This window comes from Methylorubrum populi (genome assembly GCF_002355515.1).
GTDB classification, from domain to species: domain Bacteria; phylum Pseudomonadota; class Alphaproteobacteria; order Rhizobiales; family Beijerinckiaceae; genus Methylobacterium; species Methylobacterium populi_A.
Genome location: NZ_AP014809.1, coordinates 346,030 through 571,318, shown reverse-complemented (window position 1 = coordinate 571,318; position 225,289 = coordinate 346,030). Strand labels below are relative to the sequence as shown.

Here is a 225,289-nt window from a genome sequence, read left to right as displayed (position 1 = left end):
GGCGCCCTTCAGGTCTTCCATGGCTTGGCGCATGCAGCGCACCGCGCCCTCGCCGGAGGGAGCGACCATGTCGTGGCCGTCGGAGGTGGCGCCGTAACCCGCGACCTCGCCGTAGATCCGCGCGCCGCGGGCCTTGGCGTGCTCGTACTCTTCCAGCACCAGCACCCCGGCGCCGCCGGCGATGACGAAGCCGTCGCGGTTCGCATCGTACGCACGCGAGGCGCGGGCCGGCGTATCGTTGTAGCGCGAGGACATCGCGCCCATGGCGTCGAACAGGACCGAGAGCGTCCAATCCAGCTCCTCGCAGCCGCCGGCGAAGATCACGTCCTGTCGGCCGCCGCGGATGATCTCGGCGGCATTGCCGATGCAGTGGTTCGAGGTCGCGCAGGCGGAGGAGATCGAGTAGTTCACGCCGCGGATCTTGAACCACGTGGCCAGCGTCGCCGAGGCCGTCGAGGACATCGCCTTCGGGACGGCGAAGGGGCCGACGCGCTTCGGTCCCTTCTCGCGGGCGATGGCGGCGGATTCGACGATGGTGCGGGTCGAGGGACCGCCCGAGCCCATGATGATGCCGGTGCGGTCGTTGGAGATCTCGCGCTCTTCGAGCCCGGCGTCGCGGATCGCCTGATCCATGGCGATGTGGTTCCAGGCGGTGCCGCCGCCGTGGAAGCGCATGGCGCGGCGATCGACGACACCCTCCGGATCAATCGTCGGCGCGCCCGCGACCTGGCTGCGGAAGCCGTGCGCGGCCTGCGCATCGGCGCGCGCGATCCCCGAGCGGGCCTCGCGCAGGGAGGCCAGGACCTCCTGGGTATTGTTGCCGATGGACGAGACGATGCCCATCCCGGTGATGACGACACGCCGCATGATGGCTCGTGCTGCTTGGCGCCGCGGCTTGTGCGGCGTTTCCTCGGGGAGGTCAGTTAGGATGATGTGCGGTCAATCTCAACCGCGCTTCAACGGCTCATCGCCGAACCGGTGGCCGCTTCGTCACGAAAACGGCTTTCAAAACGGCCTTTGCCGGTGTCAGGCGCGAAACAGGGCCACGCGCAGGTCGTTCGCCTCGTAGATGCGCCGGCCGTCAGCCTCGAGCCAGCCGTCGGCGATGCCGAGCACGAGCTTGCCCTGACGCACGCGCTTGATGTCGATGCCGTAGACGACCTGCTTGACCGTCGGCAGCACCTGATCGGTGAACTTCACCTCGCCGACACCCAGCGCCCGGCCGCGGCCCGGCGCGCCGAGCCAACCGAGATGGAAGCCGACGAGTTGCCAGAGGGCGTCGAGCCCGAGGCAGCCGGGCATCACCGGATCGTCCTTGAAGTGGCAGGGGAAGAACCAGAGGTCCGGCCGAATGTCGAACTCGGCGAGCACGTGCCCCTTGCCGTGGGCGCCGCCCTCGGTCCCGATCGAGGTAATCCGATCGAACATCAGCATCGGCGGGAGCGGAAGCTGGGCATTGCCCGATCCGAACAGCTCACCGCGCCCGCAGGCCAGGAGCTCCTCGTAGGAGAAGCTCGAAGCGCGCTGCGGAGAAGCGCCGTCGGATTGCTGGTCGAGAGAGGCCATGGATGACGTACGGGTCCTCAGTGACGGACGGGTCCGATTCCGGTGAGCGGACGGGGCATGATGGAATGGGCGCCTCGTTAGCACAGCCTTTCCGCGCTCACCAAGCGGCACCGGCAGGGCGCCGACACCCGTTCAACGCGCGTCGACCCTCGAAGTCCCATGTGCCGGCCCGCGAAGTCCCGTGCGAAGAACCATGCGGAGAGCCATGCGTCCTCCACGTATCTAATCGAACTGGGCACCTGCACGGGTTGCCGCAGGGCTTCATGATCCGTATAATTTCCTTGCTATACTCATTCTAAATAAGCGGGAATCGTTCCCAGCAATGTCCGATCTGATGCCTCTCCAGGCCGTGCTGAACGCCCGGTCCCTCTCGCCGGCCGATGGCGCCGGTCGCCGGGGCTGCCCGCTCTCCGACCTGCGCGACCGCCTGCGCCGGGCCGGTCTGCGCCCGACCCGCCAGCGCCTGTCGCTGGGCTGGCTCCTGTTCGGCCGCGGCGATCGTCACCTGACGGCGGAAATGCTCTACGACGAGGCGATGCGCGCCAAGGTGCCGGTCTCGCTGGCGACCGTCTACAATACGCTGCATCAGTTCACCGAGGCGGGCCTGCTGCGCCAGCTCGCGCTGGACGGGTCGAAGGCCTATTTCGACACCAATCCGAGCGAGCACCACCACTTCTTCCTCGAGGAAGAAGGCGAGGTCCTCGACATGCCGGAATGCGGCATCTCGGTCGATTCGCTCCCCGAGGCGCCCGAGGGGATGGAGATCGCGGGCGTCGAGGTGATCGTCCGCCTGCGCCGTCGCAAGGTCTCGGGCCGCGCCTGATTCGGTCTCGACCGTTCTCGAAATGAAAAAGGGCCCGGATTTCCGGGCCCTTTTTCGTTGCCGATCTGGTGGCCTATTCCACCCGCTCGTCGGGATAGACGCCCCACAGCCGGCTCTGGCGGATGTAGCCGTCGACGTCGCCGCGCTTTTCCGGAAGTGGCACGACGAGGCGGCACCACGTTCCGGTGCAGCTCTTCACGCTGCCGATCACTCCGGGCTGCAACCGCGCCTGCTCGCCCGATTGCTCGTCGGCGCGGGCATTCAGCGGTACGGTGGCCTTGGCCGCGTCAGCCCGCTCGCCGGAGGGCGGGATCACCACGGCGGTGCGGCGGCCCGACAGCAGCGAGTGCAGCACCCAGCCCTCCGTCCCTTCCGAATCGCGGATGCGGCGCCACGTCTCGAACTCGGCGACGATCTCGACCGGCAGGCCCTCTCGCTGGAACACCCAGAGAGTGCGGTGGTCCTTCGAGGGTCCCTCGCGCAGGTTGACGCGGTTGGTCTTCAGGCTGGCGTAGCGCGGCAGGGGCAATTTCGTCACCGGCCCCTTGCCGACCTCCGGCGCCGAGGCAGGGGGCGGAGCGGCCTCGGCAGTCAGCGGCACCAGCAGGGCGAACAGGGCTGCGAGCAGCGCGAGGCGGGTGGGGTTCATCGGGGGCAGCTCAGGCGGGCGCATCGTGCCTCGTCTCCGATCCGTGGCTCCAAAGTCGTGCGTCTGATGACGTTTCGGCGTCGCGCCGGAAACATCGGCGGCCCGGCGCCCGGTCGGCTCTCCGGCACTGATCCATCGGGGTTAGGGCCGCATTGTGTTCGCCGACCTCTCTGCTAGAGAGGCCAGACGTCCTGCGGCGGTCCGGGTGCCCGGTCCGCCTTCGCTCCATCTGGCCGCGTCATGGTTAAGGGAGCGTAAGCCGGCCCTTCGCGGCACAGCCGGGAAAGGCTCAGGCGCAGGCACGGGAAAGCGGGCCGGCCTCGTCGGGAGGGAACATGTCGTCGTTGAAGCGCAAGCCGCTGGTGGTCGTCACCCGGCGCCTGCCGGACGCGGTCGAGACGCGCATGCGCGAGTTGTTCGACACACGCCTCAATCACGATGACGCGCCGCTCTCGCAGGAGGCGCTCGCTGCCGCGATCCGCGAGGCGGACGTACTGGTGCCGACGGTAACCGACGAAATCAATTCCGGCCTCCTCGCCCAGGCCGGGCCGAACCTGCGGCTCATCGCCAATTTCGGCAACGGCGTCGATCACATCGACGTCGCCGCGGCTCTTGAGCGGGGCATCACGGTCACCAACACGCCGGGCGTTCTGACCGAGGACACCGCCGACATGACCATGGCGCTGATCCTGGCGGTGGCCCGCCGGATCGCGGAGGGCGCGCGCATCATCCCCGACGATGATTGGACGACGGGCTGGTCGCCGACCTGGATGCTCGGCCGGCGCATCACGGGCAAGCGCCTCGGCATCGTCGGCATGGGCCGGATCGGCCAGGCGCTCGCCCGCCGGGCCAAGGCGTTCGGCCTGTCGATCCACTATCACAACCGCCGCCGGGTCCCGACGCATATCGAGGAATCGCTCGATGCGACCTACTGGGAATCCCTCGACCAGATGCTGGCGCGGGTGGACATCGTTTCGGTCAACTGTCCGCACACGCCGGCAACCTACCACCTGCTCTCGGCCCGCCGCCTCAAGCTGCTCAAGCCCGAGGCGATCGTCGTCAACACCGCCCGCGGCGAGGTGATCGACGAGAACGCGCTCGCGCGCCTGATCGAGGGCGGCGAGATCTCGGCGGCCGGCCTCGACGTGTTCGAGCAGGAGCCGGCGGTGAGCCCGCGCCTCGTGCGGCTCGCCCGTACCGGCAAGGTTGTGCTCCTGCCGCATATGGGCTCGGCGACCCACGAGAGCCGCACCGACATGGGCGAGAAGGTCATCATCAACATCAAGACCTTCATGGATGGCCACCGCCCGCCGGACCGGATCCTCCCGAGCATGCTCTGAGAGCATCGGGCGAGCCCGGCGCCGTATCGGGGGCGTCACCCAGGTCGCGCCTCCCTTCGAGCAGGGAGGCCGCAACCGTGGTCAGCCCAGCATCGACGGCACGCGATCCGTTTGGATCGCGGCCCGGGCTCGGGCCGAATCGACATCCATCTGTGCGATCAGCGCCTCTGCGCTCGAAAACCTCTCTTCGCCGCGCAGATAGGCCAGCAGCTCGACGGCGACTTCCTGTCCGTAGAGGTCGCCCTTGAAGTCGAACAGGTGCACTTCGAGGAGCGGCGCTCCGTCGTCGAAGGTCGGGCGGCGGCCGTAGCTCGCCACGCCGTCATGGAGGCTGCCGTCGGCGAGGCGCACCCGCACCGCGTAGATGCCGTGGGCCAGTCCGCAGGCATCGAGGGCGAGGTTGGCGGTGGGGTAGCCGAGGGTGCGTCCGCGCTTGTCGCCGTGACGCACCGGCGCCAGCACGAACCAGCGATAGCCGAGAAGATCGTTGGCGCGCGCGACGTCGCCGGCGGCGAGGGCGGCGCGGATCGCGCTCGAGGAGATCGGCGCGTCGCCGGGTTCGGCCGACACCGCCGGAACGATGCGGCAGGACAGGCCGGCCTCGGCGCAGAGTTCGGCGAGGATCCCGGGCGAGCCCTCCCGCCCACGGCCGAAATGGAAGTCGTGGCCGATCACGACGCCGGACAGGCCGAGCTCGTCGCGCAGCCAGCCCTCCACGAAGTCGCGCGCGCCGGTGCCGGCGAGACGCGCGTCGAAGCGCCGGACGATTAGGCCGTCGAGCCCGAGCCGCGCGAAGACGATTTCCTTGGCCCGCGGGCCGGTGAGCCGGAACATCGGCTGGTCGGGCGCGAAGAAGGCGCGTGGATGCGGCTCGAAGGTCAGCACGGCGGCGGGACGCGATCCGGCCTCCTCACGCACCGTCGCGATCAGCGTCCGGTGGCCGCGATGCACGCCGTCGAAATTGCCGAGCGCGGCGACGGCACCGGCGAGGGCCGGCGGCACAGGGTCGTCCTCACGGCAGACCGTGAAGCGCTTCGGGGGAAGGCCGGTCCCGGCGGACGGCACGGCGTTCTCGTCGCCTGAGGGCATCGGCTCCTGCGATCGGATGTGTTTTGTCGGGTCTGACGGGTCAATCGAGACGGACATCTCGACGGAGGGCACCGGTGCGGCCGTTGCGGTTCGCCCCCACCGCGCGGGGCCGGAGACTTGGCGAAATCAGTCTGCCCGGTCAAGCGAATCGGACGGGAGCCCGGATTAACCGCTTCGCAATGCGGGCCGTCTATTGTTCGTCGGACGGAAGGCAGCTCCGCTCGCACGCGTCGATGCGACGTTGATCGCTCGAGAGGGCCGCGCGCCGCCAGTAACGATCAGGGACACACGGAGCACACGTCATATGGCCCTCGACCTCAGCATGCCTATCCTGGTGGTCGACGACTACCAGACCATGGTGCGCATCATCCGCAACCTCCTCAAGCAGCTCGGCTTCGAGGATGTGGATGATGCCTCCGACGGTACCGCCGCTCTCGCGCGCCTGAAGGGCCGCAAGTACGGCCTCGTCATCTCGGATTGGAACATGGAGCCGATGACCGGCTACGAGCTTCTGCGCCATGTCCGCGCCGACGAGGGCCTGCGCACCACGCCGTTTATCATGGTCACCGCCGAGTCGAAGACCGAGAACGTCATCGCCGCCAAGAAGGCCGGCGTGAACAACTACATCGTCAAGCCCTTCAACGCCGCGACCCTGAAGTCGAAGATCGAGGCGGTCTGCGGAGCCTGATCGCTCGAGCCGCCGACGAGGTCTCCTCTGACACACAGGAAACGGGTCGGCGGACGGGAGTGGCACGAGGACGTGGCGTGCGCCGGCCCCGAATATGGTGTCGCCGGGCCGCACGCCGGATGAACGGTCGCCCCCGCGGCGGCCGGCCTCGAGCGGGTCGAAAACAGAACGTCGCGAGTCATCGCCCAAGAGATCGACCATGAGAATGACGCTCACGGCACGCGACGGCCGGTCGCAGAATTCAAATCCCTCGGCCATGGTGAAGGAACTCCTCGACATCGCCGACTACATCGCCAGCTTGCGGGACGCGATCGCGCTCCTCCGGGCCAACGAGTTGACGCGCGACCGTCTGCCGATGGTCCACGAGGAGCTGAGCGAGGTGGTGGCGGCGACCGCGGGCGCGACCAACTCGATCATGAACACGGCCGAAGCCATCCTGGCGCTGCCCGACGGAAAGGGCTACCGCGACGCGGTCGAGGCGAAGATCTACGACATCTTCGAGGCGTGCACGTTCCAGGACATCACCGGACAGCGCATCGCCAAGGTGGCGGAGGCGATGAGCCAGCTCGAGGGCCGGCTCGCCCGCTTCAGCGCCGCGGTGAAGGCCCGCGACGCTGCCGGCATCGACGAGACGGAAGCCGACCGTCGCAAGCGGAACGAGTCGCTGCTGCTCAACGGCCCGCAGATGGGCGGACCGGCAACGGCGCAGGACGCGATCGACGCGCTGTTCGCCTGATCCGGCCTTCGCCGGAGCGGCGCGGAGCCGGGTGGGCTCAGCCATTGGACGTCTGAACCCGAGCTTGGGGCGAAGGCGGAAACCGTCTTGCGCTTACGGCCAAGCTGCCTTGATCCGAACATCGCGCCTGCGAAAAACTGTCAAGGTCCTCCCCGATGAAGGAGGCGGAACCCGTATCGGGACCGCCGCAGGGGCTGGACCATGGCGAATTTCGATCTGCCGCCGGATCGCGCATCCGGTGATGCCCTCGACCGCGTCCGCGCACAGGGGCAGCTGCACCATTCCATCGCGACGACACTGCTGGTGATCGCCGCCGCCCGCGCCGAGCGCGAGGCGCCTCCGATCTCCGCGGCGCGCCAGCGCCTCGCGCAGGTCTACGGTGCCACGCGCCTGCGCAAGCGGCTTGAGCGCGAGGCCGCCGGGGCCTGACCGCTGCCTCACCGACGTCGTCCGCCTGAGACGACCATCCATTGAACTCATCCAGCTCGGCGCAGGAAGTCCCGGAAGGGGCGGCGCTGCGGCGGCGGGCTGGGGGGCGGATCGGGCGAGGGCGGCGGCGGAGGCGGCGCCGCATCGGGTGAGGCCGAGAGCACTTCTGCCCGCACCGCGCGGGGCGCGGCGAACACGCCGCCCTGCGCCAGCGGCACGTCGAGATCGATGAGGTCGGGCACCTCGGTCTCGGATTCGACGCCCGTCGCGACCAGCCGGATGCCGACGCGGCCGAGGGAGGCCACCAGATCCTCCAGCGCGATGTCGGGCATCGCCGCGCGGTCGAGCGGGCGCAGCAGCAGCGCGGCGGCGACCTTGACCTGGGCGATGCCGCGCTCGGCCAGGGCGTTCGGGTCGAAGCGCAGGTCGATCGGGCGATCCATCACGAAGCCGATCCGTCCGCGCAGCCCCGCCAGAAGGGCCGCCTGCTCGGCATCGAGGCTGCGCCAGCTCGCCTGCGGCAGGGCGATCACCACGCGACCGGCGAGTTCCGGCCCCTCGCTGACGAGGCGGCCGAGGGAGCGCAGGAATCCGGGCTCGAACAGCGAGTGCGGCGTGAGGCTGTAGCTGACCGAGGCGGGGCTGCCGCGCCCCTGGAGATGGCGCGCGATGGTGGCGACGCGCTGGAGCATGCGCCGGTCGAGAGCCGTAGTGCGGCCGTGGCGCTCCAGTACCGGCAGGAAGGTTTCCGGCGTGTAGACCGCGTCGCCGACCGTGAGCCGCGCCAGGGCCTCGTAGGCCACGACCTTGCGCTGCGGCAGGGTGACGACCGGCTGCAGGTACACTTCCAGTCCCTCGCCGTCGAACGCGTCGATCAGCGCTGTCTCGTCGCCGGCCGTCACGAACGGATCGGAGGGGCGGGCAACCGGAGGGGTCGTGCGCGGAACGAGCCGCATCGGCGTCGATACCGGTTCCGGGGCCGGCAGGACGGTCGCGGCGGGCGCCGGACTCGGCTGGATCGTTTGGATCGTCTCCACCGCGCGCGAACGTGGGGGCGCCTCGGGCGGCTGTGCCTTCAGGCGGGCGATATCGCTGTCCTGCGCGGACACCACGGCCGCGAGTTCGCGCACGATCCCGCTGAGGATGCCGATCTCGGCGGTCACCTCCTCGATGCCTGAGACGAGCCGCGCATCGAGAGCCTTGATCGCCCCGTCGCTCGACGGAGCCGACGGTTCCGCGGGGCTCGCGCCCTGCATCCGTGTCTGGACGAGAGCGGCGGCGACGGCCTCCAGCTTCACCAGACGTTGTGACAATACGCCGATCTCCTTGGACACGACCTCCTGTGCGGTGGAGAGGGCGGTCAGCCGCCGCCACAGCAGGGCGCCGCCGACGATGGCCAGTCCCGATACGGCGGCGACCGCGGCGAGCGGCACGAGAAGCGCCAGCGGAACGAGGATCAAGACGCCGACGAGGCCGAGGATCCAGGGGGTGCCGCGCGGGCGGATCGTACGGGATTTCGGTGTCTTCACCGTCGATCGACGCGCTTCTGTCTGGCGGCCGCGGCCGGGCTTCTCGTTCACGGCGCGGGACGGGCTCCCGCAGAGCGTGTGGCTGAAACGCACCGGCTGGCGTGGAGTGGCGCGTCCGGCTCGTCGTAACCCTAATGTCGCCGAGGCTGTCCTCCGCCGCAAGGCGGCGCACCCGTTTCTCCCGTGCATTCGGCCCGTTGGCGCGGCGCGCTTGCCGAGCGCGATCCCGAGGCCACATCTGCGAAGGCCGACAGACGGCCGAACGGCAGGCAGGGATTGGTGTGCGATGGATCAGAGCCCGATCGAACTGACGATGCGCGTGGAGGGCATGACCTGCGAGGGCTGCGCCGAGGCCGTGCGCCGCACGATCCGCCGCCTCGATCCGAAGGCGGAAGTCGCGGTCGATGTCGATCATGGCCGGGTCACGGCCCTGACCGTCGCCCAGAGCCTCGACGTTGCGCAGGCGCTGACACAGGCAGGCTATACCGCCACGGCGATGACCGGCTGAGGATCGGGCGGATATTCGCTTTTCCCCCTGAAGAAACTTAACGGCCGGTATCAAAAAAATCCGAGACGCTTTTCACCGCTGTTTCGCTCACACTGCGACAATCGGTTTATCGTGGCTGTTTCGTCCGCTACCACGGAGACGCGTGGGCTGACTGCGCGCCGGGCGGCGGTTCGGCGCGCCGCGAGCCCGGGCCACAAGAAACGACGGTGAGAGAAATGCCCTCAGACATCGAGATCGCCCGCGCGGCGACGCTGAAGCCCATTGCCCAGGTCGCCGAGCGGATCGGCATTCCCGATGAGGCGCTGCACAATTACGGCAAGCACATCGCCAAGATCGACCACGGCTTCATCAAGTCGCTGGAGGGCAAGCCCGAGGGCAAGCTCGTGCTCGTCACCGCGATCTCGCCGACGCCCGCGGGCGAGGGCAAGACCACGACGACGGTCGGCCTCGGCGACGCGCTGAACCGCATCGGCAAGCGGGCGGTGATGTGCCTGCGCGAGCCCTCGCTCGGCCCCTGCTTCGGCATGAAGGGCGGCGCAGCCGGCGGCGGCAAGGCGCAGGTCGTGCCGATGGAGCAGATCAACCTGCACTTCACCGGCGACTTCCACGCCATCACCTCGGCCCACTCGCTCGCCGCGGCGCTGATCGACAACCATGTCTACTGGGCCAACGAACTCAACATCGACGTGCGCCGCATCCACTGGCGCCGCGTGGTCGACATGAACGACCGGGCGCTCCGCGCGATCAACCAGTCGCTCGGCGGCGTCGCCAACGGCTTCCCGCGCGAGGACGGGTTCGACATCACCGTCGCCTCCGAGGTGATGGCGGTGTTCTGCCTCGCGCGTGATCTCGCCGATCTCGAGGAGCGCCTCGGCCGCATCGTCATCGCCGAGACCCGTGACCGCAAGCCGGTGACGCTGGCCGACGTGAAGGCCACCGGCGCCATGACGGTGCTGCTCAAGGACGCGCTGCAGCCGAACCTCGTGCAGACGCTGGAGGGCAATCCGGCCCTGATCCACGGCGGCCCGTTCGCCAACATCGCGCACGGCTGCAACTCGGTGATCGCCACCCAGACCGGCCTGCGGCTGGCCGATTACGTCGTGACGGAAGCCGGCTTCGGCGCCGATCTCGGGGCGGAGAAGTTCATCGACATCAAGTGCCGTCAGACCGGCCTCAAGCCCTCGGCGGTGGTGATCGTCGCCACGGTGCGCGCGCTGAAGATGCATGGCGGCGTCAACAAGAAGGATCTCCAGGCTGAGAACCTCGACGCCCTGGAGAAGGGCTTCGCCAATCTCGAGCGCCACGTGAAGAACGTGCGGAGCTTCGGCCTGCCGGTGGTGGTCGGCGTGAACCACTTCTTCCAGGATACCGACGCCGAGCACGCCAAGTTGAAGGAGCTGTGCCGCGACCGGCTCCAGGTCGAGGCCATCACCTGCAAGCACTGGGCCGAGGGTGGCGCCGGCGCCGAGGAACTGGCCCAGGCCGTGGTGAAGCTCGCCGAGGGCGAGCAGAAGCCGCTGAGCTTCGCCTACGAGACCGAGACGAAGCTGACCGACAAGATCAAGGCGATCGCGACCAAGCTCTACGGCGCGGCCGACATCCAGATCGAGTCGAAGGCCGCCACGAAGCTCGCCGGCTTCGAGAAGGACGGCTACGGCCACCTGCCGATCTGCATGGCCAAGACGCAGTACTCGTTCTCGACCGATCCGACCCTGATGGGCGCACCGTCGGGCCACCTTGTCTCGGTGCGCGACGTGCGCCTCTCGGCGGGAGCCGGCTTCGTCGTGGCGATCTGCGGTGAGATCATGACCATGCCGGGCCTTCCCAAGGTGCCGGCGGCGGACAACATCCGGCTCGACGCCAACGGGCAGATCGACGGGCTGTTCTAGACCACCGCTCGAACCCTCCCCCTCCGCGGGGGAGGGTTCATTTTTGCGTTCTACGCCGCCAGCCCCCGCTTCTTGAGCAGTGGTTCGATGCTCGGCAGCCGTCCGCGGAAGGCCGTGTAGGCCTCGCGCGCGTCGCGCAGGTTGCCCGCGCCGTAGATCGTCCGGCGCAGGCGCTGCGCCGTCTCCGGGTGGAAGATGTCCCCGGCCTCGCGGAAGGCGTCGAAGGCGTCGGCGTCGAGCACCTCCGACCAGAGATAGCTGTAGTAGCCGGCGGCATAGCCGTCGCCGGAGAAGATATGCGCGAAATGCGGCGCCCGGTGCCGTGCGGCGATCTCCGTCGGCATGGCGATGCGGCGCAGGGCATCCGCCTCGAAGGCGACGACGTCGAGCCCGTCCTCCCCGGCCGCGGAGAGGTGCAGCGTCATGTCGACGATGGCCGAGGCCGCGTACTCGACGGTGGCGAAGCCCTGGTTGAAGGTCGCCGCCGCGAGCAGGCGTTCGAGCAGCGCGTCCGGCATCGGCTCGCCGGTGGTCACGTGGCGGGCGTGCGCCCGCAGAACCTCCGGCTGCTGCAGCCAGTGCTCGTAGAGCTGCGAGGGCAATTCCACGAAGTCGCGCGAGACCGCGGTGCCGGAGAGCATCGGATAGGTCACGTCGGACAACAGCCCGTGCAGGCCGTGGCCGAATTCGTGGAACAGGGTGCGGGCGTCGTCGAAGGAGAGCAGCGTCGGCTCAGCCCTCGGGGCGCGGGCGAAGTTCATCACGTTGACGATGATCGGCTTGATGTCGCCGTTCAGCCGCTCCTGCGAGCGGAAGGCGCTCATCCAGGCGCCCGAGCGCTTCGAGGGCCGGGCGAAGTAGTCGCCGAGGAACAGCCCGACTTCCGAGCCGTCGGCGTCGCGCACGAGCCAGGTGCGCACGTCCTGGTGATAGCGCGGCACGTCGCGCAATTCCTCGAAGCTGAGTCCGAACAGCCTTGACGCGGTGTCGAAGGCCGCCTGGATCATCCCTTCCAGCGGCAGGTACGGCTTGATCTCGGACTCGTCGAGGTCGTGCTCGGCCCGCCGCTGCTTCTCGGAATAGTGGCGCCAGTCATGGGCTTCGAGGGCGAAGTCGTGCCCCTCCGCCCGCACCAGGGCCTGGAGCGCCTCGCGTTCCTCCGCCGCGCGCTGGAGCGCGGGCTTCCAGACGTTGCGCAGCAGCTCCATCGCCGCGTCGGGCGAGCCGGCCATGGTGTCGTCGAGCTTGAGATGGGCGAAGCTGTCGAAGCCGAGGAGCCGCGCCCGCTCGGCGCGCAGGCGCACGATCTCGGCGATGATGGTGCGGTTGTCGGTCGAGCCGCCATTCTCGCCGCGCCGGGTCCAGGCCGCGTAGGCCAGAGCGCGCAGGTCGCGGCGGGTGGAGAAGACGAGGAACGGCTCGATCAGCGAGCGCGACAGGGTGATGACGTGGCTGTGCGCGCCGCCCCGCTCCTGCGCCGCCTCCGCGGCGGCGTCGCGCAGGAAGGGCGGCAGGCCGGCAAGGTCATCTTCGCCGTCGAGCGGCAGGATGAAGTCGCGCTCGTCGGCCAGCACGTTCTGGGCGAACTGCGTGCCGAGTTCGGCCAGCCGGATCGCGATCTCGGCGATGCGGGCCTTGGCCTCCGCGCCGAGCCCGGCGCCGGCCCGGCGGAAGCGGCTGCGGTAGCGGTCGAGCACGCGGCGCTCCTCGGCGCGGAGATCCTCCGCATCGGGATCGATCGCCGAGAGCCGGTCCCAGAGCTGTGGGTTGAGCGTGATCGCGCTCGAATGCCGCGCGAGCTGCGGCGCGACCGCCCGCTCGATCGCCTGCAGTTCCGGGCTGGTGTTGCTGCCGGTCAGGTTGAAGAACACGTTGGCCACCCGGTCGAGGGCCGCGCCCGCCCGCTCCATCGCCGCGACCGTGTTGTCGAAGCTCGGAGCCGCCTCGTTTCCGGCGATGGCCGCGATCTCGGCCTCGTGCGCCTTCAGGGCGTGCGCGAAGGCCGGCACGTAATGCTCCGGACGGATCGCTTCGAAATCCGGCAGGCCGAAGGGCGTCGCCCAGTCCGATGCGTCGAACGGGTTCGCGGCCGCGTTGGCGCTGCCGGGCTCGCTGCCCTCGGTCAGGTCGCGTGCGGTGTCGGCGTTCATGGACAAGAACCTTCGGGAAAACGTCGTGCCGGGAGGGGCTGAACATAGGTTTGTGGAGCGGGCGGCGCAAAGCGACAGCTTCCGATCCGTGGTGGCAGCCGGATTTCGTCCAGCGTGGCGGTGGCGTCCTTGCCGGCCGTGGCCGGGCGACGGATGACAGGGCAACCACGCGACCGGATGAGCGGGACAAACGCGGCATGAAGCCTTCCATCGTCGTCTGCCTGCTCGCCGCCGGTCTCTTCCTGCCGCCTGGCCCGGTCCGGTCCGATCCGGCCCCTCCCTCCGCGACGGTCCCGTTGCCGCCGCCCCAGCCGCCCGCACGCCCGGAGGGCCTCGTGCCACCCGCGCCCCAGGTCACCCCGCTGCCGCCCGAGCGTCCGGCCGAGCTCGCCGGCGGCGCGGGCAAGGACGCGGGAAGCAAGGACGCCGGCAAGAAGACCGATGAGCCGCAGCCCAGTGCCGCGCCCGACGCGGCCAAGGGGGCGCCGAAGGACGAACCCGCTTCCCTGCCCGACGCCCCGCTTCCGCCGGAGCGTCCGCCGGAATTGTCCGGCGAGCAGGCTCTCGCCCTGAAGGTCTCGGCGCTCGATGACGCCGCTTGCCTGCGCCGCCTGGAGCGGCTCGGCGCCCGCTTCGAAGCGCTACCGGCGCTCGGCAACGGCCAGTGCAGCGCGCCGCGCCCGCTAAGCGTCACTGCGCTCGCCGACGGCGTCGCGCTGGAGCCCGCTGCGACGCTGACCTGCCGGACTGCGGAAGCGCTGGCGCGCTGGACGACCGAGGTGCAGGTCGCCGCGCAGAAGGAGCTGGGCGACAGTCTCAAGAGTCTCGCGCTCGGCGGCACTTATGTCTGCCGCGGGCAGAACCACGACAGCGACGCTAAGCTCAGCGAGCACAGCTTCGCCAACGCCATCGACGTGATGGCCTACGGATTTTCCAAGCGCGCGAGCCTGAAGGTGACGGCGGCGGCGCAGGGGACCCCGGAGGCGGCTTTCCTGGCCTCGGTGCGCACGGGCGCCTGCGGCTTCTTCCGCACGGTGCTGGGACCGGGCAGCGATGCCGCGCACGCCAACCACCTGCATCTCGACCTGCGCGAGCGCAATGCCGGGCACCGCCTCTGCCAGTAGGCGACGGCAAGCAACGAAGTTCCCGGCGGCCGCACGCGACGCGCCATTCGCCGCGGGAACGCTGACGCTTGGCCATCGCTTCTTGTCCGTCATGAGATGAGGAGCGCGGACAGACAATGGGACGGGCGTGGATGCGGGGAGCGCTTGCAGCGCTCGGCATGTGGTCGGCCGCTGCGCAGGCCGCCGAGTCCGGGACGCCGGATCTGACCCGCGAGGCCATCGAGAACGCGACGTTCCGAGAGCCGCAGGATGAGGCGAAGGCCGACAAGGCCAGCAAACCGGCAAAGAAATCGAGGAAGGAGGCGGATAAGAAGCCCGATCCGCTCCTTGTGAAGGTGCAGGTGCTGCTCGATCGGGCCCGATTCTCGCCGGGCGCCATCGACGGACGCGATGGCGAGAACCTGCGCGGCGCAATCAAGGCGTTCGCGCAGGCGCAGGGGCTGTCCGCCAGCGACCGGCTCACACGCGAGGTGTTCGACCGCCTCCAGGCGACCAGCAAGGATCCGGTCGTGACACAGTACACGATCACGGAGGAGGACGTGAAAGGTCCCTTCGTCGAGCGGATGCCGCCCAAGATGCAGGAGCAGGCCGAGGTCGGGCCAATGCGCTACACCAACACCCGTGAGATGCTGGCCGAGCGCTTCCACATGCAGCGCGATCTGCTCTCCGCCCTCAACCCGAACATACCCCTCGACAAGGCGGGCGGGACGCTCGTCGTGGCGGCGGTGCCGCCGCTCGGAGAGGGCAAGGTGGAGGGGGCGCCGGTCGCGCCCAAGGTCACGCGCATCGAGGTCGACAAGCGGACGAAGCGGGTGCGCGCCTTCGGGGAGGACGGAAAGCTCACGGCGGACTTCCCCGCCTCGATCGGCAGTTCGGAGAAGCCGGCGCCGGACGGGTCGGCGAAGGTGACGGCCGTGGCCTTCGACCCCTGGTACACCTACAACCCGAAGTACCGCTTCGAGGGCGTGACGGCCAAGAAGAAGTTCTCGATCCATCCCGGCCCGAACAATCCCGTCGGTCTTGTCTGGATCGACCTCTCGATCCCCTCCTACGGCATCCACGGCACGCCGGACCCTGAGAAGGTCGGCAAGACCGAATCGCACGGCTGCATTCGCCTGACGAACTGGGACGCGCGCGATCTCGCGAGCCACACGCAGAAGGGGGCGAAGGTCGAATTCCTCGACAAGTAGTCTTGCTCAGCCGGCCTTCCGCCGTCGGTCCGGCTGAAGCCATCCTCCGATCGCAAGCAGCGACCCGTCGCCGAGATAGGCCAGAGCCGCGGTCGCCAGCGCACCCTGAAGCATCGCCGCGATGTTCTGGTTCTGGAGTCCGGCGACGATGGGGGTGCCCAGGGTCGAGGCCCCGGCGAGCGCCCCGACCGCAGTGACCGAGACCGCGAGGACGAGGGCCGTGCGGAGCGTCTCGACGAGGCCCGGAGCGGCGAGCGGCAATTCGATGTAGACGAGGACCTGAGCCGGTGTGAGGCCGATCGCCTGCGCCGATTGCCGTGCCTCCGCAGACACCGAATCGAGGGCGCCGACCGTGCCGCGCAAGGTCGGCATGATCCCGTAGGCTGTGAGCGCCAGCAGGGTCGGCGGTCCGCCGAAGCCGAGGACCGGCAGGGCCAGGGCCACGACCACCACCGGCGGCACCGCCTGCGCGAAAGCGACGAGCGTGTCGATGCTCCCGCGAAACGATCCGAACCGCGCCCGCGTGGCGATCAGGCCGAGCCCGACACCGAGCACGGTGACGACGGCCAGTCCAATGGCGGCGAGCATGACGTGATTCAGCGCCAGTTCGGCCAGGCGTCCGACCGCGAGGGGACGGTTCGCGCCGCCGCGCCCGACGAGGCCGGCGATGGTCGGGTGGCTCGCGGCGGCGAGCGCGACGCCGAGAACGAGCGGCCCGAAACCCGGCGATAGACGCCTCACCGCGGCCACCGACGGCGCAGCGCCGCCTCCAGGCGACCGAGGGCGGCTTCCGTGGCGAGCGAGAGCCCGATGATCGGCAGTGCCCCGAGCAGGATCAGGTCCGGCGCGAACTGGGCCATGCCGTCGAAGACGAGCGTGCCGAGGCCGCCCGCCCCGACCAGCGCGCCCAGGGTCGCGAGGCCGAGCGCCTGGACCGCGGCGACCCGCACTCCGCCGAGGAGGAGGGGGGCGCCGAGCGGCAGGCGGATCGTCGCCAGAATCTGGCGGTGCGTCAGCCCGAGGGCATGCGCCGCGTCGATCTGAGCCGGGCTCGCCGCACGGCGCGCGGCCTGTTGTCCGCGCCAGAGCGGCAGGAGCAGGTAGGCAGCGATGCCGGTCAGAGCGGGGAGGCTGCCGAGCGCCGAGAGGCCGTAGCCGCGTAAGGTCGGCGCCGCCGCGAGCAGGGCCGAGAAGACGGCGACCAAGCCGCCGAACAGAGCGACCGCCGGCACGACCTGAACGCCGCTCACGGCGAGATCGACCATGCCGCGCCCGCGCCGCCACAGGGCAAGCCCACCGGTGAGACAGGCGGCCAGCGCCAGTGCGCCGAGGGCGAGGACAAGATGGTCACCGATGGCCTCGCCCAGCGTATCGGACCGCGTGCGCAGTTCCACGGCGATGGAGAGCGCATCCAAGCTGCCCGCGGCCCACAGGCACGCCAACCCTCCCGCCAGGACGGCGGCCGCGGTGATGCCGCCGCCGGTCAGGCGAGCGCGCCGCGTCGCGAGGGCCAACGTGCCGATCAGCACGACCGTGCCGGCCCACGCGCCGGAGGCGAGCCGCACCCGTGTCGCCGGCGGCTTGCCGTCGATCAGGTCGGCAGCGCCGGCTCCAAGTCCGGCCAGCAGCAGCGCCAGGGCGCCGAGGCAGGCGAGCCCGGCCAAGCTGGCCACCGCCCTTCCGCGGCCCGCGGCGAGGAGGCCGGGTCCGAGGGCGGCCAATGTCACCGTCGGCCACAGCCAAGCACCGAGCGCGTCGGCGGCCGCGACGGGAGCGCCCGTCACGAGACGGTTCGGGGCCGCGTGCAGCAGCGGGAGCAGCAGCAGAAACGCCGGAATCAGCGCCGCAGCGGAGAGGCCGGCAAGCAGACGCGGGATCACGGATGGCTTGCCTGCGCGGCGAACCATTCGCCGGCCACCGCGGCGGCCGTCCGTCCTTCGACTGTAATCGCGGCGTTGAGCCGCCTCAGGGTGTCGGCATCGAGGCGAGCGAAGACGCGGTCGAGGGCGCCGCGGATCTGCAAATGGCGTTCGAGCGTGGCGGCACGGATCACCGGCGCCGGCTCGTAGACGATCTGCGCGCCGCGTGGATCGCTCATCACCGCAAGGTCGAGGGCGGCCAGCGCGCCGTCCGTTCCGTAGACCATGCCCGCATTGACCCCGCTGATGCCCTCCGCCGCGGCCCGCGCCGTTACAGCCGTGTCACCGCCGGGCAGGCTGATGATGCGCGAGAGCGGCAGTTTAAAGCCGTAGGCGGCCTCGAAGGACGGGAGGGCGGCGGGACTTTCGACGAATTCCGTCGAGGCGGCGAGCCGGATGAGATCGTTCCGTACGGCGCCGGCGAAATCCGGCATAGTCGCGAGCCCATGCGCCCTGGCGAAGGCACCCCGCACCGCGATCAGCCACGTGTTGTTGGCAGGCGCCCGCCCGAGCCACACGAGCCCGCGCGCGGCATCGAGCCGCGCGGCGAGATCGTAGGCGCTCTGCGCGGTCTTCCAGCCGGGATCGGTCTCGGTGCCGGAGAAGAAGGCCACGTTGCCGGTGTATTCGGGATACAGGTCGATTTCGCCGGCGAGCAGCGCGGAGCGGACGATCAGCGTCGGACCGAGCCCGAAGCGGCGTTCGACGGCCAAACCGAGGCCCTCCAGGGCGGCGGAAATGAGGTTTCCGAGCAGCGCACCTTCCGTGTCGTTCTTCGATCCGACCACGATGGGGCGGGCAGTCGCGGCCCTGCTGCGACCGACGAGCGACAGGGACGCCATCGCGATCAGGAGAGAGCGCCGACTCCCGGCTGAAGGAGGGGCGGTCCGTCGCTCCGATGTCGCCCGGTTGCGACAATGCGAGAGAAATGTTTCATGGAGTAACATGGGTCGGAAGAGCATAGCACGGCCGAGGCTTTCCGACGCTTGACATGCCCAGCTTTACGGGCGACGCCTCGGGGTGCCGGACAGCGTTTTCCGGGTGGGGCATTCGCTTTCGACGTGTAACGAGAGCCTCCTCCGGGACGGTCAGAGCGCAACCGGCCCGCCACAGACGGCGTTCCGGATCGGGAACGGATCGATAGGGAAGACGACCCGGCGTGAGTGTGGATTCGAACGAGGATCGTCTGTCCGGCGCTCGGGTGCTGGTCGTCGAGGACGAGGCGGCGATCTCGATGCTTCTCGAGGATATGCTGCTCGATTTCGGCTGCGAGATCGTCGGGCCGGCCGCCCGGCTCGCGACCGCCCTGGAGATGGCCCGCAGCGAGAGCTTCACGGTGGCCATCCTCGACGTGAACGTGGCCGGCGAGCCGATCTATCCTGTGGCGGAGGCCATCGCCGAGCGCAACGTGCCCATCGTGTTCTCGACCGGCTACGGCGGCGCGGGCATCCGCGAGCCGTTCCGCGACCGGCCGGTGGTGCAGAAGCCGTTCAGCCAGGCCGACCTGAAGCGCACCCTCGCCGCGGCCATCGCCGGCGCCGAGGGCTGACGCGACCGGCCGAACGCGGCCGGCGCCTCGCGAATTACAGACCTTCGATCTCGAACGCGTTCGGCAGGTGGCGCGGCCAGCGGCGCGGCGCCACGAACACCGCATCCGCCCGCAGGGTTGCCTCCGCCGGCAGCGGATGACGTGCGAGCCACGCTCGCGCCGCCCGAGACAGGCGTGCCCGCTTGCGGGCGTCGATGGCGATCGTGGCGGAATCCAGCGTCCTCCGCGCCTTGACCTCGACGAAGGCCACCGTCCGCCCGCGCCGTACGATCAGGTCGATTTCCCCGCCCGAGGCAGCAAAGCGACGGGCGAGCGGGCGGTAGCCCTTCAGCATCAGGGCCAGCAGCGCCCACGTCTCGGCCGAGAGGCCCCGTCCGTATGTGGCGCGGCGGCGCGCCTCCGGATCAGGCGGAGGTCTCATCGTCGGCCCGGCGGGCGAGCGCCAGGGCGCGGGCGTAGACGACGCGCTTGGGCTGACCGGTCGCATCGGCGACGAGCGCCGCCGCATCCTTGATCGAGTGGCGGGCCAGGGCCGCCTCGATCCGCGCGTCGAGTCCGGTATCGGCTTCCCGCGCCACCGCGTCCTCGGGCGCGGCGCCGATCACCACCACGACCTCGCCCTTGGGCGGGCCCTCCTCGGCGAAAGCTTCCGCGAGACCGCCGAGGCTGTCGCGGCGGATCGTTTCGTAGAGCTTGGTCAACTCGCGGGCCACCGCCGCCGGCCGCTCGGGCCCGAGGGTGGCGGCGGCATCCGCCAGCATCTCGGGGAGCCGGTGGGGCGACTCGAACACCACCAGCGTGCCGGGGATGGCGGCGAGCGCCTCCAGCCGGTTGCGCCGGGCTCCCGATTTCTGCGGCAGGAACCCCTCGAAGAAGAAGCGGTCGGTCGGCAGGCCCGCGGCGACGATCGCGGTCATGACCGCCGACGGGCCCGGAATCGGTGTCACCGGGATGCCGGCCGCGATCGCTGCCTGGACGAGCTTGAAGCCGGGGTCCGAAACGAGCGGCGTGCCGGCATCCGAGACCAGGGCCAGGGTCTCGCCGGCCTTCAGCCGCATCACCATCCGCTCGCGCACCGCCTCGTTGGAATGCTCGTGATAGGACACGAGCGGCGTCGTGATCCCGTAATGCATCAGCAGGGTGCGGGTGACGCGGGTGTCCTCGGCCAGGACTGCGTCGGCGGCGGCAAGCGTCGCCAGGGCGCGGAACGAGACGTCGCGCAGGTTGCCGATCGGTGTGGCCACCACGTAGAGCCCCGGCGCCAGGGACTCGGCCTCGGCGGCGAGGCCGAAGGCGGTGAAGGTGGCGGGGCCGCGGGGCTGCCCCTCGGGGCGCTTGTCGAGTCGCTGTGTCATCGCCGCGACAATGCCACGCCCGCGCGCCTTTGGAGACCGGGGAAAGGCTTGGCCTCACATTTACTTTTCACCGTCCCCTCCGCATCGTGATCGTGGATTGCGCTGGGACAGGGGGCCGAGATGGCGCGACGCGGCGGACGGCGGACGGTTCGCGCGGCTGTCGCGCTTCTCGGCATCGGCTGCGCGCTGGGGCTGAGCCTAGGAGGGTGCATCGGCGTTCCGGACGCGCCGCGTCCCGAGGCCAGTGCCGTGCCCGCGGCCGAGCCCGGCTTGGCCGAGAAGGGCGGCACTGTCATCGGCACCGGCTCGGTGAAGGTCGCGCTGATCGTTCCGCTGAGCGGGCAGGGCGCGGCGGTCGGCTCGGCGCTGCGCAACGCGGCCGAGCTCGCCTACGACGATTTCCAGAAGCCGAACCTCCAGATCCTAGTGAAGGACGACCGCGGCACGCCGGAAGGGGCACGGGAGGCTGCGCAGGCGGCGTTCGCGGAGGGCGCCGAGATGGTGCTGGGCCCGCTCTTCGCCGGTAGCGTCCAGGCCGCCGGGAGCGCGGCGCGCGCGGCGGGCAAGCCGGTCGTCGGCTTCTCGACCGATGCGGCGGTAGCTGCCCGCGGCGTCTACCTCATCAGCTTCCTGCCGCAATCGGAGGTGGACCGCATCGTCGACGAGGCGACGGCGGGCGGGCGCCGCTCCTTTGCCGCGCTGATCCCCGAGACGACCTACGGCAACGCCGTGGAGGCGCAGTTCCGCGAGGCGGTGGCCCGCCGCGGCGCCCGGCTCGCCGGGATCGAGCGCTACGCCGCCGGCAATCCCGGCCCGGCGGTCGAGCGGCTGCGCGGCGTGATCGCCGGCGGCGGCGCCCAGGCCGACGCGTTGTTCGTACCCAACACGCCGGAGGGGCTGGTCGCCGTCGCCTCAGCCCTGACGAAGGTCGGCTTCTCGCCCGCGCGTGTGCGTCCCCTCGGCCTCGCCTTGTGGAACGACCCGCGGGTGATGGCGCAGCCGGCTTTTCAGGGCGCCCGCTTCGCCGCGCCCGACGCCGCCGGCTTCGCGAATTTTGCGCAGCGCTATCAGGCGCGGTTCGGAGCGCCGCCGCCCCGCACCGCTTCCCTCGGCTACGACGCGGTCTCGCTCACGGCGGCGCTGGTGCGCCAGTACGGCACGCAACGCTTCGCCGACACGACGCTGACCAACCCGGCGGGCTTTTCGGGCCTCGACGGCACCTTCCGCTTCCTGCCGGAAGGCGTCAGCGAGCGGACACTGGCGGTCTACGAGATCCGCAACGGCGCGGCGAGCGTGGTGAGCCCTGCGCCGAAGGTGCTGGGACCCTCGGGGATCTGAGCACGGAGGTCGGTTCCGCTTTAGCCCGGTCGATCGGTCGGCGGCCCTATGGCAGATTGTTGTGACGCCGGCCGCTGCGCCGTAGCATCATCGACACGGTCGTCGATCACGTCGTGCAGGCGGGAAGGTCAGCCCGCCAGCTCCGCGACGACAGCGTTGAGCACCGGTGCACCGCGGGCGGTCGCGGCGATGCGGCCGTCGGGACGCCGGGCGACGAGACCGTCCGTCACCAGCGTGTCGAGGCGTCCGGTATCGAGCGGACGCCCCTTCAGCGCGGCGTAGCGGGCTGGATCGATGCCCTCCGACAGCCGCAGTCCCATCATCAGGAATTCGTCGCCCTGGTCCTCGGGCGACAGGCTTTCCGTCTCGACAATGCCGTGACCCTCGCGCTCGACGCGGGAGAGCCAGCCTTCCGGGGCCTTCTCGGTCAGCGTGCCGGTGCGGCCCTGCGGCAGGACGAGGCGGCCGTGGGCGCCAGGGCCGATGCCGGCATATTCACCGTAGCGCCAGTAGAGCAGGTTGTGGCGCGACTGCGCGCCGGGCCGCGCGTGGTTCGAGATCTCGTAGGCCGGCAGCCCCGCGCCCTCGCAGATCTCCTGCGTCACGTCGTAGAGGGCGCGGGAGGCGTCGTCGTCCGGCGGCACGAGGCGGCCGGCCTCGGCGAGGCCGAAGAACGGCGTGCCGGGCTCGATGGTGAGCTGGTAGAGCGAGAGATGTTCGGCCGCGTAGGCGATGGCCCGGCGCAACTCGGCGGCCCAGGCCTCGGGCGTCTGATCCGGCCGGGCGTAGATCAGGTCGAAGGAGAACCGCGCGAAATGGGCTGCCGCAGTGCGGACGGCGGATAGCGCCTCCTCCACGCTGTGCAGCCGCCCGAGCCGCTTGAGGTCGCCGTCATCGAGCGCCTGGACGCCGAGCGAGACGCGGTTCACCCCGGCCGCGCGGTAACCGCGAAAGCGCGTCGCCTCGACGCTGGTGGGATTGGCCTCCAGCGTCACCTCGGCGTCCGGCGCGACGGCCCAGGCGCCGGCCACCGCGTCGAGCAGGCCCGCCACCGTCTCCGGCGCCATCAGCGAGGGCGTGCCACCGCCCAGAAAGATGCTGGTGACCGTGCGCCCCGGCGCCAGCGCGGCGGCGTGGGCGATCTCCCGACGGAAGGCCTTCAGAAACCGCGGCTGGTCCACGCCCGCGTGGCGGACGTGGCTGTTGAAGTCGCAATAGGGGCACTTCGCGGCGCAGAACGGCCAGTGCAGGTAGACGCCGAACCCGGCGTCGCGGGTCGGATGGTCGGGCGGTGTCGCGGGGGGCATCGGCTTGTCTTGTCTCGGCGCGTCCTGGCCGTGCGTTCGTCCGATCCTCTGGCCTCATCCTGAGGTGCGGAGCGGAAGCGAAGCCTCGAAGGATCTTCCAGGAAGCGTGCGGGATCAGGAAGATCCTTCGAGGCCCGCTGGCGCGGGCGCGTCAGGATGAGGGCGGCGCGTGGGATGTAGAAGTGCCGGCCTCCGAACGAAAGCTCAGCCCGGCCGGCGCAGGCAGGCCCGCGCGAGGTCCACGAAGGCCCGCGCCCGGTGCGACAGGGCGTTGCCGCTCTTCCAGTCGACGCCGTGCTTCTCCTCGGACGAGATCTCGCCGAAGGTGCGGTCCATGCCCTCGGGGCGGAACATCGGATCGTAGCCGAAGCCGAGGCTTCCGCGCGGCTCGACCAGATCGCCGAAGACGCGGCCCTCGAACAGTTCGTTATGGCCGTCGGGCCAGGCGAGGACGAGGGCCGAGACGAAATGCGCGCGCCGGTTCGTGGCGCCGCGCCGGTCGAGTTCCTCGGCGATCCGAGCCATGGCGCCGGAAAAGTCCTTGGTCGGGCCGGCCCAGCGGGCGGAGAACAGGCCCGGCGCGCCGTCCAGCGCGTCGACGCACAGGCCGGAATCGTCGGCAAAGGCCGGCAGGCCTGAGGCCTTGGCCGCAGCATGCGCCTTGATGGCCGCGTTCTCGGAGAACATCGTGCCGGTCTCCTCGGGCTCGGGCAGGCTGAGTTCGCCGGCCGAGACCGCCTCGACGCCGAAGGGGGCCAGAAGCTCGCGCATCTCCACGAGCTTGCCGGAATTGTGGGTCGCGATCACGACCTTGCCGGAGAGGATGCGGTGCGCGCTCACGCGATGGCCTTCCGCTGCAGCTCGACCAAGCTGGCGATGCCGCCCTTGGCCAGCCCGAGCAGTTCGATGAACTGCGCCTCCGAAAAGGGCTCCATCTCGGCGGTGCCCTGCACCTCGACGATGCCGCCCTTGCCGGTGAGGACGAAGTTGGCGTCGGTCTCGGCGGCCGAATCCTCGGCGTAGTCGAGGTCGAGCACAGGCTGACCCTTGTAGATGCCGCAGGAGACCGCCGCGACATGGTCCTTCAGCGGATCGACCGAGATGATCGAGCGGGCGCGCATCCAGGCAAAGCAATCGTGCAGGGCCACCCAGGCGCCGGTGATCGAAGCGGTGCGGGTGCCGCCATCGGCCTGGATCACGTCGCAATCGACGGTGATCTGGCGCTCGCCCAGCGCCGGCAGGTTGGTGACGGCGCGCAAGCTCCGGCCGATCAGGCGCTGGATCTCCTGTGTGCGGCCCGACGGCTTGCCGGAATTGACCTCGCGGCGGGTGCGCTCGTGGGTGGCGCGGGGCAGCATGGCGTACTCCGCCGTCACCCAGCCCTTGCCGGAGCCGCGCAGCCACGGCGGGCCGCGCTCTTCGAGCGAAGCGGTGCAGAGCACGCGGGTATTGCCGAAGGTGACGAGGCAGGAGCCTTCCGCGTAGCGGGCGACCGCCCGCTCCAGCGTGACGTCGCGCATCGCGTCCGCCGCGCGCTTCGAGGGACGCATCCATTCAGCTCCGTATCGAAATTCGAAGCCCGGCCTCTTAGGCGCTGCCGCCGCCCGCGGCAACCGCTTCCCCCCGAAACGAGAGAGGCCGCCGTCTGGCGACGGCGGCCTCCTGCAATGCCCTATCGGCCGCTCACCAGCGACGGTGACGACCGTGATGGCGGTGATGGTGATGGCGCGGGCCGTGGAAGTGGCGATGGCGGTGGAAGTGGCGGCGATGGTGATAGTGCCGGCGGTAGTGCCGATGGTGCGGCCGGTACTGCGCCTGTTCGACCGTGTCGCCCGCCTGCGCGGCGGCCTCAGTCTGAATCGGAAGCGGAGCGGCCTGTGCGGCGCGGGGCGCCGAGGCGAGCCCGAGGCCGGTCATCGCAATCGCCAGAGCGGCGGCCTTGACCATGGTCTTTCGTGCGCCTGTAAGCACTGTCGGGAGCTCCCTTATCGCTTGTTGTGACGGATACGCGGGATCCCGCTCGAGAGCGCGTTCCCGTCCGTGAAACGACCCGAGGGGTCCGAATGATCCCTGCCGCGGTCACGTTTGCCGATCGACGGCAGCGGAGGCCGTCCCGGCGGCCATGTCGCGCGGCGCTAGGATCATGTCGCGCGGCGCGAGGATTGATCGGCGGCCCTTGAGCGCCCACAATCATTCGTCAGCTTTCTCGTGTCCCTAGATCGAAACCGTTCAGCCGATCGTGCAACCGCAGCCCCAAGCGCTCTCCGCCCTCAACGAGCGCTCCCGAGAAATCTTCCGGCAGATCGTCGAGAGCTACGTCACCACCGGAGAGCCGGTGGGATCGCGTAACCTCGCGCGCATCCTGCCGATGAGCCTGTCCCCGGCCTCGATCCGCAACGTGATGGCGGATCTGGAGCATTCCGGGCTCATCTTCGCACCCCACACCTCGGCCGGGCGCCTGCCGACCGAACTCGGCCTGCGCTTCTTCGTCGACGCGATGATGGAGATCGGCGATGTCGATCTCGCCGAGAAGGCGCGCATCGAGGCGCAGATGCAGGCGGCCGCCTCGCGCCACACCTTCGATTCGGCGCTGGCGGAGGCCTCCTCGCTGCTGTCGGGCATCTCCCGCGGCGCGGGCGTGGTGCTGACCACGAAGGTCGATGCCGGCCTCAAGCATGTCGAGTTCGTCCGCCTCGACGCCGACCGAGCCCTCGTGGTTCTGGTTTCGATCGATGGCACGGTCGAGAACCGCTTGGTCGATCTGCCGCCGGGCCTGCCGGCGGGGGCGCTCCAGGAGGCCTCGAACTTCCTCAATGCCCGCCTGCGCGGCCGGACGCTGGACGCCCTGCGCGCCGACATCGAGGCCGGCCGCACGGCGATGAAGCGCGAACTCGACGATTTGACCGAACGGCTGGTCGATGCCGGACTTGCGACCACCGTCGGCCCGTCCGAGGCGCGCCAGCTCATCGTGCGCGGGCAGGCCAATCTCCTCGACGATCTCCGCGCCGCCGAAGACCTCGAGCGCATCCGCCTGCTGTTCAACGACCTCGAGACTCAGAAGGACGTCATCGAGCTGCTAGCGCGGGCCGAGCAGGGCGACGGCGTGCGCATCTTCATCGGCTCGGAGAACAAGCTGTTCTCGCTTTCCGGCTCCTCGATGATCGCCGCGCCCTTCCGCGACGGCGCCCAGAAGATCGTCGGCGTCGTCGGCGTGATCGGTCCGACGCGGCTCAACTATTCCCGCATCGTGCCGATGGTCGACTATACCGCCCGCGTGGTCTCCGGCCTGCTCGACCGGTCGCGATAGCGGACCGAGGCGATCCAGCGGGTGCGGTCCCGGCGCGCCGGCCCACAATGGCGATTCGAGAGCAAGGAGCGGGAAGCACGCTCTCCGGCAGGCCCTTAGGCAGGGATCGACACACCTGCCGGAGCCCTGCCATGTCGACTGCCGTGAACCGTCCGATGTCCGCCGCGGAATGGGTAATGCTTCTCAGCCTGTCCGTGCTGTGGGGCGGATCGTTCTTCTTCACGGGCGTGGCACTCTCCGCCCTGCCGCCGCTGACCCTCGTCGTCCTGCGCGTGGGGATCGCCGCGCTGATTCTCAATCTCATCCTTCCCTTCGCCGATCCTCACCGCTCCCGCTGCCGCGAGGCCTGGGCGGCCTTTCTCGGCATGGGAATCCTCAACAACGTCGTGCCTTTCGGCCTCATCGTCTGGGGCCAGACCCACATCGCTTCCGGACTTGCGGCGATCCTCAATGCGACGACACCGCTCTTCACGGTCGTTGTCGCCCACCTGCTCACTTCCGAGGAGCGGATGACCGGCAACAGGCTCGCGGGCGCGCTCGTCGGTCTCGGCGGCGTGTCCGTCATGATCGGAGCGGGCGCCTTCGCCGAGGCCGGGAGCAACCTGCCGGCGCAGCTCGCAGTGCTCGGGGCGGCCCTGTCCTACGCTCTGGCCGGCATCTTCGGACGGCGCTTCCGGCGCATGGGCATCTCTCCGCTCGCCACGGCCACGGGGCAGGTCACGGGGTCGACGCTCGTGCTCCTGCCGGTCGCGCTCCTCGTCGATCGGCCCTGGACCCTGGCGGTACCCGGTCCGTCGGTCTGGGGGGCCGTGCTCGGAATCGCGGCGCTGTCCACAGCGCTCGCCTACCTCCTCTACTTCCGGCTGCTGGCGAGTGCGGGCGCGACGAACCTCCTGCTCGTCACCTTCCTGATCCCGGTCTCGGCAATCCTCCTCGGCGCGTCGGTGCTGGGCGAGCACCTCGACCCGCGCCACTACCTCGGCATGGTTCTCATCGGATGCGGCCTCGCCGCCATCGACGGTCGCGTGTTCGAGCGCGTCGGAATGCGGCGCAGCGAGGATCCCGCGGTCTATCAGGGGCGGGACATCTGAGCGTCGGCTCAGAGCCGAACGGCCCGAGCGGGGGAGTAGACCGCTGAAAACAACCGGCCGGCCCATGCGAGGGGGCGGTGCACGGGCCGGCCGGCGTACCGCGCGCTTCCGAGGGAGGCAGCGCGATGGCAGGGCATCGGCGGATCGATGAGCCGATGCGAGGGGAACCCTATCCGTGATGCGCCGCCGGGGCAGGCGTATCACCCGGCTCGTCGCGCGGTCCAACGAAGCGGCCGAGCAGGCGCCCGAGCCCGTTGCCGAGGCTGTCCATCAGCAGGAACACCGCCGGCACGAAGACCAGGGAGAGCAGCGTCGAGACGATCAGCCCGGCGATTACCGCCACTGCCATCGGCGCGCGGAACTCGCCGCCGATGCCGAGCGCCAGCGCCGAGGGCACCATGCCGGCGGCCATGGCGATGGTGGTCATCACGATCGGCCGGGCCCGCTTACGCCCGGCATCGACGATCGCCGTGACGCGGTCGACGCCCGCGCGCATCTCCTCGACGGCGAAGTCCACGAGCATGATCGCGTTCTTCGTCACCAGACCCATCAGCATCAGGATGCCGATGACGACCGGCATCGAGATCGGCATGTGGCAGATCAGCAGGCCGAGGATCGCCCCGCCGATGGAGAGCGGCAGCGAGAACAGGATGGTGAGCGGCTGCAGGAACGAGCCGAACAGCAGCACCAGCACGGCGTAGACCATCATGATGCCGGCGCCCATGGCCATGAGGAAGCCGGAAAAGACCTCCTGCATGATCTCGGCATCGCCGGTCTGGCGGATGGTGACCCCCGGCGGCAGGTTCTTGGCCGTCGGCGTGGCGAGCGCCTGCTCGATCAGCGAGCCGAGCGCGTCGGAGCCTTCCATGTTGGCCTCGACCGCGACGCGCACGGCGCGGTCGTAGCGCTCGATGGCGCCGGGGCCCTGGTCGAGCTCGATGTCGGCCACCGCCGCGAGCGGCACCGCCGTCCCGTTCTTGGCCGGCACCTTGAGGTTCTCAAGCCGTGAGACCGCGCCGCGGCTGCTCTCGGGAAGCTGCACCCGGATCGGCACCTGCCGGTCCTTGGCGTTGAACTTGGCGAGGTTGATGCCGATGTCGCCGATGGTGCCGACCCGCACCGTCTCGGCGATGACATCGGTCGAGACGCCGAGATCGGCGGCCGCGCCTTCCTTCGGGCGGATGCGCACCTCGGTGCGGTTCAGCGGCGCCGTGGACATCACGGAGACGAGGTGCGGGATCGCGGCCATGTCGCGCTGGAGCCGCGCGGCGACCTCCGTCACCACATCGACGTCGGGGCCGCTGACGACGAGGGCGAGGTCGCGCTGGCCGCTCTCCCGCAGGGTCCAGGAGCGGATGTCGGGCTCCTCCGCCAGCAGGCCGGCGATCTCGGACTCGATGGTCCATTGCCGCTTCGCCCGCTCGCTCTTCGGGCTCAGGTTCACGATCAGCGTGGCGAGCCGCGTCTCCTTCTTGCCGCCGGCCTGCCGCCCGCCGTCGACGAAGACCGAGGTGACCTCGGGCAGGGCGCGGATGCGCTCGACCACGCGGTCGGCGACCGCGATGGTGTCGGGGAGCCGGGCGCCCGGCGCCAGCTCGATCATGAACAGGGTGCGGGCGTTGTCCTGCTTCGGAATGAAGCCCGAGGGCAGCAGCTTGGTCGAGACGATCGAGCCGGCAAACAGCGCCAGCCCGGCCATCAGGGTGATCCACTTGTGGCGCACCGACCAGCCGACGAGGCGGGTATAGGCGCGCATGATCGGGCCCTCGCGCTCCTCGGCGTGGCCGTGGTCGCGCAGGAAGTAGGCGGCGAGCAACGGCGTGATCAGCCGCGCCACCAGCAGCGACATGAACACCGACACGGCGATGGTGAGGCCGAACTGGATGAAGTAGCGCCCGGCGATGCCGCCCATGAAGGAGACGGGGGCGAAGACCGCGATCAAGGTCGCGGTGATGGCGATGACCGCGAGCCCGATCTCGTCGGCGCCCTCGATCGAGGCGCGGTAGGGTGATTTGCCGAGCCGCATGTGGCGCACGACGTTCTCGATCTCGACGATGGCGTCGTCGACGAGGATGCCGGTCACGAGCGTGATCGCGAGCAGGCTGATGCCGTTGAGGGTGAAGCCGAGCGCGTCCATCGCCCAGAAGGTCGGAAGGACCGAGAGCGGCAGGGCCACGGCGGCGATCAGCGTGGCACGCCAGTCGCGCAGGAACAGGAACACCACGATCACGGCGAGCGCGGCGCCCTCCATCAGCGTGTGCATCGCCGAGGCGTAGCTGCCCCGCGTCGCCGCGACCGAGGAATCGATCTCCTTGAACTCGATGTCGGGGTAGCTCTCGGCGAACTCGCCGATCTTCTTCTCGACGGCGGCCGCAACCTCGGCATCGCTCGCGCCCGAGCCGCGGGAGACCGAGAAGGCGACGACGGGCTCGCCGTTGAAGCGGGCGAAGGTGCGCGGCTCCTCGATCGAATCCTCGACCGTGGCGAGATCGTCGAGGCGCACCTTGCGCCCGCCGGGCAGGACGATGGAGGTGGCCTTCAGGTCGCGGATGGTGCGCGAGGCGGCGAGCGTCCGGATCGATTGCTCGCGTCCACCGACCTCGCCGCGCCCGCCCGCCAGATCGGCGGAGGTGACACGGACCTGCCGGTTGACGTCGGCCGCGGTGATGCCGAGCGCCAGCAGCCGGTCGGGCAGCGGCGTGATGCGGATCTCGCGGGCGACGCCGCCGACGCGCTCGACGCCGCCGACGCCCTTCACGCCCTGGAGCGTGCGGGCGACCTTATCCTCGACGAACCACGACAGGTCGGCCGGCGTCATCGCCGGCGATTTCACGCCGTAGATGAGGATCGGCAGGCCGGTGATCTCGACCCGCTGGATGATCGGCTCGTCGATGGTGCGGGGCAGATTGATGCGGATCTTCGAGATCGCATCCTTCACGTCGTTGACGGCCCGGTCGGTGTTCACCTCAAGCCGAAACTCCACCGTGGTGACGGAGGAGCCTTCGGTGATCGCAGAGGTGATGTGCTTGACGCCGCGCACGCCGGCGATCGAGTCCTCGACCCATTTCGTGACCTGGGTCTGGAGCTCGGACGGGGCGGCGCCGCCCTGGGTGATCGTCACCGAGACGATCGGCACGTCCACGTTGGGCATGCGGGTGACGGCGAGCCCCCGGAAGCTGACGAGGCCGAGCACCACCAGCACGAGGAACAGGACGAGGGGTGCGATCGGATTGCGGATCGCCCAGGCGGAGATGTTCAGGCGCATCGCGGCAACCCGTCAGGATCGATGTCTCAGGAGCCGAGGCGGAGGGCCGCCTCAGCGCAGTCCGGCGTCGGCGGTGGCTTGCGGCGAGGGCGCAGCGGAGATCGCGGCCGGCGTCTGACCCTGCCGGGCGAGCGGGACCGGACGGACGCGATCGCCGTCGCGCAGGAAGCTGCCGGCTCGGGCCACGACGCGCTCGCCCTCGGACAGGCCGGAGCGGATCTCGATGTCGTCCTCGTCGGACAGGCCGGTGCGGACCTCGCGGGCCTCGACCTTGTCGTCGGCTACGACCAGCACGGAGCTGCGCTTGCCGCCCCCGTAGAGGACGGAGGCCTGAGGCACGGTGACGCCGCGGGTGCGGGCGAGTTCGACCGCGCCGCGGGCGAAGGTGCCGATGCGCAGGCGCGGATCGGGATCGAGGCGCACGCGGACCTTGCCGAGCCGGCTCGCCTTGTCGACCTCCGGATAGACGGCGCGGACGCTGCCCATGACCCGCTCGCCGTCGCCGATCTCGATGAAGGCGGGAGCACCCTCGCGCAGCAGCGGCAGCTTGGTCTCGATGACGTCCGCCTCCAGCTCGATCTCGCCGCGGGCGATCAGCCGGAACAGCGGCTCGGCAGATGACGAAGTCGCCATGCCGACCCGCGCCGTGCGGCGGCTGACGATGCCGGCTTCGGGCGCGCGGATCTCGGTGCGGGCGAGCCGCAACTCGAGTTCGTCGCGCGCCGCCCTGGCCTGAGCCAATTCGGCCTTGGCCATCGCCAATCCGTTGCGGGCGAAGGCGAGCTTGCCCTCCGCCTGCCGCAGGGCGGCGGTGCGGTTCTCCATGATCACCGCGGTGGTGTTGCCGGTCTGGATCAGCTGCTTGGCGCGGTCATGGGCGAGCCGCGCTTCGAGTTCGGCGGCTTCCGCCTGCTCGATGTTGCTCTGCGCCTGCGGCACGGCGGCGGAGGCCTTGTCGATCAGCGCGTTCTGCTGAGCGAGCTGCCGATCGATCAGGTCGCGGTTGAGGCGGGCGAGAACCTGCCCCTTCTCGACGCGCATGCCCTCCTCGGTCAGCAGCTCGACGAGGCGGTAGCCGTCGATTTCGGGGGTGACGAGAATCTCATCGCGCGGCACCAGCGTACCGGTGACGACGACGCTTTCGACGACCTCGCGCCGCTCGACCGCGACCACGCTGACGACCGGCGCCGGTGCGGACTTCACGGAAGGCGGCGCGGTCTCGGCCCGCGCCGGGACCAGCGCCGAGGCCGCGAGCAGGAGAGTGGACAGTGCGAGGTGCCCGACGGATCTCATCGGCCGGTCTCCGGATCGAGGCGCGAAGGGGGAAGAGCTCCGGACAGGCCCGCATCGATCGCGGCCTGAAGCTGCGCCACGGCCGGTCCGGCATCGTACTCTGCGCTCAGCGCCCGGCTGACGATGATCCCCTTCATCAGCGGCGCCACCGCGTCGAACAGGGCGGCCGGGTCGCAATCGGCCGAGGCCTTGATCGCGTCGAACATCGCGATGAGCCAGGTGCGGCCCTCTTCGTCGCCGCGCTCGACCATCGTTCCGATGGCGGGATTGCGAGTCGCCTCCGCCCACACGTCGAGGCGCAGGATCGCGGCCTCGCGGGAGATGTCGAGGAAGAAGCGGGCGAGGACGCCCATCAGCACGGCCCGCTTGTCGCCGGCCCGCTCCATCGCCTCGACGAGGACCGCGCCGCGCTCGCGGTCGCGCTCAGCCAGCCCGAGGACGACCGCCTCCTTCGAGTCGAAGTAGCGGTAGATGTTGCCCGGGCTCATCGAAGCCTCGCGGGCGAGATCCTGCATCGTGGTGCGGTGGAACCCGTTGCGGACGAAGCAAGCTTCGGCCGCATCGAGGATATGCTCGCGCCGGGCCGACTGCCCGCTGCGGGCGTCAACGACGGCGCCGACGGCTGCACTCATGACGCGGTTCCTACAACGCTGGCGGAGGCGGTGTGGCCCGCCTCGCCGGTGAGCTGCACGGCGGCGCAGGCCCGCGGCTGAAGGTCGAGATCGGCGCAGAGCCGCGCCTGCCAGCCGTCCGGTCCGGCACCGGTCCAGCCGATCAGCGCGAACCAGCCGAACGCCACGACGGCGCAAACGAGCAGGTTGGCGGGTGTGCAGGCCGCGCGCAGCAGCCGAAGCGGGCTGAAGCCTTCCTGCGAAGCCGCGAGATCGCGATCGCCGCCGAGGGCGAATGCGTGAGGGAAAGACGCCCGACCGCCGACCGACATGCTCATGGCCAACTCCAACGCTGTCCAAGCTTGATAGTGAACGTTCATTCTCGTGTCAATGAACGTTCATTCTCATCAGTGCCGGAGGCGTGCGGGGCTTCACAGGTGAGGCAGCTTTGCCACGCTGCCGCACGGGTCTCGCCCAATTAACGATCCGGTTACCACGTAGGAATAGCGCATTGGCCAAGACGGGCGCTGTCATGCGCCTGATCCAGACTGCTTTCGCCAAACTCTATCAGTGACGCGAAGCAAGAGCCAAGAACAAGCCCTAACGGAACGGCCGTCGAAGCAAGCAGAGCACGCGTCGTTCGAGATTTCGGATCATGTCCCCCGCAGACTTCGTCCCGCTCGCGTGGAATGCCGCGCGTGAACACCTCGATCTGTTCGGAAGCTTAGGGCTTTGCCTCGGCTTCGCTGGCGGAATGATGCCGCGGCGAAGTTTGATCCTGCTCACGTCGGCAGCCTGCTCGGCCTGCTTCGCGCTGCATTTCCTGCGGCTCGGCGCACAGACCGGCACGGCGATGTGCCTGGTCTCCGTCATGCAGAGCGTGGTGGCGGCCCGCTGGATCGGGACCGATTCCCGTGCGCCTTGGGTTGCGCCGCTGTTCCTGGCGAGCAGCTTTGTCGCGCTCTGCCTGACGCTCGCGACCTGGAACGGTTGGCCCTCGGCCTGCGCCGGGCTCGGATCGCTGCTCGCGACGACGGCACGCCTTCAGGCCAATTCCCAGACGATGCGCCGTGTCTTTCTCGGCGCGTCCTCGTGCTGGGCGCTCCACAACACGCTGGTCGGCTCGGTCTTCGGCTTGACCTGCGATCTGCTGACGATCACGGCGCTGGTGATCGCGCTGGTTCGCGGTGCGGCGCGTCGGGCGACGATCGCAGGCCCGTCGGCCCCGCTTCCGGGCGCGGCGTGAGGGGCGGGGAGCCGGAGGGCTCCGCCGCCCATCGGGTCACTGCTGGAAGAACTTCAGATCGAGCGCCGCGAGAGCAAGCAACGGCGGCGGCATGACGACGCCGGCCACGCGCATGGCGCGGGCCGCGTCCCGGCAGGCAGCAAGATCATTGGCGCCGGCTGCTGCCTCGATCTTCTCTACTATTGCCGGATCGGGCTTGGGCGCCGGAGCGGGCGCCGCCGGGGGCGGCGGGTTCTTCGCCTCGGCATTCGCCTTGGCGTGCGGGTTCACCGCCGGATTGCCGGACTGATTGCTGGAGGGGTTGCCCGTCTGTTTGCCCGACGCGGGCCCGTTGCCGGTCTCTGCGACGGCGCCGCTGAGACCCGACGTCTTCTGGGGCTCGCCGCCATCGGACGGCTTGCCGCCCTCGGTCTTGCCGGAGGGGTTCGAGACGGCGGTGGCCTGCTGTGCCGGCGTCGTGGCCGCCTTGTTGGACGGCTCGGGCTGCTTCACGAAGGCGACCAGTTCCTGGCAGAGATTGGCCGGCTTGCCGGAGGCCGCCTGGGGGGCGGGCGGAGCGACCGGCGCCGCATCCTGCGCCGCGGCGGCGCCGACGAGGAGCGCGTACGCCGCGAGGCCGCCGGCCAGATGCCGGGTGAGGGGCGAGGGCTTCATCGGGTCACTCCGTCGATTGTCCGATCTTCGGGTTGGTTCGCGCTCAGGAGCGCTTCGGATGCGAGGCCGTCCCTTCGGCCTTGCCGTGCGGCTCGGCCTCGGAGCCGTACTCGTCCGGAGCCGGGTCGCCGTTCCAGCGCGGGCCGACGAGGTTGGTGCCCGGCTCCGAGACGCGCGCGCCGGAGGTGGCGAAGGCCTGATAGGCAAACTTCTGATTGCTGGTGAGCGCGAACATCGCCAACACCCCGAGGGCGACGGCGGCGATGATGGCGGCGATGAAGGCTTTCATGGTCGTGTCGTCCTTGGAGGCTCGAGGCCCCGGTGAGCGCGGGCCAACGCCCGATGTCGGTGGCCGGTCCGCGCCGCCGGCCCCCGGCCTGTTACTCGGCGGGGGCCGGATGGCCCTTGAGCTGCGGGCCGCTGCCGGTGCGCGCCTGCTCCTGCTCGACCCAGAGGTCGTGGTGCGCGCGCGCCCAGGCGAGATCGACCTTGCCGCTGCCCATGGCATCGTAGGCGCCCTCCATGCCGAGCGTGCCGATATAGATGTGGGCGAGGATGCCGGCGATGAAGACGATGCCGATCACCGAATGGATCACCTGCATCACCTGCATCCCGTTGATGTCGGTGAGGGCGAAGGGGAACAGCATCATCAGGCCGGTGGCGCCCATCGCCGCGCCAAAGCCGGCAACCATCCAGAACACGCCCTTCTGACCGGCATTGAAGCGGCCGGCATGGGGATGGCCCTTGCCGATGAAGCCGCCGCCGGCCTTGATCCAGGCCCAGTCGACCTTGCTCGGGATGTTGTCCCGGATCCAGAGCACGAACATGAAGGCGACGCCGAGCATGAACGGCCAGGCGAGATAGACGTGGCTGTACTTCGCCCATTGCGCGAGGGCGCCGAACGCCTCCGGGCCGATCAGCGGCATCAGCAGCCGCTTGCCGAAGATGTAGTTCAGGCCCGACAGCGACAGGATGATGAAGCACACCGCCGTCATCCAGTGGGTGAAGCGCTCGAAGGCGTTGAAGCGGAGGATCTTTTTCCCCGATTCCTGGCTGTGCTCCATCATGATCCGGCCGCGGAACAGGAAGAACACGCCGAGCGCGGCCAGCATGCCGAGGATGACCAGCGCGCCGATCCAGGGCAGCCAGCGCTCGCGGAAGTTCTGGTACTCGCGGCCCTGTGGCTGGATCAGGTTGGCGGCCTTGCCGTCGGGGATCGAGATGCGGCCGCGGATCTTGGATTCCTGCTTGAACAGGAACTCCTCGTTGACCGAATCCGCGGTCGGCCGGGCGCCCATCGGATTCTGGCCGTCGGCCTGGATCGGGTTCTGCGCCTGCGCCGGGCCAAACGCACCGTGCACTGCGAGGAGCATCACCGCCAGGAGGAGGGTGCTGAGGAAGGTCGTCGCCCGCCGCATCGGCGTTCCTTTCGAAGTCTCGTCACAGCTCGTGGGCGCGGGCCTTCCGGTCCGCGCCCGACACCGGATCAGATCGCGACGGTCTCGCGGTAGGCCGTCTTCCAACCCCAGGCGCCGGAGCCGTAGCCGCGCTTGATCACCCGCTGCTTGTAGATCTCGGCGATCATCTCGCCATCGCCGGCGAGGAGCGCCTTGGTCGAGCACATCTCGGCGCAGAGCGGCAGCTTGCCCTCGGCCAGACGGTTCGAGCCATACTTCTCGTACTCGGCGGTCGAGAAGTCGGGCTCGGGACCGCCCGAGCAGTAGGTGCACTTGTCCATCTTGCCGCGCGAACCGAAGTTGCCGACCCGCGGATATTGCGGCGCGCCGAAGGGGCAGGCGTAGAAGCAGTAGCCGCAGCCGATGCAGATGTCCTTGGAGTGCAGCACCACGGCATCCGCCGTGGTGTAGAAGCAGTTCACCGGGCACACCGCCGCACAGGGCGCGTCGGTGCAGTGCATGCAGGCCATGGAGACCGAGCGCTCGCCGGGCTTGCCGTCGTTGAGGGTGACGACGCGCCGCCGGTTGATGCCCCAGGGCACCTCGTGCTCGTTCTTGCAGGCCGTGACGCAGGCGTTGCACTCGATGCAGCGGTCCGCGTCGCAGAGGAACTTCATCCGGGCCATGGTTCGGGTCGCTCCTCTCAGGCCGCTGCGATCTGGCACAGGGTGCACTTCGTTTCCTGCATGCCCGTCACAGGATCGAAGCCGTAGGTGGTCACGGTGTTCACGCTCTCACCGAGCACCACCGGGTCGGTGCCCTTCGGGTAGAAGTCGCGCATGTCCTTGCCCTGGTACCAACCGGAGAAGTGGAAGGGCATGAAGGCCACGCCCTTGCCGACGCGGTCGGTCACCAGCGCCTTGACCTTGGTCTTGGCGTTGTTCTCGGCACCCGAGACCCAGACCCACTGACCATCCTTGATGCCGCGCTCGGCCGCGTCACCGGTGTTGATCTCGACGAACATGTCCTGCTGCAGCTCGGCGAGCCAAGGGTTCGAACGGGTCTCCTCGCCACCGCCCTCGTATTCGACGAGGCGGCCCGAGGTGAGGATGATCGGGAAGTCCTTGGCGACGCCGCGATCGACCACCGACTTCTGCACCGAGAAGCCGATATTCGGCATGCGCAGCTGCCGCTCGTCGGGACGGGTCGGGTACTTCGCCACCAGTTCGGGGCGCGGCGAGTAGACCGGCTCGCGGTGGACCGGCACCGGGTCGGGCAGGTTCCAGGCATTGGCCCGGGCCTTGCCGTTGCCGAAGGGCGAGACGCCGTGGTCGAGGCAGACGCGCTGGATGCCGCCCGACAGGTCGGTGGCCCAGCTCACGGTGTCGGGCTTGTCGCCGCCGATCTTGAGGATCGTGGCGAGCTCCTCCGGGGTCAGGTCCTTGTCCCAGCCAAGCTTCTTGAACACGCCGAAGGTGAACTCGGGATAGCCGTCAGTCAGGTCCGAGCCCTTCGAGAACGAATTCTCGGCCAGCAGGGTCTGGCCGTTGCGCTCGGTGCCGAAGCGAGCACGGAAGCCGCCGCCGCCCTCCTTCACGTGGAGATTGGTGTTGTAGAGGATCGCCGAGCCCGGATGGCGCAGCTCGGGCTTGCCCCAGCACGGCCAGGGCAGGCCGTAATAGTCGCCGCCGACCTCCGGATCGTCCTTGGGCGCGCGCAGGGTCACGAGATCGAACTTGTGCTGGTTGCGCATATGCGCCTTCAGGCGCTCGGGCGATTGGCCGCAATAGCCGGTCGACCAACCGCCGCGGTTGATCTCCCGCAGGATATCCTCCGCGACCGGAACGCCGTTCTCGACCTTGATGTTCTTGCAGAGCTTGTCGGCGAAGCCGAGCTTCTCCGCGAGACGATAGAGGACTTCGTAGTCGTTCTTCGACTCGAAGGCCGGCTTCACGATCTGCTCGCCCCACTGGATCGAGCGGTTCGAGGCCGTACGCGAGCCGTCCATCTCCAGCGAGGTGCAGATCGGCAGGAGGTAGGTGTTGTCCTGCCGGGCATCGAGCGCGGCGAAGGTGGTCGGGTGCGGATCGGCGACGACCAGCAATTCGAGCTTGTTCATGCCCTCGATCGCCTCGGGCATACGGGTCACGGTGTTGCCGCCGTGGCCGAACACCATGAAGGCCTTGACCGGACTGCGCTGATCGATCTGCTCCGGCGGCAGGTTCACGGCATCGAACCAGCGGGTCGAGGTGATGCCGGGCGACTCCATGTTCTCCTTGCGGGTGCGCGCCTTGCGGCCGCCCTTCGCCGGAACCTCATCGAAGCGCGATTGCAGCCACTCGTACTCGACCTCCCAGACGCGGGCCCAATGGCGCCATCCGCCCTCGACGAGGCCGTAATAGAGCGGCAGCGAGGTGACATCGAGGCCGAGATCGGTCGCGCCCTGAACGTTGGTGTGGCCGCGGAAGATGTTGGCGCCGGTGCCCGGCTTGCCGACATTGCCGGTGGCCAGACACAGGATGCACAGCGCGCGCACGTTGGCCGTGCCGACCGTGTGCTGGGTCGCGCCCATGCACCAGATCAGGGTCGCTGGCTTCTCCTTGGCGAACTTTTCCGCCACGCGCTTGAGCTGCTCGCCCGGCACGCCGGAGACGCGCTCGACCTCGTCGGGCGTCCACTTGGCGACTTCCTTGCGCACGTCGTCCATGGCGTAGACGCGCTGGGCGATGAACTCCTTGTCCTCCCAGCCATTCTGGAAGATGTGCCAGAGGATGCCCCAGACCACCGGGATGTCGGTGCCGGAGCGGATGCGCACGTACTCGGTGGCGTGCGCGGCGGTACGGGTGAAGCGCGGATCGATGACGATCATGTTCGCGCGATTGATCTCCTTGCCCGACAGCACGTGCTGCATGGAGATCGGGTGCGCCTCGGCCGGATTGCCGCCGAGGATGATCATCGTCTTGGCGTTGCGGATGTCGTTGTAGGAGTTGGTCTGGGCGCCGTAGCCCCAGGTGTTGGCCACGCCCGCCACGGTGGTCGAGTGGCAGATGCGCGCCTGATGGTCGATGGAGTTCGTGCCCCACAGGGCCGCGAACTTGCGCATCAGGTAGGAAGCCTCGTTGGTGAACTTGGCGGACCCCAGCCAGTAGACCGAATCCGCGCCGTTCTTCTCACGGATCGCGGTGAGCTTGTCGCCGATCTCCTGATAGGCCTGATCCCAGGAGATCCGCTTCCACTGCCCGCCTTCGAGCTTCATCGGGTACTTGAGGCGGCGGTCGGACGAGACGAGTTCGCGGATGGCCGCGCCCTTGGCGCAGTGGGTGCCGCGGTTGATCGGGCTCGCCCAGGACGGCTCCTGGCCGACCCAAACGCCGTTGACGACTTCCGCCGTCACCGTGCAGCCCACCGAGCAGTGGGTGCAGACGTTCTTCTTGATGACCGTGTCCGGCCCGACGGCGGACGAGCCGGCGGCCTTGGCCTTGCGCACCGAGCCGAGCTGGATCGTACCGGCGGCGGCGAGCGCGCCGGCGGTCAGGCCGGACTTCCTCAGGAAGGCGCGGCGGTCGAGGACGCCCGCGGCGAGGCCCGCGGCGACGGCCTGGTGCTTGGTGCGAGCAGCCTCGCCGCTCTTGCGCTTGATCAGCATGGCAGCCTCACTTCGGACCGGTCGACGCCGGATCGGTGTTCTTCTTGAGCGTCTCGTAGCCGTTGGTGCGGTAGAACGCCTTCACGTGGTCGCTCTCGCGGTAGCGGCTGCGGGTCTCGTCGTTGCCGGGGTCGTAGGCCTGCGCCTCGGTCGCGCCCATCGGCGAGGCGACGGCCGCCGCGGCGGCCACCGTGCTGCCGCCGAGTGCCCGAAAGAACTGGCGACGACCGAGCGTCTTCGGATCCTGTCGCATCACCCTCGTCTCCTCCGGCGGCTGCCTGCTCTCCGGCAACGCGCCTCGCTCTCGTTTGTCACGACGCGGTCGCCCCTCAGCCTTCCATGGCGAAGGCTTCCGCCTCGATCTCGATGAAGGCGCGGCCGAGCCCCCCGACCGCGCGGTAGAAGTGCCCCGCCTTCGCGTTCTCCAAGTCGGCGAAGAAGCGCTCGGCCCAGGGCTCGATGTGACGGGCGAAGAAGCGGGCCTGCATGCCCGGCTCCGCCTCGAAGCGGCCGGCCGCCAGCCCTGCCATCACCTCCAGAAGGATCGCGAGGTGATCCTCCGGCTCGCACATCGACTCGTCCCGCTCGATGCCGAGCGCGGCGAAGTCCTCGCGCACCCGGGCGAGCGGACGCTCGTTGAGAAAGCCGGTGAGATAGTAGGAGGCGTAAGGCAGGAATTCGCCGCGACCGACGCCGATGAACAGCGCGAAGTACTCGCGTTCGACCGCATTCGAGTCCGTCCCGGCCGCCGCACGGCGCAGCGCCGCGACCTGTTGGCCGAGAACGCCGTCCCCATCCTTGAGTGCGGCGAGGGCCGACAGCAGCGACGCGTCCGGCGCGCGACCAAGCAGGGCGGCCAGGAGATCGTATTGCTGCGCGCGCAGGAGATCGATGTCGTCGGGCATACCGGCGACAGCGGACACCTCATCTCCCGGAAGTGCCATCACCGACGCAACCGAACCCATCACATCCCTCGGGTCCGCGTGCGGGACCGTCTTGTTTGGACCGATAATAAAAAGCGTTTGCCTTTGCCGCAATCGAAATGCGCACGAATCATGAGGGCATCGCCCCTCCATGGCGTCGCATGGGGGGGCGGGGCGGGGAGCGCTGCTCCGTTCCGAGTTGACGATCCGGCCCGTCAGCGATTGGAAGCCCCGATGCCGCCGCCGGCAGGCTCATTTCCTCGGGTCGAGCGAGTGTCTCGACCGCTGGCTCCGGCTCTTCCGTGACGTCCGAATCGGCAGGAGCCTCGGAAGGCTGATGCGACTCGGCCTCGGCCTCCGGCGTCTCGGCACCGGGCACCCGATCCTTGGCGGGGACCCCGTCGATGACGCGCTTGAGCATCGCCTTCATGTCGTCGGTGGGCAGGAGCGGTCCCATGCCCGGTACGCCGCCCGGCGTGTTCCAGTCGTAGGCGTATTCCCGCGCCTCGCTGACGAAGTCCCGGATCGCCGGGTCGAGCGACCACATCCGCCGCAGGGCCGCGTTGCGCAAGGCGGTCGGAACGCCGGCCTGGAGGAAGGCGGTGAGGTCGGTCTCCGGCGTCAGCGCGTCGAGCGACGGGAGACTTGCCAGCAGATCGTCCGGAACAGCCTCCGGCTCGCTCCCGGCGCCGACCGCCGTCTCCCGCGCGAGCCCGGCTTCGTCCGGCGGCGCGCTGCCGGCAACCTCGCCGGTCCCCGCCATGGTCCCCGCCATGTCCGGGGCGGCGGGCGGTTGGGAGAGCGCGGCCGCGCGCACCGACTGTTTGCGGCGTGCCCAGCGGGAGAGGAAGCTGTCGCTCATTCCGGCTTTCCGTGGCCCGCGCGGGCGCGATGGGCCAGCGCCTCGGGGTCCGCGCGGTCGCGCTTGCGCTTCTCGAACTTGCGCTCGATGTGGAAGGCTTCGAAGAAGGCGAGCAGCTTGGCCTGCACCTCGGGAGGCATCGGCACGGCCTCGACGATCTCGCCGATCCCCTCGGCCATCGACTCACCCTCGTAGGGGTCGGCGGTGACGCTCGCGACCTCGTAGGTGTCCTCCGCCGTGGCGTGCAGCGTGACCCAGAGGGAGGGCCGCCCGGAGACGAGGTTGTCGCGGTAATGCGCCGTCTCGGCGATATGCAGGCTCACCTCGTGGGCGCCGGCGTAGAAGGTCGCTTCCTCCTCCGTCTCGGAGAGCTTGGTCCAGGGCGCGGCCTGGGGTGCCGCCGGCAGGGCCGCCACCGGCAGCCAGGCATGGCTCGCCCACGGACCCTTCAGACGGCGGCGTGCCACGATGATGCCGACCTCGAAGCGGTCGTTCGGCAATCCCTCGGTCGGGGTCCGCGGCAGGTTGTCGAGCGTCATGGTCAGCCTCACGCGGCGGCCCGGTCGGATGCCAGCGGCAATCCGACGACGAGATTCTGGGGCTTGAGCTGCACGGTCTTGTCGGCGGTCATCGCGAGCAGGAGGTAGACCGGCCGGTCACCGACCCGCGGGTCGACACTGGCCGGATCGGCGAAGGTGAGGCTGAACACGGCGATCACCCGCTCGCGGGCAGCGTCATCGAGCGTTTCGCCCCGCCAGAGCGCATTGCCGATCCGCGTGCCCTCGGCATCGAGTCCGACGAACCAGCGCCAGTCGGGATCCTCCAGTTGGGCAAGCGGCGCGACCGTGACCTCGGCGTTGAGCAAGTGGCGCACGAAGGCCTCGATCGCCCGTGCCAAGCCGTCCCGGCTTCGGGCACTGGAACTGAGATTGAGCGCCATGCTGAAGGCGTCCGACCGGCTCCAGTAGGTCCAGGCGTTCTCCTCGTTGAGCACATCGAGCTCGCTTGCCGCCTCCTTGCCGAGCATCGAGACCAGGGGCGAGAGCGGCGCGCCGCCCTCCCGCGCCTCGATCACCTCGGCATCGGCGAGCAGCACCGCGCCTTCGTGGAGGCTCACCCGCTGCGGGCGGAAGAACAGCTCGGCGGCGCGCAGCACGAACGGGTCGTCGCAGCCGTCCAGGGCGTTGCGCAGGATCAGGTGGACGAGCTGGGTCAGGAAAAGCCCCGGCACGCCCTGCAGCCCGCCGCGCACCAGCGCGAGATAGGCCGCCTCGACCGACCGGGCCGCCAGGAGTCGGTCGCGGAAGGCGAGCATCACCGACCAATTCTCCCGTGCATCCGCGTCCGCAATCGTTTCGACTTCGTCGCGTTCGACCCGCCGGCGCGGGTTGGCGAGCAGGCTGGCATGCAGCGCCCGCTCGGCCGCGCAGGCCTCCTCCGGCGGCACGAGCTCGGGGCGCGCAAGATAGGCGAGGATCAGCTCGTCGGTGACGGCGAGGCCGCCGCCCTCGGTGCGCTGCGTGAGATGGTGGCCGCTCGATACCCAGAACTCGGTCATGCTCGCTTCGCCCCCGCGGGGGCGCCGTTCAGAAGGCTCAGAAGGTCGGCCTGCTCCTCAGGTCCGTCCTCGTCGGTCTCGACAAAGTGGAAGGCGCGCCCGTGCAGCGGGTCCGCGCCCGGCGCGCGCTGGTGCAGGGTGCGGAACTCCTCCGCGATCTCACCGTCGCGCTCGCTTCGATGCATCGCCACCACGCTTCCGACCGGCAGGTTGCACAGCGAGGCCGCGACCTTGATCTCCTCGCGCGCGGCGGCGCGTGCGGTCTCGCGATCCGGTGCGCCGAGACGCTCGTGGATTTGGCGGGCGAGATCCTCGATCGCGGCCTCGCGCTCCGCCTCGCTCGCCTCGCTCACGACGACGAGGGTGGAGAAGCCGAGCGAACGCACGCCGACGAAGCCGGAACGGAACGCCGCTCGATCCTTGCCGGTCAGGGCCGAGAGGTCGGCATCGAAGAACAGGAACGATCCCGTCACCGCCCACTCGCCGGGCTCGGCGGCCTGAGCGAAGACGAAGGTGTCGGAGGGGTCGAGCCGCAGGGTGCGCGGCAGCTTGCCCGAAGTCTGGGTTTTCGTCACAGCCGCACCATTCCGGTGGCCGGGTCGCGCCAGGTGGGGGTGACCAGCGCCGGCAGCAGCGGCAGGGATTCGCCGCGCCCGTCGGCGTGGACGAGCCGGGCATCGCCCTCCGGATCGATCGTTGCCCGCGCCCCCGGCGGCAGAGCGAGGCGGGCGAGGTAGCGTCCGGTCGAGCGCGCGGCACCGTCCTCGCTCCAGATCTCGAACGCCTTGGTCAGGTGGCGGGCGAAGCTCTCCACCAGCGCTTCGCGCAGGTCCGCGGGGAAGCCTTCCTCCTCCAGCGAGGTGGAATCGGGCGTGAGGCCGGGATCGCCCGCATCCCGCTTCGAGGCGATCAGCATCGCCGAGAACACGAGCCAATCCGGCGTTTCGGTTTCGGCGCAGCCCTGCGGCCAGTGCAGGATCCCTCCGCCGAGGCGTGCTCCGTTGAAGGTCAGGGTGTCGGGCCACAGGAAGGTCACCGGAATCTCCGGCGGACCGAAGGTGCCAACCGTATCCGCCAGCGCCTGCATTCCGACGAAGAAGGCCCGCCGCGCCGTCGCGAGCGCCTCCGTCGGCGCCAGCACCACGGCGAGCGCGATGACGTCGTCGCGCTCTTCCATCAGGAGGGTTCCGGCATCCGCCTCGCCGGCCTCGGCCAGCCGGCAAGCATGTCCGGCCGCACCGAGGGCGCCTGCCGCGACGAGCCCCGTGAAGGCCGGGGGCAGAACGAGGGGAGCGGGCCGCAGGGCCGGCGATCCGATATCGAGGGGGAGGGTCATGAGCCGTGCCGAGCGCCTGCGCCCGCATGTCCGTTCGTCGTTTTAGAATGATACGAGTATATGAAAGGCAGGGCCCCGCGCGAAGGGCTCTTCCGCTCCCCCAATCGTCTCAGGTTCAATCGTGTCCGATCGTCTCGTGTTCGCCTGTTCCTGCGAGAAGACGATGCCGCTCGATGTCGCGGCCCTGAAAAAGGGCTGCGGTGGTCGCGTGCGCACCGCCGACCAGCTCTGCGGTCGCGAACTCGACCGCTACCGCGAAGCCCTGGCCTCGGGTGCGCCGATCACCGTCTCCTGCACGCTGCAGGCGCCGCTGTTCGAGGAGATCGCCGCCGAGCATGAGGCGGAGGAGCGCGTCGCTTTCGCCAAGATCCGCGAGACCGCCGGCTGGTCGTCGCAGGCCGACAGATCCGGTCCGAAGATGGCGGCGCTCTTGGCCGCTGCGGCGGAGGCGGTGCCCGTCGCCGGCACCGTACCGCTAGAGAGCCGCGGCGTCGCGCTGATCTATGGGCGCGACGAGGCCGCGATCGAGGCCGGGCGGCGTCTGGCCGAGCATCTCGACGTGACGGTGCTGCTGAGCCGGCCGGGCGAGGTCGCGCCCCTCCACCGCAACGAGTTTCCGGTGCTCCGGGGCACGGTGCGCGGAGCGACCGGCCATCTCGGGGCGTTCGAACTGCGCATCGACGATTACGCCCTGCCGGCACCGTCCTCGCGCACGCATCTCGTGTTCGGGGCGGGACGGGACGGCGCGGTCTCGACCTGCGACCTGATCCTCGATTTCACCGGCGGCACGCCGCTGTTCCCCGCGCACGAATTGCGCAGCGGCTACCTGCGCGCCGACCCGCGCGACCCGGCGGCGGTCGAACGGGCAGTGATGGCGGCGTCCCACCTCGTCGGCGAGTTCGACAAGACCCGCTTCATCGATTTCCGCGGCGAGCTCTGCGCCCATTCCCGCTCACGCATCACCGGCTGCACCCGCTGCCTCGATGTCTGCCCGACCGGAGCCATCGCGCCCGCCGGCGACACGGTGGCGATCGACCCTTACGTCTGCGCCGGCTGCGGAAGCTGCGCCGCCGTCTGCCCCACGGGGGCTGCCAACTACGCCCTGCCGCCGGCCGACGCCCTGATGCGCCGCCTGCGCAGCCTGATGCGCGCCTACCGGGACGCGGGCGGCGCGGATGCGGTGGTGCTGTTCCACGACGGCGACCACGGCGAGCCGCTGATCGACGCGCTCGGCCGCTACGGCGAGGGCCTGCCGGCCCATGTCCTGCCGGTGCGCGTCAACGAAGTGACTCAGCTCGGCCCCGAGATCCTGGCCGCCTTGTTCGCCTACGGCGCGGCCGGCGTGCGCGTTCTGGTGCGCGCGCGCCCGAAGCACGACCTCGACAGCCTCCACCGCACCGTCTCCCTCGGACGGACGCTCGCCGACGCGCTCGGCTACAGCGCCGGCTCGGAGGCGCCGAATGTCGCCCTGATCGAGACCGATGATCCCGACGCGCTCGGTGCGGCGCTTCGCGCGGAACGGCCCGGACACGCCACGGCGGCGCCGGCCGGCTTCGTCCCCGTCGGCGGCAAGCGCGAGATGCTGCGCCTCGCCTTCCGCGAGATGCACGCCGCCGCGCCCGCTCCGGTTGCCGCGGTGCCGCTGGCGGCCGGGGCACCGTTCGGTGGGCTCGAGTTCCGCACCGAGGACTGCACGCTCTGCCTCGCCTGCGTCGGCGCCTGTCCGACCCATGCCCTGTCAGACAGCGCCGACCGGCCGCTGCTCGCCTTCGAGGAGAGCCTGTGCGTGCAGTGCGGCCTGTGCGCGGCTACCTGCCCGGAAGACGTCATCAGCTTGAAGCCGCAGATCGACTTCGAAGCGTGGAGCCAACCGCGTCGGATCGTGAAGGAGGAGGAGCCGTTCTGCTGCATCACCTGCGCCAAGCCGTTCGGCACCCGCGCGACCATCGAGCGCGTGATCGGCAAGCTGCGGGAGCAGCACTGGATGTTCTCGGGGGAGGCCGGCGAGCAGCGCATTCGCTCGCTGATGATGTGCGACGATTGCCGTGTCGAGGCAGCGCTCAATCAGGGCTTCGATCCCCATGCCGTGCCGCCCGCCAAGCCGCGCACCACCGAGGACTATCTTCGCGAGCGGCAGGCCACGGAGGGGCTGCAGGGCTGACCGCAAAAAACGACCCGCCGTCTCGTTGAAGGCAGGTCGGGTCAGGGATCTTTTGTCGCAGGAGAACAACTCGACAAATCTCGGGGCGCGAACCGGTTCCGTGGGCCGGTCTGAAAGCCGAGGAAAACGGCGCGAAATGTAACCGGCTATCGCAGGGTTCACCGCTTCGATCGTCGTGGTATAGGGCGCGCCCCATCCGCCAGCCCCGAGCCCCGATGCCACCGATCGTTTCGATCGCGAACCTGTCGAAGGTCTACGCCTCGGGGTTGCATGCTCTGCGCGACGTGAACCTCGACATCGCCAAAGGCGAGATCTTTGCGCTGCTCGGGCCCAACGGCGCCGGCAAGTCGACCCTCATCAACATCGTCTGCGGGATCGTGACGCCGAGCACCGGTGAGATCCGCGTCGGCGGCCACGATATCCTCGAGTCCTACCGCGCCGCCCGCCGGCTGATCGGGCTGGTGCCGCAGGAACTCACCACCGACGCCTTCGAGAAGGTGTGGGACACCGTGAGCTTCAGCCGCGGCCTGTTCGGGCTTGCCAAGAACCCGGCCCATATCGAGCGGGTGCTGCGCGATCTCTCCCTCTACGACAAGCGCGAGAGCCGCATCATGCAGCTTTCCGGCGGCATGAAGCGCCGTGTTCTGATCGCCAAGGCCCTCGCCCACGAGCCGCAGGTGCTGTTCCTCGATGAGCCGACGGCGGGCGTCGACGTGGAACTGCGCCAGGACATGTGGCGCCTCGTGCGCCGCCTGCGCGAACAGGGCGTCACGGTGATCCTCACCACCCACTACATCGAGGAGGCCGAGGAGATGGCCGACCGGGTCGGGGTGATCCGCAAGGGCGAGATCATCCTCGTCGAGGACAAGGTCGAGCTGATGCGCAAGCTCGGCAAAAAGCAGCTGATCCTGCATCTGCGCGAGGCGGTCACAATCCTGCCCGAAAACCTCGCGCGCCACGATCTCCAGATCGGCGAGGACGGACGCACCCTCGTCTACACCTACGACACGCGGCGCGAGCGCACCGGCATCACTGGCCTGCTCGGCGAGCTCGCCGATGCCGGCATCGCCTTCACCGATCTCGATACCAGCCAGAGCTCGCTTGAAGACATCTTCGTCGATCTCGTCCGCGAGCGCGCGTGAGGGCCGTGTCCATGCTGAACGTCCCTGCCATCCTCGCCATCTACCGCTTCGAGATGGCCCGCTTCTGGCGCACGGCCCTGCAGAGCATCGTCGCGCCGGTGATCTCCACCTCGCTCTACTTCGTGGTGTTCGGCGCGGCGATCGGCTCGCGGGTGCAGACGGTGGACGGCGTGCCCTACGGCCTGTTCATCGTGCCGGGGCTGATGATGCTCTCGCTGCTGACGCAGAGTGTCTCGAACGCCTCCTTCGGCATCTATTTCCCGCGCTTCGCCGGCACGATCTACGAGATCCTGTCGGCACCGATCTCCCCCTTCGAGGTCGTGCTCGGCTATGTCGGCGCGGCGGCGACGAAGGCGATCGTCATCGGGCTGACCATCCTCGCTACCGCGGCGCTGTTCGTGCCGCTGCATATCGAGCACCCGTTCTGGATGGTGTTCTTCCTGCTGCTGACGGCCATCACCTTCAGCCTGTTCGGCTTCGTGATCGGGCTGTGGGCCGACGGTTTCGAGAAGCTGCAACTGGTGCCGCTCCTCATCGTCACGCCGCTGACCTTCCTCGGTGGCAGCTTCTACTCCATCGATATGCTGCCGCCGTTCTGGCGGGCGGTGAGCCTGTTCAACCCGGTGGTTTACCTCGTGAGCGGCTTCCGATGGGCCTTCTTCGGCAAGGGTGACGTGGCGGTCGGAATCAGCATCGCCGCGACGCTCGCCTTCCTCGCGCTGTGCCTCGGTCTCGTGACCTACATCTTCCGTACGGGGTACCGGCTGAAGAGCTGATCCGATCGAAGGAGGGCAGATGGCGCGGGATCCCTACATCGTCAGGCGCGACAGCCTCGCGGCGGCCTTTCCGCCCGGGCACGAGCCGCCCGCGCTCCTCCTCGACTTCGCGGATTGGCTCGAGGGGCGCCCCTGGGGCAGCCTGGGCTGCTTCCGGCTTGAGGGAACGCTGAGTGACGAGGCGCCGGTCGTCGACGGCAGCGCCTTGCGCCGGAAATTCTCGCTCTTCCTCTACCTGCCCGACGGTTCGCTCGTCGGCTTCTGGCATTCCGACGGCATTCCGACGGCGGCGAGCCCCATCGTCGGTCTCGGTTCCGAGGGCGAGGCCGCGATTCTCGCGGGCTCACTCGAAGGCTTCCTGGCCAAGCTCGCCCGCAACGCGTTCTCGGATTCAGGTTGGAGCGACCTCGCGGCTGACGATGACGACGAAGAGGACGAGGAAGACGAAGGTGATGGAGGCGAACTGACGCCGGTCGCGGACGAAGCTGCCCGTGACGCGCTCGCGGAATGGCTCGCGGCCCGGATCGGGGCGGAACGCCTGAACGAATTGGCGAGCGAGGAGTGCGACTCGACGGCGTTCGCGGCACGGATGGAGGACTGGATGCAGGAGCGCGAGGCCAACTGGGCCGCGCATCCGATCCTCATCGAGATCGGGCGCGCCCTGGCCGCCCACCGTCCTCCCGGCAGAACTCCGTGGGATCGGACCCGCCTGAGGGCCGCACTCGTCGGGACCCTCTGCGAGGTACAGGTTTATCGCGCCGGGCCTCAACCGGTCCCGGAAGCCGCCCAGGTCGAGCCGCTCCTGCGTGCCCTGCGTGACGAGCAGCAGCGATCCGATCCCGATCTCGGCTTCTGGTTCGAGGTCCACCTCGCGCTCGATGGGCAGGGCCGCATCCTGCCCCGCTTCGACTACCAGGTCCGTCCCGAGATCGGCGGTGCGCCCGCGCCGGTTGAGGAGGCACGGTCCGATCTCGCGCGGGCGCCGCGCCCGGCACGATGGGTGCCGGGGTGGCTCGCGCCTGCGAGCGTATAAGAGTCTCGCCGCTTCGTTCAGAGCGGCCGGACCGCGTCGAGGGTCAGCGTCCGTGCCGCCGCGCCACAGGCGAGTACGCGAAGCGACACCTTTCGGCCGACGGTCAGGATCGTTTCGAGAGATTGCTTGACCGCGCCGTTGGTGGCGGCGTCGAGGGTCCGATAGCCGTCCTCGACGTTGATGAAGCTCCGCTGACCGGACGGCTCCTCGATGACGACGGATTGAAGATAGAGGCCGTCGCGGCCGAACTCCCGCTTCGCGATCCGGCCCGTCAGCTTGGCCGGCAGGCAGCCTTCGTCCGAGGAGAGATTGCTGAGGGCGACGACCTTCCCCCCGGCATAGGTCAGCTTCGGCCGTGCCGCAGCCGCACCGCCGAATACCAGCAGAAGGATCGCGAGAAGGATGAGCGCCGTGGCGAAGGCGTCCGCCACGAGCGAGCGAACGGCGCCGCTCCCCGCAATCTGCGAAGTCCGACCAAACATGACCGATTCCCGAAGCCCGCTCAGAGCTTTGGCGCGGATCGGGTTCCGGCGGCAGTCCGCCAAACGATCTACCACTGATAGGCCAGGATGACCCGTCCGCGCCGATGCGGGTAGGCGCGCTCGGGACGCTGCGGGGTTAGGGACGCTGCGCGAGGAACTCCAGCACGCCCTGGCGGTGCAGCCGGTCGCCGACCGCCGTGGAGTGGTCGCGATTCGGCAGGTCGAGGGCGCGCGCGTTCGGCATCAGCTTCGCCAGTTCCGGTCCGGACCCTGCCACCGTGTCGAGCGTGCCGACCGAGATCAGCGTGGGCGTGTCGATGGCCGAGAGTTCGGCCCGCGACAGCGTCTGCCGCGAGGCGCGGATGCAGGCGGCGAGGGCGCGCAGGTCGCTCTTGGTCTGCTCGGCGAAGGTGCGGAAGGTCGCCGCCGTCGGGTTCGGCGCGGGCGCGCCGGCGGGCGCCTCCAGCGCCTCGGCGATGCCCTGAGGCAGGCCGCGCCCGTCCACGAGGTTGAAGCCGAGACCGCCGATCAGCAGCGAGCGGACTTCCTCCGGATGATCGAGCGCCATGTGCGCGGCGATGCGCGCGCCCATGGAGTAGCCCATCACGTCCGCGCGCGGGATGTCGAGGTGGCGCAGGAGCCGCACCGCATCGCCCGCCATCTGGTCGGAGGTGTAGGCGGCGGGATCGTAGAGCTTCTCGCTCTGCCCATGGCCGCGGTTGTCGAGGGCGATGACGCGATATCCGGCCTCGGTGAGATACCGAACCCAGAGCGTATTGACCCAATTCACCGCGTGATTCGAGGCGAAGCCGTGGATCAACAGGATCGGGTCGCCACCACCCGGAGCCCCTTCCTTGGCCGGCACGTCGATAAAGGCGATCTGCACGCCGTCGGAATCGAAGCTCTGCATGGGTGTGTCTTCGGGTGCCGCGGCGCCGATGTCAAAGCCCCGGTGAAGGCTTCGCGCGACAACCGTCGGAATTTGGCGCCGGGCTTCTCACCTTCGCCCGACTTGCCGCCGCCACAACGGGCTGGCATCACCCCGGCACGATGACCGACACTTCGCCCTACGGCACCTACGCCCCCACCGGCCTCGTCGCGCGGATCGCGGAGCGAACCCAGAAGCTTCCCGAGCAATCCTGGCGGGCACGCCGGATGGCGATGTTCCTGCGCCGCCTCGCCATCTCCATGCTGCGCGGCCGCCCGCTCGACGTCGAGCGCTACGGCGCGCGGATGCGGCTGCACCCCTACAACAACAACTGCGAGAAGAAGGTGCTCTTCACCCCGCAGTTCTTCGATCCGCAGGAGCGGGCCCTGCTGAGGCAGCGTCTGAGCGAGGACGCCGTGTTCCTCGACATCGGCGCCAATATCGGGGCCTACGCGCTGTTCGTGGCGGCCTTCACGGGCCCGCGCGCCCGCATCCTCGCGGTGGAGCCGCAGCCCGACGTATTCGACCGGCTGACCTTCAATATCGGCCAGAACCCGTTCGGGACGGTCAAGGCGATCGCCTGCGCGGTCGCCGACAAGGGGGGCGAGCTGACGCTGTTCATCGATCCGCGCAACCGCGGCGAGTCGAGCGTGAAGATCGTCGGCACCCACAAGAATGCGACCGTGCGCGTGCCGGCGGTGACCCTGGTGGATCTGTGCCGCTCGGAGCGGATCGAGCGCATCGATGCGATCAAGCTCGATGTCGAGGGCGCCGAGGATCTGATCTTGGAGCCGTTCCTGCGCGATGCGCCGGCTTCCCTGCTGCCCTCGCTGCTCATTATCGAGAACGGCGCCGACCAGTGGCAGACCGACCTGCCGAGCCTGCTCCAGAAATACGGATACCGACAAATCGCCCGCACCCGGCTCAACCTGATGTTCGAGCGGGCGGAGCCGGCGCGCCCGGCGTGAGGATCGACACGGGGGCATCGATCACGACGCCCTCCGGACCGACCGCGCAGGCATAGGCGTAGGCCTCGACGCCCGCCGCCAGCGCCGCCCGAAGCGCGCGGTCGAAGGCCGGGTCGATGTCGCGAGCGACGTCGAAGGCCTCGGCCCGCATCTGGATCACCACGATCAGCATCGCCCGTCCGCCCGCGGCGACGACGCCGGCCAATTCCTCCATGTGGCGGGCCGAGCGGGCGGCCTTGCAATCGGGGAACTCCGCGAGCCCCGCACGCCGCATCAGATGGCAGTTCTTCACCTCGACATGGCAGGGCGGCAGGCCGCCGCCGCTCGCCAGGAAATCGACGCGGCTCGCCTTGCCGTAGGCGACCTCCGGACGGAGCGTGTCGTAGCCCGCGAGCGGCGCGAGTTGTCCTTCGCGAAACGCCTCCGCGACCAGCGCGTTGGGCCGCGCGGTGTTGATGCCGACCCATTGCGGTCCGCCGGGCAGATCCGCCTCCACGAGCTCCAAGGAGAACCCGAGCTTTCGCGCCGGGTTGGTCGAGGGCGAGAGCAGCACGCGAAACCCTTCCGCGTTGAGGCCGAGCATCGCGCCCGGATTGGCGCAATGCGCCGTCACCATCGTACCGTCGGAAAGCGTCACGTCGGCGAGGAAGCGCTTGTAGCGCCGCACGAGGCGCCCTTCGATCAGGGGGGAGGGGAAGCGCATCGCGGGCGGGCCGGGGCGTGACGAGGTGGGCTTTCGCTTTCGCGCATCCGCGCCCTAGCTTCCACCCGTTTCCCTGCCCCCGAGGCTCCATGTCCCAGAGTTCCAGCTCTCCGAGCTCCGATGTCACGGCCGCCGTCCTCGTCATCGGCGACGAGATTCTCTCGGGCCGCACCAAGGACAAGAACATCGGCACCATCGCCGACATGCTGACCGAGATCGGCGTGGACCTGCGCGAGGTGCGCATCGTTCCGGACGTGAAGGCCGAGATCGTCGCGGCGGTGAACGCGCTGCGGGCGCGCTACACCTACCTCTTCACCTCCGGCGGCATCGGCCCGACCCACGACGACATCACCGCCGACAGCGTGGCGGAAGCCTTCGGCGTCGGCATCGACATCGATCCGCGCGCCCGCGCCATGCTGCTGGAGCGGCACCGGCCGGAGGACCTCAACGCGGCGCGGCTGCGCATGGCCCGCATCCCGGACGGGGCCGACCTGATCGCCAATCCCGTGTCGAAGGCGCCGGGCTTTCGCATCGGCAACGTCTTCGTCATGGCCGGCGTGCCGCAGATCATGGGGGCGATGCTCGACGAGATCCGCCCGACCCTCACCTCGAACGCGCCGGTGATCTCGGAGACGATCGAGGCCGGTGCGATCCCCGAGGGCAATTTTGCGGGCGGCCTCGGCGAGATCGCCGCCGCGCACGGCAGCGTCTCGATCGGCTCCTATCCGTCGATGACGCCGGACGGATTCCGCAACCGCATCGTCGTGCGCGGGCGCGACGCGGAGGCGGTGACGGCGGCGCGGGCGGCGGTGGAGGACCTGCTGTCCGGACTGCGAACCTGACGGCGGGTTCGTCTGGGTCGGCGGCTGGGGCGCCGCCACGACGTCCCGTCCGGCAGAGCCGGTCAGATCGTCGGAGAGGCGGACGCTCCCGTCCAGGCGCAGGACTGCACGAGCTCGGCCGAGAACACGGCATCGAGCCGGCGCCGCTCGGCCTCGACCACCGGTCCCTCCACTAAGACCGGACGACAGCGGGCGGCGGAGTCCGCCGACATGCCGTCAGGGTCGTGCAGGGGCTCATCGGAGCCGGCGAACCACGGCCGTGAACCGAGATCGAGGTAGCTCTCGGCGCCTAAACCCTCGGCGAACAGGATGTCGTGGGCATCCAGTTCGACGTGCCAGTAGGTGACGGCCTCGACCGGTATCCGGGCGACGCTGATGCCGTTGACGAGGCACATCACCGGCACGAGGAGTCCGCCGGAACCGTCGGCCTCGGCCCCGACCAGCACGGGGTGGCCGGGGGAGAGGTAGAGGTCGCGCGCGGGAAGGCCGTCGCCGAACGCGCCGGTGCGGATGCGGATCGGCTGCTGATTGTGGGGCAGGGCACGGCCCTGGCCGTCGAGGGTGCGTGAGCCGACCCAGCGGATCGGGCGCGAGGCCCCGCCCAGCGTGACCGCGCGGTCGCCGACCACCAGTTCCTCGACGGCGACCTCGCCGCGCGCGGTGCGGATGCGGGTACCGGTGGCAAAGCAGATCACGTCGGCCACGAACACGTCGGTCGTGTTGTTGGTATCGCCGGGCACGAGATTGTTGGCCTGGCTGTCGAAGGCGACGCGGCTGCCGTCGGCCGAGAGGGCGAGGGTGCTGCCGTTGCTGGGACCGTTGCCCTGCGTGCCGTCGGCGGCGGTCGAGACGCGGGTGAGCGCGCCGGTGGTCAGATCCTTGACGAAGGTGTCGGTGGCGAGATTGCTGTCGCCCGCGACCAAGCTGGTGGCCCGGCTGGTGAACGCGACCTTCGTCCCATCGGCGGAGATTCGCGGAATGCCGGTGGCATCGGCATTGCCCTGGGTGCCGTCGGCGGCAGTGGAGACGCGGGTGACCGCGCCCGTGGTCAGGTTCTTCACGAACACGTCGGTGCGGCCGTTGGTGTCGCCGGCCACGAGGTTGTCGGCGCTGCTGAGGAAGGCGACGAGATTGCCGTCGCGCGACTGCGTTGCGCTGAAGCTGTCGCCGTTGCCCAGGCTGCCGTCGGCGGCGGTCGAGGCGTTGGCGACGGCGCCGGTGGTCAGGTTCTTGACGAAGACGTCGGAGCGACCGTTGGTGTCGCCGGCCACGAGGTTGGTGGCGGTGCTGTGGAAGGCGATGCTGCGCCCGTCCCCGGCCAGCGAGAAGGAAATGCTGAAGCCGTTGGCCGGCGTGCCGTCGGCGGCGGCCGAGGCGCGGATGATCGCGCCGGTGTCGAGATTCTTGACGAAGACGTCGAACGTCTGGTTCGCGTCGTTCGGCACGAGATTCGAGGCTGCGGTCCCGAACGCGACCGTGCGGCCGTCATCCGACAGCGACGGCGTCGTGACGTCGGCATTCGCCAGGGTCCCGTCGGCAGCGGTCGAGGCCACGCGGAGGTCGCCGGTCACGAGGCTCTTGACCACGACCTGACGCGGCCGGCCCGACCCGACCACCTCCTGCGCGCCCGTCACGAACGCCGCGGCGCCGCCGTCCGGCGCCAGCGAGGCGGAGAAGCTCTGTTCCGTCAGTGGGTTGCCGTCGCTGTCGGACGAGAGGCGGGTGATGGCGCCGGTGGTCAGGTTCTTGAGGAAGACGCTCGATGATCCGCTCGGATCGGGCCTGAAGCCGAGGTTGGTCGCGGTGGTGTCGAAGGCGACGAGGGTGCCGTCTTCCGAGAGGGAGGGGGTGCCGCTGATGCCGTTGCCCTCGGTGCCGTCGGCGGTCGTGGAAGCGCGGGTGATGGCCATCGGGTCGGTCTCGTCTGCAAGGGGCTGATGCGGGCCGGGTCAGGGCCCGGCGAGCGGGACGGAGGCGGGCGGGTGCCCGGTTCTCAGGCGACGATCCAGGGCAGGCCGGCCTCGGCCCAGGCGCAGGAGTGGGCGAGTTCGGCCGCGAACACCGCGTCGAGCCGACGCCGCTCGGCCTCGACGACCGACCCTTCCAAAGCCACCGGACGGCAGCGGCCCGCCGCCTCCGTGGCCACGAAGTCGGGGTCGTGCAGGGGCGCATCGGATCCGGCAAACCAAGGCTTTGAGCCGAGATCGAGGTAGCTCTCCGCCGGCAGGCCCTCGGCGAGCAGGATGTCGTGAGCATCCAGTTCGACGTGCCAGTACGTCACCGATGACGCCGGCATGCGGGCGATGCTGGTGCCGTTGACGAGGCACATGACCGGCACGAGGTGCTCGCCGACCAGCACCGGATGGCCCGGCGACAGGGACAGGTCGCGAACGGGCAGGCCGCCGCCGAAGGCGCCGGCGCGGATGCGCACCGGTTGCTGGCTGAAGGGCAGGGCGGAGCCGCGGCCGTCGAGGGTGCGGGAGCCGATCCAGCGGATCGGGCGCTGCTTTCCCCCGACCGTGACCGCGCGATCGCCGACGCGCAGATCCTCGACCGCGACCTCGCCGCGGGCGGTGCGGATGCGGGTGCCGGTGGCGAAGCAGATCACGTCGGACACGAACACGTCGAAGGCGTTGTTGGTGTCGCCGGGCACGAGGTTGCTGGCGCCGCTTGCGAAGGCGACGCGGCTGCCGTCGGCCGACAGGCTCGGGCTGCTGCCATCGCTGGCGAGGTTGGCCTGCGTGCCGGCGGCGGAGACGGAGACGCGGGTGAGCGCGCCGGTGGTCAGATCCTTCACGAACACGTCGGAGACGATGTTGGTGTCGCCGGGTACGAGGTTGCCGGCGCGGCTGGTGAACGTGACCTTCGTGCCGTCGGCCGAGATCCGGGCGTTTCCCGATTCGGCGTTGCCCTGGATGCCGTCGGTGCCGGTGGAGACGCGGGTGATGGCCCCCGTGGTCAGGTTCTTGACGAAGACGTCGGCCCGGCCGTTGGTGTCGCCGAGCACGAGGTTGCTGGCGTCGCTGGTGAACGCCACGAGAGTGCCGTCGCGCGACAGCGAGGCGCTGGTGCTGGCACCGTTGCCCTGGGTGCCGTTCGCGGCGGTGGATGCGTTGACGATGGCGCCGGTGGCCAGGTTCTTGACGAAGATGTCGGAGGTGCCGTTGGTGTCGCCGGCCACGAGGTTGCTGGCGTCGCTCTGGAATGCGACGCGGCTGCCGTCGGTCGACAGGGACGCGACGTTGCTGCCGCCGTTGCCCTGCGTGCCGTCGGCGGCGGTCGAGGCGCGGGTGATCGCGCCGGTCGCGACGTTCTTGACGAAGATGTCGAGGGTCGCGTTCGTGTCGTTCGCGACGAGGTTCGTGGCGAGGCTCGAGAAGGCGACCAGGCGCCCGTCGCCCGAGATCGAGGGGTTGGCACCGCTGTTGCCGTTGCCCTGGGTGCCGTCGGCGGCGGCTGAGACGACGGAGATGTCGCCGTTCGACAGATTCTTGATCGCGATTTGGATGTTCGGGTTGTCGGTGATCTCGCTTCCGTTGGTCCCAAAGGCCACGGCGCTGCCGTCGGCGGCCAGCGACGGAGCGAAAGAGTTTCCGGCCAAGGACACCCCGCGGGTGTCACTCGAAGCCAGTACGAACTCGCCGCTCACCAAGTTCTTGACGACGACGCCGGAGACTCCGCTCGGGACCCGGAGGTTGGTGGCGTTGCTGGCGAAGGCGACGAGGGTGCCGTCGCCCGAGAGGGAGGGGGTGCCATTCCCTCTGTCAGCCTGATTTCCCTCGAAATCCGTCGAAGCGCGCGTGATCGCCATCTCATCTGCCTCGCTTGTGCAGCCGGGAGCGCCCGTGCTCGGGCGGCCGGGACTGGCGACGGCCGCCTGCCGGTGCCGATTTTCTGAAGCGCGTGGACGCGCCCGTCGGAGCAGGGCCGGACGTCCCGGCGGCTAGCGGGCCGGACGCCGCCTCGGACCCGACGTCGTGAACGACCATGCCATGCCCCCGATCGATGCGATCGGTCGCTGGCACCGTTCGTGCGTTTGCCGATCAAGAGGCCCGCAACTTGCGGAAGGATTTGAGAAGGGGCGTCCACCCTGGGGTGGACGCGGAGCGGCACGGAGTCGTAGTTGTAATTCGGCCACAGCCGACGCGAGTTGCCGTTCGGCCTCTCGGAGGTGACCTTGAACGACCCGGATCCCGTGGCCCTGTCAGCCGTGATCGCGCGGATCTACGACGCGGCTGTCGATCCCGAGCATTGGCCCGACACCATCAAGAGAATCTGCCTGTTCGTCGGGGGTGATCAGGCACTGTTGTATTGGCACGATGCGCTCAAGCCGGATGTCGATACATTGTTCCGGTTCAACGACGATCCCAATTACAGTAAGCTCTACGAGGATCACTATGCGGCTCTGAATCCGCTTTTTCCCGCTTTCGCCTTCCAGCCTGTGGGAGCTGTCTTGTCCGCCAGCGACATGGTGCCGGCGGCGGAGATGGAGCGGACGCGCTTCCACCGGGAATGGCTCGCGCCGCAGGGGATGACCGATTCTCTCGGTGTCATCCTGGAGAAGGACGCCACCCGCGCCGCCTTCCTGACGATCCAGTGGCAGAGGAGGCCGATCGAGCAGGCGGCCCGGTACAGAATCGCCCTGATCGCCCCGCACCTCCTACGGTCCGTCGCGATCGGGCGCCTGTTCGTGAGCGGCCGTCGCCGCGAGGCCGTCCTGACCGGGGCGCTCGACCATGTCGAGGCCGGTGTGTTCCTCGTCGCCGAGACCGGGCGCCTCGTCCTCGCCAACGGGCGGGGTCGGTGCATGATCGAGGAGGGGCGCCTGCTCCGCGACGTCGGCGGGCGCCTAAGGGCGACCTCGACCGTGGCCGACCGCGCCATCTTCGACCATCTGCGCGCCATCGGCGGACGCGAGGGGATCCCTGCCTCCAACCATGCGATTCCGCTCTCGGACGAGACGGGGGACGGCTGGACGGCAACCGTCCTGCCGCTCTCCGACGACCGCCTCGGCCGCGCGGGCGAGCCGCGGAGCGCGGTCGCGGCCATTTTCGTGCGATCACCGTCGCCGCCCGTCGTCAGCCCGTTGGAGGCGCTCGCGCGACGGCACAACCTCACCGCCAGTGAGATCCGCGTGGTCGAGGCGACCTTGCGCCTGAACGGCCTCGACGCCATCGCCGCGGCGCTCGGCGTCGCGCGCTCGACCGTGAAGACGCACCTGAACCGCGTCTACCGGAAATCGGGGACCCGCAACCAGGCCGAACTCATCAGGATGATCGCCGGTTTCGGCGTGTGACGAGGCTCGGAATTTTTCCGCATGCCGGGAGCGCGCAAGCGGCACCATACGTTGGGCTGCGACGAGACGACCGCCGAGGCCCGCATGTCTGAGGAAATTCGTTCGCACGAAGAAACCGAGACGCACGGGGCTCACACGCGCGAGAAGGACGACGCCCAGGTCGAGAAGGCCCACCGCCCGGACGCGCTGATCCTGCACGAGATCATCCGGCGCGAGGGCGAGGAGGAGATGCGGCGCACGACGCTGGCGCTCGCGCTCTCGGCATTCTCGGCCGGTCTCACCATGGGATTTTCGCTGATCGTCCCCGGGGTGCTGAAGGGACATCTGCCGCACGAACCCTGGGCCGAACTCGTCCTCAGCATCGGCTACTCGGTCGGCTTCCTCATCGTCGTGCTCGGGCGCCAGCAGCTCTTTACCGAGAACACCGTCACGCCGATTCTGCCGCTCCTGACCGAGCGGACCTTCGGCGCCTTGATGCGCGTGGTGCGGCTCTGGACCATCGTGCTCGTCGCCAACATCCTGGCGACCATCCTCATCGCCTCGGTGCTCGCCCATACCGACGCGTTCAAGCCGGAGGTGCGGGAAGCCTTCGCCGAGATCAGCCGTCACACCGTCGAGGACCCGTTCTGGACCACGGTGATCAAGGCGGTGTTCGCGGGCTGGCTGATCGCGCTGATGGTGTGGATCCTGCCGGCCACGGGCTCGGCGGCGCCCTTCATCATCATTTTGATGACGTGGCTCGTCTCGATGTGCGGGCTTGCCCATATCGTCGCCGGCTCGGTCGACGCCTACTACCTCGTCGCCACCGGTGAGATTGATTTCGCGAAGTATCTGACCGGGTTCTTCGTGCCGACACTGCTCGGCAACGTGGTCGGCGGCGTGACGCTGGTTTCGGTGCTGAACTTCGGGCAGGTCGCGCCGGATGTGGAGGGCCAGAGCCCCAAGCCCGGATCCGCGCCCTGACGATCGCGCACCGTGCGCCCGGCGGTGCAACGGGCCGCGCGGGACGCCGCACGGCACTGACGGCGGCGCTTAGCGGGACGAGGCGGCGCAACCGTCCTGGCGATCGGCAATGTCAGGGTTGGATCGGGAGTGCAGCCGATTGTTTGACCGTCTGCATCGAGATGTCGGTCTTGATGCTGCGGACACCTTCGATCCGCGCCAAGTGTTCGACCTGAAAGCGCCGGTAGGCGTCGAGATCGCTGACCATCACACGGATCAGGAAATCGCAGTCGCCCGCCATCAGGTAGCATTCCGCGACCTGGGGTAGCTCCTGGATTGCGCCGACGAATGCGCTGACGGTGTCCTGATCCTGTCCCGTGAGCCAGATCCGGGCGAAAATCGTCATGCTGAAGCCGATCTTGGCTGGGTCGAGCATCGCGGCATAGCGCTCGATCACCCCGGCCTCTTCCAGCCGCCGAACGCGCCGGAGACAGGGGGATGGGGACAGCCCCACCTCCTGCGCGAGGTCCACGTTCTGCAGCCGGCCGTCGCGTTGAAGCGCGCGCAGGATGCGCCGATCGATGGCATCGAGTTCCATTGGCACAGAATGCCCTTGAAGAACGCCGTCTCGCAATCACGTTGCGTCGATGCCGTTCGGGCCGCGACAAAACGCAACCAACTACCGAGGGAGACGGCGCATATTGCCTCGAGAAGGAGGCAGCCCATGACAGCCTTGGATATGAGCATCACAGGAACGACGAGCGCCGGTCGCAGCTCTGAACTGCTGCGCGGCGCGACCGCCGCGCTGCCGGTGATGATCGGCTTCGTGCCGTTCGCCCTGGTGCTGGGAGCACAGGCCGCCCAGAAAGGGCTCAGCCCGGTCGAGGTGCCGCTGATGACCGGCCTGAACTTCGGCGGTGGCTCGGAGTTCGCCGCCGTCGAGCTATGGACCTCGCCGCCGCACGTCCTGCTGATCGTGGCGATGACATTTCTGGTGAACAGCCGTCACCTGCTGATGGGGGCCGCGTTCGCCCCGCACCTGCGCAGCCTGCCCAAGCGCCGCGCCTTCCCGGCCCTGTTCTTCATGTGTGACGAGAGCTGGGCCATGGGATTGGCCGATGCCAAGCGGCGCGCAGGCGGATTCAGTCTCCCCTACTATCTCGGCGTCTCCGCCGGGCTGTATCTCACATGGATCAGCTTCACGGCGCTCGGTGCCCTGGTCGGGCCGACGATCGGAGACATCACCCTCTACGGGTTCGACATGGCGTTCCCGGCCGTCTTCCTCGTGCTGCTGCGCGGAATTTGGAAGGGGCGAGGGCGGCTGCGCCCTGGCTGGTGAGCCTTGTGGTCGCCGCCGCCGTGCACCTGCTCGTGCCGGGCGCTTGGCACGTCGCCGCCGGCGCGCTCTCCGGCGTGGCCTGGGCCTACCTGCAGGCGGGCAAGTGATGATGATCCAGGCGACCACACTCCTCACCATCGCCCTGATGGCTCTGGTCACGTACCTGACGCGCATCCTCGGCTACGTTGCCCTGCGCGACCGCACCTTGAGTGCCCGCACGACCGCGGTGCTGGACGCCGCGCCCGGCTGCGTGCTGATCGCCGTGATCGCGCCGTCCTTCGTGGCGGATCGACCGGCCGACCTGATCGCACTGGCGGTCACGCTGGTGGCGGCCACGCGCTTGCCCCTTCTGGCCACGGTTCTGATCGGTGTCGCAGCGGCCGGGCTTCTCAGGCACTTTCTCGGCTGAGGCCGTGAAGCAGACTTTCATGGCGGATAAACCGAGCGTCCGCCGCTCCCCCCCGGGCCTCCGATGATCCGGCGGATCGGGCTTGCCCCTATCGGAGCATGAACCGATCGGCCTTCGGCGGCTCGGGCCCGGTCTCGCCGAGTGCGTCGAGGATCGCCGCGTCGGCGGCGTGCAGCAGGGCGTCGAGGGGCAGGTCGTTGGCGTCGGTGCCGAACGGCTCCTCCAGCTCGTCGCCGAGCGCGTCGAGACCGAAGAAGGCGTAGGCCACGAGCGCGGCGATGATCGGGGTCGACCAGCCGAGCGATCCGGCCAGCCCGAACGGCAGCAGCAGGCAGTAGAGCCAAGCGGTGCGGTAGAGCAGAAGCGTGTAGGCGAAGGGCAGCGGCGTCCCGTGGATGCGCTCGCACGTGGCCTGGATCGCGGACAAGTTGGCGATCTTGTGCTCCAGGCTCGCGAACAGGATGTCGCTGAGCGTGCCGGCCCTCGTCGCCTCGACGAGATCCCGCGTCAGGCCGGTCAGCGCCGCGTCGGCTCCGCTTGGTCGCCTCTCGAGCGCGGCGAGATCCTCGGGCGGCAGCCAGGGCGCGAGCGCCTGCGCCTCGTCGAGTCCGCGCAGGCGGGCATGCAGGGCATGGGCGAAGCCAGCCGCCCGGCGCAGGGCGCGGCGGCGCAGGGCCTCGTGCTCGGGCTCGGGCAGCAGGGCCGGCAGGAGCCGGGCGAGGCCGCGCATCTCGACGATCAGGCTGCCCCAAGCGCGCCGCGCCTCCCACCAGCGGTCGTAGCAGGCGCCGTTGCGGAAGCTCAGGAAGATCGACAGCGCGAGGCCGACCAGGGTGAAGGGCCCGATGCCGGCGGTGACGGGAAACCACTCGGCGTGCCGCTGCTCGACTGCGACGACAAGGAAGGACAGCGCGGCGATTGCGATGACCTGCGGCGCGACCTTCGGCAGGATCGAGCCGCGCATGGCGAACAGGATCGTCAGAAGGCCGGGACGGGGACGGACGATCATCGCTTCGGCGTCAGTTCGCGCAGGCCTCAACCAGCCGGCGCATGAAGGCCTCGCCGCGGGCGAGTTCGTCCAGGGTGATGAACTCGTCCGGCTGATGCGCCTGATCGATCGAGCCGGGACCGCACACCACGGTCGGGAGGCCCGCGCGCTGGAAGCGTCCGGCCTCGGTGGCGTAGGGCACGGTGATCGTGGCGTTGCGACCGGCGAGGCGCAGGGCCAGCCGCTCGGCTTCCGAACCGGGCTCGGGCGCGAGTCCCGGCACCGACACCTCCTCCACCGTCTCGATGCGCCCGTAATCGCCGTGGCGGTTGAGGCGTTCCCGCGTGACCCGTTCGCAGGCCGCCGCGAACAGGGCGGGGATCTCGGCCATGTCGAGGTCGGGTAGCCCACGGAACTCCCACTGGAAGGTGCAGAGCTTCGGCAGGATGTTGCGCGCGGTGCCGCCCTCGATCACGCCGACATGGACCGTGGTGTTCGGCGGGTCGAACCGGCCGGAGGCGTCGCCGCGGGCCACCATGGCATCGGCGATGCGGTTCAGTTCCGCGATCAGGTCAGCCGCCGCCATCACCGCGTTGGCGCCGAGCATCGGCTTGGCCGAATGCGCCGCATGACCGTGCACGGTGGTGTTGTAGGTCACGACGCTCTTGTGCGCATCGGCCACCTGCATCCCGGTCGGCTCGCCGACGATCACCGCACCCGGCCGCGGCAGATCCGCGCCGAAGCGGGCGATGGTGTCGGCGACTCCGAGGCAGGTGGTCTCCTCGTCGTAGGAGAGCAGGATGTGGATCGGCCGCGTCAGTCCGGCTTCGAGGGCCGCCGGCACCAGGGCGAGGGCGAGGGCGTCGAACGCCTTCATATCGACGGCGCCCCTTCCGTAGGCGCGGCCATCGGCGACGCGGAGGGAGAAGGGGTCGCTGGTCCAGGCCTGTCCCGTTACCGGCACCACGTCGGTATGGCCGGACAGCACGATGCCGCCGTCGATCATCGGTCCGAGGGTCACGAACAGCGCGGCCTTGTCACCGCTCGCATTCGGCACCCGCACATGGGGAACGCCCCAGCCGTCGAGGTAGCCGGCCACGAAGTCGATCAGGGCGAGGTTCGATTTCGAGCTCTCGGTGTCGAACGCGACGAGCCGCTCGAGAAGCTGCAGCGGCGTGAAGCGCGTGCCGCCCGCCGGCGCCGTCAATGGACCACGCGGCGCATGTGGGGCGAGTCCAGCGAGAAGGCCGGAATCTCCGCCTCGAAGCTCTCGCCGCCGATCGTCGACATCGTGTAGCTGCCGGCCATCAGGCCGTCGGGCGTGGTCAGCGGACAACCGCTGGTGTAGCTGAACGACTCGCCCGGCTCCAGCACCGGCTGCTTGCCGACGACGCCCGCGCCGCGCACCTCCTGGCAGGCGCCGCGCCCGTCGATGATCCGCCAGTGGCGCGAGCGGAGCTGCACCTGCTCGCTGCCGTTGTTCACGATCTCGACGGTGTAGGCGAAGAAGTAGCGGCTCTCCCCCGGCGAGGACTCCTCCTCGACGAACCGGGGCTCCACCGTCACCGTGATGCCGCGCGTCTCGGCCTTGTACATCGCGTGAAAGCATCTCCGTGGACGGCGCGCAGGCCGCATCGCGACATCTGCGACGCGCCGTGGTACGTGGCGCCAGAAACCTCGTCAATCACGGTATCCTACGGTGGGCGGAGGCCGCAGACCACGTGCCGAACGCTTCGCACCGGGAAGGCTTGCAGGGAGCCTCGCAGACCGCGCGGCCTGACCGCGCGCGGTTCACGGCCGGCACGGCGCTCGGCATCGTCCTGACGCTCGGCCTCGCCTTGTTTTTCGCCTACGGCAATCCGGATCAGAACCGGTGGCCTGCGCTGGCGCTGGTCCTTGCGCTCGGCCTCGACGCGGCCGCGCGGATCGTGGCGCGGGCGGTCCGGCAGCGGACCGGGGTCGAGACTGAGTTCCGTGGCCTCCCCTCGCCGATGCTGGTGCTCGGGAACGCGACTTGGATCGGTGCCGCGGTGGTGGCCGTGGCCGCGGGTCTGCGGCCCGAGCTGTTCCCGCTGCTGGCGAGCGCGCTGGCCGGCCTCGTCGCAATGGGGGCCTGCGCCCGGCTAGCACTGGCGCGGATGGTCGTCGTGATCGAGGCCGCCGAGCGCGCCGCGGCCGAGGCGAAGAAGAGAGGCGAGGGGACGGGACGATGAGCGGAGACGTGCCGGCAGCATCCGGCATCCTGCCGGCGCAGGCCATCACGGCGCTGACGGAGGCCGGGGCGATCCGCCCGGCGACCGCCTATGCCGCCGATCAGATCCAGCCCGCGAGCCTCGACCTGCGGCTCGGCACCCGTGCCTACCGGGTGCGAACGAGCTTCCTGCCCGGCAGCGGGCGTTCGGTCGCGGCCTGCGTCGAGGCCTTCGCCCTGCACGAGATCGACCTGACCCAGGGCGCGGTGCTGGAGACGGGCTGCGTCTACATCGCCGAGCTTCAGGAGACGCTGGCGCTGCCCGGCGAACTGAGTGCCAGCGCCAACCCGAAAAGCTCGACCGGACGCATCGACGTGTTCACCCGCGTCATCACCGACCGGGCCAGCGCCTTCGACCAGATCGAGGCGGGCTATGCCGGCCGGCTCTACGCCGAGATCTCGCCGCGGACGTTTCCGGTGCGGGTGCGGACCGGTTCGCGCCTGTCGCAGATCCGCTTCCGCCAGGGCGACCCGCGGCTGCGGGAGGCCGAACTCGCCGCGCTGCATGCCAGCGATCCGCTGATCGATGCGGTGACCCCCTCGCTCCAGGGCGGTGTGCCCGTCTCCGTCGACCTCTCGGGCTTCGACGGGCTGATCGGCTACCGGGCCAAGCGCCATACCGGGCTGATCGACGTGGACCGGCCGCGCGGCCACCGCACCCGCGACTTCTGGGAGCCGCTGCCTGCCGACGGCAGCCGCACACTGATCCTCGATCCCGGCCAGTTCTACATCCTGGCCTCGAAGGAGGCGGTGCGGGTGCCCGCCGACCACGCGGCGGAGATGGTGCCGTTCGATCCCCTCGTCGGCGAGTTCCGCGTTCATTATGCCGGCTTCTTCGATCCCGGCTTCGGTCTCAGCGAGGCGGGCGGCGCCGGTGCCCGCGCCGTCCTGGAGGTTCGCTCCCGCGACGTCCCGTTCCTGCTGGAGGACGGCCAGATCGTCGGGCGCCTCGTCTACGAGCGCATGCTGGAGCGGCCGGCGACTCTCTACGGCGCGGGGGCCGGCTCGAACTATCAGGCGCAGGGCCTCAAGCTCTCGAAGCATTTCGCGCCCGAGCCGATGCCGGCCGTCTGAGCCGGAGGGGTTGAGCCACATCAAAGCCGACGGGGGAGGCGGGCCCTTAAGCCTGCGCCCGTGGCGGCACGGGCCGCCCGATCTCACCGGAGAGCGGCGCGCATGCGGGAAGAATGGAAGGCTCGCTACGGAGACGAGCGGCTGCCCCGCTACACCAGCTATCCGGCCAGCCCGCACTTCACCGGTTCCATCGACCCTGCGACCTATGCCGGATGGCTGCGCGCGATCCCGGCGGAGGCGGCGGCGTCCCTTTACCTGCACGTTCCGTTCTGCCGCTCGATGTGCTGGTACTGCGGTTGCCACACGCACATCACCCAGCACGATGCACCGATCGAGGAGTATCTCGCGGCGCTCAGGCGCGAGGTGGACGTGGTGGCGCGGCACCTCGAACATCGGCTGTCGGTGCATCACCTTCATTTCGGTGGCGGCACGCCCACCATCATGGCGCCCGAAGCCTTCCGTGCTCTCATCGCGCTTCTGCGTGATCGCTTCGCCGTCGATCCGGACGCTGAGATCGCGGTCGAGATCGATCCGCGCACGCTCGCGCCCGCGATGCTGCGCGCGCTCGGCGAGGCCGGTGTCACGCGGGCGAGCCTCGGTGTTCAGAGCTTCGACCCGGTCGTACAGGAGGCGATCCGCCGCCGTCAGGACTACGCCGTCACCGAAACCGCCATTCGCGGGCTGAGAGCGGCCGGCCTGCGCGGGATCAATCTCGATCTGATCTACGGCCTGCCGCATCAGAGCGTGGCGTCCTGCCTCGAGACGGTGCGACAATGCCTGGCGCTGGAGCCCGACCGCCTCGCCGTGTTCGGTTACGCGCACGTCCCCAGCTTCAAGAAGCATCAGCGCCGGATCGACGAGGCGATGCTGCCCGACGGGGCCGCCCGGCGGGAGCAGGCGGACGCGATCGCCGAAGAGCTGATGCGGGCCGGCTATCGGCGGATCGGTCTCGATCACTTTGCCCGGCTGGACGACCCGATGGCGGTCGCGCATCGGAAAGGCGAACTTCGCCGCAACTTCCAGGGCTACACCACGGATTCCAGCGAGGTTCTGATCGGCTTCGGCGCCTCGGCCATCGGCCGGCTTCCGCAGGGCTACGTGCAGAACGAGCCGGTGCTGCGCGCCTACGCCGAGCGCGTCGGCCGGGGCGAACTCGCCACGCTCAAGGGCTATGCCCTGACGCCGGACGACCGATTGCGAGCGGCGCTGATCGAACGGATCATGTGCGATTTCGTCGTCGATGTCGGTGCAGTCTCCCGGTCCCACGGTCACGACCCAGAGACCCTGCTGGCCTCCCTTCCACGATTGTGCCTCCTTGAGGAGCACGGTCTGGTCAGGCTTGAGGGCAGCACGCTGAGCATCCCGGAGGAGGCGAGATCCTTCGTCCGCAACGTCGCGGCTCTCTTCGACGCGCATCTCGGCACATCCCCTGCCGAGCACAGTCGCGCCGCCTGATCGAGCGTCGAGGGCTTCAAAGCCGACCGCGGCCGCGTGTTCGACGGCGCGCGGCTCGGGCCGCTTCCACCGTATTGCCGGCATCTCGGGGAAGACCGTTCGCAACAGCGCCGTCGACCTGACCTTCGCCATCAGATTTCGGTAATGAGGCTGCGGCCGAAGGAGCGCCCAACAGATCCACAAACGCAAAAAAGGCACCCTGACGGCGCCTTCCAAAAGGAATTTCAATGTAGAGAAAAATAGGTGGCGGAGACGGAGGGAGTCTCCGCCACATTCCCGGACCCGTGCTCTCGAACACTCCGCGTTTCCAGCCCGACGATCCTGGTGGTTACGACAGCGTGTACATACGGATTCTTAGGTCGGCTTGACAAGGCCGAGCACGCGCTCGGTCTCGACGATTCGACTTGGAACTGCGTCTTGAACCTGTATCTCCCCGTTTGAGCGTGCCGGTCGAAATCCGAGGCCGGCAGGGGTCGTTCGATATCGGGCATGGCAGGCCGGTCGGTGCGATGACGTCGGAGAGACGTGTCCTGCGGAATCATCGCGCGCTGCCGCTGCCGTCGTACTCGGCCATCGACTGTTCCGCCGGCTCGAAGGGGTGGGCGGGCGCATGGCTTTGGACCGTGCTCACGACCCGAGTTCCAGCGGCCCGTCCTCGCCGCCGCCGAATCCCCAACAAGCGCGCCATCGCAGATTTGTCCGGAACCGGAGGCCGCCGGCTGCGTTACGCGCGTGCGAGGCTCCCAGGAGCTCGCGGCAATCGGCGCCGGGACAGGTGCCCGGTGCTCTTCGTCATCACATTGCTCATATGGAGGATGTGGTCATGAGGACGATCGACTTTGCGCCTCTCTACCGCTCGACGGTCGGCTTCGACCGGCTGTTCGACATGATGGACCAGGCCAACCGCGCCGAGAGCCCGGCGAACTGGCCACCCTACGACATCGAGAAGGTCGCCGAGGACGGCTACCGCATCACGCTCGCCGTCGCCGGCTTCGCGCAGGACGAGATCGAGCTCACCCAGAACGGGAATGCCCTGCTGATCTCCGGCCAGCGCAAGGACGCCGAGGCGGCCCGGCAGTTCCTGCACCATGGGATCGCCGCCCGGCAGTTCCGGCAGAGCTTCAGCCTCGCCGACCACGTCAGGGTGACGGGCGCGCGCCTGGAGAACGGCCTGCTCACCGTCGACCTCGTGCGCGAGGTGCCGGAGGCGCTCAAGCCTCGCCGCATCGCCATCGGCGGCCGGCAGGATGCGTCCGGCCAGGACAACGCGCCCGCGCAGGTCGCCCACCAGGCCGCCGCCTGACCGCACCGCCGTTCCTTACGCACACGGGCCGGACTGCGTGACGGCAGCCCGGCCCGCAGGCTTTGGCCGTTCGAGGAGGTTTGCGAGGAGGTTCGAGAGACAACCGTCGAGGCCGATGCGGCCCTGGCGCTCGCCAGGCCCGGCGACGTATTCGGCCACCCGCGCGAGGTGCTGGCGCATCCGGCCCTGAGGCGGGAGGACAGGCGCGCGATCCTGGCGGAATGGGCGTCCGACGCGCACGCGGTGGCGTCGTTCCCGGGCTTGCGCCGGTTGCCCGGCACGAAGGCCGCCGTCGTGGACGTCGACGACGTGCTCGCGGCGCTGGCCGAACTCGATGCCGCCGGGACCGGCGCCGCGCACCGGGCGCCTGGGGATGTGCCCCGCCGCCGGCCCCTGCGTGTCATCCGCGACGCGTTCCGTCCGCGCAGGCGGGACGACGATGACGACGATCCGCCGCCGCCCCGGCCGCCGGCCCCGATCCCCGACGCGGTCGCCGTCGCCGCCTGACGGATACGCAGCGGCGGTAACCGTGACCGTGGAACGGATGACGACCGGAGATCCGGACGGACGGGGAGCCGGGAAGGCCGCCGGGACCTCGGCCGACACGCTGCGGAAGGTCCGGATGGCCTGGCCGAGCCTGACGCTCTACCAGCGGTTCGAGGAGGTGGTGGCCCTCGTGCTCACGGCGCTGATCGCCCTCGTCGTCGTCGCGGCGATGATCAATCTGTGCCACCGGATCGGGGCGCTTCTGATCTTCGGGCTGCTCGATCCGGCGGAGCACAGCGTGTTCCAGGCAGTGTTCGGCATGATCTTCACCGTGCTGATCGCGCTGGAGTTCAACCACACGATCCTTGGCGTGCTGCAACGGCGCGACAGCATCGTGCAGGTGCGGACGGTGGTGCTGATCGCCCTGCTGGCGCTCGCGCGCAAGTTCATCGTCCTCGACGCGACGAAGGTCGAGCCGCTGACCATCCTCGGCCTCGCCGCGGCGGTGCTCGCGCTGGGCGCCGTCTACTGGCTCGTGCGCGATCAGGACCGCAAGGAACGGGGGGAGGCGGAGACCGGGATAGGGGCGGGGCTGAGCTGTCAGGCGCGACGGCAAGCAGCCTCCTGACGGCTGACGAGCGCGTCGGCGAACGCGACCAGGATCCGAACGGCTTCCAGGGGCCGCTACGGCATCACGATCGCGTGGAAGGTGTTCGACCTGCCGTGGGACGTGCTGGTCGCGCGCAACGAGGCGTGGGCGGCGCTCGACCCCACCCACCGCCGGCCCGAGCATGTTCTGCGCCTGACCTACGAGGCGATGCGTGCTCGGGATGCGTGGTGGAGGGCGCTCCCGCGGGAGCAGATCGAGGTCGTCACGGGGTAGAACGAACCACACCGCTTGCGGCGCTGGAGCGAGCGGGTAAGATGCCGGTGTGAGGCGAGCGCGGGCAATACACCCGATCGCTTCCGCATCAATTCACCATGGTCAAGATCAATCGGGTCACCACCCGCACGGGCGACGACGGTCGCACCGCGCTCGGCGACGGGGCGCGGCTGCCGAAGTTTCATATCAGGGTCGCCGCCAACGGATCGATCGACGAAGCCAACTCCTTCATCGGGCTCGCACGGCTGGATGTGAGCGAGGCAGCAGCCGACATCTTCGGCCAGATCCAGAACGACCTGTTCGACATCGGCGCGGACCTGTGCCGGCCGGAGCGCGGGGGCCTGAAGGTCGAACCGACGAGGTTCACCGACGAGCGGGTCGCCTGGATCGAGGCGACGATCGAACGTCACAATGCGGGGCTGCCCGCTCTGGACTCCTTCGTGCTGCCCGGCGGAACGCGCGCCGCGGCGGCGCTGCATGTCGCCCGCTCCGTCGTACGCCGGGCCGAGCGGGAGATCGTCGAGGTGGCGTTCCAGGAACCGATCACGCCGGCGATCATCCGATACATCAACCGGCTCTCCGACCTGCTCTTCGTGCTGGCGAGGATCGAGAACCGGCGCGAGGGGGCCGGCGAGATCTGGCAACCGGCGCCTCATCGAGGTGGCGGAGATCGCAGCGGATAGAGGTGACCGCGCGCCCTCGGCAATGGCGGATCTGGCCGGTGACCTCGGACCGGATCCGTTGCTCGGGATGCGGAGCAGCGGTCTTCCGGAGAAGGCCACGGCCGTCACGCACGGGGATGTGGGTGCCGGTGATGGTTTCCTGTCAGAGCGCAGAACCTGAGGTTCGACCATCGCCAGCGGCGATCGCAGGAACCTCAGGAGTCGCGCTTGCCGTGCGGGCGAGGAACGTGGCGAGATCCTCGCTGCTCCGTGCAAACTCATCCGGTGAGAGAGCGCCGCGCAGATGCTCGTGGGCGAGGAAGATCCGATAGGTCGCGGTGACGTCGGCCTGGCAGTACGCCGCGACCTCATCGAGCCGGCCCTGTGCGACGAGGTCGGCGACGGCGCTTCCGTCCATGCCCTCGGGCTTGCCGGGCAGGCCCATCGCCCGGCACAGGGCGTCGAGGCCGATCCGCGCCCGGGCATCGTGGTTCGCGAGAACGTCGCAGAGGTCGAGGGCGGACTCGTCGTAGCGCCGGTAATACGGGCGGCAGGTCAGGCCCGGAGCGGCGATGCCGTGGATCATCGCGCGATAGCGGATCGTCGGCAGATCGAAGTTGTGACCATTGAAGCTCACCAGCCGCGGCCGCAGGCGCTCGATCCGCGCGGCGAAGTCGGCGATCAGCGTCGGCTCGGAGCGCTCGCCGATGTGGGGAGCGCCGAGGGCCCGGACCTTCCACGCCCCGTCCACCCGCTCGGCGACGAGGGCGCCGATGCAGACGATGCGGTGGAAGATCAGTTTGGGGAAGGCCGTGCCGAGCTTGCCCCGAGCCGCGTCCTCGTCGGCAGGATCGAGCCCGTGCACCCGGGCGACCGCCGCGAGATCGGGAACCGTCTCCAGGTCGAAGACGACGACGGTCTCGTTCATCCCTGTCTCCCCGTGATTCCGATCGAGTGCGAGGCTTGAGCGGCGGTGCGTGCAGCTCCGCTCACCGGGGCGGTGTCTTCAGCCGGTACAGGCGGTTGACGGTCCTCGCCCACCCGGCCGTCTCGTCGAGCAGGAGCAGCCGCGAGGTGACCACGCGGCGCGCGCCGGGCAGGCGCGGGTGGCCCGCGACCTGCCCGACCAGCACCGGCTCGGGCGCCGGAACGATGGCACGGTGCCAGTCGCCGAGGATCGGCGCGGCGGCGAACTCGGCCGGGTCCGGGGCGGCCCCGGCGATCAGGCGGTCGAAGGCGGCCAGCGCGTGCTCCAGGCACACCGCTTCGTCGACGCCGAGGTGCAGTTCCAGGTTCGCAGGTCTCATGCGAGTGTCCTCGTTCGGATTCGTCGACGGGCTGTGGATGCCAGGGAGGATGAGGAGGGCGTTCGGCCTCACGGGGCCGGCATGCGCTGCCGCCGTCCGGCGGGAACCCGGATCCGCGGCCGGTGCCGGGCGGCGATCTCGGCCACCTCGTCGCCGGTGAGGATGCGGCGCGCGAGCAAGGCCTCGACGAGCGCCAGGATCGCCGCGCGGTCGGCGCGCACAAGCCCTTCGGCCACGCCCTGCAGGCGGCGCAGGTCCGCCTCGACCAGGGCGGCGAGGGCCGGATCCTCGCGCAGTAGGACGGCGGCGTGCTCCTGGTCGACGACTGCCCGCAGGGTGGCGCCGAGCCCGAGGCTGGCATGCAGCGCCGCGAGCAGGCGCGTCGCCTCGCGCAGGTCGGCGCTCGCCGCGGCGGTGACGCCCTCGCCGAGCACCGCGTCGGCGGCACGCCCGGCAAGCAGGCCGACCACCTGCCGCTCCAGGCCGGCGCGGTCGGGGGTGGGATCGGACAGGCGCAACACCGTCGATCCGTCGTGCCGCGATCCGGATCGGGTCGAGACCTGCACGACGGTGAGGCCGGCGCGGTGGGCGACCAGGGCGTGCCCGGCCTCGTGCAGGGCGACGCCGCGCAGGCGGGCGGGCGAGCGCGTCTCGGCCGGGGCGATCTCGGCCAGGAGGTCGGCGAGCTGCATCGGCCGCCCGGCCGCCTGCGCCCGGGATCGGGCGGCACGCACGCAGGCCGCCAGCGTCGCGCCGGTCATGCCGGAGGACAGGCGCGCCGCCGGCGTCAGGTCGATTCCGGCGAGATCTTCTCCCAGGTGACCGCGCAGGATCCCCGCCCGCCCGGCCTCGTCCGGCGGGGCGATGGCGAACTGCCGGTCGAAGCGGCCCGGCCTGAGCAGGGCGGCGTCGATCGTGTCGAGGTGGTTGGTCGCGCCGATCAGGATGACGCCGGCCTTGCGCAGGCTCTCGAAGCGGATGAGACAGTAGGTGACGACGGGGTTCCACCACGAGGCGCTGCGCTCATCCATGCGCGCGCGGTTCGGCAGGGCGTCGAGTTCGTCGCAGAAGCCGATGGCGCAGCCGTCCTGCCTGGCGGCGAGGGCGAGCCGATCGCAGAACTGAGCGATCTGCTTGGTGATGCTGTCCAGGAAGCCCGGGCTGCCGGCGAACCACGCACCGACGCTGGTCTCGACGACCATCACGCCCGAGGCCTGGGCGAGGGAGCGGGCGAGCAGGGTCTTGCCCGTGCCGGGCGGCCCGAACAGCACGGCCCCCTCCAGGGTCGAGGCCGGGATCTCGCCGCGGCGCACCCGGGCGATGTCGGCGACCGTCCGGGTCGCCCAGACATGGGCCTCGCCGTACCCGGTCAGCCGGTCGAGGGGGGTGACCGCCTCGCCCGCGACCGGGCCGAGACGGGCCCGGCTCGCCCGGCGGATCCGGTCGAGGCAGGCGGAAGGGGTGGTCCCCGGTCGCAGGGCAGCGGCGAGATCGGGCAGGTCGAGCCCGGAGAGGTCGCCCGGCTCCAGGACCGCCCGCGTCCGGCGCCCGCACCAGACGCGGATCGCGAGGGCGACCTGAGCGGCGTCGAGGGGCGGGATGGCGAGGATGTGGTCGGCGGCGGCCACGAGCAGCGGCGAGAGCCAGGCCCGGTCCGGGGCGATCGCCACCACAGGGTATCCACGGGCGACGAGGTCGGCTGCTTCGGCATCGGGATCGCTGCCGGCGGAGGGGCGGGGCGCCACGGCGCGGGCGATGCACTCCGCCTGGCGGCCGCTGGCGCGCCGGATCGCCGCCTCGACCGGCTTCACCCAGGCCGGGCCGGGCACGGTGACGAGCACCACGACCGGCTCGGCCTTGGTCAGGGCTCGACGCAGGCGCGGCAGCAGCACCGCTTCCAGGGCGATCTCGACGAGCAACTCGGTCGGCTGGCCGAGGCCGTCGAATCGGCGCACGCCGCGCCAGCCCTGCCACCCAGGGCGTCCGCCATCGGCGGCGGCAACGGCCGCGCCATCGCCGGCCCCGTCGAAGTCGAGGAGGTCGGGGATCGCCCGGTCGAGGTCGAGGACCGTCGCGACGGCGTCCGCGATGCCCTCGACCATCCCGGTTACGGGGGCACCGTCGCCCGTTACCGCTTCGCTGGAGAGGAGGTCGGCGGGTAGGTCGGCGGGAGCGGCCGCCGGCTGGGTGTATGCATCGTCTTGGCGGTTCACGGGCATTCCTCCCCCCGCGGGGCCAGCGGGATCTCGATGACGAGGGCGGGATCGAAGCTGTCGCGGCACTCGCCGGGGTAGCCGTGCGGGTTCGAGACGAGCCGGGTGGCCCCGAGGCGGGTATCGACCGCGTGGTGGGTGTGGCCGCTGATCCAGCAGGCGGGCTGCCGGGCATCGATCAGCGCCGACAGGTCGCTGGCGAAGCTGGCGCTCAGCGGATCGCGGCCGAAGCGCGGCGCGATGCAGACCGGATGCGGGGCGTGGTGGGTGACCACCACGCTTGGCCCCTCGAACGGCAGCGCCAGGGTCGTGTCGAGGAACCGGACCGAGGCCGCATGCAGGGCGGCGGCGTCGGCCGGCAGGAACCGCTGCCGCTCCGATCCGCGCCCGATCGTGATCGCCCGGTGGTCGTTCATCCCGCGCAGCGCGGCGGCCATCGCCACCGCCCGGTGCCGCGCTCCGAACAGGGTGTAGCTCGTCCAGAGCGTGCAGCCGAGGAAGCGGACGCCGCGGATCTCTGCGACCTCGTCCTCCAGCAGGGTGATGTCGAGGTGCGCGGCGGCCTCCCGGGCGCGGTCGAGCTCGTGCTCAATCGTGCTGCCGTAATGCTCGTGATTGCCCAGCACCGTGACGATCGGCACCGGCGCAGGGATATGCCGGCGCAGGGTGGCGAGTGCCGTCGCGGCGCCCGCGCAGGTGTCGCCGGCCACGACGACGAGGTCGGCGCCGGGGGCGAGCTTCAGCGCGCGGGTATCGGCGACGTCGACGTGCAGGTCGCTGATCATCTGGACGCGCAGCACCGATGCCGGTGCCGCTGCCGGGATGTCGGGCGGCCCGGCGGGGGTCGCCCCCGCCGCAGGGTTCGTGCGGCCGGTCATCACGCCGCCTCCGCCATGAGCGCGGCGACCTGCCGGGCGAGCCGGCTCTGACCCGGTTGCAGAACCCGCAGGCCCGCGGCGCAGAACAGGTTCAGCCCGAGCAGCATCGCGAGATCGAGCGCCTTGCGCTCGCCCTCGCCGAGGGGGAAATCGGCCAGGGGCCCGCAGCCCTTGTGATAGTCGAGCCCGGGCTCGGCCTGGACGATCTCCGACAGGGCCTCCTGGAGGTAGACCGTCGCACCCTTGTGGAAGACGGGCGAGACGAGGGCGTAGACCTCCTCGACGAAATCCAGTTGCGGGTCCGCCTTGTGATCGCCGAGCCGCGTCCAGAGCTTCACGCCCTCGCCGACCCGCACCCTCGCGCGGCCGTCGCGGCGACCGACGAGGAGGTACACGCCGCCGTACTTCCTCTCGGCGAGCCAGGCCTGGAGGCGGGGCAGGTCGGCCCAGTCCGCGGCCACGACCTGCAGGCCGGTGAGGCTGTCGCCGGCGACGCGCAGGCTGCTGCCGGGGACGGGGAAGCCGATGGAGACGGCGAGGCGGAGGAGGTGGAGGAGCCGGGTGATGAGGAACGGCATGCGGGATCTCCCACACCGCCGCGCAGGCGCGGTCGGTGCGTCGCTCTGAAGGGGAAGGGTGTGGCGAGGACGCGCGGCGTCAGGTGCCGCGCATCGTCCGGCCGGGACCGGCCGGGCGCGTGGAGACGCATGCCGGGCGTGGGCCTGGCATGGACGCCGCGGCGGTCAGGGACCGCCGGCTGCGATGAAAGGTCAGTGGCGCGCGGTGTCGATCCGCCAGACGCGGCAGGAGGCGTCGAAGGCCGAGACGAGGTCGATGGCCAGCACCCCGGCGTCGACCAGGGCGAGGACCGCCGAGATCGGCTGCGGGTGTGGGGCGATGGCGTCGGCGAGGTCGCCGAGGCTGGCATCGCCGGTCTCGTCCACGGCCGCGAGCAGGGCGACCTGTACCTCGGGGGTGATCAGCGGGTGGACGACGAGGTCGGGGTGAGGGGGCGTCGAACCGGCGAGGGTGGGCCGGACGGTGTTGCACGCGGACATGCGTCCGCCGTAGATGGCCTCAGCCATGCTGTTGTCTCCTGTCACCACAGAAGACGCGGATGGTCAGGTCGCTGGCGCGGCTGGAACCCGCGCTGGCGGCCGCCTCTGGAACAGGCGACACGCCGGGACCTAATATCCCACGTCGGGCAAGACGTTCGCCTGCCCTAGGTGATCATCTGGTGAGCTTGGCCGGGAGTACAAGCCCGAAATAGAAAATAATGTCTCGGGTCGGATTTTTACCTTAACGTCTTTCCGCGTGTACGCTGTTGGCGGTGGTCGGACAGGATTGGGCCGCCGCTGATCTGCGACCGAACGGCGAACGATTCCGTTCTGTGCCATAGGCGAAACTCGCCCGGACACACTCATCGAGCGTCAGTGGGATCGCGCAGGAGATCAGTCCGATGTCGCCGGCTCCTCCGGCGGCAGGGGACGGTCGTCGACCCAGTAGCCGCGCCGGCGCATGAATCGAAATCCCTGCGCCTTGGGATGCACCAGAATCGTTCTCAGATTCTCGCTGGGGTCCCGCCCCGGAAGCGGCAGCTTGCGCTCGTGGAGCAGGATGTCGACGAGGTCGCGATGCGGCAGCGGCGCCCCATGATCGAGAAGGATCTCCCGGACGACCCGGCGGACCTGTGCCACGGAAAGGGGGCGGCGCGGCGGGGCGGGGGAGGGCCCATCCGATTGTCCTCCCCGCGCCAGCGCCTGTTCCACGGCGGCGAGACGGTCCCTGAGCTGGTCGAGGGCGGCGTGCAGATCGCCCTGCGTTCCGAGGGATGCCTCACTCCGCTCTTCCGGCCGCCGAACCGGCGTGCCGGAAGAGCCCGGCGAGGCGGAGACGCCGGAACCGAGGCGATGCTCGATCGCGGCGAGGAGGAAAGCGTTCAGGCTCAAACCCTCGTCGAGAGCGGCCCGCTTGATGGCGCGATGCAGGGATCGCGAGACATAGAGCGTGGTCTTGGTCATGCCGCGCTCGGCCGTCTCGGCGGATCCGCCATCTCCTGCCGTGTCGCGGTCGCGTCCCATCACGTCGGTCCCCGGGCTTCCGTGCGGGTAGAGAGCGCGATGCCGGCATCCCGTCAAGATGGCGTCCTGTCATGACGGCAAGGCGTAGGGTCGTGCGTCATCTTCCGCATTCGAAGGAGCCATGACCGGGCTGTCCCATTCATGCCAGGTTGACAGCATAGTCCGGAATATTCCAGATTGGTGCCACGCGACTGCGACGGCGCGTCCGGACGAATCCGGACGGGCCGTAGAATCGTAGCGGCTCGTCGTTCCTACACCCGGGAGATGCTGGCGTGATCACCGAAGCGGAAGTCCATCACGCCTGCGACGTGCTCGATGGCCGCGGCGAGGAACCCAAATACGAGGCGATCCGCGCCGAGCTGGGCAATCGCGGGAGTTGGTCGACGATCAAGCGCTACCGGCAATCGTGGATTGCCCGGGAGCAGGAGGTCCCACCCGTCCCGGAGGAGCTCAACGCCCACGTCACGGCGGTGGCGACCGCAGTGTGGCGCACGGCCTATCCGCTCGCCTCCGGCACCTTCGGCGACGAACGCCAGGCCGCCGCGGCCGAGATCGGCGAGCTGACGGCGGCCCTGGCCCACGTCGAGGCCGAACTCGCCGCCCGCGACGTGGCGCTCGCGCAGCTGACGGAGAGAGCCGCCGATCTGGAACGGCGCCTCGCCGCGGCGGAAGCCGCCCGCCAGGAGGAGGCCGCGCACCGGGCCAGGCTCTCGGGCGAGGTCTCGGCACTCGCCGGCGTCAACCGGGATCTGCGGGGGCTTCTCGGCAGCCGTCCCGAACCGGTGGCCGGCCTGCGGGTGATCGAGGGCGAGGCCGGACGAGGCGAGCGCGCCTCGTAGACCTTCACGCGCCTTCCCACGCGCCCCTTTCCCGGAGATAGCTTCATGCCCCGCAAGCCCAAGGCCAATCCCGTCACCCGGTCCCCGAAGGCGGCCAATCTCGACAGAGAGCGCAAGGGCGCCCTCGCCAACCTGCGGACCATGCGCGGCACGGGGCAGAAGAACCTGCTGCTTGGGTGCAAGATCCGCGACGTGCGCGAGTTCATCGACACCCCGGCGATGGGCTGCGGTATCGCCGCCCTGATCGAGGACGTCCTGCGCGATCCCAGGAAGCGGGCGTCCGTCCTGGAACGGGGCGAGACGATCTATGCCGGGATCCGCGGCGCCCAGCCGCTGGCCGCCGGCGAGACGCTCCTCCTCGTCGATCCCACCAAGGCGGCTCGGGTCGCGATGGCCCTGGCGGGGGCGGGCCTCAAGCCGGCGCCCCGGCATGCGGGCTGGGCCGGCTTCCGCGGGCCGGTCACGGCGGACGCGGCGCGCTCCCTCCTCGACGATCTCGGAATCGGGGCGGGGGCCTATCGCCTGCACGAGATCGACGCATACGCGCCGCCCGCGTCCGATGAAGACGCCGCTGGCCCCGAGACGGTGTCCATACCGGAGGTGGTGGAGACCGGTGAGGTTTTCGTGGACCAGCCCTCGCTGGTCGGCGCTGCGTCGGATGGGGCGACGGTCGGGAACGGGGACGAGGATGACATGTCCGCCGATGCGGCGTCCTGTCCGGCGGCTGAGGACGCCGATCCGGTATTCCCGCTGGATACGCCCTCCCTCACCATCCCGGATCCGGGCGAGGTCGCCGTCGAGGATGAGCCTGCTCTCGATCAGGCCGACACTCCGGTCCGAACCGCGGCGATGGGCGTAGCGACCGGCGGAGATGGCCGTCCCGGCCGGCCGTTCGGCGTGTCGGAGCAGGTGCTGAACAGGATCCTCTATCCGGCGTCGACCAATCCGGTCTCCGTGGAGCCTGACGGCCTGCCGTTGTCGTCCGAGAGGGGTGAGGAACGGAAGCCGGCGCACATCCCGTGACGACGTCGGGCGACGCTGACGGCAGGCTCCGCATCGTCGGCAATGGCGTGGAATAAGACCATGATGCCGTGGAGTAAGAGGCAGATGGCGTGGAGTAAGAGGCAATGAAGCCCCAGGCCAAGCCGGAGACCCATGAAGCCTATCTCCACGGTGGGGAGCGTCATCTGCGCCGGGCCCGGTCCACCCATCCGGACATCGCCGATCGGGCCGAAGCCCTCGTCACCTCCATCGAGACCGATCCCGGCGTCTTGGTCACGAGGACCGTCTGCCTCTACCGCGCGCAGATCGCCGCCATGCTGCGCAGCCTCGTCCCGGACGATCCGGGCCGCCGCGATGCCCTGCACGCGCGGGTCGAGGCGGCGCTTCAGCGGCGGCGGGGCCGTCCCGACCGGCCGCGGACCGCGTCGCGCAAGCGCCGGAGCGTCCCTGCCGACGAGGTTCGCCGGCTTCTGGCCGCCCTCGCGGAGCGCGTATGGGCGAACCCGGCGGAACGGGCCCCTGCGATGCTGGCGCTGGCGGTCTTCGTCCACTCGCGGATCGGCCATCGTCCGATCGAGGGCGGCGATGCACGCCTCGAAGGGACGTGGCTCGTGCTCCGCAACGCCAAGGCCAACGCCGACAGGGCGGGCGCCCCAGAGCGCCGGCTCGACCTCGGCGCGATGAGCCCCCTCGTGCGCCGGGCGATCTGTGCCTATCTCCGGCTGCGCGACGAGATGGTCGGGCGTTATGGCGACTACGACGGCTGGTACCGGGCGGCGGCCGAACAACTCGGCCGGCTCTGCGAGGGGCTCGGGATCGCGCGCGTGGCCTTCACCTCCCTGCGGCATGTCGCACTGGCGACCTGGAAGCGGGCGGGACTGGCGCCGTGGGTGATCGCCGCGCTGGCCGGGCACGCCTCCGACCGCTCCGCCCCCCGGTACTACGCCGAAGCCGGCAGCGGATGGGCCGTCGACGGCCTGCCCCGGGCCGATCTCGTTCGGGTGCTTCTCCTGGAGGAGCGCGCCGCACTGCGCGCCGAGCGACGGGTCGGGGCATCGTCGCCACCGGGGACCGGCGAGGATCTGAGCGATCTCCCGCCGATCGCGCCGCCCCCTCGTCCCGCCGCCGGTGCGCGTTCCCACCGCGAAGGCGATTCCCTATGGGCCGACTATGCCGCACGCCAACGTGCCCGTGCCGAACAGGTCCTGGGCGGGATCGGGACCCGGACGCCTTCTCGCGAAAACGATCGTGCTCCCGTAAAGAAAGACGGCGACGTGATTTCGCGAGAACCTGGAATTGCCGAGACCGCCGCGAAGATGAGCCAACACTTATAGTTGCGTTAACCGTGGTCTCGCACGACCCATCTCCGGTTTCAGCCGACTGGACGGGACAAGTCTGCGTGCCGAGGCGCCCCGCAAGCGCGGCCTCCAGGAAGGCCAGAGTCTCCGGCACGAGGCTTCCGGAACTATCTCCGGCGAGCAGGCGGTCGAGACCAATCAGCAGCACCGGATCGCGATCGACGCTGAAGTTCGAAGATCCTACCGCAGGTAGATACCACTCCGCGGCGAATGCCTGCTGGAAAGGCTCCCGGCGATCGTGATTGCCAGGAACCACGTAGACGGGCAGATTGCTGAATCTCCTGCCTGACAGGACCGCGGCAGGCCACTTCACGGAAGTCTCTTGCCGGTAACTGACCGGGCTGGTGGCTGAGCAGAACCGAGCGATGCCATTCCTAAGAAAGACCCTCCCGCCCGCAACTCGCATGATGGTGCCCGGTCTCGATCCCCGTTATCGTTGGGCTTCCGGTTCTCTCCGGGCCGCGCCGTCGATGGCGTGACCCACACGATCGTGAGACATGCCCCATCGTCGGTTCGATCTGTCGAGCCTGAGCGAGGCCGAATCTCCACGTCCGCTCAAGACCGCGCGGGCGCCGGTCGAGGCCGCTTCCCGCCATGAGCCGCGTCTCGCTCTCGTCATCGGCAACGCCCGGTATCGCGACCGACCTCTGGCGAACCCGGTCCGCGATGCGCGGGACGTGGCGTGGGGACTGGAAGGGCTGGGCTTCTCCGTCCGCCTCCTGACGGACGCGACCCTGCCCGCCATGCAGGAGGCCCTCGTCGCGTACGCCGACGCCGTCGACGCGGCCGGATCCGATGCGGTCGCCTTCGTTTACTATGCGGGCCATGGGGTCCAGGCGGAGGGAGCGAACTTCCTCATCCCCATCGCCGCGGAGATCACCGGCCTCCGCCATCTCGCCACCCGCGCGATGCCGCTCGATACCCTCGCCAGGGAACTCGGGCGCCGCGCGCGCAAGGCGACGGTGATCGTCCTCGATACCTGTCGGAACGAATTCGTGGAGGACGGGTCCGGCGATGCCTCCGCCACGCAAGGCATGGTGCGCAGCCGCCTGCCGCGCCCGACGGAACTGGTCTATTCCACGGCCGCGACCGCGAGCGCCGAGGACGGCTGGGGGAACCACAGTCCCTTCGCCCTCGCGCTGATCGAGGAGATGCCCGGCTTGCTCGTGCCGGGCACGCGCATCCAGGACGTGGTCGATACCGTCGCCGCCAAGGTCAGCCTGTGGACCGCGAACACGCAGACCGTGGCGGTCTACCGCGAGGGCGCGCTGCCGCCGCTGACCCTGACGGCCGAGGACGAGGTCCGGCGCCGAAGCTGGAGCCGGCGGCCTCGCCGCCCGAGCCGGAGACGGGTCGCGGCGCGCATCGCGGCCGGCGCGGCGGCGCTGTCCCTCACCGTGGCGGGCGGCTTCTGGTTCGCCGCCTATCCCGAGACCCGCACCGGGCTCCTCCTCAGGGCGGGGCTCCTCGACGGCAGCGCCTACGACTTCGCCTGCGCGCCGCCTTGGGACGGACAACTGGATCGGTATGGCCTCACCCGCCGCGACTGGTGCCTCAGCCTCAGCAACGATGCCATCGTCGAGACGGGCATGGCCGACCGCGACCGGAGGCAGGTCGTCGAGGCGGGCTTCGCCGCGGGCGATCCCAAGGCCCTCGCCCTGAAGGCCATGGCCGCCGACAGACAGGCGCGGCAGGCAGAAGCCGGAGACGACCGCGCAAGGCTTCTCGCCGAAGCGGCCGCCTTCGGCCGCCGCGCCGCCGCCACGGATCTGCCGCGTGGGCGAGTCCTGGGCTGGATGCTCGGCGACCGTCTCCAGAGACTCGACGTCAACCTGCGCGATCTCGCGCGGGACCTCGACGCGGCCGGCGCACGGGGCGTGCTGCTCGCGAAGCTGCTGCGCGAGAGCGCGGCGAAGAGCTTCTCGGTGTTGACGGGACACGGCGACGCCGCCGATCCGGCCGAGGGGCTCGACACGGCCCTTTCGGAGGCGGCGGCCTCCGATCCGAGCGGCAAGGCCGCGTATGCCGCGGCACAGCTCTATCGCAGCGGATCGGCATTCGCCGGGGGAGAGGTCCAGATCCCCCGTTACCACGCATGGCTGCGCCGTGCAGCATCCGCCGGGCTGCCGGCCGCCACCGCGGAATGGCTCGACCTCGCGCCGTCCGATCCCGCCCTGCGGCTATCCGAAACCGAACGCCGCGACCTGATGGCGGCCGCGGCCGGGGCGGACGATCCGCCCGGCCTGTACTGGCGTGCACGCCTGCGCATGGAGGCCGACGCCCTCGACGGTGCGAAGGCCCTGCGCTCCGAACCGACGGCCAGCCTTCTCCGGCGATCGGCGGAGGCCGGATTTCCCGCTGCGATCCAGGTCTTCATCGACGATGCGCTGGATCCCCGCGACGGGCACGCGCCGGACATGGCACAGGCCCTCCTCTGGCTGCGACGGGCGGCGGCGGCCGGCAGCGGCAAGGCCGCCGAGCAGCTCGCCACGCTCCTGGCGCATGGCTACCGCGGTGCGGACGGTGCCATCCTCGTCGCGCCCGACCCCGCCGCCGCGCGGGCGCTGGCGGAGCGTCACGACCTGCGCGACGCGCCCTGGGCGCTCGCCCTGCGTGCGGACATGCTGCGTTACGGCGCGCTCGCGCAACGCGATCCGGCGCAGGCCATCGCGATCTGGCGCTTCATCGAGCAGCGGCTCCCGGCCCCGGAAATCGCGCTGCGGGCGCGGACGGAACTCGATCGCGCCTGGACGGAGGCGAGCCTCGCGCGTGACCGCGCCGCTAACCACGCCTTCGCGAGCGGAGATGCGAATGCGCCCGTCACGGTGACGGCCTTCCTCGCCGCGGATTGCCCGGCCTGCCAGCGCTTCGCCTACGACGTGCTCCGGCCGGCGATCATGGCCTTCTCCGATCCGGCGACGGTCCGCTTCGAAGTGCGTCCGGTCTGGCGCGACGACGATGCCGGCGCCCTCGAAGCCGCGCTGGTGGCGGCCTGCGCGGCGATTCCGGCGGATCGCTTCCGTCTGTTCGTCGCCCTGATGAACGCCCAGGCGGAGTGGGCGCGGCTGGCGACCGCGCAGGAGCGGCTCGGGGCCTTCGCGCGTCTGCTCGACGGCCTTGCCGGAGCGCCCGACGATCCGGCCCGTTGCGTCGCGGACGAGGCAGCCCGCGCCGCTCTCGGCCGGCAGCGGGACGGGTTCCGCGCCCTGCCGATCGCCGCGACGCCCTCGGTGTTCGTCGGTGGTGCCGCCGGCGACACCGAGTGGGTGGACGCGCTGAAGGCGCTGATCGCAAGTCAGCTGCCGCCGTGATCGCCGCCCGACCATTCCGCGGTCAGCCTGCGGGCACTTCGGAACAGGTCGGACGGCGCAGGCGACCGTAGCGGCCGAGTCCCGTCACAACCGGCATCTCGTCGATCCGGTGGGACCACCCGCCGTCGCGCCGGGCGAGGTCCACCGCGTAGACCGGACCGCCCGCCTGCCAGGGGGTCCAGCGACCCATGGTCCCGTCGCGACCCACCGAGATCTGGCGCACGGAGCCGGCGCCGAAGGTCAGGCGGCCCGACCAGTCGATACCGTTGCGGCGGTCCGCGGGCGAGGTAGTTTCCCGGGCGTCGAGGCGCAGGTCGGCCAGGGCGACGTAGAGGGTGTGGCCGTTCCGGACAGGTGCCTGCGTGCTCTCCAGCGATCCCGCGAAGCTCCTGCAGGAGCGGCGGCGACATCGATGGCGACGACGGCGACCGACCCGCAGCGGGCGCGATAGGTGCCGAACAGCGCGTTGGCCCGATCCGCGGCCTCACCCCTGGCATCACCCAAGGCGGAATGCTGCGCCTGTGCAGCGAGACCTGCCACCAGCGGCATCGGCCCGAAGGCCAGGACGGCGAAGGTAGTGCAGGTGGCAGCGGCGATGACGGTCTTCATGGCTCGGGTCTCACGATCGTCGGGATCCGAGGGGGATCCGATGTCGGAGATCTCTCAGGCCGCAGGACCGGCGGCACTTGCGCGGCGTTGACCGGCGTTGCGACAGGGCTCGGTCGGACGAACTCGACCGGGGCATCGGCGCTTCGTGGGGGCCAGATCAGACCGAAGGCCAGGAACATCGCCGTCTGGACCGAACCGGGAATGTCCCGCACCGCCCCTCCCGCTTCCGGGCACGGCAGCGCATCGATGGCCGCGTCCTCTCGCGAGCGCAGGAGGGCGAGGCAGGCGAGCACCAGCGTATGCGTGGGCAGGCTCATCCCGAGTTCGTAGAGGGGCATCTGCCCCGCCTCGTCGCGGGCCCGCTCGATCAGCGCCCGCAAGTCCGGCGGCGGCGTCCATACCGGCTCTGCCAAACCCCGGCGCAGAACCGGATCGGTCCAGTCGAGCCGGGGCGCGAGGGCGAGAAGCATCTCCCCGATGGAGGGAAGCGCCGGGCGCGCGGCGGCCCGGACCGGGGGCTCGCGCGCGGGGTCGGGTGACGGATCGGGCGGTCCCGACCAGGGCTGCGGCGCGGGCATGCCGGTCGGATGGCGCCGGAGCAGCCGCCAGAGCCGGAAGGCGAGGCGATCCGTCCCGTCGCGCCACCACCTCACGAGCGTCTCCTCCTCGTCGCCCCTGACCGATCCGAGCCGCCGCGCCGCGCGGCACGGGGGAGCACGACGACGCGCGGCAGGAACCGCCCGCCCGCCGCTACGTAGGGGACGCTCTCCGCGATTCCGTCTTCCCCGACCCGCCCATGGACCCAGCGCCCGGTCTCGTCCCGGGCGACGAGCAGAGCGCCCGTCAGGCCGCAGACATTGCCGCGTGCTGCGACCGCCACCGCATCGCGACCGGCGGAGGCTAGGCCGCCCGAGCGGAGGCAGACCGCGAGACCGAGCGCGCCGCAGGTCGCGCTGCCGCCCTCGGCCACCACGGCGATCCCCGCGGCTGCCGCCGTGGCCCGACCGCCAGGCGCCGCACAGACCGCGAGCCCTCGCGAGCCGACCTCAGCTTGAGGCGGCACACCCAGCGACCGTCGACCTAACGGACCCCAGCGGCCCGTGGGATCGCGGATCCAGGCTATTCCGTCGGAGCCGGCGACAGCCTGGCCAAAGGCGCCGACCGCGATGCCACATCCGAGGACCCGCGCGCTTCCCCGATCCAGAGCCCAGGCGACGCCGTCCGCGCCCGCATGCGCCTCGCCCGCACAGATCGCGATGCCCGCAGGCCCGGCCACGGCGAGGGAGGGGCGCATCGGCCGGGCCGGATCCCCCGTCAGCATCGGGACGTCGGCCCAGTTGTCGGGATCGGTCTCGTCCTCCTCCATGACCCCTTGCGAAGCCATCGGAGAGCCGCCCGCGGGATTGCGGCCCGGATTCACGCGGGCGACCCCACCCTCGCCGGCGAGAGCGATGTCGAGCCCCATCCCCTCGGGATCCGCCCCCATCGCCACCAGAGCGGCGACGGCGCCGCGCAGGTTGCCGTGATAGAGGATGTCGCCTCCCCGACAGCTCACGGCCCCGCGCTCGTCCGCCTCCGAAGGAGTTTCGATCCGCACCAACATGCAGGTGCTCCCCTCGGGAAGGGAGAGATCGCCTCGGCCCCAGGGCAAGCCCGTCCAGTCCCGCGCCACGCGCCCTTCTTCATCCTGCGCAGCGTCCGGCACCGGGCGGGTCAGCACCACGGTGTCGCCGGGTGCGGGCCAACGCTCGGTGCATCTGCTGGCGGGATCGTGGTACGCTGCGACGCGCCACCAGGGCTGGTCCTGTGGCGGCGCACGTAAATCGGGCGCGGCCGGACGCCGGGACGCTTCGGCGCCCTCGTCCGTCACGGCCCAGCCTCGATCGGGATCGAGGGCGTAGATATCGATCTCCCAGGCGGCCGGATACCAGGACCCATCGCGGAACACGAAGGTTCCGCCATCGGGCGCGCAGTCCGAACCGCCCACCAGCTGCCGGAGCGGGCCACCGTCCTGCACGCCGTACAACAGGACGGCGCCCCGTCCGAGACGCACGAGCGTGTACCTCGCCAGAGGCTGGGGGTGAAGGCAGAGCCCGTCCTCATCGACGGCGATCGCCTTGGCGCTCGCGCGCACGATCCCGATCCCACTCCTACCGACCCGGATCAGCCGGACCGGACCCGCGGCGATGGCCGCACCGCCCCAACCGGCTTCGACCACACAGTCCCGGCCGAGCGCCACGGCGACGCCATCCGCGCCGGCAGCGGCGACAGCGTCCGACCGGGCTACCGCAAGTCCGCACGTACCGCAGCGGGCGCTTCCCAAGCGATCGACGACGGCGAGGGCTCTGTCGCCGCCTTCTGCCGTTCCCCCGGCCCCCGCCCGGGCCAGCCCGCTGCGACCGCAGCGGGCCTCGCCCCGCGGTCCTGCGAACGCCAACGCCTCGTCGCCGGCCTCAGCAAAGCCGTCCGCGCCCGCCACCGCCACGCCGTCCGCACCGGAGAAGCGCAGCAGACCGCCGGCCCAGCCCGCCGGATCGCAGCCAAGACGGGTCAGAAGGTCGAGGGCACTCCGGCGGCCGCCGCGATGGACCACGAACCCTGAGCGAAAGTGGAGGCCTTCGAAGGAACCGTCGTCGGCGAAGAGGGCCTCGGCCGCGTCTCCGGCGTCGAGGCGGACGATTGCCCAGACCGCCGAGCGAAGCCCGGCCAGGTCCGGATCGCCGAGCCCCTTCGGTAAGCCTACGAGCCCGCGATAGTGCGAGTGTTCGTCGGCGAGCGCGAATCGACCGAAGGATGGCAGCGTCGCGATCCCTTTCCCGAGATCCTGCCGGGACCCGCACAACAGATGAAGCGGGCGGTCCTCGAAGTTCCAGATCCTCCAAGGAATTGTCGTAGCCATATCGTCAGACATGGGTCCTGCCGTATGAACGGAATACTACGGCGTGATCTGCCGCCGAGGGGAGCCGGTTATCCGACCGGACCGCAGGCGGCACGTAGCGGATCGACCCAGCGGCCATGCCGGAGACCGCGCAGCGTCAGGGGTGTCCGCAGGGTCGTCCCCAGCACGGCACCCGCCTGGACGACGGCATGCGGGCGCAACCTGGTCGACAGCGGGCCGTAGCGCAGGCGCAGGCCGCCCCTCTGCGTGATCCAGAGGTGGCTTCCCCGCCTCCCGGCCGCTTTGCAGGATGCCACCAAGCCGTCTCCCAAGGCCCGCACCGTCAGTCCGGGGCGCGTCACGTAGACCACGCCGGCATGCAGCACCGGCGTCAGCGACAAGGGGCGGAGCCCGATGCCGAAGGGCCGGGCGATCGGCGCCTCCACGGGAACGCGTCGCGGACAGGGCGCGGCCTGCGCACCGGCGTCCTGCGTCGCCAGAACGAGCGCCGCCGCGCAGAATCGCCGGGCGATCCGGACAGAGCCGGCAGGACTTTCCATCATGGTGCTCCGATCCGGCAGTCCTGCGGCAGGACCGATCTGCGGATCCTGCTCCGGCGGATGGGAAGAGGGAACTGCGCGGGCTTGCTCCGGCTTGCCGACGCGCGTCGCGAGATCGGCCCGATGCCGGCGCGCAACGAGAGGCAACAATCCGCAATGGCGGCGGCCTCCCCCGTCCGGCATCGTCCAGCTCGAACGAGGGCCGACCCCATGTCCTGCCAGCCCGTCCGCCGATGTCTCGTCGCCGCGTTGGCGATCGGCTTCGCCTCGGCCGCCGAGGCGCGCCGCCTGCCGCTGCCGAGCGACCCGGCGCTCGCCCGCAGCACCGCCATCGCCCGGTACCATGCACAGCGGCAACATGTCGGAGGCGGGTTCCTGGCCGCCTCGCGCGGCGCCGGCGGCGTCCGCCTGCTGCGGGAGGAGCGCGGCGTCGCGATCACGCCGGGGCCGATCGCGCCGCCGTCCGGCGCGGAGAGCCGAGCCGGCCTGCGCTGGCGTCAGCTCTTCTGGTTTCACGCGCGCGCCATCCGCACCCGCTCGACCTCCGGCCGCTGGAGTGCCTGGACCGATCCCGGCGACGAACCGGTCTTCGGCTGCCTCGTGCGGATCTACGCGAATCGCCGCGAGACCGCCTGCGTCGATCCTGGGTTCGGCGGTGGAACAGGACGCACGGAAGGCCGCCTTCGCGCGCATTAGCCGCCAATCTCCGTGAGGCCGGTCGCCATCGTCGCTTGGCTGCCGTCAATCATCGACAAGTCTGTGCACTATACCCGAGTATCCGAAAGCGCTTCGAATGATTCCGCTCACATTTGAGGAGGTATCCATGCGCAGCATGATCCGGGGCGTCGTCGTCGCTCTCTCCTGCCTCGCGCCATGCCTGCCCGCCTCGGCCGCCCCTCCCTCCGCCCGAGACGATGCGCAGGTCCGTCTCGACCGCATCGCGCCGGTTCTCGATACCCTGCGCCGTCTGCGGCGCGCCGCGATCCCTGCGGATTTCGCCGGCTGGGCGCTCGGCCCTCCCGACCCCGCGGATCTGCCTCCCGCCCTGCTCGCCACGTCCGCGGGCGCGGGCTGGAGCCGGGAGGCGGTGGCCGCACTTCTGCGCGCCCAGGGTCTCGCCGGACCGGCACCGGACCGCGTCGGCCTGTTGGAGAAGGCCGCTTCCCTCGGCGACATGGGTGCCGCCGCGGCGCTCGCCGAGCATTGGTTCGAGGCCGGCGACCTCCGCCGTGCCGCCGCCTGGGCGGGACTCGCCGGCAGTCGCGGCGCGACGGAGGCCGATATCGTCGCGGTGGTCCTGCCGTCCGGCGCGGTCCCGGCCGAGGTGCGGAGGTCGGCTCTCGCCCGGCTATTTCTCGCGGCCGAGCGGCCGCCGGGGCTCGCGGGCGACTTGCACGCGGGCCGCCCCGACGCCCTCGCCCGTGCGCGGGACGGGTTCGGCTTCGATGCCCGCGGCGCCGGACCCGCGACCTTCGTCCTGTGCGCGCCGGCCAAGCGAGGCGAGCCCCTCGGCGAGGCGCAGGAGACGATGCTGCGGGAACGGGCACTCTCGCTGCCCGATCCGGATGCCGCATCATGCCTCGTTCAGTCGACCCTGGCCGCGATCGTGCGGAGCCTCCCCGCCGGTGAGGCGAGCGATCCGCCGGCCTGGGTGGCGGACCTCGTCGGCCCTCTCGCCCGCGACGCGCTGATCGAGACGTCGCTGCGCACCACGCGCCTCGGCCGGCCCGGTCTCGGCGATCTGGCACTGACGCCGCGTTTTCCCGCGGTCTCGGCCCGGCGGCCGGAGGCGCCGGCCTGGATCCTGGCCGAAGCCGCGCGCGGGGAAGCCGACCGGCGCCGCACGGAGGACTTCGCGACCTCCACCCTCACCAGCGACGCACAGGAGCGATATGCCGCTGCCGTGGCGCTGATGCCGGCCGAGGTGGGGGAAGCGGCCTATGCCGCGCTGGAGCCCGCCCGCCGGGCGGTCTGGCCGGACCGTCCGCTGCCGCCCGGCGTGCCCGGGGGCGATCGCCGCAGCGGCTATGCGGGCCTGCTCGTCAGCGACCTCGGCGGGAGTTGGGCCGCCACGCCGGACTCGGGAACCGCCGGAGCGCTGGTCGTGGGCTTCGCCGAGGGAACGCCGGCCTCCCGCATGCTCCGGGTCGGGGATATTGTCGTCGCCTTCGCCGGACATCCGATCGGTACGGCGGAGGATCTGGTGTCGGCGGTGGGACGGGCCGAGCCCGGAGACCACGCCGCCTCCATCCTCCGCGGCGGCCGGCGCATGGGCGTGATGCTGCCGGCGGTCGCATGGCCGAAGGCGGCGGCGCAATCGAACCTCGCCGGCCTGGGGAGCAACCGCCTTGCGTCCTGAAGCCCTTCGTCCGGCGGCGGCCCTGCTGCTCTGCCTCGCGACAGCGTCCGCCGGGGCGCAGGACCTGAGCGCCGGCAGCCTCGACGCCTGTCGCTATTCCTGCAACCGGGCCTGCTTCTCGAACGATCCGGCGGCGCAACCGATCTGCGAATCCCGGCGGAGCGACTGCGAATCGACCTGCTATTCCAACGCGTGGCGCTGGCAGGGCGGCGGCGGCCGTCCCGCGGCCCGCTCCCGACAAGGCGGCTCCTTCGCCGCGATGGCGGTCGACTTCGAGACGGGCAAGGCCGGCTTCGCCTGGAACTTCCCCGACGCGGTCGAGGCACGGCAGCGGGCCATGTCGGAGTGCATCCGCCTCGCCGGGCGGACCTGCGACGGTCCGGCGACGGTCGTGGACGGCTGCCTCGCCTACGCGGACGGCCGCGGCCGGCGGGGTCACGGCGTCTTCTACGGCAATGGCCCGAACCGGCGGGCCGCGAACCTCGCGGCGCGGGACAACGCGCTCGCCTATTGCCGCAGCAAGGGGGCGGAGGAATGCCGGGTGCACGAGGTGCTGTGCTCATGGGGGAGAGAATGACGGCGGAGGGAACGATGACGGCGAGACCGACCGGTGAAGACATCGGCCCCGAGCCGGACCGGACATTCCGTGTCGGGACGCGGCCGAAAGCCGAATCGCCACGTTCCTCCGCGCCGGAGCCCGGAGACGAGGCGGTCGGCGGCGAGAGCCTGTGGCCTCCCCCGCGACTCTGGCTTTTGCGGCTCGGCATGGCGGCCAGTCTCGTGGGGGCGCTGCTCGGTCTCTGGCTCCTCCTGACGGCGCTGGTCTGGGCCGTCACCGATCTGGTCCTGCCCTTCCTGGGCGGAGCCTATGCCGCCCTGGCTCGATCCGATGCCCCGATCCTGTCGAAGCTCGGCGGCGTGCTGGCGGCCGCTCGCGATCTGCCGCGCCTCGTGATCTGCCTGCCCGCTTCCGCGCCGCTGGTCGGCGCCCTCGTCGGATTCGGGGCACTTCGGAAGAAGGCGCGGCTGACCCGCCTCCTGGCGCGGCCGGACCTGCGCTCGGGCGTCCGTGTGACACGGTTCGGCGACCAGGGCATCGCCTGCCGATGGCCCCGGGGCAATGACTTCACCATCGACTGGGACGACATCGTGGACGTCCGGCTCATCCGCGACGCCGCCTGGGAAGGGCACGGCTTCTCGATCGTCGCGTACAGGGCGGTGGGAACACGGACGGAGCAGGTCGCCGTCTGGGAGGGGCAGACGGTCGGCGACACGACGCTCGGCGTGCGCCTTCCGGTCCATCTCGCCTTCAGGCGGAGCAGGGGCGGACCCGGCCTGCCGCAGGACGGGGCGTAAGCGGGGATCACAGGCGTCCTACAGGATGACGCTGTACTCGGCGCTCGACACGGTGACGGTGGCGGGGCGCCGTCTCTGAAGGCGGCGCAGGTTGGTCAGGAAGCGGCTCGTCTCGGCCTCGTCCAGATCGGCCGCGGCGGCGGACGCTCCCCGCGGATCGAGGTGGGCCCGGCTCGCCTCCTCCCAGACCAGCACCGTCGTCACGAGGAAGCGGCCCGGCTCCGGGCTGAGCGGCGACGGCGGCATCAGCAGCAGGGCGCCATCGACGATCCGGGGGCGGGAGGGAGACGGCAGCCAGAACAGCGTCTCGTTCCAGTTGAGTTCCCAGCTCCGATGCCCGGTCGGCCGCGGGTCGCGCACGACGAAGGTGTAGGCGAGGGCCGGCGTCGCCGTCACGCCGAGGACGGCCAGTTGCCCCTTGTGTCTGCCGACCTGGAACACCACCGGGCCGTCGCCCCCCGAGCGTAGGAACGGCGCGAAGGTCCGGTCCACGAAGAACCGCTCGACGACGAGGCGGATCGTCCCGTCGATGCCGAACCCAGGAGCAAGTTCCCCGAGCAGCGCCTGCTGCGTCCGGTCCAGCGCCTCTTCGTCCGCGACCGCCGCGGCCGCCGCGAGATGGCGCAGGAACACATGCAGCGACGCGTCGAGGTCCGAACCCCGGAACGGGTCCCGGTTGAGCCTCGGCAACCCGCGGGACTGCCGCACCGTCTCGATCCGCCGGTTGAGGACGGCCGCCAGCGCCTCGCCGATCTCGGGCGAGCATCCGTAGTCCCCATAGAGCAGCTTCGAGAATTTCTGCGGCCCGTCCTTGTCTTCGCCGAACAGCGCGACGCCGATCTCGGCATCGGAACGGGGCATCCCGACCAGTTCCCGGAAGGCGCGCCATTTGAGGTAGAGATTCGGGATCGATGCCATGCCGCGATGCTCCGCCGGGCCGGCCTCACCATGCCGGGAGAGGCTCCGAAACGTCCAGCTTGCGGAGCGCCTTCACGGCAGCCCGATTTCCTTGGCGACCTGCTCCACGAGAGTCCGCTGGCCGGGAGGCAGCGCATCCTTGAGACCGGCATAGCGCTTGCGCAAATCCGGGAAGGAGGGCTCCTCCGGCTTCGTGCCGACGAGCGCGAGCGCGGTCCAGAGCGCGGCGTTCGGGATGTCCTTCGGCAGGCCGGCGCCGCCCGTCTCGCAGAGCCAGCCGATCACCGCGTAGGAGCGCGGCTGCATCGCCGCGGCTCCGCCGTCGGCCATCGCGAGGATCCGCTCGTAGGGTCCGTCGAAGCCCGGCGTGCTGGCGATCGCGTAGGCCATGTCGGCGTCGATGAGAGGCGCGCGCCGTTCACCGATCGCCCGATAGGCGGCGATCAGGGCCGGGCGGTCTCCCGCCGTCAATGCGTCGCGAAAAGCCTTGGCCAGCAGGACGGCCGGCAACGGATTGAGGCCGCGCCGCTTGTAGAGGTCCTCCAAAGCGGCCGACTGGCCGTTCTGGATCGCGGCGGTGTCGAGCAGGCGCGCGGCGCCGGGATCGTCGATCCTGGCCGCCGTGACGAGGTTCGGACGGCGCAGCAGCTCGATCACCGCGCCGGCGAGGCCGAGTTCCGAAGCGACCCGCAGGTGGAAGGCCGCCGCCGCCATATCGGCGGGGTCGCCGCCCGTCGTCGCGAGGATAAAGCCGAGGGCATAGGCCCCGTAGGCCACTGGCCGGTCCGGTTCGGGCGGCACCGCCTTGGACAGCCCCGTGAGGAGCGTGCGGGCCACCGGCGTCTGGCCGGCCCGGAAGGCCCGCAGAGCGCGGGTCAGGACGAGGCCATGGCGCAGGGCCCGCGAGAGGCGCAGCTGTCCCTCCGCGAATGGCAGCGGCGAAAGCGTGTCGAGCAGCGGTTCGACATCGGCCGGATCGAGCGGGGCGTAGGCGGCCCGCACGCGGGCGGCCGAGCCGGCGGCGGCGGCGAAAGCAGCCACCGCGCGATCCGCCTCGGCGCGGGCCTGACGGGCCGAGGCATCCGCCTGGCGGGCCTCCGTCTCGCGCCGGGCGGCGGCGTCTTTCCGCCGCGCCTCCTCGGCCACCTCGCGTGCCCGGGTCTCGGCCTCCCGGCGCTGCCGGGTCTCGGCCGCGCACCGACCGCTCTCGGCCATGTCGGGGCGTGCGCAATCCACCGGCCGCAGCCGGTCGATGGCGAGCCCGCCGCCGACGACGAGGCCGAGGCCGAGGACGGCGAACGCCGCCCGGCGTCGCCAGGGCGGAGGCGGCGCCGGGTCGGGTTCGCTTCGGCCCTCGCCTGAGGCGTCGGGTCGCGACGCCGCGCCCGCTCCCGCAACGCGCATCGGCGCCGCCCCGCAGACCGGGCAGGAATCATGCGCGTTGGCGTCGTAGGGATGGCCGTCGAGACAGCGGACCATGCGCCGGCTCATCGGCGTTCGCGTCCTTTCGTGCGCGCCAGGAGGTCGAGGGCGTCGGCGGCCTTGAGCGAACCGGCATCGGCGAGGCCGTGGACGATCAGGATGAACGGCTCGGGAAAGCCCTTGGCGCCGAGGCCCTCGGCGAGGCGCTGGACCTGCGGCGGCGGGTTGGGAACTGGCGGTCCGGCAGCGCCCTCCCGCGGGCGGCCGGCTTCGCGGGCGCGGGTGACGAGCGCCAGCCATTCGAGGCCCTGGGCGGCGGTCATCGCGCCCTCCTCGACCATCGGCTTGATGAGCGCGACGTGGCCGGGAAGCGCGCGCGTGGCGGCGGCCTGCGCCTCTAACTCGCCCGGCAGCGGCGCGATGCCGGCACGGCGCAGGCGCGCCTCGCGCTCCGCCGGACTCCACCAGCCGAAGGACGCACGCCGCAAGAATGCATCGGCCACGGCTTGAGGCACGCCGGCCGCCGAGAGGCGTGGCCGCATCTCACCCGCGAGAGCATCGGATGGGCCCGACGGAGCGCCGGCGGCCTGCTTGGGATCGGCCGCGACGAGATCGATCCAGCGCGTGACAGTCGGCTGATCGAGGGAGCCAGCGACGTAGCGGTCAAGCAGCTCATCGACGACAGGGCCGGCGCCGTCGCCGGGGGAGCCGATGGGTGTTTCGGCGAGACGGCTGCCATAGAGGTCGGCGAGATAGCCGCGCAGCGCCCCGCGGGCGGCGGCGCTCGACGGGTCGCAGACCGGCGCCTTGCACGGTGCCGCGGACAGACGTTCCGCGAACCAGCGCGTCTGCGCTTCGTCGAGACGCACGGCCTGGAGCCGTTCGCCCACCAGGCGCACGAGCCCGATGAAGGCGAAGGGCCGCTGCGGGCCGACCCGGATGGGCGGAGCTCCCACCGCAATGCCGCCGGAGGACAGGAAGCTCGTCACCTCGCAGGAGATCGACGCGCCGCTTGGCCCCTGGCTCCCGTCCATCGGCACCGCATTCAGGTACTTGGCGTAGACCGCCAGGGCATCGCCGGCGTGAAGGGCGCGTCCCATCCAGGTCGAGGCCACCTCGCGCGAGCCGCGCAGCGGACTGAAGTCCAGGCTCTCCTGGGGCCGCATCGTGTCCGGGCCGCGCACGATCGGTCCGTAGCCGGGCGAGCCGTCTCCGGGGATCACGGGTTCGGCCTTGCCCGGCTCGCGCGTCTCCTGATGCGAGACGCCGACGACGATCACGGCGTCGGCACAGGTGTATCGCAATTGCACGACCGCCGTCCGGCGCGCCGCGAGGTCCGCGTTCTCGCGGGCGAGCGCCTCGATCCGGGACTTGAGCGCGGCGGTGTCCTCCGCCTTCATCCGCGCGACCTCGGCCCGCAGCGTCTCCGCCTCGGTCTCGAACCGCCGTGCCCGCGCCTCCGCCTCCGCCAGCGCCGCCTTCAGCCGCGCGATCTCGGTGCGCGCCGCCTCGGCTTCGGTCCGGAGGCGACCGCGCTCTTCCTCCACGCGGCGGAGCTGCGAGGCCGCTTGGTCGAGCCGGGTCTGGAGCCGCGAGACGTCCCGCTCGGCCTGCGCGAGCTTGGCCACCGCCGCATCGATCTGCTCCTGGAGGCGGTCGAGGTCTTCCCGGGTATAGTCGCCGGACTTGAGCTTGCGGCCGGACGCTTCGAGCTGCGTGCGCACGCCGCCGAGGGAGGAGCGAACGATGGCGGCGATCTGCTCGGAGGTGAAGTCGGGGATGTAGTACTTCATCCCGAACACCATCAGGATGAGGAAGGCGCCCATCGCCTTCGTCATCACGGCCATCAGCGCGACCTCGCTGGTCTCCGCCTGCCGCCTCCGCCGTCTCATCGCGGCGGCCTCGTCCGGCCGGCGCTCACCGCTCCACCCGGCTCTCGTGGTCGATATAGACGCGGTTGATCAGGTTCTTGAGGCAATATTGTCCGGCCGCGTTGAGGGCGAGTTCCTCCTGCTCCTGGACGGCATGCTGCACGAAGGCGAGCACGGCGCTGGCGATCAGGGCGACGAGGGTGGTGTAGAACGACACCGAGAGGCCCCCCACCACCTTGCCGAGATCCATGTTGGCGGGATCGATGAGGTGGAGAGCGAGGGACAGGCCGATGACCGTCCCGAGGAAGCCGATCGTCGGGATCAGCCACGCCATGTAGCGCAGCATCTGGTAGCGCAGGTCGACCTGATCGCTCATCAGGCTCAGCGCATTCGTCAACACGTTGATCGCCTGATCGACCGAGCGGCTCGCCTGGAGCTGGAGGATCGTCAGGTCCATCAGGGCGGGCAGGAAGCCGCTCTCGGCATCGTGCAGGTCGGCGACGCGCCGCCGGATCGGTCCGAGCTCGTGCAGTTCGAGCATGGAGTTCGGATCCTCGGGCAGCAACCCGGCCCGGAGGAAGGCCCGCTCGCGCCGGGCCGCCCGCCAGCGCCGGTAGAGCTCGCCCATCGCCCAGGCGAGCGCGAGGTAGATCAGGTTCTGGATGGTGAAGGGATAGGGAAAGACGCTGTAGCGCTGCCGGTCGAGCAGCAGGGCGGCCGTCGGCGAATCGGGCATCGTCATCACGGTCATGGCGAGGATCGCGGCCGCGGCGATTGCGAGCGCCGTAAGCCGCACCCGCCAGATCCCGGGGACGGTCGGCCAGGGACGCACGCCGCTCCGCACCCGTCCCGCGGCGTCACCTAGCCCGGTGTTCGCTGAAGAATCCGTCATGGCGACGAGCATGGAGAGAGCGGAAGCTTCGCGTAAGCTGACCGATGGTCGACGGCGAGTCGAGTCCGGTAGGACCTTGGTCGCGGGACGTCCGGACCCTTTCGGGCGACGCGGAACCCGGCGATACTCCTGCGATGAAGTTCCTGATCGTCGACGATCATCCGGTGCTGCGCGAGGGGATCGCCGCCCTGCTCCGGCGGGCGGGACCCGATGTCGCGATCCTCGAAGCCGGAACCGTGGCAGACGCCCTGCCTCTCGCGCAAGCGCACGACGACCTCGACGTCGTGATCCTCGACATGGTCCTGCCCGGAATGGATGGGCTCACCGCGATCGGCGAGTTCGGCCGGGTGCGGCCGGAAGTGCCGGTGATCGTCCTGTCCTCGTCCGAGGATGCGGGGGACGCGCGCCGCGCCCTCGGCAACGGAGCCCTCGGCTACGTCCCGAAATCGGCGAGCCACAACACCCTGCTCGCCGCGATCCGCCTGGTGATGGACGGGGACGTGTACGTACCGCCCCTGATCATCGGGGAGGCGACCCGATCGACGGCGCCGATGCCGGTTCCGGCGCGCCGGACGGACACCGCCGCCCCGGCGCTCACCGCCCGTCAGGTAGAGGTGCTGCGCCGCCTGAGCGCCGGCCAGCCCAACAAGATCATCGCCTACGAACTCGATCTCTCGGAGAAGACGGTGAAGGCGCACGTCACGGCGATCTTCAAGCTGCTCGGCGCCATCAACCGGACCCAGGCCGCGGTGGCCGCCCGAGCGGCGGGCCTGATCTGAGGCCGCCTCATCCGCCTCCGGAATCGAGGGCGCCGGCCATCAGGTTGCGCATCGCGGCGCGCAGCTTTCCGTTCGGCACCGGCTTGTGCAGCAGCACGAGCCCGCTCGCTCTGGCCTCGATCAGCCGGTCCGGCGCGGTATCGCCGGTCACGAGCAGCGCCGGGATCGTCTCGTTGTATTCGGAGCGCAGGCGCTCAATCGCGTCGAGGCCCGTCTCGCCGTCCCGCAGCCGGTAGTCGGAGACGATCAGGTCCGGCCGTTCCGGATGGGAGGCCAGCCGCCCCACCGCCTCCTCGCCCGAGGCCGCCGCGATCACCGCGTGGCCCCAGCCGGCAAGCAGGCGCTCCATCGCCTCGCGGATCGGCGCCTCGTCGTCGATGACCACCACGAGCGCCCGTGCGGTCGCGCCCGGCACCGCCTCGGCCGGCTCCTCGGCCGGCGCCGCCTCCTCGGCCATGGCGACCACGACCTCGAAGCACGAGCCGCGCCCGACTCGTGAACGCAACGCGAGCGGCGCACCGAGGACGGCGCAGGTCCGCAGGACGATTGCGAGCCCCAGGCCGAGCCCCCTGGCGCGGTCCCGCTCGGCATTCCCGATCTGCACGTATTCCTGGAAGATGCGCTCGCGGTCGTCGGGCGCGATGCCGGGTCCCGTATCCCAGACCTGGACCGCGAGGCGGCCACCGCGGAGGCGGCAGGCGACGAGGACGCCGCCGCGATCCGTGTAGCGCACCGCGTTCGAGACCAGGTTGCGCAGCACGCGCTCGAGCAGGATCGGATCCGTCCATGCGATCGCGCCGGAGGGGCGGCATCGCAGCCGGAGGCCCTTGGCCTCCGCTTCGGGGCCGAGGTCGCGGCAGATGCGGTCAAGAGCGAGGCCGATCCGGAACGCGCGCGGCTCGACCTCGACCACGCCGGCATCGAGCCGCGAGATATCGAGGATCGCGTTGAACAGCCCGTCCATGGCCCCTGCCGAGGCTTCGATCCGCTCCACGAGGAGGCGCGCCTCGTCGGGCAGGTCCAGGCGGCGCAGGGCGCCCGCGAACAGGCCGAGCGCATGCACCGGCTGGCGCAGGTCGTGGCTCGCCGCGGCGAGGAAGCTCGATTTTGCACGGTTGGCGGCCTCGGCCGCATCCCGCTCCCGCCGCAGGGCCTCGGCCAGCGCCTCGGTGCGCAGCCGCAGGCCGACCATCGCGGCGAAGGCGCGGTGGCTGCGAAGTCCGAGGCCGCCCATCACCGCGGCGTAGACCAGCATCAGGAGCGCGCTCGCCCGCTCGACGAGGGTGGAGGCGAAGAGGTTGGCCGCCACGTAAGGCAGCGTCGCGGGCAGGAACAGCGCCAGGAAAGCCGGCAGGTGAGGCCCGAAGGCCGGGATCGCGCCGGCCGTCACCCCGATCGTCACGGCGATGGCGAGAAACCGCACGTCGAAAGGCGCGCCCGGCGTCAGGCCCACGGCGGCGAATCCCCAGGCGATGCCTTCCAGCCCGGCGATCAGCGTGAAGACGCGGGGCCATCGGGAGGCGTCCCTGCTCGGGAGGCCGGGCCGCCGATAGGCGCGGGCAAGACACGTGTGAGCGACGGCACAGGCCACGACGGAGGCCGTCCAGCCCGTCGCCGTCCGAGGATCGGCCGCGCCGAGCTTCACGAGAATCGTGGCGAGGATCACCGCAGCGAGGGCAGCCCCGGCAACACCGGGGACCACCACGCGGAAGACGGCGTCGACCTGCTCGCGCCGCAGGGTCGCCGGCGCCTCGTCCCCCGGCAATGCCTTGCCCGTCGTCGCGATGAGGTGTCCGGCCATGCCACCCGGCCCAGAACGACAATAATTCCGTCGAACCTATGAAGCAGCCTAGTTCATCTTCACACTCGTATCCAGACGATTTCCCTGAATGGGTAGTCCCTCATCAATGGACGACGGGACTTCGCGGACCCTCAGCCCTTTTCAATCTCGGCCGGCGATGGGGGCAGCATCGCAGTTCGAGACTTCGGTCGGCTAAGGTGGCGGCCGGAAATCGAGAACCGTCGATTCGCCGGGGCGCCGCGAAAGGCGCCTCGCCGCCGCCTCGGCCTCGGCGTTCCCCTTCTCCGCCGCCCGGCGATAGAACCCGAGCGCGAGATTGGCGTCGGCCTTCCCGAACCGACCCTTTTCGTAGATCCGACCGAGCGTCAGGAGGGCCTCGGGCCGGTCCTGCTCGGCGGCGCGTTCGTACCAGCGCACCGCCTCGGCGAAATCCCGCTTGTAACCGAGGCCGCGCTCGATCATCGCGCCCTTGGTGAACATCGCGGCGGCATCGCCTTGTGCCACGGCCAGCTCGACGTAACGCTTCGCTTCGGGAACGTCCTTCCGGGTCCCGATGCCGTTGAGCGTGTAATAGGCCATCGCGGTCATCGCCCCTGCGTCGCCCTCCTTCACGAGAGCGTCGAGCATCGCGAAGCCGGCGGCCTTGTCGCGGCCGCGCGCCTTGCCGGCGATGGCGAGCCGCGCGCAGTTCTGGCGGCCGAACGCCGTCGTGTTCCGACAGAGAAGCTCTGCGGCCGCTGCCTCGTCCCGTGCGACGCCGGTCCCATCGCGCAACGACACGCCCTGCTGGACAAGCGCGTCGGCGCTTCCCAGGTCCGCGCCCGTCTTGAAGGCGGCATAGGCGGCCGGCAGGTTGCGCAACTCGGCTGGACCGTACTTTTGAAGCCGGCCGACCCGCGCATGCGCTTCGACGATCCCCGCCGCCGCTGCCTGCCCGTACCATCGCAGAGCCTCGCTGAAGTCCGGAGGTCCGTCGAGGCCGGAAGAACGGATGGCGCCCATGTTGAAGTATGCGATGGCCGAGCCGCGTTCGGCCGCGAGCTTGGTCAGCCGCACGCCCTCGGCAACGTCCTTGTCGACATCGATTCCGGAGAGAAGGCGGTGCCCGAGTTCGGCCTGGGCCGCCACGTGCCCTGCGGCGGCGGCCTTGCGGAAAAGGCGCACCGCGACGGTCCTGTCCTTCTCCACGGCCTCTCCCTCGGTGATCGCCCGCGCGCAGCCATAGGCCGCGACCGCGCTGTCGAGCCGGCAGAACAGCGCCGCGGCGGCGGCCCGGTCCCGGGTCGGCGGCGCATCGTCCCAGAGGCGGATCGCGAGGCGTTCCTGCGCCGCCGGGTCATCGTGCTCTGCCCCGAGCCGGAAGAGCCGCAATGCCTCGGCAGGGTCGGGCTTGCCGTCGAGGCCGGCGGCGGCGAGCATGCCCATGCGCCCATAGGCGTAGATCTGTCCGGCTGCCGCGGCCTTGCCGTACCAGTCGAAGGCCGCGCGCAGGTCTTTCGGGCCGCCGATTCCCCGGCTCGCCAGCCAACCGAGATCGAACAGGGCATCGGCGTGGCCCTGGTCGGCCGCGAGGTGCAGGAGCCTCACCGCCTCTTCGATGTCGCGGGTGCCGGGCGGCGCGTCGAGGAGATACTCGGCGAGGACCACTCGCGCGTCGGCGCTGCCCCGTTCGGACAGGCGCCGCAGGAGGGCGATCCCCTCGGCCGGCCCTCGCCCCGGTACGGAGCCCTTGAGCAGAAGCTTGGCGCATTGCAGGTCGCCCGGGACGGTCCCGACCGTGCAGTACAGCGCCGCCGCCGCGGCGGGATCCCTGCCGACGCCTCGCCCGTGAAGAAGCGCGTTGGCGTAGAGCAGCTTCGCGTTGCGGTCGTTCAGTTCCGCGCCGCGCCGATAGGATTCGGCGGCGTCCTTCAGCCCGGCCTCGCCCCGCCCCTCGTTTTCCTGGATCCAGCCGAGATCCCTGAACGAAGGCGGATTGTTGGCCTGCACAGCGCGCTCGATCCAGGTGCGGCCTTCCGCCAGCTTGCGCAGGTCGAAGGCCAGGAGGTAGCCGAGCTCTCCTTGTGCGGCGACATGGCCTTTCTCAGCGGCCTTCCGCAGCCAGACGGCCGCCTCCTGGCGTGTCCCAGCATCCTCCCGCAGGAGCTTGCCGAGCAGATACTGGGCGAGGACATCGTCTCGTTCGGCCAAGGGCCGCGCCGTGCGCAAGGCGGTCTCGCGGTCGCCACGGCCGAAGGCGGCGACGAGGTCGTCGCGAGGATCGGCCACCGCCGGTCCGACGACGGCGAGCCACACGAGGAAGAGGAAAACCCTGCGCATGCGATCCCCACCCACCAGCTACCGGCCGGTGGCGGCGGCCGCGAAGAGCTGGCGCAGCTCGTCCTCGCCCATGCCACGCTTGACCGTGAAGCTGACCTTGTCCGAGAGCGACACGACCTCGCCGGACGCGTAGAAGATGCGCCGCCCGCCCAGGCTCCGGAACAGGGCCCCGTACCGCGACAGCCCCCATTCTCCCCTCCTCGCCGGGGGGGGTATAGAGATAGCCAACGACGTGGGCAGTCCTGACCATTTCTGCACTGCTTCGAGCGATACGCTTCGACTGATCGAATGTCCGAGATGGGTGCAGGCTGTGTGAAAACGCGCTGATCTGGTAGAGTAATTTCCGATCTTGGGAGGTCGGGATGAAGCGCTTCATTGCAGGCGAGGATCGTCAGCAGATCACACTCCTTCCCGACTGTCTGGACGACTACATCACCGCCGACAACCCGGTTCGCCTCGTCGAAGTGTTCGTCGATGAGCTCGATCTGGGCCGGCTCGGCTTCGCGGGCGCGGTACCGGAGGCCACGGGTCGTCCGGCCTACCATCCAGCGACGCTGCTCAAGATCTACCTCTACGGCTATCTCAACCGCGTCCCGTCGAGCCGGCGTCTCGAACGCGAGAGCCAACGCAACGTCGAACTGATCTGGCTCACCGGCCGGCTGATGCCCGACTTCAAGACGCTGGCCGACTTCCGCAAGGACAACGGCCCTGCCATCCAGGCCGCCTGCGCGCAGTTCGTGGTGTTGTGCCGCCGGCTGAACCTGTTCAGCAAGGCCGTCGTCGCCATCGACGGCAGCAAGTTCAAGGCGGTCAACAACCGCGACAAGAACTTCACCGCCGCGAAGGTCGAGGCGCGCTTGGCGCAGGTCGAGACGAGCATCGGCCGTTATCTTGCTGCGCTGGATCGGGCCGACCGCGAGCCGAGCGACATCGCCGAGGCGCGCACGACACGGCTCAAGGAGAAGATTGCGGGCCTGCGCGCGCAGATGCAGGTCCTCCAGGCGAGAGGGCAGCAGGTCGAGGCTGCACCCGACGGCCAAGTCTCGCTGACCGACCCCGACGCGCGCTCCATGGCGACCAGCGGCAAGGGTACGGGCATGGTCGGCTACAACGTCCAGGCCGCGGTGGATGCCGAGCACCATCTGATCGTGGCCCACGCCGTGACCAACGTCGGCAGCGACCGGGCGCAACTCGCGCCGATGGGGCTCCTGGCTCAGGAGGCGACGGGGTGTGCCACGCTCACGGTGCTGGCCGACCGGGGCTACCTCAGCGGGGAACAGGTTCTGGCCTGCGAGGGCACCGGCGTGCTGCCATGCGTGCCCAAGACCCTGACCTCGGGCCACGCCAAGCGCGGCCTCTTCACGGGACAGGACTTCGTCTACGACGCCAGCCATGACCGTTACACCTGTCCCGCCGGCCAGCACCTGACCAAGGGCGTTACCCGGTCCGATCGTCGGGCCGATGGCGACGAGATAGATCACTACCGCAACCTGACGGCCTGTCTCGATTGCGCTCTCAAGCCCCGCTGCACGCCAGCGGAGACGCGGCGTGTCAAACGCTGGGTGCACGAGGGCGTGCTTGATGCGATGCAGGAGCGGCTCGACCGGATGCCGGACGCGATGAAGATCCGTCGCCAGACCGTGGAGCACCCGTTCGGTACGCTGAAGGCCTGGATGGGCGCCACTCACTTCCTGACCCGGACCTTGGCGAAGGTCAGGACCGAGATGAGCCTGCAAGTTCTGGCCTACAACATGAAGCGGATGATCCAGATCTTCGGGGTCCGCCCGCTGCTGGCGGCCATCCGAACCTGAGGCCAGCAGCTCGATCTCCGGCGCAACGCGGTGCGCTCGCCCCAATCCCGAGGGATCTGCGTTTCCACACGGCCTCGGTGGATAGTGTTGAAAAAAGCGGTTGGAGCAGCGCCCTTGGCTGGCCGTTGAGCCTTCGTTTGAGGTGACGCGGTGCTCGCTCGGCTCTCAGCTGGCTGGGATCGGCTGCTTGGCGGCGTAGAGCTTGGCCATCTTCCTCAAGTTCTGCGCCGTGGCTGCCAAGTGGAACTCGTCGCGGGCACCATTGGGCCCTCGTAGTCGCAACCGGTCGAGCTTCAGGATCCGCTTGAGATGCGCAAATAGCATCTCGACCTTCTTTCGCTGCCTTCGCGACGTTCGGTAGGCGTCGGTTTCGGCAATCGCCCGCGCCATATCGCGTGCGCCTTCGAAGAGCGAACGCGTTACCTTGCGAGCCAGCGCGTTCGGACAGCACTGCGCCTTCAGGGCGCAGGCTCGGCAGTCGGCTTGGCTGGCCCGATAGCGCAGCGTGTTGTCCTGATTAATCCCATCGCGCGGGGCGGCAAAACGGCGGCGGTAGAGCTTGAGCTGCCTGCCGTCCGGACAGGTGTAGCTGTCGCTGCCATGGTCATAGGCGAAGTCCGCGCGTGAGAAGGTCCCGTCCTTGCGCTGGGATTTGTCGAAGACCGGGATGTGCGGCTCGATCCCGCGTTCGTGCACGAGCCAGTCCAGCATCTCGGCCGATCCGTAGCCGGTGTCGGCGATCAGCCGCTCGGGCCAGAGGCCGAGATCGTCATGGACGCGCGCGATCATCGTCTTGGCCGCCCCGACCTCCGCCTGCCTCACCGCGGTCGAGGGCTCTACGTCGACGATGATCGCATTCTCGACGTCGACCAAGTAGTTGGTGCAGTAGGCGAAGACGGCCGGCCCTCCCCAGGAGGCGGTCCAGCGGGCCGCCGGATCGACCGGCGAAACGAACTTCGGTTCCACCGGCGTCGCCGCGCCGAAAGCAGCGTCGTCGAGCGTCGCAAGATATTCGGCCACCGCCCGCCGCGCCGTCGGATCGAGATCCTCGCCCGACTTCACGCCCCGCTGGCGCTGGGCGTCGGCCACGATCAGGCTGGCATCGACAGCGAAGCCCTCGCCGCCCACCAACCCTTCTGCCATGCAGCGCCGCACGACCGTCTCGAAGAGCTCTCGCAGGAGGTCGGCGTCGCGGAAACGGCCGTGGCGGGTCTTGGAGAAGGTGGAATGATCGGGCACGTCGCCTTCGAGGCCGAGGCGGCAGAACCAGCGATAGGCGAGGTTGAGATGCACCTCCTCGCACAGCCGGCGCTCGGAGCGGATGCCGAAGCAGTAGCCGACGATCAGCATGCGGATCAGAAGTTCGGGATCGATCGAAGGGCGGCCGATTGAGCTGTAGTGCGGGGCAAGATGCTGCCGGATGCCAGACAAATCGACGAAGCGATCAATCACTCGAAGAAGGTGCTTCGCCGGAACATGCCGTTCGAGGCTGAACTCGTAGAACAACGCGTCCTGAACCGTGACCCGATCGCCCATCATTCGCGTCACCCTCCGCTCGGAAGGAGTGAATCACTACTTCAAGCCAGCAGCAACGACGCCTTTTTCAACACTATCGACCCGTAGCCGACATTCACCGCGTCCGCTTTAGGGCCTCCCGTTCACCGTCAACGAAAGAATCTGTTGAAAAGCCATACGGCACGCACCGATCGGGAGGCGCCGGTCAGAGCGGACTCCCGCTGGTGCAGCGAATGCGCCGGTCGCGACAACCGCTCCGCGGGCTTTATTCTTATCACTGGAAAAGCGAAGTTAGTTCTTGTATTGTTCTGGCGAACGTCGACACACTCCGCTATCCGCTCGGGACTCTGGAGGGCTGATGTCGCAGCAAGATGCCATCCGTACGTTGACGCGCATCTTTCGCGCGACCAACAGCGCACGCCCCGTGCTGCTTCTGGGGGCTGGCGCGAGCTTCGGCTCCGGCGTGCCCACCGCTGCCGAGAGCGTGAAGCGGCTGGCGAAGAGGGTGTACGCCGAACAGATTCTCGGCGGTTCCGTCCCACCGGAGCAGGTCCGGCTTACCGAATGGCAGACCTGGTTGCACGGACAGCCGTGGTTCCTCAAAGGCGATGACCGGCTGGCCGAGAACTTTCCCCTCGTTGTCCAAAACCTGCTGAAACCAGCCGAATATCGCAAACAGCTCTTGCTCGACTTGATCCAGCCTACAAACGGCATCGGCAAGGGCTATCATCGCTTAGCGGAGCTCATCGTCAAAGGGCTTGTCTCGACCGTCTTGACTACAAACTTCGACACCTGCTTGCCGACCGCACTCGGAGCGGTTCGGCAGCACATCGGGCACATCGCAGAAGTGAACCGGCGAGCCGGCGACCTCAACGAGTTCAGCCTCTAGGCCAAAGCTCAGATTGTGTGGCTACACGGGCGTGCCGAGCAGTACTCCGATCAGAACCTCGTCGACGAGGTCCAGAAACTCGATGCTGAGCTGGTAAGCAAGCTCCTCCCGCTAGTCGCGGATAGCCCACTGGTGGTGATCGGATACCGAGGCTCCGAACCATCAATCATGGAGCACTTCCTCGGCGACGGGGGCGCGCAAACCAACAACTTCAAGAACGGCGTTTACTGGTGTATCCGTAAAGGCGAGACCCTTCACCCCAACGTCGAGGCGCTCAAGAGGCGGATCGGCAGCAACTTCGAGCCCTACGAGATCGAGGGCTTCGACGAACTGATGGATCAACTCGCGCGAGGTCTCAAAGCCGAGGATCGCTATCTTCACGCGACGGCAAAGGGCGACGGCGCAGCCACTTCCGCGTTCGACGACCAGGTCGTCCCGGACGCCACCGTGGCGGACCTCGACCATGACTTGATGATCGCAACGCTGAAGGAATATTGCGAGAAGCTCGGGCGGCCCCCGGTTATGCACGACACGCTACCCGGCCTGCTGAAAGAACAGGGTCTCCTCGTTCAGTGCGATGGCCGCGAAGTGCCGACTGCGGGCTGCGTGCTTCTGTTCGGCCGGGAGCCCCAACGCTGGTTTCCGCATGCCGTGATTTCGACATCCATTGGCGGAAAGAAGCGTCGCGTCTTCGAGGGCAATCTTATCGCGCAGCATCGCGACCTGATTGAATGGCTAGGCCAGAGGGACGCGAACCCAACCCTCAAGGTCAAGAAGCGCACGACGCACGACGAACGGCCAGCCTACCCTGAACGGGCGCTCGTCGAATTGCTCGTCAACATGCTCGTGCACCGCGACTACAGCCGGAGCGATCCCGCCATCATCGCGGTATCGTCCGGCGAGAGCGTGCGCTTCTCGAACCCCGGGGGGCTGCCGGATTCGGTCATCGCCCAGCTCGAAGTCGATAACGGCGGCCGCTTCAAGCCTCGCGTCGAGGTCAGCGGCCTGCGAAATCGCGCGCTCTGCGACATCTTCTTCGGCATCCGAGCGATGGAGCGTGCGGGCACGGGTCTCGTCGATGTCGAGCAAATGCTGGCCGACCATGGCGGCGGCGCCGAGTTCACAAACGACGCGCCGGGCGCGCGCTTCACAGCGTTGATCAAGCAGCCCATTGCGTCGGCCGGATCAAAGTCCGTGGCACGGGATGAACGCCCGACTGAAGTCTACGTCCTGAACTTCATCCCCTTCGTCAGCATCCCCGACACTGTCGCGGTCGTGAAGCTGACCGGACCCTGGCGAGCGCGGCCGACGGAGCTGCCGATCAATGAGGCCGGCACGTTCATCGTCCAGGGCGACGAGTACATCTGGAGCTTCGCACCTCTCCCGATCCTTCACGCCGTGTTCGGTTCATACGCTCATCAGGGTGCCGGCCGAGCCTGGCGACGAAGCGAGATCGAAGCGGATCCCGATCGTCGGCGGGTGCTGTCCTGGCTGTTGCGAAAGCACTTCGAGCGTCATCTGCGCGGGTTCGGTTTGCGCGGGCTGGTCATCGAGGAAGGCAAGAAGCGAGGGCGTCGCGCCTACTTCGAGGGCAACGCTGGCGGCGCCCGCTGCTACGTCTACGACTCTCCCGCCCGCAAGAACATCCAACGATGGGTCGTGAAACAACGCGGACCGGACGGCTACAAGGCGTGGTTCGAGAACGAGGGGTTCGGTTTCGAGGTGATCCAGATGGCTGGGGTTTGGGGCGTCAGGATCAAGCCCTTCTACATGTTCACCGGACGCGACGCGAAAAAGCCGCTGCCCTCCTTCGCCCGGACAGCGAAGGCGACCCGGCGCATGAAGCTCGACCGAAATCAGAACGTCGACAACGATCTGACCTTCTGGGGCAGGTTCCTGAGTCAGGGCGCGCAGACGATCAACCTTGGGCAGCAGCATGTCGAGGATCTGATTCTCGGCGGCTCGTTTGTTAGTGTAGAAGTTATCGAGGAGGCCGGCGGTGCAGCCGATCAGCGTTCGCATACAAAGGCTGCCTGAGCCCAAGCTCGCCTTTGGCGACGGCAAGACCGGCATCGAGCCGCGGCGTTTGCTGTCGGATGCGGGGCCCGTCGATAACAAGCGTGTCGCTGAAATCCGCCTCGGCATCGTCGGCGCTGAGGCCGATGTCACGGCTGCGAGCGCTTGGCTGGAGCGGCTGAACGGTTACCTCCCGGCAAAGGAGGGTAATTCGCGTCGCTACCGCGACTGGCTGGGCGCCGAACGAGTGCTGGGCTGCCGTTTCATCATCGAACCCAGGTTCCTGCGTCCAGTCGACCAAGCGCGGTACGAACTCGCCCGGCAACGCGGCGATAAGGAAGGCTTCGACGAGCTGCTCGACCTTTTCGACAGCAAGATTTCCGGCTTGTTCGGAGACGTGCAGCCCGACTGCATCATCGTCTGCCTCGCGCCTGACGTCGCCGATCTTCGGATCAGCAATCCTGGGCTAACCGCGAGGGAACGACGCGCATTGGAAGTTCTGCGCCAGGAGGAAGAGGCCGATCAGCTGGCGCTGTTCGCGCCGACGCCCGAGGAGCTCGAAGCCGCCGAGGACCTGCGCACGCGCGCCGACGACCTGCTGTTTCGGACCTTCTACCGAGCGCTCAAGGCGCGGCAGATGACGCATGTAGGTCCGGTGCCCCTGCAGGTCCTCCGGCGTGACAGCATCGATCGGCCCGACGACAAGGGTCAGAGCTTCGCAACCAGGGCTTGGAACATCGCCACCACACTCTACTACAAGGCCGGTGGGTTGCCGTGGCGCCCGGCAGACCTGCCGCCGAACATCTGCTTCGTCGGTGTCTCGTTTCACCACATGAAGCGCGGCGCTGACAATCTCGTCTACGCGAGTGTCGCGCAGGCGTTCTCGACAGAAGTCGAACCCTTCGCGCTCAAGGGAGCAACGATCCCGAAAGATCAGCGGCGCAACAAGCAACCTTATCTTACGCAAGAGCAGGCTGAGGGGCTTCTAGAGGACGTGCTCAGCGCCTACGAGGCGCGCGCCGGCGTGCTGCCGAGTCGGGTCGTCATCCACAAGAGCTCCGCCTACGCACCCGAGGAGGAAGAAGGCTTCCAGCGCGCGGCGTCGAAAAAGGTGCCTGCTTGCGACCTGATCTGGATCCGCAGCACGTCTTTTCGTCTCGTTAAGAAGGGGACGCAGGAGCCTGCTCGCGGCACGCTGTGCACGGTCGGCGATGACCACTTTCTATTCACCAGCGGCTATGTCGAGTGGTGGAACGAGTATCCCGGACCGCACATCCCCGCGCCCATTCAGATCGGCGCAGTCGGCGAAACCGACATGCGCCAGCGCGCGGTCGAAATCCTCGCCTTGACCAAGATGAACTGGAACTCGACCGACGGAATGTCCCGGGCACCTATCACCCTTTCGTTCGCCCGCAAGGTCGGAATGCTCATGACCGAACTATCTGACAACCAGCACCCAAATCCCTCTTACAAATTCTACACCTGACCGGCATCGAGACTATCTGCTGGATGCAGTGAGCCTCGCTCGATTGAAGCCTAACGGGTGTGCTCGCGGCGGTGCGGGCGAAGGGGTGGCTCTTCGTGCCAGGTGTCGAGGGTCGCGGCGCCTTCGCCGCCGCCAATGAGGGCAGGCATCCGCCTGCGCACCACCATCGTCCAGCAGAAGACCGGACGGCCCGTGCCGTTCGAGCTGACCGAGACCACCCGTGAGACGCTGGCGGCGTGGCTGAAGCTGCGGGGCCTTCGAGCCAGCGATTGGCTGTTTCCGAGCCGCAGCCGCCCGGGCGAGCACCTGACGACGCGCCAGTACGGCCGCCTGGTCGACGAGTGGGTCACGTTGATCGGGCTCGACCCGGCGGGCTACGGCACGCATAGCCTGCGCCGGACGAAGGTGGCGCTGATCTACCGGCGGACCGGCAACCTGCGAGCTTGTCAGCTGCTGCTGGGCCATACGAAACTGGAAAGCACGGTGCGCTATCTCGGCATCGAGGCGGACGATGCGCTCGTAATGTCGGAGCAGACCGACATCTGATCATTACCGCGGCGGCCTGCGCGGGCCGCCGCACCCAGCCCCCCACCGTCCGAGAAGGGTGCTGAGCCTTCATTGAGTTGCCGCCGGAAAGCCGACATTCGGCTTTGGCCCGCTGCGGTCGTTCAATCGGCTTCAGTCGCCACCTCATAGCGGACACTTGGCGGAGTGGCGGGTCGTGTCCCCTGGTGTGGTGTAGCTTTGACGAAGCCACCACGGTCACCGGCTTGGGCCGGGACGATCAGGCTGCCAGGGTCGGCAAGCTGACGAGGGGATCATCGCCGATCGGGGCGATGCTTTCCAGGGTGATGTAGCGGGATCGCTGAACGGCCCACTCGTCATTTTGTTCGAGGAGGATCGCGCCGACGAGGCGGGTGATGGCGGCTTCGTTGGGGAAGATGCCCACCACCTCGGTGCGGCGCTTGATCTCGCCGTTGAGGCGCTCCAGGGGGTTCGTGGAGTGTAGCTTGACCCGATGGGCGACCGGGAAGCTCATGTAGGCCAGCACGTCGGGCTCGGCAGCGTCCAGCGGGGCGGCGAGCTTGGGCACCTTGGGCCGGATCTGGTCGGCCACCCGCCGCCACTGTGCCTTGGCCGCCTCCGCATCGTCCTGGGTGAAGGCGGTGGCGATGAAGGCCGACACGACGCGCCGCCCGCTGCGCCCGGCGTGGGCGAGCACGTTCCTCATGAAGTGGACGCGGCAGCGCTGCCAGGTCGCATTCATGACTTTGGCCACCGAGGCCTTGATGCCCTCGTGGGCGTCCGAGATCACCAACTTGACCCCGCGCAGGCCGCGCCGGGCGAGCTTGCGCAGGAACGCTGTCCAGAACGTCTCTGCCTCGGACGGGCCGATGTCCATGCCGAGCACCTCACGCCGCGCGTCGGTGTTCACGCCCACCGCCACGATGACGGCGACCGAGACGATGCGCCCCTCGCTTCTGACCGTCACGTAGGTCGCGTCGATCCAGAGGTAGGGCCACTCCCCCTCGATGGGACGGTCGAGGAAGGCGTTCACGCGCTCGTCGATCTCCTGGCACAGGCGGCTGACCTGGCTCTTCGACACGCCGGTGCCGCCCATCGCCTGGACGAGGTCGTCCACGGAGCGGGTCGAGATGCCTTGGATGTAGGCCTCCTGGATCACCGCGGTGAGCGCCTTCTCCGCCATCCGGCGCGGCTCAAGGAAGCCGGGGAAGTATGAGCCCTTCCTCAGCTTGGGGATGCGCAGTTCGACCGTCCCGGCGCGGGTCTGCCAGTCCCGGTCGCGATAGCCGTTGCGCTGGACCAGACGCTCGGCGCTCTTCTCGCCGTGGGCGGCACCCGTCAGGCCGCCCACCTCCAGTTCCATCAACCGCTCGGCCGCAAAGCCGATCATCTCCCGCAGCAGATCCGCGTCGGCGCTCTTCTCCAGCACGCCGCGCAGGCTCATCATCGCGTCGGTCATCGGGGGTCTCTCGGTTCGGGGTTGGCACTCGCAACCCGACCCTACCCGGCAACCGCCGATGACCACCCCGCGAGAGAGCCCACCTGATACAGCGCTGTCGAATGCGTGCAGGCGGCCTCCCTCGCTACCGTCGAGCGACACCACTCCAAGGGACGCGACCGAGTGGCGCGGCCATCGCGTTCAGTCGCCCCATTGTGGGCATGTCACGTGCGCAGCACCGCGGGAATAATAGTGGCACTTGCCCGAGTTCGCGCACCCCCTTGCCGGATCGTCAAGGAAGTTCGGGTTTGCGATGAGGTCGCGACACAGGCCGAGGTGAACGTTGTCGGGCAAGGTCATAACTGAGGCCGACGCCCGTCCCGAGAGGATGAAGTTCCGCGACGGATGACGTGCGGCGACTGCGGCGCTCTCGCACCACCGCTGCGCCAGCGTCGCGGCGATGCTCGGATAGATCAGGCGCTTGTCGATGTTGTAGAACCCCGAGGACAAGTCAATCAGCTCGACCGGTGACGCGCTTGCCCGGTCCTGGAAGCGCTCAGTGCCATCCTGGTCGAACAATGTGTCGCCGGTGCGCAGCGAGATACGAAGTGAGGTTTCTAGGCCGGCGGCGCGACTCTCCTCGGCCCATCGTGCAACGAGGGCGAGGCTGTCGCTGGCTCCATCGTAGATCCTGTCGTCAACCAGCAGACTGAACAGGTAGCCGTGCGCAGCGTGAAGCTGTACGTGCCGGAACCCCGCCTCGGCCGCGAGCTCGGTGCCCTCCCGCAGGTCGTTGAAGAGCTTCTGCAAGCGGGAACTCGTCACCGTCGCTGCGATCTCGCGACTGCGCGCGATCGTTTCGCTCCAGCTCTTGGGTCGGAAGCTGATGGCTCCCGCATAGTCCTCCCATGCCGTCGCCAGTTGGATGCCCGGGCTCGTTCCGCGCACAGTGACGGCGGCCGCCAGCGTGCGCCAGATCGGATCGTTGGAGATCCGCGGCGTCACCGCGTTGCTCGCATGACCGGACGGTATCACAACGTTTCCGACGATGGCGCACGATAGCTGCGGTGAGCTGCGGGCACCGTAGAAGTCGACCATCCGCCTGTCCGGCACCCCGTCGGTTACGAAGCCGGTGTTGAGCCCGAGCAGGAACGTCCTTCTACTGTTGGTCGAGATGTCCGTACCGCTCATCGTTCGTCCGCATCTTCTCCAACACCGCCTCGGTCAGGTCGACGCGCAGCAAATGAGCGAGCCGCAGCATGTATATTTGTGCGTCCGCGAGTTCGAGGCGCAGCTCTGGCGTCGCCTCGACGAGGCTCGGCGCCCCGTAGCCCGGTCGCGTGCTGCCCAGATGAACCTTCTTCAGGAGGTTCGCAAATTCGCCAACCTCACCGATGAGTCCGACTAGGTCATTGGCGAGCTGAGCTCGTCGCATCTCGTCATCAGGTGCGTCCACGGGAAAGCCGTGGGCGCGATCCGCCGCGATCTGGCGGCGCCCAAGCTCACCGAGTGACGTGGGTGACGCGATTTGCTCGGCAGGCGGGGGCGCCTCGACGGGGCCCAGCCGAGGATCGCCACGTAGTTGCTCCCTGGTCTTCTGCAGCTGATGCCGGATAGGCCAGATCTGGGTTTCGTAGCCATGCTGGCCCCGGTAGGGATGGCTGGCCGCGGTTTCCAGCACCGTGAAGTCCACTTTTGCGATCGGTTCGAACGCCGGCAGCAGGATGTACTTATCGCTGATGTTTTGCGTCACGATTCCCAGACGTCCGTGAAAGCCCGGGTCGGCGTAGGTGGCGACGGCGCTCAGTCCGATGCTGAAGAGGGCCCCCTTGCTGACGATGCGCGCGAAGATGTTCGTGCCGAGCGAGAGCCTCTCGTGCGTAATCAAGACGACCCGATGCCCGGGCTCGATCAGCGCGTCGCCACCCGGGTCAACCTCCAACCGCCTGCCCCCGTCGGTCAAGTCGTAGTAGACGTTGCCCATTCGAAGCTCGTAGCAGGCGCCCCTGCATCCGCCCGCCAGCGCGTCGAGGATGAGTTCGCCGCGCACGATGGCAGCCTCGATCTCGTGATCCGCGAGCACCTTCATCAAATCCGCTCCTGGGCTTCCTGGTTCGCCGACGCAGCGCTACACGCCATTATGAGCCCATCGCCCGCATCCTGTTGCAGCGTCTTCGTCGAAAGTATCGTGGAAACGCCCAGTGGGCCGACGGCATTCGGCTTCGCTACCGGGTTCCTCTACGCGGGGCCAGCGGCCACACGTTGGCTGGTGACGAACTGGCACGTCGTGACCGGCCGGAGACCCGACGAACCGGGCGCTTTGATCGGCGGAAAGCCCCAAAGCCCGAGCTGGCTTCGCTTCACCGTTGAGGACCCGCGTGGCTCCGGTCGTCAGCAGATGGAGGTGGCGCTTTACGATATCGAGGGACCGGTTTGGATCGAGGGCGACCGCGAAGGCGGTCTCGACCTAGCACTCGTCAGGCTGTTTGAGGCCCCGCGGTTTCCCCTGCCGCTCACGCAGACCTTCGCCAGAAACTCGTCCGCACCCTTGCAGCCCGGCACCGATGTCGTGCTCATCGGTCATCCTTTCATGCTCGGCGTGCACGCGAACTCGCCCATATGGAAAGGGGCGATGATCGCATCCGAACCAGGATCGCTGGCGAGCGGACGGCCCTGGATCCTGCTCGACGCGCCGGGCGTACCCGGTATGTCCGGGTCGCCTGTCTATCGTCGCTCGACGGGAAGTATGCCGTCCCTCGGCGAGCCTCTCATGCCAGTCGGCCAGGAAGTTGAACTCGAACTGCTTGCGATTTACGCGGGCGCGATCGGAGAGAGGAGCTTGCAGGAGCTACGGCTCGGCAGGGCGTTCCCAGTCTCTTTCGTGGAGCGACTGCTTAGTTCCGGAGAGCGGGGTCACAATCCTTTTCCGCCAAACGCTTGATGTCTCGGCACGAGGCGCAGTGCGCTCCCGGGTGATCGACCACGTGGATCCGAAGTGGCGCGGCCTCCGTTGCCCCTGCGATTCCCAGGCGCGGCGCAACCGGACCTTCTGAAGTTCAGCCACGGATCATCTGGGGCATTCCTCTGAACCGCGCAGAATGTCCACTTCGCCATTTTGCCCACTCCGAAACGGATCAGCGGCTTCCGGACAGCCCCGATCTTTCAGGGCCAATCGGACCGCTGGTAAGCAGACCTTCCGCACGCCCGAGAAGGGTCGACACCGGAAGGTAGCCTTACAAGTGAACGTCCGCTTCCGGGCGGTGCGTCGAAGTCCGCTCGTGGCGCAGCGCAGCTCAACATCATTCGTGATAATATCAATCCGGATGCGGCCTCCAAAGGAGGACACGCTATGCCGATCGAACATCATCAACGTGACCAGCGTCCCGCCTGGAACGCGGGTCGCCTTATCGGGCCCAAGCCGCCGCTGAAACCTCGTCATATCTGGGCGATCCGAACGCGACTGCAGCATGATCAGCGCGTACGAGACCTCGCCATGTTCAATCTGGCGATCGACAGCAAGTTGCGAGGCTGCGATCTCGTTCGCTTGCGGATCAGCGATGTGGTGCTGGGCGGCACGGTCAGACTGCGGACCTCGATCATCCAGCAGAAAACAGGTCGGCCAGTGCCCTTCGAGCTGACCGACCCGACGCGGGAGGCCTTGACCGCTTGGCTCAGGCGTCGACCATCCGGCGATGCTGACTGGCTCTTTCCTAGCCGGAGCCATAAAGGCGATCACGTCACCACCCGCCAATATGGGCGCCTGCTCGACGACTGGGTTTCGCTGATCGGGCTCGACCCCGCTCTGTATGGGACCCATAGCCTGAGACGGACCAAAGTCGCGCTGATCTATAAGCGGACCGGCAACTTGCGAGCATGCCAGCTCCTGCTCGGCCATTCGAAGTTGGAGAGCACGGTCAGATACCTCGGCATCGAGGTCGACGACGCCTTGATTCTCTCTGAACAGACCGACCTTTGAAGAGGCGCCTGGCGGCAGGGCTCACGCAGCCGCTGGGCGCGCCTTCGTGCTCAACGAGCCCGTTGGAGTGAATCTGCTTGAGCAACAGATCCGTGGTGACAGCGGCGCGGCGACTGGGTTCCGGTGCAATGCCGAGCAATTCCGCACCACTTTTCGATGCACTAATTTCTTTCGTGAAACTGGGGCCGGCCGGCGCGCCGAGGACAGCAAGGAGAGAGCTTCCGATGCTCAATTTGATCCCGCTTCTCGCGTTGGTCGCATCGGTATCCGTTGTGATTGCTGTGCTCGTCGTCCGCTCCTTTCCGAGTGGGTCAGAAGTCCGCCGTCGTTTGGGCGCACTGTCGTTCATGATCATACCCTGGGGTCTTATGATCCTCTCGGGCCCCTTCATGATCGACCATCATGCGGCCGGCACGGAAATCCGAGGATGGATGATAACCGGCCAGTACACTTCTATGGCGCTTCTTTGTGGTGTTGCGGCAATCGGCATCGTTCGGGCGCGGGGTGCGAGGCGGCTCGCATCGGTGATCGGCGGCGCCAATATCATCCTGGTCTTCCTGTTGGTCTGCGTCAGCGTCACGATCATTGATCCCGGGTCCGAGCAAGGCCCGACGGCAATCAGAGAACAGAGCGCCGTCCACTCACAGCAGCCGGAGCCGATCCGAAGGCCATAGCGCACAGGGTCATGATCGATCGCGCAGGGCAGGATGCCGATCGCAATGCGATGCAATCGGCATCAATTGCCTGGGCCGGCACCGGCACGGCATGATGGCCGCTCAAGGAGGCGGCGATGAGCGTTTGGAGTGATTGGCTCGACCGGTTGCATGCCATCGTCCCAGGCCTTCGGCAACCGAGGCCGACGGGCATGCCGGCGCCGGACCTTTACCCACCGGAGCCATACGATCCACCCCTCGGGCCGGACATCATCGCGCTCGCCTCCGTTCTCGATTGGCGATCGTCGGGCTTGCAGGCTGCTCTGCGCGGCGAGGATTGGCCCGAGGCGCCGGCTTCGTTCGGGGCGCTCCATGAGCGCGCGGAACATTCCGATCGGTTTCGCGAGGCCTGTCAGGAGCATCGTCGGAGCCCCTCGCAGCTTCTCCTCGGCGCGCTGCATATGATTGCCTTCGGCCGAGTTCCGGATGCCTGGCGGGGGGCCCGCGTCTCCGGATTGCCGGAGCGGCTGTTCCCCACGCTCGGCCTGGACTGGGCCGATTTCGCCCGGCCGAGGGACATCGCCGAGCCGGGCCCATCGCCCGGCTCGCTTCTGCTGACCCTCGCCCCTCGGCTCGACTGGAGCGATCCGGAGTTGCGGCGAGGTCTTGTGGATCAGGTCTGGACGCCGCAACCGATGCTGCGCGAGCTGGTCGATCGGGCGCGCGAGCGCGCCGATGCGACTCTGCTTTACGAGCTCGGCGTGGCCCTGCCGGCTCATACGCTCGTCCTCGCCTGCCTTGCCCTGCTGCGCTCGCTCGACGATCCCGCCATCGGCGAGTTGCCTTGCCCGGCGGCCGGCGGGTCGGTCGGGGATTTCCCGAATGCCGTCCAGACGGCCATGTTCCTGATGTTCGATCTCAAATGGCCGCCCACGCGGCTCGGCGCCCCGGTCGGCTTCATTTAAGCAGGCCCAGGCCCGTCTCTTAGTTCGGCAGAATCGCGCCAGGCCTGCCACGCTTCGAGGAGGGCCGGGTAAAGGGTGCGGCCATCCTCCGACCTCGCCGAGGTCGGCAGGCGCAGCGGCTGGCGCCAGCCGACATCGACGGCGAAGCTGTCCTCGTCTGCAATCGGCGGCTCGATGTTCCGCACCTGTTGCCAGGTGACGTTGTGGCCTTCCTCTTCGAGATCGCCGTTGTCGTTGCCGGCCGGATCCGGCAAGGCCTTCGTCACGAAACCTTCGGGCCGAATGACCACGGCCGGCCAGGAGATCTGCTGGCCCTGCGCGCGCCATCCCTTGAAGACGCCGCGCAGAAAGAAGAACGCGAAAAGTGCGCTGACGACAGCAGCATAATAGATCGTCCGCCATTCTCGGCGGTCGGCCGGTTTCTCCAGAAGCAGCCACGCGGCGAAGCCGACGGCGGCGATCGCAAGCACCGCGCCGAAGACCGTGCGCCGGATCGGCGGCTTCGTCCGGACCACCGTCGCGACAAAGGTGCCGACGGTAGAAAGCGATGCGGCCGGGAGGCCCGCGCAATATCCGGCGAGGGCGGCGACCAGCGTGGCATGGGGCGTCTCTCCGCCCGGGCCCCGGGCGCACTCCGGGACGTCGCGGGAACAGGGCTGACCGCGCTCATCCGTGCAGCGAAGCGCGAACATCCCGTCCTTCCCCACCTCGCCGATCCCGACGAGGTCGCGCCAGGCGATGAAGTGGGGCGGCCGGTTCCCCCAAAAGAATCCGATCACCCGCATGCAGATGCGCGTCATGGATCAGCCCTTCGGCGGTGACGGTGAGCGGCGTGATCCGCCGCACGGAAGGATCGGCGCTGCGGGCCTTGCGACGCATGGACAGATAGACCGCAATCTGCGCCAGGCCTGCCGCAAGAGCGATCGCCGCAAACCCCAGCAAGAATGTCGTCTCAGATCCGGGGGCGCTCGCTTGGCTCAGCGCCACCCATCCCATCTGGGTTCCACTAACGACGAAGAGAGTGCCCATCGCCAGGAAGAGCCGGCTGATCGCGCGAATGGGCCTGGCCTCCATGCTGAAGACGATGCGCGTTCCGTCGATGGGCTCCGTCATCGTGGCGTTCATAGTGGCGTTCCTGGTGTCCGATCCGGATGGCGCGGCGGCGCGAGCCGAGGCGGCGAAGAGCTGTTCCGCCTCGACCTCAGCTTTCCGAGCGCGATGATCGCCATGCCTCGGCGAGCGCCGGATGAAGCGTCCGCCCGTCTTCAGCTCTGGCCGAGGCCGGCAGACGCAGTGGGTGGCGCTCGCCGATGTCGACGGTAAAGTCGTTTTCGCCGGGGAGCGGCGGCCCTATGCTTCGAACCTCAGGCCAGGCGACGCGGCCGCTGCGGCCTTCAAGATCGCCGAAGAGGTCGCCTGCCGCATTCGGCAGGGCGGTGGCGGTGAAGCCGTCCGCCTCGATCGTCGCGACGGGCCAGGCGATCTGCTGGCCTCGGGCGCGCCAGGCCCCGATCGCGGCGGCGACGATCGCAAGGGCGACGAACGCGATAATCGCGCTCCAGCCCAGAAGCGTGAGAAAGGCCTTGAGGTCGAGATTGGCGCTCTTCGTCGCCGCGGCTGTCGCGGTCAGCAGGAGAGCGAAGACGGCCGCGCCCGCGAGCAGCACGCCGCCACCGAGCACGCGCCAGATCGGCGGCGCCGCCCTTACGACCGGAACGAGGAACGTCCCCGTCGCGGCCCGGGCCGCGGATGAAAGCCCGGCCAGATAGCGCTGCCGAGCGGCGAGGAGCGTGGCGTACGGCGTCGCACCGGCCTCGCCGCGCGCCTGTTCGGGGATTTCGTAGACGGTCTTCTGAACCCCGTCCTTCTCCGCCACCGTCACGGGAAACAGGCCCGTTTCCTTGACCGGCCCGATCGCGGCGACGTCCCGCAAGGGCACGAAGCGGCGGCGGCGCGCTCCCAGAGGTCCGGGACCGGCATAGGGATAGGGGTCGATGAAGATCCCGCCGGCCGTGACGACGAGAGGCGTGATCCGCCTTGCGGTGGCATCCGGATCACGCCCGGCCCGCCATGCGTTGAGATGCATGGCGGTAAAACCGAGGCCTGCCGCGAGCCCGATCAGTCCTCCGACGCCGCCGAAGAGCAGCGGCACGGCGTTCGACAGCGTCAAAGGCCTGGTCACGAGTTGCAACAGGCAGAGAATGGCGCCCGCGAGAGCGCAGACGCCGAGGATGGAAAACACGCCGATCGGTCTGCGAAAGGTTTTGCCCTCGACACTGAAGGCGACGCTTGGTTCGTCCATGTCATCCCCCGCATTCGTCGGGCAACGGGCGAGACATCACCGCCGCGCGCCTCGGTTTCGAGATTATCTTATGGTTGGCTCCGCCGGAAAGCGGGATCGGCCGATCTTCGCGGTGCGAAAGCCGCCGCCATCGCCGGATCAGCCTGCTGGAATCTCTGCACAGGCCGGACGCCTCAGCTTGGCGTAGCGCCCCAGCGCACCCAGAAGCGACATCTCTTGCCCGCGGCTCGACCAGCTCCCGTTCTTGAGCTCCAGCGTCACCGTATAGATCGGTCCGGCGGGCTGCCACGGGCTCCAGGCGCCTCTGGTCCCGTCATGGCCGACCGAGATCTGGCGCAGAGCGGCGGCGCTGTAGGCCAGCGTTCCGCGCCAGGCGATCCCATTGCGACGGTCGATATCGGTCGTGATCTCGCGCCCGTCGAGGCGGACATCGGCATAGGCGACATAGAGCGTATGGCCGGAGGAGGCTCCGGGCGCAGGCGTCCCCAGTGTGGCGGTGAAGCCGCCCCGCGGCGGCGGCGTGACGTCGGCGGCGACGACATAGCCCTTGCCGCAGCGGGTCCGAAACGTCTCGAACTGCGCATTGGCCAGACGCTGGGCTTCGAGGCGCGGCGCGGGCGCGGTCTGCGCCGAGGCCGCGTGGGCCGCGAGCAGGCCCGCCGCGGCGATCAGCGCCGCAACGAAGGATCGAGGAAAGCGAAGCGACATCGAGACCTCCTCGTGCTTGCTGCATGCGGCGGCTCAGCCGGCGAGCCGGGGGAGATATTTGTTCCAGAAGGCGAGCAGCGGGCCGGTCAGCTTGGCGCGCTCCAGCGCAGCGCAGTCGTAGCGGCCGAGCAGGGCGGCCGTGTCGGAGGCGCCGTTGTCGAGTTCGCCCAGCACCATGGCCTGCATCGCCGCGTCGATCTCGTTGCTTGCCTTCCTCGTCCGGTAGGCCCGCTCGAGCCGCTCCAGCCGCGCGCTGTCCTCGGCCGAGAGGATGGTGCAGGCCCGGTGCAGGCTGCGCGTCATGCCGATGGCGTAGGCGATGTTGCGCCGCTGGAAGATCTCGGGCTTGCCGACGATCTTGTCCTCCAGCTGCTCGCTCGTGATGGCGACGATCATGTCGCGGTTCTTGACGGCGATCTTCTGCTGGCTCTGCTGAGCCTGCGCGCCTGTCGCGGCGAGCAGGACCACGGCGGCGAGGGCGAGGTGTTTCTTCATGGCTCAGACTCCGTTCCGTCGGGGTGATCCGATGGACGAAGGGATAGCCGCGACCCGCCGGCCGCGATATTGCGCGAACTTGCCCGGCCTTGCCGATGGATGCCGGCGCTCAGTGCAGCCATCGTCGGCGCTTGCGGCGGACCTCCGTCACGATGGTGCTGGTCCAGGGCTCGAACCGGCCGTTGCGGGCGACATAGGCGACGCCGCGCTCGATGCCGTCCCGGCCGACCATGGCGTGGATCCATCGCTTTGTGCCGGCATCCCAGACGACCAGCAGCGCACCTTCTCCCCCGCTGACACGCCCCTCGCGTGAGACGACGACGGCGTCGGCGCCGCCCTGGACATCGGCCTGGTCCGAACCGATGCCGATCGCCACACCGAAGCTCCCCGTCCGGGCCCGTCCGGCATCCCGGAGTATAGCGATGCCATAGTCGCTGGCGATCACGTCGGAACCGGGCAGATCCGCGAAGGCGATGCCGAATAAGCCCGCGACAGCCTGTCCCCCTCTGATCGGATAGCTTTCGTCACCGAGGCCTTTGACCAGGCGGCACATGGAAATGCCGAAGTCGCCGGCGATCGCGCGGCCGTTTTCGCAAAGGGCGATCCCAAGAAATCCCGCCCGGGCGACGCCGAGGCCAGAGACGCAGGCGACGCCGCGCCTGCCCGCATGCGCCTCGCCGTCGCAGATCGCAAAACCCTCGTCGCCTGCGATCGCCAGCGTGGGGTTGCGCCCGATGGCCCGGTCACCGCGCAGGACGTCGTACGGAGTGAAGTAGGAGCGTTCGTGCGTGTCTTCGGGATGTGCTGGAGGCAGCGGCATGGACTGCATGCGCGACGGTACGCGCGCGACGCCCCCATGCCCCGCCAAAGCGATGCTGCCGTCAAGCACCGTGTCCTCGCCGAGGGCGCGCAAGGCGGCGACCGCTCCCCGCAAGGTGCCACGATAAAGCGCCGCTCCTCTCCGGAAGCCGATCGGCCCGCCGCGCTGCTGTGCGGGCGTGTGCTCCCCCTCGACCCGGACCAGACAACAAGGCGCCCCATCGCTTACGGGCAGCTCGCCGCGACCCCACAAGGCGCCGAGCCACTCCTTACCCTCCTGTCGCCCCGCCTCGAGCTCGGCTGCCGGGATGTTGGAGCACAGAACGATGATCTGCTCCCGCAGCATCGGCTCCGCCACGATATCGGCCTTCGGATCGTGGCTGTGCGCGGCCTCCCACCACAGCACGCCGGATGGGAAGGCGGGAGCCGGGGCCGTGGGAGCGCTCTCCTCCGGCTCTTCCAGTGATTCCTCGAAGAGCACGAAGTGAGGCTTGAGCTCTTCGGCGAAACGCATTTCAAGACAGCCTTTCGAATGCGCGTAGACGCCAGGCTGAAGCTCGCCGCCGCAGGTCGTGAACACGCGGACAACACCGGACCGCAAGGGGAACGACTGCTGACGGCAGATCAGTGTCGCGTCCCGGCCCAGACGGAGCAGGGTCTCTTCCCCGAGTTCAGGCGCGATCACGACGGCCTCGTCGCCGATGTCCAGCACCTCCACATGCCTGCGTGAGACGCCGATCCCCCCGTGGCCGATCTCGAACCAGCGGCTGCTGCCGGTGGCCACTGCGACGGACCCTTTGCCAGCGGTCAGGTACCCGTTCGCAGCCTGCGAGATGGCGACGCCTTTATAACCCGTCTCGACGACACAGCGTTCGCCGAGAGTGCCTCGGCCGATCGCCACGCCAAGACCTGCCGCGCGCACCCGGCCGCGGCTCTCTGCCACGGCAAGACCCTCGGTGCCGCAGAAGGCCGAGCCATCTACGCCCGCCAGCGCCAGGCCGAAGGAGTTGTATCCATCCCATTTGGGCCGCCCATGCAGGTCCAGGCTGGCCCATTGCTCCGGCACCCCGGCCTGGGCGATGCCGTAGGCGCCGGCGCGGGCAAAACCTTCGTCGCCGGCGATCGCCGCGCCGTAGTCGCCGGCGAAGGCGACGCCGGAGTCATCCTGCAAGGCCGATAGCGGCGTCTTCAGGGGCATGCCGGCGTTGCAGGCGGAGAAGATGCTCAGCGCGATCCGTTTCGGGCCGCGAAACAGCACGAAGCCGGAGGCGAAGCGCACCACGCCGGGTACGACCGACCCATCCTCCCGCGTCTCCTGTTCGCAAGGATCATCCCGATCGATCCGGACAACGGCCCAAACATCCGCTTCGAGATGAGCCAGCGGCGGCGGGCCGTCGAGGTCGAGAAGCCCGATGTAGCGAGGCGGCCGGGTGAAGTCTCCCCGGGAAAACATCGGCCACTCGATCCGTTCGAAGCGCCCGAACGCCGGCAGGTGGACATAATCGTCTTGGGTCGAACCGCACAGGACGAAGAAAGGAAAATCACGCAATGTTTGCATCGGTGCCCCTCCTTCTCTTCAGCCGGCAGCGGCTTGCGCCGCGCGATACGCCGCCAGGCGCTCGCGGAGACGCCCGGCGATGCTGTTGTGACGATCCTGCCCGTCCCAGAAGACGAGACGGCCGCGTTCGTGGATCGGGCTCTTCAGCTCGATGACGAAGAAGAGCCTGCCCTCGAAGGCCGGCAGATCCATCGAGCGCAGCTCCTGCACCTGCACCCAGGGCACGTGCACCGTCCGGATGTCGCCCTCCCGATAGCCGACGCCTTCTTCCGTCAGCTCGCGAATGACGACGAGCTCCCGGCCGAGGCTCCGCAACGGCCTCTCCTTGCGCAGATCCGCAATGGCCTCCGTCAGCGTGAAGGTTGCGAAGGAGGCGACGACAATCGTCGCGACCGCGCCCATCACGATCGAAGAGAAGGCGGCGGATTCGCCGCGCAGGGATCGTGTTCCGAGCCCGGCCCACCAGTCGCGGATCGCCGGGAGCCCGTTTTGCGGCACGAACACGAACATGAGATACATCGCCGCGACGGCGGCGAAGGCGCCGATTGCGACGAACATCGCGATTTTCAAAGGCTTGGTGGGCCGCTTGAGCGAACCGCCGAAAGCATCCCTGAAGGTCCCGCCGCCTTCGGCAACAGTCTGCTCTGTCATCGTGAGATCCCCCTGATCGAGCGATCGCCATCACAGATCCGACGGGCGCCCGTCCCCCCAAGCTTGTCCCTCGCAAAAACATACCGCAACGAGGCCTGCATGGCGCGTGCCTCGTCGCTGTCGGTGCCCATCGCGACCAGCCGCGCGGCCGCTCGCCTGCCGCGCCGCCGGGGTGCCCTCAGCAGCGCCGGACTGGCCTCGCTAAAGCCGGGGCGGGACAGTGCGTCCCGCGCCCAGGCGAGCGTCGAGCGCATTCGCACGGCCTCCTCCGGCGTGAAGCAGCGCCAGGCCCGCTGCAAAGCGAGGCCAAGCGCGGCGTCATGGACCAGCGGACCCAGCGCATCGAGCTGCGCCGAGAGCGGCTGCGCCGGCCGGCGCGGCCGGACGATCAACGCCCCGCCGTGCGGGTTGCATGGCACCTCCGCCACGGAAACCGAGGACAGCAGCGGCAGGCTCAGCAGGGACAACAGGAAGCGGCGTGTCGGCATGGCGGGCCTCGAACAAGACTCGCTGTCTTCTTCCCCCGGCCGAGCCGTTCGCACCATTGCGCCCGCTTGACGTCGATTGCCCCCTCTTGCGGTGAGCCGCTCCAGCGACACGTTGGTCAACGGCCCCCTCCCAACAGGGGCGCGGGATCGATCCATGCCTCGTTTCGGCGCAGGGCGAGCGTAAACGGGGACGAGGTCGTCCAGCCCAGCCTGGCGCCCGCCGCGACGCAGCGCCCGGCACGGACGCGGAGCTGCGACAGCGGCCCGTAGCGCAGCTCGCTGCCGTCGCGCTGCCGGATCCGCACGAAGCGGCCGATCCGCGTGGCTTCGACGGGCTCGACCCGGCCGGCTCGCACCGTCACGACGGCCTGGCCGCTGAGCGTGCGGAAGACCATGTTCGGCTGGAAGACCGCCATGCCGATGACGGGATGCAGGCGGTGCCCGAACCGGTGTTCGATCGGGGCCTTCACCGGACGCGGTCGGGCCACGCCCTCCGGGCAATCGGAAGCGTGCCCCGCGACAGGCTGCAGGAGCAGCGGACCGAGCACGGCGGCGAGACGGGAAGCGAGTCTCACGAGCCTGCTCCTTCCAGCGGATAAAGCTCCATCTCCACCGGCTCGTCGTCGCCGGGCACCCTCTGGAGACAGGGCACAGGGTTGCGCCCGGAGCCGCTCGCGCAAAGCAGGCTGTGGTTCGGCGCGCCGTTGGTGCAGGCGCTGAAGTCGATCTCGACCAGGGTCGGGCCGTTGCTCGTGCGGTAGGTCACCCGGCCGCAGCCGGCGACATCGCCGTAGAAGGAGCTTTCGCGGACACGGCCATAGCCGTTCCGGCGGAGGCACAAGACTTCGGCGGCGTTGCCGCGTTCGGGCTTCTCGCCCTTGGGCAGCACCATCCAGCAGCCGCCGGCGGCTAGCGGCGCGCGGGGCTCGGCGCCGGCAGGCAAGGCCAGAAAGCCGAGTGTCGAGACTATGAGGAAGGCATAGGCGAAACAGTGTCGCATCGAACGCTCCTGGCGGACGGGCGTGCCGATCGCACGCGGGCCGATTGCGATCACGATGAACAGGTCGAGGGAATTGCGGGCGGTTGCTCGGCATTACCGGCCCTGTGCCGATCAAGAGAAAGGTTTGCTCAGGACGAGCAGAAGGCCTCGCTCACCCTGCAGCGGCTCTCACCGTCCTGCCCGCACTCCGCCAGTGCCGCACGGCGTGCGGCCGCAAGCGAACCGCGCCAAGATGCCCACCAATGGCCTTTGCCGGCGGTCACGAGGGCGGCGCAGGCGTTGGAGAACCAGAGCCGCACCCGGCAGCCCGGAAGCCCTCCGGCGATGCAGTTTCGCATCGCCGCGGCTTCCGCGCGCCCGCGAGATTCGTAATCATAGGATGTTCCCCATCGCAGGGAGCCCTTGTCGCTGTCGGAGATCGCGATGGCGCCATAGCCGCCACCTGACCGGCCGGGACCGCTGCCGGGCGCCGCTCCAAAGGGCGAGAGGCCGTCATTCGATCCGGCGCAGGACCTGTAGCATTGGTTGTCGATGCCGTTGCACATCACCGAGCACCGATTGTTCTGGGCCGCGGCCGGGAAGGCCAGCAGAAGCGCCGCAGCGACGGCAGCGCTCGCGAGGCAAAACCGGGTGATCATGGACATCGCGATACCCCCTGTGAGAACCTGAAATACCAAGCGATCGACTGGCCCGCACGATGCCGCGTCGAACCGGAGGAGAGGCCGTCAAGGCCCGAAGAAATCCGCCGCGGCGTCGGCGACCTGCCGCTTCGGGTGCGCCCGGCAATAGGCGATGATCGCGGCGGCGATGCCGTCCGGGCCCGCGAAGCGCTGGTGAGGCTCTCCGGCGCCCGACTGGACGCGGCCGGTGAGGTAGCCGAAGCTCCGTTGCAGCGCGGCGCGCCCCTCCGGCAGACGCGCCTTGGCGGGGGAGGCCAGCACGCGGCAGGACAGGCCGCCCGCGCCGTTCAGGCGCAGCACCGCGCTCCGGGCCGCCGTCGCCGCGCAGAGGAGGCACAGCGCCAGTCCGGCTCGCGCCAACGACCGGCCGAGTCGTGGATGTCTCGGTATGTTGATCGACATGGGTCCCTCGGCCGATCGAAGAAGATCTCGTTTACTTTTGCCACCGGGCCGGCATCTGTCGATTGCTTCCGGTTGCCGGGCCTTGCCGTTGGCGAGCCGCCTCAGCGGGCGCGGGCAAAGAGCATGGCGGCGTCAAAGAGGATGCGGCCACCCCTTCCTCGCGAATCCTGTCTCACGGCGAACCGCAACCCAGCGCAAGCAGGCGCAATCGTCGCCGAGCGATCAAAGCTGTATATTCGGAAAACAGATCAGCGGTCGCCACGGGCCACCCGGTACAGGACATCATCAGCGCGAAGGAGAACGTCATGGATCTTCAGCAGAACCCTGGGGCTGAGCCCCCCGCCGCGCAGAAGGAACTCGGCCGGTCCGGGAACCTGCTGTTCATCGTCTGCGGCGCGATCTCGATGGCGGCGGGCCTCTGGATCGCCAGGGCGGCGACCGACTTCCTCTTCCCGGAACCGTGGCTGAAGCCCGGCGCCCCCTATCATCCCTCCGTCGCGTGGCTCGTGCGGGATTTCCCGGAGCCGCGGCCGCCGCAGAACCACTGGGACATTGTGCAGGATGTCGGCTTCGCCGCGTCCTGGCTCGCTCATGAGCTCGCAGCGACCGTCGCAAGCGTGGTGATGGTCTGGCCGGGCATCGTCTTCGGCTGTCTCATGCTCTTCACCGGCTTCCTATGCTTCTTCGTGACGTGGAGGCTCTTTGTGGAGCGGATCTACGATGGGCGGTGGCCGGCCGGCAGAGCATCGTGACCGGACCTTCGATCTATGGCGTTGGGCCGCGCGATCCGACGCGCCTCGCCGGCGGCAGCTGGGCGAGGATGAGCCAGCGCAGTTCGTCCGCGGGAAGAGCATCGGCCTCCTCGCTCCTCTCGCCGCCGATGAATAGGATCGGCTGAGCCTTCAGCCCCGTCGCCACTATGATGTCGTCGTGCTGACGTTGGAGGGCCGCCCGAGCCGTACCGTTTCGAAGGCATGCGTCGATGTCGACGGGTGGGATGTCCCCCTCGCTGAGGACGTCAGCGTGACCTGACCGGCTGGCTTTGGACCGGGCTGATTGAGAGGATCAGCCAGGACCGGAGGAGTCGGACATGCGACGAGGTCAGAAGACGAGTGCGGAGCAGGTTGTGCTGAAGCTGCGCCAGATTGACGTGCAGACGGCACAGGGCAAGAGTTTGGCGCTGGCGTGCAAGGAGGCGGAGATCTCCGAGCAGAGCTATTACCGCTGGCGCAAGGAGTACGGCGGCCTCCAAGTCGATCAGGCCAGGAAGATGAAGGATCTGGAGCGCGAGAACGCTCGATTGCGGCGGCTCGTGGCGGACCTGTCCCTTGAGAAGCAGGTGCTGGCGGACGTCGCCTCGGGAAACTTGTAGCCCCCGAACGACGCCGGCAGGCGGTTGACGGCATCCGGGAGAAGTACCGTCTCTCGGAGCGTCACGCCTGCCGGATCGTCGGTCAGCACCGTGGCACGCAACGCTACGTGCCCACTGTGCCGGCCGATGAGGATGGGCTGACCCGCGCCATTATTGGCTTAGCATCCGAGTACGGGCGCTATGGCTACCGCCGCGTCACCGCGCTGCTGCAGGCGGCTGGCTGGCAGGTAGGCAAAGATCGGGTTCAGCGTATCTGGCGTCGCGAGGGGCTGAAGGTCCCGCAGAAGCATCGACCGCGCAGCCGCCTCTGGCTCAACGACGGCTCGTGCGTGCGGCTGCGTCCGCTCCACCGCAACCACGTCTGGAGCTTCGACTTCGTCCAGGGCCAGACCCACGACGGGCGGAGTCTACGGATCCTGACGTTGATCGACGAGCACAGCCGGGCGTGTCTGACGCTGAAGGTGGCTCGGCGCATCAACAGCGTGGGTGTGATCGAGGCGTTGGCCGACGCCATGTGCTTGCACGGCATCCCCGAGCACATCCGCTGCGACAACGGCCCTGAGATGATCTCGAAGGCACTCCGCAAGTGGGTCGCCGAGACGGGGCCGCAGATCCAGTACATCGCACCGGGCTCGCCGTGGGAGAACGGATATTGCGAGAGCTTCAACGGCAAGCTGCGCGACGAGTGCCTGTACCAGGAGATCTTCTACTCACTGAGAGAGGCGCAGGTCATGATCAGTCTATGGCAGAACACATACAACCGCGTTCGGCCGCACTCATCCTTAGGTTATCGGCCGCCTGCACCCGTCAGCTTCCCGGATCTGGCCTACCGGCTACCCATGGCCGCGGCCATGCAGTAGCCTCTCACTCGGCTCGGTCTAAAATACCGGTCAGGTCAGTTGGCGGACAAGGATCGCATCATTGAGAATGCGGTCGGCACGATCAAAAAAATGAGCCTCGCTAACCGGGAGCGCAGGTCCGAAAACGAGCGGCTCTCGTCCGAAGTTGCCCGCCTGACAGCTCTGCTGCGAGATCGTGAGGCTGAGGACTCGGGCATGTCCTTCAGGTGAGCAGGTTGTTAACGACGGTTCGGCATCGAGGCGACTGACCGTTGCGCGATGGCGCACGAGCATGTAGCACATCCCCAGCACGCCTCACTTCGCGGGTGAGCGTTTTCAGATAGTTAGCGGGTGATCTGGAGGCAGCCTCGAATCCTGGCGCCCCAGCCATACCAACTGTTGAACCTTGGTATAGATAGTTCGGTCACTGGGAGCGCGATCCATCTCGCCACTCACGAAGTTTTCTTCCGGCGTCCTCCTTTGGGCTGGCAGCGAGCGTAGGCTTCGAAATCAATCGTCTTGAGGAGCGTCCAGTCAACGCCCGGTGGCAGTGGCGCGGTGGCATAAGCCGCGAGTTCGGCATCGGTGAGTTGGCCGTCGTAGCGTTCGTGTGTATCGCCAAGCTCGTGGCCAACCTGGAGTCGGACTGCGCGGGGATCGAGACGCAATTCACGATCGTTGCGGATTTTGCCGGTCCTGAGCGCATGAAAAGTTCCGGAGCGCTGCGGATCGGCTTCCGCCGTCCGATACAGGCGTCCCATCCGCTTCTGCGCGGCATCCGCAGGATCTTTTGCCATCATCAGGGCCGGGAAGACGGGGCCGCATTCACGCTGCGCCCAATCGATGAAACCGCATTCGGCGAAGATGTCGTGCAGGACGAAGAACGAGAGCGACTCGTCCGTCTTGAACGGGATCGGGCACCATGCTCCATCACGCCATTCGTGCGATTGCGGGAAGCAGACCCAGGCGCCATTGTAGCGTTTGATATTCTCGCGCCGCATGTGAGCGAGAAGACCGATGCGTCGACCCGTCAGAAGGCCGAGCGGCACGAGGAGGGCGTCCGACAGGATGCCGGAAGCGACGCCTGCTGCCACGACCCGCCCCAGTTCGTCGTGGGCAGGCGCGGTCCGACGTTTGGGCGGGGCCGCGCGCTTCGGAATGACGATTCTGCCAGCGAAACCGATCGGAACACGGGCGTCGGTGCAAGCCTGACGCAGAATGCCCTTGATCCGGTTCAGGTAACTCTTGATCGAATTCTGAGAGAGTCCGGGTGCCTTCTTTTCCCGGTTGGTTGCGATAATCTCTTTGATCTGCGAAAGATCACAGCCGCTCTGCTTGGAAATGTTGGGTGGCAGCCACGCCAGGGCATTGGCGAAAGTTTGTAGATCCTCTCGGCTGTAGGCGTCGACCGGCTTGTCGCCGACGATGCCGACGAACACGGTCTTGCGGTGGTCGAGAGAACCGATCTCAGGATCGGTAGGTCCGTGGGTCTCGCGCTTGGCGGCGATGGCCTTGTCCGCCGCGAGGCTGAACAGCGAACCTTTCGGTCCGGGCATCTGAGGGGCGAGACGGGCGAGCAGTTCGGCCTGCTGGGCCTGGATCGCGTCGAGCTGATTCTGGATCGGATCAGCTTCCTTTGTCGGCAGCAACGGCTGCCCGATGAGGGCGCGTGCTGGGTTCTCTTCACGAAGCGCTGCGACGAAAGGCGCCTCGAAGCGGATCGCTCCGTTCGCGAACACCCCGCGTCCTGTGGCGCGATCCAGCCCGAGCTGCGCCAGGGCATCGAACGCAGCCTCGGTCGCTGGTTCGCGGATCTCGTCCGATAAGCGGCTGTCCGCCAGCGCGTTCATGCCGAGCAGCGTCGGCACGGTCAGGGCAAGGAGCTGCTCCACGGATCGGCGTGCGGCGGCGGGTTCGGGGAGAATGGGTTGCGCTCCGATGCGTTCGAACTCGATCCTCGCCAGACCCGCGAGGATGTCGGCGACCCGACGTGCCCGCGAATTCGGCGTGGGGCCGAGTGTGATGCGAATCGGTGCGAGGTGGAAGTCCGGATCGAGGCGCTTCGGAAGGCGGATCTGAAAGACGCGAGCGGTGCCGTTGCGGGTGAGGTGGCGCGAGCGCACGTGTACAATCCCGTGTACATGACGGGATCGTCGGGTCGGCTCCCAGAGCGGAAGCGCTGGTCAGGAATGTGGCGGAGACGGAGGGATTCGAACCCTCGATACCCTTATTAGGGGTATGCTCATTTAGCAAACGAGTGCCTTCAGCCTCTCGGCCACGTCTCCCCGCCGCTCGGCTGTAGAAGCTCCGGGGCGGCGGGTCAACCCGGTCGGCGCGGGGATGTGACGCGGCGCTCGTAATGCTTGGCCACGCGCAGGTGGCGGGAGATCGCGTAGTTCATCGCCGTCAGAAACCCGTAGGCGCCGCGCACGAAGTGGCGGCGGCCGAGATAGGCCTTCAGGAAGTTGCCCGGCAATTCCACGTAGAGGCGCCAGGCCGGGATCGTGACGCCGCGGGCGTCGAGGTCGTCGGCCTGCTGGTCGGAATAGCGGTTGAGCTTGTCGAGCTGGTCGCCGAGCGAGCGCACCGAGAAATGGTGGATGCGGCCCTTGATCAGCCCCGCGGTGACGCCGGGGCCGAGCACGACCCGGTCGTGGACCGGGGAGGTCGAGTAGGTGCTCAGATCCCGCCGGTAGAGCCGCACGGGGGTCAGCACGTAGGCCCAGGGGTGGGGGCGCGTCTCGCCCGGGAAGATCTCGGCGATGGCGATACGCCACGCGGCATGCGCCGGCTCGCCCGCGGCGAAGACGGCGCGGATCCGCTCGGCGAGATCGGGCGGCACCACCTCGTCGGCGTCGAGGTTGAGCACCCAGTCGTGGCGGCACTGCCCTTCCGCGAAGCGCTTCTGCCGGCCGTAGCCCGGCCAATCGTTGTGGATCACCCGGGCGCCGAGCGAGGCCGCGAGCGCCTGCGTCCCGTCGGTCGAGCCGGAATCGACCACCACGATATCGTCGGCCAGCTCCCGCACCGCCGCGAGGGTGGCGCCGAGGCGGTCGGCCTCGTTCTTGACGATGATGAAGACGGAGATCGGGAGCGGGGCCATGGGACTTGATGCGCGCGGGGCCTTCGCTCTACCGGCGCGATTTTGCGCGAACAAGCGCAGCTACGCGACAGTCTCCGCCAGACGCTTGCGCTGGACCTTGCCGTTGGCGGTGCGCGGCAGCGCGTCGAGGAAGCGGATGGCGCGGGGCGCCTTGTAGGCAGCGAGGCGATCGCCGCACCACGCGATCAGCCCGTCCGCGTCGGGTTCGGCCCCGGACCGCAGGACCACGAAGGCGGCGATCACCCGCAAATCCGGGCGGACGGCCAGCTCCGTGACGCCGACCTCGGCGATGTCGGGATGGCCGGCGAGGACGCTCTCCACCTCGACCGGGGAGACGCGGTAGCCCATCGCGTTCATCAGGTCGTCGTTGCGGCCCTGGAACCAGAGGTAGCCGTCCGCATCGAGCCGCGCGAGGTCGCCGCCGGCAAACCATTCGCCGCGCAGAACCGCCGCCTCCTCCTCCGGCCGCTGCCAGTAGCCGAGCATCAGGCCGGGATCGGAGCGATGGATCGCCAGAAGGCCGGTCTCGCCCGCCGGGAGCGGCTCGGGCGGGCCCTCGACGGGCAGGATCGCGACGCGTCGGCCGGGCTGCGGCCGGCCCGGCGAGCCGGGGTGGACGGGAATGGTCGGGCCGCTCGACACGTAGGTCGAGATCTCGCTCATGCCGAGCGCCTCGTAGAGGGGCTTGCCGGTGGCCGTCGTCCAGGCGTGGTGAAGGTCGGACGAGAGCGCCTCGCCCGCGGTGACGCCGTGGCGAAGGCGCGAGAGGTCGTGCTCGGAAAGGTCGGCGTATTTGAGGATCTGGCGGTAGACGCTCGGCACCGCCGCGAAGATCGTCGCGCCGTGCTCGGCGATCAGGCGCGGCCAGATCCCACGGTCGCGCGGGCCGTTGTAGAGCACCGTGGTCGCGCCGCAGGCCCAGGGGTCGGTGATGCCGACGCCGAGCGTGTAGGTCCAGTTCATGGTGCCGGCATGCAGCATCACGTCGGATTCGGTCAGCCCGAGCCAGTGCGCGTGCATCGGCCGGCGGCCCCAGATGGCGCGGTGGGCGTGGAGCACGCCCTTGGGGCGGCTCGTGGTGCCGGAGGTGTAGACCAGGGTCGCCGGATCGTCGGCGGCGGTGTCGGCGTAGTCGGCGAGCGGCTCCCCCGCCTTCATCGCCGCGATCGTTTCGGAATCGAGCCGGATGCAATCCGCGGGGCCGCCCGCGCCGGCATCGGAGAAACCCGCGCCGGTTACCACGGCGGCGACGCCGGCATTCTGCATCAGGAAGGCGGCCTCGTCGGCGGTCAGTTGCGGCGAGGAGGGCAGGGCGACAAGGCCGGCGGCGAGGGCGCCGAAATAGACCAGCACGTAGTCGGTCTCGTTGCCCATGCGGATCATCACCCGGTCGCCGGCCCTCAGCCCGAGGCCGAGCAGCCCCGCCGCGATGCCGCGCACGGCGCGATCGGCCTGCGCGTAGGTGAGGCGGCCGACCGGGCCGTTCTCGCCCACCATGATCAGCGCCGTCTTGTCGCCGCGCAGCCGGGCGTTGTCCGCGAGGCAGTTGCGGGCCGCGTTGAAGCGGGCAGGGGGCTGGCGGTCGTCGCTGGTCGGCACGGCGGGCGTTTCCCAGGGTTTTTGTAGTTGCCCTGGTGTCCGATCCTCGTCCGCTGCGGTCAAGCTCGGCCTTTTCAACTCTCGCGCGATCGTTGTGGCGTGCGGGGCGGCCGGATCACGCCGGAGAGGCCGGCGCTCGCGCCGTCCTTCAGTTCGAGCCAGAGGAAGCGCGCCGGATCGACCGGCCCGGGCAGCGCGAGCCGGCCGGCGGGAACCGGCTGAAAGCCGAAGCGGCGGTAATAGGGGGCGTCGCCCACGAGCACGACGAGGCCGTGCCCGGCGGCGCGGGCGGCGTCGAGGCTCGCCTGCATCAGGCTGGTGCCGATGCCGCGGTCGGAAAAACTCGGATCGACGGTCAAAGGCCCGAGCACGAGCAGCGGTCCGCCCTCGGCCTCGGCCGGGCCGATCCGCACCGAGCCGACGAGGTAGGTGCCGACCAAAGCCGTCAGGCAGAGATCGGGCAGGGGCGCCGCGCCCTCGCGTAGGCGGTAGGCGGTGCGGGCAAAACGGCCGGGTCCGAAGGCGCGGGCGTGCAGCCGCTCGATCGCCGGCGCGTCGTCCGGATGCTCGGGGCGGATGACGAGAGGAAGGGCGGTCACGGGTGGCGTCCGGCGGCGAATGCGCGCCGATAGCAGCCGGCTGCGCAGCCGGCAAACCGAAGCGCGCCTCAGGCGCCCCGAGCCGAGAAATCGATGCGCGGGTCGATCCAGGTATAGGTGAGATCGGAGAGCAGGTTCACCGCGAGCCCGAGCAGGGAGAAGATGTAGAGTGTGGCGAACACCACCGGATAGTCGCGGCCGACGATGGAGCTGAAGGACAGGAGCCCGAGCCCGTCGAGCGAGAAGATCGTCTCGATCAGCAGCGATCCGGTGAAGAAGGCGGTGATGAAGGCGCCGGGGAAGCCGGCGATGACGATCAGCATCGCGTTGCGGAAGACGTGGCCGTAGAGCACGCGCCGCTCGCTCACGCCTTTCATCCGGGCGGTGACGACGTATTGCTTGCGGATCTCGTCGAGGAACGAGTTCTTGGTGAGCAGGGTCGAGGTGGCGAAGGCGCCGAGCACGAGCGCCGAGAGCGGCAGCACGAGATGCCACGCATAGTCCACGGCCTTGCCCCAGAGGCCCAGGGATTCGAAGTTCTCGGAGGTGAGGCCGCGCAGCGGAAAGATCTGCAGGAACGATCCGCCCGCGAACAGGATCACCAGCAGGATGCCGAACAGGAAGCTCGGGATCGCGTAGCCGACAATGACGACGGCCGAGGTCCAGATATCGAAGCGCGAGCCGTCGGCGACTGCCTTGCGGATGCCGAGCGGGATCGAGATCGCGTAGGAGATCAGCGTCATCCACAGGCCGAGCGAGATCGAGACCGGCAGCTTCTCCTTGATCAGGTCGAGCACCGAGACATCGCGAAAATAGCTGCGGCCGAAATCGAAGCGCAGGTAGTCCCACAGCATCTTGCCGAAGCGTTCATAGGCGGGCTTGTCGAAGCCGAACTGCGCCTCGAGCTTCTTGATGAAGGCCGGGTCGAGCCCCTGCGCGCCGCGATACTTCGACGTCTCGCCGCCCCCGCCTCCGCCGCGGGTCGCCCCGCCGCCGAGGTCGCCCTGGCCGCCGGTGATGCGCGAGAGCGAGCCTTCCTGTTGGCCCTGGAGCTGGGCCAGCACCCGCTCCACCGGGCCGCCGGGGGCGAACTGGATGATGGCGAAGGTGATGAGCATGATCCCGAAGATCGTCGGGATCATCAGGGCGATGCGGCGCAAGATGTAGCCGAGCATGGACCTTCCTCAGCCCCGGCCAATCCGGCGCGCCTTCTGTTCGTCGTACCACCACAGAGCCGGCACGCCGAGCCCGTAGGTCGGCAGCTTCGCCGGGCGGCCGAACATGTCCCACAGGGCGAGGCGGTACTCGGGCGAGTACCACATCGGGATCCAGTAGCGGCCGGCCCGCAGCACCCGGTCGAGGGCGCGGCAGGCCACCGTGAGGCTCGCCCGCGAGTCCGCGTTGGCGATGCGGTCGAGAAGCGCGTCGATCACCGGATCGCTGATGCCGGCGAGGTTGTTGGAGCCGGGGATCGCCGCCGCCCGCGAACCGTAGGCCTCGCGCAGCTCCGGCCCCGGCGTCGCGTCGCCCGAAGAGGCGCGGGAGACGATGTCAAAGTCGAAATCGCGCACCCGCGCCTGAAACTGCGCGGCATCCACCGCCCGCTGGCGCGCCTTGATGCCGATCAGCCCGAGATTGCGGATGAAGGGCTGGACGATGGGCTCCCAGACCGAGTCGGAATCGAGAAATTCGAACTCGACCGGCTTGCCGCCGGGCAGGCGCAGGGTGCCGCCCTCGCGGGTGCAGCCCGCCTCCTTGAACAAGGCCACGGCGCGGGCGAGCAGCGCCCGGTCCTGGCCCGAGCCGTCTGATACCGGCGGCGTCCAAGCCTCGCCGAAGACTTCGGCCGGCACCTGCCCGCTGAAGGGTTCGAGCAGGGCGAGTTCCTCCGCCGAGGGCTTGCCCGTCGCCATCAGGTCGGTCTTCTGGAAGAACGAGACGGTGCGCTCGTAGGCGCCGAACATCGCCGTGCGGTTGGTCCAGGCGAAATCGAAGCAGAGGCCGATCGCCTCGCGCACGCGCGGATCCTTGAACACCTCGCGGCGGGTGTTGAAGAACCAGCCCTGGATGGCAGCTGGAGAGGTGTCGGGCAGGGTCTCGCGCTTGACCCGGCCCTCGCGCACGGCGGGGAAATCGTAGCCCGTCGCCCAGATTCGCGAGGTGAATTCCTGGCGGTAGGTGTAGGCGCCGCCCTTGAACGCCTCGAAGGCGACCTGGCGGTCGCGGAAGTACTCGTAGCGGAGCTGGTCGAAGTTGTTCTGACCAATCATGACCGGCAGGTCCACCGCCCAGTAGTCGCTCACCCGCTCCAGTTCGATGAAGCGGCCGATATCGATCCGCCCGACCTGATAGGCGCCGGACCCGAGCAGCGGCGTCAGTGTCTGAGCCTCGAAGTCGCGGCCCTCGAAGAATTTCGCCGAGAAGATCGGCAGTCCGGCGACGATCAGCGGCAGATCGCGGCTGCGGCCGGGTGCGAAGCGGACGACCAGGGTCTCGTTGCCCTCCGCGCTCGCCTCGGCGACGTCGCGGATCACCTGGGAGATCGTCGGGTGCCCCTTCTCCTTGAGGATGGTGAGGGAGAAGGCCGCGTCCCGCGCGGTCAGGGGCGAGCCGTCGTGGAAGCGCGCCTGCGGACGCAGGGCGAAGCGGTAGGTCAGGCCGTCGGCGCTGGTCTCGACCGAGCGGGCGACGAGGCCGTAGAGCGCGTCCGGCTCGTCGAGCGCGCGCACCATCAGGCTGTCGAAGGTGAGGTTGATTCCCGCCGCGCCGTTGCCGCGGAAGACGTAGGGGTTAAGCGTGTCGAAGGTGTCGAACGCCTGATTGCCGAAGGTCTGGACCAGGCTCGTCGAGAAGCGCCCGCCCCGCGGGGCCATCGGGTTCACGTAGTCGAAGTTCGGAAAATCGGGCGCGTATTTCAGCTCGCCGAAGCTCGACAGCCCGTGGGCGGCGCGGGTGCCCTCGGCGCGGGTTGGCCGGGGCAGGGCGCCCGCAAGCGCCAGGGCTCCGGTCCCGAGGACGACGCCCCGGCGGGTCGCGCCGGCACTCACCGCGGGGCTCCGGTCTTGGCGGCGAGCGCCTCGTCGTACCACCACGTGGTCGGAAAGCCGGAAGCGCCGTATTTCGGCAGCACCGCCGGGCGGCCGAAGCGGTTCCAGCGCAGCGTGCGCGTCACCGCCGAGGACCATTGCGGCACCACGAAGTGGTGGGCGAGCAGCGCCCGGTCGAGGGCGTGCGTGGCCGCGACCAGGGTCTCGCGGTCCTGGGCGAAGATCACCTTCTCGATCAGCGCGTCGATGCCCGCATCCTTGATCCCGGCGATGTTGCGCGAGCCCGGCTTGTCGGCGGCGGCCGAGCCCCAAAATTCGCGCTGCTCGTTGCCGGGCGAGAGCGATTCCGGCCAACTCGAGGTGGTGATGTCGAAGTCGAAGCCGCGCAGGCGGTTCTGGTACTGCGCCTGATCGATCACCCGGATCGAGGACTCGATGCCGATCAGCTTGAGCTGGGCGGCGTAGGGCAGGATCACCCGCTCGAACACGTTCTGGAATTCCAGGAATTCGACGGTCAGCGGCTCGCCGGTGGCCTTCGCGACCATCTTGCCGCCCTTCAGCTCGTAGCCGGCCTCGCGCAGCAGGCCGACCGCCTTGCGCAGGTTGGCGCGCACCGCCTCCGGCGTGTCGTTGACGGGGTTGGTGTAGGTCTCGGTGAAGACGCTGGCCGGCAGCTTGTCCTTCACGCTCTCCAGGATGACCTTCTCCAGCCCCTCGGGCAGGCCGGACGAGGCCAGCTCCGAGCCGTAGAAGTAGGAATCGATCCGGCCGTAGAGGCTGTAGAACAGCTGCCGGTTCATCTCCTCGAAGTTCAGGGCGAGGTTGAAGGCGCGGCGCACCCGCTCGTCCTTGAACTTGTCCCGACGCAGGTTGAACACGAAGGCCTGCATGATGCCGGTGCCGCGGCCGGGAAACTCCTCCTTGATCAGGCGGCCTTCCTTCACGGCGGGGAAATCGTCGTAGGCGGTGGCCCAGTTGCGGGCGATGTTCTCGGTGCGGAAGTCGTAGAGGTCGCCCTTCAGCGCCTCCAGCAGCACCGACCCGTCGCGAAAATACTCGAAGCGGACCGTGCCGAAATTGTTGCGGCCGCGGTTCACCGGCAGGTCCTTGCCCCAGTAATCGGCCACGCGCTCGTAGACGGCCGAGCGGCCGGCATCGATCTTGGCCAGCCGATAGGGACCCGAGCCGAGCGGGATCTCCAGGGTCGTCTCGGTGGCGCTGCGCGGCTTGCCGTTCTTGTCCGTGCCGGTCCACCAGTGTTTCGGCAGCACCTGCATCTGGCCGAGCACCTGCGGCAGTTCGCGGTTGCCGGACTCGCTGAAGCGGAAGACGACCTCGCGCTCCCCGCCCGGCTCCGCCTTGGCCACGGTGTGATAGTAGGCGGCGTAGAACGGGCTGTTGGCCTTCAGCGTGTCGAAGGACCAGATCACGTCCTCGACGGTGACCGGCTTGCCGTCGTGCCAGCGCGCATTCGGACGCAGGCGGTAGGTCACGGATAGGCCGTCCTCGGCGATCCGCACGCCGTCGGCGAGGAGCCCGTAGGACGAGAACGGCTCGTCGCCGGAATCCTCCATCAGCGTGTCGTAGATCTGGGTAATCCCGCCTTCGAGATCGCCCTTCAGGCCGTTGACGACGATGTTGAGGTTGTCGAAGCCGCCCTGCGACCCGAGCCGCACGAGGCCGCCGACGGGCGCCTTCGGGTCGGCATAGTCGAAATGCGGGAAGTCCGGGCCGTATTTCGGCTCGCCGAGCAGGGTCAGCGCGTGGCGCCAGGGACCTGAACCCTTGCCGGCTGCCTCCTGCGCCGAGACCTTCGAGGCGGATTCGGCGGGCTCCTGGGCGGAGGCGGGCCCCCGCAGCCCGAGGAGAACGAGGGCGCCGGCGAGGAAGCTGCGGCGGGCGATTACGGCGTGTTCCGTCACGTTGGCGCGGTCTCCCGGTCCCGTGAGAGGTCAGTCGGGCGCCGTTCTAGGACGAGGCTGGGTCCGGCGCCAACCCGACGCGAGCGCGCAGGCGGCGCGGCCGGAAGCCGAGACATGAAAAAGGCCGGGCTTTGCAGCGCCCGGCCTTCGCGAAATCGGTTTGTCGTCCGCGCCTTACTGCTTGGGCGCCTCAGGGTCAGCCTTGGCCGGCGGCTCGGTGGCCGGCGTGCTCTCGGAGCCGGGCTCTGCCTTGGTCGGGATGTCGCCCGAGGGCTTGGCCTCGGGGGCCTGGGTCGGGGCGACCTCGTTACGCTGTGGCTGGACCTGCGGCGCCGGGACCGGACGGGCGGTGTCCTTGCCGTCGCCGGACTGGGTGTTGCCCTTCGGCGCGTTGGTCTCGGGCGCCTTGTCCTTGTCGCCGGTCGCGCTCTCGACCGGCTTCGCCTCGGACTTGGCGGGCGCCTTGTCCTCGGTCTTCTTCTCTTCGGCCTTCTTCTCGGCTGGCTTGTCCTCCGCCGGCTTGGCGGACTCGGCCTTCTTCTCACCCTCGGGCGCCGCCTCGGCCTTCTTCTCGGCGGTCGGCAGCGGCTTGGGGCTGTCGGAGAGCGTGCGCAGATAGGCGATGACGTTGGCGCGATCCGTCGGCGAACTGATGCCGGCGAAGGCCATCTTGGTGCCCTTCACGTAACCCTTCGGGTTCTCGAGGAAGTGGTCGAGATCCTCGTAGGTCCAGGTGCCGCCCTTCTCCTTCAGACCCGCGGAGTAGTCGAAGCCCTCGTGATGGGCCTTCTGACGCTCGACGATGTCCCAGAGGTCGGGGCCGACCTTGTTCGGGCCGCCCTTCTCGAAGCTGTGGCAGGCCTGACAGGCCTTGGTGCCGCCCTTGCCCTTGTCGGCGTCGGCGGAGGCGAGCCGCACGGCGACGGGCTCGGCCTTCGGCGCCTCGGCCGCGGCACCGCCGCTCTTCGGCTCCGGCTCGGGCAGCGGATAGCCGGCATTCCCGGCGGGCTTCGGGTGATAGATCAGCTCCGCCACGAAGCCCGATCCGACCGCGAACAGGAGGGCACCCAGCACCGCGCCCGCAACCTTGTTCAGCTCGAAGGAATCCATGCTCGATAGCTCCGGCGCACGGGATCAGGACCCGGCGGATGGGGGCCCGACGGGCAGACGCCGGACTTTGGAGGATTTCAAGGGTGATTAGCCGCTCGGGGCCGATCTTGACAATGGGCCACGCGCGCTGCGCGCTGTCGCATACCGTTATTCCGCACAAGCGGCACACGAGCGATGAATTCCGTTGCAGCCCTGCCGCACCGTGGGGGCGGAATCGGCGGCCATGAGCAGCCATGACAAGCCCGGGCGCCGCTGCTAGAGCCTTCCCCGCCCCTGAACCCCTGCCCGACGCATCCCACCGCCCGCGGTCATGTCCGATCCCCTGATCCTGATTCCGGCCCGCCTCGCCGCGACCCGCCTGCCGTCGAAGCCGCTGGCCGAGATCGCGGGCGAGCCGATGATCGTGCATGTCTGGCGCCGGGCCGTGGAGGCCGGAATTGGCCCCGTCGTGGTCGCGACCGACACCGACGCGATCGCCGACGCAGTCGAGGCGCGGGGCGGTCTGGCGGTGATGACCCGGGCGGATCACCCTTCCGGATCCGATCGCCTCGCGGAGGCGCTGGAGATCGTGGATCCGGACGGCAACCACGACGTCGTGGTCAACGTGCAGGGCGACCTGCCGACCATCGACCCGGCGATCATCGCCGCGGCGGTGGCGCCGCTCGCCGATCCGCAGGTCGATATCGCGACCCTCTGCGCGGTGATCCACCGCCCCGGAGAGATGGACGACCCGAACGTGGTCAAGATCATCGGCCATACGGTGGGGCCGAACCGCCTGAGGGCGCTCGCCTTCACCCGCGCCCGCGCGCCCTGGGGCGACGGGCCGCTGTTCCACCATATCGGCCTCTACGCCTATCGCCGGAAGGCGCTCGCCCGGTTCGTCGCCCTGCCGCAGGGCGAGCTTGAACGGCGCGAGAAGCTCGAGCAACTGCGCGCGCTGGAGGCCGGTATGCGCATCGACGCCATGATCGTCGAGGATCTGCCGCTCGGCGTCGACACCCCGGCCGACCTGGAGCGCGCCCGCACTCTGCTCGCCGTCCGCCGCCTCAACTAAACCACCGAAGCACAATGACCGACCGCACCATTGCCTATCAGGGTGAGCCCGGGGCCAACTCGCACATCATCTGCTCGCAGGCCTATCCCGGCTGGACCGCGCTGCCCTGCGCCACCTTCGAGGACGCCTTCGCCGCGGTGAACGAGGGCAAGGCCGGCCTCGCGATGATCCCGATCGAGAACTCGATCGCCGGCCGGGTCGCCGACATCCATCACCTGATCCCGACCTCGCGGCTGCACATCATCGCCGAGCACTTTCTGCCGATCCACTTCCAGCTCATGGTGCTGCCGGGTGTGGGCGCGGAAGGCCTGACCAGCGTGCACAGCCACGTCCACGCGCTCGGCCAGTGCCGCCGGATCATCCGCCGCCTCGGCCTGAAGGCCGTGGTGGCCGGCGACACCGCCGGTGCCGCTCGCGAGGTGGCGGAGGCGCAGGATCCGACGCGGGCGGCGCTCGCCCCGGCCATGGCGGCGGAGGTCTACGGCCTCGACATCCTCGAGCGCGACGTCGAGGACGAGGCGCACAACACCACCCGCTTCGTGGTGTTCTCGCCCGAACCCGTCGAGATCGAGCCCGGCAACGGCCCGACAGTGACGAGCTTCATCTTCCGGGTCCGCAACATCCCGGCGGCGCTCTACAAGGCGCTCGGCGGCTTCGCGACCAACGGCGTCAACATGTCGAAGCTCGAGAGCTACATGGTCGAGGGTCAGTTCACCGCGACCCAGTTCTATGCCGAGGTCGACGGCCATCCGGAGGATGACGGCCTGCGCCGGGCCCTGGAGGAACTGCGCTACTTCTCGAAGGAACTTCGCATCATCGGCACCTATCCAGCCCATCCGTTCCGCGAGACGACGCGGCAGGCCGCGGAGTAGCGGACGACCACGAAAAAGGCCGGCGCAGGGGCGCCGGCCTTTTCATTGACCGATCTATCAGAGACGTCACGCCGGATCGGCGGCCTTGTTCGCCTCGGGCTTCGGGCCGCCCTTGGAGACACCGACCAGGGCCGGGCGCAGGGTCCGGTCGCCGATGATGTAGCCGGTCTGGACCACCTGAACGACAGTGCCGTTCGGAACCTCGGTGTTGGGCACCTCGAACATCGCCTGATGCCGGTTCGGATCGAAGCGCTGCCCCTGCGGATCGACCACCTTCACGCCGTGGCGCTCCAGCGTCTTGGCCAGATCCCGTTCGGTCAGCTCGATGCCCTCGATCAGAGCCTTGAAGGCGCCGTCCGCGCTCGCCCGCGCATCGGCCGGCACGCTTTCGAGCGCGCGGCGGATATTGTCGGCGGCGTTGAGCATGTCGCGGGCGAAGCTCGTCACCGCGTAGGTGCGGGCATCCGCGACCTCGCGCTCGGTGCGGCGGCGCAGGTTCTCCATCTCGGCCAGCGTGCGCAGCAGCCGGTCCTTGAACTCGTCGCGCTCGGCGATCGCGGCCGCCAGAGCCTCGGCATCCGCACCCGCGGTCGAGGAAGCGGCCTGCGGCGGCACCTCCGCCTCGGCGCCGTTGTGCCGGTCCTGATTCTCCATGTCGTCAGCCATCATCGTGCGATCGATCGGGTCTCGAAGTGTTCCGGGATGCGGCTGATATCATTCGGGCCATCCCCGAAATCAAGCGAAGGCCGCGCTATCGCCCCCTACAACTCCCGCGGCGGGGGCGAATCGACCAGGGCGTCGAGGCCTTCGGCGCGCAGCGCGGCGACGTCGCTGGCGAACACTTCCATTACCGCGGCGCGGATCATCGCGAGCCGGTCGGGCTGCATCACGCGGGTGCCGGTGAGGTCGGTCACGTAGAACACGTCCACCGCCCGCTCGCCGAAAGTCGCCACATGCGCCGAGGTGATGTTGAGGCTCAGGCGGTTCAGCGCCGTCGTCAGTTCGTAAAGCAGGCCCGGCCGGTCGAGGCCGGTGATTTCCACCACGGTCTCGCGGCTCGACAGGGCGTTGTCGATCGACACGTCCGGCGGAACGAGGAAGGTCTTGGGCGGCTGCTTCGGGTGCTTGTCGGCGACGAGTTCGGCGATCTTGATCTCGCCCTTGAGCGCCCGCTCGATCGCGGTGGCGATGCGCCCCGCCCGGCGGAGCTCGTCCTCGTCCCGCTCGAAGGCGCGGGAGATGAAGATCGAATCGAGGGCGAAGCCGTCGGTCGTGGTGAAAATCTGCGCATCGACGATGTTGCCGCCCGTGGTCGCGCAGGCGCCCGTGATGATCGCCAGCAGGCGCGGATGGTCCGGCGAGTAGACCGTCAGCTCGGTCACGCCGCGGACAGGATCGGTCTCGTAGGTGGTGGCGCTGGTGCGGCCCTCCTCCATCACGGTACGCAGGAAGCGGGCGTTCTTGTAGTGGCGCGTGCTGTCGACTTTCAGCCAGTACGCTTGGTTGTGGCGCGCGGCGTAGGCATCGAACACCTCCGAATTCCAGTCGGAGAGCTGCTCGCGCAGGGCCATCTGGATCAGCCGCACCCGGTCGGTGCGGGCGATCTCCGAGTGGCCGCCGGAGAGCACGACCTCGGTCTCGTCGTAGAGGGTGCGCAGCAGCGTGCCCTTCCAGGCCGTCCACACGCCGGGGCCGACCGCCTTGATGTCGGCGACGGTGAGGATCGCGAGCAGCTTCAGCCGCTCCAGGCTCTGCACCTCGCTCGCGAATTTCTCGATGGTCTTATGATCGGAGAGATCACGGCTCTGCGCCGTCATCGACATGAGCAGGTGATGCTCGACCAGCCAGGACACCGTCTCGGTCTCCGCCTGGCTGAGGCCGAAGCGCGGCCCGAGCTTGCGGGCGATGGCCGCGCCGGCGATCGAGTGATCCTCCGGCCGCCCCTTGGCGATGTCGTGCAGCAGGATCGCGACGTAGAGGGCGCGGCGGTTGTGGATCGTGTCGATGAGGCGCGAGGCCAGCGGATGCTCCTCGCGCACGCGGCCGGAATCGATCGCGGCGAGCACGCCGATCGAGCGCAGGAGATGCTCGTCCACCGTGTAGTGATGGTACATGTTGAACTGCATCATCGCGACGATGCGGCCGAATTCCGGAATGAACCGGCCGAGTACGCCGGCCTCGTTCATCGAGCGGAGGATCGTCTCCGGGGCGTTCTTCGAGGTGAGGATGTCGAGGAAGAGCCGGTTGGCTTCCGCGTCCACGCGCACCGCGTGGGTGATCAGGCGGAGCGAGCGGTTGGCCAGCCGCGCCGCATCGGGATGGATCGGCAGGTTGTGCCGGTCGGCCAGCCAGAACAGGCGGATCAGGTTGACCGGATCACGCTCGAACGCGTCCTCGCCGCGAATGTTGACCCTGCCATTGTCGATCCAGAAATCCTCGGCCTCGATCGAGGTCGCGCGGAAGCGGTCGCGAAAGCGGCCGATCCAGCGGTCGAGCACCGGCGTGCGCTTGGCGTGGCGCGCTTCGAGTTCCGCACACACGATCGCGGTCAGGTCGCCGACATCCTTGGCGATGAGGAAGTAGGCTTTCATGAAGCGCTCGACGCCCGAGAGGCCGCCGCGGGCGCCGAAGCCGAGCCGCTCGGCGATCTTGGGCTGAAGCCCGAACGACAGCCGCTCCTCGGCGCGTCCGGTCACGAAATGGATGTGGCAGCGCACGCGCCACAGGAACTCCTCGCAGCGTTCGAAAAGCTTGTACTCGTCCGGCGTGAACAGCCCGGCATGGACCAGCTCGACCTGATCGCGCACGCGGTAGGTGTATTTCGCGATCCAGAACAGGGTGTTGAGGTCGCGCAGACCGCCCTTGCCGTCCTTGACGTTGGGCTCGACGAGGTAGCGCGACGCGCCGGCCTTGGCGACGCGGGCGTCGCGCTCGCGCAGCTTGGCATCCACGAACTCGGAAGCCGAGCCGATCACAAGTTCCGTATCGAAGCGCGTGACCAGCTCCTCGAACAGGTGGCGTGAACCGAACAGGAAGCGGGATTCGAGCAGGGCGGTGCGGATCGTCATGTCCGCGCGGCCCTCGCGCAGGCACTCCTCCACCGAGCGCGTCGCGTGGCCGACCTTCAGCTTCAGGTCCCAGAGCACGTAGAGCATCGCCTCGACGACGCTCTCCGACCATGCCGTCTGCTTGTAGGGCAGCAGGAATAGCAGATCGATGTCCGAGCCCGGCGCCATCGTGCCCCGCCCGTAGCCGCCGGTGGCGATGATCGCCAGCTGCTCGCCCGTGGATGGATTGTCGTTGGGATAGAGACGCCAGACCACGGCATCGTAGATTGCCCGCACCACCGCGTCGGTGAGGCGGCTCAGCCGCTGCGCGCAGGCGATCCCGTCCCGCTCCTTCAACAGGAGACGCTCGGCCTCCCGGTGCCCGGCCTCGATCACCTTGCGCAACTCGGGCACGAGAAGCCCGCGCAGCTTGGTGGGTTCGCGCGCCTCGCGGTCGAGGGAGGCGACGACTTTTTCGAGGACGGGAACGGGGTCGAACATGGCCGTTCCGTTAGCATGTAAAGCGGGCTGCGGCATCGGCCGGTTGCAGCCGACCCGGCTGTTCTCTTCGGCGAATTTTTTGTTTGACGAAACGAACGTGACTGTTTTAGCCATCGGAAGGATCCAGGCAGCAAGCCGGACCGACGAGGGAGCCAGCCATATGATCCGACGCCGCCACGTCCTGTCCGCTTTCGTCGGATTCCTCGGGCTGCTGACGGCCGGTTCGGACCTGCGCGCGGCCGACGTCTCGGAGATCCGGCTCGACTGGGCGACCTATAACCCGGTCAGCCTCGTCCTGAAGGAGAAGGGGTTCCTGGAGGAGGCGCTGAAAGCCCGCGGCATCAAGGTGCGATGGGTCCAGTCGCTCGGCTCCAACAAGGCGCTCGAATTCCTCAACGGCAGCGCCATCGATTTCGGCTCCTCCGCCGGCGCAGCGGCGCTTCTGGCGCGCATCAACGGCAATCCGGTCAAGGTCGTCTACGCCTATTCCCGGCCGGAATGGACCGCGCTGGTCACGCGCAAGGAGACCGGGATCACCAAGCCCGCCGACCTCAAGGGCAAGCGCATCGCGGTCACCCGCGGCACCGATCCGCACATCTTCCTCATCCGCGCGCTTCAGAGCGCCGGGCTGACCGAGAAGGACGCCAAGCTCGTTCTGCTCCAGCACGCCGACGGACGCACGGCGCTCGACCGCGGCGACGTCGATGCCTGGGCCGGTCTCGACCCGATGATGGCCGCTGCCGAGATCGAGAGCGACGACGTGCTGTTCTATCGGGACGCTGCCGCCAACACCTGGGGCGTGCTCGACGTGCGCGAGGACTTCGCCAAGGCGCATCCCGACCTCGTCAAGGTCGTGATCGCCGCCTACGAGCAGGCCCGCGCCTATGCCCTCGCCAACCCGGAAGCCCTGAAGAGCGCACTCGTCTCCGCCACCAAGCTGCCCGAGGCGGTGATCGCCAAGCAGATCGAGCGCACGGATCTGAGCCAGCCCGCTATCGGCCCGGCCCAGGCCGAGAGCATCCGCGCCGCCGGCCTCGCGCTGCAGCAGGCGGGCGTCATTCCCGCTTCCACCGACGTGGCGGCGGCGGTGGACGGCCTGATCGATCCGCAGTTCAACCCGGCACCGGGCCGCTGAGGCGGCCGATGCCGGACGCCGCGCACCTCGCCGCCTTCGCCCTCGTCTCCCTCGGGATGGTGCTGACGCCCGGCCCGAACATGGCCTACCTCGTCTCGCGCACGGTGGCGCAGGGACGGGCGGCCGGGCTGGTATCGCTGACGGGCGTGGCGGCGGGCTTCCTCGTCTACCTGCTCTGCGCGGCCTTCGGCATCACCGCCCTCCTCGTGGCGGTGCCCTTCGCCTACGACGCCCTGCGCCTGGCCGGCGCCGCCTATCTCCTCTTCCTGGCATGGCAGGCGCTGAGGCCGAACGGGCACTCGCCCTTCGATACGCGCCCGCTGCCGCCCGACGGGCCTGGGCGGCTCTTCGCCATGGGCTTCCTGACGAACCTGCTGAATCCGAAGATCGCGGTAATGTACCTCTCTCTGCTGCCGCAATTCATCGAGCCGGCGGCCGGCGCCGTGCTGACCCAGTCCCTCGCCCTCGGCCTCGTCCAGATCGCGGTGAGCCTGGCGGTGAATGCGGCGATCGTACTGGCGGCCGGTTCCGTCGCCGCCTTCCTCGCCGAACGGCCCGTCTGGCGCCGCGCGCAGCGCTGGTTCATGGGGACCGTGCTGGCGGCGCTTGCTGTCCGCGCGGCGACCGATGCGCGTGGCTGAACCGCCGGTTCGGGGGGACTTTTCCGAGAACACGATGCAGATCCGGCGCGACCCTTCCGCATGAGCGTCACCTCCGTCCTCTCCGAAGACGCCGAGGCGAAGGCCGCTCCCGCGCGTCGGACCACCGGTCTCGGCGGCGGCGCGAGGCTGGCGCTCGGCCTGCTGCTGCCGCTCGCCCTCGCGCTCGGCTGGGAGATCGCCGTCGCGACGGGGCTCGCCTCCGGGCGCCTGCTGCCGCCGCCGAGCCGGATCGGCGCCGCGCTCTGGGCTCTCGCCGCCTCGGGCGAACTCTGGACCCATGTCGAGGCGACCCTGATCCGCGTCGGCCTCGGCTTCGCCTTCGGGGCGGGCGCCGGCATCCTCGCGGGCGCGCTCACCGCGACGCTGCCGTTCTTGCGCTGGCTGGTCGATCCGAGCCTCCAGGCCCTGCGTGCCGTGCCCTCTCTCGCCTGGGTGCCGCTGTTCATCCTCTGGTTCGGCATCCTGGAGACCCCGAAGGTCGCCCTGATCGCCGTCGGCGTGTTCTTCCCCGTCTATATCGGCGTGGCCGGCGCGATCGCCTCGGTCGATCGCAAGCTGGTGGAGGTGGGCCGCATCTTCCGCCTGTCGAAGCTGGCGCTGGCCCGGCGTATCCTCCTGCCCGCCGTGCTGCCGGCGACCCTGACGGCGCTCCGCACCGGGCTCGGACTCGGCTTCCTGTTCGTGGTGGCCGCCGAGCTGATGGGCGCCTCCGAGGGGCTCGGCTACCTGCTCCTCGACGGCCAGCAATTCAGCAAGCCCGACCAGATCTTGGCGGCGATCATCAGCTTCGCCGTCGTCGGCAAGGCGGCCGATGCCGTGCTCGTCGCGCTCACCAGCCCGCTGGCGCGCTGGCAGGACACCGCGCGGGAGACGCTGTGAGGAGGCGACGGATGACGGGCGGGACCGCCTTCGCTAAGGTACCGGCATGACCCGAGACGAGGTAATCCACCGGCTGCGCGGCGTGGAGGACGATCTCCGCGCGCACGGAGTCTCGGCCCTGTTCCTGTTCGGATCGCGCGCTCGGGATGAGGCGAGGCCGGAATCCGATCTCGATGTCTTCGTCGATCCTGCGGACGAGGGCAGTTTCGGACTCGCGGCCTTCGACGAAACCTACGCTTTGGTCGAGCGCGCCTTCCCCGACATTCCTGTCGGATACTCGACGCGTGACGGATTGGTCCCGGTTTTCCGCGAGTACATCGAGCGCGAGGCCATCCGGGTTTTCTGATGGAATCCGCAAAGCTGCCCGAAGTCAGGCTTCGGCACATTCTCGAACAGATCGACGGCATCCTCGCGGCGACGCAAGGCCGGACTTTCGAGGAAATTCAGGGCAACTTCCTCTACGAACGCGCCGTCGAACGCGCCGTCCAGATCATCTCGGAGGCGGCCAAGGAGCTGCCGCCCGAACTTCGACAGCGGCACGCGGACGTTCACTGGCAGCCGATCATCCGGATCGGCAACCTCCTGCGACACGAGTTTTACCGGATCCGGGCACGCGACATGTGGGAGATCGCCTCGGTGCATCTGCCGGTACTTCGTCCGGCGATCATGCGCATGCTCGCCGAATTCGACGCTTGATCCCTTCGGTGCGATTCCTGCCGCGACTATGCTGAGCATCCAGAGCCTCGCCAAGACCTATGCCGACGGCACCCGCGCGCTGGTCGGCATCGACCTCGACGTGCCGAATGCCGAGATCGTCGCGCTGATCGGCGGCTCGGGCTGCGGGAAGACCACGCTCCTTCGCCTCATCGCCGGTCTCGACAGGCCGAGCGCCGGCGGCATCGCGCTCGACGGCGAGCCGATCACCGGGCCCCATCCCGGCGTCGGACTCGTATTTCAGGAGCCGCGCCTGCTGCCTTGGCTCAGCGTTGCCGACAATGTCGGCTTCGGTATCGACCATCTGCCGAAGCGCGAGCGGCGGGAGCGGGTCGCCCACGCCCTGAAGCGCGTCGGCCTCGCCGAGCATAGGGACCGCTGGCCCCGCGAATTGTCGGGCGGGCAGCAGCAGCGCGTCTCGATCGCCCGGGCCTTCGTGGCCAATCCGCGGGTGCTGCTGCTGGACGAGCCGTTCTCGGCGCTCGATGCCTTCACCCGCAAGGATCTCCACCGCCATCTCCTCGCCCTGTGGGAGGAGGTACGGCCGACCGTGCTGATCGTCACCCACGATGTCGCCGAGGCGGTGGCCCTCGCCGACCGCGCCATCGTCATGCGCCCGCGCCCCGGCCGCCTCGACGATACGGTGGCGCTGCCGATGCGCAGGCCGCGCGACCCGGCAGCGCCGACGAGCGAGGCGGCGACCCGCACGATCCTGTCCGCCCTCGACCACTCGCTGCGCCCGCGCGACGGCTCCCGTCCCCCACAACTCGCGGGCGGCAGCTCGTTCTAAGGTGTCCCCCGCGCACGAAAACCGCTAAGCCCGGCTCGCCAAGAAAACCCGCCGAAAAACCGGAGGAAATCCATGGACGCCAACGCCCTGCGCGCTCTCCAGGCCCCGCTCAAGAACAAGTACCGCGAGGCGCCGGATTCCGCCGTCATCACCCTCAAGGCGAAGGGTTCGCTGGACGACACGAGCATCGCCTGCAAGGTCGAGACCGGCCGCGCCCTGGCGGTCGCCGGCCTGCACCCCGCCACCGGCGGCTCGGGCGCCGAACTCTGCTCCGGCGACATGCTGCTCGAGGCGCTCGTCGCCTGTGCCGGCGTGACGGTGAAGGCGGTGGCGACCGCGCTCGAAATTCCCCTCAAGGCTGGCACGGTCAGCGCCGAGGGCGACCTCGACTTCCGCGGCACCCTCGGCGTCGACAAGGAGGCACCGGTGGGCTTCCGCGCGATCCGCCTGAAGTTCGACCTCGAGACCGAGGCGCCGCAGGAGAAGCTCGACCAGCTCCTGAAGCTCACGGAGCGCTACTGCGTCGTGTTCCAGACCCTGAACCACAAGCCGGAATTGTCGGTGAACGCCTCGCGCTCCTGAGCCGCGAAGCTTATCTAACGGGCGTCATGCGCCTGCTCATCATCGAGGACGATCGCGAGGCCGCCGCCTATCTGGTCAAGGCGTTCCGGGAAGCCGGACACAGCGTGGACCATGCGGGCGACGGCCTCGACGGCTACGCGCTCGCCCGCGAGGGCGATTACGACGTGCTGATCGTCGATCGCATGCTGCCGAAGCTCGACGGGCTCTCGCTCGTGCGCGCCCTCCGTGAGCAGGAGATCGCCACACCGGTCCTGATCCTCTCGGCCCTCGGCCAGGTGGACGACCGCGTGAAGGGATTGCGCGCGGGCGGCGACGACTATCTGCCCAAGCCCTATGCCTTCTCCGAGCTTCTCGCCCGCACCGAGGTGCTGGCCCGCCGCCGCGCGAGCGCGACCGGACCGGGCGAGGCCACGTCCTATCGCGTCGGCGATCTCGAACTCGACCGCCTCTCGCACCGGGTGGCCCGGGCGGGCCGCGAGATCGTGCTGCAGCCGCGCGAGTTCCGGCTGCTCGAGTACCTCATGCGCCACGCCGGACAGGTCGTGACCCGCACGATGCTGCTGGAGAATGTCTGGGACTACCACTTCGACCCGCAGACCAATGTCATCGACGTTCACGTCTCGCGGCTGCGTTCGAAGATCGATCGCGGCTTCGAACACCCGATGATCCACACGGTCCGCGGCGCGGGCTACGTCATCCGTCCGGACGATCCGTAGCGCCCGTGAGCCCCGCCGTATCGCAGCCGCCGGATGGGCTCCTCGCGCGTCTCGGAAAGATCTTCCGCACGACGGCCTTCAGGCTGTCGCTCGCCTATCTCGTGCTGTTCGCAGTGCTGGCCTCGCTCGGGCTCGGTTACGTCGCCTGGAACGCCCGGCGGGTGCTCGACGACCAGATCGTCTCGACCATCGATGCCGAGATCAACGGCCTGTCGGAGCAGTACGCGGCGGGCGGCCTGCGCCGCCTGATCACCGTTGTGGAACGGCGCGCCAAGGAGCCGGGCGCCTCGCTCTATCTCGTCACCACGCCGGCCGGAGAGCACATCGTCGGCAATGTCAGCCGCGTCTCGCCGGATCTCCTCGCCCGGCCCGGCCAGTACGAGGGGTACTACGGACGCGGATCCGAAGCGGACCAGGGCGAGCACCGCGCGATCATGCGCGTCTTCAACCTCGCCGGCGGCTTTCGCCTTCTCGTCGGCCGCGACACCGAGGAGCGCGACCGCCTGCGCGCCGCGATCGGCAACACCTTCGGATCGTCGGTGGCACTGGTCGTCGTGCTCGGCGTGCTCGGCGGTTGGTTCGTGGCGAGCCGCGTGCTGAAGCGCGTCGACGACATGACCGAGACGACGCGCACCATCATGGCGGGCGATCTCGACGGTCGCCTGCGGGTCGCCGGCACCGGGGACGAACTGGACCGCCTCGCTCAGAACCTGAACCTCATGCTGGAGCGCATCGGCGAGCTGATGCGCGGCATGAAGGAGGTGTCCGACAACATTGCCCACGACCTCAAGACGCCGCTTACGCGCCTGCGCAACCGCGCCGACGAGGCCCTGCGCACCGCTGAGACGCCGGAGGCCCTGCGCACGGCGATGGAGGGTGTGATCGAGGACAGCGACGGGCTGATCCGGGTGTTCAACGCGCTCCTCACCATCGCCCGCCTGGAAGCCGGTAACACGCCCGAGAGCGTGCGCCGTTTCGACGCCGGGGAGGTGGCGCGGGAGGTGACCGAGCTCTACGAGCCCCTGGCCGAGGACAGGGGCTTGAGCCTGACCATCCGCACCGAGCCGGACCTGATCCTCGCCGGCAACCGTGAACTGGTGGGGCAGGCTATCGCCAACCTCATCGACAACGCGATCAAATATGGCGCGCCATCGCCCGGGGCCGGTCCGCAGCCGGTCACCGTCAATGCGGCGCGTGCCGATGGCATGGTCCGGCTCACCGTGGCGGATCGCGGCCCCGGCATCCCGGAAGAGGAGCGCGCGCGGGTGCTCGACCGCTTCGTTCGCCTCGACGCCGCCCGCTCCCGTCCCGGCTTCGGCCTGGGGCTCAGCCTCGTCAACGCCGTCGCCCGGCTTCACGGCGGCAGCCTGGAGCTTGCCGACAACGCGCCCGGGCTCGCCGTGACGCTGAGCCTGCCGGCCGCCGCGGCCTAGCCTGCGCCGCGGAGTTCCCGCCGCGCCGCCGTGGCCGGAACGAGAGCGGTGAGGGATCGGCGGCTTCGTGCGGCCGCTTCGATCGCGGACCTCAGTTCAGGAAGTTGCGCACGCCGTCCGGGTCGGCGAGCGTCATCTGAGGGCTGCCGGGCAGAGCGAAGACCACGAGCAAGACCGCGAGCGTGACCGTGGCCAATCCCAGCACCGCCCCGAGCCGTTGCGGATCGAACCGGCGGCTCGCGATCAGCGCACAACCGAGCGTGAAGATCGCGGCCTCGGTGAAGGGAACCAGGTTGGGGCTGCTCATCGATTCGCTTTCGTCATCGGGGGCCGTGTGGTCCGCCGGAGTTTCTATGGAACGACACCGTCCCCGGCACGCCCGGGATCAACAAACGAGCGGCAGGACGGCTCCGTGCTGGATCGCTTCACGACTGCCTCGTGGCAGCATGATCGGACGATCGAAACATTTCCTCATTGCCGGGCGTCTCGCCCGACCGGGCGTTTCAGATATCTGATTCTTTCACTCGCCGGGTTCGTCTCGGAAGCGCGCTGTCTTAGGCTCGGGCTGCGGCAAACCCCTTGGCAGATCCCGATTTGCGCGTTTGATGGGCATCGTCGCGGCTCGATGGCGATGCGGACGCTCGGAATCGAAGAAGGGACGGCATGGGCAGGCGAAACGACGGGCAGGCTGCCCGCGACGACGGCACGGCTCCCCTGATCGCTCGGCTGGGGCACGCTCCGCCGCTCTCGAACCCCGAAGCTGCGCGGGCGCGCGTCGACGAAATCGCAGACGCGCTTCCCCCCGCCCTGCGCAAGGGATCGGCCCGCGATCTCCTCGCGGCGTTGGCCGACCACTCGACCTTCCTCTGGTCCCTGGCCTCGCGCGATCCCGTCCGCCTCGCCCGGCTCTTCGAGGAAACGCCGGAGGCCGCCGATGCCCGCATCGTTGCGGCCCAGCGCGCCGCCGGCCGGCCGGGAGAGGGCGCGGCGCCCGATCTCGATGCGGTCGGCAGGACCCTGCGGCAAAATCGGGCCGAGCACGCGCTCCTCGTCGCATTGGCCGATATCGGCGGGGTCTGGCCGCTGGAGCGGGTGACCGCCGCGCTCTCCGGCTTCGCCGATGTCTCGGTTTCCGCGGCCGTCGATGCGATGCTGTTCCAGGCCGCCGCCGCCGGCCGCTTCCTGCCGAGGGATCGGAGCGAGCCGCAGGCCGGCTCGGGCCTCGTCGTGCTGGGCTTAGGGAAACTCGGCGGGCGCGAGCTGAACTATTCGAGTGACATCGACCTGATCGTCTTCTTCGATCCGGAGGCCGCGCCTCTGAAGGAGGGGCTCGAGCCGACGCCGTTCTTCACTAAGCTCGCCCAGGGCGTCGCCAAGCTGCTGCAGGAGCGCACCCGCGATGGCTACGTCCACCGCGTCGATTACCGCCTGCGTCCCGATCCCGGCTCCACCCCCACCGCCATGAGCCTCGCCTCGGCCTATGTCTACTACGAGACGACCGGCCAGAACTGGGAGCGAGCCGCCTTCATTAAGGCGCGCCCCATCGCCGGTGACATCCAGGCTGGCGAGCGGTTCCTCTCCGACCTCACGCCCTTCGTCTGGCGCAAGTATTTCGACTTCGCGGCAATCGCCGACGTGCACGCCATGAAGCGGCAGATCCACGCCGTGCGCGGGCACGAGGCGCTCGCGGTGGCCGGCCACGACATCAAGCTCGGACGCGGCGGCATCCGCGAGATCGAGTTCTTCGTCCAGACCCAGCAGCTCGTCTTCGGCGGCCGGCGCCCGATGCTGCGCGGGCGTTCCACCGTGCCGATGCTGGCGAGCCTGCACGAGGACGGCTGGATCTCGGCCCAGGCGCGGGACGAACTGTCTCAGGCCTATGCCTTCCTGCGCACGGTCGAGCACCGCCTGCAGATGGTGCGCGACGAGCAGACCCAGCGCCTGCCGACCGACCGCGCCGAGCTGGAGAACTTTGCGCGCTTTGCCGGGTATTCCGATCTGGCCGCCTTCGAAGAGGCCCTTCTGGCCCATGCCGGCCGGGTGCAGGCGCACTATGCCCTGCTGTTCGAGGCGGGACCCGATCTCTCGTCGGAGGTGGGTGACCTCGTCTTCAGCGGCGCCGCCGACGACCCGGCGACGCTGGCAACCCTGCGCAGCCTCGGCTTCCGCGATCCGGAGCGGGTGACCGACACCGTGCGCGGCTGGCATTTCGGCCGCCGCGCGGCGGTGCGCAGCCCGCGCGCCCGCGAGGTGCTGACAGAGTTGGTGCCCGCCCTGCTCAAGGCGCTCGCCGGGACGCCGGACCCGGACGCGGCGCTGGCCAATCTTGACCGCGCCTTCGGTCGCATGCCGGCGGCGGTCGAGCTTCTGACCATCCTGCGCGAGCATGAGCGCCTGCGGCTGCTGTTCGCCGACCTGCTCGGCAGCGCGCCGCGCTTGGCGGGCACCGTCGCCTTCTCGCCGCACGTGCTCGACGCGGTGATCGATCCCGACTTCGGCGATCCGACCGTCGACGCGGCGGCTGTGGCGGCACATTACCGCGCCCTGCTCGGCCGGCCCGACAGTCACGAGGTGTTCCTCGACCGCAGCCGCGACGCGGCCCGGCAGCTTCGCTTCCTTACCGGCGCGCGGATGCTCTCCGGCATCCTGACTCCGCGGGCGGCGGGTTGCGCCTTCTCGGCCATCGCGGACGCCGCCGTGGCGACCGCGCTGGAGGCCGTGTCGAAGACGTTCTTCGCCGATCATGGCGCGGTGCCGGGGGGGCGCATCGTCGTGCTCGGCTACGGCCGGCTCGGCTCGCACCAGCTGACGGCGGAATCCGATCTCGATCTCGTCGTGCTCTACGATTTCGACCCCGAAAACCGCACGAGCACCGGACCGAAGCCCCTCGACGCGGCGGTGGCCTACAACCGGCTGACGCAGCGCCTCGTGGCGGCACTCACCGCCCCGACCCGACGCGGACTGCTCTACGAGGTGGATCTGCGCCTGCGGCCTGGCGGCGGCCAGGGCGCGACCGCCGCGCAGTTCCGCAGCTTCCGCGCCTATCAGCGGGAAGAAGCCGAACTCTGGGAGCACATGGCGCTGACCCGCGCCCGCGTCATCGCCGGCGACGAGAGCCTCGCCGGGGAGGCAAAATCCGTGATCCGCGAGGCGCTGAGGCAGGCCCGCGAGCCGGAGGCGGTCAATCGCTCGGTTCGGGCCATGCGTGCTACGGTCGAGGAGGAGAAGGGCGATCACGGTCCCCTCGACCTCAAGCTCAGCCCCGGCGGCCTGCTCGATCTCGACTTCCTCGCCCAGGCCCTGGTGCTCGGCCATGCCGACGCCCATCCCGAACTGATCGGCCTCGATGCGCCCGAGGTGTTTTCGCGGGCGGCGGAGGGAGGCCTCCTCGCGGCCGACGAGGCCGAGCAACTCGGCGGCGCCTATCGGCTCCTCGACGACGTGCACCACTGGCAGCGCCTGATGGTCGAGGGCGACCCAACGCAGGCGTCCGACGTGGCGCTCGCCCGCCTCGCACGGGCCGTCAACCTCCCCGATGCCCGGGCGCTCGGCGCCCGGCTCGACGAGGAGCGGCGGACGGTCCGCTCGATCTTCGACCGCCGCCTCGGCCATCCGGATTGACGATCAGCCCGGAAGGACCTGCGATTTGGTCTGCGGCAGGGCGTCGATCGCCTCGCGCGAGAGCTTGGTATGCGCTTGCACCAGCGCGTGCGGGGTCAGCGCCATCCACTGGCGCAGGGAGATGTCGGCGTAGCGGGGGCTGCGGAACATCTCGAGGAAGGTCAGCGGCGTGTCGCTGGTATTCTCGATGTAATGACCCATGGCGAAGGGCACGTAGCCGACATCGCCGGCCTGATAATCGAAGCTGCGCGCTTTCGATTCCGAACCGAACACGGTCATCCGCCCACGGCCCGAGAGGTAGTACTGCCACTCGTCCCCGTTCGGATGCCAATGCAGTTCCCGCATCGCGCCGGGCTGGAGCTCGACCAGCGCCGCGGCGATGGTGGTGGAGACGGGGAAGATCGCGGAATCCGTGATCCGCACGCTGCCGCCCTTCGTGCGGATCGGCTCCTGTGCCAGCATCCTGTGGCTGAAGCGCTTCGGTACCGGCCCTGCGCCGCCGAGCTGATCCTCGGCCAGCGATCCCGGCTTCGGGCCCGGAAAGATGTAGAGTTCCTTCTCGGGGATGGCGTCGAAGGCGCGCTCTGGTAGTCCGAAGTTCTTCGCCAGCACGTCGCGCGGCGTGTGCGCGAGCCAATCGGTGATGAGGAAGGTCGAATCCTCCGAGAAGCCGCCGTCATCGAACACGAGCAGGAACTCGCAGCCGTCCTCCGGCCCTTCGAGCCCCTGGATCGAGTGCGGAATGCCGGAGGGAAAGTACCAGAGGTCCCCCTCGCCGATATCGTCGGCGAATGTGCGCCCATCGCCGTCGATCGCGGTGATCCGGGCGCGGCCCTTGATCATGTAGGCCCACTCCGCCTCCTTGTGCCAATGCATCTCGCGTACGACGTTCGCCTTCAGTCGCATGTTCACGCCGGCCATGGCCTTCGAGATCGGCAGTTCCCGCGTCGTCGTCTGGCGTGCCCAACCCCCTTCCTCCAGCCGCATGTGGCTGTCGGCGAAGGACCATTTCAGGTTCGGCATGGTGCCGTGATCGGTCTTCGGCGGAGCCACGGTGACGGGGTCCTCCGCCTCGCGCGCCGCGTTGCGGGGGCCGAGGATGTCCGCACCCTTTCCGTCGCGAACCGGCGATGGCCCCTCGGCCGAACGGGCAGAGTTGGCGCCCAGCGCCACGCCGCCCGCGGCGGCGATCAAGCCCCGGCGTGAGAACACGTTCATGACGACCTCGATCATCCCATCATAGTGTCGCCCGGTAACCAGTTCGGGCCGCGTTCGTGTCCCGCCCCGCGATCACGACATCCGGCGCGTGCGTCGGTCCGGCCCCGCTCCCCGCGCCTTGCGGGATCGGTCCACGACCCCCTAATCTCCGGGGCATGAGCGTCGTCGCGATCGATTTCGAGACCGCCAACGAGCGGCGCGACAGCGCTTGCGCGGTCGGCCTTGCCTGGATCGAGGGCGGCCGGGTGGTGCGGCGCGAATCCCGGCTGATCCGACCGCCGCAGATGCGGTTCTCTCCCGGCAACATTCGCGTCCACGGCATCCTGCCGGCGGACGTGCGCGACGCGCCGAGCTGCCCGGAGGTGATGGCGGAATTCCTGCCGGACCTGTCGGGCGGTCTGATGCTCGCGCACAATGCCGGCTTCGATATGGGCGTTCTCGCCGCCTCACTCGCCGCTTGGGGCGAGACCGTGCCGGACATGGCCGGGCTTTGCACCCTTCAGATCGCCCGGCGCATCTTCCCCGATCCCGCCGGCCACGGTCTCGCCAAGGTGGCGGGGCGCCTCGGCATCCGCTTCGAGCACCACGATGCCGGCGAGGATGCCTATGCCTGCGCCGAGATCGCGCTCGCGGCCCTGCGCGAGACCGGCGCCGCAGATATCCTCGACCTCGCCCGCGGCCTCGGGCTGACCCCGATCCGCGCGGTTGCCGGACCGCGGCGCGACTTCACCCGCTCCACCTCCGCCCACGCCCTGCGGGCCTCCGGCATCGTCGATCTGCGGCCTAAAGGCGAGCTGCGGTTCGCCATGCGTGGCAGCACCGGCAACCGCTACGTGCTGGAATTCGAGGAGCGGACGGACGGGCCGTATCTCCGCTGTTCCTGTCCGGCGGGCACGCATCGCCGCCGTTGCCGCCACGTCGATGCGCTCGTCGAGGGCGATGTCACCGACCTCACCTCGAACAACTTCGACGATGTCGAGCGCCTGCGTCAGTTGCTGGACGGCAAGAGCGTCGGGCCGCTGCGGACGAAGGGTGTTGCTGCCGCCTGAGGCCCGAGACCATCCGGGACGTGTCAGACGCGTCCTGACGCCGGTCGGAAGCATCGTGCCGGCGGTGTTTCGCGAGGCAGCGTAATCACCTGCAATGTGACGGCACGAGATTGCTGGTCACGATGGATTTGATGCCGAAGCGGTACAACTTCTTAGTGCCGCTCGACCCGTGACACCGATCATTGTTGGCCCGGTGCGGGTGTGAAATCTTCGTCGGACGCGTCCGGCGGGTGCCGACGCAGACGAGTTGGTCTCGCGGTGCGCCGACCAGATTGCCGATACGACCGCTTCGAACGCGCCCCGCGACCTCCGCAGCATGAGGTGTCGCCATGGATCACGATACGATGCGTCGGACGACCGCCGAATTCTTCGGCACCTTCTGGCTGACCTTCGGCGGGTGCGGCGCCGCCGTCCTGTCCGCGGCCTATCCGGATCTCGGGATCGGCTTCCTGGGCGTGGCGTTCGCCTTCGGCTTCACCGTGCTGACGATGGCCTACGCGGTCGGCCACATCTCGGGGGGCCATTTCAACCCGGCCGTGACCCTCGGTCTGTGGTCGGCCCGGCGCTGCGCCAACCGACACGTGCTGCCCTACATCCTCGCGCAGGTCATCGGCGCCACGGTGGCCGCCTTCACCCTCTACACCATTGCATCCGGCAAGGCGGGCTGGGTCCCCAACGGGTTCGCCTCGAACGGCTACGGTGAACTCAGTCCGGGCAAGTACGGCCTTGCCGCCTGCCTGATCACCGAAGTCCTGACGACGTTCATCTTCATCTTCATCATCATCGGGACGACGTCGAAGGGAGCGGCGGCGGGTTTCGCCGGCATTCCCATTGGCTTCGCCCTGGTACTCATTCACCTGATCTCGATTCCAGTGACCAACACGTCGGTCAATCCGGCCCGGAGCACGGGCCCGGCCCTGTTCGCGGGCCCGGAATATGTCGCGCAGCTATGGCTGTTCTGGCTGGCCCCGATCGCCGGAGCGATCTTGGCCGGCATCGTGGCGCGCTGGCTCTACGAGCCCGCCGACATCGTCGAGACGGCGATCGTCGAGAGAGGCGTCGAAATCTGAAGCCGAAGCGCGAACGATGACGAGGCCTCACGAGACCCCGTCATCGCGCATGGTCGGGCGGCTTTAGAGCCGCTCCTCCTCGAATGCCTTCACCCATTCCGCGCAGATGCCGGAGCGGACGATGTCGTCGAGGGTGAACTCCACGATCGGGATCGCCATCATCCGGCTCTTCACCAAGTGGATGACGGTGCGAAGCCCCGACGTTTCACGCAAGTCGGTCTGCGAGACGTCGCCGTTGATGATGACCTGGCAATCGTCGCCGATGCGGGTCAGGAACATCTTGATTTCGGGCGTGGTGGTGTTCTGCGCCTCGTCGAGGATCACGAGGCAGTTCTTGAAGGTGCGTCCGCGCATCACCTCGAACGGCACCACCTCGATGTCGCCGGCCTTCACCGCGATGTCGAAGGCGGCGGCCCCCATGCGCTCCTTCATCGTCTCGGTCAGGGGGGCGACCCAGGGGGCGATCTTCTCTTCCAGCGTGCCGGGGAAGAAGCCGAGCGAGCGGCCCGAGGGAACGTTGGGACGGGTGATGACGACCTTCGAGATCCGGCGTTGCCGAAGAAGATCCGCGGCGCGTGTGCCGGCAATGAAAGTCTTGCCCGTGCCGGCGGGGCCTAAGACGATGACTTGCGAAGATGACGCGAGCGCGTCGAGATACTGGCCTTGTTTATCCGTCAGGGGTTGGATCGGTGCGGGATTACGTTCCTCGTCGAAGCGTGTCCGATGCATCCGGATCGGTCGGTCCTCAACCAGTTCAAGCCGTGCGCGTCGTCTCTTCATGGATCAACACTCCACCTTGACTCGTGCGTGACTCTCGCAAACTCGCTTTTTCAACCAGTCTCGACTGTCCGACTTCTCCCTTGATTCGGCGAAGACATCGCCGATCTTCGTTCATCTGTACGCAAGAGCAAAGCCAAACCCGGTGAGTCGGTTCCACGGCTCGACGCGAAGGCTGTGGAACGCGGCTTTACGGCAACGCTTCGCCCGCCCTGCGAGGGTTGCAAGCGCGGGCGACGGGGGCGTGACGGCTCTGCGAAGAAGCGATGACCCTGGCGCCTCTCGGCGCTGCCGGCGGATCGGGGCGATCCTGACCAAGGCCATCGGGGGCGTCGCCCTCCCGGGGCGGCGGCGCAGCCGGCGGAGGCCGCCGGCGGGACGCTTCAACCGGGCTGGAGGAAGCTGTCGAGCACCATCTTCCGACCGGCCTTGTCGAAGTCAACGGTGAGCTTGTTCCCGTCGATGCCGGCGACCGTGCCGGGGCCGAACTTGGTGTGGAAGACCCGGGCCCCGTGCTCGAAGGCGGCCGGTGCGCCGGTCGATTTGGCGATCAACTCGCCCTCGATCTCGCGCGGGCCGCTCGTGCGGCCGCCACCGCGGCCGTTGCCGAATCCCCCGCCGAAGCCGCCCGCGGTGTTCGCCTGCGCCCGCTGCCAGCCCGGCGTGCCGTAGGAAGAGCCGAACGGGGCCGGGTTGCGGTCGAAGCGCGAGGCGCCGGCCGAGAAATGCGCGGGCGCTTCGACCACGTCCACGGCCTGCGGCGGCAGTTCGTCGATGAAGCGCGAGGGGATGGTCGAGGACCACAGGCCGTGGATGCGCCGGTTGACCGCAAACGACAGCTTGGCGCGCTTGCGGGCCCGGGTGAGCCCGACATGGGCGAGGCGCCGTTCCTCCTCCAGGCCGGCCCGCCCGCTCTCGTCGATGGCGCGCTGGTTCGGGAACAGGCCGTCCTCCCAGCCGGGTAGGAACACCGTGTCGAATTCGAGTCCCTTGGCCGCATGCAGCGTCATCAGCGAGACGCGGTCGGCCCCTTCCGCCTCGGAGGCCTCCATCACGAGGGAGACGTGTTCGAGGAAGGCGGCCATGTCCGGGAATTCTTCCATCGAGCGGACGAATTCCTTGAGGTTTTCGAGCCGCCCGGCGGCGTCGGCCGAACGGTCCTTCTGCCACATCTCGGTGTAGCCGGATTCCTCCAAGATGGTCTGTGCGACCTCGGGATGCGGCTTGGTCTCGACCAGACGGATCCAGCGCGAAAAGCTCTCGACGAGGCCGCGCAGCATCGAGCGGGCGCGGGGCTTCAGCTCGTCGGTTTCGATCAGCTTCCTCGCCGCGGCGAGCAGAGGAATCCGGTCGGCGCGGGCGTAGGCGTGAAGGGTCTGCAGCGTCGCGTCGCCGAGGCCGCGCTTGGGCGTGTTGAAGATGCGCTCGAAGGCGAGGTCGTCGGCGCCGTTCATCGTCACGCGCAGATAGGCCAGCGCATCGCGGATCTCGGCGCGTTCGTAGAAGCGCGGGCCGCCGATGACCCGGTAGGGCAGGCCGACCTGCACGAAGCGGTCCTCGATCTCGCGCATCTGCGCCGAGATCCGCACCAGCACGGCGATCTCGGAGAGCGGGTGCCCCTTGCGCTGGAGCGACTCGATCGACTCGGCGACCTGTCGTGCCTCTTCTTCCGAATCCCACGCGCCGGTCACGGTGACCGGCTCGCCCGCCTCGTCTTCCGTGCGGAGCGTCTTGCCGAGCCGGCCTTCGTTCTTGGCGATGAGGCCGGAGGCGGCGGCGAGGATGTGGCCGGTCGAGCGGTAATTGCGCTCCAGCCGCACCACGGTGGCGCCGGGGAAGTCGTGCTCGAAGCGCAGGATGTTGTCGACCTCGGCGCCGCGCCAGCCGTAGATCGACTGGTCGTCGTCGCCGACGCAGGCGACGTTTTTTCGGAGTTGCGCGAGCAGGCGCAGCCAGAGGTACTGCGCCACGTTGGTGTCCTGATACTCATCGACCAGGATATATTTGAAACGGTCCTGGTAATTCCTCAGGATGTCCGGGTTCTCGCGCCAGAGCTTGAGGCACAGCAGCAGCAGGTCGCCGAAATCGACCGCGTTGAGGGTGGCGAGCCGGGCCTGATAGGCGGCGTAGAGCTGGCCGCCCTTGCCGAAGGCGAAGGCCTGCGCCTCGCCCGGGGGCACCTGCTCGGGCCCGAGACCCCGGTTCTTCCAGCCGTCGATGGTGTGGGCGAGCGAGCGCGCCGGCCAGCGCTTCTCGTCGATGTTCTGGTCGGCGATGACCTGCTTCATCAGGCGCAGCTGGTCGTCGGTGCCGAGGATCGTGAAATCGGATCTGAGCCCGACCAGTTCGGCGTGGCGGCGCAGGATCTTGGTGCCGATGGCGTGAAAGGTGCCGAGCCAGGGCATGCCTTCGCCCGCCGGGCCGATCAACTGCCCGATGCGGTGCTTCATCTCCCGCGCGGCCTTGTTGGTGAAGGTCACCGAGAGGATGTCGTAGGGCCGGGCCTTGCCGGTCGCGATGAGGTGGGCAATGCGCGTCGTCAGTACCCGCGTCTTGCCGGTGCCGGCACCGGCGAGCACGAGCACCGGGCCTTCCGTCGCCTCCACGGCACGCCGCTGCTCCGGGTTGAGGCCGGTGAGATAAGATGCGCCCTCGGGCCGCAGGGCGGCCATGGCACGGGCGGCGATGGAGGTCGGAGCCGACGGCGCATCGTCGTCGGACGGGCGCGGCCGGAACGCGCCGGGCGCGTCGTTGGGCTCTTGCATCATGCGCGCTTCCCTGGACCAAAAGGCGAACGCCGTCGAGACCCGATCCGGAACCGGCGCCCCTCCTCACGCGTCACTCCCGAAACCCGAAGCCGACACCGATGAAGGAAACGAGGCCATGCGCGCCCCGTCGCTCGCCGTTCTGACCCTGCTCGCAGCCCTTGCGCCGGTCGTCACGCCGGCGCTCGCGCAGAGCCCCGGAAACCGGGGCGCGACGAGCCGGCAGAACGAAGCGTTCGAGTACCGCAACCAGAACCGTAACTTCGAACAGCGCCAGACCTTGGAGAACAGCGCGATCCGCAATCAGATCCAACGGGCGCCCCTCAACGTTCCGCCTCCGGCCGGGCCATCCTTCGGCATCCGGCGCTGACGGCCGTCACAAGCTTGAGTGTGAGGTGCGGGCGGCCCGTCCCCTGTGCTATGGCCGCAGGAACGGGTGCGCGCGTGCTCACGGGAGGCTTCGGCCCTTCGAACGCGTGACCCGCGAACGAAGCCCTGCGGCCCGCAGACCTGGCGGAAGCGATAACGGTGCGTGATTTCCTGACCGCGCTCGCGGGCGCCGTCGTGCTGGTCCTCGTGGCGGCCCTGGCCGTCCCGCCCTTCATCGACTGGTCGGGTCACCGCGCGCTGATCGACCGGACGCTGAGCGAATCCGTCGGCGCTCCTGCCCGCAGCGAGGGGACGATCGACCTTCGCCTGCTGCCGTCGCCGCATCTCCGCCTTGCCCGGTTACGGCTCGGCGGGGAGGACGGGCCGGCATTGGACGCGCAGACGGTCGACGCCGAGATCGCCCTGGCGCCGCTGCTCAAGGGCGAGGTTCGCTTCGTTCAGACGTCGATCGAGCGTGCGCGGCTGACCCTGCCGGTCTCCGACGAGGCGCTGCTCCTGCCGCGCGAGCCGCAGGCGCTGCGGCGCGACGTCGTGGTCGACGATCTGCGCATCCGGCGTCTCAGCGTCGCCGCCGCCCGGGCCGGCGCTCGGTCCGAGGAGCCGTCTCAGGAAGTATTCTCGGCCGAGAACCTGCGCCTGCGGGCGCCGGCTCTGGCCGGCCCCTGGCTGGCGGAAGGCACCGCGAAGGGAAGCCCCTTTCATCTCGCCACCGGCACTTTCGGCAGCGACGGCACCCTCTCCCTGAAATTCACCGGCGGCGGCGACACCATGCCCCGCCTCGAACTCGATGCCCGCCTCGCCTTCAGGCCAGCGGAGGCGCCGGGCGGCGACCTCGCTCACCGCGGCCTCGTACCGGAGGCGGAAGGCACCGCGAGACTGACCGTCGGGCCGCCGGTCCAGCCGGCCGGCGCCGTCCTGCCGCTGACCCTGGCGGCCAAGTTCGAGTCGCGCGGCCCCGTGGCGAAGGCCAAGACGGTCGAGATCGAGCTCGACCCCGGCGGCAAGGCGGCGCGGCTATCGGGCAGCGGTCGCCTCGATCTGCGCGAAGCCCGTCTCGGCCTGACGCTCCGCACGCGCCGCCTCGACCTCGACGGGCTGCTGCTGTCCGGCGGGGCGGGCGGACGCCTGGCGCAGGGGCTGTCGTCGGGGGCCCTGACGCCGCCGTTGCTCCTCGACCTCGACCTCGCCGCCGAGAGCGTCGCTCTCGGCCTCGACGACTGGGCCGGCGTCGCCTTCCGCGGCACCTTCGACCGCACCGGCGGCCTCGTCCTGCGGCGGTTCGAGGGCACGGCGCCGGGGGCTGCGAGCGTCGCGGCGACCGGCGAGGCGGACCTGTCGGGTTCGCCCCGCTTCACCGGCCACATCGACGTCGCGGCACGTAACTCGGAGGGGCTCGGGCGCTATCTCGGACGGATCGGCGCGGAGGAGAGCGTCGCGGCGATCCTCGACGGGCGCGCCTTCGATCTCGGCACCGACCTCTCCGCGGCCGGCGGCGATCTCTCGCTGCGCAACTTGCGGCTCGCCCTGGGCGAGGCCCGTGTCACCGGCAATGCCCGCTACGTTCGGGCCGGTGCGAGCGGGCGCGGACGCTTCGACGCGCAGCTTTCGGCCAGCGGCCTCGACATCGCCGAATTGCCGCCGCTGGGTGACCTGATGTCCGGCCTGCACCAGCACGATCTCGGCCTGACGCTTCGGGCGCGCGACGTGCGCTACGGGCCCGCCGGCGCCCATTCGGGCAACGGCACCATCGCGGTCAGCCTGCAATCGGACGGTGCGAGCCTCGTCGTCGACACGCTCGACATCGCCGACCTCGCGGGGGCGAGCGCTCAGCTCGCCGGGCGGATCGCGCCGGACGGCTCGGGGCGGATCGAGGGCCGCGTCACCGCGGGTCGGGCGGCACCGCTGCTCGCCCTGTTGGAGCGCGGTTTCCTGCCCGAGGCCCGGCTCGTGCCGCCGAGCTTCCGCCAGAGCGGCTTGGCCCTCGATTTGACCCTGGAGCGGGAATCCGGCGAGGCGGATGCGCTGCGCGCGCGTGCCAAGGGCCGGGCGGGGGAGGGCGATCTCGACCTCGCGCTCCTGACCCGCTTCGGCCGGATCGATCGCATCGACGCGACGCTGACGACGCAGAGGACCGCGCGCTGGTTTGGCCGTGACGACATCGCCGGCCTGCGCCAACCCGGGCGGCTGCGGCTGACCGGAGCCCGCCCGGCCATCGAGTCCCGGCAGGAAACCGCGCCGCTCGCGCTCGAAGTCGAGGGTGACCTTGCGGGCCTCGTCCTCTCGACGGCGCGCCCGATCCTTTTCGATGCCCTCGACCGCCCCCCGACCGGCGGCGCGGTGCGGCTGCAGGCGACCGACCTCGCGCCCTTCCTGATCCTCGCCGGAGCGGCCGGACCGGCGACGGGGCCGCTGCCCGCCTCACTCACCCTCGACCTGTCGCGCCGGAACGCGGCCCTGCACGCCGACATAACCGGGCAGGTCGCTGGAAGCGATCTCACCATCGCCCTCGACCGCGCCCCGGACGGGGCGCTCAACGGCACCGCAACTCTCGCCCGGCTGTCCCTGCCGGCTCTGGCCGCGGCCACGGTGTTTCCCACCGAGGCCGGCGGGCGCTTCGCCGCCGTACCGGCTCAGCCGCAGGTCAGCCTCGGTCTCGCGATCGCTCAGCTCGATCTCGGCCGGGGCCTGACCGCCGACACCGCGACGCTGACGCTGGTGCGCGAGGGGGACGCGCTGAACCTGCGCGACCTCTCGGCCGGGCTCGCGGGCGGGCGGCTGAGCGGCACCGTGACCCTCGCCCGGCCGGCGGGTGCCGCGGCGGTGTCGGGTGAGGGGCGCGTCGACGGTGCGGATCTCGCCGGCCTGATCGGGACCGGACCGATCGGCGGCCGGCTGTCGGCGGCGCTGCGCTTCGGTGCCACGGGCGCGAGCCTCGCCGCGCTGGCGAACGACCTTTCGGGCAACGGCGAGATCCGGATCGCCGGCCTCGCACTGCCCGGTGCCGATGCGGGCGCCCTCGACCGGGCCCTGGGCAAAGCGCTTGCCGAGGACGATCCCCTGCGCGAGGGGCGGCTCCAGGCGCTCGTATCGGACGAACTCTCGGCGGGTCCGCTCAAGGCGACGGGACCGCTCACGGCGGCCTTCACGATGTCGGCCGGCATCCTGCGCACGGCTCCGTTCGGGATTGATCTCGGGCCGGCGCGCTGGAACGGCACGCTTCAGGTCAATCCGCGCAATCGCAGCCTCGATGCCCGCGGGGTCCTGACCGCGGCGGCCGGCCCGAAGGGCTGGTCCGGGGCCGCGCCCGCGATCCAGCTCGGCTTCACCGGCCCGCTCACGGCGCCGGAGCGGCGGCTCGACACGGCGCCGCTCACCACCGGCCTCGCGGCTCTCGTGCTCCAGCGCGAACTCGAGAAGATCGAGCTGTTCGACGCCGACCAGAGCGAGCGCCAGCGCCGCCGTGCCCGCATCGAGATGGACCGCGCCCGCGCGGTGGCGGAGGAGACGGCACGCCAGGCCCGGATCAGGGCGCAGCAGGCGGCCGAGGAGGCGGCGCGCCAAGCCCGCCAGAGGGAAGCGGACGAGGCTGCCCGCCGCGCCCGCATCGAAGCCGAGCCGGCGCCTCCCGTACCGGAGGCCCAGCCGCTCGACATCAGCCCGCCTTCCGCCAGGCCCTGAACAGGCGCGCAGTCCGAGGCCGATGCTCGGCCGGAAAGCGACCCGCGTTGGGGGATCAGGGCTTTCGATACGCGATCAGATCGATGTGTGGGCCGGGGCGCACGGCGGGGGAGGCTTTCGTTTCGAAGGCGCGGTTCGTGCCGTCGATCAGATGCAGGCGGACCGCCTGCGCTCGGGGCATTCGGTCATCGGCCATCCAGATCGATCCGTCCCGGTAGTCCCGTACATCCTCAAGTGTGCCGCGGGCGCGGAGGTTTTGCACCACGTCGTCCGCCTTCGTGGCGGCCGGCAATTCCTAGGCGCCCACAACGGCGGATGGGTCCAGGCGTGAATGTTCCGGCCCGACGAGGACCGGAGAATTCTTTCCGAATTCCGGTCCCAGCAACGACTCGGCCTATCCGAGCACGCCGGACGCATCGCGGATAGCATCGGAGGTGATGGGCTGCGCACCGGCCAAGCTGATCTCCGGCAGTGGGGCCAGCCGACAGGCCGTCGCGGCCAGCACCATGAGTGCGCCGATCATCCTTCGAGCCACCACGTTCTCCCGTCACCCGGCTCGCCGATGCGCATGGCGGACGCATCACCCCATCCCAGATGGGGCCGGAAGATCAAGCCGAGCGCGCGGAGCCGCATCGGGGTGGCCCGGACGTGCGCCGCGCCAGCGGTCGCATCCCTCGTGGCCGGAGCGCTGCAGATCGGGGCCTTCTCACGGGGATCGAGCGGAATCGCGCCGGCCACGCGGGCGAAAGCGGCCTGTCGAACGACAGAGAGGGTGCTACTCTCGTCTCGCAATCGCAGGGCTTCCATGTCCGCCTTCCGCTTTCAGGCTCCCTACGCTTCGGATGATGCGGCCTTGGCCGAAAGCCTGCTGCGCGCGGCGCCCCTGCCGGCCGGCACGGAGGCGGCGGTCGACCGGCTCGCCGCGGACCTGATCGGTGCGATCCGAGCGGATGCCGGCCACGGCGCCGTCGAGGCGCTGCTGCGGGAATATGCGCTGACGACCCGCGAGGGACTGGCCCTGATGAGCCTTGCGGAGGCGCTGCTGCGGGTGCCCGACGCGGCCACCGCCGACCGCCTCATCGCCGACAAGTTGCGCGGGGGTGACTTCATCCATCACGCGGTGCGTTCGGAGAGCGGTCTCGCCCAAGCCGCCTCCTGGGCGCTCGGTCTCGGCGCCCGTCTCGTCGGCCCGCAGGATACTCCCGAGGTGACGCTCGGCAGCATGGTTCGCCGCCTCGGTCGACCGGCCGTGCGCGCGGCGGCCCACCGGGCTATGCGAGTGATGGGCGGGCAATTCGTGCTGGCTGAGGAGATCGACGCCGCTCTCAAGCGCGCCGGTTCCGGCACCGCCCGGCGCTCGCGCTACTCCTTCGACATGCTGGGGGAGGGCGCGCGGACCGCCGACGATGCGCAGAGCTACCGCCAAGCCTACGCCCGCGCCATCGCGCGGATCGGCCGCGAGGCCGGCAACGCGCCCCTGCCGGCTCGGCCTGGCATCTCGGTCAAGCTGTCGGCGCTGCATCCGCGCTACGTCCCGACCCAGCGCGAGCGGGTAATGGCCGAACTGGTGCCGATGGTCCGCGACCTCGCCCGTGACGCCCGCGCCCACGAGCTCAACTTCACGCTCGATGCCGAGGAGGCGGAGCGGCTTGAACTCTCCCTCGACGTTTTCGCCGCGGTGCTTGCCGATCCGGTCCTCGCCGGCTGGGACGGGTTCGGGCTGGCGGTTCAGGCTTATTCGAAGCGCTGCCTTCCGGTCATCGATCATGTCGCCGCGCTTGCCGAGCGTCACGACCGGCGGCTGATGGTGCGCCTCGTCAAGGGCGCCTATTGGGACACCGAGGTGAAGCTCGCCCAGACGCAAGGGGCAGAGGACTATCCCGTCTTCACCCGCAAGGCGATGACGGACCTGAACTATCTGGCGGCCGCGCGGCGGCTGCTGGCGCTCCGCCCGCGGCTCTATCCGCAATTCGCCACCCACAACGCACTCACGGTCGCGAGCGTCCTCGGCCTTGCCGGGCTCGCTGATCAACCAGCGACGGAGGAGGCAGGCTTCGAGTTTCAGCGCCTGCACGGGATGGGTGAGGCGCTCTACCAGCGGCTCTCCGAGCGGGCGCCAGGACTCGGCCAGCGCGTCTATGCACCGGTCGGCGGCCATCGTGAACTGCTCGCCTATCTCGTCCGCCGGCTGCTGGAGAACGGGGCGAATTCCTCCTTCGTCGCCCGCGCCGCCGATCCCGCGGTGCCGGTCGAGGAACTCCTCGCCCGCCCGCAGGCCCTGGTCGAGACACCCGCGCAGGCCCGGCACTCCAGGATTCCGCTTCCGCGCGACCTGTTCGGGCCCGCGCGTCGCAACGCGCCGGGCCTCGCTTTCGGCGACGGCGCGGCGCTGCGCCGGCTGACCGATGCCGTCGGGGCCGCGACCGGCCCGACCGAGGCCACGCCGATCATCGACGGGATCGCCGCGACCGGCCACCGCCGAGCCGTGATCAGCCCGATCGACGCAACCGTTCTCGGCAGCGTGATCGAGGCCGGCCCCGACATCGCGGCGCGCGCCATGGAAGCGGCCGCGCGCGGCTTTCCCGCCTGGGCGAGGATGCCGGCCGGCGAACGCGCCGCGTGCCTCGAGCGGGCCGCCGACGCCTTCCAGCGGGAGCAGGCCCGGCTCCTTCACTTGCTCCAGGTTGAGGCCGGCAAGACCCTCGACGATGCCCTGGCCGAGTGGCGCGAGGCGATCGACTTCCTCCGCTACTACGCGGCGCAGGGGCGGCACCTGTTCGCCCAGGCGGAAGACCTGCCCGGCCCGGCGGGCGAAGCCAACAGTCTGCGCCTCGTCGGGCGGGGCGTGTTCGTCGCAGTCTCGCCCTGGAATTTCCCGCTCGCCATTTTCACGGGCCAGGTCGCGGCGGCGCTGATGGCCGGCAATGCCGTGGTCGCCAAGCCCGCGCCGCAGACGCCGCTGGTCGCGGACCTGGCCGTGCGCCTTCTGCAAACGGCCGGCATCCCGGGCAGCGCCCTCCACCTCGTCCCCGGCGGCCCCGAAACCGGCGCCGCACTGATCGGGCATCCGGCCCTGTCCGGCGTCGTCTTCACCGGATCCACGGCGACCGCGCAGCGCATCAACCGCACGCTCGCCGCCCGCGACGGTGCGATCCTTCCGCTGATCGCCGAGACCGGCGGCATCAACGCGATGATCGTCGATGCCACGGCGCTCCCTGAGCAGGTTGCCGACGACGTCGTGGTCTCAGCCTTTCGCTCGGCCGGCCAGCGCTGCTCGGCCTTGCGCCTGTTGCTGGTCCAAGAGGACGTAGCCGACCGGATGATCGCGACCGTGGCCGGAGCGGCGCGGGAGCTCACGCTCGGCGATCCCCGCGACCTCACCACGGATCTCGGCCCGGTGATCGACGGAGGCGCGAAGCAGAGACTCGATGCGCATATCGCGGCGATGACGGCCTCGGCGCGCCTGCACTTCGCCGGCGCGTCACCGGGCGGATTGTACGTGGCGCCCCACATTTTCGAGATCGGCGGCGTCGCCGATCTGCGGCAAGAGGTGTTCGGGCCGATCCTCCACGTCGCCTGCTACCCGGCGGACGGCCATGCTCGGGTCATGGAAGAGATTCGGAACGGCGGCTACGGGCTCACCCTCGGTATCCAATCCCGGATCGAGGAGGCGGTGGAACAGATCGCCGATGCTCTGCCGCACGGGAATGTCTACGTGAACCGGAACATGATCGGCGCGGTGGTCGGCAGCCAACCCTTCGGCGGAACCGGCCTGTCGGGGACCGGCCCGAAGGCCGGCGGCCCACATTATCTCGCCCGCTTCGCCACCGAGCGGACGCTGACGGTCAATACGGCGGCAGCGGGCGGTAGCATCGGGCTCATCACCCTCGATGACTGAGACGACATCCGCTCGATCGAGCGGACGTCGTCCCGCCAATCCGATCATCGGCTCGCGCCGCTGGCTCAGTCGTCCGCGACCTTCGCCACCGGGCGGTCGTTGCCCTGTGCGGTTTCGTCGTGCCACTGCCCGCGCCCGTCCTGGTAGCGGATGCCCTCGGTCGAGCCGGGCACCTGCTGTTCGGCCGCCGCTGCCTGGGCGGCCTGAAGTGCCTCCTGTCGGCTCGGGAAGGTCTCGGAGAAGACGTCTCCGACTTTGTAGGCGAAGCCGCCGTCGTGTTCGACGATGTGATAGGTCACTTCGGTCATCGCGAAAAATTCCCGTTCGTTTCCGTCGCGCACTGGTCTCGCGTGCTGCAGCCCGAACTGGTTTCGGCGCCGGAGGTTCCGATTTCCCGCCTCAATGCCGGGTCGGAGGCCGGCGCGGAATGCGCGCCACCGCGGCCTCGCAGCCCGCGATCAGGGAGCCGCGCACGTCGTCCGGATCGAAGCCGACGCCGTTGGGAAAGCCGAAGACGTGCGCCTGCGCGCCGTCCTCCGGCTGAATGCGGGCGACCCAGCCGTCCGGCGTCCGCTCGAAGTGGACTTCGTAGACGATGCCGTCCTGCTCGAAGTGGTGCGGTTCCATGACTCGATCTTTGGTCCGGTCTTTCCGGCCGCAATCATGACGCGGCACGATGCCATGTGGGCATGAGCCCCGTGTGGGCGCGAGTCCCGACCGACCGGAAATTTGCCGCCGATGCGTCCGAGCACCGTCTTCACCGTCGCGAGCCTCTGCCTCCTGGCCCTGCCCGCCCTGGCCCAGGGCGTGCCGCCGAACCCGTTCGCCTCGAACTATCCCTCCGCGCCGCCACGGGTAGTCGAGCGGGACGGGCGCCTTCCGGCGCCGCACGCCCGGCGTCCACTGCCGACGGAACGCGCCGAGCGGGGATTGCGTCCGCCCGCCGAGATTCCGGGGCGGTGAGAGCGAGCGAGGCTGGACAGCGGGCGCGTCACGCCTGTCCGAGTTCCGCGACGATCGCGCTGACGATGCGCGGATCGCTCGGATCGACGGGGGTCGCGAAAGCGGCGCGCAAGGTGCCGTCGCGGCCGATCAGATATTTGTGGAAGTTCCATTGCGGGCTCTGCCCCGGCTTCTGCTCCGCCGCCCAGCGGTAGAACGGATGTGCAGCGGGGCCGCGGACATGGGTCTTGTCCGTGACCGGGAAGGTCACGCCGTGGTTCTTCCGCGCGGCGTCGGCGATGGCGGCGCCGTCGAGGGGTTCCTGATTGCCGAAATCCGGTGAGGGCACGGCGATCACCGTCAGGCCCCGGTCGCCGAATCGGGTCCACAGCCCCTGGAGGCCGACGAACTGCGGGGCGTAGCCGCAGGCGGTGGCGGTGTTGACGACGAGGACGGGTTTGCCGGCATAGGTGGAGAGCGGGAGCGAACCGCCGCCCGGCTTGTCGAAGGCGAAGGCCGCGGCAGGCCCGGCCTCGGCGGCATGAGCCGCGGTCATCGTACGGCCCGCCGTGAGCGCGGCGAGCATCGCGAGGCAGTCCCGGCGGCGAATCGTCATGGCTTGAATCCTCCGGCGCGAAGGCTGCCACAGGCGGCCGCTCGCCGGGTACGGGCCGGATCGTCGCGGATGGGAGAGGGAGAGAGGGTCAGACGGCCCGGGCGGCCAGGGCTTCGCGCACCGAGCAGGCGACCGCCTCCTCCTGGCCGGGGCAAGGCACCAGCAGCGCGTCGGCCGGCACGAGGTCTGCGCAATCGCTGACCGCCGAATCGCAGGCGACGACGATGCCGAGATTGGGACGCAGGGCCCGCGCCTCGGCTGCGAGTTCGCTGATGCCCAGGGACCCGTGAAGCTCCGCGTCGGTCACGAGGACGTCAACGGGCAGGCCGAGCACGAGGACGGTGAGGGCATCGACGGCGGAATCGACCGAGATCGCGCTGTAGCCGGCGCGGCGGATCTGCCCGTTGATCTCGTCGCGCCATTGTTTGCGGCGCCCCGCAACCAGCACCTGAACTCCGTAGCAGCTTCGCGTCGCAGCGGCTCCACCGGCCCCTGCCTCGGCGCGGCCGGGATCGAGGTCGATGGTCGTCTCCTCGTGATCTTGGTTGCGCTGCATCATTCTAGGTTAAGCAGTTTGCGCAATGCATTCAAGCGGCATCATTCTTCAGGCAAAGAGCTGCATCTTTCAAGACACAGCTTCGCAGCCCTTGTATCTTGTGCAGCGCAAAGTTGTGCCGGGAGCAACCTGTATCCGGCACCGCCCGTCGGCTTCGGACACCGCGCCTGCGCCCGTTCAGCGTCGACCACCGCGAGGATCTCGCCGCCTCCGGCCGTTCCTCGCGTGTTGACGTGAGGCCCGGCGGGCGCAACAGAGCGGCCCGCGACCTTTGAGCTTCATGCCCGTGTCGCCTGCGCGTGCGAGGCCGCCCCTCCCGACGCGGCCGACCGGGCGAGAGCGGGTACGAGACGGAGCCGACGACCGATGTCATCCACGGAAATCTCCCCCCTGGCGCCCGCCGTGTCGCCGTCGCTGCCGGAGATCGCGGGCGTGCGCCTCGCCACCGCTCAGGCCGGCATCCGCTACAAGAACCGCACGGACGTGCTCTACGTCGCGCTCGCCGAGAACACCGAGGTCGCGGGCGTGTTCACCCGCTCGCGCTGCCCCTCCGCGCCGGTGGATTGGTGCCGCGACGCCCTCAAGACCGGCAAGGGCGCGCGGGCGCTGGTGGTCAATTCGGGCAACGCCAACGCCTTCACTGGTCTGAAAGGCCGCAAAGCCGTGGCGCTGACCGCCGAGATCGCCGGGCAGGCTGCCTCCTGCGCGCCGGAGGCGGTGATGATCGCCTCCACCGGCGTGATCGGCGAGCCTCTCGACGCGCGCAAGTTCGAGGGCGTATTGGCCGATTGCGCCGCCCGCGCCGAGGGCGGCGCCGAGGCCTGGACGCGGGCCGCGACGGCCATCATGACCACCGACACCTTCCCGAAGCTCGCCACCCGCCGGGTCGCCATCGACGGCGTGACGGTGACGATCAACGGCATCGCCAAGGGCGCCGGCATGATCGCCCCCGACATGGCGACGATGCTCGCCTTCGCCTTCACCGACGCGGCTTTGCCGCAGGACGTGCTGCAGGCGCTGCTGAGCGAGGGCACCAAGACCTCGTTCAACTGCGTGACGGTGGACGGCGACACCTCCACCTCCGACACGTTGCTGCTCTTCGCCACCGGGGCCGCCGGCAACGCCACGGTCACCCGCGCCGACGATCCCAAGCTGTCGGATTTCCGCGCGGCTCTGAATGACCTGCTGATCGAACTCGCGCAGCTCGTCGCCCGCGACGGGGAGGGCGCCAACAAGCTCGTGACCGTCGAGGTCGAGGGCGCCGAGAGCGATGCCTCCGCCCACCGCATCGCCATGTCGATCGCCAACTCGCCGCTGGTGAAGACGGCGGTGGCCGGCGAGGATGCCAATTGGGGCCGCGTGGTGATGGCGGTCGGCAAGGCCGGCGAGCCCGCCGACCGCGACCGCCTCGCGATCTGGTTCGGCGATGTCCGCGTCGCGGTGCAGGGCGCCCGCGACCCCGATTACAGCGAGGAGGCGGCGAGCGCGGTGATGCGCCGGCCCGAGATCACCGTGCGCGTCGAACTCGGCCTCGGCCAGGGCCGCGCCCGCGTCTGGACCTGCGACCTCACCAAGGCCTACGTCGCCATCAACGGAGACTACCGCTCGTGAAGTCTTTCGCGCTCGCAGGCGCCCTTCTGCTCCTCGCCGTGGCGCCGGCCGCGGCCGATGACGAGCCCGGCCGGATCCGGGTGATCGGCCGGGCCTCGCAGGAGGTCGCGCCGGACTTCGCCTCCGTCGAGATCGGCGTCGAGAGCCGCGGCGCGACGCCGGCCGCCGCCCTGGATGCCGCGAGTCAGGCCGCGAAGGGCATCGTCGCGACGGCCAAGGAAATGGGCGTGGCGGAGGCCGATATCGGCACCTCCGCGATCACCCTTCAGCCGCGGATCAAGAACGTCCGGCTGCCCGACGGCACGATGGGTGAGCGCGAGGAAGGGTACACGGCGAGCAACCGCGTGCGGGTGCGGCTGGCGGAGATGGGCAAGCTCGGCGAACTGATGCGGCGCACCCTCGATTCGGGGGCCAACCGGATCCAGGGGATCAGCTTCGGCCTGCGCGACCCGGCCGCGGCGGATGCCGCTGTGCAGGTCGCTGCCGTGAAGGATGCCAAGGCGCAGGCGGAGCGCATCGCCGAGGCGACCGGCGTCAAGCTCGGCACCGTGATCTCGATCGACTCGCCGCCGCGAGCCGAGGCGCCTCGCCCCGCGCCCTACGGTCTGGCGATGAAGGCGGCCCCGTCCCGTGGCCGCACCGCCGTGCCGGTTGAAGCCGGTTCGATCGAGACTTCGGCGGAAGTCGAAGCCGTGTTCGCGATCGGCCGATGAGCGTCCCCGTCAGGCTCCTGCTCGTCGTCGCGGCGGCCCTGGTCGATGCCGACGGCCGGGTGCTGATGGCGCAGCGGCCAGAGGGCAAGGCGCTGGCCGGCCTCTGGGAGTTCCCCGGCGGCAAGGTCGAGCCCGGCGAGCGGCCGGAGGAGACCCTGATCCGTGAGCTCGCGGAAGAGCTCGGCATCACGGTGAAGGAGCCATGTCTCGCGCCGCTCACCTTCGCGAGCCACGCCTATCCGGATTTCCACCTGCTGATGCCGCTCTACATCTGCCGACGCTGGGACGGGAATCCGCAGTCACGGGAGGCGCAGGCGCTCCGCTGGGTGCGCCCGGGGGCGTTGCGCGACCTGCCGATGCCGCCGGCCGACCTGCCGCTGATCCCCTTCCTGATCGACCTGCTCGGACCCTGACCGGGCCCGAGCCCGCAGAGGAACGGGAACGATGGCGCGACGGGCAAAGGCGGCAGTCGAGAGCGCGGCGTCGACGACGGCGCCGGTCGACGCGAAGCCACGAAAGTCCCGAAGCACCACGCCGACCGCGGAAAGCCTCGCGGCCCTCAGCCAGGAGCGGCTGATCGCCCTGATCCTCGAGGAGATCGGCCAGAGCGCCGCATTCAAGAAGCGGGTGACTGCCGCGCTCGCCGCGCTCCAGGGGCCGGACAGGGTGGCGGCGATGATCGACCGCCGTCTCTCGGCGCTTGAGAAGGCGCGCGGCTACATCGACTGGCAGAAGCGCAGGGCCTTCGCCGCCGACCTCGACGCCACGCTGGCGACCATCCTCGCCGACCTGAAGCCGCTCGATCCCGAGATGGCCCTCGACCGGCTGCTGCGCTTCCTCCGAAGTGCGGACGCGACGCTGGAGCGGGTGGACGATTCCAACGGTCAGGTCCACGCAGTCTACGAGGCGGCCGCCGAGGCCGCCGCGGGCCTCGCGACGGGGCTGTCGGCCGAGGACGCGCTCGGCTTCGCGACCCGCGCCCTCGACGGTCTCGAGCGCGACGGCTTCGGCCTCGTCGGTGCCCTGCTGGACGATCTTCTGCCGAAACTTCCGCAGGAAGCGCTCGCGCCGCTCGACGCGCGCCTGGTCGAAGCCATCGCGGCGCTTCCCGCCTCGACCCGCGCGAGGTCGGATCCGGCCGCGATCGGACCGGCCGGTCAGGATTGGGAGCGCCGCTACCGTCGCCTGAGTCTGAACCGCCTGCGTCAGGTCATCGCCGATGCCCGCGGCGACGCCGACGCGTTCATCGCCCTCGAATTGGAGATGTCGCCCGAGCGGCCCGACCGCGTCGCCGTAGCCGAGCGCCTGCTCACCGCAGGCCGCGCCGCGGAGGCACTCGATTGGATCCGGCGCGAGCAGAAGCGCGGACCGGCCTTGACGACTCGTGAGGATTGGCTGGCCGGCAGCGTCGAGTCCCAAGGGCCGGACCGTGAGCGGGAAGCAGTCGAGATCCGCGTTCTCGACGCCCTCGGCCGGAAGGACGAGGCGCAGAACCTGCGCTGGTCGCGCTTCGAGAAAAGCCTCGATCCGCAGGCCCTGCGCGACTACCTCGCCCGCCTGCCGGATTTCGAGGACGAGGAGGCGCTGGAGCGCGCCTTCGCCCACGCCGCGAACCGCAAGGACCCGCATGGCGGCCTCTACTTCCTGGTCCGCTGGCCCAACCTGGACCGCGCCGCGCGGCTCGTCCTCGAGCGGCGCGAGGAGTGGTCCGGCCGGATCTGGGAGTTGCTGGCTCCGGCCGCCGAAGCGCTGGAGCCGGACCATCCGCTGGCGGCGAGCATCCTCTATCGTGCGCTGGTCGACGACATCCTCGCGCGCGCCCGCGCACCGGCCTACGGCCACGGTGCCCGACACCTGGCGCGGCTCGGCGAACTGGCCGGCGACCTCGCGCCCGGCGCGCTCACGCCGAGCCACGCCGATTACCTGGCGCAGCTCCGCAAGGCGCACGGGCGCAAGAGCGGTTTCTGGTCCCAGGTGGTGGCGTGAGGCCCTGCCTCACGCCTCGATGGTATCGACCCGATCCGGATAGAACGCGACGTGGCCGCGAATCCGCGCTACCGCCGGATACGGATTTTCGTACGACCACGCCGCCGCGGCCTGCGGAATGCCGCCGGCCGAGAGATCGAAGTAGAAGGCCTCGCCCTTGTACGGGCAGTAGCTCCGCCGCGGGTTCGGGACCAGGACGCTCTCGGCGACGTCCTCGCGCGGGATGTAGAGGACGGCCTCGTAACCCGCTTCGCACAGGTCCAGCGCCCGTCGCGTCTCGGCGATGACCCGGCCGTCGAGCCGAACCCGCACGGGACCCCGGTGTGGCGTGATGGTGATCGGATGGGCCGGACCCGGCTCCCTCATGAGGGTTCTCCATCGATCGGCAGCCGGTGCTCGGCGGCTCCGAGGGCATCGGCGAGGCGCGCCTTCGCGCTGCCGGGCCGCAGCGGCTTCTGCTGGCTCTCGTGGGGTGCCCAGCCTGAAAGCCACAGGATCTCGAAGGTGGCCCGCAGCCGTCCGTCGGGATCAGAGAAGCGTTCGGCGTAGATCGCGGCGGCCCGCATCAGCGTGGCGCGCCGCAGCGGCACGCGGCGGCGGTCGCTGAGGGCGTTGGTCAGGCCCATCGCGCGCAGGTCGCGCATCAGCGAGAAGGGATCGCCGTAGCGCACGGTGATCGTTTCCGCGTCCACCACCGGCAGGGCGAACCCGGCTCGCTGCAGCAGGCCGCCGAGGTCGCGCAGCTCGGCGAAGGGAGCGACGCGGGGGCTCACGCCGCCCTCCGTCTCGCTCTCCGCCTGGAGGAAGGCCTGTCGCAACTCCGTGAGCGACGTGCCGCCGAGGAGTCCGGCCAGAAGCAGGCCATCCGGCTTGAGCGCCCGGCGCACCTGCAGCAGGGCACCGGGCAGATCGTTCACGTGCTGGAGCGCCAGCACCGATACGGCAAGGTCGAACCCGGCAGTGGGGCCGAAGGGCAGCAATTCGGGATCGCCGACCACCGGGTGGCCCGGCTCCGCCGTCGGGCTGAGGCGGATCATTCGCCCGACTCGTCCACTGGCTCGCAGCCGATCCGACAGGGCCGGTAAGGGCGTGCCGAGATCGAGGCCGAGGGCGAAGGATCGCGTCACCGCCGCGAGGCGGTCCTCGAGATCCTCCACCATCCGCTCGACGAGAAAGCCGGCATAGCCCGCTTCTCGCGCGCGCGCGATGCGTCGGCGAATAAGGGCGGGATCAAACAGGGGAGGGGACTCGTTCATCGCATAGGCAGATGGGGCTGGAAGCGCGCTGCGGCCAGGGCAATCACCCGGTCCGAGCCGCGCGCCGAACAGACTTCGTCGGCGAGGGTGAAGCGACTTCGTCAACCGGTCATGCGCGCGATCTTTCGGCGACGAAATGACCCGGAACGGAATCGGCGTCTCCCCGTTTTCGCACGTCGATCGAAGAGGTTGAAGATGACTCGGATTGTGATCCGCGCCGCTCTGATCCTTGCCGCCGTCGCGCTGGCAGGAACCGCGGAAGCGAAGGGCTGCCTGAAGGGCGCCGTCGTGGGTGGAATTGCCGGGCACATGGCCGGGCACGGCGTTGTCGGCGCCGCGGCCGGATGCGCCATCGGACGGCATGAGGCGAACAAGAAGGACAAGGCGACGCGGCAGGGCGACCGGGACGGCAACGCCCGCTGACGGCGCCGTCCCAAAGCGACCGGCCGTCGGTGGCGGCAACCGGACTTCTCGTCCTGCGGCAGGGGCTGCATCGCCTCGCCGCGTCCGCCATCGGGCTGATCTATCCGCCCACCTGCGTCGCCTGCGGGGCGGCCACGGGACAGCCCCACGCTCTCTGCGCCGCCTGCTGGAGCGGGCTTCGTCTGATCGAGCGCCCCTATTGCGAGCGGCTCGGCACCCCCTTCGCCCTCGATCTCGGGATCGGCAGCCTGATCTCGCCCGGCGCCATCGCCGAGCCTCCGGTCTTCGGACGCGCCCGGGCGGTCGCCGTCTATGACGGTACGGCGCGCGATCTCGTCCACCGCCTCAAATACAACGATCGCCTCGACCTCGGCCGGACGATGGCCCGCATGATGGCGGCCGCAGGGAGCGAATTGCTGGACGAGGCGGACCTCGTCGTGCCGGTGCCGCTGCACGGCCTGCGGCTTTGGCGGCGGCGCTTCAATCAATCGGCCGTGCTGGCGCGCGAAATCGGACGGCGCAGGGGTAAGCCTTGCGACCTGCGCGCGCTCGCCCGTGTCAAGGCGACCCGACCCCAGGTCGGACTGACGCGCCACCAGCGCGCTGAGAATCTGCAAGGCGCCTTCCGCGTCACCGAAGCCGGTCGCGCGCGGATCGCCGGCCGGCGTCTCCTTCTCATCGACGACGTCACCACGACCGGCGCGACGGGCAATGCCGCCGCCCGCGTGCTGCTGCGCGCCGGGGCCGTGAACGTCGATCTGTTGACCTTCGCGACGGTGACGCGGGAGGGGATCTGACCCTTTCGCCGCGCGAGAGCGCCGGCTGAAACGGAAACGGGGGCCTGGAGGCCCCCGGTCCGATCACGCATCGATGCAGCCTCGGCGTCAGGCGCTGGCGGGTTCCATCCGGCCAGCGGCCTGCACCTGCACCTCGGTCGGCTGCTCGAGCACCTTGCCGCGGGGACCGACCCAGGCGCCGACCCACTTGCGCTGCCACAGGAACAGGCAGCCGAGCACAAGGGCCGTGAACACGGCATAGACCACGAAGCCGGAGGCGAACCCGCCCGTGAACTCCTTCGAGAAGCCCATGACGTTGGGCAGGATCGCGCCACCGAGGGCGCCGACCTCGCCGATCATCGAGCCGGCGACCGCGGTGTTGGTCGGCCAGCGCAGGGGCACGAGCTGGAACAGCGCACCGTTGCCGGCACCGAGCGCGGCAAAGCACAGCATGAACAGCAGCGTCGTCACGGCGAGCGAGGGGGTCGCGGTCAGCGCCAGGAACGAGCCGATCGCGGCCAGCAGCACCAGGGACAGCACGAGGATGCCGCCCATCCGGTCGGCGAAGTAGCCGCCGAGGATCCGGATGCCGGACCCCATCAGAGCAGCGAGCATCGTCAGGCGCCCGGCTTCGACCTTCGTCACCGCGAACTGCTCGTAGAAGAAGGTCGGCAGGAAGTTCGACAGGCCGATGAAGCCGCCGAAGGTGATGACGTAGATCAGCGAAAAGGCCCAGCCATCCTTGGTGAACAGGCAGGAGACGTGTTCCTTGAAGCTCTGGCCGTGGCAATCCGGCGGCTCCTTCGCGAGGAAGATCATCACGAGGATCGGCACGATCATCACGATCCCGGCGAAGCCGTAGACCGCCTGCCAGCCATAGGCCTGGGCCAGCGGCGGCGCGAACAGCACGGCGAGCACGGTGCCGGAATTGCCGGCACCGGCGATGCCCATGGCCAGTCCCTTGTGTTCCGGCGGGAACCAGCCCGAGCCGAGCGACAGCGCGACGCCGAAGGAGGCGCCGGCGATGCCGAGCAGCACGCCCATGGCGAGCACGTCGTTGTAGGATGAGACGAAGAAGAAGCCGTAGGCCATCGCCAACACGATGACGCCCATCTCGGTCAGGGCCGCGTTCTTGCGGCCGATATATTGGGCCAGCACACCGAGCGGGAACCGCATGATCGCACCGGCCAGGATCGGCAGCGAGATCATGAAGCCGGTCTGGGCGGGGGTGAGCTTGTAGGTCTCGGTGATGAACGGGCCCATGGCGCCGTTGAGGACCCAGATCGCGAAGCAGAAATCGAAGTAGAGGAACGCGGCGAACAGGGTCGGGGGATGCCCCGACTTCATCACGGTCTTGAAGGAAGCCATCGGCGTTCTCGCTGGGCTCGAAGACGCGCCGCTCGGCCGGAGCCGGGCAGGGCCGTTCATGCGGGAGAGTGTGTCCGGACACGGCGCCGTCCGAGCGCGAGGCGCCGTTGCCCCGCCGGCTGCCCAGGGGGGCAGCGAAGGAATCAATGCAGAGTGCGTGCCAACTCGGATCCAGCCAGGGCGGCGGTATCCGGAAGCCCGCGGCCCGCTTCGTGCTGCCGCCGGATGCAGCACTGCCTAGGAACGAAGCAGCGGCTGCACGGCCTCAGACGACGGCAGCGCCGCGATCCACCACGCGGACCACGCTGCGCCCGGAGCCGCGCTTCTCCACGCGGATCTGCACGGCGATGCGCTCCATCATCCCCGCCACGTGGGTGATGACGCCGACCTTGCGGCCGCGGCCCTGAAGCGTCTCAAGGGCATCCACCGCCATGTCCAGGGTCTCGGCATCGAGCGAGCCGAAGCCCTCGTCGATGAACAGCGTGTCGACGAAGGCCTGCCGCCCCTCAAGCCCCGAGAGGGCAAGCGCCAGGGCGAGCGACACGAGGAAGCGTTCGCCGCCGGACAGGCTGCGGGTCGCACGGCGCTCGTCGCCCATGTCGCGGTCCACGACATGGAGGGCGAGATCGGCGCCCGCACTGCGGGCGAGGCGGTAGCGGGGGCTCAAGCCCTTGAGCTGATCGTTGGCGAGATGCACGAGGTGATCGAGCGTCACACCTTGCGCGAAGCGGCGGAAACGGTCGCCGCCGGCCGAGCCGATCGCTTCCTCGACCCGCTGCCAGGTCGCAAGCTCCGTCTTCGCCACCTCGATCTCCCGCGCGAGATCGGCCGCCTTGGCGCGGGCGGCCTCATCCCGTCGCAGCTCCGCGTCGAGGGCGCCGAGGCGCTGCTGCGCCTGTGCCGTGGCTTCGGCAAGCCGCGTCGCTTCGGCCTGGGCGGCGGGAACGTCGATCTCGACCTCGGTGCTCAGGGTCTCGACATCGGCGCGGCGTGTGGCGAGGGCGGTGGCTGCTTCGGCCTCCTCGCGGGCGAGCCGCTCGAGCTGGGTCCGCAGCGCCGCCCGTATCTCGGCCGGGACGGCGAGCAGGGCGGCCACGGCCTCGCGCCCGCGCTCGCCGCAGGCCTGCGCGAAGGCGGTCTCGGCCGCTTCGTGGCGCGCGGTTGCCCGCTCCAGGGCCGCGGCGGCGGCCGCGGCTTCGGTGACGGCGCCGGTGAGCGCGCGGGCGGCTTCGGCACTGGCGGCCTGGGCGGCCTGGAGTGTTTCGCGCGCCGCGCGGCGCTCGTTGTTGAGCCGCGTGCGGTGCGGACCGGTCGCCTCGCCCCCGAGCAGGCCGGCCCTGGCTGTACGCGCCTCGATGAGACGCGCTTGCCGCTCCGCCGCATCCGTCCGGGCCTTCGCGGCCGACCGCGCCTCGGTATCGCTCAGGGCGGCGGCCGCCGCCCGCTCCGGCGACAGGGCCACACACTGCGCATCGAGACTGGCATGCTGCGTCCGCAGGGCCGCGTAGTCCCGCCCGAGCGCGAGGATCCGGTCGAGGCAGGCCTCCGGCGCACGGTCAAGATCGGACGGGCTGAGATCGGCGGCAGTGAGCGCCGGTCCCATCTCTGCGGCCAAGTCCATCATCCGCTGCAGGAGGGAGGCGTTGTGACCTTCCGCCCGTTCGGCCGCGAGGGCTGCCTCAGCCCGGCGATGCGCGAGCGCGTCGAGACCGCGGGTCTGTGTCTCGATCTGTACGTCGAGGGTGTCGCGGTCGCGGATCAGCTCGTCGATCTCGCCGCGCAGTGCCCGTGCCGCCGCGAGGGTTCGCTGGCTGGCGTCGCGCTCGGCGCGCGCGGCGGCGCCGGCCTCGCCGAGCCGGGACAGATCCGGCTCCGGCGGCAGCGTGACGGCGAGCCCCGACGCATCGAGTGCGGTCATCAGAACGGGAAGACCGGCGCGGTAGCGGGCGGCGGTGGAGGCCGCCGCTTCGGCTGCAGCGGCCCCTCGCTCCTGCGCGTCGTCGTGGCGCCCCTCCGCCGCCGCGGCATCGCCCCGGGCCCGGTCGCGGGCCGTCTGATGCGTGGAAATCCGGGCGTCGAGCTCGGCACGGCGCGTGCGCAACTCCTCGGCCAGACGTCCGAGTGCGTCATCGGATCCGTGGGCATGCGGATGATCGAGGCCGCCGCAGACGGGGCAGGGCACTCCCTCCACGAGCAGGCTGCGCAGCCGCGCCGCCTCGCGCGACGCGCTTTCCTGCGCCAACTCGGCGAGCGGTGCGATCTCGGCCCGCCGAATTCCGGCCTCCTGCAGGGCCCGCTCTTCCGCTGCGAAGCGGGCGGCGGCTTCGGCGAACGCTGCGCCGGCCTCCGTCTCCACTTCAGAGGCGGCCGCCCGGTCTGCGAGCGCCGTCCCGTGGCGCTGCGCCAAGGCGTAGGCGTCGCGCAATGCGTCCAGCAATCCTTCGAGGGCGATGGCGCGGGTCTGCACGGCGGGCTCGGCGAGGGCATCGAGCGCCGCCTCCCGCGCAGTACGGGTGGCGGCCAGAGCCTCGCGGCGAGCGCGCAGCGCGGCGAGGCGAGCGGCGCCATTCTCGGCCTCCCCATCGCAAGCGGCGATCTCGGCCCGGCGCGCGGCGGCCTCCTGCGCCGCCATCTCCGCTTGCCCGCGCAGCCGCGCGCGCTCGCGAATGCGGCGGGCGAAGTCCTCGCCGCGCTCGGCCAGGATGCCATGGGATTGGTCGGCGGCGAGGCGGCCCGCCGCAGCGTCGCGCGCCTGCCGAGCCTCGGCGAGGCGCCGGTCGAGCACGGCGAGCGCGGCGCCCGTTGCTTCGGCGGCCTCGGCCGAGCGGACGGCCGCCTGCGCGGCGCCCTCTGCCTCACGCTCTGCATGGGCGATCGCTTCATCGAGCTTCGCGGCCTGATCCCAGAGAGGCCCGAAGCTCTTGAACACGGCCTCCGCCGCCTCGTCCGCCGCACTCGCTTCCGTCCGTTGCGCTTCGGCCGCCTCGGCGCCCGCGCGCGCTTCCGCGACACGGTCTGCGACGGTCTGGACGTGAGCCTGCGCCGCCACCCGCTCGCGGACGGCTTCTTCGAGGGCCTCCGCGCGTCCGCGGAGCGGCTCGACCGCCTCGAGTTCGGCCGACCGCATTCGGTCGGGGGCCGCTGCTTCCGACGCCGCCCGCGCCGCGGCGGCACGCTCCTCGGCCCGCGCGAGCGCCGAGCGGGCGGCCTCGATGCGGCGCGCGGCTTCGAGGGTGCGCTCCACCGCCGCCTGCGCTGCCCGCCACGCCGCCACCTCGGCGAGGCGCTCCGCGCGCTCGGCCTCGCGCGCCTGCACGCCGGCCGCGTCGAGCAGGCCGATCTCGCCCTGGCGAACCTCCAGCGCCTCGACCGCGCGACGATGCTCCTCGTAGCCGAGATGGACCCGCTTCGAGATCTCCGAATAGATCACGGTGCCGGTGATCTTCTCCAGCAGCTCGGCCCGCTCGCCCTCCGCCGCGAGGAGGAAGGCATCGAACTCGCCCTGCGCCAGCAGCACCGTGCGGCGGAACTGGTCGAAGGTCAGGTCGGTCAGGGCGACCACCTTGTCGAGCACCTGCGTCTTGCCCGCGGCAACCGCGCTGCCGTCATCGAGCCGATGCAGCCGCCGCCGCTCGACCTGAAGCTTGCCGGTGGGCTTGTTCCGGGCACGATAGGCCTCCCAGCCCACACGGTAGGCGATGCCGTCCCGGCCGATGAAATCGACCTCGGCAAAGCCGGATCCGGCGCCCCGGCGCAGGATCGCCCGTCCGTCGCTGGCGCTGAGCGATTCGCCGCCCGGATCGGGCACGTCCTCGCGGCGGGTCACCGCGACGCGGGGATAGCGGCCGTACAGCGCGAGGCAGAGCGCGTCGAGGATGGTGGACTTGCCTGCGCCGGTCTCGCCGGTGATGGCGAACAGGCCGGTGGCGCCGAGCGGTTCGGAGGCGAGATCGACGGCGAAGGGCGCGGCAAGGCTCGCGAGGTTCTCGCCGCGGATCGCGAGGATGCGCATGGCGGGCGGCTCAGACTTCCGCCCGCGCGCGGTGGAAGACGTCGAGATGGGCGGGCTCGGGCTCCTCGTCCCACTTCGCGCGGTAGGCGAGGCGGAACAGCTCCTCCGGATCGCGCTCCGACAGACGCGGCGGTGGCGCCTCGGATTCCGTGATCTCGATCGCGGCCCGCGGCGGCACCGTGACCCGCACGTCGACCACGCGCACCGGGAAGCTCTCGGCGATACGGTCTACCTCGGCCCGGTAGCCGGGAAGCAGGCCCTCGCGCGAGAGCCGCACCTGGATATAGGGCCGCGCCTCCATCGGCAGGTCGGGGTCGAGCGCAAGCGCGGCGAGATGGTCGCCGAGATCGGCGAGGGGCATGTCGCCAGAGGCCGGCAGGCGCAGGAAGGGGACCGGACGGGGGATCGCGATATGCTCAATCTCCGCTGCGCCCGTGCCGAGAGTCACCAGGGTGACGCCGTGGCGATAGGGCTGCTCGGCGGCCGAGAGCGGGATCAGCGAGCCGCAATACCGTACCTGCCCGCCGCCCAGGCCCTGCGCCCGATGGAGATGGCCGAGTGCCACGTAGCGCGCCTCCTCCGGAAACACGTCGGCGGGCACCGCATGATCGCCGCCTACCAGAATGCGTCGCTCCGCGCCCTCCGATTCGAGGCCGCCGGCGACGTGGAGATGACCGGTGACGAGGAGCGGCAGGCCGGCGAGCCGGGGCCGGGCCGCCTCGAAGAGTTGCCCGTAAAGGTCGCGCACCGCCCGCACGATCGGCGAGGGCTCGCCGATGCGCCGCTCGCTGCCGAAGGAAGAGAGCGGCGGCAGGCAGGCGGCGGTGGGGTAGGAGACGGCGAGCACCTGTGCCGCCACCTCGCCGCCGGCCGACCGGATCGGCACGAGGTGGCGTTCGAGGTCGATGGCGCCGTCGCGGCGGCGGACATTGCCGACGACGTGGACGCCGATGGCTTCGAGCAGCGGGCGCGGCGCTTCCAGGCGTCCGGCGGCATCGTGGTTGCCCGCGGTGATGACGATGGTCATCTCCGGCCGCGCCGCGTGGAGGCGCGCCATCAGCGCGTAGAAGCGTGCCTGTGATTCCCCCGACGGGTTCTGGCTGTCGAACACGTCGCCCGCCACGACGAGGGCATCGACCTCGCGCTCCACCACGATGCTCTCGAGGCCGCCGAACACGGCGTCGTGCTCGCGCTCGCGGGAGAAGCCGCGCAGGGTCTGGCCGATATGCCAATCGCCCGTATGGAGAACGCGGATCACTGAGGACGCCACTTACCGAGACCGGGCAGCGACCGCCGCCGCCGTCAGGCGGCTTGTAGCGGGTTGTGCCGCCGGCTTCGAGTGTATCCCGGCAGCGGGCCGGGATCTCCTGTGGCTCGCGGACCGCGCCCTCAGTGGCAGACGGTGACCGTCTTGACGATCCAGCCCTCGTCGGCCTGCCAGAGCTTGCGCCGCACGCGACCGCAATTGGCCGATTCGGCCGCGGTCCAGGCCGTTTGCGGCGCGGCGGGCGGCGCCTTCGTTTCCGTCTGCGCGACTTTTGTCTTCACGATCGTTTTGGCCGGGCGCTGCGGGGCCGCTTTGCGGGCAGCCATGGCCTCACCGGGAAGCATCAGGCCGAGGCAGAGCAATCCGAGCGAGAAGCGGAGGAGCGAGGCGCGCAAGGGAAGGAGTCCGTGGTCGGGGCCGTACGGTCACGCTTGATCTAGGGTGGCGCCCCGCCAATGCAATCGCCGTTCGCCACAATTTGCCCTGCAATCCGCACATTTTTTGCGAAATCGTTAAAGCCGCCCGCGAAGCGCATAGCGGACCCGCGTGTAACCTTTCGGACACAATGTTCGCACACTTGCCGGTGCAGGAGCTGTGACGGTCGCGTCCGGCCCTGACGCCCGTGCTCTTCCTTGCTAGGGAACAAGCGGGGCAGTTCAGCCGGCCCGGATGATCGTGACCGTTCTTCCGTATTCCGGAGACGTTTCTCGGCCCGGCCCATTCGATCGAGCGATCCATGTCACTTCAGAACCGCCGTAAGCTTCTTTTCGGAGCCGCGACGAGCCTCGGGCTCGCGATCCTGCCGGCGCACGTCCTCGCCCAGACCTTCGACGGGTTCGACGACGAGCGCCTCTACCAGGACAGCAACGGCAATCTCTTCCGCCGCCGCGGAGGGCAGTACGTTCCCTATAACGGCCGCGTCAGCAACGGGCGCCCGGTGCCCGACGCGCAGACGGATATCGATGCCGAGACCTATGCCCGCCGACGGGCCGAGCGCTACGGCGAGCCGCCGCCCGCCGCCGAGGCGCCGAACCAGACTCCGCGCCAGCAGCAGGCCGGCTACCCCGTGCCGCCGCAGGAGCCCGACAACGGCCCGATCGACTACACGCGGGCCTACGCGGCGATCGCCAACGAGCCCTTCCCGGTCCAGGCGATCGCCTACAAGAAGTTCAACCCGATCTACCTGCGCCAGGAGGTCGATTTCCGCACGACCGAGCCGCCGGGCACGATCGTGGTCGATCCCAAGGCGCACTTCCTCTACCTCATCCTGCCGAACGGCCGGGCGCGGCGCTACGGCGTCGGTGTGGGCAAGCAGGGCTTCTCGTGGTCGGGCACCGCGACCATCAACTCGAAGCAGGCTTGGCCGGACTGGTATCCGCCCAAGGAGATGATCGCCCGCCGGCCGGATCTGGCCCGCGAGGTCGACAAGCTGCAGAGCGGCCTCGGCGTGCCCGGCGGCAGCCGCAACCCGCTCGGCGCGCGAGCGATGTATCTCTGGCAGAACAACAAGGACACGCTGTTCCGCATCCACGGCACGCTGGAGCCGCACTCCATCGGCAAGAGCGTATCGTCGGGCTGCATCCGCATGATCAATCAGGACGCCATCGACCTGTTCAACCGCGTCGAGGTCGGCGCCAAGGTGGTGGTGCTCGGCTGATCCCGCGATAGTTTCCTCGAGAGACGAGCGTCCCGCCATCTCGGGCGGGCGCCGGACTTCGAGGAGACGCCATGGTCGATCTGATCCCGCGCGAGCACCTGTTCGGCAATCCGACGCGCTACGGCCATCAGATCAGCCCGGACGGGCGCCGCCTGGGCTGGGTGGCGCCCTTCGAGGGCGTGCTCAACATCTGGTCGGCGCCGATCGACGATCTCGACGCCGCCGCACCCGTCACCACCGACCGGCGGCGCGGCATCGACGCCTATGCCTTCGCCTATGACGGCCGCCACCTGCTCTACGTCCAGGATGCGGACGGCGACGAGAACCACCACCTCTACGTCGTCGATCTCGACACGGGCGAACGGCGCGACCTGACGCCGATCCCCGGCATCGCGGCGGCGATCGTCGGCCTCAGCCGCATCGTGCGCGATCGCGTGCTGGTGGCGATCAACGACCGCGACCCGCGCTTCCACGACATCCACAGCATCGATCTCGCCACCGGCGAGCGCCGCTTGGTTGCCGAAAATCCAGGCTTCCTCGGTTTCCTCATCGATGAGCGCTACGCCGTGCGCTTCGCCTTCCGCAATCGTCCGGACGGTTCGAGCGAGCTGCTCGCGCCGGACGGCACGAACTGGAAGCCCTGGCTGACCTTCCCACCGGAGGATGCGCGTGTCTCGGGCGCGGAAAACCTCGACGCCGCCGGCACCGCCCTGTTCTGCCGCGACAGCCGCGGCCGCGACACCGCCGCGTTGACCCGTATCGATCTCGCCACCGGGGAGATCCGCGTGCTCGCCGCGCACGACGAGGCGGATATCGGCGCCGTGCTGCAGGATGCCGAGACGCACGAGCCCGTGGCCTACTCGGTCACCCACGCCCGCAAGTCCTGGCACGTGCTCGACCCGCGCTTCGCCGACGACTTCGCCTTTCTCGAAACCCAGGGGCTCGGAGACTGGTATCCGGCGAGCCGAACCGAGGACGATTCCCTCTGGATCGTCGTCGCTCGCTCCGACACCCGCGTCGGCGAGGCCGCGATCTACGACCGCCGCGCGAAGAGCCTGCGCTCCCTGGGCAGTGCCCGGCCGGAACTGGAGGGCGCGCCTCTGGCGCCGATGAGCCCGGCGATCATACGCTCCCGCGACGGGCTCGAACTCGTCTCCTACCTTACCCGCCCGATCGATGCGCGGGCGCCGGGGCCGCTGGTGCTGCTCGTCCATGGCGGGCCGTGGGGACGCGACAGCTTCGGCTTCGACGCGATCCACCAATGGCTGGCCAACCGCGGCTATTCCGCGCTCAGCGTCAACTTCCGCTCTTCCATCGGTTTCGGGAAGTCCTTCGTCAACGCGGGCGACCGCGAATGGGGAAGGCGGATGGACGACGACCTCAGCGATGCCGTCGCCTGGGCGGTGGCCGAGGGCGTGGCCGACCCGGCCCGCGTCGCGATCATGGGCGGGAGCTACGGCGGCTACGCCACGCTGATGGCCCTGACGCGCAATCCGGACGCCTATGCCTGCGGCATCGACCTCGTCGGCCCGTCCAATCTCGAAACGCTGGTTCGAACGATCCCGCCCTATTGGGAGGCGATGCGGGCGCAGCTTCACCGCGCGATCGGCGATCCCGACACCGAAGAAGGAATGGCCCTGATCCGCGAGCGCTCGCCGGTCTACTTCGCCGATCGGATCAAGGCGCCGCTGCTGATCGTTCAGGGGGCCAACGATCCGCGGGTGAAGAAGGACGAATCCGACCAGATGGTCGCGGCGATGGAGCGGGGCGGCATCCCGGTGACCTACCTGCTGTTCCCGGACGAAGGCCACGGCCTCGTGCGCCCGGCCAACCGCCTCGCCTTCTTCGCCCGTGCTGAGGACTTCCTGGCCCGCCATCTCGGCGGACGCTGCGAGCCGATCCGCGCGGCGGAATCGAGCGGCACGTCGATGCAGGTGGTGCGGGAGGGATGAAACGGTGTCCGCTCGATCAGAGCGGACACCGCGCGGCCGGCCCGAAGCGCTCAGCCGGATCGGAGATGAGGCGTCAGCCCGTCGGCCTCGTGGCCGACGGGTCAGGCGCTCACGCGTCGTGCGGCTGATCCTCGTCCTCGTCGTCGATATCGATGAGGAAGACGATGTCGGCTTCTTCCTCGTCGTCCGAGCCGTCGCCCTCGGCGGCGTGATGCTCGTCGGGCTCGAAATCGCCCTCGCCGTCATCGGCCGCGAGTGCATCCTCGAACTCCTCGACCTCGTCCTCCGTGGACGGGCGCACGGTGAGCGCCGCGGTGCCGTTCCAGATCGGACGGCCGGCGGTCGTCATCGTCCGGATGTCCTCCTTGAAGCCGTCGCAGGTGAACAGGTCGCGGGCGGTCGCCTCGTCGCCGTTGATGACCGCGATCGCCGTGCCGTCGATCTCGAGCGTGAACATCGGGAACGTCCTCGGAAGAGGGAAAGAGTGCCGCGGGCCGGCGGGCGGCCTGCGCGGAAAACCCGGACCGGACTGGCCGGGTTCGGCGGCGCTTGTAGGACGCCGGAACCGGATTCGTCGATGGGTGTCTGCGCGCCATCACGCGCCGCTGCTTCCCCGGGCGATGGCGCGCTTCACAACGGCCTGCACCTCGCGGTTCGAGAGGAACAGGTCGTGGTTGAAGAGGCCACCGCCGTAATCCGACGCGTCGGCCACGCGCACGCCGAGCGCTTCCAGGCGCTCCCGGTCGGCGGCGCCCGCGCGGACGACGCCGCCGGCGATCGCGCCCGACAGTTCGAGCGCTCGGTCGTTTGTGGCCGAGATGACGGTGATGCGCTTGGCGTCCGGCCCCAGGCGCTCGACGCCGTTGGCGAACAGGTCGATATCGATGTCGGGCGCGGCGAGCACCACCGCGCCGATCCGCGCGACGGCCGCCTCGCCCGCCTCGACCCGCAGCATGCGCAGCGTCTCCAGCGTGAGGAGCGTGCCCATCGAGTGGGCGACGATGTGGATGCGCCCGCCGCTCGGCGTGGTCGCCACGGTCTTCAGAAGATCCTCGAAGGCGTCGCGGGACCACAGGGCGCTCTCGCGGTCGTAGCCGTAATCGAAGGTCGCCGCGGCCGAGGGCCAGGTGAACAGCGCCGAGGCGCCGTTGAAGCGGATCCCGTCCGAGAGGCGGGCGGCGCTGATCGCCGCCGATTCGAAGCTCTCGCGGTATCCGTGGACGTAGATCAGCACGTCGCGGCCGAAGGCCGACTGCGCGAAGGCAGCCGCGGCGCCGGGACCGGTCGTGACCTCGCCGACGGAGCGGACGCCCCAGTCGCCGCCCACCACCGCCGAGACCTTGCCGATCAACGAGCGGTCCGGCGCCGACATGCGCGCCTCGGCGAAGCTCAGGCCCCTCCCGCGCTCGGAGCCGAAAAACGGCGCCTTGGGCGGATTTCCGGAGGCTGGACGGCGGGTCGTGGCGACGAGGAGCACCGGGCTCACGTCGAGCGCCGACTGCGTCTCGCCGACGGTGCCGGTGGCGAGTCCGTCCATGACGCAGGCCGACAGGGCGGGGGAGAGGCCGGCCACGCCGGCCAGGCCGATCAGGCGCAGGAGGGAGCGGCGGGTGGCGTCGGAGGGCTGCATGAGCGGTTTCGGATCCCCGAAAAATCCCGTTCCGGTGGCAGGCCGGTGCCGGGCGCTCCTTCCTCGCGCATGATCTTGGCCGTGGCGGGGCACGATTGGGATTTTGAGCACTCGACGCCCGCCCGCGGCCCCGGCATGAAGGAGCGATGAGCGCGACCCTTCCCGACATGGATCACATCCGCGAGCGGCTTCTGGCCGGCGACCGGGCGGCGCTCGCGCGTGCCATTACCCTCGCCGAGTCGCGCCGGGCCGATCACCGGGCGGCGGTGCGTGACCTGATCGATGCCGTGCTGCCGCAGACCGGGCGGGCGATCAGGGTCGGCATCACCGGAGTGCCCGGTGTCGGCAAATCGACCACGATCGATGCGCTGGGCTCGCTGCTGACGCAGGCCGGGCACAAGGTGGCGGTGCTGGCGGTGGACCCGTCCTCGACCCGCACTGGCGGCTCGATCCTCGGCGACAAGACGCGGATGGCGCGGCTCGCCATCGACCGCAACGCCTTCATTCGGCCCTCGCCCTCCTCAGGCACGCTGGGCGGTGTCGCGGCCAAGACCCGCGAGACGATGCTGTTGTGCGAGGCGGCCGGCTTCGACGTGATCCTCGTCGAGACGGTCGGTGTCGGCCAGTCCGAGACGGCGGTGGCGGACCTGACCGACTTCTTCCTCGTGCTGATGCTGCCGGGCGCGGGCGACGAGCTGCAGGGCATCAAGAAGGGCATCCTCGAACTCGCCGACATGATCGCGGTCAACAAGGCCGATGACGGCGAGGGCGAGCGCCGCGCCAACGCGGCCGCCTCCGAGTACCGTGCCGCGCTCCACATCCTGACGCCGCCCTCCGCCACTTGGACGCCGCCGGTCGTCACGATCTCCGGCCTTCACGGAAAGGGGCTCGATTCTCTCTGGTCCCGCATCGAGGACCATCGCGCCAAGCTGACGGCGACCGGCGAGATCGCCAGGAAGCGGCGCGAGCAGGACGTGAAATGGATGTGGGCGCTGGTCCACGAGCGTCTGCACCAGCGCCTCGTCGGGAGCGCCGAGGTGCGCCAAGCGACCGCCGACGCCGAGCGAGCGGTCGCCGGCGGCGAGCATTCGCCCGCCGCCGGTGCGGATGCGATCGCCGCGCTGATCGGTCTGTGAGCCGCCTGCTCATCACGGGATTCGGTCCGTTTCCGACCGTGCCCGACAATCCGAGTGGGCGCCTCGCGCGGCGGCTGGCGGCGTCGCCGCATCTGCGCCGCATCCTCGGGGAGGCGCCGGACTGCCTCGTGCTCAACACCCGTTACGGTGCCCTCGATACGCAGCTCGCTCCGGTCCTGGCGAAGAGGCCGAGCGCGGTTCTGATGATCGGCGTCGCCGCGCGCCGCCCCCGCGTCTGCGTCGAGATCCGCGCGGTGAACCGGGTCAGCCGCCTGTTCCCCGATACGGAGGGAAGGGTGAGCCGAACTCTGGCCTTCGAGCCGGACGGCCCTGCGCAGAGGCCCAGCCCGGCCGCACTCGCGGTCCGGATCGCGCTGAAGCGGGCCGGGCTCGACGCTGCGGCCTCGCGCGATGCCGGGCGCTACCTGTGCAACGCCTCCTATTACCGTGTCCTGGAGCAGGGCTGCCCGGCGGTATTCCTGCATATCCCGATGCCGCCGCGCACGCGGCGGCCGAAGCCCGGGGGAGGGCGCCGCCGGCCCGCGCCCGATCGTTGGGCCCAAGCCTTCACCGAGGCGGCGCGGGTGCTCGCCCTGCGGGGCAGGGCGCGGCCGTCAGCGGCTCCTCAGGCCCATTCGCGCTGAGCGAGCTTCGCCTCGTAGGCGTCGATCGCCGGGGCCTTCTGATCAAGGGTCAGGCCGATTTCGTCGAGGCCGTTGAGCAGATTGTGCTTGCGGCCCTCGTCGATCTCGAAATGCAGGGTGCCACCGTCCGGGCCCTTGATGGTCTGCGCCGCGAGATCGATCGTCAACGTGGCGTTGGCGCCGCGCTCGGCATCCTCGAACAGCTTCTCCAGTTCGTCCGGCGAGACCACGATCGCCAGGATGCCGTTCTTGGCGCAGTTGTTGAAGAAGATGTCGGCAAAGCTCGTGGAGATCACGCAGCGGATGCCGAAATCCGCGAGCGCCCAGGGCGCATGCTCGCGCGACGAGCCGCAGCCGAAATTGTCGCCGACCACGAGAATCTTCGCGTTGCGGTAGGCCGGCTGATTGAGGACGAAATCCGGGTTTTCAGAGCCGTCGTCATTGTACCGCATCTCCGAGAACAGGCCTTGGCCGAGCCCGGTGCGCTTGATCGTCTTGAGATACTGCTTCGGAATGATACGGTCGGTGTCGATGTTGATGATCCGCATGGGCGCGGCGACGCCCTCCAGGGTCGTGAACTTTTCCATTGGTCTTCTCGAAATCGTCGTCGGATGCCGGATATAGGCGTCCCGGCCTCGGTTCGCCGGTATCTAGCAGCCGAATCGACCTGCCGGTAGACGCTCTCTTCCGGCAGGCATCGGGCTTGCCTTATGATAAAATTAGATGACGGGAGCACGCGGACGATGGCCGAGACGTCAGACACCTTCAAGAAGGCGCCCAAGCGCAAGCCGGCAAAGGGCAAGAGCGTGTCCGTCTCGCCCGAGATGCGTCAGGCCTACGCCGATCTGATCAAGGAGCGCGAGGAGAAGGAACAGGCCTATGGCCGTCACCTGCGCAAGGACGAGCCGCGCCGCTGACGGCCCGGGGCCTCATACCGCCCTAAGCGCCGGCCCCTTTCGGACGAAGCCGACGATGTCTTTGACCGCGTCGAGGGTCGGTGCGGCGATCGCCTCCGCCCGACCCGCGCCGTCGGCGAGCACGCCGTCGATATAGGCCGGATCGGCGACGAGCCGCTTCATCTCGGTGCCGATCGGCGCCAGCATCTCGACGGCCAGATCGACCAGGGCCGGCTTGAAGCTGGAGAACTGCGCCCCGCCGAAATCCTTCAGCACCTCGTCGCGCGTGATGCCGCGCAGCGCCGCGAAGATGCCGACGAGGTTGTCGGCCTCCGGCCGTCCGGCCAAGCCGGCGGCTTCCGAAGGAAGGGGCTCGGGATCGGTCTTGGCCTTGCGCACCTTCTGCGCGATGGCATCCGCATCGTCCGTGAGGTTGATGCGCGAGTACTCGGACGGGTCCGACTTCGACATCTTCTTGGTGCCGTCGCGCAACGACATCACGCGCGCCGCCGGCCCGCCGATCAACGGTTCGGTAAGGGGAAAGAATTGCTCGCCGTGGCCGTGGGCCAGTATCGACTGCGAAAAGTCGTTGTTGAACTTCTGGGCGATGTCGCGGGTGAGTTCGAGGTGCTGCTTCTGATCCTCGCCCACGGGCACATGCGTCGCCCGGTAGGCCAGGATGTCGGCGGCCATCAGCACGGGATAGTCGTAGAGACCGATCGAGGCGTTCTCCCGATCCTTGCCGGCCTTGTCCTTGAATTGCGTCATGCGGTTGAGCCAGCCGAGACGGGCGACGCAATTGAAGATCCAGGCCAGCTCCGCGTGCTGCGGAACCTGGGACTGATTGAAGACGATGGAGCGCTTCGGATCGATGCCGGCGGCGAGGAAGGCGGCGGTCACCTCGCGGATCTGACCCTTGAGCGCCTGCGGATCCTGCCAGAGGGTGATCGCGTGGAGATCGACCACGCAATAGAGACACTGCGCGTCCCGTTCCTGCATCTCGACGAAGCGTTTGATCGCGCCGAGATAGTTGCCGAGGTGCAGATTGCCGGTCGGCTGGACGCCGGAGAAGACGAGTTCGGTGAACGCGGCCATCGGCGCGGGTCCCTGGAAAGAAGGTCCGGGCCGAGGCGATCTCGCATCCCGCTTGAAGCGGCGGTTTCTGGCACCGCCGGAGGCGGCGGGTCAAGCAGGATGGACGGCTGGTCGGCTGGCTGTCCGATCCCGGATCGTCGTGTCGCAGCGGCGCCGGCCGAACACCGTTCTCCGGCCGCCGGTCGCAGACTTTCAATGACCTCAACCAACGCCCGACCGGCGCGTGGCGTCTGTCCGCTGCGCGCTCAATATCGGGGACCGACGTCTCTTCGATCCATTCACCATCAGGAGACGCGCGACGCGTAAGCGTTCATGATCGCGGACAGCAGGCCGGGAAATCGCGTCTCGACCTCGGCGCAACGCGAGTGGTTGCGCATCTCGGTGCCGTGCCGCTCGCAGCGGATCAGCCCAGCCTCACGCAGAACCTTGAAATGGCTGGAGAGCGACGATTTCGGGATGACTTGGTCGCCCACCGATGAGACGGCCGAGCAAGCCTCCACGCAGCCCGCCTTCGTGATCCGAGCGAAGATCGCGGCCCGGCGCGGATCGGACAAGGCGTGGAGGATCGCCTCCGGTTCGACGTCCTCAATCGCAGGGTGAAACAGCGGCCTCATGATTCATCCATATGGGGGCTTGAACCCCACTTCCAAAGTTCCGAAATCCCGAACTATGGGACAGAGGCACCGCACCGGAGCCGGCCCATTTCGAAGGGTTAGCACAGATGTCGAAGCTTGAGGGCAAGGTCGCGGTGGTCACCGGCGGATCGAAGGGGATCGGCGCCGCGATCGCTAAGGCGCTGGCGTCGGACGGTGCTTCCGTCGTGGTCAACTACGCTTCGAGCAAGGCCGGCGCCGAAGCCGTCGTCGAAGCTATCACGACGGGCGGCGGCCGAGCCATCGCGGTTCAGGCCGACGTCTCGAAGGCCGTCGAGGCGCACGGCTTGATCGAAGCCGCGATCCAGCAGTTCGGGCGACTCGACGTGCTGGTCAATAATTCCGGCGTCTACGAGTTCGCGGCGATCGAGGAGCTGAGCGAAGAACACTACCATCGCCTCTTCGACGTCAACGTCCTGGGGGCACTGCTCGCGACGCAGGCCGCCGTGCGATACCTGGGCGAGGGTGGAAGCATCATCAACATCTCGTCCGCCGTCACCGACGTGCTGATGCCGACGAGCGCGGTCTATACGGGGACCAAGGCCGCTCTAAACGGGATCTCGGGCGTCCTGGCCAACGAACTCGCTCCGCGCAAAATCCGGGTCAATACGGTCAGCCCCGGCTATGTCGTCACCGAGGGCACGCACACGGCCGGTATCGCCGGCTCGGAGATGGAGGCCGGCCTGGTGGCGCAGACGCCGCTCGGCCGCGCCGGACATCCGGATGACATCGCCCGCGTCGTCGCGTTCCTCGCCTCGGATGATGCTCGCTGGTTGACCGGCGAGGTCATCAACGCCAGCGGCGGCGTTCGCTGAAGCTCGAAGACCGCGGGCGCGCTTTCCGGACGCCCGCTTTCGACAGGGGCGCGGGCGAGCATCCCAGGTACCGTCATCGGCCCCGCCGATGATGGGAAACCGTCCCGGCCCTTCTCGTCAGCAAAGGATGGAGAAGGGCCGCTCGTCGGACGTCTCGACCGAATCCGCTGCGATTGTTCTCAGAAGACCTGAGTCGCACCCTCGTTGCCGCGCTTCGGCGCGCCCGGGACGCCGGCCTCCGCATCCGCCCGGTCGGCGGCGCGCTTGTCGAGCGCCCGCTCCACGACCTTGGCGAGCCCGACCATGATCTTGTCGAGCTCGTAGTCCTTCGGCGTGTAGACGGCCGTGACGCCCATGTTCTTGAGCACCAACTCGTCCTCGGTCGAGATGATGCCGCCGACGACGACCGGCACGTGGTCGAGCCCCGCCTCGCGCAGCTTGGCCTTCACCTCCCGCACCAGCGGCACGTGGCTGCCCGAGAGAACCGACAGGCCGATGACGTGGGCGCCGCGCTCCTTCGCCTTGGCGACGATCTCCGTCGGCGTCTGACGGATGCCGTCGTAGGTCACGTCGAACCCGACGTCGCGGGCGCGCAGGGCGATCTGCTCGGCGCCGTTGGAATGGCCGTCGAGACCGGGCTTGCCGACCACGAGCTTGGGCGTCTCGCCCAGGCGCTCGCCGAGATCGGCGATCAGCAGACGCGCCTCCTCCGCAGCGCCCGAGGTCACGGTCTCCAGCGTCACGCCGGTCGGGGCGCGGTACTCGCCGAAGACCTCGCGCAGGCGCTGGCCCCATTCGCCGGTCGTCACGCCCGCCTTCGCGGCGGCGATGGAGGGCGGCATGATGTTGGCGCCGGAGCGCGCCGCCTGCTCCAGATCATCCAGCGCCTGTCCCACCGCGCGATCGTCGCGCTTCGAGCGCCACTCGCGGATGCGCGCCTCGGCCTCCATCTCCACGGTTTCGGAGACGGTGAAGATCGCGCCCTCGCCGGCGGTCAAGGGCGACGGCTCGCCCTGCTGCCACTTATTGACGCCGACGACGATCTGCTCGCCCTTCTCGATCGCCGCGATGCGCTTGGCGTTCGATTCCACCAGCGCCCGCTTCAGCTCGCCCGCCTCGACCGCCGAGACCGCGCCGCCGATCTCGGCAATGCGCTTCAGCTCGGCCCGGGTCTGCTCTTTCAGTGCCTCGACGCGGGACTCGATCACCGTCGAGCCGTCGAAGATGTCGTCATACTCGAGCAGGTCGGTCTCGAAGGCCAGGATCTGCTGCATCCGCATCGACCATTGTTGGTCCCAGGGCCGGGGCAGGCCGAGCGCCTCGTTCCAGGCCGGGAGCTGCACCGCGCGGGCGCGGGCGCGCTTGGAGAGCGTCACCGCCAGCATCTCGATGAGGATGCGATGGACGTTGTTCTCGGGCTGCTGCTCGGTGAGCCCGAGGGAATTCACCTGGACGCCGTAGCGAAAGATCCGCTTCTTGGCATCGGTGATGCCGTAGCGCTGCTGGGCGATCTCGTCCCACAGTTCGGCGAACGCCCGCATCTTGCAGATCTCGGTGACGAACCGCATCCCGGCATTCACGAAGAACGAGATGCGGCTGAAGACGTCCGAGAAGCTGGCCTCGTCGAAATCGGGATCGTCGCGCACCGTGTCGAGCACGGCCATGGCGATGGCCAGCGCGTAGGAGAGTTCCTGAACCGGCGTCGCTCCCGCCTCCTGCAGGTGGTAGGAGCAGACGTTCATCGGATTCCACTTCGGCACGTTCTTGGTCGTGAACAGGATCACGTCCTTGGTCAGCCGCAGCGAGGGCGCAGGCGGGAAGACGTAGGTGCCGCGCGACAGATATTCCTTGATGATGTCGTTCTGCGTCGTGCCCTGAAGGGCAGCGATCGGCGCGCCCTGCTCCTCCGCCACCGCGAGGTAGAGCGACAGCAGCCACGGCGCCGTGGCGTTGATCGTCATCGACGTGTTCATCTGCGCCAGCGGAATCTGGTCGAACAGGGTCCGCATGTCGCCCAGATGCGCGATCGAGACGCCGACCTTGCCGACTTCGCCGCGGGCGAGTTCATGGTCGGGGTCGTATCCGGTCTGGGTCGGCAGATCGAAGGCGACCGAGAGGCCGGTCTGACCCTTGGCGAGGTTGCCGCGATAGAGCTTGTTCGATTCCGCCGCCGTGGAATGGCCCGCATAGGTGCGGATGATCCACGGCTTGTCGCGCTTGACCTCGGTGACGCTCGCTTGCGCGCTCATCCCACTCGACTCCCTGATCCGATGCGATCGCGCGCCTTGAGGCGCGGCTGTTGGCCGGCACCGTAGCGAAGCCGTCGCGTCGCGTCATCTGGGAGAAAGGTCCACGATCGACGGCCTTGCCGTTGGAAAAACTTGAAGAGGCGTGAAGCGGATTTGGATATCCCTCACGTCGAAGGGGCCGCGAGAGCGCTTGTGCTCCAGAGGCAGGCTTGTTCGAGTCGATAAGCGAATACTGCATTCAAACGGATGCGTTCCGCCTCCACGAGCGGACCGTCGAAATGGACGGCCCGGCAGCGTCCGCGCCATCCCGGCGGTATTAAATCGGGGTTGTGGAGCGCGTGGTCGGAGGCCTCGGCGAAGAAGCTGCGATCTCCGCCATCAAGGTAGCTCTCCGCCGCCAGACCTTCCGCGAGCAGGATGTCATGCGCATCGAGCTCGACATGCCAGTAGGCGATATCGGTCACTGTCTCTCGCCGGATGGTGGTGCCGTTGATCAGGCAGAGGATCGGCACGAGCGCCTCGCTTCCATCGGCCGCCTCGATCAGGACGGGGTGGCCGGGTGAGAGGAGAAGATCGCGCCTAGGACGCGGGTGGCCTTCGCCGTTCCAGCCGAAGGCGCCCGTGCGAATGCGGATCGGGGCCTGATCCGGCGCGATGGGCCTGTCGGGCGAGCCGAGCTGCCGATGCCCGATCCAGCGGATGACGCGGCGTCCGCCTCCCGCAGTCAGGGCGATGTCGCCGACGCGCAAGCATTCGACCGGGACCTCGACGGGACCGCCGTCGCGCATCAGAGCGATCCGGGTACCTGTGGTGAAGCAGACCGGAGGCCCGGAAAACTCGATCGCCTCGATGTTTGTCAGGCGGTCGGTTGCGCCGGTCAGCTTGTTCACGGCGAGGGTCGCACCGTCCGGGCCTCGCGAGATCGCGAAGTCACTGGCGGTGCCGGCAAGGTAGACCGTATCGGATCCGGAACCGCCGTTGATCGTGTTGCCGTTCCCGTTCGTGAAGAATGTATCGTTTCCGCTGCCGCCGATGGCCTTGTCGATCCGCGTGTCGAGGGCGATGCCGATGTTGTTGACCAGGGTTCCGTTCTCGCTCGCGCTGCTGAATGTTCCTGGGGCCAGGTTGATCGTACTGTTTGTCCTGAATCCCGAAACGTCGAGCGTGTTGCCAATCCCGCGATTGTAGATCGTTAGGACGGGATCGAGGTTGTTTGTGAAGTCGTAGAATTGGCGGGATGTGCCCGCGATGTTCGTGTTGAATCCGTATGTCTGGCCGCCTGCGAAAGTGTTGCTTGTCGAGGCACCGTAGATGCGCTGCATGCCGAGAATGTCGAGCATCATCGGCGTTTGGGAGTGAAGCTCATAGATCTCGCCGGAATTATTGGTTGACCAGTTGGTGCCCTTAACCGGACTCAACGCGTTGAACGCGCCCGAGGGATCATCCGGCTTCACATACGACATCACCGACCAGAGTTGGCTGTCGTAGACGCCCGATTGCGCCGAAAAGTCCGCGCCGTTGTATCGACCCGCATGGCCGAGGCCCAACGCATGACCCGTTTCATGGATCACCGTGCTGAGGGTGTAGGCGGCATCCGGAGAGAAGCTGTCGAAGTTCTGATCCGGCGCATTGATGCTGACGTGGAGTTGTCCGCCTCGCGAATCGGGGGAATTCTGTGATGGAATCGCAGTGACCCCTCTCCCCGTGGCGGAGGCGCCGTTGCTGGGTACGAAGGTGATCCCGGCCCCCTCGTTCGTCGGCTCGAAACGGATGCCGGCGGATGCGATGCTGTCGGTTTGTCGAAATTGGATGTTCGCGACATCGGACCAGAGATTGAGGGCCGCCGCGTACGCCGCCTTCTCCTGCTCCGAGAGGCCCGATGCGAAAGCATAGGTGACGGTGCCGGCCCCCGTGCCCGCCGGACTTGATGCGGAGCGCACCACGCCATCCCCGTCATTGTTGAATTTGGAGAGCCAAGCCCGGCCAAGATCCTCTCCCACGCTCCAGGTGAAGTACGTGTTGGCGGCGATGGCTCCGTTCCCGTCGATGCCGGTCAGAAACGTCAGCTCGTCCCTTTGGCCTGTCGTCAGATCCGCCATGTCCGCCTGTCTCGTCCTCGAACTCGAAGCGCGCACCGAGAGGTGCTCCTCGGTTTGTCGAACGAGGCACGAAAATTGACACGCGGCGCGTTACCGGTCCCGCCGACGCGCCGAAGGCGCAGTCGCTTCCCCTTCGTGGCCTCGAGACCGAGCGATCGACGCCATCGGCGGAGGCGGCGAGGTGAATCGCCGTTTCGAACGGCTCCAAACCCCGAATCGTGCGTTGAGGGGCGGCGGCCGGTGCACCGTCTGCGGGCGTTTGGTGCGAGGAGCTCTGATCGCACCGCCGGCCGCAGATGGAGAGACACAGCGATGGCAGATCACAGCCCACGCCTGACCACGGCCTTCGGCAACCCGATATCCGACAATCAGAACTCGCTCACTGCCGGCCCGCGCGGCCCGGTGCTGATGCAGGACTATCACCTCATCGAGAAGATGGCGCACTTCAACCGTGAGCGGATCCCGGAGCGGGTGGTGCACGCGAAGGGATACGGCGCCTACGGCACCTTCCGGCTGACCAAGTCGCTCAGCCAGTACACGCGCGCCAAGGTGCTGACCGAGGTCGGCAAGGAGGTGCCGATGGTGGCCCGCTTCTCGACCGTGGGCGGCGAGTCCGGCTCGGCCGACACCGCCCGCGACCCGCGCGGCTTCGCCCTCAAGTTCTACACCGAGGAGGGCAATTGGGATCTCGTCGGCAACAACACGCCGATCTTCTTCGTGCGCGACGCGATCAAGTTCTCCGACTTCATCCGCACCCAGAAACGCGACCCGCGTACCCACCTGAAGCCGCACTGGCGCCGCTGGGACTTCTGGAGCCTGTCGCCGGAGGCGATCCATCAGGTGATGTTCCTGTACTCGGATCGCGGCACGCCGAAATCGGCCCGCTTCATGAACGGCTACGGCTCGCACACCTTCTCGCTCTGGAACGACCGCGGCGAGCGCTACTGGGTGAAGTTCCACTTCCACACCAAGCAGGGCATTCAGAATTTTTCGGCCGACGAGGCCGATGAGATCGCGGGTAAGGACCCGGATTTCTCGTCCGCCGACCTCTCCAACGCCATCGAGCAGGGCGACTTCCCGAAATGGAAGGTCTCGGTTCAGATCATGCCCGAGCTGGAGGCCGACACCTACCGCATCAACCCGTTCGACCTCACCAAGGTCTGGCCGCATAGCGACTACCCGCTGATCGAGATCGGCGAGATGGAGCTGAACCGCAATCCCGACAACTACTTCGCCGAGATCGAGCAATCGGCTTTCGAGCCCTCGAACGTGGTGCCGGGCATCGGCTTCTCGCCGGACAAGATGCTGCAGAACCGGGTGCTGTCCTACGCCGACGCCCACCGCTACCGGCTCGGCGTGAACTATCAGCAGATCCCGGTGAACCAGGCCAAGAATGCCTCGGTGCAAACCTATCACCGCGACGGGGCGATGCGGACCGACGGTAATCACGGCGCTCAGGTCGATTACGAGCCGAACTCGTTCGGCGGGCCGAAGCAGGATCCCTCGTTCAGCGAGCCGCCGCTGCGCATCAAGGGCGATGCCGGCCGCTACGGCTGGCCCGGCGACGACGAGGACCTCTACGGACAGCCGAAGCTGTTCTGGACCAAGGTGCTCGACGAGGGCGGCCGCAAGCGGCTCATCGAGAACATCGTCACCTCCATGGGCGACAGCCCGCGCCACATCCAGGAGCGGATGATCGCCCACTGGTTCAAGGTGCACGAGGATTTCGGCCGCGGCGTCGCCCAGGGGCTCGGGATCGACTCTGCGCGGGCCGCCGCCGAGTAGTAAAATCAAGTTTATTTTGAATACAGAGGTTCCGGCTTCCGTCGGTGCCTCTTTTTTGTGCGGATGCGGGGAAGCCTTGTCTTTTAGGCCACTTGGAAGGCCGGAAACATCGTGCTTATAGCGTCGGCCAAGGTCGCGCGGTTCGTCACGCGCGTGCCAGGACAACAGGGAGTGCCACGATGGCTGCAAGCGCAGCGCCGGCCTGGACCGGGCAGACGGCGGAAGCCAAGGACCTTTACGAGCTCGGTGAGATCCCCCCGCTCGGCCACGTGCCTGCCAAGATGTACGCCTGGGCGATCCGCCGCGAGCGCCATGGGCCGCCGGAGCAGTCGCACCAGCTCGAAGTGCTTCCCGTGTGGGACATCGGCGACGACGAGGTGCTCGTCTACGTCATGGCGGCGGGCGTGAACTACAACGGCGTCTGGGCCGGCCTCGGCGAGCCGATCTCGCCCTTCGACGTGCATAAGGGCGAGTACCACATCGCCGGATCGGACGCCTCGGGCATCGTCTGGAAGGTCGGCGCCAAGGTGAAGCGCTGGAAGGTCGGCGATGAGGTCATTGTCCACTGCAATCAGGACGACGGCGACGACGAGGAGTGCAACGGCGGCGATCCGATGTTCTCGCCGACCCAGCGCATCTGGGGCTACGAGACCGGCGACGGCTCCTTCGCCCAGTTCTGCCGGGTGCAGTCGCGCCAGCTGATGCAGCGTCCGAAGCACCTCACCTGGGAAGAGGCCGCCTGCTACACGCTGACGCTCGCCACCGCCTACCGCATGCTGTTCGGCCACGCGCCGCACACCGTGCGTCCGGGCCAGAACGTGCTGATCTGGGGCGCCTCGGGCGGCCTCGGCGTGTTCGGCGTGCAGCTCTGCGCGGCCTCGGGCGCCAACGCCATCGCGGTGATCTCCGACGAGTCGAAGCGCGACTACGTCATGAGCCTCGGCGCCAAGGGCGTGATCAACCGCAAGGACTTCGAGTGCTGGGGCCAGCTGCCGAAGGTGAACAGCCCGGAGTACAACACCTGGCTCAAGGAAGCCCGGCGGTTCGGCAAGGCGATCTGGGACATCACCGGCAAGGGCAACGACGTCGACATCGTGTTCGAGCATCCGGGTGAAGCGACCTTCCCGGTCTCGTCGCTGGTGGTGAAGCGCGGCGGCATGGTGGTGTTCTGCGCCGGCACGACCGGCTTCAACATCACCTTCGACGCCCGCTACGTCTGGATGCGCCAGAAGCGGATCCAGGGCTCGCACTTCGCCCACCTCAAGCAGGCCTCGGCCGCCAACCAGTTCGTCATGGACCGGCGGGTCGATCCCTGCATGAGCGAGGTGTTCCCCTGGGACAAGATCCCGGCCGCGCACACCAAGATGTGGAAGAACCAGCACCCGCCGGGCAACATGGCGGTGCTCGTCAACTCGACCCGCGCCGGTCTGCGCACGGTCGAGGACGTGATCGAGGCCGGTCCGCTCAAGGCGATGTAAGCCGGCCTACGTGACACGAAGAAGCCCGCGCATCCCGGTGGATGCGCGGGCTTCTTTCGTTTGAGGACACACCCAGCGGTAGAACAGCTTCGAGAAGGCGTCGCCACCGCGCGTCCTCACCTCTATCCGTTCGCGGCAGAAGTCGTTGGCCGGGCTGTCGCGGAACAGACCTGCCGACCTGGCGACGGATGCGATCGCCCGCTTGATCTGCGGGTGGTTCTGCGGAGTCCGTCCGAGGAGCGTGATGCCGTGAGGCGGCCTGCGCGTTGTTCGAGGCCGCGAGCACGACCCGGCACGCCTCGTAAAGCCGGCCGGATCGAACGATCGCGAGAGGTGCGGCGAGCGGCCTGCCGTTCGACCTCAGGCCTCGCCGCGGGCGACGAGCGCCTCGTATTCGGAGACTTCGAGGCGGCCTTCCCTCGCGACCCGCGCCTTGTCCTCGTCGCTGATCACGTCGCCGGCGAGGTCGAGCCGCTTCCAGGCCGCAAGCGGCGTCTCGCGGTCGGGGCGGGGCACGTACTTGTTCTGCTCGAGCTTCTTGTACTTGTGGATGTAGCGCGGGCAGTTGACCCAGATCTTGGTCACATCGACCTTCACGAGGTACTTCGCTTCCGTGTACTCGGACATCAGCGGATCATCGCGCAGCAGCGAGGCGTGGCCCTGCACGCGGATGCGGTGCGGCGTCTCGAAGTCGATGAACAGGAGGCCGACCTTGGCCTGTCCGGCGATGTTGCCGACCGAGTAGAACATCCCGTTGCCGTCGAAGCCGGGGAAGACCAGGGTCGAGCCGTCGACCACCTTCACGAAGCCGGTCGGGCCGCCCTTGTAGGAGACGGTCGGCATGCCGTCGGGATCGACGGTGGACAGGAAGAACATGTCGCGCGAGCCGATGAAGGCCGCTTCCTCCGGCTGGACCGTCTCGTGCACCCAGTCCTCGTCGAGGCGCACGGCGAGCTTGGTCGTGCCGAATTCCTCTTGGAGCGCGCGATGCGCCTCCGAATAGAGCGATGCCATCAGCGTCTCCTGCGGGGCCCGTTGCCTCGGGCCTCCTCGGACAGCGTTTAAGGCAAAGTCGCGAGGGCGCAAACGGGGCCATGAAAAAGGCCGGTCACGCTCGCGCGAACCGGCCCTCTTGCTCAACGGAAGAGGCCGAGCGAAGCACGGCCTCCCAATTCGCAATCAGTTCTTGGTCTTGTCGACCAGAGCCTTCTCCGAGATCCACGGCATCATGCCGCGGAGCTTGGCGCCGACTTCCTCGATCGGGTGGGCGGCGAGCTTGGCGCGGGTGGCCTTGAACGAGGTCTGGCCGACCTTGTTCTCCAGCATCCAGTTGCGGGTGAAGATGCCCGACTGGATGTCGTTGAGGACGCGCTTCATCTCGGCCTTGGTCTCCGGCGTGACGATCCGCGGGCCGGTGACGTACTCGCCGTACTCGGCGGTGTTCGAGATCGAGTAGTTCATGTTGGCGATGCCGCCCTCGTAGATGAGGTCGACGATCAGCTTCACCTCGTGCAGGCACTCGAAATAGGCCATCTCGGGGGCGTAGCCCGCCTCGACGAGCGTCTCGAAGCCGGCCTTGATCAGCTCGACGAGGCCGCCGCAGAGCACGGCCTGCTCACCGAACAGGTCGGTCTCGCACTCTTCCTTGAAGGTGGTCTCGATGATGCCGGCGCGGCCGCCGCCATTGGCCGAGGCGTAGGAGAGGCCGAGGTCGTGGGCGTTGCCCGAGGCGTCCTGGGCGATGGCGATCAGGGTCGGCACGCCGCCGCCCTTTAGGTACTCGCCGCGCACGGTGTGGCCGGGGCCCTTCGGGGCGACCATCAGCACGTCGAGGTCCTTGCGCGGCTCGATCAGGTTGAAGTGCACGTTGAGACCGTGGGCGAACAGGAGGGCGGCGCCCTGCTTCATGTTGCCCTCGAGCGACTCCTTGTAGATGTCGCCCTGAAGCTCGTCGGGGGTGAGCATCATCACCACGTCGCCCCACTTCGCGGCGTCGGCGACGTTCATCACCTTGAAGCCCTCGTGCTCGGCCTTCTTGGCGGTGGCCGAGCCCTCGCGCAGCGCGATGACGATGTCCTTCACGCCCGAATCGCGCAGGTTGAGTGCGTGGGCGTGGCCCTGGGAGCCGTAGCCGACGATGACGACCTTCTTGCCCTTGATCAGGTTCAGGTCGGCGTCGCGATCGTAATAGACGCGCATGGTGGTGTCCTCTTCGGTTGGATGGTTTCGGTTCAGGGTTTCGCCTGGCCGTAGAGGGCCAGGAACTGCTCGACGGCACGGGCCGCGTCGCTCCGGATCCCGGCGGCGTCGAGATCGAGCGCGTCGCCGAGAAGAAGTCTGATCTGGATATCGCGGCCGACCAGACCGAAGAAGGTCCGGAAGGCCGCCTCGCTGTCCTCGAAAGCGAGGAGGCCCGCCGCACGGCCGGCCTCCAGCACCGGCTTCACCCGCTCGCCGATGGCGAAACGGCCATTCGCCAGCACGATGCCGCCGAGATTGCTCCTGCGCGAACCGGCCTCGGCGATGGCGATGCGGTTGAGCGCCACCGAGGTCGGGCTGCCGATCACCGCGAGCCAGCTCTCGGCGAAGTCGAGGAGGTTGTCGCGCAGGGTCGTCGCGTCGAGGCCGCTGACCTCGTAGCGGCCGGCATGAACCTGCGAGGCCTGCCAGCGCACCGTCGCGGTCAGGAGCCCGTCGCGGTCGCCGAACCACTTGTAGAGCGTCTCCTTCGAGCAACTCGCCCGGCGCGCCACCGCATCCATGGTGAGCGGATCACCGCCATCGACCATCAGCGCCAGCGCTGCGTCCAGCACGGCCTGCTGACGCGGGGAGGGCAGATCGGTCGAAGGCTGGTCGGTCTTGAGGGAGTTCGCCTGCATGATCCGATGATGAACAGTACCGTACCGTACGGTACGCTCTCCTAAACGACCCGATCCGACGCGGCAAGGCGACGGCTTCATATTCCGCCGTCGGTGTCCCCGTCACGATTCTGTCGCGACCGTGCGGAAGCCGCTTGCCGAGCGCACGGCCTCAGCGTATACGGCCCTCCGTCGCCACGGCGACGCCCGTGCCGCGCTTCCGCAGGCGGCACAGTGGGGCTCGGGTGCGTAGCTCAGCGGGAGAGCATTCGCTTCACACGCGAAGGGTCACAGGTTCGATCCCTGTCGCGCCCACCACGCCCTCCACTTTTTTCAAACTCGATCTTGTCCGCTTTGTCGGTTGCATGGGTTTGACCCCTCGCCGGCTGCGTGGTGATCTTCGCCCCGATTCGCACCCCTTGCGACCGAGCGGAGACACATTTGCCGGCCCTCATCCTCATCGCTGCCGTCATCAGCGGCGTGTTGTTCTGGCTCCTGCGGGCCCATTACACGGTCAAGCAGCTCAAAGAGGTCGATCAGGACACCAAGGGGCTGCAGCGGCGGGCGAGATCTGTGTTCGAGAGCATCGTCGGCACCCCGCTTCAGCGAGTGAACGATGTACGCCTCGCCGCCGTGATCCTCATGATCCAGATCGTGCGCACCGGCTCCCCGGTAACTGCCTCTGAGAAGACCCGCATCCTCGAACTGATGGAGAATCCGCTGGAGATCCAGTCGATCTCCGCGACCTTCGAGCGGGCTTGGCGCTACACGCAGGAGCGGCGCCCCTTCTCGCTCGTCGCCGATCCGCTGCTGCCGCTGTTTCGCGAGAAGCTGACGGAAGCCGAGCGGATGCAGCTTGTGGACATGCTGACCAAGGTCGCCTCGGCCCATTCCGCGCCCAGCGAATTGCAGCGCGAGGCGCTGGTGCGACTCAAGCGGCGGCTCGCCGGCGGAAAGCCGGCTCTCGCGACGAACCGCGCCGGCCATTTCAACTGAGCGGCGCTGTGCTCGCATCGGAAGCAGAGCTGTTCGTGTTCACGGCGCAGGCGGTGGCGGGCGAGAACTTGTCCTACCGGGCGGGCGCTCGACACGCCCTGCTCGTCTTTGCCACCGCGCCTGATGCGGAGCGGGCGGCGCGGATGGCCGTGGAGCAGGTGACGGCCGAAGGCTGGCTCCACGTCGACCTTCTGCGCAGCAAGGTGATGTCGAACGCGACCGACCACATCACGGACGACACCGTCCGAGCGGCCGCGGAGAGCGCCCTGTCGGACGGCTGTGCCTTCATCATCTACGGCATTCCGATGAAGCCCGACGCCTGAGGCGCCGGACCACATTTTCACACCCCTCCCGGCTCAGAGCGGGATGTTGTCGTGCTTCTTCCAGGGCTGCTCCATCTCCTTGGTGCGCAGCATCCCCAGCGCCCGCGCGATCCGCTTGCGGGTGGAATGGGGCATGATCACCTCGTCGATGTAGCCGCGCTCGGCCGCCACGAAGGGCGAGAGGAAGCGATCCTCGTATTCCTTCGTGCGCTCGGCAATCTTCTCCTCGTCACCGATCTCCGCCCGGAAGATGATCTCGACCGCGCCCTTGGCGCCCATCACCGCGATCTGCGCCGTCGGCCAGGCGTAGTTGAGGTCGGCGCCGACATGCTTCGATGCCATGACGTCGTAGGCGCCGCCGAAGGCCTTGCGGGTGATGATGGTGACGAGCGGCACGGTCGCCTGCGAATAGGCGAAGAGCAGCTTGGCACCGTGCTTGATCAGGCCACCATATTCCTGCGCGGTTCCGGGCAGGAAGCCCGGCACGTCGACGAAGGTGACGATCGGGATCGAGAAGGCGTTGCAGAAGCGAACGAAGCGCGCCGCCTTGCGGGAGGCGTCCGAGTCGAGCACGCCGGCCAGAACCAGCGGCTGGTTGGCGACGAAGCCGACGGTGCGGCCCTCGATCCGGCCGAAGCCGGTGATGATGTTGCGGGCGTACGCCGCCTGGATCTCGAAGAAGTCGCCCTCGTCCACGACCCGGCGGATCAACTCGCCCATGTCGTAGGGCTTGTTCGGGTTGTCCGGGATCAGGGTGTCGAGCGACTTGTCGAGGCGGTTGACGTCGTCGAAGCTCTCGATCTCCGGCACGCCCTCGATGTTGTTGGCGGGAAGGAAGTCGAGCAGGCGGCGGATCTGCAGGATCGCCTCGACATCGTTCTCGAACGAGCCGTCGGCGATCGACGACTTGCTGGTGTGGACCTTGGCGCCGCCGAGTTCCTCGGCGGTGACGACCTCGTTGGTGACGGTCTTCACCACGTCCGGGCCGGTCACGAACATGTAGCTCGTGTCGCGCACCATGAAGATGAAGTCCGTCATGGCCGGCGAGTAGACGTCGCCGCCGGCGCAGGGCCCCATGATGACCGAGATCTGCGGGATGACGCCCGAGGCCGCCACGTTGCGCCGGAAGACTTCCCCGTAGCCGCCGAGCGCCGCCACACCCTCCTGGATGCGGGCGCCGCCGGCGTCGAAGATGCCGATGATCGGCGCGCGCATCTTCAGTGCCATGTCCTGCACCTTCACGATCTTGGCCGCGTGCGCCTCGGAGAGCGAGCCGCCGAACACCGTGAAGTCCTTCGAGAACAGGAAGACCGTGCGCCCGTTCACCGTGCCCCAGCCGGTCACGACGCCGTCGCCGGGGATCTTCTGCTTCTCCATCCCGAAATCGGTCGAGCGGTGCTGGACGAACATGTCGAACTCCTCGAACGACCCGTGGTCGAGCAGAAGTTCGATGCGCTCCCGCGCCGTGAGCTTGCCGCGCTTGTGCTGTGCCTCGAGCCGCTTCTCCCCGCCACCGAGCCGGGCTTGGGCACGACGCTCCTCAAGCTTCTCAAGAATATCCTTCATGACTCGGCGAGACTCCCTGGCAATCAAATCGTTTTTTGAATGCAGATCAGAGCGTAAGAGCTTGACCTTGCACCGATCCGTCGCCCTTAGCACGCGTTCCCGCCCTCGGGAACGGCCCGGCATGAGCCGAACGAAGTCAAATCTCGCGCCTCGCCGCGGGCGCGGTGGCCCCGGTCCGGAGACCGCGGCCACCTGCTTTCGAAGGGCCTCGTGCGGACGAGGCGGCGGGCTCACCCCTTCTTGACGAGCGGCGTGGGCTCGGGCGGTGCAGGCGGAGGCTTGGTGGCGCAGGCGGCAGCGCTCAAGGCGAGCACGGCGGCGATGGTGGCAAGGGTGACCTGCCGGATGCTGGTACGTCGAGTCGGCACGTTCGTCTCCAAAGTCAGACGAAGCGAGATTGGAGCGCGAGCAAGCCGATCCGATAGTGCAGGGAAGCGACACCGATACTTAAAAATTGAATTACAATTTCATTGCTCTAAGAACAAGCATGATGCTGATCGAGTGATCGCGAAAGTCCAGGCGATGTGCAGTGCCGTTCTCAAGCCGTCCGCTGGGCGATGACGGCGGCGGCCTCGAACTCCTTCCGGCGGTGGGCGAGTCTGGCCTCGGCCTCCGCATCGCGGCCCCAGATACTCGCCTGATAGCTCTCGTCGACATGCGCCGCCGCCCAGGCCTCGCTCGCGCTCAGGTGCCTGTGCAGCACCGCCAGCGCGATCACGAGGGAGCCGGTCAGCGTCGTCAGAGCGTGAAGCGCCGCCAGCCGGAAAGGATCGTCGACCGCATCGATCGCGGCGCGAAGTGCCGCCACGGAGCCCTCCGGCTGCTCGACATGCATCACCCCCTCGGCAAGGAATAGCCGCGCGCCCAGCGCTTGCGCAGCCCAATTCACCAACGGATCCCATGCGGCGGCCTGTTCGGCCACGAGGCGTTCCGGTGTGCCGGCGCGATAAGCCACGAGGTCGGTGCCGGCGAAGGCGCCGAGATCCTCGGCAACCGCGGCCCGGCGTTCGACGACGCCATCGATGGTCGTGTTGACGAGACGGGTCAGCGGCATCGTGCGCGGATCGATTACCGCGTCCTGCGCCCCCCATTCCGCCGCGAGCGCTTCGCCGAGCCCGAGGTCGGGGACGACGAGCGGCCGGCGGCCCGGCGTGTTGGCGCCGCGCCCATCGAGGACGAGGCGGAACCCGCCCTCGACCGGTGCGACACCGGCCTGTGCGTAGAAGCGCTTGGGCAGCGTCGGTGCCGTGCTCGCGCGGGCCGCTCTGATGGGATCAGATGCTGAATCGCCGCCGGGCTCGCCCAGCCAGTCGCGGGTCACGTCGTCGCCTGAGGTGCTCATGGCTCGCAGATAGGACGTCTCGAAGCCGCGTGCGAGTCTCCCCTGCGGTCGGGCTGCCGGCGAAGCTCGATCGATCTACGAAGCAGGGAGCCGCGGCGTGACCGGCCCGGCTCGGGAGCCGTCGAGCGGGCCGGAAAACAGGTCGCTCAAGGCGGTGGCCGAATCGACCACGGTGACGGCGCCGGCGCTGAAAAGGGCACCGGGCGCGTGGTAACCCCACCCGACGCCGATGGCCGCCACACCGGCGTCTCTGGCCATCATCATGTCGTAGGTCGTGTCGCCGATCATCACCGTCATCGACGGTTCGGCGCCGGCCTCCGCCATCGCCTGCAGCAGCATGGCCGGGTCCGGCTTGGACGGGGCGTCGTCGGCGGTCTGGATCGTGGCGAACCAGCTTTCCCAGCCGTGCTTGTCCACGAGATGATCGACGCCGCGGCGCGACTTGCCCGTTGCGATGCCGAGTTGGATGTCGTCGCGGCGATGCAGCCGCTCGACCAGCTCGGCCATTCCCGGGAAGAGCGGCTCTTCGTAGTCGGGATCGACACGCAGCGCCTGGAACGCCTTGCGATAGCTGTGGGAGAGCGACTCGATCGGTCCGGCCTCGCCGACGAGACGGCGGAATGCGTCGGGCAATGACAGACCGACGACGGAGAGGGCCTCCTTGCGCGCAGGCGCCTCCAGACCATGCTCGGAGAAGGCACGCCGCTGGGCTTCAACGATCAGATGCTGACTGTCGACCAGAGTGCCGTCGACATCGAAGACGATCAGCTTGAGCACGATGGCGGAGTCCCGGAGGCTCAAGGCCGGCGGGCGGGTGCCGGCTGCGAGGCCGGGCGGCGCTCGTAACCGAGACGGCAGCGGACGAGGAAGCGGCGGCGGGCGCCGCCGGAGAGCTTGCGGCGATGCGATTCGCGGTTGCAGGCCGCGTAAGAGATGCGGCGGCGGCGCTCCGCGGCCCGTGCGCCCTGGCTCGGCGACCGCGCTGCGGGCGCCGCCTGAGCCGGCGGTGCGGCAGGTTGGGTCTGACTCTGGGGCAGAGGTTGGGACTGTCCTTGCGTTTGCCCCTGAGCCTGCGGCTGCGACTGAGACGGGCCTTGTGCCCCTTCGCCGGGCGGCGCCGCGCCGGCCGGCGCGACGGCACAGAGCAGGCCGGCTAGCGCGACGGAGAACAGCGTGACGGCCCTCATGCGATCCTGAACCTCGTTGCACCGTCCGCCGGCGGGAGGATGACATCCGACAGGCCCGGCGACATCCCGCGCCCCGTCGTTCCGCGCGTCGGTCACCGGCTTCGCCGGATCGGACGCGGGGCGATTGAAGCACCTCACCGTGCTCCCGTCCACGCGGAAGGCTTACGATGCCAGACGTATGGCAGGAGACACGTCTTCCAAGGCGCTCCGCGCTTTCGTGAAGTGCCCGCGAGCCGGTCAGGCTTCCGGCGCCTCGACGATCGGATCGTAGCGGGCGGCGTCGAAGCCGAGCAGATTCCAGCTCTGCGCCATATGCGGGGGCAGCGGCGCGCTGACGTCGATCGGCTGGCCGCTGCGCGGATGCGGGATCACGATGCGGCGGGCGAGGAGGTGCAGGCGGTTCTGGATGCCGCCGGGAAGCTCCCAATTCTCCACGTCGAAGTATTTCGGGTCGCCGACGATGGGGTGGCCGATATGCGCGGCGTGGGCGCGCAACTGGTGCGTCCGGCCCGTCACGGGCTTCAGCGAGAGCCAAGCGAGCTTCTGCGCCGCCTGATCGACGGTGGCGTAGTAGGTGAGGGCGTGGCTCGCGCCCTCGTCGCCGTGCTTGGCCACCCGCATGCGCGCATCGGCGTCGGTCGGCTCGTCCTTGACGAGATAGGTCGAGACCCGGCCCTGCCGTGTACGGGGCACGCCCGCCACCAGCGCCCAGTAGATCTTGCGCGCGGCGCGGGAGCGGAAGCTCTTGGCCAGGGTCGCCGCAGCAAGCCGCGTCTTGGCGATGATCAGGCAGCCGGCCGTGTCCTTGTCGAGGCGGTGGACGAGGCGCGGGCGTTGCCCGTCCGGCCCGGTCAGCGCCTCCAGGAGGCCGTCGACGTGGCGCACCGTGCCCGAACCGCCCTGCACCGCCAGCCCGAACGGCTTGTTGAGGATCATCATGTCCGCATCCTCGTAGAGGATCAGCGAACGCAGGAACTCGGCATCGCCGGCGGCCTTGGCGGCGCTGCGCGGCCGATCCGCCGGCTGCTCCAGCTTGAGCGGCGGTACCCGCACGCTCGAACCCGGCTCGAGGCGATCGTTCGGCTTCGCCCGCTTTCCGTCGACCCGCAACTCACCCTTGCGGACGATGCTCTGCACGCGGGTGAAAGGCAGCTGGGGAAAGCGCGCGCTCAGAAAGCGGTCGATGCGCATCCCGGCCTCGTCGGGGGCGACGGTCAGGGTCTGGACGCCGCTCGCCAGCGTCGCCGAGGCGGCGGCACGCTGCTCGCGCCGGGTCGGACCGGCGGGCGGGGCAGGGGCCTCGGAGCGCGCGGCCCTGGTGCCAGGCCCCGTGGAAGCCGGCGGCTTCGTGCGGGCGCGCGGTGCGTCCGGCTTCGCCGCGGGGGCTCTCGGCGCACGCTGCGGGCGCGGCGGGCTCTCGGGAGCCGCGCCGTCATCCCAGGGCGAGCGGTCGCTGACATCCTCGCCGCGGTTGCGCGCGGCGCGTTGCGCGGCGTCCTTGGCGGAGGTGCGCGGCCCCGTGCCGGGGCGCGGTGCGTAGCCGCCGGGTCCGCGTTTCGCGCCGGACCCGCGATGTGGAGGACGTCCCTTCATGCGCCGCTGCTATCATCCTGAGATGACGGCGCAAAGCGCGGCGGAGGATTACGGGGCAGATTCACCGCCCGCGACTCGCACGCGACGCTGAGTCGAGAAGCCTCAGCGTCCGGTGCTGCCGCCGCCGCGGGACATTCCGGCGCCGGTCGGGCCGCCCATGCCGGTTCCGGTCTCTCCGGCACCGGCCGAGCCGCTGCTGCGCCCGGCGGTGCTGCCGCCCTGGCCGGTCTCCGAACCGCTGCCCGGCGCCTGTCCCGCCCCGCCGACTGAGCCCGCGGCCGCGCCCTGGGCACTGCCGTTCGAGCCGCTCCCGCTTGTGCGCGAACTGGCCGGACCCGCGGGATCGCCCGCGGACTGAGCGAGTGCGGCGCCCGGTGCGGTCATCAGCAGCAGTGCGGAAAAGGCCAAGCCGGTCCGTCGGCGAAAGGTCGGACGGATCGTGGTCGGTGTCGCGGACATGCGGAAGCTCGCCTTGGAAGGTGGGCGATACCCACCGGAAAGGTTCCGGGACATGTGCGGATCGCGGGTGAATGTTCCGCGTCGGAGCGGTCGCGTCAGGCCGCGAGCCGCGCTGCCTCCAGGGTGAGGCCGAGCCCGACCGAGCCGAACGTGTCGCCATCGACGACCCGCGCCGCCGGCACGCAGGCGGTCAGCGCCGCGCGCACATGCGGCAAACCGGTCGAACCGCCGGTGAGGAACAGCGCATCGATCCGGTCAGCGGACAGCCCCGCCTGATCGAGGCAGCGATCGATCCGCTGCGCCATCCGGCGCGCGAGTTCGTCGGTGTGCCCGGCCAGCCGGCTGCGATCGACGTCGGCGGAGAGGCCTGCCTCGACCCAATCGAGATCGACCGTGCCGGTCCCGGCGTCGGAGGCCGCGATCTTGGCGCCCTCCACCGCCATGGCGAGCGAGTGCCCGCGTTCCGCCTCCACGACGGTGCGCAGACGGCCGACGAGTTCCGGCCGGGCCGCGTCACGCACGACTTCGTCGATCTCACGCAGGGTCTTGGAATTGTAGAGCCTGTTGATGCTCGACCACGTGGCGAGGTCGTGGAAATAGGCGTTCGGCACGGCGAGGTCGGCCCGCTTCATCGGGCTCCCGAGCCCGAGGAGCGGCATGACCGCACCGAGGCTCAAGGAACGGTCAAAATCGGTGCCGCCGATGCGGATGCCATCATTGGCCAGGATATCGTCGGCCCGCTCGTCGCGCCGATGTCGCTCGGGCGAGAGCCGGACGATGGAGAAGTCCGAGGTGCCGCCGCCGATATCGGCAATCAGCGCGATCTCCTCCGTCGTGACCGTGCGCTCGTAATCGAGCGCCGCAGCGATCGGCTCATACTGGAATCGGACGTGGCGGAAGCCGATGCCCTCGGCGATCTGCCGAAGCGTGTCCTCCGCCTTGCGATCGCCGGCCGGATCGTTGTCGACGAAGTGGACCGGGCGACCATGGACCACCGTATCGAGTTCGACGCCGGCCTCCGCCTCGCCGCGCGCCTTCACCAGGGTGAGGTAGCGGGCGATGACATCGCGGAACCGGATGCGCTCGCGCCCGACCGGCGTGGTTTCCTCAATCAGGGGTGAGCCGAGCACCGATTTGAGCGCCCGCATCAGCCGACCCGGCGTGCCCTCGACATAGGCCTCGATCGCCGCCCGCCCGATCTGCGGTTCGCGGCCGGGCGCGAAGAAGATCGCGCTCGGGAGTGTTCGGTGCGCACCCTCAAGCGGTACGAGGACCGGACGGTTTCCCGCGCCGATCCCGAGGGTGGTGTTGGACGTGCCGAAATCGAGGCCGCAGGCCGCCATGGGGACCGGATCGCTTGGATGCTCAAGGGGAGGGCGGCCCCGTTACGGTCCCAGACCGCCGAGCGCAATCCCCGATCCGCTACACCGACGGCCCGATCCTCATCTCCCCGAGCCGAGATAGCGGCGGCGCAAATGCGCCAGGAAATCTTCCGCACCGAGCGGCTTTCCGGTTGCGGCGATCAGCAATTCGTCGGTTTCCAGCAGGCTCGCACGGGCATGGACGTTCTCCCGCAGCCAATCGCGCAATCGCGAGAAGTCGCCCTCCGCCAGGGCCGGACGGATGCCGGGATGCGCGGCGCAGGCGGCCTTGAAGAGCTGTGCGGCGGCCAGCGCTCCGAGGGTGTAGGTCGGGAAGTAGCCGAAGCTTCCGCCGGGCCAGTGGATGTCCTGAAGACAGCCGTGCCGATCGTCGGGTACGGTCAGCCCCAGCAACTCCCTCATCCCGTCGTTGAAGGCGGCGGGCAGGTCGGCCACGGCGAGGTCGCCCGCGATCATCGCCGTCTCCAGGCGATAGCGCAGCAGAATGTGGGCCGGGTAGGTCACCTCGTCGGCATCCACCCGGATGAAGCCGGGCTCGACGCGGGTGTACAGGCGGTGCAGATTCTCCGCATGCCAGGCCGGACCCGCGCCGCCGAAGGCCTGGCGCAGGGTCGGCGCGAGATAGGCGCAGAATTCGGCCGAGCGGCAGGCCTGCATCTCGACGAGCAGTGACTGACTCTCGTGCAGACTCATGCCGCGGGCCCGGCCGACCGGCTGGTGACGCCACGCGGCCGGGCGGCCCTGCTCGTAGAGGGCATGGCCGGTCTCGTGCAGCACGCCCATCAGCGCGCCGGTGGCGCTCGCCTCGTCGTAGCGGGTGGTGATGCGTACGTCGTCGGTTGCGCCGCCGCAGAACGGGTGCAGGCTGACATCGAGCCGCCCGCGCGTGAAGTCGAACCCGACGGCTCGCATCAGCTGCAGACCGATCTGCCTCTGGACCCCGACCGAAAACGGTCCGGGCAGCGGCAGGGGAGGGGCTTCCGCCGCCTGCCGCTCGCGCACCGCGACGACGAGTTCCGGCAATACCCCGCGCAACTCCGCGAAGATCGGATCGATGCGCCCGCGCCGCATGCCGGGATCGTAGCCATCCAGCAGCGCGTCGTAGGGATCGAGCCCAAGCGCGGCGCCCTTGGCTTCGCCGACGAGACGCTGCAGCCGCAGCACCTCCTCGAGATGCGGGCGCAGCCGGGCGAAGTCCGAATCGCGCCGCGCCTCACGCCAGATCATCTCGCAGCGCGTCGTCGCCTTCGAGGCCGCGGCGACGAGATCTCCCGGCACCGCCGCCGCATGGGCATAGGCTCGGCGCATCTCGCGCAAATTTGCCCGCTCCCATTCACCGAGCTCGGTCTCGGTCTCCGCCGCATCGAACCACTCGGCGTTTCGGGGATCGGTGAGGATCTCGTGGGCGAGCACGCTCAGCACCGCCATCTGCTCCCCCCGAGTCTCGGAGGCGCCATCCGGCATCTGGGTCTGCGTGTCCCAGCCGAGGATTCCGCTCGCATCCTCCAGAGCGCCGAGGCGGGCGAAGGTGGTGGTGAGCGTCGTGTAAGCCTGCATGATCGGTCGAGATCTCCCGGTGTTCGCCCTTGAGGGTCAGTCCTCGCCGCGGCGCTCCTGCCGCAGCCGTTCCCAGTAGGCGAGCCGGTCCCGGTAGCGAGTCTCCATGCCCCGATCGGTCGGCTCGTAGAAGTGCTGGCGCCCGAGGGCTTCCGGCCAGTAATCCTGACCCGAGAAAGCCTCGGGCTCATCGTGATCGTAGCGGTAACCCTCGCCGTAGCCGATCCGCTTCATCAGTCCCGTAGGGGCGTTCAGGATGGTGCGCGGCGGCGCGAGCGATCCGGCGGCCTTCGCCACCCGCGTCGCCGCTTTATAGGCAGTGTAGACGGCGTTCGATTTCGGCGCACAGGCGAGATAGACGGTGACCTGCGCCAGAGCGAGTTCGCCCTCGGGCGAGCCGAGGAAGTCGAACGCGTCCTTGGCAGCGTTCGCCACGACCAGGGCCTGAGGGTCGGCGAGCCCGATATCCTCCACCGCCATCCGCACGAGCCTCCGGGCGATGAACAGCCGGTCCTCGCCCGCATCCAGCATCCGACAGAGATAGTACAGGGCCGCATCCGGATCCGAGCCGCGTACGGTCTTATGCAGAGCGGAGATGAGGTTGTAATGTCCCTCCTGCGCCTTGTCGTAGATCGGCGCCCGTCGCTGCACGAGGGTCTGGAGCGTTTCCGCGTCGAGGGTCTCGCCGGGGCGTGCCGAGCGCCAGACTTCCTCCGCGAGCGTCAATGCGGCGCGCCCGTCCCCGTCGGCCATACGGATCAGCGCGGCGCGCGCCTCCTCGTCGAGGGGGAGGGGCTGGCCGTCCATCGCCTCGGCCCGTGCGAGCAGCCGGGCCAGGGCCGCCGCGTCCAGGGCACGGAACAGCAGCACCCGGGCGCGCGAGAGAAGGGCGGCGTTCAGTTCGAACGATGGGTTTTCCGTCGTCGCGCCAACGAGCGTGACGGTCCCGTCCTCCATGACCGGCAGGAAGGCATCGAGCTGCGCACGGTTGAAGCGGTGGATCTCATCGACGAACAGCAGCGTACCCTGACCCGTAGACCGGCGCCGACGGGCTGCCTCGAACACCTTCCGCAGGTCGGCGATGCCGGAGAAAATCGCGGAGATCTGTTCGAAATGCAGGGCGGTTTCATGAGCGAGAAGCCGCGCCACGGTCGTCTTGCCCGTGCCGGGCGGACCCCAGAACACCAGCGAGCCGAGCGAGCGCGATGCCAGCAGCCGCGTCAGCGCCCCATCGGGCCCGGTCAGATGCTCCTGCCCCACGACGTCGGCGAGACGGCGCGGGCGCAGACGATCCGCGAGGGGCCGGGGGGCGCCCGTCTCGAGGCCGGCGGAAACGAACAGGTCGGACATGCGTGGCATCAACACCGCAGCCCGCTCCATCCGCAAGAGCCTTGAAGGCCGGATGCTCACTTCCCACGCTGAGCCGGCTTGTGGGACCGCGCGCCGCATGCTAGGGCGCGTCCCGTCGATACGACACCTCTGCGGAGAGGTGGCAGAGCGGTTGAATGCACCGCACTCGAAATGCGGCATGGGTGCAAGCCCATCGGGGGTTCGAATCCCCCCCTCTCCGCCAAGTCGTCCCCAAGTCCATGCGATAACGGTATCTTTTTGATTCCGTAGGCTTCTGAGCGCGCTCCTGCTACGAAGGAGTGCTACGAAGCCATGAGGCAGATGGTGGGTTTGGTCCAGCTTCGGGGCATCTTCTATTTCCGTCGTACCATCCCGGAAGCGCTGCGCGCCGGCATGCCGGCTGTGCTCGGAACGGCAGGGCCTGGGATCTTCGATGAGAGCGCTCCTGTCTCGCTGAAACGGAGCCGAGCGGGCCGGGAGTTCCGGGTCAGCCTTGCAACCCGCGATGAGGATGAGGCACGAAGCCGGGCTCGCAGGCTGGACGGCGAAGCCGACGCACTGATTCGCGTTGCCAAGCGCCACATCACACTCAGCGCCAAGCCGAAAATCTCTGAACTCGACGATACGGCCATTCAGGGCTTGGTCACGACCTTCCGCCATCGCAAGCTCGCTGCGGATGAAGCTCGGCGACGCGGCGCTGAACCCCTGTGTCGTGAGGCATTCGACGCTCTCGGGCAGGAGATCGCTGCAAGGGAGGCCGAGTTGCGTGACGCCAACACGCGCGGCGACTGTGCTGCCACCCACTTCGATATCGATGCGATGATGACCGTCCTCGATGCCGGATTGAACATCGCGTTCGGGTCACCTGCGGATCGACGCCTCTATCTGGCGTTCGTCGAAGCCGAACTCGAGGTGATGACCATCATCAGGGATCGGCAAAGCGGGGCGACGGACCGACACCGGTGCTGACCGTGAGCGACCATCCTCGAAGTCAGTAGTGCCCTTCTCGGCCAAAGCCCGAGAAGGCGGATGGACCGACCCCTGAACAGATTCTTGAAGGTTGGAAGCGCGACCAGACGCCGACCGAGAAAGCGTTCTACACCTTCTCGAGCAAGGTGCGCCGGTGGACCGCCTTCCTCGCGGAGCGTAATGTCACGTGCGATAGGGCCAGCCTGTCGGATGCGTCTGATTGGAAGATCGCCTCGCTCGTCGAGCGATCGGCGAAGAGCGTCTCGAACGATCTCTACGCTGTCAAAGCGATCTACGGGTGGGCCGTGGCGAATGGGAAATGACCGGTCCACCCCTTCTCCGGGCTGAAGCAGCCTCGGGCCGCCGTCAAAGGTCAGCGGCGATCCACGAAGCGCGATTTCACCGACGAGGAAGCCGTACGCGTCCTCACCGCAGCACGAGACCGGAGAGGCTATGGGCGTTGGGTCCCATGGATGGCCTGCTTCACTGGCGCCCGCATCTCGGAGATCTGTCAGCTGGAGCGATCCGACATCGTATCATCGAAGGGCAACCACTATTTCCGGATGACCACCGAGTATGACAGCGAGGGCGAGGAGTCCCAGATCTCGGAAGCGAAGAAAGCGAAAAAAACCTTAAGAACCACAGCTCGAAGCGGTTCATTCCCATACATCCGAGATCGATCGAAGAAGGCTTTCTGGATTTTGTTGCCGCTTGCAAAGACAATGATCTATTTTCTGACGCGACGCCGGATCGCTTTGGGAATCGCGGCGGCAATGCAACGAAGGTGATCAGCCGTTGGGTAAGGGAAAAGCTAGAGATAACGGATCCGCGTATCAGCCCAAGTCATTCCTTTAGGCACAGATTTTCAACCTTGTGTAAGAACTTTAACGTCCCGCCCGAGATGAGAGACAGGCTGATAGGTCACAGCAGTGGCGAAGCCAGCGAACTCTATGGTGAAGAATATTGGATTTCGACGCTATCGGTAGAAATCAGAAAACTACCTGTGCCGAGCGGACTAGGATAAAAATTTATTCTCGGCGACATGGCTGGGGCGCCAGGATTCTCACTCAGCATGACCTCAACAGAGGGCATCAGCTAAGTTATTGCAATTGCAGGCGCCTTAGCTTCGTGTGCACACGCAGTGGATACGATCCTGCGCTCACTGCCAAGGGCGCCCTCTGGCCATCCACAGGCGGCTGTAAGGCATCGCCCTCTCGCTCACGCAGGTCGCTCTGAAGCATGCCGAAGGTCCACAAGGCGCCATGAGCTGACCTCCGGCTGACACGCGCAGAAACGCCGCTCTCGACCCTTCTCGGACGCAGGTGCAGCGCCGCGTTAACTGCGTGCCGCTACATCGCTGATAATGAGACGCTTCACACTCGGTGTATCAATCTGGACTGCTGGCGCCGTTCTGCTGCTTTACGTAGCTATCGTTATGATTGACGGTCTAGAAAGTGACCGTCGGACTCTCGCCATTATTTTCGAAGACAACTGGCAAGTGACGCTGCCGGGCTTGGCGATGACAGTCATTGGCTACCGCATCATGTCGCGTGCGCGCTTGTAGCTGTGGCAGTTCACCCGCCGCTGTCTTGAACGTCTGCAAGCCAGCCCATCCGGACCTTCGCCAAAAATGGGCCGAATGTTCGCAATGAGGCAGGAGTTGGCTCCTCGCTTGCTTAACTGTACTTTCAACCTCAAGTTATTGGATGTCGTCTTCTGCCGGCGCGGCGGATGCTGATGCTGCGGACGTCAACCTATCGGTCATAAAGGCGCTGGTGTGTTGTGACTGCCTTTCGCACCATTGACCGTGCGACGGGCGACGATGCCAAGGGTCAAGCCCTGAACGATGATCGAGAACAGCACGACGGCATAGGTCGCGGCGAGCAGCGCCGGCTTGTGCTCGCCCTCAGGCACGGTGAGCGCTAACGCCACCGAGATGCCGCCGCGCACGCCCGCCCAGGTCAGGAACGGCACGTTCCGCGCCGAGAGGGAGTCGTCGCTCCAACGAAGTAGGAGCAGGGAAACCGAGACCGCTACGCCGCGCCCGAGGATGACGAGGGGTACGGCGGCAGCGGCCAGCCAGAGCGCCGATGCATCGAAGCGCAGGACGAGCACCTCCAGGCCGATCAGCAAGAACAGCACCGAGTTCAGCACCTCGTCGATGAGCGTCCATAGCGCAGAGACGTAGCCTTGGGTGCGCTTGCTCATCGCGTCGCGAGGGCCCCGCTCTCCCACCAGCAACCCGGCCGCAACCACGGCGAGCGGTCCGCTGGTGCCGAGCTTCTGCGCCAGTGCGTAGGTGCCGGTCACGAGCGCGAGCGTGATCAGCACCTCGACGGAAAAGTCGTCAATGGCACGCATGGACCGGTAAGCGATGTAGCCGGTGACGAGGCCGAGCAAGATGCCACCACCCGCCTCCACCAATAGCAACTCGACGATGCCGAGCGCGCCTCGCTCGCCGCCACCAGTAGCAGCAGCAAACCCAAGGAATGCGGTGAACAGCACCACGCCGACGCCGTCGTTGAACAGCGCCTCCCCCTGCATTTCGACCTCCAAGGCCTGCGGCACCTGCACGTTCTTGAGCGTGGCGAGGACCGCGACCGGGTCGGTCGGACTGATCAGAGCGCCGAAGACTAAGGCCCAGACGAGCGGTAGGGCGTGGCCGAGTGCCTGACTCACGCCCCAGACAGCGAGCCCCACCACCGCGGTCGAGACCGCCGTACCGACCAGCGCCAGGGTCGCGACCGGCCAAGCCCGCTCTCGCAGCGCCTGCAGGTTGAGATTAAGCGCGCCGGCGAACAGCAGGAAGGCCAGCATGCCGTTCATTACGACCTCGGTGAAGTCGATCTGCTGGAGCGCCGTCGTGAGCGCGTCGTAGAGGTGCCGCTGCGGGAAGGCGAGGTCGACTGCAACGAGCACCAGCGACGCGAGCAGCCCCAGGATGAGGAGGCCAATGGCGTGCGGGAGCGGCAGGAAGCGCCGGTTGAGCCAGCTGAACAGGGCCGAGAGCGTCAGCAGCAGGGCGGCGAGGTCGAAGATCGAAATCATGGTGGCCCTCGCATCGGTGGAGGGTCAGCCTCACGAGCTGCCCGGTCGGGAAAGGTCAGAGATGCGCTCAGGCACCTCGTGGACCTGCTTGCGGCGCGTCCGTCCGTTGAGCCGAGAGTCGGACCTGTTCCCGTCGCCGGCTGCAAGTCCGTCCGCCGCAACCGTCTGCGCGATTAAACCGCTCCAGTGCCGGGGCGGCAGCACGTCGCCCGCGCGGCAGCCGGCGGTCAGCCTTGGGTGGAGCCTCGCAAGGGCAACCGGACGGCAAACTCGGGTGTTCCGTGCGGGCCACAGCAAGTGAGCTTCTGTGTCCTCACACCAGCTACATTTTTCGCGTCCAGCGCGCCGCCCGCTCATGCCGCGACAGACATTGGGCCGGCAGAGGCTAAGCCACCGCTCTCGACCCCTTGCAGACCTTCCAGCCTGCTGGTCCGAATGCCCGCTCGCAAGAGAAGAGCAGACCTCAAGGCGGTAAGCCGGATTTTGGTCCGGCCGGAAGGTGAGCTTCCGGATCTTATTCGGCGGCCTGCAGGGCCGCCGCCAGGGCAATTTCCTGGGGCCTTCGCCCCCCTGGGCGGTGTGAGGACGGCTCTCGTTGTAGTGCCGCCGCCACGTCTCGATCTTGCTCCTCGCGTCGGCTAACGGCAAGAACTGACCTGACCGGCTGGTTTTGGACCGGGCTGATTGAGAGGATCAGCCAGGACCGAAGGAGTCGAACATGCGGCAAGGACAGAAGACGAGCGCGGAGTAGGTGGTGCTGAAGCTGCGCCAGATTGGCCTGCTGCCGGTTTCACGGACACCCGGTTTAGGTGTGATGGTGAAGCCGGAGGTGCTCCATGCAGCGTCGCAAGTTCGGACGTGAGTTCAAGATCGAGGCGGTTCGACTGGTTCGGGAACGGGGTGTCAGTGTCGCGCAGGCCGCGCGCGATCTCGATGTTCACGCGACGATGCTGCACCGGTGGGTGAAGCAGGCGGCGGCCGATCCGCGGCACGCCTTTCCCGGTCAGGGGCAGATGAAGCCCGAGCAGATCGAGATCGATCGCCTGCGCAAGGAGGTCGCTCGTCTAAAGGCGGAGCGTGATATCCTAAAAATGGCCGCCGCCTACTTTGCGAGGGACGCGATATGAAGTTCGCGTTCATCGCAAAGCATCGCGCTGTCTGGCCGGTTGCTTGGATGTGCGCGGCGCTGGGTGGCTCGCGCTCCGGCTTCCACGCTTGGCTCATCCGGCAGCCCAGCCAACGCACACGGGACGACGAAGCCATCCTGAGCAAGGCCCACGCGAGCTTTGTTGCCAGCGACCGCACCTACGGCGCAAGGCGCGTCTGGCGCGATGTGTTGGCCGAGGGTGTCTCGTGCGGGCTGCACCGCATCGAGCGGATCATGCGCGAGAACGCCTTGCGGGCACGACCTCGCCGACGAGGGCTGCCGAAGGACGAGGGCGAGCGGGCCGCTGCCTCGCCCAATCTTCTGGATCGGCGGTTCGCGGCCGACGCCCCGAACCGGAAATGGATCGCCGACTTCACGTATATCTGGACGGTCGAGGGCTGGCTCTACGTCGCCGCCGTCATCGATTTGTTCTCGCGCCGCGTCGTAGGTTGGTCGATGCAGGCCAGCATGACGGCTCAACTCGTCACGGATGCGCTCGTCATGGCAATCTGGCGCAGGGGCAAGCCGGATGCCTTGCTGCATCACTCGGATCAGGGATCGCAATACACGAGTGAAGCCTTCCAGCGTCTGATGGCCGAGCATGGCGTGACCTGCTCGATGAGCCGGTCGGGCAACGTCTGGGACAACGCGGCGATGGAGAGCTTCTTCTCGTCGCTGAAGACCGAGCGCACCGCCCGGCGGACCTATCGCACGCGGGATGAAGCCCGGGCCGACGTGTTCGATTACATCGCGCGCTTCTACAACCCGGCGCGGCGGCACTCGACCTTGGGCTACCTCAGCCCTGTCGAGTTCGAAAACCGAGCCCGATTAGCTTAGGACGGGGTCCACCAAACCGGCAGCAGGCCAGATCGCCTTCCAAGCGGACATGCGAATAGGTAGCGCGGAGGGTCCGCAAAGGCTCAGGAACTCACCCGCTATCGATAAGCAGGATCTGGGCAACGGCTTCCGAAGGCCCCCGCTACTCTGCGCCGCCTGGCTCGGACATCTTCCTGTGCCGCTCCGCCTTCATCGAGTCGGGCAGGATGCGGTTCAGCACCGCAGCTTCGAACTGCGTCGCGATGCTACCAGCTACGACCTTCTCCCGACCCGCCATCATCGCTTCGTAGCCCGCCTTTGCCACATCGGCCGGGTCACTCTTCGGACCCGCTCCGATGCTGGTGTCATCCATGCCGGCGTGATGGAAGAAGTTGGTCTCGGTCTGACCAGGCAAGAGGGCCGTTACGGTGACGCCGGTGTCGCGCAGCTCGTTGCGGATGGCTTCGGCGAATGAGAGAACGAACGCCTTGGAGGCGCCGTAGACGGCCTCGAACGGCACCGGTGTGGTGCCCGAGATCGAGGACGTGAATAGGACGCGCCCTCGGCCCCGGGCGACCATACCGGGCACAACGAGCTTGGCGAGGTGAACGGTCTCGATGACGTTGACCCGCATGAGGTTCAGTTCGTCCTCCCAGCGGTTCTCGACGAAGGGACCGCCGAGGCCGACACCGGCGTTGATGGCGATGGCCTCAAGGGGCCGCTTAGCGGCTTGGATCGCCGCATGCAGTGTTTCGACGCCCGCCGGGGTCGACAGGTCGGCTCGACAAGATTCGACCGACGTTCCAGCCTCGCGCATCCGGGCGGCCACCGCATCGACGTGCTCGCCGCGGGCGGCAATCAGAAGATCGTAGCTATCGGCTGCAAACAGCTTCGCCAGTTCCAGCCCGATGCCGCTGGAGGCGCCCGTCACCACCGCCAGTCCCTTGCACTCACGCACTCCCATCATCGGTTCCGTCCCGCTCGCCATCGCGCTGGTGCCGAAGCGCAACGCTCCGGTG

General features: G+C 69.1%; 208 protein-coding genes, 3 tRNA genes and 2 pseudogenes (1 of these 213 cut by a window edge). 91 read left to right on the top strand and 122 right to left on the bottom strand.

The window, feature by feature from the left end; all coding sequences use genetic code 11:
- Both fabB and fabA read right to left on the bottom strand, forming a co-directional pair.
- Window positions 1-867, bottom strand: the 5' portion of a protein-coding gene (fabB, locus tag MPPM_RS02600; protein WP_096483667.1) for a beta-ketoacyl-ACP synthase I. The gene continues 360 nt to the left of window position 1, outside the view; only the first 867 of its 1,227 coding nucleotides appear in the window; its start codon is at window positions 865-867; its stop codon lies off the left edge, out of view.
- Window positions 868-1,026: 159 nt separating this feature from the next.
- Window positions 1,027-1,566: a 3-hydroxyacyl-[acyl-carrier-protein] dehydratase FabA gene (gene fabA, locus MPPM_RS02595; protein WP_096483665.1), complete on the bottom strand. Its 540-nt coding sequence runs from the start codon at window positions 1,564-1,566 to the stop codon at window positions 1,027-1,029.
- A gap of 322 nt (window positions 1,567-1,888) precedes the next feature.
- On the opposite strand from fabA, the gene irr reads away from it, so the two are divergent.
- Window positions 1,889-2,389 (top strand): Fur family transcriptional regulator Irr, encoded by a 501-nt coding sequence (gene irr / locus MPPM_RS02590; RefSeq protein ID WP_096483662.1) that lies wholly within the window; start codon window positions 1,889-1,891, stop codon window positions 2,387-2,389.
- A 73-nt stretch (window positions 2,390-2,462) separates the two neighbouring features.
- Here the strand turns inward: irr and MPPM_RS02585 are convergent, their stop codons facing one another.
- The gene (locus tag MPPM_RS02585) at window positions 2,463-3,062 is read right to left on the bottom strand and encodes an SH3 domain-containing protein (protein ID WP_096483660.1); all 600 of its coding nucleotides are present in this window, start codon (window positions 3,060-3,062) and stop codon (window positions 2,463-2,465) included.
- A 311-nt stretch (window positions 3,063-3,373) separates the two neighbouring features.
- Between MPPM_RS02585 and MPPM_RS02580 the strand changes: the two genes are divergently transcribed.
- Window positions 3,374-4,378: a 2-hydroxyacid dehydrogenase gene (locus tag MPPM_RS02580; protein WP_096483658.1), complete on the top strand. Its 1,005-nt coding sequence runs from the start codon at window positions 3,374-3,376 to the stop codon at window positions 4,376-4,378.
- Window positions 4,379-4,459: 81 nt separating this feature from the next.
- Here MPPM_RS02580 and MPPM_RS02575 read toward each other — a convergent pair whose 3' ends face one another.
- Entirely contained in the window at window positions 4,460-5,467 is a 1,008-nt protein-coding gene (locus tag MPPM_RS02575; protein WP_096483655.1) for a bifunctional riboflavin kinase/FAD synthetase, read from the bottom strand.
- 304 nt (window positions 5,468-5,771) lie between these two features.
- Here MPPM_RS02575 and MPPM_RS02570 point away from each other — a divergent pair, with 304 nt between their 5' ends.
- The 3 genes from MPPM_RS02570 (at window position 5,772) to MPPM_RS02560 (ending at window position 7,320) form a co-directional block, all read left to right on the top strand.
- Window positions 5,772-6,155, top strand: a complete 384-nt coding sequence (locus tag MPPM_RS02570; protein WP_003604011.1) for a response regulator — start codon at window positions 5,772-5,774, stop codon at window positions 6,153-6,155.
- A gap of 199 nt (window positions 6,156-6,354) precedes the next feature.
- The gene (locus MPPM_RS02565) at window positions 6,355-6,891 is read left to right on the top strand and encodes a protein phosphatase CheZ (RefSeq protein ID WP_096483653.1); all 537 of its coding nucleotides are present in this window, start codon (window positions 6,355-6,357) and stop codon (window positions 6,889-6,891) included.
- 201 nt (window positions 6,892-7,092) lie between these two features.
- Window positions 7,093-7,320, top strand: a complete 228-nt coding sequence (locus MPPM_RS02560; RefSeq protein WP_096483651.1) for a hypothetical protein — start codon at window positions 7,093-7,095, stop codon at window positions 7,318-7,320.
- 47 nt (window positions 7,321-7,367) lie between these two features.
- Here MPPM_RS02560 and MPPM_RS02555 read toward each other — a convergent pair whose 3' ends face one another.
- Complete coding sequence (locus MPPM_RS02555; RefSeq protein ID WP_096487681.1) at window positions 7,368-8,849, bottom strand: EAL domain-containing protein; 1,482 nt, start codon at window positions 8,847-8,849, stop codon at window positions 7,368-7,370.
- A gap of 286 nt (window positions 8,850-9,135) precedes the next feature.
- Between MPPM_RS02555 and MPPM_RS02550 the strand changes: the two genes are divergently transcribed.
- Together MPPM_RS02550 and MPPM_RS02545 are read left to right on the top strand one after the other, a co-directional pair.
- The gene (locus tag MPPM_RS02550) at window positions 9,136-9,357 is read left to right on the top strand and encodes a heavy-metal-associated domain-containing protein (protein ID WP_096483649.1); all 222 of its coding nucleotides are present in this window, start codon (window positions 9,136-9,138) and stop codon (window positions 9,355-9,357) included.
- A 215-nt stretch (window positions 9,358-9,572) separates the two neighbouring features.
- Window positions 9,573-11,246, top strand: coding sequence for a formate--tetrahydrofolate ligase (locus tag MPPM_RS02545; RefSeq protein WP_096483647.1), 1,674 nt, complete (start codon window positions 9,573-9,575; stop codon window positions 11,244-11,246).
- Between the two features lie 50 nt (window positions 11,247-11,296).
- Here MPPM_RS02545 and MPPM_RS02540 read toward each other — a convergent pair whose 3' ends face one another.
- The gene (locus MPPM_RS02540; protein WP_096483645.1) at window positions 11,297-13,396 is read right to left on the bottom strand and encodes a M3 family metallopeptidase; all 2,100 of its coding nucleotides are present in this window, start codon (window positions 13,394-13,396) and stop codon (window positions 11,297-11,299) included.
- A 197-nt stretch (window positions 13,397-13,593) separates the two neighbouring features.
- Here MPPM_RS02540 and MPPM_RS02535 point away from each other — a divergent pair, with 197 nt between their 5' ends.
- Both MPPM_RS02535 and MPPM_RS02530 read left to right on the top strand, forming a co-directional pair.
- Entirely contained in the window at window positions 13,594-14,520 is a 927-nt protein-coding gene (locus MPPM_RS02535; protein WP_096483643.1) for an extensin-like domain-containing protein, read from the top strand.
- Between the two features lie 116 nt (window positions 14,521-14,636).
- Window positions 14,637-15,710 (top strand): L,D-transpeptidase family protein, encoded by a 1,074-nt coding sequence (locus MPPM_RS02530; RefSeq protein WP_096483640.1) that lies wholly within the window; start codon window positions 14,637-14,639, stop codon window positions 15,708-15,710.
- Window positions 15,711-15,716: 6 nt separating this feature from the next.
- Here the strand turns inward: MPPM_RS02530 and MPPM_RS02525 are convergent, their stop codons facing one another.
- The 3 genes from MPPM_RS02525 to MPPM_RS02515 are packed head-to-tail and all read right to left on the bottom strand — an operon-like array spanning window position 15,717 to window position 18,471.
- Entirely contained in the window at window positions 15,717-16,451 is a 735-nt protein-coding gene (locus MPPM_RS02525) for an ABC transporter permease (protein WP_096487679.1), read from the bottom strand.
- Window positions 16,448-17,590 carry an ABC transporter permease subunit gene (locus MPPM_RS02520; RefSeq protein ID WP_096487680.1) on the bottom strand — a complete coding sequence of 381 codons (1,143 nt, stop codon included), beginning with the start codon at window positions 17,588-17,590 and terminating at the stop codon, window positions 16,448-16,450. The genes MPPM_RS02525 and MPPM_RS02520 overlap by 4 nt, the downstream gene beginning before the upstream one ends.
- Window positions 17,587-18,471: a glycine betaine ABC transporter substrate-binding protein gene (locus MPPM_RS02515; RefSeq protein ID WP_096483638.1), complete on the bottom strand. Its 885-nt coding sequence runs from the start codon at window positions 18,469-18,471 to the stop codon at window positions 17,587-17,589. Before MPPM_RS02515 ends, MPPM_RS02520 begins: the two co-directional genes overlap by 4 nt.
- Window positions 18,472-18,788: 317 nt before the next feature.
- Here MPPM_RS02515 and MPPM_RS02510 point away from each other — a divergent pair, with 317 nt between their 5' ends.
- Window positions 18,789-19,178 carry a response regulator gene (locus MPPM_RS02510; RefSeq protein ID WP_096483636.1) on the top strand — a complete coding sequence of 130 codons (390 nt, stop codon included), beginning with the start codon at window positions 18,789-18,791 and terminating at the stop codon, window positions 19,176-19,178.
- 34 nt (window positions 19,179-19,212) lie between these two features.
- Here the strand turns inward: MPPM_RS02510 and MPPM_RS02505 are convergent, their stop codons facing one another.
- Window positions 19,213-19,599 carry a YraN family protein gene (locus MPPM_RS02505; RefSeq protein WP_096483634.1) on the bottom strand — a complete coding sequence of 129 codons (387 nt, stop codon included), beginning with the start codon at window positions 19,597-19,599 and terminating at the stop codon, window positions 19,213-19,215.
- Window positions 19,583-20,533, bottom strand: coding sequence for a 16S rRNA (cytidine(1402)-2'-O)-methyltransferase (gene rsmI / locus MPPM_RS02500; protein WP_096483631.1), 951 nt, complete (start codon window positions 20,531-20,533; stop codon window positions 19,583-19,585). The genes MPPM_RS02505 and rsmI overlap by 17 nt, the downstream gene beginning before the upstream one ends.
- 120 nt (window positions 20,534-20,653) lie before the next feature.
- On the opposite strand from rsmI, the gene MPPM_RS02495 reads away from it, so the two are divergent.
- Window positions 20,654-21,871 (top strand): penicillin-binding protein activator, encoded by a 1,218-nt coding sequence (locus MPPM_RS02495; protein WP_096483629.1) that lies wholly within the window; start codon window positions 20,654-20,656, stop codon window positions 21,869-21,871.
- Window positions 21,872-21,999: 128 nt separating this feature from the next.
- On the opposite strand, the gene hemW is transcribed toward MPPM_RS02495, so the two are convergent.
- From hemW to MPPM_RS02475, 4 genes are all read right to left on the bottom strand, one after another.
- The gene (gene hemW, locus MPPM_RS02490; protein ID WP_096483627.1) at window positions 22,000-23,178 is read right to left on the bottom strand and encodes a radical SAM family heme chaperone HemW; all 1,179 of its coding nucleotides are present in this window, start codon (window positions 23,176-23,178) and stop codon (window positions 22,000-22,002) included.
- 204 nt (window positions 23,179-23,382) lie between these two features.
- Window positions 23,383-24,018: an RdgB/HAM1 family non-canonical purine NTP pyrophosphatase gene (gene rdgB / locus MPPM_RS02485; protein ID WP_096483624.1), complete on the bottom strand. Its 636-nt coding sequence runs from the start codon at window positions 24,016-24,018 to the stop codon at window positions 23,383-23,385.
- Complete coding sequence (gene rph / locus MPPM_RS02480) at window positions 24,015-24,728, bottom strand: ribonuclease PH (RefSeq protein WP_096483621.1); 714 nt, start codon at window positions 24,726-24,728, stop codon at window positions 24,015-24,017. The genes rdgB and rph overlap by 4 nt, the downstream gene beginning before the upstream one ends.
- Window positions 24,729-24,861: 133 nt before the next feature.
- Entirely contained in the window at window positions 24,862-25,125 is a 264-nt protein-coding gene (locus tag MPPM_RS02475; RefSeq protein WP_096483619.1) for a hypothetical protein, read from the bottom strand.
- A gap of 289 nt (window positions 25,126-25,414) precedes the next feature.
- On the opposite strand from MPPM_RS02475, the gene hrcA reads away from it, so the two are divergent.
- Together hrcA and MPPM_RS02465 are read left to right on the top strand one after the other, a co-directional pair.
- A complete protein-coding gene (gene hrcA / locus MPPM_RS02470) occupies window positions 25,415-26,485 on the top strand; it encodes a heat-inducible transcriptional repressor HrcA (RefSeq protein ID WP_432419851.1) in 1,071 nt (356 codons plus the stop codon).
- Window positions 26,486-26,616: 131 nt separating this feature from the next.
- Window positions 26,617-27,576 carry a DMT family transporter gene (locus MPPM_RS02465; RefSeq protein WP_096483615.1) on the top strand — a complete coding sequence of 320 codons (960 nt, stop codon included), beginning with the start codon at window positions 26,617-26,619 and terminating at the stop codon, window positions 27,574-27,576.
- Window positions 27,577-27,745: 169 nt separating this feature from the next.
- Here MPPM_RS02465 and MPPM_RS02460 read toward each other — a convergent pair whose 3' ends face one another.
- From MPPM_RS02460 to MPPM_RS02445, 4 genes are read right to left on the bottom strand one after another with little or no spacing between them, the layout of a single operon-like run.
- A complete protein-coding gene (locus MPPM_RS02460; protein ID WP_096483613.1) occupies window positions 27,746-30,841 on the bottom strand; it encodes an efflux RND transporter permease subunit in 3,096 nt (1,031 codons plus the stop codon).
- A 51-nt stretch (window positions 30,842-30,892) separates the two neighbouring features.
- Window positions 30,893-32,134 carry an efflux RND transporter periplasmic adaptor subunit gene (locus tag MPPM_RS02455; RefSeq protein WP_096483611.1) on the bottom strand — a complete coding sequence of 414 codons (1,242 nt, stop codon included), beginning with the start codon at window positions 32,132-32,134 and terminating at the stop codon, window positions 30,893-30,895.
- Entirely contained in the window at window positions 32,131-32,766 is a 636-nt protein-coding gene (locus MPPM_RS02450; protein WP_096483609.1) for a TetR/AcrR family transcriptional regulator, read from the bottom strand. The genes MPPM_RS02455 and MPPM_RS02450 overlap by 4 nt, the downstream gene beginning before the upstream one ends.
- Entirely contained in the window at window positions 32,763-33,083 is a 321-nt protein-coding gene (locus tag MPPM_RS02445; protein WP_096487678.1) for a hypothetical protein, read from the bottom strand. Before MPPM_RS02445 ends, MPPM_RS02450 begins: the two co-directional genes overlap by 4 nt.
- A gap of 317 nt (window positions 33,084-33,400) precedes the next feature.
- On the opposite strand from MPPM_RS02445, the gene MPPM_RS02440 reads away from it, so the two are divergent.
- A complete protein-coding gene (locus MPPM_RS02440) occupies window positions 33,401-33,991 on the top strand; it encodes a YgjV family protein (RefSeq protein WP_096483607.1) in 591 nt (196 codons plus the stop codon).
- Window positions 33,992-34,027: 36 nt separating this feature from the next.
- On the opposite strand, the gene MPPM_RS02435 is transcribed toward MPPM_RS02440, so the two are convergent.
- From MPPM_RS02435 to MPPM_RS02380, 12 genes are all read right to left on the bottom strand, one after another.
- Window positions 34,028-34,645 carry a hypothetical protein gene (locus MPPM_RS02435; RefSeq protein ID WP_096483604.1) on the bottom strand — a complete coding sequence of 206 codons (618 nt, stop codon included), beginning with the start codon at window positions 34,643-34,645 and terminating at the stop codon, window positions 34,028-34,030.
- Window positions 34,646-34,688: 43 nt separating this feature from the next.
- Window positions 34,689-34,934: a hypothetical protein gene (locus MPPM_RS02430; RefSeq protein ID WP_096483602.1), complete on the bottom strand. Its 246-nt coding sequence runs from the start codon at window positions 34,932-34,934 to the stop codon at window positions 34,689-34,691.
- Window positions 34,935-35,025: 91 nt separating this feature from the next.
- Complete coding sequence (locus MPPM_RS02425) at window positions 35,026-36,063, bottom strand: formate dehydrogenase subunit gamma (protein ID WP_096483600.1); 1,038 nt, start codon at window positions 36,061-36,063, stop codon at window positions 35,026-35,028.
- A 68-nt stretch (window positions 36,064-36,131) separates the two neighbouring features.
- A complete protein-coding gene (gene fdh3B / locus MPPM_RS02420; RefSeq protein WP_003605051.1) occupies window positions 36,132-36,728 on the bottom strand; it encodes a formate dehydrogenase FDH3 subunit beta in 597 nt (198 codons plus the stop codon).
- A gap of 17 nt (window positions 36,729-36,745) precedes the next feature.
- A complete protein-coding gene (locus MPPM_RS02415) occupies window positions 36,746-39,688 on the bottom strand; it encodes a formate dehydrogenase subunit alpha (protein WP_096483598.1) in 2,943 nt (980 codons plus the stop codon).
- A gap of 7 nt (window positions 39,689-39,695) precedes the next feature.
- Complete coding sequence (locus MPPM_RS02410) at window positions 39,696-39,941, bottom strand: formate dehydrogenase (RefSeq protein WP_012452393.1); 246 nt, start codon at window positions 39,939-39,941, stop codon at window positions 39,696-39,698.
- Window positions 39,942-40,017: 76 nt separating this feature from the next.
- Window positions 40,018-40,653: a TorD/DmsD family molecular chaperone gene (locus MPPM_RS02405; RefSeq protein WP_096483595.1), complete on the bottom strand. Its 636-nt coding sequence runs from the start codon at window positions 40,651-40,653 to the stop codon at window positions 40,018-40,020.
- Between the two features lie 88 nt (window positions 40,654-40,741).
- Window positions 40,742-41,473, bottom strand: coding sequence for a DUF3306 domain-containing protein (locus MPPM_RS02400; RefSeq protein ID WP_096483593.1), 732 nt, complete (start codon window positions 41,471-41,473; stop codon window positions 40,742-40,744).
- A complete protein-coding gene (locus MPPM_RS02395; protein ID WP_096483591.1) occupies window positions 41,470-42,012 on the bottom strand; it encodes a DUF3305 domain-containing protein in 543 nt (180 codons plus the stop codon). Before MPPM_RS02395 ends, MPPM_RS02400 begins: the two co-directional genes overlap by 4 nt.
- A gap of 8 nt (window positions 42,013-42,020) precedes the next feature.
- A complete protein-coding gene (locus MPPM_RS02390; RefSeq protein WP_096483589.1) occupies window positions 42,021-43,031 on the bottom strand; it encodes a DUF6352 family protein in 1,011 nt (336 codons plus the stop codon).
- Window positions 43,028-43,606: a DUF6505 family protein gene (locus MPPM_RS02385; RefSeq protein ID WP_096483586.1), complete on the bottom strand. Its 579-nt coding sequence runs from the start codon at window positions 43,604-43,606 to the stop codon at window positions 43,028-43,030. Before MPPM_RS02385 ends, MPPM_RS02390 begins: the two co-directional genes overlap by 4 nt.
- Complete coding sequence (locus MPPM_RS02380) at window positions 43,603-44,367, bottom strand: biotin/lipoate--protein ligase family protein (protein ID WP_096483583.1); 765 nt, start codon at window positions 44,365-44,367, stop codon at window positions 43,603-43,605. The genes MPPM_RS02385 and MPPM_RS02380 overlap by 4 nt, the downstream gene beginning before the upstream one ends.
- A gap of 163 nt (window positions 44,368-44,530) precedes the next feature.
- Between MPPM_RS02380 and MPPM_RS02375 the strand changes: the two genes are divergently transcribed.
- The 4 genes from MPPM_RS02375 (at window position 44,531) to MPPM_RS02360 (ending at window position 49,479) form a co-directional block, all read left to right on the top strand.
- Entirely contained in the window at window positions 44,531-46,528 is a 1,998-nt protein-coding gene (locus MPPM_RS02375; protein WP_096487677.1) for a 4Fe-4S binding protein, read from the top strand.
- Between the two features lie 215 nt (window positions 46,529-46,743).
- A complete protein-coding gene (locus MPPM_RS02370) occupies window positions 46,744-47,670 on the top strand; it encodes an ABC transporter ATP-binding protein (RefSeq protein WP_096483580.1) in 927 nt (308 codons plus the stop codon).
- Window positions 47,671-47,681: 11 nt separating this feature from the next.
- Window positions 47,682-48,446, top strand: coding sequence for an ABC transporter permease (locus MPPM_RS02365; protein ID WP_017482696.1), 765 nt, complete (start codon window positions 47,682-47,684; stop codon window positions 48,444-48,446).
- Between the two features lie 19 nt (window positions 48,447-48,465).
- Entirely contained in the window at window positions 48,466-49,479 is a 1,014-nt protein-coding gene (locus MPPM_RS02360) for a hypothetical protein (protein WP_096483578.1), read from the top strand.
- A 17-nt stretch (window positions 49,480-49,496) separates the two neighbouring features.
- On the opposite strand, the gene MPPM_RS02355 is transcribed toward MPPM_RS02360, so the two are convergent.
- Together MPPM_RS02355 and MPPM_RS02350 are read right to left on the bottom strand one after the other, a co-directional pair.
- Entirely contained in the window at window positions 49,497-49,961 is a 465-nt protein-coding gene (locus MPPM_RS02355) for a hypothetical protein (protein WP_096483576.1), read from the bottom strand.
- Window positions 49,962-50,097: 136 nt separating this feature from the next.
- Window positions 50,098-50,871 carry an alpha/beta fold hydrolase gene (locus MPPM_RS02350; protein ID WP_096483573.1) on the bottom strand — a complete coding sequence of 258 codons (774 nt, stop codon included), beginning with the start codon at window positions 50,869-50,871 and terminating at the stop codon, window positions 50,098-50,100.
- A 140-nt stretch (window positions 50,872-51,011) separates the two neighbouring features.
- Between MPPM_RS02350 and MPPM_RS02345 the strand changes: the two genes are divergently transcribed.
- Window positions 51,012-51,857, top strand: coding sequence for an FkbM family methyltransferase (locus MPPM_RS02345; RefSeq protein ID WP_096483570.1), 846 nt, complete (start codon window positions 51,012-51,014; stop codon window positions 51,855-51,857).
- On the opposite strand, the gene sfsA is transcribed toward MPPM_RS02345, so the two are convergent.
- Window positions 51,814-52,560, bottom strand: coding sequence for a DNA/RNA nuclease SfsA (gene sfsA, locus MPPM_RS02340; RefSeq protein ID WP_096483568.1), 747 nt, complete (start codon window positions 52,558-52,560; stop codon window positions 51,814-51,816). The genes MPPM_RS02345 and sfsA overlap by 44 nt on opposite strands.
- Before the next feature lie 89 nt (window positions 52,561-52,649).
- On the opposite strand from sfsA, the gene MPPM_RS02335 reads away from it, so the two are divergent.
- Entirely contained in the window at window positions 52,650-53,402 is a 753-nt protein-coding gene (locus tag MPPM_RS02335; protein WP_096483566.1) for a competence/damage-inducible protein A, read from the top strand.
- Window positions 53,403-53,464: 62 nt separating this feature from the next.
- Here MPPM_RS02335 and MPPM_RS28770 read toward each other — a convergent pair whose 3' ends face one another.
- On the bottom strand, window positions 53,465-55,312 hold the full coding sequence (locus tag MPPM_RS28770) for a Hint domain-containing protein (protein ID WP_096483563.1): 1,848 nt from the start codon (window positions 55,310-55,312) through the stop codon (window positions 53,465-53,467).
- Window positions 55,313-55,395: 83 nt separating this feature from the next.
- The gene (locus tag MPPM_RS02325; protein WP_096483561.1) at window positions 55,396-57,213 is read right to left on the bottom strand and encodes a Hint domain-containing protein; all 1,818 of its coding nucleotides are present in this window, start codon (window positions 57,211-57,213) and stop codon (window positions 55,396-55,398) included.
- A 384-nt stretch (window positions 57,214-57,597) separates the two neighbouring features.
- Between MPPM_RS02325 and MPPM_RS02320 the strand changes: the two genes are divergently transcribed.
- Both MPPM_RS02320 and MPPM_RS02315 read left to right on the top strand, forming a co-directional pair.
- The gene (locus MPPM_RS02320; RefSeq protein ID WP_157914097.1) at window positions 57,598-58,698 is read left to right on the top strand and encodes a helix-turn-helix transcriptional regulator; all 1,101 of its coding nucleotides are present in this window, start codon (window positions 57,598-57,600) and stop codon (window positions 58,696-58,698) included.
- An 84-nt stretch (window positions 58,699-58,782) separates the two neighbouring features.
- Window positions 58,783-59,661: a formate/nitrite transporter family protein gene (locus MPPM_RS02315; protein ID WP_096487676.1), complete on the top strand. Its 879-nt coding sequence runs from the start codon at window positions 58,783-58,785 to the stop codon at window positions 59,659-59,661.
- A gap of 112 nt (window positions 59,662-59,773) precedes the next feature.
- Here MPPM_RS02315 and MPPM_RS02310 read toward each other — a convergent pair whose 3' ends face one another.
- Window positions 59,774-60,238, bottom strand: a complete 465-nt coding sequence (locus MPPM_RS02310) for an Lrp/AsnC family transcriptional regulator (RefSeq protein WP_096483557.1) — start codon at window positions 60,236-60,238, stop codon at window positions 59,774-59,776.
- A gap of 141 nt (window positions 60,239-60,379) precedes the next feature.
- Here MPPM_RS02310 and MPPM_RS02305 point away from each other — a divergent pair.
- A pseudogene (locus MPPM_RS02305) lies at window positions 60,380-61,086 on the top strand (AzlC family ABC transporter permease).
- Between the two features lie 2 nt (window positions 61,087-61,088).
- Window positions 61,089-61,388, top strand: coding sequence for an AzlD family protein (locus MPPM_RS02300; RefSeq protein WP_096487675.1), 300 nt, complete (start codon window positions 61,089-61,091; stop codon window positions 61,386-61,388).
- 88 nt (window positions 61,389-61,476) lie between these two features.
- Here MPPM_RS02300 and MPPM_RS02295 read toward each other — a convergent pair whose 3' ends face one another.
- The 3 genes from MPPM_RS02295 to apaG are packed head-to-tail and all read right to left on the bottom strand — an operon-like array spanning window position 61,477 to window position 63,972.
- Window positions 61,477-62,397 carry a bestrophin family protein gene (locus MPPM_RS02295; protein ID WP_096483554.1) on the bottom strand — a complete coding sequence of 307 codons (921 nt, stop codon included), beginning with the start codon at window positions 62,395-62,397 and terminating at the stop codon, window positions 61,477-61,479.
- Window positions 62,398-62,407: 10 nt separating this feature from the next.
- The gene (argE, locus tag MPPM_RS02290; protein ID WP_096483552.1) at window positions 62,408-63,583 is read right to left on the bottom strand and encodes an acetylornithine deacetylase; all 1,176 of its coding nucleotides are present in this window, start codon (window positions 63,581-63,583) and stop codon (window positions 62,408-62,410) included.
- Window positions 63,580-63,972 (bottom strand): Co2+/Mg2+ efflux facilitator ApaG/CorD, encoded by a 393-nt coding sequence (gene apaG / locus MPPM_RS02285; protein WP_017482710.1) that lies wholly within the window; start codon window positions 63,970-63,972, stop codon window positions 63,580-63,582. The genes argE and apaG overlap by 4 nt, the downstream gene beginning before the upstream one ends.
- A gap of 152 nt (window positions 63,973-64,124) precedes the next feature.
- On the opposite strand from apaG, the gene MPPM_RS02280 reads away from it, so the two are divergent.
- The 8 genes from MPPM_RS02280 (at window position 64,125) to MPPM_RS02250 (ending at window position 70,511) form a co-directional block, all read left to right on the top strand.
- On the top strand, window positions 64,125-64,589 hold the full coding sequence (locus tag MPPM_RS02280) for a hypothetical protein (protein ID WP_244573448.1): 465 nt from the start codon (window positions 64,125-64,127) through the stop codon (window positions 64,587-64,589).
- A complete protein-coding gene (locus tag MPPM_RS02275) occupies window positions 64,586-65,701 on the top strand; it encodes a 2'-deoxycytidine 5'-triphosphate deaminase (protein WP_096483547.1) in 1,116 nt (371 codons plus the stop codon). The genes MPPM_RS02280 and MPPM_RS02275 overlap by 4 nt, the downstream gene beginning before the upstream one ends.
- Before the next feature lie 102 nt (window positions 65,702-65,803).
- Window positions 65,804-67,156 carry an oxygen-independent coproporphyrinogen III oxidase gene (hemN, locus tag MPPM_RS02270; RefSeq protein WP_096483545.1) on the top strand — a complete coding sequence of 451 codons (1,353 nt, stop codon included), beginning with the start codon at window positions 65,804-65,806 and terminating at the stop codon, window positions 67,154-67,156.
- 823 nt (window positions 67,157-67,979) lie between these two features.
- Window positions 67,980-68,459, top strand: coding sequence for an Hsp20 family protein (locus MPPM_RS02265; RefSeq protein ID WP_096487674.1), 480 nt, complete (start codon window positions 67,980-67,982; stop codon window positions 68,457-68,459).
- Between the two features lie 168 nt (window positions 68,460-68,627).
- The gene (locus tag MPPM_RS02260; protein WP_096483543.1) at window positions 68,628-68,966 is read left to right on the top strand and encodes a hypothetical protein; all 339 of its coding nucleotides are present in this window, start codon (window positions 68,628-68,630) and stop codon (window positions 68,964-68,966) included.
- A gap of 115 nt (window positions 68,967-69,081) precedes the next feature.
- A complete protein-coding gene (locus MPPM_RS02255; RefSeq protein ID WP_238312689.1) occupies window positions 69,082-69,573 on the top strand; it encodes a phosphate-starvation-inducible PsiE family protein in 492 nt (163 codons plus the stop codon).
- A gap of 81 nt (window positions 69,574-69,654) precedes the next feature.
- Window positions 69,655-69,828, top strand: a complete 174-nt coding sequence (locus tag MPPM_RS27770; protein ID WP_157914096.1) for a hypothetical protein — start codon at window positions 69,655-69,657, stop codon at window positions 69,826-69,828.
- A 98-nt stretch (window positions 69,829-69,926) separates the two neighbouring features.
- Entirely contained in the window at window positions 69,927-70,511 is a 585-nt protein-coding gene (locus MPPM_RS02250; protein WP_096483539.1) for a cob(I)yrinic acid a,c-diamide adenosyltransferase, read from the top strand.
- Between the two features lie 142 nt (window positions 70,512-70,653).
- Here MPPM_RS02250 and MPPM_RS02245 read toward each other — a convergent pair whose 3' ends face one another.
- From MPPM_RS02245 to MPPM_RS02215, 7 genes are all read right to left on the bottom strand, one after another.
- Window positions 70,654-71,418 carry a 3'-5' exonuclease gene (locus MPPM_RS02245; protein WP_096483537.1) on the bottom strand — a complete coding sequence of 255 codons (765 nt, stop codon included), beginning with the start codon at window positions 71,416-71,418 and terminating at the stop codon, window positions 70,654-70,656.
- A 61-nt stretch (window positions 71,419-71,479) separates the two neighbouring features.
- Window positions 71,480-71,797 carry a DUF6634 family protein gene (locus tag MPPM_RS02240; protein WP_096483535.1) on the bottom strand — a complete coding sequence of 106 codons (318 nt, stop codon included), beginning with the start codon at window positions 71,795-71,797 and terminating at the stop codon, window positions 71,480-71,482.
- 68 nt (window positions 71,798-71,865) lie between these two features.
- Window positions 71,866-74,010, bottom strand: coding sequence for an AAA family ATPase (locus tag MPPM_RS02235; protein ID WP_162296252.1), 2,145 nt, complete (start codon window positions 74,008-74,010; stop codon window positions 71,866-71,868).
- Window positions 74,007-74,888 carry a metallophosphoesterase gene (locus MPPM_RS02230; protein ID WP_238312687.1) on the bottom strand — a complete coding sequence of 294 codons (882 nt, stop codon included), beginning with the start codon at window positions 74,886-74,888 and terminating at the stop codon, window positions 74,007-74,009. The genes MPPM_RS02235 and MPPM_RS02230 overlap by 4 nt, the downstream gene beginning before the upstream one ends.
- Complete coding sequence (locus MPPM_RS02225) at window positions 74,888-75,466, bottom strand: GIY-YIG nuclease family protein (RefSeq protein ID WP_096483530.1); 579 nt, start codon at window positions 75,464-75,466, stop codon at window positions 74,888-74,890. The genes MPPM_RS02230 and MPPM_RS02225 overlap by 1 nt, the downstream gene beginning before the upstream one ends.
- Before the next feature lie 192 nt (window positions 75,467-75,658).
- Window positions 75,659-75,973 carry a hypothetical protein gene (locus tag MPPM_RS02220; protein ID WP_096483528.1) on the bottom strand — a complete coding sequence of 105 codons (315 nt, stop codon included), beginning with the start codon at window positions 75,971-75,973 and terminating at the stop codon, window positions 75,659-75,661.
- A 366-nt stretch (window positions 75,974-76,339) separates the two neighbouring features.
- Window positions 76,340-76,969, bottom strand: a complete 630-nt coding sequence (locus tag MPPM_RS02215; RefSeq protein ID WP_096483526.1) for a hypothetical protein — start codon at window positions 76,967-76,969, stop codon at window positions 76,340-76,342.
- A gap of 272 nt (window positions 76,970-77,241) precedes the next feature.
- On the opposite strand from MPPM_RS02215, the gene MPPM_RS02210 reads away from it, so the two are divergent.
- From MPPM_RS02210 to MPPM_RS02195, 4 genes are all read left to right on the top strand, one after another.
- Window positions 77,242-77,808, top strand: coding sequence for a DNA-binding protein (locus tag MPPM_RS02210; protein ID WP_096483523.1), 567 nt, complete (start codon window positions 77,242-77,244; stop codon window positions 77,806-77,808).
- 45 nt (window positions 77,809-77,853) lie between these two features.
- Window positions 77,854-78,831, top strand: a complete 978-nt coding sequence (locus tag MPPM_RS02205) for a hypothetical protein (RefSeq protein ID WP_096483521.1) — start codon at window positions 77,854-77,856, stop codon at window positions 78,829-78,831.
- Window positions 78,832-78,935: 104 nt separating this feature from the next.
- Complete coding sequence (locus MPPM_RS02200; RefSeq protein WP_096483518.1) at window positions 78,936-80,144, top strand: hypothetical protein; 1,209 nt, start codon at window positions 78,936-78,938, stop codon at window positions 80,142-80,144.
- A gap of 521 nt (window positions 80,145-80,665) precedes the next feature.
- Window positions 80,666-83,479 (top strand): caspase family protein, encoded by a 2,814-nt coding sequence (locus MPPM_RS02195; protein ID WP_096483516.1) that lies wholly within the window; start codon window positions 80,666-80,668, stop codon window positions 83,477-83,479.
- A gap of 22 nt (window positions 83,480-83,501) precedes the next feature.
- Here the strand turns inward: MPPM_RS02195 and MPPM_RS27765 are convergent, their stop codons facing one another.
- From MPPM_RS27765 to MPPM_RS02180, 4 genes are all read right to left on the bottom strand, one after another.
- A complete protein-coding gene (locus MPPM_RS27765) occupies window positions 83,502-83,669 on the bottom strand; it encodes a hypothetical protein (RefSeq protein WP_157914093.1) in 168 nt (55 codons plus the stop codon).
- 415 nt (window positions 83,670-84,084) lie between these two features.
- On the bottom strand, window positions 84,085-84,741 hold the full coding sequence (locus MPPM_RS02190; RefSeq protein WP_096483513.1) for a hypothetical protein: 657 nt from the start codon (window positions 84,739-84,741) through the stop codon (window positions 84,085-84,087).
- Complete coding sequence (locus tag MPPM_RS02185) at window positions 84,738-86,999, bottom strand: hypothetical protein (RefSeq protein WP_096483511.1); 2,262 nt, start codon at window positions 86,997-86,999, stop codon at window positions 84,738-84,740. Before MPPM_RS02185 ends, MPPM_RS02190 begins: the two co-directional genes overlap by 4 nt.
- Window positions 87,000-87,055: 56 nt before the next feature.
- On the bottom strand, window positions 87,056-87,529 hold the full coding sequence (locus MPPM_RS02180) for a M23 family metallopeptidase (RefSeq protein ID WP_162296251.1): 474 nt from the start codon (window positions 87,527-87,529) through the stop codon (window positions 87,056-87,058).
- Window positions 87,530-87,736: 207 nt separating this feature from the next.
- Here MPPM_RS02180 and MPPM_RS02175 point away from each other — a divergent pair, with 207 nt between their 5' ends.
- From MPPM_RS02175 to MPPM_RS02160, 4 genes are all read left to right on the top strand, one after another.
- Window positions 87,737-88,222, top strand: a complete 486-nt coding sequence (locus MPPM_RS02175) for a hypothetical protein (protein ID WP_096483507.1) — start codon at window positions 87,737-87,739, stop codon at window positions 88,220-88,222.
- Between the two features lie 127 nt (window positions 88,223-88,349).
- On the top strand, window positions 88,350-89,885 hold the full coding sequence (locus MPPM_RS02170) for a PDZ domain-containing protein (protein WP_096483505.1): 1,536 nt from the start codon (window positions 88,350-88,352) through the stop codon (window positions 89,883-89,885).
- Window positions 89,875-90,462 (top strand): DUF4189 domain-containing protein, encoded by a 588-nt coding sequence (locus MPPM_RS02165; protein WP_096483503.1) that lies wholly within the window; start codon window positions 89,875-89,877, stop codon window positions 90,460-90,462. The genes MPPM_RS02170 and MPPM_RS02165 overlap by 11 nt, the downstream gene beginning before the upstream one ends.
- A gap of 188 nt (window positions 90,463-90,650) precedes the next feature.
- Window positions 90,651-91,241: a hypothetical protein gene (locus MPPM_RS02160; protein WP_162296250.1), complete on the top strand. Its 591-nt coding sequence runs from the start codon at window positions 90,651-90,653 to the stop codon at window positions 91,239-91,241.
- 18 nt (window positions 91,242-91,259) lie between these two features.
- On the opposite strand, the gene MPPM_RS02155 is transcribed toward MPPM_RS02160, so the two are convergent.
- From MPPM_RS02155 to MPPM_RS02140, 4 genes are all read right to left on the bottom strand, one after another.
- The gene (locus tag MPPM_RS02155; protein ID WP_096483499.1) at window positions 91,260-92,159 is read right to left on the bottom strand and encodes a hypothetical protein; all 900 of its coding nucleotides are present in this window, start codon (window positions 92,157-92,159) and stop codon (window positions 91,260-91,262) included.
- Between the two features lie 72 nt (window positions 92,160-92,231).
- Window positions 92,232-93,650, bottom strand: a complete 1,419-nt coding sequence (locus MPPM_RS02150; protein WP_162296249.1) for a hypothetical protein — start codon at window positions 93,648-93,650, stop codon at window positions 92,232-92,234.
- On the bottom strand, window positions 93,647-95,473 hold the full coding sequence (locus tag MPPM_RS02145) for a hypothetical protein (protein WP_096483495.1): 1,827 nt from the start codon (window positions 95,471-95,473) through the stop codon (window positions 93,647-93,649). The genes MPPM_RS02150 and MPPM_RS02145 overlap by 4 nt, the downstream gene beginning before the upstream one ends.
- Before the next feature lie 25 nt (window positions 95,474-95,498).
- Window positions 95,499-96,284 carry a MotA/TolQ/ExbB proton channel family protein gene (locus tag MPPM_RS02140; RefSeq protein WP_157914087.1) on the bottom strand — a complete coding sequence of 262 codons (786 nt, stop codon included), beginning with the start codon at window positions 96,282-96,284 and terminating at the stop codon, window positions 95,499-95,501.
- Window positions 96,285-96,478: 194 nt separating this feature from the next.
- On the opposite strand from MPPM_RS02140, the gene MPPM_RS02135 reads away from it, so the two are divergent.
- Window positions 96,479-97,123 (top strand): response regulator transcription factor, encoded by a 645-nt coding sequence (locus tag MPPM_RS02135; protein WP_096483491.1) that lies wholly within the window; start codon window positions 96,479-96,481, stop codon window positions 97,121-97,123.
- Between the two features lie 7 nt (window positions 97,124-97,130).
- Here MPPM_RS02135 and MPPM_RS02130 read toward each other — a convergent pair whose 3' ends face one another.
- Window positions 97,131-98,924 carry an ATP-binding response regulator gene (locus tag MPPM_RS02130; protein WP_096483489.1) on the bottom strand — a complete coding sequence of 598 codons (1,794 nt, stop codon included), beginning with the start codon at window positions 98,922-98,924 and terminating at the stop codon, window positions 97,131-97,133.
- Window positions 98,925-99,116: 192 nt separating this feature from the next.
- Complete coding sequence (locus MPPM_RS02125; protein WP_096483486.1) at window positions 99,117-101,243, bottom strand: tetratricopeptide repeat protein; 2,127 nt, start codon at window positions 101,241-101,243, stop codon at window positions 99,117-99,119.
- 362 nt (window positions 101,244-101,605) lie between these two features.
- Between MPPM_RS02125 and MPPM_RS02115 the strand changes: the two genes are divergently transcribed.
- The gene (locus tag MPPM_RS02115; protein ID WP_096483481.1) at window positions 101,606-103,054 is read left to right on the top strand and encodes an IS1182 family transposase; all 1,449 of its coding nucleotides are present in this window, start codon (window positions 101,606-101,608) and stop codon (window positions 103,052-103,054) included.
- Between the two features lie 165 nt (window positions 103,055-103,219).
- Here MPPM_RS02115 and MPPM_RS02110 read toward each other — a convergent pair whose 3' ends face one another.
- Window positions 103,220-104,593, bottom strand: a complete 1,374-nt coding sequence (locus MPPM_RS02110) for an IS1182 family transposase (RefSeq protein WP_096483479.1) — start codon at window positions 104,591-104,593, stop codon at window positions 103,220-103,222.
- Window positions 104,594-104,927: 334 nt separating this feature from the next.
- On the opposite strand from MPPM_RS02110, the gene MPPM_RS02105 reads away from it, so the two are divergent.
- From MPPM_RS02105 to MPPM_RS02090, 4 genes are all read left to right on the top strand, one after another.
- The gene (locus tag MPPM_RS02105; RefSeq protein WP_096483477.1) at window positions 104,928-105,458 is read left to right on the top strand and encodes an SIR2 family protein; all 531 of its coding nucleotides are present in this window, start codon (window positions 104,928-104,930) and stop codon (window positions 105,456-105,458) included.
- 132 nt (window positions 105,459-105,590) lie between these two features.
- Window positions 105,591-107,495 carry a putative DNA binding domain-containing protein gene (locus tag MPPM_RS02100; RefSeq protein WP_162296248.1) on the top strand — a complete coding sequence of 635 codons (1,905 nt, stop codon included), beginning with the start codon at window positions 105,591-105,593 and terminating at the stop codon, window positions 107,493-107,495.
- Window positions 107,458-108,960 (top strand): argonaute/piwi family protein, encoded by a 1,503-nt coding sequence (locus MPPM_RS02095; RefSeq protein WP_096483473.1) that lies wholly within the window; start codon window positions 107,458-107,460, stop codon window positions 108,958-108,960. Before MPPM_RS02100 ends, MPPM_RS02095 begins: the two co-directional genes overlap by 38 nt.
- 102 nt (window positions 108,961-109,062) lie before the next feature.
- A complete protein-coding gene (locus tag MPPM_RS02090; RefSeq protein ID WP_373325046.1) occupies window positions 109,063-109,506 on the top strand; it encodes a tyrosine-type recombinase/integrase in 444 nt (147 codons plus the stop codon).
- Window positions 109,507-109,744: 238 nt separating this feature from the next.
- Here the strand turns inward: MPPM_RS02090 and MPPM_RS02085 are convergent, their stop codons facing one another.
- The 3 genes from MPPM_RS02085 to MPPM_RS27760 all read right to left on the bottom strand — a co-directional run bounded on the left by MPPM_RS02085 (window position 109,745) and on the right by MPPM_RS27760 (window position 113,012).
- Entirely contained in the window at window positions 109,745-110,944 is a 1,200-nt protein-coding gene (locus tag MPPM_RS02085) for an IS256 family transposase (protein ID WP_096483471.1), read from the bottom strand.
- 180 nt (window positions 110,945-111,124) lie between these two features.
- Window positions 111,125-112,114 carry an oxidoreductase gene (locus MPPM_RS02080; RefSeq protein WP_096483469.1) on the bottom strand — a complete coding sequence of 330 codons (990 nt, stop codon included), beginning with the start codon at window positions 112,112-112,114 and terminating at the stop codon, window positions 111,125-111,127.
- Window positions 112,083-113,012 (bottom strand): dCTP deaminase domain-containing protein, encoded by a 930-nt coding sequence (locus MPPM_RS27760; RefSeq protein WP_157914086.1) that lies wholly within the window; start codon window positions 113,010-113,012, stop codon window positions 112,083-112,085. The genes MPPM_RS02080 and MPPM_RS27760 overlap by 32 nt, the downstream gene beginning before the upstream one ends.
- On the opposite strand from MPPM_RS27760, the gene MPPM_RS27755 reads away from it, so the two are divergent.
- The 4 genes from MPPM_RS27755 (at window position 112,992) to MPPM_RS02055 (ending at window position 116,517) form a co-directional block, all read left to right on the top strand.
- Complete coding sequence (locus MPPM_RS27755) at window positions 112,992-113,864, top strand: S1 family peptidase (RefSeq protein ID WP_157914084.1); 873 nt, start codon at window positions 112,992-112,994, stop codon at window positions 113,862-113,864. The genes MPPM_RS27760 and MPPM_RS27755 overlap by 21 nt on opposite strands.
- Window positions 113,865-114,272: 408 nt before the next feature.
- Complete coding sequence (locus MPPM_RS02065) at window positions 114,273-114,899, top strand: tyrosine-type recombinase/integrase (RefSeq protein ID WP_096483462.1); 627 nt, start codon at window positions 114,273-114,275, stop codon at window positions 114,897-114,899.
- 224 nt (window positions 114,900-115,123) lie between these two features.
- On the top strand, window positions 115,124-115,573 hold the full coding sequence (locus tag MPPM_RS02060; protein WP_096483460.1) for a hypothetical protein: 450 nt from the start codon (window positions 115,124-115,126) through the stop codon (window positions 115,571-115,573).
- A 191-nt stretch (window positions 115,574-115,764) separates the two neighbouring features.
- A complete protein-coding gene (locus tag MPPM_RS02055; RefSeq protein ID WP_096483458.1) occupies window positions 115,765-116,517 on the top strand; it encodes a hypothetical protein in 753 nt (250 codons plus the stop codon).
- Here MPPM_RS02055 and MPPM_RS02050 read toward each other — a convergent pair.
- From MPPM_RS02050 to MPPM_RS02000, 12 genes are all read right to left on the bottom strand, one after another.
- Window positions 116,514-117,209, bottom strand: a complete 696-nt coding sequence (locus MPPM_RS02050; protein WP_157914081.1) for a hypothetical protein — start codon at window positions 117,207-117,209, stop codon at window positions 116,514-116,516. The genes MPPM_RS02055 and MPPM_RS02050 overlap by 4 nt on opposite strands.
- Window positions 117,184-117,642, bottom strand: a complete 459-nt coding sequence (locus tag MPPM_RS27750; RefSeq protein WP_157914079.1) for a hypothetical protein — start codon at window positions 117,640-117,642, stop codon at window positions 117,184-117,186. Before MPPM_RS27750 ends, MPPM_RS02050 begins: the two co-directional genes overlap by 26 nt.
- A 76-nt stretch (window positions 117,643-117,718) precedes the next feature.
- Window positions 117,719-118,819, bottom strand: coding sequence for a hypothetical protein (locus MPPM_RS02040; protein ID WP_096483453.1), 1,101 nt, complete (start codon window positions 118,817-118,819; stop codon window positions 117,719-117,721).
- 138 nt (window positions 118,820-118,957) lie between these two features.
- Window positions 118,958-119,527 (bottom strand): hypothetical protein, encoded by a 570-nt coding sequence (locus tag MPPM_RS02035; protein ID WP_096483451.1) that lies wholly within the window; start codon window positions 119,525-119,527, stop codon window positions 118,958-118,960.
- 33 nt (window positions 119,528-119,560) lie between these two features.
- Window positions 119,561-120,022 (bottom strand): hypothetical protein, encoded by a 462-nt coding sequence (locus tag MPPM_RS02030; protein ID WP_096483449.1) that lies wholly within the window; start codon window positions 120,020-120,022, stop codon window positions 119,561-119,563.
- 109 nt (window positions 120,023-120,131) lie between these two features.
- On the bottom strand, window positions 120,132-122,399 hold the full coding sequence (locus MPPM_RS02025) for a hypothetical protein (RefSeq protein WP_157914078.1): 2,268 nt from the start codon (window positions 122,397-122,399) through the stop codon (window positions 120,132-120,134).
- Window positions 122,400-122,417: 18 nt separating this feature from the next.
- A complete protein-coding gene (locus tag MPPM_RS02020; RefSeq protein WP_162296247.1) occupies window positions 122,418-123,050 on the bottom strand; it encodes a hypothetical protein in 633 nt (210 codons plus the stop codon).
- Window positions 123,047-123,538: a hypothetical protein gene (locus MPPM_RS02015; protein WP_096483443.1), complete on the bottom strand. Its 492-nt coding sequence runs from the start codon at window positions 123,536-123,538 to the stop codon at window positions 123,047-123,049. The genes MPPM_RS02020 and MPPM_RS02015 overlap by 4 nt, the downstream gene beginning before the upstream one ends.
- A gap of 116 nt (window positions 123,539-123,654) precedes the next feature.
- Window positions 123,655-124,113, bottom strand: a complete 459-nt coding sequence (locus tag MPPM_RS27745; protein WP_157914076.1) for a M23 family metallopeptidase — start codon at window positions 124,111-124,113, stop codon at window positions 123,655-123,657.
- Complete coding sequence (locus MPPM_RS27740; protein ID WP_162296246.1) at window positions 124,110-124,538, bottom strand: hypothetical protein; 429 nt, start codon at window positions 124,536-124,538, stop codon at window positions 124,110-124,112. Before MPPM_RS27740 ends, MPPM_RS27745 begins: the two co-directional genes overlap by 4 nt.
- 128 nt (window positions 124,539-124,666) lie before the next feature.
- Window positions 124,667-125,176 (bottom strand): DUF4189 domain-containing protein, encoded by a 510-nt coding sequence (locus MPPM_RS02005; RefSeq protein WP_162296245.1) that lies wholly within the window; start codon window positions 125,174-125,176, stop codon window positions 124,667-124,669.
- 87 nt (window positions 125,177-125,263) lie between these two features.
- A complete protein-coding gene (locus MPPM_RS02000) occupies window positions 125,264-125,578 on the bottom strand; it encodes a hypothetical protein (RefSeq protein ID WP_096483437.1) in 315 nt (104 codons plus the stop codon).
- A gap of 347 nt (window positions 125,579-125,925) precedes the next feature.
- On the opposite strand from MPPM_RS02000, the gene MPPM_RS01995 reads away from it, so the two are divergent.
- Entirely contained in the window at window positions 125,926-126,372 is a 447-nt protein-coding gene (locus MPPM_RS01995; RefSeq protein ID WP_096483435.1) for a hypothetical protein, read from the top strand.
- Window positions 126,373-126,710: 338 nt separating this feature from the next.
- Window positions 126,711-127,852 (top strand): IS3 family transposase gene (locus MPPM_RS01990; protein WP_096483433.1). Its coding sequence is split into 2 segments (ribosomal slippage): window positions 126,711-126,978 and window positions 126,978-127,852, totalling 1,143 coding nucleotides; the frame shifts between segments, so codons are not numbered across the junction.
- Window positions 127,853-127,882: 30 nt separating this feature from the next.
- Here MPPM_RS01990 and MPPM_RS27735 read toward each other — a convergent pair.
- The 10 genes from MPPM_RS27735 to MPPM_RS01945 all read right to left on the bottom strand — a co-directional run bounded on the left by MPPM_RS27735 (window position 127,883) and on the right by MPPM_RS01945 (window position 139,211).
- Window positions 127,883-128,125, bottom strand: a complete 243-nt coding sequence (locus MPPM_RS27735) for a hypothetical protein (protein ID WP_157914074.1) — start codon at window positions 128,123-128,125, stop codon at window positions 127,883-127,885.
- Between the two features lie 158 nt (window positions 128,126-128,283).
- Window positions 128,284-129,954: a site-specific integrase gene (locus MPPM_RS01985; protein ID WP_096483431.1), complete on the bottom strand. Its 1,671-nt coding sequence runs from the start codon at window positions 129,952-129,954 to the stop codon at window positions 128,284-128,286.
- A gap of 69 nt (window positions 129,955-130,023) precedes the next feature.
- A tRNA-Ser gene (locus tag MPPM_RS01980) sits at window positions 130,024-130,116 on the bottom strand.
- A gap of 35 nt (window positions 130,117-130,151) precedes the next feature.
- A complete protein-coding gene (locus MPPM_RS01975) occupies window positions 130,152-130,934 on the bottom strand; it encodes a glycosyltransferase family 2 protein (RefSeq protein WP_096483429.1) in 783 nt (260 codons plus the stop codon).
- A 60-nt stretch (window positions 130,935-130,994) separates the two neighbouring features.
- Window positions 130,995-132,533: a class I adenylate-forming enzyme family protein gene (locus MPPM_RS01970; RefSeq protein WP_096483427.1), complete on the bottom strand. Its 1,539-nt coding sequence runs from the start codon at window positions 132,531-132,533 to the stop codon at window positions 130,995-130,997.
- A 74-nt stretch (window positions 132,534-132,607) separates the two neighbouring features.
- Complete coding sequence (locus MPPM_RS01965) at window positions 132,608-133,132, bottom strand: GNAT family N-acetyltransferase (protein WP_096483425.1); 525 nt, start codon at window positions 133,130-133,132, stop codon at window positions 132,608-132,610.
- Window positions 133,133-133,200: 68 nt separating this feature from the next.
- Complete coding sequence (locus MPPM_RS01960; protein ID WP_096483423.1) at window positions 133,201-134,307, bottom strand: microcin C ABC transporter permease YejB; 1,107 nt, start codon at window positions 134,305-134,307, stop codon at window positions 133,201-133,203.
- Between the two features lie 9 nt (window positions 134,308-134,316).
- A complete protein-coding gene (locus tag MPPM_RS01955; protein WP_096483421.1) occupies window positions 134,317-136,179 on the bottom strand; it encodes an extracellular solute-binding protein in 1,863 nt (620 codons plus the stop codon).
- Window positions 136,176-138,101 carry an extracellular solute-binding protein gene (locus tag MPPM_RS01950; protein ID WP_096483418.1) on the bottom strand — a complete coding sequence of 642 codons (1,926 nt, stop codon included), beginning with the start codon at window positions 138,099-138,101 and terminating at the stop codon, window positions 136,176-136,178. Before MPPM_RS01950 ends, MPPM_RS01955 begins: the two co-directional genes overlap by 4 nt.
- 174 nt (window positions 138,102-138,275) lie before the next feature.
- A complete protein-coding gene (locus MPPM_RS01945; RefSeq protein ID WP_096483416.1) occupies window positions 138,276-139,211 on the bottom strand; it encodes a c-type cytochrome in 936 nt (311 codons plus the stop codon).
- A 310-nt stretch (window positions 139,212-139,521) separates the two neighbouring features.
- Here MPPM_RS01945 and MPPM_RS01940 point away from each other — a divergent pair, with 310 nt between their 5' ends.
- The gene (locus MPPM_RS01940; protein WP_096483415.1) at window positions 139,522-140,265 is read left to right on the top strand and encodes a 3-deoxy-manno-octulosonate cytidylyltransferase; all 744 of its coding nucleotides are present in this window, start codon (window positions 139,522-139,524) and stop codon (window positions 140,263-140,265) included.
- A 14-nt stretch (window positions 140,266-140,279) separates the two neighbouring features.
- A complete protein-coding gene (locus MPPM_RS01935) occupies window positions 140,280-141,137 on the top strand; it encodes a prephenate dehydratase (protein ID WP_096483413.1) in 858 nt (285 codons plus the stop codon).
- Between the two features lie 66 nt (window positions 141,138-141,203).
- On the opposite strand, the gene grpE is transcribed toward MPPM_RS01935, so the two are convergent.
- Entirely contained in the window at window positions 141,204-141,806 is a 603-nt protein-coding gene (gene grpE, locus MPPM_RS01930; protein WP_096483411.1) for a nucleotide exchange factor GrpE, read from the bottom strand.
- A gap of 92 nt (window positions 141,807-141,898) precedes the next feature.
- Window positions 141,899-144,721: a [protein-PII] uridylyltransferase gene (locus MPPM_RS01925; protein ID WP_280176343.1), complete on the bottom strand. Its 2,823-nt coding sequence runs from the start codon at window positions 144,719-144,721 to the stop codon at window positions 141,899-141,901.
- Window positions 144,722-144,845: 124 nt separating this feature from the next.
- Between MPPM_RS01925 and MPPM_RS01920 the strand changes: the two genes are divergently transcribed.
- The 9 genes from MPPM_RS01920 (at window position 144,846) to MPPM_RS01880 (ending at window position 151,596) form a co-directional block, all read left to right on the top strand.
- On the top strand, window positions 144,846-145,820 hold the full coding sequence (locus MPPM_RS01920; RefSeq protein WP_096483408.1) for an aliphatic sulfonate ABC transporter substrate-binding protein: 975 nt from the start codon (window positions 144,846-144,848) through the stop codon (window positions 145,818-145,820).
- Between the two features lie 8 nt (window positions 145,821-145,828).
- Window positions 145,829-146,461, top strand: a complete 633-nt coding sequence (locus MPPM_RS01915; RefSeq protein ID WP_096483406.1) for a LysE family translocator — start codon at window positions 145,829-145,831, stop codon at window positions 146,459-146,461.
- 60 nt (window positions 146,462-146,521) lie between these two features.
- Window positions 146,522-147,361 (top strand): ABC transporter permease, encoded by an 840-nt coding sequence (locus MPPM_RS01910; protein ID WP_096483404.1) that lies wholly within the window; start codon window positions 146,522-146,524, stop codon window positions 147,359-147,361.
- A 46-nt stretch (window positions 147,362-147,407) separates the two neighbouring features.
- A complete protein-coding gene (locus MPPM_RS01905) occupies window positions 147,408-147,707 on the top strand; it encodes a nucleotidyltransferase family protein (protein WP_096483403.1) in 300 nt (99 codons plus the stop codon).
- A complete protein-coding gene (locus MPPM_RS01900; RefSeq protein ID WP_096483400.1) occupies window positions 147,707-148,057 on the top strand; it encodes a HepT-like ribonuclease domain-containing protein in 351 nt (116 codons plus the stop codon). Before MPPM_RS01905 ends, MPPM_RS01900 begins: the two co-directional genes overlap by 1 nt.
- 28 nt (window positions 148,058-148,085) lie before the next feature.
- Window positions 148,086-148,865, top strand: coding sequence for an ABC transporter ATP-binding protein (locus tag MPPM_RS01895; protein WP_096483398.1), 780 nt, complete (start codon window positions 148,086-148,088; stop codon window positions 148,863-148,865).
- Window positions 148,866-148,937: 72 nt separating this feature from the next.
- Window positions 148,938-149,447 carry an OsmC family protein gene (locus tag MPPM_RS01890; RefSeq protein WP_096483396.1) on the top strand — a complete coding sequence of 170 codons (510 nt, stop codon included), beginning with the start codon at window positions 148,938-148,940 and terminating at the stop codon, window positions 149,445-149,447.
- Between the two features lie 26 nt (window positions 149,448-149,473).
- Window positions 149,474-150,163: a response regulator transcription factor gene (locus tag MPPM_RS01885; protein WP_096483393.1), complete on the top strand. Its 690-nt coding sequence runs from the start codon at window positions 149,474-149,476 to the stop codon at window positions 150,161-150,163.
- Between the two features lie 5 nt (window positions 150,164-150,168).
- Entirely contained in the window at window positions 150,169-151,596 is a 1,428-nt protein-coding gene (locus MPPM_RS01880) for a HAMP domain-containing sensor histidine kinase (RefSeq protein ID WP_096483391.1), read from the top strand.
- 91 nt (window positions 151,597-151,687) lie between these two features.
- On the opposite strand, the gene MPPM_RS01875 is transcribed toward MPPM_RS01880, so the two are convergent.
- Window positions 151,688-151,903: a hypothetical protein gene (locus MPPM_RS01875; RefSeq protein WP_096483389.1), complete on the bottom strand. Its 216-nt coding sequence runs from the start codon at window positions 151,901-151,903 to the stop codon at window positions 151,688-151,690.
- A 356-nt stretch (window positions 151,904-152,259) separates the two neighbouring features.
- Between MPPM_RS01875 and MPPM_RS01870 the strand changes: the two genes are divergently transcribed.
- Window positions 152,260-155,217, top strand: a complete 2,958-nt coding sequence (locus MPPM_RS01870) for a bifunctional [glutamine synthetase] adenylyltransferase/[glutamine synthetase]-adenylyl-L-tyrosine phosphorylase (protein WP_096483388.1) — start codon at window positions 152,260-152,262, stop codon at window positions 155,215-155,217.
- 3 nt (window positions 155,218-155,220) lie between these two features.
- Here the strand turns inward: MPPM_RS01870 and MPPM_RS01865 are convergent, their stop codons facing one another.
- Window positions 155,221-156,435 carry an oxalate decarboxylase family bicupin gene (locus MPPM_RS01865; protein ID WP_096487672.1) on the bottom strand — a complete coding sequence of 405 codons (1,215 nt, stop codon included), beginning with the start codon at window positions 156,433-156,435 and terminating at the stop codon, window positions 155,221-155,223.
- A 155-nt stretch (window positions 156,436-156,590) separates the two neighbouring features.
- Between MPPM_RS01865 and MPPM_RS01860 the strand changes: the two genes are divergently transcribed.
- Window positions 156,591-157,484 (top strand): 3'-5' exonuclease, encoded by an 894-nt coding sequence (locus MPPM_RS01860; RefSeq protein WP_096483385.1) that lies wholly within the window; start codon window positions 156,591-156,593, stop codon window positions 157,482-157,484.
- Window positions 157,485-157,813: 329 nt separating this feature from the next.
- Entirely contained in the window at window positions 157,814-158,554 is a 741-nt protein-coding gene (aqpZ, locus tag MPPM_RS01855) for an aquaporin Z (RefSeq protein ID WP_096483383.1), read from the top strand.
- Window positions 158,555-158,617: 63 nt separating this feature from the next.
- Here aqpZ and MPPM_RS01850 read toward each other — a convergent pair whose 3' ends face one another.
- A complete protein-coding gene (locus tag MPPM_RS01850) occupies window positions 158,618-159,334 on the bottom strand; it encodes a PhoH family protein (RefSeq protein WP_041370987.1) in 717 nt (238 codons plus the stop codon).
- Between the two features lie 380 nt (window positions 159,335-159,714).
- Window positions 159,715-162,099, bottom strand: coding sequence for an ATP-dependent helicase (locus MPPM_RS01845; RefSeq protein WP_096483382.1), 2,385 nt, complete (start codon window positions 162,097-162,099; stop codon window positions 159,715-159,717).
- Here MPPM_RS01845 and MPPM_RS01840 point away from each other — a divergent pair.
- On the top strand, window positions 162,098-162,466 hold the full coding sequence (locus MPPM_RS01840; protein ID WP_244573447.1) for a hypothetical protein: 369 nt from the start codon (window positions 162,098-162,100) through the stop codon (window positions 162,464-162,466). The two genes, MPPM_RS01845 and MPPM_RS01840, sit on opposite strands and share 2 nt — an antisense overlap.
- 158 nt (window positions 162,467-162,624) lie before the next feature.
- Window positions 162,625-166,164, top strand: coding sequence for an AsmA family protein (locus MPPM_RS01835; RefSeq protein WP_096483378.1), 3,540 nt, complete (start codon window positions 162,625-162,627; stop codon window positions 166,162-166,164).
- Between the two features lie 55 nt (window positions 166,165-166,219).
- On the opposite strand, the gene MPPM_RS01830 is transcribed toward MPPM_RS01835, so the two are convergent.
- Window positions 166,220-166,429: a hypothetical protein gene (locus tag MPPM_RS01830; protein ID WP_162296244.1), complete on the bottom strand. Its 210-nt coding sequence runs from the start codon at window positions 166,427-166,429 to the stop codon at window positions 166,220-166,222.
- 540 nt (window positions 166,430-166,969) lie between these two features.
- Between MPPM_RS01830 and putA the strand changes: the two genes are divergently transcribed.
- A complete protein-coding gene (gene putA / locus MPPM_RS01820) occupies window positions 166,970-170,062 on the top strand; it encodes a bifunctional proline dehydrogenase/L-glutamate gamma-semialdehyde dehydrogenase PutA (protein ID WP_096483373.1) in 3,093 nt (1,030 codons plus the stop codon).
- A gap of 65 nt (window positions 170,063-170,127) precedes the next feature.
- Here the strand turns inward: putA and MPPM_RS01815 are convergent, their stop codons facing one another.
- On the bottom strand, window positions 170,128-170,370 hold the full coding sequence (locus MPPM_RS01815) for a DUF2188 domain-containing protein (RefSeq protein WP_096487671.1): 243 nt from the start codon (window positions 170,368-170,370) through the stop codon (window positions 170,128-170,130).
- Window positions 170,371-170,461: 91 nt separating this feature from the next.
- A complete protein-coding gene (locus MPPM_RS01810) occupies window positions 170,462-170,689 on the bottom strand; it encodes a hypothetical protein (protein ID WP_096483371.1) in 228 nt (75 codons plus the stop codon).
- 111 nt (window positions 170,690-170,800) lie between these two features.
- Here MPPM_RS01810 and MPPM_RS01805 point away from each other — a divergent pair, with 111 nt between their 5' ends.
- The gene (locus tag MPPM_RS01805) at window positions 170,801-171,025 is read left to right on the top strand and encodes a hypothetical protein (RefSeq protein ID WP_244573446.1); all 225 of its coding nucleotides are present in this window, start codon (window positions 170,801-170,803) and stop codon (window positions 171,023-171,025) included.
- A 28-nt stretch (window positions 171,026-171,053) separates the two neighbouring features.
- Here the strand turns inward: MPPM_RS01805 and MPPM_RS01800 are convergent, their stop codons facing one another.
- Window positions 171,054-171,620 carry a glutathione peroxidase gene (locus MPPM_RS01800; protein WP_096483368.1) on the bottom strand — a complete coding sequence of 189 codons (567 nt, stop codon included), beginning with the start codon at window positions 171,618-171,620 and terminating at the stop codon, window positions 171,054-171,056.
- Between the two features lie 88 nt (window positions 171,621-171,708).
- The gene (locus tag MPPM_RS01795) at window positions 171,709-172,179 is read right to left on the bottom strand and encodes a response regulator (protein ID WP_096483365.1); all 471 of its coding nucleotides are present in this window, start codon (window positions 172,177-172,179) and stop codon (window positions 171,709-171,711) included.
- Between the two features lie 363 nt (window positions 172,180-172,542).
- Between MPPM_RS01795 and argJ the strand changes: the two genes are divergently transcribed.
- From argJ to MPPM_RS01775, 4 genes are read left to right on the top strand one after another with little or no spacing between them, the layout of a single operon-like run.
- Window positions 172,543-173,787 (top strand): bifunctional glutamate N-acetyltransferase/amino-acid acetyltransferase ArgJ, encoded by a 1,245-nt coding sequence (gene argJ, locus MPPM_RS01790; RefSeq protein WP_096483363.1) that lies wholly within the window; start codon window positions 172,543-172,545, stop codon window positions 173,785-173,787.
- Complete coding sequence (locus tag MPPM_RS01785) at window positions 173,784-174,500, top strand: SIMPL domain-containing protein (RefSeq protein ID WP_096483360.1); 717 nt, start codon at window positions 173,784-173,786, stop codon at window positions 174,498-174,500. The genes argJ and MPPM_RS01785 overlap by 4 nt, the downstream gene beginning before the upstream one ends.
- Window positions 174,497-174,913: a (deoxy)nucleoside triphosphate pyrophosphohydrolase gene (locus tag MPPM_RS01780; protein WP_096483358.1), complete on the top strand. Its 417-nt coding sequence runs from the start codon at window positions 174,497-174,499 to the stop codon at window positions 174,911-174,913. Before MPPM_RS01785 ends, MPPM_RS01780 begins: the two co-directional genes overlap by 4 nt.
- A gap of 31 nt (window positions 174,914-174,944) precedes the next feature.
- Window positions 174,945-176,486 (top strand): DUF6880 family protein, encoded by a 1,542-nt coding sequence (locus tag MPPM_RS01775; protein WP_096483355.1) that lies wholly within the window; start codon window positions 174,945-174,947, stop codon window positions 176,484-176,486.
- A 9-nt stretch (window positions 176,487-176,495) separates the two neighbouring features.
- Here the strand turns inward: MPPM_RS01775 and MPPM_RS01770 are convergent, their stop codons facing one another.
- Together MPPM_RS01770 and MPPM_RS01765 are read right to left on the bottom strand one after the other, a co-directional pair.
- On the bottom strand, window positions 176,496-176,852 hold the full coding sequence (locus tag MPPM_RS01770; protein ID WP_096483353.1) for a DUF427 domain-containing protein: 357 nt from the start codon (window positions 176,850-176,852) through the stop codon (window positions 176,496-176,498).
- Window positions 176,849-177,742: a methyltransferase domain-containing protein gene (locus MPPM_RS01765; protein ID WP_096483351.1), complete on the bottom strand. Its 894-nt coding sequence runs from the start codon at window positions 177,740-177,742 to the stop codon at window positions 176,849-176,851. Before MPPM_RS01765 ends, MPPM_RS01770 begins: the two co-directional genes overlap by 4 nt.
- Window positions 177,743-177,937: 195 nt before the next feature.
- Here MPPM_RS01765 and MPPM_RS01760 point away from each other — a divergent pair, with 195 nt between their 5' ends.
- Both MPPM_RS01760 and MPPM_RS01755 read left to right on the top strand, forming a co-directional pair.
- Window positions 177,938-178,165 (top strand): hypothetical protein, encoded by a 228-nt coding sequence (locus tag MPPM_RS01760; RefSeq protein WP_096483349.1) that lies wholly within the window; start codon window positions 177,938-177,940, stop codon window positions 178,163-178,165.
- A gap of 29 nt (window positions 178,166-178,194) precedes the next feature.
- Window positions 178,195-178,962, top strand: coding sequence for a ComF family protein (locus tag MPPM_RS01755; protein WP_096483347.1), 768 nt, complete (start codon window positions 178,195-178,197; stop codon window positions 178,960-178,962).
- Window positions 178,963-179,049: 87 nt separating this feature from the next.
- Here the strand turns inward: MPPM_RS01755 and MPPM_RS01750 are convergent, their stop codons facing one another.
- From MPPM_RS01750 to MPPM_RS01735, 4 genes are all read right to left on the bottom strand, one after another.
- Window positions 179,050-180,309, bottom strand: a complete 1,260-nt coding sequence (locus tag MPPM_RS01750; RefSeq protein ID WP_096483344.1) for an MFS transporter — start codon at window positions 180,307-180,309, stop codon at window positions 179,050-179,052.
- A gap of 265 nt (window positions 180,310-180,574) precedes the next feature.
- Window positions 180,575-184,321 carry an AAA family ATPase gene (locus tag MPPM_RS01745; RefSeq protein WP_096483342.1) on the bottom strand — a complete coding sequence of 1,249 codons (3,747 nt, stop codon included), beginning with the start codon at window positions 184,319-184,321 and terminating at the stop codon, window positions 180,575-180,577.
- A 10-nt stretch (window positions 184,322-184,331) separates the two neighbouring features.
- Window positions 184,332-185,579 (bottom strand): exonuclease SbcCD subunit D, encoded by a 1,248-nt coding sequence (locus tag MPPM_RS01740; protein ID WP_096487670.1) that lies wholly within the window; start codon window positions 185,577-185,579, stop codon window positions 184,332-184,334.
- A gap of 131 nt (window positions 185,580-185,710) precedes the next feature.
- The gene (locus MPPM_RS01735) at window positions 185,711-185,983 is read right to left on the bottom strand and encodes a hypothetical protein (protein ID WP_096483339.1); all 273 of its coding nucleotides are present in this window, start codon (window positions 185,981-185,983) and stop codon (window positions 185,711-185,713) included.
- A gap of 341 nt (window positions 185,984-186,324) precedes the next feature.
- Here MPPM_RS01735 and MPPM_RS01730 point away from each other — a divergent pair, with 341 nt between their 5' ends.
- Entirely contained in the window at window positions 186,325-187,245 is a 921-nt protein-coding gene (locus MPPM_RS01730) for a L,D-transpeptidase (RefSeq protein ID WP_096483337.1), read from the top strand.
- A 71-nt stretch (window positions 187,246-187,316) separates the two neighbouring features.
- Window positions 187,317-189,197 carry a S9 family peptidase gene (locus MPPM_RS01725; RefSeq protein ID WP_096483335.1) on the top strand — a complete coding sequence of 627 codons (1,881 nt, stop codon included), beginning with the start codon at window positions 187,317-187,319 and terminating at the stop codon, window positions 189,195-189,197.
- Window positions 189,198-189,306: 109 nt separating this feature from the next.
- Here the strand turns inward: MPPM_RS01725 and MPPM_RS01720 are convergent, their stop codons facing one another.
- The gene (locus tag MPPM_RS01720; protein WP_096483332.1) at window positions 189,307-189,654 is read right to left on the bottom strand and encodes a hypothetical protein; all 348 of its coding nucleotides are present in this window, start codon (window positions 189,652-189,654) and stop codon (window positions 189,307-189,309) included.
- Between the two features lie 138 nt (window positions 189,655-189,792).
- On the bottom strand, window positions 189,793-190,827 hold the full coding sequence (locus tag MPPM_RS01715) for an alpha/beta hydrolase (protein WP_096483330.1): 1,035 nt from the start codon (window positions 190,825-190,827) through the stop codon (window positions 189,793-189,795).
- Window positions 190,828-190,973: 146 nt separating this feature from the next.
- Here MPPM_RS01715 and meaB point away from each other — a divergent pair, with 146 nt between their 5' ends.
- Together meaB and MPPM_RS01705 are read left to right on the top strand one after the other, a co-directional pair.
- Window positions 190,974-191,963 carry a methylmalonyl Co-A mutase-associated GTPase MeaB gene (meaB, locus tag MPPM_RS01710; RefSeq protein ID WP_096483328.1) on the top strand — a complete coding sequence of 330 codons (990 nt, stop codon included), beginning with the start codon at window positions 190,974-190,976 and terminating at the stop codon, window positions 191,961-191,963.
- The gene (locus MPPM_RS01705; RefSeq protein WP_096483325.1) at window positions 191,960-192,607 is read left to right on the top strand and encodes a pyroglutamyl-peptidase I; all 648 of its coding nucleotides are present in this window, start codon (window positions 191,960-191,962) and stop codon (window positions 192,605-192,607) included. The genes meaB and MPPM_RS01705 overlap by 4 nt, the downstream gene beginning before the upstream one ends.
- On the opposite strand, the gene leuD is transcribed toward MPPM_RS01705, so the two are convergent.
- On the bottom strand, window positions 192,589-193,194 hold the full coding sequence (gene leuD, locus MPPM_RS01700; protein ID WP_096483322.1) for a 3-isopropylmalate dehydratase small subunit: 606 nt from the start codon (window positions 193,192-193,194) through the stop codon (window positions 192,589-192,591). The two genes, MPPM_RS01705 and leuD, sit on opposite strands and share 19 nt — an antisense overlap.
- A gap of 156 nt (window positions 193,195-193,350) precedes the next feature.
- On the opposite strand from leuD, the gene MPPM_RS28455 reads away from it, so the two are divergent.
- Window positions 193,351-193,524: a hypothetical protein gene (locus tag MPPM_RS28455; protein WP_173807864.1), complete on the top strand. Its 174-nt coding sequence runs from the start codon at window positions 193,351-193,353 to the stop codon at window positions 193,522-193,524.
- Between the two features lie 12 nt (window positions 193,525-193,536).
- Here MPPM_RS28455 and trpS read toward each other — a convergent pair whose 3' ends face one another.
- On the bottom strand, window positions 193,537-194,598 hold the full coding sequence (gene trpS, locus MPPM_RS01695) for a tryptophan--tRNA ligase (RefSeq protein WP_096483319.1): 1,062 nt from the start codon (window positions 194,596-194,598) through the stop codon (window positions 193,537-193,539).
- 284 nt (window positions 194,599-194,882) lie between these two features.
- Entirely contained in the window at window positions 194,883-195,212 is a 330-nt protein-coding gene (locus MPPM_RS01690; RefSeq protein WP_096483317.1) for an ArsR/SmtB family transcription factor, read from the bottom strand.
- 107 nt (window positions 195,213-195,319) lie between these two features.
- Between MPPM_RS01690 and MPPM_RS01685 the strand changes: the two genes are divergently transcribed.
- Window positions 195,320-196,066, top strand: coding sequence for a glucose 1-dehydrogenase (locus MPPM_RS01685; protein ID WP_096483315.1), 747 nt, complete (start codon window positions 195,320-195,322; stop codon window positions 196,064-196,066).
- A gap of 179 nt (window positions 196,067-196,245) precedes the next feature.
- On the opposite strand, the gene MPPM_RS01680 is transcribed toward MPPM_RS01685, so the two are convergent.
- Together MPPM_RS01680 and MPPM_RS01675 are read right to left on the bottom strand one after the other, a co-directional pair.
- A complete protein-coding gene (locus MPPM_RS01680) occupies window positions 196,246-198,315 on the bottom strand; it encodes an ethylmalonyl-CoA mutase (RefSeq protein ID WP_096483313.1) in 2,070 nt (689 codons plus the stop codon).
- Between the two features lie 164 nt (window positions 198,316-198,479).
- Window positions 198,480-200,414, bottom strand: a complete 1,935-nt coding sequence (locus MPPM_RS01675; RefSeq protein WP_096483310.1) for a Hint domain-containing protein — start codon at window positions 200,412-200,414, stop codon at window positions 198,480-198,482.
- 312 nt (window positions 200,415-200,726) lie between these two features.
- Here MPPM_RS01675 and MPPM_RS01670 point away from each other — a divergent pair, with 312 nt between their 5' ends.
- Both MPPM_RS01670 and ccrA read left to right on the top strand, forming a co-directional pair.
- Window positions 200,727-202,199: a catalase gene (locus tag MPPM_RS01670; RefSeq protein WP_096483307.1), complete on the top strand. Its 1,473-nt coding sequence runs from the start codon at window positions 200,727-200,729 to the stop codon at window positions 202,197-202,199.
- A 179-nt stretch (window positions 202,200-202,378) separates the two neighbouring features.
- Window positions 202,379-203,677 carry a crotonyl-CoA carboxylase/reductase gene (gene ccrA / locus MPPM_RS01665; protein WP_096483305.1) on the top strand — a complete coding sequence of 433 codons (1,299 nt, stop codon included), beginning with the start codon at window positions 202,379-202,381 and terminating at the stop codon, window positions 203,675-203,677.
- Between the two features lie 360 nt (window positions 203,678-204,037).
- Here ccrA and MPPM_RS01660 read toward each other — a convergent pair whose 3' ends face one another.
- The 3 genes from MPPM_RS01660 to MPPM_RS01650 form a co-directional block, all read right to left on the bottom strand.
- Window positions 204,038-204,691: a pyridoxamine 5'-phosphate oxidase family protein gene (locus tag MPPM_RS01660; RefSeq protein WP_096483303.1), complete on the bottom strand. Its 654-nt coding sequence runs from the start codon at window positions 204,689-204,691 to the stop codon at window positions 204,038-204,040.
- Window positions 204,692-204,856: 165 nt separating this feature from the next.
- Window positions 204,857-205,876, bottom strand: coding sequence for a ketol-acid reductoisomerase (ilvC, locus tag MPPM_RS01655; protein ID WP_012452298.1), 1,020 nt, complete (start codon window positions 205,874-205,876; stop codon window positions 204,857-204,859).
- A gap of 32 nt (window positions 205,877-205,908) precedes the next feature.
- Window positions 205,909-206,556, bottom strand: a complete 648-nt coding sequence (locus tag MPPM_RS01650) for a TetR/AcrR family transcriptional regulator (protein WP_096483301.1) — start codon at window positions 206,554-206,556, stop codon at window positions 205,909-205,911.
- A 222-nt stretch (window positions 206,557-206,778) separates the two neighbouring features.
- Here MPPM_RS01650 and MPPM_RS01645 point away from each other — a divergent pair.
- The 3 genes from MPPM_RS01645 to MPPM_RS01635 all read left to right on the top strand — a co-directional run bounded on the left by MPPM_RS01645 (window position 206,779) and on the right by MPPM_RS01635 (window position 207,854).
- Window positions 206,779-206,853: transfer RNA gene (locus tag MPPM_RS01645), tRNA-Val, on the top strand.
- 123 nt (window positions 206,854-206,976) lie between these two features.
- The gene (locus MPPM_RS01640; protein WP_096483298.1) at window positions 206,977-207,531 is read left to right on the top strand and encodes a tellurite resistance TerB family protein; all 555 of its coding nucleotides are present in this window, start codon (window positions 206,977-206,979) and stop codon (window positions 207,529-207,531) included.
- An 8-nt stretch (window positions 207,532-207,539) separates the two neighbouring features.
- Window positions 207,540-207,854, top strand: a complete 315-nt coding sequence (locus MPPM_RS01635; RefSeq protein ID WP_096483296.1) for a hypothetical protein — start codon at window positions 207,540-207,542, stop codon at window positions 207,852-207,854.
- A gap of 33 nt (window positions 207,855-207,887) precedes the next feature.
- On the opposite strand, the gene MPPM_RS01630 is transcribed toward MPPM_RS01635, so the two are convergent.
- From MPPM_RS01630 to MPPM_RS01590, 9 genes are all read right to left on the bottom strand, one after another.
- Window positions 207,888-209,420, bottom strand: coding sequence for an acyl-CoA carboxylase subunit beta (locus tag MPPM_RS01630; protein WP_096483294.1), 1,533 nt, complete (start codon window positions 209,418-209,420; stop codon window positions 207,888-207,890).
- Window positions 209,421-209,650: 230 nt separating this feature from the next.
- Window positions 209,651-209,788: a hypothetical protein gene (locus MPPM_RS28450; RefSeq protein ID WP_173807863.1), complete on the bottom strand. Its 138-nt coding sequence runs from the start codon at window positions 209,786-209,788 to the stop codon at window positions 209,651-209,653.
- Window positions 209,789-209,958: 170 nt separating this feature from the next.
- Complete coding sequence (locus MPPM_RS01625) at window positions 209,959-210,762, bottom strand: ATP12 family chaperone protein (RefSeq protein ID WP_096483292.1); 804 nt, start codon at window positions 210,760-210,762, stop codon at window positions 209,959-209,961.
- Window positions 210,763-210,837: 75 nt separating this feature from the next.
- Window positions 210,838-211,539 (bottom strand): HAD-IA family hydrolase, encoded by a 702-nt coding sequence (locus tag MPPM_RS01620; protein ID WP_096483290.1) that lies wholly within the window; start codon window positions 211,537-211,539, stop codon window positions 210,838-210,840.
- Between the two features lie 647 nt (window positions 211,540-212,186).
- Window positions 212,187-213,542, bottom strand: a complete 1,356-nt coding sequence (locus MPPM_RS01610) for an RluA family pseudouridine synthase (protein ID WP_096483285.1) — start codon at window positions 213,540-213,542, stop codon at window positions 212,187-212,189.
- 102 nt (window positions 213,543-213,644) lie between these two features.
- Window positions 213,645-214,001: a hypothetical protein gene (locus MPPM_RS01605; RefSeq protein WP_096483282.1), complete on the bottom strand. Its 357-nt coding sequence runs from the start codon at window positions 213,999-214,001 to the stop codon at window positions 213,645-213,647.
- 95 nt (window positions 214,002-214,096) lie between these two features.
- Window positions 214,097-215,344, bottom strand: coding sequence for an Hsp70 family protein (locus tag MPPM_RS01600; RefSeq protein ID WP_096483280.1), 1,248 nt, complete (start codon window positions 215,342-215,344; stop codon window positions 214,097-214,099).
- Between the two features lie 99 nt (window positions 215,345-215,443).
- Complete coding sequence (locus tag MPPM_RS01595) at window positions 215,444-216,940, bottom strand: carboxypeptidase M32 (RefSeq protein WP_096483278.1); 1,497 nt, start codon at window positions 216,938-216,940, stop codon at window positions 215,444-215,446.
- A 36-nt stretch (window positions 216,941-216,976) separates the two neighbouring features.
- Complete coding sequence (locus MPPM_RS01590) at window positions 216,977-218,290, bottom strand: replication-associated recombination protein A (RefSeq protein WP_096483276.1); 1,314 nt, start codon at window positions 218,288-218,290, stop codon at window positions 216,977-216,979.
- 133 nt (window positions 218,291-218,423) lie between these two features.
- On the opposite strand from MPPM_RS01590, the gene MPPM_RS01585 reads away from it, so the two are divergent.
- From MPPM_RS01585 to MPPM_RS27725, 3 genes are all read left to right on the top strand, one after another.
- Window positions 218,424-218,513: transfer RNA gene (locus MPPM_RS01585), tRNA-Ser, on the top strand.
- Window positions 218,514-218,602: 89 nt separating this feature from the next.
- Complete coding sequence (locus MPPM_RS01580) at window positions 218,603-219,259, top strand: DUF6538 domain-containing protein (protein ID WP_096483273.1); 657 nt, start codon at window positions 218,603-218,605, stop codon at window positions 219,257-219,259.
- A 473-nt stretch (window positions 219,260-219,732) separates the two neighbouring features.
- The gene (locus tag MPPM_RS27725) at window positions 219,733-220,047 is read left to right on the top strand and encodes a hypothetical protein (RefSeq protein ID WP_157914072.1); all 315 of its coding nucleotides are present in this window, start codon (window positions 219,733-219,735) and stop codon (window positions 220,045-220,047) included.
- Window positions 220,048-221,020: 973 nt separating this feature from the next.
- On the opposite strand, the gene MPPM_RS01575 is transcribed toward MPPM_RS27725, so the two are convergent.
- Window positions 221,021-222,307: a cation:proton antiporter gene (locus MPPM_RS01575; protein WP_096483271.1), complete on the bottom strand. Its 1,287-nt coding sequence runs from the start codon at window positions 222,305-222,307 to the stop codon at window positions 221,021-221,023.
- 514 nt (window positions 222,308-222,821) lie between these two features.
- Window positions 222,822-222,958: pseudogene (locus MPPM_RS27720) on the bottom strand (integrase core domain-containing protein); the annotation flags it as partial.
- Between the two features lie 185 nt (window positions 222,959-223,143).
- Between MPPM_RS27720 and MPPM_RS01565 the strand changes: the two are divergent.
- Window positions 223,144-224,291 (top strand): IS3 family transposase gene (locus MPPM_RS01565; protein ID WP_096483267.1). Its coding sequence is split into 2 segments (ribosomal slippage): window positions 223,144-223,399 and window positions 223,399-224,291, totalling 1,149 coding nucleotides; the frame shifts between segments, so codons are not numbered across the junction.
- Window positions 224,292-224,433: 142 nt separating this feature from the next.
- Here MPPM_RS01565 and MPPM_RS01560 read toward each other — a convergent pair.
- The gene (locus MPPM_RS01560; RefSeq protein ID WP_244573445.1) at window positions 224,434-225,279 is read right to left on the bottom strand and encodes an SDR family NAD(P)-dependent oxidoreductase; all 846 of its coding nucleotides are present in this window, start codon (window positions 225,277-225,279) and stop codon (window positions 224,434-224,436) included.
- Window positions 225,280-225,289: the final 10 nt, after the last annotated feature.

Coding starts and splice junctions, on each gene's coding strand:
- MPPM_RS02415 (WP_096483598.1), bottom strand. CDS start 39,688: ATGCTGATCAAGCGCAAGAGCGGCGAGGCTGCTCGCACCAAGCACCAG.
- MPPM_RS02315 (WP_096487676.1), top strand. CDS start 58,783: ATGTCTGAGGAAATTCGTTCGCACGAAGAAACCGAGACGCACGGGGCT.
- ilvC (WP_012452298.1), bottom strand. CDS start 205,876: ATGCGCGTCTATTACGATCGCGACGCCGACCTGAACCTGATCAAGGGC.
- MPPM_RS01575 (WP_096483271.1), bottom strand. CDS start 222,307: ATGATTTCGATCTTCGACCTCGCCGCCCTGCTGCTGACGCTCTCGGCC.
- MPPM_RS02240 (WP_096483535.1), bottom strand. CDS start 71,797: ATGAGACCTGCGAACCTGGAACTGCACCTCGGCGTCGACGAAGCGGTG.
- MPPM_RS01890 (WP_096483396.1), top strand. CDS start 148,938: ATGGACGCCAACGCCCTGCGCGCTCTCCAGGCCCCGCTCAAGAACAAG.
- irr (WP_096483662.1), top strand. CDS start 1,889: ATGTCCGATCTGATGCCTCTCCAGGCCGTGCTGAACGCCCGGTCCCTC.
- argJ (WP_096483363.1), top strand. CDS start 172,543: ATGTCATCCACGGAAATCTCCCCCCTGGCGCCCGCCGTGTCGCCGTCG.
- MPPM_RS01745 (WP_096483342.1), bottom strand. CDS start 184,321: ATGCGCATCCTCGCGATCCGCGGCGAGAACCTCGCGAGCCTTGCCGCG.
- MPPM_RS01775 (WP_096483355.1), top strand. CDS start 174,945: ATGGCGCGACGGGCAAAGGCGGCAGTCGAGAGCGCGGCGTCGACGACG.
- MPPM_RS02395 (WP_096483591.1), bottom strand. CDS start 42,012: ATGACGCTCGACAACCTGCCGCGGACCCCGACCGAGGGATTGCCGAAC.
- MPPM_RS02195 (WP_096483516.1), top strand. CDS start 80,666: ATGCCCCATCGTCGGTTCGATCTGTCGAGCCTGAGCGAGGCCGAATCT.
- MPPM_RS01685 (WP_096483315.1), top strand. CDS start 195,320: ATGTCGAAGCTTGAGGGCAAGGTCGCGGTGGTCACCGGCGGATCGAAG.
- MPPM_RS02430 (WP_096483602.1), bottom strand. CDS start 34,934: ATGAAAGCCTTCATCGCCGCCATCATCGCCGCCGTCGCCCTCGGGGTG.
- MPPM_RS01875 (WP_096483389.1), bottom strand. CDS start 151,903: ATGAGCAGCCCCAACCTGGTTCCCTTCACCGAGGCCGCGATCTTCACG.
- MPPM_RS02530 (WP_096483640.1), top strand. CDS start 14,637: ATGGGACGGGCGTGGATGCGGGGAGCGCTTGCAGCGCTCGGCATGTGG.
- MPPM_RS02005 (WP_162296245.1), bottom strand. CDS start 125,176: ATGATCACCCGGTTTTGCCTCGCGAGCGCTGCCGTCGCTGCGGCGCTT.
- MPPM_RS02370 (WP_096483580.1), top strand. CDS start 46,744: ATGCCACCGATCGTTTCGATCGCGAACCTGTCGAAGGTCTACGCCTCG.
- MPPM_RS01715 (WP_096483330.1), bottom strand. CDS start 190,827: ATGCAGCCCTCCGACGCCACCCGCCGCTCCCTCCTGCGCCTGATCGGC.
- MPPM_RS27740 (WP_162296246.1), bottom strand. CDS start 124,538: ATGCGACACTGTTTCGCCTATGCCTTCCTCATAGTCTCGACACTCGGC.
- MPPM_RS01800 (WP_096483368.1), bottom strand. CDS start 171,620: ATGACGATTCGCCGCCGGGACTGCCTCGCGATGCTCGCCGCGCTCACG.
- MPPM_RS28770 (WP_096483563.1), bottom strand. CDS start 55,312: ATGGCCATCACCCGCGCTTCCACGACCGCCGACGGCACCGAGGGCAAC.
- MPPM_RS02435 (WP_096483604.1), bottom strand. CDS start 34,645: ATGAAGCCCTCGCCCCTCACCCGGCATCTGGCCGGCGGCCTCGCGGCG.
- MPPM_RS02215 (WP_096483526.1), bottom strand. CDS start 76,969: ATGGGACGCGACCGCGACACGGCAGGAGATGGCGGATCCGCCGAGACG.
- MPPM_RS02250 (WP_096483539.1), top strand. CDS start 69,927: ATGGTCAAGATCAATCGGGTCACCACCCGCACGGGCGACGACGGTCGC.
- MPPM_RS02535 (WP_096483643.1), top strand. CDS start 13,594: ATGAAGCCTTCCATCGTCGTCTGCCTGCTCGCCGCCGGTCTCTTCCTG.
- MPPM_RS01650 (WP_096483301.1), bottom strand. CDS start 206,556: ATGCAGGCGAACTCCCTCAAGACCGACCAGCCTTCGACCGATCTGCCC.
- MPPM_RS01760 (WP_096483349.1), top strand. CDS start 177,938: ATGACTCGGATTGTGATCCGCGCCGCTCTGATCCTTGCCGCCGTCGCG.
- MPPM_RS01945 (WP_096483416.1), bottom strand. CDS start 139,211: ATGGATTCCTTCGAGCTGAACAAGGTTGCGGGCGCGGTGCTGGGTGCC.
- MPPM_RS01590 (WP_096483276.1), bottom strand. CDS start 218,290: ATGTCCGACCTGTTCGTTTCCGCCGGCCTCGAGACGGGCGCCCCCCGG.
- MPPM_RS02350 (WP_096483573.1), bottom strand. CDS start 50,871: ATGCAGAGCTTCGATTCCGACGGCGTGCAGATCGCCTTTATCGACGTG.
- MPPM_RS01680 (WP_096483313.1), bottom strand. CDS start 198,315: ATGAGCGCGCAAGCGAGCGTCACCGAGGTCAAGCGCGACAAGCCGTGG.
- MPPM_RS02225 (WP_096483530.1), bottom strand. CDS start 75,466: ATGCCGTTCCTCATCACCCGGCTCCTCCACCTCCTCCGCCTCGCCGTC.
- MPPM_RS02180 (WP_162296251.1), bottom strand. CDS start 87,529: ATGATGGAAAGTCCTGCCGGCTCTGTCCGGATCGCCCGGCGATTCTGC.
- MPPM_RS27725 (WP_157914072.1), top strand. CDS start 219,733: ATGGCCTGCTTCACTGGCGCCCGCATCTCGGAGATCTGTCAGCTGGAG.
- MPPM_RS02560 (WP_096483651.1), top strand. CDS start 7,093: ATGGCGAATTTCGATCTGCCGCCGGATCGCGCATCCGGTGATGCCCTC.
- MPPM_RS02400 (WP_096483593.1), bottom strand. CDS start 41,473: ATGAGCGACAGCTTCCTCTCCCGCTGGGCACGCCGCAAACAGTCGGTG.
- MPPM_RS02410 (WP_012452393.1), bottom strand. CDS start 39,941: ATGCGACAGGATCCGAAGACGCTCGGTCGTCGCCAGTTCTTTCGGGCA.
- leuD (WP_096483322.1), bottom strand. CDS start 193,194: ATGGAAAAGTTCACGACCCTGGAGGGCGTCGCCGCGCCCATGCGGATC.
- MPPM_RS01610 (WP_096483285.1), bottom strand. CDS start 213,542: ATGAAGGGACGTCCTCCACATCGCGGGTCCGGCGCGAAACGCGGACCC.
- MPPM_RS02160 (WP_162296250.1), top strand. CDS start 90,651: ATGGCGGCCAGTCTCGTGGGGGCGCTGCTCGGTCTCTGGCTCCTCCTG.
- MPPM_RS02135 (WP_096483491.1), top strand. CDS start 96,479: ATGAAGTTCCTGATCGTCGACGATCATCCGGTGCTGCGCGAGGGGATC.
- MPPM_RS01600 (WP_096483280.1), bottom strand. CDS start 215,344: ATGGCGGCCTGCGGCCTCGATTTCGGCACGTCCAACACCACCCTCGGG.
- MPPM_RS02425 (WP_096483600.1), bottom strand. CDS start 36,063: ATGCGGCGGGCGACGACCTTCCTCAGCACCCTCCTCCTGGCGGTGATG.
- MPPM_RS02170 (WP_096483505.1), top strand. CDS start 88,350: ATGCGCAGCATGATCCGGGGCGTCGTCGTCGCTCTCTCCTGCCTCGCG.
- MPPM_RS02125 (WP_096483486.1), bottom strand. CDS start 101,243: ATGCGCAGGGTTTTCCTCTTCCTCGTGTGGCTCGCCGTCGTCGGACCG.
- MPPM_RS02265 (WP_096487674.1), top strand. CDS start 67,980: ATGAGGACGATCGACTTTGCGCCTCTCTACCGCTCGACGGTCGGCTTC.
- sfsA (WP_096483568.1), bottom strand. CDS start 52,560: ATGCGCTTCCCCTCCCCCCTGATCGAAGGGCGCCTCGTGCGGCGCTAC.
- MPPM_RS02475 (WP_096483619.1), bottom strand. CDS start 25,125: ATGGTCAAGGCCGCCGCTCTGGCGATTGCGATGACCGGCCTCGGGCTC.
- MPPM_RS01580 (WP_096483273.1), top strand. CDS start 218,603: ATGAGGCAGATGGTGGGTTTGGTCCAGCTTCGGGGCATCTTCTATTTC.
- MPPM_RS02360 (WP_096483578.1), top strand. CDS start 48,466: ATGGCGCGGGATCCCTACATCGTCAGGCGCGACAGCCTCGCGGCGGCC.
- MPPM_RS02455 (WP_096483611.1), bottom strand. CDS start 32,134: ATGAGATCCGTCGGGCACCTCGCACTGTCCACTCTCCTGCTCGCGGCC.
- MPPM_RS02450 (WP_096483609.1), bottom strand. CDS start 32,766: ATGAGTGCAGCCGTCGGCGCCGTCGTTGACGCCCGCAGCGGGCAGTCG.
- MPPM_RS02565 (WP_096483653.1), top strand. CDS start 6,355: ATGAGAATGACGCTCACGGCACGCGACGGCCGGTCGCAGAATTCAAAT.
- MPPM_RS02085 (WP_096483471.1), bottom strand. CDS start 110,944: ATGACCGACGCGATGATGAGCCTGCGCGGCGTGCTGGAGAAGAGCGCC.
- MPPM_RS02110 (WP_096483479.1), bottom strand. CDS start 104,593: ATGATGGGCGATCGGGTCACGGTTCAGGACGCGTTGTTCTACGAGTTC.
- MPPM_RS01660 (WP_096483303.1), bottom strand. CDS start 204,691: ATGGCATCGCTCTATTCGGAGGCGCATCGCGCGCTCCAAGAGGAATTC.
- MPPM_RS02440 (WP_096483607.1), top strand. CDS start 33,401: ATGTCCCCCGCAGACTTCGTCCCGCTCGCGTGGAATGCCGCGCGTGAA.
- MPPM_RS02585 (WP_096483660.1), bottom strand. CDS start 3,062: ATGCGCCCGCCTGAGCTGCCCCCGATGAACCCCACCCGCCTCGCGCTG.
- MPPM_RS02550 (WP_096483649.1), top strand. CDS start 9,136: ATGGATCAGAGCCCGATCGAACTGACGATGCGCGTGGAGGGCATGACC.
- MPPM_RS02230 (WP_238312687.1), bottom strand. CDS start 74,888: ATGACCGGCCGCACGAACCCTGCGGCGGGGGCGACCCCCGCCGGGCCG.
- MPPM_RS02155 (WP_096483499.1), bottom strand. CDS start 92,159: ATGGCATCGATCCCGAATCTCTACCTCAAATGGCGCGCCTTCCGGGAA.
- MPPM_RS02570 (WP_003604011.1), top strand. CDS start 5,772: ATGGCCCTCGACCTCAGCATGCCTATCCTGGTGGTCGACGACTACCAG.
- MPPM_RS02335 (WP_096483566.1), top strand. CDS start 52,650: ATGTCCCAGAGTTCCAGCTCTCCGAGCTCCGATGTCACGGCCGCCGTC.
- meaB (WP_096483328.1), top strand. CDS start 190,974: ATGAGCGCGACCCTTCCCGACATGGATCACATCCGCGAGCGGCTTCTG.
- MPPM_RS01675 (WP_096483310.1), bottom strand. CDS start 200,414: ATGGCGGATCTGACGACAGGCCAAAGGGACGAGCTGACGTTTCTGACC.
- MPPM_RS02515 (WP_096483638.1), bottom strand. CDS start 18,471: ATGGCGTCCCTGTCGCTCGTCGGTCGCAGCAGGGCCGCGACTGCCCGC.
- MPPM_RS01725 (WP_096483335.1), top strand. CDS start 187,317: ATGGTCGATCTGATCCCGCGCGAGCACCTGTTCGGCAATCCGACGCGC.
- MPPM_RS01905 (WP_096483403.1), top strand. CDS start 147,408: ATGACCCGAGACGAGGTAATCCACCGGCTGCGCGGCGTGGAGGACGAT.
- MPPM_RS01860 (WP_096483385.1), top strand. CDS start 156,591: ATGAGCGTCGTCGCGATCGATTTCGAGACCGCCAACGAGCGGCGCGAC.
- MPPM_RS02365 (WP_017482696.1), top strand. CDS start 47,682: ATGCTGAACGTCCCTGCCATCCTCGCCATCTACCGCTTCGAGATGGCC.
- MPPM_RS02050 (WP_157914081.1), bottom strand. CDS start 117,209: ATGTTCGCGCTTCGCTGCACGGATGAGCGCGGTCAGCCCTGTTCCCGC.
- MPPM_RS01895 (WP_096483398.1), top strand. CDS start 148,086: ATGCTGAGCATCCAGAGCCTCGCCAAGACCTATGCCGACGGCACCCGC.
- MPPM_RS01690 (WP_096483317.1), bottom strand. CDS start 195,212: ATGAGGCCGCTGTTTCACCCTGCGATTGAGGACGTCGAACCGGAGGCG.
- MPPM_RS02060 (WP_096483460.1), top strand. CDS start 115,124: ATGCTCAATTTGATCCCGCTTCTCGCGTTGGTCGCATCGGTATCCGTT.
- MPPM_RS02545 (WP_096483647.1), top strand. CDS start 9,573: ATGCCCTCAGACATCGAGATCGCCCGCGCGGCGACGCTGAAGCCCATT.
- MPPM_RS01885 (WP_096483393.1), top strand. CDS start 149,474: ATGCGCCTGCTCATCATCGAGGACGATCGCGAGGCCGCCGCCTATCTG.
- MPPM_RS01840 (WP_244573447.1), top strand. CDS start 162,098: ATGCGCGCTTCCCTGGACCAAAAGGCGAACGCCGTCGAGACCCGATCC.
- MPPM_RS02580 (WP_096483658.1), top strand. CDS start 3,374: ATGTCGTCGTTGAAGCGCAAGCCGCTGGTGGTCGTCACCCGGCGCCTG.
- MPPM_RS02505 (WP_096483634.1), bottom strand. CDS start 19,599: ATGAGACCTCCGCCTGATCCGGAGGCGCGCCGCCGCGCCACATACGGA.
- MPPM_RS01625 (WP_096483292.1), bottom strand. CDS start 210,762: ATGAGCACCTCAGGCGACGACGTGACCCGCGACTGGCTGGGCGAGCCC.
- MPPM_RS02200 (WP_096483518.1), top strand. CDS start 78,936: ATGAAGCCCCAGGCCAAGCCGGAGACCCATGAAGCCTATCTCCACGGT.
- MPPM_RS01810 (WP_096483371.1), bottom strand. CDS start 170,689: ATGGAACCGCACCACTTCGAGCAGGACGGCATCGTCTACGAAGTCCAC.
- MPPM_RS01770 (WP_096483353.1), bottom strand. CDS start 176,852: ATGAGGGAGCCGGGTCCGGCCCATCCGATCACCATCACGCCACACCGG.
- MPPM_RS27750 (WP_157914079.1), bottom strand. CDS start 117,642: ATGAACGCCACGATGACGGAGCCCATCGACGGAACGCGCATCGTCTTC.
- MPPM_RS01605 (WP_096483282.1), bottom strand. CDS start 214,001: ATGTCCGCGACACCGACCACGATCCGTCCGACCTTTCGCCGACGGACC.
- MPPM_RS02145 (WP_096483495.1), bottom strand. CDS start 95,473: ATGAGACGGCGGAGGCGGCAGGCGGAGACCAGCGAGGTCGCGCTGATG.
- MPPM_RS02220 (WP_096483528.1), bottom strand. CDS start 75,973: ATGGCTGAGGCCATCTACGGCGGACGCATGTCCGCGTGCAACACCGTC.
- fabA (WP_096483665.1), bottom strand. CDS start 1,566: ATGGCCTCTCTCGACCAGCAATCCGACGGCGCTTCTCCGCAGCGCGCT.
- MPPM_RS01850 (WP_041370987.1), bottom strand. CDS start 159,334: ATGAAGAGACGACGCGCACGGCTTGAACTGGTTGAGGACCGACCGATC.
- MPPM_RS01730 (WP_096483337.1), top strand. CDS start 186,325: ATGTCACTTCAGAACCGCCGTAAGCTTCTTTTCGGAGCCGCGACGAGC.
- MPPM_RS02325 (WP_096483561.1), bottom strand. CDS start 57,213: ATGGCGATCACGCGCGCTTCGACGGATTTCGAGGGAAATCAGGCTGAC.
- MPPM_RS01870 (WP_096483388.1), top strand. CDS start 152,260: ATGGGCAGGCGAAACGACGGGCAGGCTGCCCGCGACGACGGCACGGCT.
- MPPM_RS01750 (WP_096483344.1), bottom strand. CDS start 180,309: ATGGCTTCCTTCAAGACCGTGATGAAGTCGGGGCATCCCCCGACCCTG.
- MPPM_RS02040 (WP_096483453.1), bottom strand. CDS start 118,819: ATGGACGAACCAAGCGTCGCCTTCAGTGTCGAGGGCAAAACCTTTCGC.
- MPPM_RS02245 (WP_096483537.1), bottom strand. CDS start 71,418: ATGAACGAGACCGTCGTCGTCTTCGACCTGGAGACGGTTCCCGATCTC.
- fdh3B (WP_003605051.1), bottom strand. CDS start 36,728: ATGGCCCGGATGAAGTTCCTCTGCGACGCGGACCGCTGCATCGAGTGC.
- MPPM_RS02445 (WP_096487678.1), bottom strand. CDS start 33,083: ATGAGCATGTCGGTCGGCGGTCGGGCGTCTTTCCCTCACGCATTCGCC.
- MPPM_RS01975 (WP_096483429.1), bottom strand. CDS start 130,934: ATGGCCCCGCTCCCGATCTCCGTCTTCATCATCGTCAAGAACGAGGCC.
- MPPM_RS01630 (WP_096483294.1), bottom strand. CDS start 209,420: ATGAAGGATATTCTTGAGAAGCTTGAGGAGCGTCGTGCCCAAGCCCGG.
- MPPM_RS01805 (WP_244573446.1), top strand. CDS start 170,801: ATGCGTCCGAGCACCGTCTTCACCGTCGCGAGCCTCTGCCTCCTGGCC.
- MPPM_RS27760 (WP_157914086.1), bottom strand. CDS start 113,012: ATGAAGGTGCTCGCGGATCACGAGATCGAGGCTGCCATCGTGCGCGGC.
- MPPM_RS02065 (WP_096483462.1), top strand. CDS start 114,273: ATGCCGATCGAACATCATCAACGTGACCAGCGTCCCGCCTGGAACGCG.
- MPPM_RS02030 (WP_096483449.1), bottom strand. CDS start 120,022: ATGAAGAAACACCTCGCCCTCGCCGCCGTGGTCCTGCTCGCCGCGACA.
- MPPM_RS01925 (WP_280176343.1), bottom strand. CDS start 144,721: ATGCCGCAGCCCGCTTTACATGCTAACGGAACGGCCATGTTCGACCCC.
- MPPM_RS02015 (WP_096483443.1), bottom strand. CDS start 123,538: ATGCCGACACGCCGCTTCCTGTTGTCCCTGCTGAGCCTGCCGCTGCTG.
- MPPM_RS01935 (WP_096483413.1), top strand. CDS start 140,280: ATGACCGACCGCACCATTGCCTATCAGGGTGAGCCCGGGGCCAACTCG.
- MPPM_RS01900 (WP_096483400.1), top strand. CDS start 147,707: ATGGAATCCGCAAAGCTGCCCGAAGTCAGGCTTCGGCACATTCTCGAA.
- MPPM_RS02205 (WP_096483521.1), top strand. CDS start 77,854: ATGCCCCGCAAGCCCAAGGCCAATCCCGTCACCCGGTCCCCGAAGGCG.
- MPPM_RS02130 (WP_096483489.1), bottom strand. CDS start 98,924: ATGGCCGGACACCTCATCGCGACGACGGGCAAGGCATTGCCGGGGGAC.
- hemN (WP_096483545.1), top strand. CDS start 65,804: ATGCGGGAAGAATGGAAGGCTCGCTACGGAGACGAGCGGCTGCCCCGC.
- MPPM_RS01845 (WP_096483382.1), bottom strand. CDS start 162,099: ATGATGCAAGAGCCCAACGACGCGCCCGGCGCGTTCCGGCCGCGCCCG.
- MPPM_RS02255 (WP_238312689.1), top strand. CDS start 69,082: ATGGCCTGGCCGAGCCTGACGCTCTACCAGCGGTTCGAGGAGGTGGTG.
- MPPM_RS02380 (WP_096483583.1), bottom strand. CDS start 44,367: ATGACCCTCCCCCTCGATATCGGATCGCCGGCCCTGCGGCCCGCTCCC.
- MPPM_RS01995 (WP_096483435.1), top strand. CDS start 125,926: ATGGATCTTCAGCAGAACCCTGGGGCTGAGCCCCCCGCCGCGCAGAAG.
- MPPM_RS02080 (WP_096483469.1), bottom strand. CDS start 112,114: ATGAGCGGTACGGACATCTCGACCAACAGTAGAAGGACGTTCCTGCTC.
- MPPM_RS01765 (WP_096483351.1), bottom strand. CDS start 177,742: ATGAACGAGTCCCCTCCCCTGTTTGATCCCGCCCTTATTCGCCGACGC.
- ccrA (WP_096483305.1), top strand. CDS start 202,379: ATGGCTGCAAGCGCAGCGCCGGCCTGGACCGGGCAGACGGCGGAAGCC.
- MPPM_RS01920 (WP_096483408.1), top strand. CDS start 144,846: ATGATCCGACGCCGCCACGTCCTGTCCGCTTTCGTCGGATTCCTCGGG.
- MPPM_RS02355 (WP_096483576.1), bottom strand. CDS start 49,961: ATGTTTGGTCGGACTTCGCAGATTGCGGGGAGCGGCGCCGTTCGCTCG.
- MPPM_RS01670 (WP_096483307.1), top strand. CDS start 200,727: ATGGCAGATCACAGCCCACGCCTGACCACGGCCTTCGGCAACCCGATA.
- MPPM_RS02375 (WP_096487677.1), top strand. CDS start 44,531: ATGCCGCTCGATGTCGCGGCCCTGAAAAAGGGCTGCGGTGGTCGCGTG.
- MPPM_RS02390 (WP_096483589.1), bottom strand. CDS start 43,031: ATGACCGAGTTCTGGGTATCGAGCGGCCACCATCTCACGCAGCGCACC.
- MPPM_RS01595 (WP_096483278.1), bottom strand. CDS start 216,940: ATGCAGGCTTACACGACGCTCACCACCACCTTCGCCCGCCTCGGCGCT.
- MPPM_RS01915 (WP_096483406.1), top strand. CDS start 145,829: ATGCCGGACGCCGCGCACCTCGCCGCCTTCGCCCTCGTCTCCCTCGGG.
- MPPM_RS02025 (WP_157914078.1), bottom strand. CDS start 122,399: ATGCAAACATTGCGTGATTTTCCTTTCTTCGTCCTGTGCGGTTCGACC.
- MPPM_RS02115 (WP_096483481.1), top strand. CDS start 101,606: ATGAAGCGCTTCATTGCAGGCGAGGATCGTCAGCAGATCACACTCCTT.
- MPPM_RS02275 (WP_096483547.1), top strand. CDS start 64,586: ATGAGCGGAGACGTGCCGGCAGCATCCGGCATCCTGCCGGCGCAGGCC.
- MPPM_RS01960 (WP_096483423.1), bottom strand. CDS start 134,307: ATGCTCGGCTACATCTTGCGCCGCATCGCCCTGATGATCCCGACGATC.
- MPPM_RS28455 (WP_173807864.1), top strand. CDS start 193,351: ATGGCCGAGACGTCAGACACCTTCAAGAAGGCGCCCAAGCGCAAGCCG.
- MPPM_RS02310 (WP_096483557.1), bottom strand. CDS start 60,238: ATGGAACTCGATGCCATCGATCGGCGCATCCTGCGCGCGCTTCAACGC.
- rsmI (WP_096483631.1), bottom strand. CDS start 20,533: ATGACACAGCGACTCGACAAGCGCCCCGAGGGGCAGCCCCGCGGCCCC.
- MPPM_RS02300 (WP_096487675.1), top strand. CDS start 61,089: ATGATCCAGGCGACCACACTCCTCACCATCGCCCTGATGGCTCTGGTC.
- hemW (WP_096483627.1), bottom strand. CDS start 23,178: ATGCCCCCCGCGACACCGCCCGACCATCCGACCCGCGACGCCGGGTTC.
- MPPM_RS27735 (WP_157914074.1), bottom strand. CDS start 128,125: ATGCTCGTGCGCCATCGCGCAACGGTCAGTCGCCTCGATGCCGAACCG.
- MPPM_RS02150 (WP_162296249.1), bottom strand. CDS start 93,650: ATGAGCCGGCGCATGGTCCGCTGTCTCGACGGCCATCCCTACGACGCC.
- MPPM_RS02405 (WP_096483595.1), bottom strand. CDS start 40,653: ATGGGTTCGGTTGCGTCGGTGATGGCACTTCCGGGAGATGAGGTGTCC.
- MPPM_RS02175 (WP_096483507.1), top strand. CDS start 87,737: ATGTCCTGCCAGCCCGTCCGCCGATGTCTCGTCGCCGCGTTGGCGATC.
- MPPM_RS02465 (WP_096483615.1), top strand. CDS start 26,617: ATGTCGACTGCCGTGAACCGTCCGATGTCCGCCGCGGAATGGGTAATG.
- MPPM_RS02185 (WP_096483511.1), bottom strand. CDS start 86,999: ATGTCTGACGATATGGCTACGACAATTCCTTGGAGGATCTGGAACTTC.
- MPPM_RS01720 (WP_096483332.1), bottom strand. CDS start 189,654: ATGTTCACGCTCGAGATCGACGGCACGGCGATCGCGGTCATCAACGGC.
- MPPM_RS01940 (WP_096483415.1), top strand. CDS start 139,522: ATGTCCGATCCCCTGATCCTGATTCCGGCCCGCCTCGCCGCGACCCGC.
- aqpZ (WP_096483383.1), top strand. CDS start 157,814: ATGGATCACGATACGATGCGTCGGACGACCGCCGAATTCTTCGGCACC.
- MPPM_RS01795 (WP_096483365.1), bottom strand. CDS start 172,179: ATGATGCAGCGCAACCAAGATCACGAGGAGACGACCATCGACCTCGAT.
- MPPM_RS02105 (WP_096483477.1), top strand. CDS start 104,928: ATGTCGCAGCAAGATGCCATCCGTACGTTGACGCGCATCTTTCGCGCG.
- trpS (WP_096483319.1), bottom strand. CDS start 194,598: ATGGCCGCGTTCACCGAACTCGTCTTCTCCGGCGTCCAGCCGACCGGC.
- MPPM_RS01865 (WP_096487672.1), bottom strand. CDS start 156,435: ATGAACGTGTTCTCACGCCGGGGCTTGATCGCCGCCGCGGGCGGCGTG.
- putA (WP_096483373.1), top strand. CDS start 166,970: ATGTCCGCCTTCCGCTTTCAGGCTCCCTACGCTTCGGATGATGCGGCC.
- MPPM_RS02575 (WP_096483655.1), bottom strand. CDS start 5,467: ATGCCCTCAGGCGACGAGAACGCCGTGCCGTCCGCCGGGACCGGCCTT.
- MPPM_RS27765 (WP_157914093.1), bottom strand. CDS start 83,669: ATGGGTCGCTGGACCCCCTGGCAGGCGGGCGGTCCGGTCTACGCGGTG.
- MPPM_RS02020 (WP_162296247.1), bottom strand. CDS start 123,050: ATGACAGAGCAGACTGTTGCCGAAGGCGGCGGGACCTTCAGGGATGCT.
- grpE (WP_096483411.1), bottom strand. CDS start 141,806: ATGATGGCTGACGACATGGAGAATCAGGACCGGCACAACGGCGCCGAG.
- MPPM_RS02540 (WP_096483645.1), bottom strand. CDS start 13,396: ATGAACGCCGACACCGCACGCGACCTGACCGAGGGCAGCGAGCCCGGC.
- MPPM_RS01910 (WP_096483404.1), top strand. CDS start 146,522: ATGAGCGTCACCTCCGTCCTCTCCGAAGACGCCGAGGCGAAGGCCGCT.
- MPPM_RS02460 (WP_096483613.1), bottom strand. CDS start 30,841: ATGCGCCTGAACATCTCCGCCTGGGCGATCCGCAATCCGATCGCACCC.
- MPPM_RS02345 (WP_096483570.1), top strand. CDS start 51,012: ATGACCGACACTTCGCCCTACGGCACCTACGCCCCCACCGGCCTCGTC.
- MPPM_RS02295 (WP_096483554.1), bottom strand. CDS start 62,397: ATGATCGTCCGTCCCCGTCCCGGCCTTCTGACGATCCTGTTCGCCATG.
- MPPM_RS02495 (WP_096483629.1), top strand. CDS start 20,654: ATGGCGCGACGCGGCGGACGGCGGACGGTTCGCGCGGCTGTCGCGCTT.
- MPPM_RS01780 (WP_096483358.1), top strand. CDS start 174,497: ATGAGCGTCCCCGTCAGGCTCCTGCTCGTCGTCGCGGCGGCCCTGGTC.
- rph (WP_096483621.1), bottom strand. CDS start 24,728: ATGCGTCCCTCGAAGCGCGCGGCGGACGCGATGCGCGACGTCACGCTG.
- MPPM_RS01815 (WP_096487671.1), bottom strand. CDS start 170,370: ATGACCGAAGTGACCTATCACATCGTCGAACACGACGGCGGCTTCGCC.
- MPPM_RS02055 (WP_096483458.1), top strand. CDS start 115,765: ATGCCGGCGCCGGACCTTTACCCACCGGAGCCATACGATCCACCCCTC.
- MPPM_RS02035 (WP_096483451.1), bottom strand. CDS start 119,527: ATGTCGCTTCGCTTTCCTCGATCCTTCGTTGCGGCGCTGATCGCCGCG.
- apaG (WP_017482710.1), bottom strand. CDS start 63,972: ATGTACAAGGCCGAGACGCGCGGCATCACGGTGACGGTGGAGCCCCGG.